The sequence below is a fragment of the Streptomyces sp. NPDC006687 genome, from assembly GCF_040636215.1.
GTDB lineage: Bacteria > Actinomycetota > Actinomycetes > Streptomycetales > Streptomycetaceae > Streptomyces.
Genome location: NZ_JBEYJJ010000001.1, coordinates 138,042 through 366,766, shown reverse-complemented (window position 1 = coordinate 366,766; position 228,725 = coordinate 138,042). Strand labels below are relative to the sequence as shown.

The 228,725-nt window shown below is 72.2% G+C and carries 200 protein-coding genes, 5 tRNA genes, 1 pseudogene and 2 riboswitches (2 of these 208 cut by a window edge); of the genes and pseudogenes, 129 read left to right on the top strand and 77 right to left on the bottom strand.

What is annotated here, in order from left to right:
* The 13 genes from ABZ716_RS01645 to ABZ716_RS01585 all read left to right on the top strand — a co-directional run.
* On the top strand, positions 1-63 hold the end of the coding sequence (locus ABZ716_RS01645) for a protein-tyrosine-phosphatase (RefSeq protein WP_358812496.1). Its footprint begins 579 nt before the window's first position; 63 of the gene's 642 nt are visible here — the last part of the coding sequence; its start codon lies off the left edge, out of view; its stop codon occupies positions 61-63.
* An 85-nt stretch (positions 64-148) separates the two neighbouring features.
* A complete protein-coding gene (gene glyA, locus ABZ716_RS01640; RefSeq protein ID WP_358955651.1) occupies positions 149-1,384 on the top strand; it encodes a serine hydroxymethyltransferase in 1,236 nt (411 codons plus the stop codon).
* Positions 1,385-1,488: 104 nt separating this feature from the next.
* A complete protein-coding gene (locus ABZ716_RS01635) occupies positions 1,489-2,835 on the top strand; it encodes an MraY family glycosyltransferase (RefSeq protein ID WP_351879503.1) in 1,347 nt (448 codons plus the stop codon).
* A gap of 286 nt (positions 2,836-3,121) precedes the next feature.
* Complete coding sequence (locus ABZ716_RS01630) at positions 3,122-3,559, top strand: hypothetical protein (protein WP_358812494.1); 438 nt, start codon at positions 3,122-3,124, stop codon at positions 3,557-3,559.
* Between the two features lie 225 nt (positions 3,560-3,784).
* Entirely contained in the window at positions 3,785-4,609 is an 825-nt protein-coding gene (gene atpB / locus ABZ716_RS01625) for a F0F1 ATP synthase subunit A (protein WP_351879100.1), read from the top strand.
* Between the two features lie 78 nt (positions 4,610-4,687).
* Positions 4,688-4,924: an ATP synthase subunit C gene (locus ABZ716_RS01620; protein ID WP_030295275.1), complete on the top strand. Its 237-nt coding sequence runs from the start codon at positions 4,688-4,690 to the stop codon at positions 4,922-4,924.
* A 41-nt stretch (positions 4,925-4,965) separates the two neighbouring features.
* Positions 4,966-5,505 (top strand): F0F1 ATP synthase subunit B, encoded by a 540-nt coding sequence (locus ABZ716_RS01615; RefSeq protein ID WP_358812493.1) that lies wholly within the window; start codon positions 4,966-4,968, stop codon positions 5,503-5,505.
* Positions 5,502-6,317, top strand: coding sequence for a F0F1 ATP synthase subunit delta (locus ABZ716_RS01610; RefSeq protein WP_351879094.1), 816 nt, complete (start codon positions 5,502-5,504; stop codon positions 6,315-6,317). The genes ABZ716_RS01615 and ABZ716_RS01610 overlap by 4 nt, the downstream gene beginning before the upstream one ends.
* 134 nt (positions 6,318-6,451) lie before the next feature.
* Positions 6,452-8,047, top strand: a complete 1,596-nt coding sequence (atpA, locus tag ABZ716_RS01605) for a F0F1 ATP synthase subunit alpha (protein WP_351879092.1) — start codon at positions 6,452-6,454, stop codon at positions 8,045-8,047.
* Between the two features lie 20 nt (positions 8,048-8,067).
* Positions 8,068-8,985, top strand: a complete 918-nt coding sequence (locus ABZ716_RS01600) for a F0F1 ATP synthase subunit gamma (protein ID WP_358812492.1) — start codon at positions 8,068-8,070, stop codon at positions 8,983-8,985.
* Positions 8,985-10,427, top strand: a complete 1,443-nt coding sequence (gene atpD / locus ABZ716_RS01595; RefSeq protein ID WP_101390156.1) for a F0F1 ATP synthase subunit beta — start codon at positions 8,985-8,987, stop codon at positions 10,425-10,427. Before ABZ716_RS01600 ends, atpD begins: the two co-directional genes overlap by 1 nt.
* A 102-nt stretch (positions 10,428-10,529) precedes the next feature.
* Positions 10,530-10,904 carry a F0F1 ATP synthase subunit epsilon gene (locus ABZ716_RS01590; protein ID WP_351879085.1) on the top strand — a complete coding sequence of 125 codons (375 nt, stop codon included), beginning with the start codon at positions 10,530-10,532 and terminating at the stop codon, positions 10,902-10,904.
* Positions 10,905-11,032: 128 nt separating this feature from the next.
* Complete coding sequence (locus tag ABZ716_RS01585) at positions 11,033-11,479, top strand: DUF2550 domain-containing protein (protein WP_358812491.1); 447 nt, start codon at positions 11,033-11,035, stop codon at positions 11,477-11,479.
* A 134-nt stretch (positions 11,480-11,613) separates the two neighbouring features.
* Here the strand turns inward: ABZ716_RS01585 and ABZ716_RS01580 are convergent, their stop codons facing one another.
* From ABZ716_RS01580 to ABZ716_RS01570, 3 genes are all read right to left on the bottom strand, one after another.
* The gene (locus tag ABZ716_RS01580) at positions 11,614-13,452 is read right to left on the bottom strand and encodes a glycoside hydrolase family 18 chitinase (RefSeq protein ID WP_358955884.1); all 1,839 of its coding nucleotides are present in this window, start codon (positions 13,450-13,452) and stop codon (positions 11,614-11,616) included.
* A 208-nt stretch (positions 13,453-13,660) separates the two neighbouring features.
* Entirely contained in the window at positions 13,661-14,314 is a 654-nt protein-coding gene (locus ABZ716_RS01575) for a response regulator transcription factor (RefSeq protein WP_358955648.1), read from the bottom strand.
* Positions 14,311-15,504: a histidine kinase gene (locus ABZ716_RS01570; RefSeq protein ID WP_358955645.1), complete on the bottom strand. Its 1,194-nt coding sequence runs from the start codon at positions 15,502-15,504 to the stop codon at positions 14,311-14,313. The genes ABZ716_RS01575 and ABZ716_RS01570 overlap by 4 nt, the downstream gene beginning before the upstream one ends.
* 151 nt (positions 15,505-15,655) lie before the next feature.
* Between ABZ716_RS01570 and ABZ716_RS01565 the strand changes: the two genes are divergently transcribed.
* Complete coding sequence (locus tag ABZ716_RS01565) at positions 15,656-16,228, top strand: hypothetical protein (protein ID WP_358955642.1); 573 nt, start codon at positions 15,656-15,658, stop codon at positions 16,226-16,228.
* Here the strand turns inward: ABZ716_RS01565 and ABZ716_RS01560 are convergent.
* On the bottom strand, positions 16,225-16,797 hold the full coding sequence (locus tag ABZ716_RS01560; protein WP_358812487.1) for a cob(I)yrinic acid a,c-diamide adenosyltransferase: 573 nt from the start codon (positions 16,795-16,797) through the stop codon (positions 16,225-16,227). The two genes, ABZ716_RS01565 and ABZ716_RS01560, sit on opposite strands and share 4 nt — an antisense overlap.
* Before the next feature lie 182 nt (positions 16,798-16,979).
* On the opposite strand from ABZ716_RS01560, the gene ABZ716_RS01555 reads away from it, so the two are divergent.
* The 4 genes from ABZ716_RS01555 to ABZ716_RS01540 all read left to right on the top strand — a co-directional run bounded on the left by ABZ716_RS01555 (position 16,980) and on the right by ABZ716_RS01540 (position 22,053).
* The gene (locus ABZ716_RS01555; RefSeq protein ID WP_351879067.1) at positions 16,980-17,828 is read left to right on the top strand and encodes a 3-hydroxyacyl-CoA dehydrogenase family protein; all 849 of its coding nucleotides are present in this window, start codon (positions 16,980-16,982) and stop codon (positions 17,826-17,828) included.
* Positions 17,829-18,025: 197 nt separating this feature from the next.
* Positions 18,026-18,349 (top strand): STAS domain-containing protein, encoded by a 324-nt coding sequence (locus tag ABZ716_RS01550; protein ID WP_344165298.1) that lies wholly within the window; start codon positions 18,026-18,028, stop codon positions 18,347-18,349.
* Between the two features lie 64 nt (positions 18,350-18,413).
* Positions 18,414-19,055, top strand: a complete 642-nt coding sequence (locus tag ABZ716_RS01545; protein WP_355965148.1) for a LysE family translocator — start codon at positions 18,414-18,416, stop codon at positions 19,053-19,055.
* A gap of 217 nt (positions 19,056-19,272) precedes the next feature.
* Entirely contained in the window at positions 19,273-22,053 is a 2,781-nt protein-coding gene (locus ABZ716_RS01540) for an ATP-binding protein (protein ID WP_358955640.1), read from the top strand.
* 68 nt (positions 22,054-22,121) lie between these two features.
* On the opposite strand, the gene nucS is transcribed toward ABZ716_RS01540, so the two are convergent.
* Positions 22,122-22,793, bottom strand: a complete 672-nt coding sequence (nucS, locus tag ABZ716_RS01535) for an endonuclease NucS (protein ID WP_358812485.1) — start codon at positions 22,791-22,793, stop codon at positions 22,122-22,124.
* 219 nt (positions 22,794-23,012) lie between these two features.
* Here nucS and ABZ716_RS01530 point away from each other — a divergent pair, with 219 nt between their 5' ends.
* Positions 23,013-23,405, top strand: coding sequence for an SCO5389 family protein (locus ABZ716_RS01530; RefSeq protein ID WP_351879054.1), 393 nt, complete (start codon positions 23,013-23,015; stop codon positions 23,403-23,405).
* Between the two features lie 96 nt (positions 23,406-23,501).
* On the opposite strand, the gene ABZ716_RS01525 is transcribed toward ABZ716_RS01530, so the two are convergent.
* Complete coding sequence (locus tag ABZ716_RS01525; RefSeq protein WP_358955637.1) at positions 23,502-24,533, bottom strand: LLM class flavin-dependent oxidoreductase; 1,032 nt, start codon at positions 24,531-24,533, stop codon at positions 23,502-23,504.
* Between the two features lie 251 nt (positions 24,534-24,784).
* Here ABZ716_RS01525 and ABZ716_RS01520 point away from each other — a divergent pair, with 251 nt between their 5' ends.
* On the top strand, positions 24,785-25,111 hold the full coding sequence (locus ABZ716_RS01520) for an ATP/GTP-binding protein (protein WP_351879048.1): 327 nt from the start codon (positions 24,785-24,787) through the stop codon (positions 25,109-25,111).
* Between the two features lie 40 nt (positions 25,112-25,151).
* Here ABZ716_RS01520 and ABZ716_RS01515 read toward each other — a convergent pair whose 3' ends face one another.
* The 7 genes from ABZ716_RS01515 to mce form a co-directional block, all read right to left on the bottom strand.
* Positions 25,152-26,024, bottom strand: a complete 873-nt coding sequence (locus ABZ716_RS01515; protein ID WP_358955634.1) for an ABC transporter permease — start codon at positions 26,022-26,024, stop codon at positions 25,152-25,154.
* Positions 26,021-27,145 carry an ABC transporter ATP-binding protein gene (locus tag ABZ716_RS01510; RefSeq protein WP_358955631.1) on the bottom strand — a complete coding sequence of 375 codons (1,125 nt, stop codon included), beginning with the start codon at positions 27,143-27,145 and terminating at the stop codon, positions 26,021-26,023. The genes ABZ716_RS01515 and ABZ716_RS01510 overlap by 4 nt, the downstream gene beginning before the upstream one ends.
* 167 nt (positions 27,146-27,312) lie before the next feature.
* Positions 27,313-28,092 carry an ABC transporter permease subunit gene (locus tag ABZ716_RS01505; RefSeq protein ID WP_358955629.1) on the bottom strand — a complete coding sequence of 260 codons (780 nt, stop codon included), beginning with the start codon at positions 28,090-28,092 and terminating at the stop codon, positions 27,313-27,315.
* Positions 28,093-28,094: 2 nt separating this feature from the next.
* Positions 28,095-29,021, bottom strand: coding sequence for an ABC transporter ATP-binding protein (locus ABZ716_RS01500; protein WP_351879035.1), 927 nt, complete (start codon positions 29,019-29,021; stop codon positions 28,095-28,097).
* Between the two features lie 134 nt (positions 29,022-29,155).
* Positions 29,156-30,094 (bottom strand): cellulose-binding protein, encoded by a 939-nt coding sequence (locus tag ABZ716_RS01495; RefSeq protein ID WP_351879032.1) that lies wholly within the window; start codon positions 30,092-30,094, stop codon positions 29,156-29,158.
* A gap of 194 nt (positions 30,095-30,288) precedes the next feature.
* A complete protein-coding gene (gene scy, locus ABZ716_RS01490) occupies positions 30,289-34,977 on the bottom strand; it encodes a polarized growth protein Scy (RefSeq protein ID WP_358955626.1) in 4,689 nt (1,562 codons plus the stop codon).
* Between the two features lie 180 nt (positions 34,978-35,157).
* Positions 35,158-35,586: a methylmalonyl-CoA epimerase gene (gene mce / locus ABZ716_RS01485; RefSeq protein ID WP_100862853.1), complete on the bottom strand. Its 429-nt coding sequence runs from the start codon at positions 35,584-35,586 to the stop codon at positions 35,158-35,160.
* A 146-nt stretch (positions 35,587-35,732) separates the two neighbouring features.
* On the opposite strand from mce, the gene ABZ716_RS01480 reads away from it, so the two are divergent.
* Positions 35,733-36,935: an acetyl-CoA C-acetyltransferase gene (locus ABZ716_RS01480; RefSeq protein WP_351879025.1), complete on the top strand. Its 1,203-nt coding sequence runs from the start codon at positions 35,733-35,735 to the stop codon at positions 36,933-36,935.
* An 11-nt stretch (positions 36,936-36,946) separates the two neighbouring features.
* Positions 36,947-37,909, top strand: coding sequence for a methylmalonyl Co-A mutase-associated GTPase MeaB (meaB, locus tag ABZ716_RS01475; RefSeq protein WP_358955623.1), 963 nt, complete (start codon positions 36,947-36,949; stop codon positions 37,907-37,909).
* A gap of 55 nt (positions 37,910-37,964) precedes the next feature.
* On the opposite strand, the gene ABZ716_RS01470 is transcribed toward meaB, so the two are convergent.
* The 5 genes from ABZ716_RS01470 to ABZ716_RS01450 form a co-directional block, all read right to left on the bottom strand.
* A complete protein-coding gene (locus ABZ716_RS01470; RefSeq protein WP_358955620.1) occupies positions 37,965-38,540 on the bottom strand; it encodes a PepSY domain-containing protein in 576 nt (191 codons plus the stop codon).
* 112 nt (positions 38,541-38,652) lie between these two features.
* Positions 38,653-39,156 carry a MarR family transcriptional regulator gene (locus tag ABZ716_RS01465; protein WP_358955881.1) on the bottom strand — a complete coding sequence of 168 codons (504 nt, stop codon included), beginning with the start codon at positions 39,154-39,156 and terminating at the stop codon, positions 38,653-38,655.
* Between the two features lie 103 nt (positions 39,157-39,259).
* Positions 39,260-40,057: an AIM24 family protein gene (locus ABZ716_RS01460; protein ID WP_358812551.1), complete on the bottom strand. Its 798-nt coding sequence runs from the start codon at positions 40,055-40,057 to the stop codon at positions 39,260-39,262.
* Positions 40,058-40,068: 11 nt separating this feature from the next.
* Positions 40,069-40,719, bottom strand: a complete 651-nt coding sequence (locus ABZ716_RS01455; protein ID WP_358812477.1) for an AIM24 family protein — start codon at positions 40,717-40,719, stop codon at positions 40,069-40,071.
* Complete coding sequence (locus ABZ716_RS01450; protein ID WP_351879010.1) at positions 40,719-41,357, bottom strand: AIM24 family protein; 639 nt, start codon at positions 41,355-41,357, stop codon at positions 40,719-40,721. The genes ABZ716_RS01455 and ABZ716_RS01450 overlap by 1 nt, the downstream gene beginning before the upstream one ends.
* Before the next feature lie 160 nt (positions 41,358-41,517).
* On the opposite strand from ABZ716_RS01450, the gene ABZ716_RS01445 reads away from it, so the two are divergent.
* Complete coding sequence (locus ABZ716_RS01445) at positions 41,518-41,862, top strand: DUF3817 domain-containing protein (RefSeq protein ID WP_358812476.1); 345 nt, start codon at positions 41,518-41,520, stop codon at positions 41,860-41,862.
* On the top strand, positions 41,859-42,155 hold the full coding sequence (locus tag ABZ716_RS01440) for an MTH1187 family thiamine-binding protein (protein WP_358812475.1): 297 nt from the start codon (positions 41,859-41,861) through the stop codon (positions 42,153-42,155). The genes ABZ716_RS01445 and ABZ716_RS01440 overlap by 4 nt, the downstream gene beginning before the upstream one ends.
* 53 nt (positions 42,156-42,208) lie before the next feature.
* Here the strand turns inward: ABZ716_RS01440 and ABZ716_RS01435 are convergent, their stop codons facing one another.
* Positions 42,209-43,204 carry a DUF5937 family protein gene (locus ABZ716_RS01435; RefSeq protein WP_358955618.1) on the bottom strand — a complete coding sequence of 332 codons (996 nt, stop codon included), beginning with the start codon at positions 43,202-43,204 and terminating at the stop codon, positions 42,209-42,211.
* A gap of 111 nt (positions 43,205-43,315) precedes the next feature.
* On the opposite strand from ABZ716_RS01435, the gene ABZ716_RS01430 reads away from it, so the two are divergent.
* From ABZ716_RS01430 to ABZ716_RS01415, 4 genes are all read left to right on the top strand, one after another.
* Complete coding sequence (locus ABZ716_RS01430) at positions 43,316-44,608, top strand: MFS transporter (protein WP_358955616.1); 1,293 nt, start codon at positions 43,316-43,318, stop codon at positions 44,606-44,608.
* Between the two features lie 44 nt (positions 44,609-44,652).
* Positions 44,653-45,162, top strand: a complete 510-nt coding sequence (locus ABZ716_RS01425) for a MarR family transcriptional regulator (protein WP_358812472.1) — start codon at positions 44,653-44,655, stop codon at positions 45,160-45,162.
* A gap of 50 nt (positions 45,163-45,212) precedes the next feature.
* On the top strand, positions 45,213-45,542 hold the full coding sequence (locus tag ABZ716_RS01420) for a DUF3817 domain-containing protein (protein ID WP_355965124.1): 330 nt from the start codon (positions 45,213-45,215) through the stop codon (positions 45,540-45,542).
* A 127-nt stretch (positions 45,543-45,669) separates the two neighbouring features.
* Positions 45,670-47,370 (top strand): methylmalonyl-CoA mutase family protein, encoded by a 1,701-nt coding sequence (locus ABZ716_RS01415; protein WP_358812471.1) that lies wholly within the window; start codon positions 45,670-45,672, stop codon positions 47,368-47,370.
* 87 nt (positions 47,371-47,457) lie between these two features.
* Here the strand turns inward: ABZ716_RS01415 and ABZ716_RS01410 are convergent, their stop codons facing one another.
* Positions 47,458-48,090: a TetR/AcrR family transcriptional regulator gene (locus ABZ716_RS01410; RefSeq protein WP_358812470.1), complete on the bottom strand. Its 633-nt coding sequence runs from the start codon at positions 48,088-48,090 to the stop codon at positions 47,458-47,460.
* A gap of 260 nt (positions 48,091-48,350) precedes the next feature.
* Here ABZ716_RS01410 and ABZ716_RS01405 point away from each other — a divergent pair, with 260 nt between their 5' ends.
* The 4 genes from ABZ716_RS01405 (at position 48,351) to ABZ716_RS01390 (ending at position 52,521) form a co-directional block, all read left to right on the top strand.
* Positions 48,351-49,337 carry a tetratricopeptide repeat protein gene (locus tag ABZ716_RS01405; RefSeq protein WP_358955613.1) on the top strand — a complete coding sequence of 329 codons (987 nt, stop codon included), beginning with the start codon at positions 48,351-48,353 and terminating at the stop codon, positions 49,335-49,337.
* 583 nt (positions 49,338-49,920) lie between these two features.
* Positions 49,921-50,568, top strand: a complete 648-nt coding sequence (locus ABZ716_RS01400; protein WP_351878981.1) for a DUF6230 family protein — start codon at positions 49,921-49,923, stop codon at positions 50,566-50,568.
* A 113-nt stretch (positions 50,569-50,681) separates the two neighbouring features.
* Positions 50,682-51,236: a DUF6114 domain-containing protein gene (locus ABZ716_RS01395; protein ID WP_358812468.1), complete on the top strand. Its 555-nt coding sequence runs from the start codon at positions 50,682-50,684 to the stop codon at positions 51,234-51,236.
* Positions 51,226-52,521, top strand: coding sequence for a hypothetical protein (locus tag ABZ716_RS01390; protein ID WP_358812467.1), 1,296 nt, complete (start codon positions 51,226-51,228; stop codon positions 52,519-52,521). Before ABZ716_RS01395 ends, ABZ716_RS01390 begins: the two co-directional genes overlap by 11 nt.
* A gap of 104 nt (positions 52,522-52,625) precedes the next feature.
* Here ABZ716_RS01390 and pyk read toward each other — a convergent pair whose 3' ends face one another.
* From pyk to pta, 3 genes are all read right to left on the bottom strand, one after another.
* Positions 52,626-54,056 carry a pyruvate kinase gene (gene pyk / locus ABZ716_RS01385; RefSeq protein WP_351878972.1) on the bottom strand — a complete coding sequence of 477 codons (1,431 nt, stop codon included), beginning with the start codon at positions 54,054-54,056 and terminating at the stop codon, positions 52,626-52,628.
* A 62-nt stretch (positions 54,057-54,118) separates the two neighbouring features.
* Complete coding sequence (locus ABZ716_RS01380; RefSeq protein ID WP_358812466.1) at positions 54,119-55,333, bottom strand: acetate kinase; 1,215 nt, start codon at positions 55,331-55,333, stop codon at positions 54,119-54,121.
* A 57-nt stretch (positions 55,334-55,390) separates the two neighbouring features.
* Positions 55,391-57,481 (bottom strand): phosphate acetyltransferase, encoded by a 2,091-nt coding sequence (gene pta, locus ABZ716_RS01375; RefSeq protein ID WP_358812465.1) that lies wholly within the window; start codon positions 57,479-57,481, stop codon positions 55,391-55,393.
* A gap of 230 nt (positions 57,482-57,711) precedes the next feature.
* Here pta and ABZ716_RS01370 point away from each other — a divergent pair, with 230 nt between their 5' ends.
* Positions 57,712-58,737, top strand: coding sequence for an ATP-dependent 6-phosphofructokinase (locus ABZ716_RS01370; protein ID WP_358955610.1), 1,026 nt, complete (start codon positions 57,712-57,714; stop codon positions 58,735-58,737).
* Positions 58,738-58,750: 13 nt separating this feature from the next.
* Here ABZ716_RS01370 and ABZ716_RS01365 read toward each other — a convergent pair whose 3' ends face one another.
* Positions 58,751-59,374, bottom strand: a complete 624-nt coding sequence (locus tag ABZ716_RS01365; protein WP_358955878.1) for a helix-turn-helix transcriptional regulator — start codon at positions 59,372-59,374, stop codon at positions 58,751-58,753.
* 402 nt (positions 59,375-59,776) lie between these two features.
* Here ABZ716_RS01365 and ABZ716_RS01360 point away from each other — a divergent pair, with 402 nt between their 5' ends.
* Both ABZ716_RS01360 and trxA read left to right on the top strand, forming a co-directional pair.
* Positions 59,777-60,184, top strand: a complete 408-nt coding sequence (locus tag ABZ716_RS01360; RefSeq protein WP_358812463.1) for a MerR family transcriptional regulator — start codon at positions 59,777-59,779, stop codon at positions 60,182-60,184.
* The gene (trxA, locus tag ABZ716_RS01355; RefSeq protein WP_358812462.1) at positions 60,181-60,525 is read left to right on the top strand and encodes a thioredoxin; all 345 of its coding nucleotides are present in this window, start codon (positions 60,181-60,183) and stop codon (positions 60,523-60,525) included. The genes ABZ716_RS01360 and trxA overlap by 4 nt, the downstream gene beginning before the upstream one ends.
* Here the strand turns inward: trxA and glgB are convergent.
* The 4 genes from glgB to ABZ716_RS01335 all read right to left on the bottom strand — a co-directional run bounded on the left by glgB (position 60,515) and on the right by ABZ716_RS01335 (position 68,108).
* Positions 60,515-62,806, bottom strand: a complete 2,292-nt coding sequence (gene glgB, locus ABZ716_RS01350) for a 1,4-alpha-glucan branching enzyme (RefSeq protein ID WP_358955608.1) — start codon at positions 62,804-62,806, stop codon at positions 60,515-60,517. The two genes, trxA and glgB, sit on opposite strands and share 11 nt — an antisense overlap.
* A complete protein-coding gene (locus ABZ716_RS01345; RefSeq protein WP_358812460.1) occupies positions 62,803-64,236 on the bottom strand; it encodes a maltokinase in 1,434 nt (477 codons plus the stop codon). Before ABZ716_RS01345 ends, glgB begins: the two co-directional genes overlap by 4 nt.
* Before the next feature lie 186 nt (positions 64,237-64,422).
* Positions 64,423-66,117, bottom strand: coding sequence for a maltose alpha-D-glucosyltransferase (gene treS / locus ABZ716_RS01340; protein WP_351878944.1), 1,695 nt, complete (start codon positions 66,115-66,117; stop codon positions 64,423-64,425).
* Positions 66,114-68,108 (bottom strand): alpha-1,4-glucan--maltose-1-phosphate maltosyltransferase, encoded by a 1,995-nt coding sequence (locus ABZ716_RS01335; protein ID WP_358812459.1) that lies wholly within the window; start codon positions 68,106-68,108, stop codon positions 66,114-66,116. Before ABZ716_RS01335 ends, treS begins: the two co-directional genes overlap by 4 nt.
* A gap of 482 nt (positions 68,109-68,590) precedes the next feature.
* On the opposite strand from ABZ716_RS01335, the gene ABZ716_RS01330 reads away from it, so the two are divergent.
* Both ABZ716_RS01330 and glgP read left to right on the top strand, forming a co-directional pair.
* Positions 68,591-69,457: a hypothetical protein gene (locus ABZ716_RS01330; protein ID WP_358812458.1), complete on the top strand. Its 867-nt coding sequence runs from the start codon at positions 68,591-68,593 to the stop codon at positions 69,455-69,457.
* A 75-nt stretch (positions 69,458-69,532) separates the two neighbouring features.
* On the top strand, positions 69,533-72,172 hold the full coding sequence (glgP, locus tag ABZ716_RS01325; RefSeq protein ID WP_358812457.1) for an alpha-glucan family phosphorylase: 2,640 nt from the start codon (positions 69,533-69,535) through the stop codon (positions 72,170-72,172).
* Positions 72,173-72,197: 25 nt separating this feature from the next.
* Here glgP and ABZ716_RS01320 read toward each other — a convergent pair whose 3' ends face one another.
* On the bottom strand, positions 72,198-73,229 hold the full coding sequence (locus tag ABZ716_RS01320; protein WP_358955606.1) for an AsnC family transcriptional regulator: 1,032 nt from the start codon (positions 73,227-73,229) through the stop codon (positions 72,198-72,200).
* Positions 73,230-73,388: 159 nt separating this feature from the next.
* Between ABZ716_RS01320 and ABZ716_RS01315 the strand changes: the two genes are divergently transcribed.
* Positions 73,389-74,915 carry an MFS transporter gene (locus ABZ716_RS01315; RefSeq protein WP_358955603.1) on the top strand — a complete coding sequence of 509 codons (1,527 nt, stop codon included), beginning with the start codon at positions 73,389-73,391 and terminating at the stop codon, positions 74,913-74,915.
* A 206-nt stretch (positions 74,916-75,121) separates the two neighbouring features.
* Positions 75,122-75,625, top strand: coding sequence for a hypothetical protein (locus ABZ716_RS01310; RefSeq protein ID WP_358812454.1), 504 nt, complete (start codon positions 75,122-75,124; stop codon positions 75,623-75,625).
* 132 nt (positions 75,626-75,757) lie between these two features.
* On the opposite strand, the gene ABZ716_RS01305 is transcribed toward ABZ716_RS01310, so the two are convergent.
* Positions 75,758-78,031, bottom strand: coding sequence for a M4 family metallopeptidase (locus tag ABZ716_RS01305; protein ID WP_358955601.1), 2,274 nt, complete (start codon positions 78,029-78,031; stop codon positions 75,758-75,760).
* A gap of 379 nt (positions 78,032-78,410) precedes the next feature.
* Here ABZ716_RS01305 and ABZ716_RS01300 point away from each other — a divergent pair, with 379 nt between their 5' ends.
* Positions 78,411-79,898 carry a sugar transferase gene (locus ABZ716_RS01300; RefSeq protein ID WP_358955598.1) on the top strand — a complete coding sequence of 496 codons (1,488 nt, stop codon included), beginning with the start codon at positions 78,411-78,413 and terminating at the stop codon, positions 79,896-79,898.
* 16 nt (positions 79,899-79,914) lie between these two features.
* Here ABZ716_RS01300 and ABZ716_RS01295 read toward each other — a convergent pair whose 3' ends face one another.
* Positions 79,915-80,859: a GDP-L-fucose synthase gene (locus ABZ716_RS01295; RefSeq protein WP_358955596.1), complete on the bottom strand. Its 945-nt coding sequence runs from the start codon at positions 80,857-80,859 to the stop codon at positions 79,915-79,917.
* 170 nt (positions 80,860-81,029) lie between these two features.
* Between ABZ716_RS01295 and gmd the strand changes: the two genes are divergently transcribed.
* The 3 genes from gmd to ABZ716_RS01280 all read left to right on the top strand — a co-directional run bounded on the left by gmd (position 81,030) and on the right by ABZ716_RS01280 (position 85,816).
* Positions 81,030-82,043, top strand: a complete 1,014-nt coding sequence (gmd, locus tag ABZ716_RS01290; protein ID WP_358812450.1) for a GDP-mannose 4,6-dehydratase — start codon at positions 81,030-81,032, stop codon at positions 82,041-82,043.
* Between the two features lie 246 nt (positions 82,044-82,289).
* The gene (locus ABZ716_RS01285) at positions 82,290-85,064 is read left to right on the top strand and encodes a LamG-like jellyroll fold domain-containing protein (protein WP_358955594.1); all 2,775 of its coding nucleotides are present in this window, start codon (positions 82,290-82,292) and stop codon (positions 85,062-85,064) included.
* A 77-nt stretch (positions 85,065-85,141) separates the two neighbouring features.
* Entirely contained in the window at positions 85,142-85,816 is a 675-nt protein-coding gene (locus ABZ716_RS01280) for a hypothetical protein (RefSeq protein ID WP_358955592.1), read from the top strand.
* Here ABZ716_RS01280 and ABZ716_RS01275 read toward each other — a convergent pair.
* Positions 85,795-86,946 (bottom strand): glycosyltransferase, encoded by a 1,152-nt coding sequence (locus ABZ716_RS01275; RefSeq protein ID WP_358813813.1) that lies wholly within the window; start codon positions 86,944-86,946, stop codon positions 85,795-85,797. The genes ABZ716_RS01280 and ABZ716_RS01275 overlap by 22 nt on opposite strands.
* Positions 86,943-87,482, bottom strand: a complete 540-nt coding sequence (locus ABZ716_RS01270) for a WcaF family extracellular polysaccharide biosynthesis acetyltransferase (RefSeq protein WP_358813812.1) — start codon at positions 87,480-87,482, stop codon at positions 86,943-86,945. The genes ABZ716_RS01275 and ABZ716_RS01270 overlap by 4 nt, the downstream gene beginning before the upstream one ends.
* A gap of 136 nt (positions 87,483-87,618) precedes the next feature.
* Here ABZ716_RS01270 and ABZ716_RS01265 point away from each other — a divergent pair, with 136 nt between their 5' ends.
* Positions 87,619-89,085 carry a hypothetical protein gene (locus ABZ716_RS01265; protein WP_358813828.1) on the top strand — a complete coding sequence of 489 codons (1,467 nt, stop codon included), beginning with the start codon at positions 87,619-87,621 and terminating at the stop codon, positions 89,083-89,085.
* A 104-nt stretch (positions 89,086-89,189) separates the two neighbouring features.
* Here ABZ716_RS01265 and ABZ716_RS01260 read toward each other — a convergent pair whose 3' ends face one another.
* The 3 genes from ABZ716_RS01260 to ABZ716_RS01250 are packed head-to-tail and all read right to left on the bottom strand — an operon-like array spanning position 89,190 to position 93,315.
* Positions 89,190-90,404, bottom strand: a complete 1,215-nt coding sequence (locus ABZ716_RS01260) for a hypothetical protein (protein ID WP_358955590.1) — start codon at positions 90,402-90,404, stop codon at positions 89,190-89,192.
* The gene (locus tag ABZ716_RS01255; protein ID WP_358955588.1) at positions 90,401-92,113 is read right to left on the bottom strand and encodes a lipopolysaccharide biosynthesis protein; all 1,713 of its coding nucleotides are present in this window, start codon (positions 92,111-92,113) and stop codon (positions 90,401-90,403) included. Before ABZ716_RS01255 ends, ABZ716_RS01260 begins: the two co-directional genes overlap by 4 nt.
* Positions 92,110-93,315, bottom strand: a complete 1,206-nt coding sequence (locus ABZ716_RS01250) for a glycosyltransferase family 4 protein (protein WP_358955875.1) — start codon at positions 93,313-93,315, stop codon at positions 92,110-92,112. Before ABZ716_RS01250 ends, ABZ716_RS01255 begins: the two co-directional genes overlap by 4 nt.
* 156 nt (positions 93,316-93,471) lie before the next feature.
* Here ABZ716_RS01250 and ABZ716_RS01245 point away from each other — a divergent pair, with 156 nt between their 5' ends.
* Positions 93,472-93,993: an adenylyltransferase/cytidyltransferase family protein gene (locus ABZ716_RS01245; protein WP_358813809.1), complete on the top strand. Its 522-nt coding sequence runs from the start codon at positions 93,472-93,474 to the stop codon at positions 93,991-93,993.
* On the opposite strand, the gene ABZ716_RS01240 is transcribed toward ABZ716_RS01245, so the two are convergent.
* Together ABZ716_RS01240 and glgX are read right to left on the bottom strand one after the other, a co-directional pair.
* On the bottom strand, positions 93,974-94,696 hold the full coding sequence (locus tag ABZ716_RS01240) for a CDP-alcohol phosphatidyltransferase family protein (RefSeq protein ID WP_358955586.1): 723 nt from the start codon (positions 94,694-94,696) through the stop codon (positions 93,974-93,976). The two genes, ABZ716_RS01245 and ABZ716_RS01240, sit on opposite strands and share 20 nt — an antisense overlap.
* 166 nt (positions 94,697-94,862) lie before the next feature.
* Positions 94,863-97,067 (bottom strand): glycogen debranching protein GlgX, encoded by a 2,205-nt coding sequence (gene glgX, locus ABZ716_RS01235; RefSeq protein WP_358955872.1) that lies wholly within the window; start codon positions 97,065-97,067, stop codon positions 94,863-94,865.
* Between the two features lie 286 nt (positions 97,068-97,353).
* On the opposite strand from glgX, the gene ABZ716_RS01230 reads away from it, so the two are divergent.
* From ABZ716_RS01230 to ABZ716_RS01195, 8 genes are all read left to right on the top strand, one after another.
* Positions 97,354-98,556 (top strand): Ig-like domain-containing protein, encoded by a 1,203-nt coding sequence (locus ABZ716_RS01230; protein WP_358813807.1) that lies wholly within the window; start codon positions 97,354-97,356, stop codon positions 98,554-98,556.
* Between the two features lie 183 nt (positions 98,557-98,739).
* The gene (locus ABZ716_RS01225) at positions 98,740-101,058 is read left to right on the top strand and encodes a choice-of-anchor A family protein (protein WP_358955584.1); all 2,319 of its coding nucleotides are present in this window, start codon (positions 98,740-98,742) and stop codon (positions 101,056-101,058) included.
* 169 nt (positions 101,059-101,227) lie between these two features.
* Positions 101,228-102,460 (top strand): Ig-like domain-containing protein, encoded by a 1,233-nt coding sequence (locus ABZ716_RS01220; protein ID WP_358955869.1) that lies wholly within the window; start codon positions 101,228-101,230, stop codon positions 102,458-102,460.
* An 85-nt stretch (positions 102,461-102,545) separates the two neighbouring features.
* Entirely contained in the window at positions 102,546-103,313 is a 768-nt protein-coding gene (locus tag ABZ716_RS01215; protein WP_358955581.1) for an enoyl-CoA hydratase-related protein, read from the top strand.
* 89 nt (positions 103,314-103,402) lie between these two features.
* Entirely contained in the window at positions 103,403-104,074 is a 672-nt protein-coding gene (locus ABZ716_RS01210; RefSeq protein WP_358955866.1) for an ATP-binding protein, read from the top strand.
* Positions 104,075-104,453: 379 nt separating this feature from the next.
* Positions 104,454-105,251 (top strand): polysaccharide deacetylase family protein, encoded by a 798-nt coding sequence (locus ABZ716_RS01205; RefSeq protein ID WP_358813804.1) that lies wholly within the window; start codon positions 104,454-104,456, stop codon positions 105,249-105,251.
* Positions 105,248-106,435, top strand: coding sequence for a hypothetical protein (locus ABZ716_RS01200; RefSeq protein ID WP_358813803.1), 1,188 nt, complete (start codon positions 105,248-105,250; stop codon positions 106,433-106,435). Before ABZ716_RS01205 ends, ABZ716_RS01200 begins: the two co-directional genes overlap by 4 nt.
* 123 nt (positions 106,436-106,558) lie before the next feature.
* Positions 106,559-106,771, top strand: coding sequence for an EF-hand domain-containing protein (locus tag ABZ716_RS01195; protein ID WP_351878878.1), 213 nt, complete (start codon positions 106,559-106,561; stop codon positions 106,769-106,771).
* Positions 106,772-106,829: 58 nt separating this feature from the next.
* Here the strand turns inward: ABZ716_RS01195 and ABZ716_RS01190 are convergent, their stop codons facing one another.
* The 5 genes from ABZ716_RS01190 to ABZ716_RS01170 form a co-directional block, all read right to left on the bottom strand.
* Positions 106,830-107,405, bottom strand: coding sequence for a PadR family transcriptional regulator (locus tag ABZ716_RS01190; protein ID WP_358813802.1), 576 nt, complete (start codon positions 107,403-107,405; stop codon positions 106,830-106,832).
* A 115-nt stretch (positions 107,406-107,520) separates the two neighbouring features.
* On the bottom strand, positions 107,521-108,342 hold the full coding sequence (locus ABZ716_RS01185) for an ATP-binding cassette domain-containing protein (RefSeq protein ID WP_358955579.1): 822 nt from the start codon (positions 108,340-108,342) through the stop codon (positions 107,521-107,523).
* Positions 108,339-109,088, bottom strand: a complete 750-nt coding sequence (gene cbiQ / locus ABZ716_RS01180; protein ID WP_358955577.1) for a cobalt ECF transporter T component CbiQ — start codon at positions 109,086-109,088, stop codon at positions 108,339-108,341. Before cbiQ ends, ABZ716_RS01185 begins: the two co-directional genes overlap by 4 nt.
* Before the next feature lie 3 nt (positions 109,089-109,091).
* Entirely contained in the window at positions 109,092-109,442 is a 351-nt protein-coding gene (locus tag ABZ716_RS01175) for an energy-coupling factor ABC transporter substrate-binding protein (RefSeq protein ID WP_358813799.1), read from the bottom strand.
* The gene (locus ABZ716_RS01170) at positions 109,439-110,137 is read right to left on the bottom strand and encodes an energy-coupling factor ABC transporter permease (RefSeq protein ID WP_358813798.1); all 699 of its coding nucleotides are present in this window, start codon (positions 110,135-110,137) and stop codon (positions 109,439-109,441) included. Before ABZ716_RS01170 ends, ABZ716_RS01175 begins: the two co-directional genes overlap by 4 nt.
* Before the next feature lie 29 nt (positions 110,138-110,166).
* Positions 110,167-110,362, bottom strand: a riboswitch (cobalamin riboswitch).
* A 123-nt stretch (positions 110,363-110,485) separates the two neighbouring features.
* On the opposite strand from ABZ716_RS01170, the gene ABZ716_RS01165 reads away from it, so the two are divergent.
* Positions 110,486-111,196, top strand: a complete 711-nt coding sequence (locus ABZ716_RS01165) for a flavodoxin family protein (protein WP_358955574.1) — start codon at positions 110,486-110,488, stop codon at positions 111,194-111,196.
* Between the two features lie 10 nt (positions 111,197-111,206).
* Here the strand turns inward: ABZ716_RS01165 and ABZ716_RS01160 are convergent, their stop codons facing one another.
* From ABZ716_RS01160 to gcvT, 6 genes are all read right to left on the bottom strand, one after another.
* A complete protein-coding gene (locus ABZ716_RS01160) occupies positions 111,207-111,722 on the bottom strand; it encodes a hypothetical protein (RefSeq protein WP_358955571.1) in 516 nt (171 codons plus the stop codon).
* A 96-nt stretch (positions 111,723-111,818) separates the two neighbouring features.
* A complete protein-coding gene (locus ABZ716_RS01155) occupies positions 111,819-112,226 on the bottom strand; it encodes an SsgA family sporulation/cell division regulator (protein ID WP_351878853.1) in 408 nt (135 codons plus the stop codon).
* Between the two features lie 183 nt (positions 112,227-112,409).
* Complete coding sequence (locus ABZ716_RS01150) at positions 112,410-113,792, bottom strand: L-serine ammonia-lyase (protein ID WP_358813795.1); 1,383 nt, start codon at positions 113,790-113,792, stop codon at positions 112,410-112,412.
* Positions 113,793-114,048: 256 nt separating this feature from the next.
* Positions 114,049-115,305 (bottom strand): serine hydroxymethyltransferase, encoded by a 1,257-nt coding sequence (gene glyA, locus ABZ716_RS01145; RefSeq protein WP_042811644.1) that lies wholly within the window; start codon positions 115,303-115,305, stop codon positions 114,049-114,051.
* A 17-nt stretch (positions 115,306-115,322) separates the two neighbouring features.
* Complete coding sequence (gene gcvH / locus ABZ716_RS01140; RefSeq protein WP_358813794.1) at positions 115,323-115,703, bottom strand: glycine cleavage system protein GcvH; 381 nt, start codon at positions 115,701-115,703, stop codon at positions 115,323-115,325.
* 89 nt (positions 115,704-115,792) lie between these two features.
* Positions 115,793-116,908 carry a glycine cleavage system aminomethyltransferase GcvT gene (gene gcvT, locus ABZ716_RS01135; RefSeq protein ID WP_358813793.1) on the bottom strand — a complete coding sequence of 372 codons (1,116 nt, stop codon included), beginning with the start codon at positions 116,906-116,908 and terminating at the stop codon, positions 115,793-115,795.
* A 151-nt stretch (positions 116,909-117,059) separates the two neighbouring features.
* A riboswitch (glycine riboswitch) is annotated at positions 117,060-117,163 on the bottom strand.
* A 275-nt stretch (positions 117,164-117,438) separates the two neighbouring features.
* Between gcvT and ABZ716_RS01130 the strand changes: the two genes are divergently transcribed.
* From ABZ716_RS01130 to ABZ716_RS01080, 11 genes are all read left to right on the top strand, one after another.
* Positions 117,439-118,050, top strand: coding sequence for an AAA family ATPase (locus ABZ716_RS01130; RefSeq protein WP_358955863.1), 612 nt, complete (start codon positions 117,439-117,441; stop codon positions 118,048-118,050).
* Between the two features lie 100 nt (positions 118,051-118,150).
* The gene (locus ABZ716_RS01125; protein WP_358955569.1) at positions 118,151-118,885 is read left to right on the top strand and encodes an enhanced serine sensitivity protein SseB; all 735 of its coding nucleotides are present in this window, start codon (positions 118,151-118,153) and stop codon (positions 118,883-118,885) included.
* Between the two features lie 62 nt (positions 118,886-118,947).
* Positions 118,948-119,688 (top strand): enhanced serine sensitivity protein SseB C-terminal domain-containing protein, encoded by a 741-nt coding sequence (locus tag ABZ716_RS01120; RefSeq protein WP_358813791.1) that lies wholly within the window; start codon positions 118,948-118,950, stop codon positions 119,686-119,688.
* A 523-nt stretch (positions 119,689-120,211) separates the two neighbouring features.
* A complete protein-coding gene (locus ABZ716_RS01115) occupies positions 120,212-121,204 on the top strand; it encodes an ABC transporter permease (RefSeq protein WP_351878832.1) in 993 nt (330 codons plus the stop codon).
* A gap of 41 nt (positions 121,205-121,245) precedes the next feature.
* Entirely contained in the window at positions 121,246-123,012 is a 1,767-nt protein-coding gene (locus ABZ716_RS01110; RefSeq protein ID WP_351878829.1) for an ABC transporter substrate-binding protein, read from the top strand.
* Between the two features lie 106 nt (positions 123,013-123,118).
* Positions 123,119-124,120: an ABC transporter permease gene (locus ABZ716_RS01105; RefSeq protein WP_358813789.1), complete on the top strand. Its 1,002-nt coding sequence runs from the start codon at positions 123,119-123,121 to the stop codon at positions 124,118-124,120.
* Positions 124,121-124,152: 32 nt separating this feature from the next.
* The gene (locus tag ABZ716_RS01100; protein ID WP_351879473.1) at positions 124,153-125,214 is read left to right on the top strand and encodes an ABC transporter ATP-binding protein; all 1,062 of its coding nucleotides are present in this window, start codon (positions 124,153-124,155) and stop codon (positions 125,212-125,214) included.
* A gap of 5 nt (positions 125,215-125,219) precedes the next feature.
* A complete protein-coding gene (locus ABZ716_RS01095) occupies positions 125,220-126,332 on the top strand; it encodes a dipeptide ABC transporter ATP-binding protein (protein ID WP_358955860.1) in 1,113 nt (370 codons plus the stop codon).
* A gap of 65 nt (positions 126,333-126,397) precedes the next feature.
* Positions 126,398-127,054: a trimeric intracellular cation channel family protein gene (locus ABZ716_RS01090; RefSeq protein ID WP_358813787.1), complete on the top strand. Its 657-nt coding sequence runs from the start codon at positions 126,398-126,400 to the stop codon at positions 127,052-127,054.
* 54 nt (positions 127,055-127,108) lie between these two features.
* Complete coding sequence (locus ABZ716_RS01085; protein WP_358813785.1) at positions 127,109-127,960, top strand: thioesterase family protein; 852 nt, start codon at positions 127,109-127,111, stop codon at positions 127,958-127,960.
* Positions 127,961-128,608: 648 nt separating this feature from the next.
* Complete coding sequence (locus tag ABZ716_RS01080; protein WP_358955565.1) at positions 128,609-129,772, top strand: cysteine desulfurase family protein; 1,164 nt, start codon at positions 128,609-128,611, stop codon at positions 129,770-129,772.
* On the opposite strand, the gene ABZ716_RS01075 is transcribed toward ABZ716_RS01080, so the two are convergent.
* Positions 129,765-130,460: an N-acetylmuramoyl-L-alanine amidase gene (locus ABZ716_RS01075; RefSeq protein WP_358813783.1), complete on the bottom strand. Its 696-nt coding sequence runs from the start codon at positions 130,458-130,460 to the stop codon at positions 129,765-129,767. The two genes, ABZ716_RS01080 and ABZ716_RS01075, sit on opposite strands and share 8 nt — an antisense overlap.
* 68 nt (positions 130,461-130,528) lie before the next feature.
* Here ABZ716_RS01075 and mnmA point away from each other — a divergent pair, with 68 nt between their 5' ends.
* Positions 130,529-131,665 (top strand): tRNA 2-thiouridine(34) synthase MnmA, encoded by a 1,137-nt coding sequence (gene mnmA, locus ABZ716_RS01070; RefSeq protein ID WP_358813782.1) that lies wholly within the window; start codon positions 130,529-130,531, stop codon positions 131,663-131,665.
* A 9-nt stretch (positions 131,666-131,674) separates the two neighbouring features.
* Here mnmA and ABZ716_RS01065 read toward each other — a convergent pair whose 3' ends face one another.
* Positions 131,675-132,604 carry an NADP-dependent oxidoreductase gene (locus ABZ716_RS01065; protein ID WP_358813781.1) on the bottom strand — a complete coding sequence of 310 codons (930 nt, stop codon included), beginning with the start codon at positions 132,602-132,604 and terminating at the stop codon, positions 131,675-131,677.
* Positions 132,605-132,729: 125 nt separating this feature from the next.
* Between ABZ716_RS01065 and ABZ716_RS01060 the strand changes: the two genes are divergently transcribed.
* The 11 genes from ABZ716_RS01060 (at position 132,730) to ABZ716_RS01010 (ending at position 145,058) form a co-directional block, all read left to right on the top strand.
* Positions 132,730-133,812 (top strand): helix-turn-helix domain-containing protein, encoded by a 1,083-nt coding sequence (locus ABZ716_RS01060; RefSeq protein ID WP_358955562.1) that lies wholly within the window; start codon positions 132,730-132,732, stop codon positions 133,810-133,812.
* 39 nt (positions 133,813-133,851) lie between these two features.
* On the top strand, positions 133,852-134,196 hold the full coding sequence (locus ABZ716_RS01055) for a DUF1330 domain-containing protein (protein WP_358813779.1): 345 nt from the start codon (positions 133,852-133,854) through the stop codon (positions 134,194-134,196).
* Positions 134,197-134,265: 69 nt separating this feature from the next.
* A complete protein-coding gene (locus tag ABZ716_RS01050) occupies positions 134,266-134,955 on the top strand; it encodes an SDR family oxidoreductase (protein ID WP_358813778.1) in 690 nt (229 codons plus the stop codon).
* Positions 134,952-135,935, top strand: a complete 984-nt coding sequence (locus ABZ716_RS01045) for a methionine synthase (protein ID WP_358955559.1) — start codon at positions 134,952-134,954, stop codon at positions 135,933-135,935. The genes ABZ716_RS01050 and ABZ716_RS01045 overlap by 4 nt, the downstream gene beginning before the upstream one ends.
* Positions 135,936-135,966: 31 nt before the next feature.
* On the top strand, positions 135,967-138,180 hold the full coding sequence (ligA, locus tag ABZ716_RS01040) for an NAD-dependent DNA ligase LigA (protein WP_358813776.1): 2,214 nt from the start codon (positions 135,967-135,969) through the stop codon (positions 138,178-138,180).
* 356 nt (positions 138,181-138,536) lie between these two features.
* Positions 138,537-140,717: a bifunctional diguanylate cyclase/phosphodiesterase gene (locus ABZ716_RS01035; protein WP_358955556.1), complete on the top strand. Its 2,181-nt coding sequence runs from the start codon at positions 138,537-138,539 to the stop codon at positions 140,715-140,717.
* A 161-nt stretch (positions 140,718-140,878) separates the two neighbouring features.
* Positions 140,879-141,175 (top strand): Asp-tRNA(Asn)/Glu-tRNA(Gln) amidotransferase subunit GatC, encoded by a 297-nt coding sequence (gene gatC, locus ABZ716_RS01030; RefSeq protein WP_127177822.1) that lies wholly within the window; start codon positions 140,879-140,881, stop codon positions 141,173-141,175.
* Positions 141,175-142,680 carry an Asp-tRNA(Asn)/Glu-tRNA(Gln) amidotransferase subunit GatA gene (gene gatA, locus ABZ716_RS01025; protein WP_358813822.1) on the top strand — a complete coding sequence of 502 codons (1,506 nt, stop codon included), beginning with the start codon at positions 141,175-141,177 and terminating at the stop codon, positions 142,678-142,680. The genes gatC and gatA overlap by 1 nt, the downstream gene beginning before the upstream one ends.
* Positions 142,681-142,742: 62 nt before the next feature.
* Positions 142,743-142,922, top strand: a complete 180-nt coding sequence (locus ABZ716_RS01020; protein ID WP_358813821.1) for a hypothetical protein — start codon at positions 142,743-142,745, stop codon at positions 142,920-142,922.
* Between the two features lie 16 nt (positions 142,923-142,938).
* Positions 142,939-144,450 (top strand): Asp-tRNA(Asn)/Glu-tRNA(Gln) amidotransferase subunit GatB, encoded by a 1,512-nt coding sequence (gene gatB, locus ABZ716_RS01015; protein WP_358813774.1) that lies wholly within the window; start codon positions 142,939-142,941, stop codon positions 144,448-144,450.
* Positions 144,451-144,536: 86 nt separating this feature from the next.
* Positions 144,537-145,058 (top strand): hypothetical protein, encoded by a 522-nt coding sequence (locus ABZ716_RS01010; RefSeq protein WP_358813773.1) that lies wholly within the window; start codon positions 144,537-144,539, stop codon positions 145,056-145,058.
* 56 nt (positions 145,059-145,114) lie between these two features.
* Here the strand turns inward: ABZ716_RS01010 and ABZ716_RS01005 are convergent, their stop codons facing one another.
* The 4 genes from ABZ716_RS01005 to ABZ716_RS00990 form a co-directional block, all read right to left on the bottom strand.
* Positions 145,115-145,699 carry a GNAT family N-acetyltransferase gene (locus ABZ716_RS01005; RefSeq protein ID WP_358955554.1) on the bottom strand — a complete coding sequence of 195 codons (585 nt, stop codon included), beginning with the start codon at positions 145,697-145,699 and terminating at the stop codon, positions 145,115-145,117.
* Positions 145,696-147,744 (bottom strand): penicillin acylase family protein, encoded by a 2,049-nt coding sequence (locus ABZ716_RS01000; protein ID WP_358955857.1) that lies wholly within the window; start codon positions 147,742-147,744, stop codon positions 145,696-145,698. The genes ABZ716_RS01005 and ABZ716_RS01000 overlap by 4 nt, the downstream gene beginning before the upstream one ends.
* Positions 147,745-147,829: 85 nt before the next feature.
* Entirely contained in the window at positions 147,830-148,342 is a 513-nt protein-coding gene (locus ABZ716_RS00995; RefSeq protein ID WP_358813771.1) for a DinB family protein, read from the bottom strand.
* A gap of 76 nt (positions 148,343-148,418) precedes the next feature.
* Positions 148,419-149,207: a GNAT family N-acetyltransferase gene (locus ABZ716_RS00990; RefSeq protein ID WP_358955853.1), complete on the bottom strand. Its 789-nt coding sequence runs from the start codon at positions 149,205-149,207 to the stop codon at positions 148,419-148,421.
* Between the two features lie 93 nt (positions 149,208-149,300).
* Between ABZ716_RS00990 and ABZ716_RS00985 the strand changes: the two genes are divergently transcribed.
* The 6 genes from ABZ716_RS00985 (at position 149,301) to ABZ716_RS00960 (ending at position 156,875) form a co-directional block, all read left to right on the top strand.
* On the top strand, positions 149,301-149,735 hold the full coding sequence (locus tag ABZ716_RS00985; RefSeq protein WP_358955850.1) for a signal peptidase I: 435 nt from the start codon (positions 149,301-149,303) through the stop codon (positions 149,733-149,735).
* A gap of 84 nt (positions 149,736-149,819) precedes the next feature.
* Complete coding sequence (locus ABZ716_RS00980; RefSeq protein WP_358955552.1) at positions 149,820-152,051, top strand: MMPL family transporter; 2,232 nt, start codon at positions 149,820-149,822, stop codon at positions 152,049-152,051.
* A 27-nt stretch (positions 152,052-152,078) separates the two neighbouring features.
* Positions 152,079-152,633, top strand: a complete 555-nt coding sequence (locus tag ABZ716_RS00975) for a GNAT family protein (RefSeq protein ID WP_358955549.1) — start codon at positions 152,079-152,081, stop codon at positions 152,631-152,633.
* Positions 152,634-152,805: 172 nt separating this feature from the next.
* A complete protein-coding gene (locus ABZ716_RS00970; RefSeq protein ID WP_351890583.1) occupies positions 152,806-153,399 on the top strand; it encodes a hypothetical protein in 594 nt (197 codons plus the stop codon).
* A gap of 189 nt (positions 153,400-153,588) precedes the next feature.
* Positions 153,589-153,756 (top strand): hypothetical protein, encoded by a 168-nt coding sequence (locus ABZ716_RS00965; protein WP_351890581.1) that lies wholly within the window; start codon positions 153,589-153,591, stop codon positions 153,754-153,756.
* An 80-nt stretch (positions 153,757-153,836) separates the two neighbouring features.
* Positions 153,837-156,875 (top strand): AAA family ATPase, encoded by a 3,039-nt coding sequence (locus tag ABZ716_RS00960; RefSeq protein ID WP_358813768.1) that lies wholly within the window; start codon positions 153,837-153,839, stop codon positions 156,873-156,875.
* Here the strand turns inward: ABZ716_RS00960 and ABZ716_RS00955 are convergent.
* The 3 genes from ABZ716_RS00955 to ABZ716_RS00945 form a co-directional block, all read right to left on the bottom strand.
* Positions 156,872-157,093 (bottom strand): DUF6191 domain-containing protein, encoded by a 222-nt coding sequence (locus tag ABZ716_RS00955; protein ID WP_358955847.1) that lies wholly within the window; start codon positions 157,091-157,093, stop codon positions 156,872-156,874. The two genes, ABZ716_RS00960 and ABZ716_RS00955, sit on opposite strands and share 4 nt — an antisense overlap.
* 42 nt (positions 157,094-157,135) lie before the next feature.
* The gene (locus ABZ716_RS00950) at positions 157,136-158,371 is read right to left on the bottom strand and encodes a PQQ-dependent sugar dehydrogenase (protein ID WP_358955546.1); all 1,236 of its coding nucleotides are present in this window, start codon (positions 158,369-158,371) and stop codon (positions 157,136-157,138) included.
* Between the two features lie 181 nt (positions 158,372-158,552).
* Positions 158,553-159,560, bottom strand: a complete 1,008-nt coding sequence (locus tag ABZ716_RS00945) for an aldo/keto reductase (protein WP_358955544.1) — start codon at positions 159,558-159,560, stop codon at positions 158,553-158,555.
* A gap of 86 nt (positions 159,561-159,646) precedes the next feature.
* On the opposite strand from ABZ716_RS00945, the gene ABZ716_RS00940 reads away from it, so the two are divergent.
* The 7 genes from ABZ716_RS00940 to ABZ716_RS00910 all read left to right on the top strand — a co-directional run bounded on the left by ABZ716_RS00940 (position 159,647) and on the right by ABZ716_RS00910 (position 170,137).
* Positions 159,647-160,594 (top strand): 2-hydroxyacid dehydrogenase, encoded by a 948-nt coding sequence (locus ABZ716_RS00940; protein ID WP_358813765.1) that lies wholly within the window; start codon positions 159,647-159,649, stop codon positions 160,592-160,594.
* 280 nt (positions 160,595-160,874) lie between these two features.
* Positions 160,875-163,754: an EAL domain-containing protein gene (locus ABZ716_RS00935; RefSeq protein ID WP_358955541.1), complete on the top strand. Its 2,880-nt coding sequence runs from the start codon at positions 160,875-160,877 to the stop codon at positions 163,752-163,754.
* Positions 163,755-163,982: 228 nt separating this feature from the next.
* Positions 163,983-165,869: an acetolactate synthase large subunit gene (locus ABZ716_RS00930; RefSeq protein WP_358955539.1), complete on the top strand. Its 1,887-nt coding sequence runs from the start codon at positions 163,983-163,985 to the stop codon at positions 165,867-165,869.
* Positions 165,870-165,899: 30 nt separating this feature from the next.
* Positions 165,900-166,424 (top strand): acetolactate synthase small subunit, encoded by a 525-nt coding sequence (gene ilvN, locus ABZ716_RS00925; RefSeq protein ID WP_351890564.1) that lies wholly within the window; start codon positions 165,900-165,902, stop codon positions 166,422-166,424.
* Positions 166,425-166,550: 126 nt separating this feature from the next.
* Complete coding sequence (gene ilvC, locus ABZ716_RS00920) at positions 166,551-167,552, top strand: ketol-acid reductoisomerase (RefSeq protein ID WP_351890561.1); 1,002 nt, start codon at positions 166,551-166,553, stop codon at positions 167,550-167,552.
* 304 nt (positions 167,553-167,856) lie between these two features.
* A complete protein-coding gene (gene serA / locus ABZ716_RS00915; protein ID WP_351890559.1) occupies positions 167,857-169,446 on the top strand; it encodes a phosphoglycerate dehydrogenase in 1,590 nt (529 codons plus the stop codon).
* A 112-nt stretch (positions 169,447-169,558) separates the two neighbouring features.
* A complete protein-coding gene (locus ABZ716_RS00910) occupies positions 169,559-170,137 on the top strand; it encodes a TetR/AcrR family transcriptional regulator (protein WP_358955536.1) in 579 nt (192 codons plus the stop codon).
* A 22-nt stretch (positions 170,138-170,159) separates the two neighbouring features.
* Here the strand turns inward: ABZ716_RS00910 and ABZ716_RS00905 are convergent, their stop codons facing one another.
* Positions 170,160-171,599 carry a helix-turn-helix domain-containing protein gene (locus ABZ716_RS00905; protein ID WP_358955534.1) on the bottom strand — a complete coding sequence of 480 codons (1,440 nt, stop codon included), beginning with the start codon at positions 171,597-171,599 and terminating at the stop codon, positions 170,160-170,162.
* Between the two features lie 199 nt (positions 171,600-171,798).
* On the opposite strand from ABZ716_RS00905, the gene ABZ716_RS00900 reads away from it, so the two are divergent.
* Together ABZ716_RS00900 and pruA are read left to right on the top strand one after the other, a co-directional pair.
* A complete protein-coding gene (locus ABZ716_RS00900; RefSeq protein WP_351890552.1) occupies positions 171,799-172,725 on the top strand; it encodes a proline dehydrogenase family protein in 927 nt (308 codons plus the stop codon).
* A 30-nt stretch (positions 172,726-172,755) separates the two neighbouring features.
* A complete protein-coding gene (gene pruA / locus ABZ716_RS00895; protein WP_351890549.1) occupies positions 172,756-174,387 on the top strand; it encodes an L-glutamate gamma-semialdehyde dehydrogenase in 1,632 nt (543 codons plus the stop codon).
* An 84-nt stretch (positions 174,388-174,471) separates the two neighbouring features.
* Here the strand turns inward: pruA and ABZ716_RS00890 are convergent, their stop codons facing one another.
* The 3 genes from ABZ716_RS00890 to ABZ716_RS00880 form a co-directional block, all read right to left on the bottom strand.
* The gene (locus ABZ716_RS00890) at positions 174,472-175,173 is read right to left on the bottom strand and encodes a nitroreductase family protein (RefSeq protein WP_358955532.1); all 702 of its coding nucleotides are present in this window, start codon (positions 175,171-175,173) and stop codon (positions 174,472-174,474) included.
* Between the two features lie 203 nt (positions 175,174-175,376).
* Positions 175,377-177,407 carry a phosphocholine-specific phospholipase C gene (locus ABZ716_RS00885; protein ID WP_358955529.1) on the bottom strand — a complete coding sequence of 677 codons (2,031 nt, stop codon included), beginning with the start codon at positions 177,405-177,407 and terminating at the stop codon, positions 175,377-175,379.
* Between the two features lie 119 nt (positions 177,408-177,526).
* Positions 177,527-178,540, bottom strand: a complete 1,014-nt coding sequence (locus ABZ716_RS00880) for an NADP-dependent oxidoreductase (RefSeq protein ID WP_358955527.1) — start codon at positions 178,538-178,540, stop codon at positions 177,527-177,529.
* A gap of 101 nt (positions 178,541-178,641) precedes the next feature.
* On the opposite strand from ABZ716_RS00880, the gene ABZ716_RS00875 reads away from it, so the two are divergent.
* The 5 genes from ABZ716_RS00875 (at position 178,642) to ABZ716_RS00855 (ending at position 183,068) form a co-directional block, all read left to right on the top strand.
* A complete protein-coding gene (locus ABZ716_RS00875; protein ID WP_358955525.1) occupies positions 178,642-179,538 on the top strand; it encodes a LysR family transcriptional regulator in 897 nt (298 codons plus the stop codon).
* Between the two features lie 260 nt (positions 179,539-179,798).
* Positions 179,799-179,930 (top strand): hypothetical protein, encoded by a 132-nt coding sequence (locus ABZ716_RS00870; protein WP_358813755.1) that lies wholly within the window; start codon positions 179,799-179,801, stop codon positions 179,928-179,930.
* 99 nt (positions 179,931-180,029) lie between these two features.
* Positions 180,030-181,070, top strand: a complete 1,041-nt coding sequence (locus ABZ716_RS00865; protein WP_358813754.1) for a 3-isopropylmalate dehydrogenase — start codon at positions 180,030-180,032, stop codon at positions 181,068-181,070.
* Positions 181,071-181,294: 224 nt separating this feature from the next.
* Positions 181,295-182,380 carry a branched-chain amino acid aminotransferase gene (locus ABZ716_RS00860; protein WP_351890532.1) on the top strand — a complete coding sequence of 362 codons (1,086 nt, stop codon included), beginning with the start codon at positions 181,295-181,297 and terminating at the stop codon, positions 182,378-182,380.
* A 256-nt stretch (positions 182,381-182,636) separates the two neighbouring features.
* The gene (locus ABZ716_RS00855) at positions 182,637-183,068 is read left to right on the top strand and encodes a hypothetical protein (protein WP_358813753.1); all 432 of its coding nucleotides are present in this window, start codon (positions 182,637-182,639) and stop codon (positions 183,066-183,068) included.
* A gap of 57 nt (positions 183,069-183,125) precedes the next feature.
* Here the strand turns inward: ABZ716_RS00855 and ABZ716_RS00850 are convergent, their stop codons facing one another.
* The gene (locus ABZ716_RS00850) at positions 183,126-184,568 is read right to left on the bottom strand and encodes a cytosine permease (RefSeq protein ID WP_358955523.1); all 1,443 of its coding nucleotides are present in this window, start codon (positions 184,566-184,568) and stop codon (positions 183,126-183,128) included.
* Positions 184,569-184,722: 154 nt separating this feature from the next.
* Here ABZ716_RS00850 and ureA point away from each other — a divergent pair, with 154 nt between their 5' ends.
* The 6 genes from ureA (at position 184,723) to ABZ716_RS00820 (ending at position 192,280) form a co-directional block, all read left to right on the top strand.
* Positions 184,723-185,442 carry an urease subunit gamma gene (gene ureA / locus ABZ716_RS00845; RefSeq protein WP_358955520.1) on the top strand — a complete coding sequence of 240 codons (720 nt, stop codon included), beginning with the start codon at positions 184,723-184,725 and terminating at the stop codon, positions 185,440-185,442.
* A gap of 56 nt (positions 185,443-185,498) precedes the next feature.
* Positions 185,499-187,181 (top strand): urease subunit alpha, encoded by a 1,683-nt coding sequence (locus tag ABZ716_RS00840; protein WP_358955844.1) that lies wholly within the window; start codon positions 185,499-185,501, stop codon positions 187,179-187,181.
* 20 nt (positions 187,182-187,201) lie between these two features.
* Positions 187,202-188,257: an agmatine deiminase family protein gene (locus tag ABZ716_RS00835; RefSeq protein WP_358955517.1), complete on the top strand. Its 1,056-nt coding sequence runs from the start codon at positions 187,202-187,204 to the stop codon at positions 188,255-188,257.
* A gap of 37 nt (positions 188,258-188,294) precedes the next feature.
* A complete protein-coding gene (locus ABZ716_RS00830; protein WP_351893134.1) occupies positions 188,295-188,909 on the top strand; it encodes a TetR/AcrR family transcriptional regulator in 615 nt (204 codons plus the stop codon).
* A gap of 332 nt (positions 188,910-189,241) precedes the next feature.
* Positions 189,242-190,864 carry a citramalate synthase gene (gene cimA, locus ABZ716_RS00825; protein WP_358955514.1) on the top strand — a complete coding sequence of 541 codons (1,623 nt, stop codon included), beginning with the start codon at positions 189,242-189,244 and terminating at the stop codon, positions 190,862-190,864.
* Between the two features lie 66 nt (positions 190,865-190,930).
* Positions 190,931-192,280: a hypothetical protein gene (locus ABZ716_RS00820; protein ID WP_358955512.1), complete on the top strand. Its 1,350-nt coding sequence runs from the start codon at positions 190,931-190,933 to the stop codon at positions 192,278-192,280.
* 19 nt (positions 192,281-192,299) lie between these two features.
* On the opposite strand, the gene ABZ716_RS00815 is transcribed toward ABZ716_RS00820, so the two are convergent.
* Positions 192,300-192,923: a YceI family protein gene (locus ABZ716_RS00815; RefSeq protein WP_358955509.1), complete on the bottom strand. Its 624-nt coding sequence runs from the start codon at positions 192,921-192,923 to the stop codon at positions 192,300-192,302.
* A 250-nt stretch (positions 192,924-193,173) separates the two neighbouring features.
* On the opposite strand from ABZ716_RS00815, the gene ABZ716_RS00810 reads away from it, so the two are divergent.
* Both ABZ716_RS00810 and ABZ716_RS00805 read left to right on the top strand, forming a co-directional pair.
* Positions 193,174-194,757: an acyl-CoA carboxylase subunit beta gene (locus ABZ716_RS00810; protein ID WP_351884198.1), complete on the top strand. Its 1,584-nt coding sequence runs from the start codon at positions 193,174-193,176 to the stop codon at positions 194,755-194,757.
* Positions 194,758-194,780: 23 nt separating this feature from the next.
* The gene (locus ABZ716_RS00805) at positions 194,781-194,975 is read left to right on the top strand and encodes an acyl-CoA carboxylase subunit epsilon (protein WP_351884196.1); all 195 of its coding nucleotides are present in this window, start codon (positions 194,781-194,783) and stop codon (positions 194,973-194,975) included.
* Positions 194,976-195,130: 155 nt separating this feature from the next.
* Here the strand turns inward: ABZ716_RS00805 and ABZ716_RS00800 are convergent, their stop codons facing one another.
* The 8 genes from ABZ716_RS00800 to ABZ716_RS00765 form a co-directional block, all read right to left on the bottom strand.
* Complete coding sequence (locus tag ABZ716_RS00800) at positions 195,131-195,712, bottom strand: ATP/GTP-binding protein (protein WP_037792108.1); 582 nt, start codon at positions 195,710-195,712, stop codon at positions 195,131-195,133.
* Positions 195,693-196,253 (bottom strand): DUF742 domain-containing protein, encoded by a 561-nt coding sequence (locus ABZ716_RS00795; RefSeq protein WP_358814808.1) that lies wholly within the window; start codon positions 196,251-196,253, stop codon positions 195,693-195,695. The genes ABZ716_RS00800 and ABZ716_RS00795 overlap by 20 nt, the downstream gene beginning before the upstream one ends.
* Positions 196,254-196,346: 93 nt before the next feature.
* Positions 196,347-196,760, bottom strand: coding sequence for a roadblock/LC7 domain-containing protein (locus ABZ716_RS00790; protein WP_079431971.1), 414 nt, complete (start codon positions 196,758-196,760; stop codon positions 196,347-196,349).
* Positions 196,761-196,770: 10 nt separating this feature from the next.
* Positions 196,771-199,980: a nitrate- and nitrite sensing domain-containing protein gene (locus ABZ716_RS00785; RefSeq protein ID WP_358955506.1), complete on the bottom strand. Its 3,210-nt coding sequence runs from the start codon at positions 199,978-199,980 to the stop codon at positions 196,771-196,773.
* A gap of 294 nt (positions 199,981-200,274) precedes the next feature.
* On the bottom strand, positions 200,275-200,856 hold the full coding sequence (locus ABZ716_RS00780; protein WP_079429943.1) for an ATP/GTP-binding protein: 582 nt from the start codon (positions 200,854-200,856) through the stop codon (positions 200,275-200,277).
* Complete coding sequence (locus tag ABZ716_RS00775) at positions 200,837-201,229, bottom strand: DUF742 domain-containing protein (RefSeq protein WP_351884186.1); 393 nt, start codon at positions 201,227-201,229, stop codon at positions 200,837-200,839. Before ABZ716_RS00775 ends, ABZ716_RS00780 begins: the two co-directional genes overlap by 20 nt.
* A 156-nt stretch (positions 201,230-201,385) precedes the next feature.
* Positions 201,386-201,799, bottom strand: a complete 414-nt coding sequence (locus ABZ716_RS00770) for a roadblock/LC7 domain-containing protein (RefSeq protein ID WP_042820501.1) — start codon at positions 201,797-201,799, stop codon at positions 201,386-201,388.
* A gap of 9 nt (positions 201,800-201,808) precedes the next feature.
* Positions 201,809-205,564 (bottom strand): nitrate- and nitrite sensing domain-containing protein, encoded by a 3,756-nt coding sequence (locus ABZ716_RS00765; RefSeq protein ID WP_358812234.1) that lies wholly within the window; start codon positions 205,562-205,564, stop codon positions 201,809-201,811.
* Between the two features lie 579 nt (positions 205,565-206,143).
* Between ABZ716_RS00765 and ABZ716_RS00760 the strand changes: the two genes are divergently transcribed.
* From ABZ716_RS00760 to ABZ716_RS00720, 9 genes are all read left to right on the top strand, one after another.
* Entirely contained in the window at positions 206,144-206,329 is a 186-nt protein-coding gene (locus ABZ716_RS00760; RefSeq protein WP_351884180.1) for a hypothetical protein, read from the top strand.
* A gap of 90 nt (positions 206,330-206,419) precedes the next feature.
* Positions 206,420-207,226: a fumarylacetoacetate hydrolase family protein gene (locus ABZ716_RS00755; RefSeq protein WP_358955503.1), complete on the top strand. Its 807-nt coding sequence runs from the start codon at positions 206,420-206,422 to the stop codon at positions 207,224-207,226.
* The gene (gltX, locus tag ABZ716_RS00750; protein ID WP_358812236.1) at positions 207,219-208,694 is read left to right on the top strand and encodes a glutamate--tRNA ligase; all 1,476 of its coding nucleotides are present in this window, start codon (positions 207,219-207,221) and stop codon (positions 208,692-208,694) included. The genes ABZ716_RS00755 and gltX overlap by 8 nt, the downstream gene beginning before the upstream one ends.
* A gap of 89 nt (positions 208,695-208,783) precedes the next feature.
* On the top strand, positions 208,784-209,512 hold the full coding sequence (locus tag ABZ716_RS00745; protein ID WP_358812237.1) for an HAD family hydrolase: 729 nt from the start codon (positions 208,784-208,786) through the stop codon (positions 209,510-209,512).
* 87 nt (positions 209,513-209,599) lie between these two features.
* Positions 209,600-209,671 (top strand) — tRNA-Gln (locus ABZ716_RS00740).
* Between the two features lie 28 nt (positions 209,672-209,699).
* A tRNA-Glu gene (locus tag ABZ716_RS00735) sits at positions 209,700-209,772 on the top strand.
* Between the two features lie 61 nt (positions 209,773-209,833).
* Positions 209,834-209,909, top strand: a tRNA-Glu gene (locus ABZ716_RS00730).
* A gap of 21 nt (positions 209,910-209,930) precedes the next feature.
* Positions 209,931-210,002, top strand: a tRNA-Gln gene (locus tag ABZ716_RS00725).
* 21 nt (positions 210,003-210,023) lie between these two features.
* Positions 210,024-210,096: transfer RNA gene (locus ABZ716_RS00720), tRNA-Glu, on the top strand.
* 158 nt (positions 210,097-210,254) lie between these two features.
* Here ABZ716_RS00720 and ndgR read toward each other — a convergent pair.
* On the bottom strand, positions 210,255-210,971 hold the full coding sequence (gene ndgR, locus ABZ716_RS00715; RefSeq protein WP_351884172.1) for an IclR family transcriptional regulator NdgR: 717 nt from the start codon (positions 210,969-210,971) through the stop codon (positions 210,255-210,257).
* 120 nt (positions 210,972-211,091) lie between these two features.
* On the opposite strand from ndgR, the gene leuC reads away from it, so the two are divergent.
* The 4 genes from leuC to ABZ716_RS00695 all read left to right on the top strand — a co-directional run bounded on the left by leuC (position 211,092) and on the right by ABZ716_RS00695 (position 214,318).
* Positions 211,092-212,516, top strand: coding sequence for a 3-isopropylmalate dehydratase large subunit (gene leuC / locus ABZ716_RS00710; RefSeq protein WP_358955501.1), 1,425 nt, complete (start codon positions 211,092-211,094; stop codon positions 212,514-212,516).
* Between the two features lie 3 nt (positions 212,517-212,519).
* Positions 212,520-213,113, top strand: coding sequence for a 3-isopropylmalate dehydratase small subunit (leuD, locus tag ABZ716_RS00705; RefSeq protein ID WP_358812239.1), 594 nt, complete (start codon positions 212,520-212,522; stop codon positions 213,111-213,113).
* A gap of 137 nt (positions 213,114-213,250) precedes the next feature.
* The gene (locus tag ABZ716_RS00700; protein WP_358812240.1) at positions 213,251-213,478 is read left to right on the top strand and encodes a hypothetical protein; all 228 of its coding nucleotides are present in this window, start codon (positions 213,251-213,253) and stop codon (positions 213,476-213,478) included.
* 144 nt (positions 213,479-213,622) lie between these two features.
* Positions 213,623-214,318, top strand: coding sequence for an HU family DNA-binding protein (locus ABZ716_RS00695; protein WP_358955499.1), 696 nt, complete (start codon positions 213,623-213,625; stop codon positions 214,316-214,318).
* Between the two features lie 311 nt (positions 214,319-214,629).
* Here ABZ716_RS00695 and cofC read toward each other — a convergent pair.
* Positions 214,630-215,280, bottom strand: a pseudogene (gene cofC, locus ABZ716_RS00690) (2-phospho-L-lactate guanylyltransferase); the annotation flags it as partial.
* 214 nt (positions 215,281-215,494) lie between these two features.
* On the opposite strand from cofC, the gene ABZ716_RS00685 reads away from it, so the two are divergent.
* From ABZ716_RS00685 to ABZ716_RS00675, 3 genes are read left to right on the top strand one after another with little or no spacing between them, the layout of a single operon-like run.
* Entirely contained in the window at positions 215,495-216,247 is a 753-nt protein-coding gene (locus ABZ716_RS00685) for a lysophospholipid acyltransferase family protein (protein ID WP_351884162.1), read from the top strand.
* Positions 216,244-217,254: an NAD(P)H-dependent glycerol-3-phosphate dehydrogenase gene (locus ABZ716_RS00680; protein WP_358812242.1), complete on the top strand. Its 1,011-nt coding sequence runs from the start codon at positions 216,244-216,246 to the stop codon at positions 217,252-217,254. The genes ABZ716_RS00685 and ABZ716_RS00680 overlap by 4 nt, the downstream gene beginning before the upstream one ends.
* A gap of 39 nt (positions 217,255-217,293) precedes the next feature.
* Positions 217,294-218,451: a D-alanine--D-alanine ligase family protein gene (locus ABZ716_RS00675; RefSeq protein ID WP_358812243.1), complete on the top strand. Its 1,158-nt coding sequence runs from the start codon at positions 217,294-217,296 to the stop codon at positions 218,449-218,451.
* A 90-nt stretch (positions 218,452-218,541) separates the two neighbouring features.
* Here the strand turns inward: ABZ716_RS00675 and ABZ716_RS00670 are convergent, their stop codons facing one another.
* Both ABZ716_RS00670 and ABZ716_RS00665 read right to left on the bottom strand, forming a co-directional pair.
* A complete protein-coding gene (locus ABZ716_RS00670; protein WP_358955496.1) occupies positions 218,542-219,033 on the bottom strand; it encodes a DUF3515 domain-containing protein in 492 nt (163 codons plus the stop codon).
* 23 nt (positions 219,034-219,056) lie between these two features.
* A complete protein-coding gene (locus ABZ716_RS00665) occupies positions 219,057-219,290 on the bottom strand; it encodes an Lrp/AsnC ligand binding domain-containing protein (RefSeq protein ID WP_351884154.1) in 234 nt (77 codons plus the stop codon).
* Positions 219,291-219,535: 245 nt separating this feature from the next.
* On the opposite strand from ABZ716_RS00665, the gene ABZ716_RS00660 reads away from it, so the two are divergent.
* The gene (locus tag ABZ716_RS00660) at positions 219,536-220,516 is read left to right on the top strand and encodes a thiamine-phosphate kinase (RefSeq protein WP_121016446.1); all 981 of its coding nucleotides are present in this window, start codon (positions 219,536-219,538) and stop codon (positions 220,514-220,516) included.
* Positions 220,513-221,322 (top strand): bifunctional hydroxymethylpyrimidine kinase/phosphomethylpyrimidine kinase, encoded by an 810-nt coding sequence (gene thiD, locus ABZ716_RS00655; protein WP_358812245.1) that lies wholly within the window; start codon positions 220,513-220,515, stop codon positions 221,320-221,322. The genes ABZ716_RS00660 and thiD overlap by 4 nt, the downstream gene beginning before the upstream one ends.
* Positions 221,323-221,413: 91 nt before the next feature.
* On the opposite strand, the gene rpmB is transcribed toward thiD, so the two are convergent.
* Entirely contained in the window at positions 221,414-221,599 is a 186-nt protein-coding gene (rpmB, locus tag ABZ716_RS00650; RefSeq protein ID WP_007266795.1) for a 50S ribosomal protein L28, read from the bottom strand.
* Between the two features lie 241 nt (positions 221,600-221,840).
* Between rpmB and ABZ716_RS00645 the strand changes: the two genes are divergently transcribed.
* The 6 genes from ABZ716_RS00645 to ABZ716_RS00620 form a co-directional block, all read left to right on the top strand.
* Entirely contained in the window at positions 221,841-223,490 is a 1,650-nt protein-coding gene (locus ABZ716_RS00645; protein ID WP_358955494.1) for a DAK2 domain-containing protein, read from the top strand.
* A 26-nt stretch (positions 223,491-223,516) separates the two neighbouring features.
* Positions 223,517-225,724: an ATP-dependent DNA helicase RecG gene (gene recG / locus ABZ716_RS00640; protein WP_358955492.1), complete on the top strand. Its 2,208-nt coding sequence runs from the start codon at positions 223,517-223,519 to the stop codon at positions 225,722-225,724.
* A gap of 73 nt (positions 225,725-225,797) precedes the next feature.
* On the top strand, positions 225,798-226,376 hold the full coding sequence (gene rsmD / locus ABZ716_RS00635) for a 16S rRNA (guanine(966)-N(2))-methyltransferase RsmD (RefSeq protein WP_358812248.1): 579 nt from the start codon (positions 225,798-225,800) through the stop codon (positions 226,374-226,376).
* 14 nt (positions 226,377-226,390) lie between these two features.
* The gene (gene coaD / locus ABZ716_RS00630) at positions 226,391-226,870 is read left to right on the top strand and encodes a pantetheine-phosphate adenylyltransferase (RefSeq protein WP_358812333.1); all 480 of its coding nucleotides are present in this window, start codon (positions 226,391-226,393) and stop codon (positions 226,868-226,870) included.
* 100 nt (positions 226,871-226,970) lie between these two features.
* A complete protein-coding gene (locus tag ABZ716_RS00625) occupies positions 226,971-228,038 on the top strand; it encodes a cell division initiation protein (RefSeq protein WP_358955490.1) in 1,068 nt (355 codons plus the stop codon).
* 111 nt (positions 228,039-228,149) lie between these two features.
* A protein-coding gene (locus ABZ716_RS00620; RefSeq protein ID WP_358812250.1) for a DUF177 domain-containing protein crosses the window boundary here: on the top strand, positions 228,150-228,725 show its 5' portion. 93 nt of this gene lie beyond the right edge of the window; only the first 576 of its 669 coding nucleotides appear in the window; it begins with the start codon at positions 228,150-228,152; its stop codon lies off the right edge, out of view.

Genomic DNA, 228,725 nt, shown 5'->3' with positions numbered 1-228,725 from the left:
GAGATCAACCAGGCGCTGGACCCCGTCGTGACCGCGCTGACGGGCGTGGCCGGGCAGCGCTGACCCCCGGGCGGGCTCATCGGGCATGACCGCCGTGCCCGCTCTACAGTGGCTGGTACCGGTACCCCCACTGCGCGGGAGTCGTGCCATGAGCGTCACCACCGAGCGCCCCACGGACGTGCTGCGGGCGCAGGATCCGCAGCTGGCCGACATCCTCGACGGGGAACGGCAGCGCCAGGCGAGCACGCTCCAGCTGAGCGCCGCCGAGAACTTCACCTCCCCCGCCGTGCTCGCCGCGCTGGGCTCGTCGCTGGCCAACAAGTACGCAGAGGGCTACCCCGGCGCCCGCCACCACGGCGGCTGCGAGTACGCCGACCTCGCCGAGCGGGCGGCCCAGGAGCGGGCCATGGCGCTGTTCGGGGCCGAGCACGCCAACGTACAGCCGCATTCGGGTTCCTCCGCGGTCCTCGCCGCGTACGCGGCGCTGCTGCGGCCGGGCGACAAGGTGCTGGCCATGGGCCTGCCGTACGGGGGCCACCTCACGCACGGATCCCCCGCCAACATCTCCGGGCGGTGGTTCGAGTTCGTCGGGTACGGGGTGGACGCCCGGACGGGGCTGATCGACTACGAGCAGGTGCAGCGGCTCGCCAGGGCGCACCGCCCCAAGGCCATCGTCTGCGGCTCCATCTCCTACCCCCGGCACCTGGAGTACTCGGCCTTCCGGGAGATCGCCGACGAGACGGGGGCCTACCTGATCGCGGACGCCGCCCACCCCATCGGCCTGGTCGCGGGCGGGGCGGCGCCGAGCCCCGTCCCGTACGCGGACCTGGTCTGCGCGACCACCCACAAGGTGCTGCGCGGCCCGCGCGGCGGGATGGTGCTGTGCGGGGCCGAGTTCGCCGAGCGCGTGGACCGGGCGGTGTTCCCCTTCACCCAGGGCGGCGCCCAGATGCACACCATCGCCGCCAAGGCGGTGGCCTTCGGGGAGGCGGCCGGCCCGGCCTTCACCCGGTACGCCCACAAGGTCGTCGCCAACGCCCGCGCCCTCGCCACCGCTCTGCGGGCGCACGGGCTGGCCGTCATCACGGGCGGCACCGACACCCACCTGATCAGCGCCGACCCCGCCCCCCTGGGCCTCGACGGGCCGGCCGCGCGGGGCCGGCTGGCCGCCGCCGGGATCGTCCTCGACACCTGCGCCCTGCCGTACGGGGACCGGCGCGGGCTGCGCCTGGGCACCGCGGCGGTGACCACGCAGGGGATGGGTGAGGCGGAAATGGCCCTGATCGCGGAGCTGTTCGCGGCCGCACTGCGGGGCGGGGAGGTGGCCGGAACCCGTGCCGAGGTCACCGAGCTGGCCGGACGATTTCCCCCGTACGGGGCGTAACCGGGGCGAGTGTCCCGTAGTGCAACCGGAACGGGGACTCCGCGCGTCCTCGACCCCGTGTACATCGCGGCTAATGTGTGGGGCTGAGATGGCCGGCGATACATCTGGGGCAGCCAGTGCGTGAATATCTGCTGACGCTTTGCGTCACGGTCGCGGTGACCTACCTCCTGACCGGGCCCGTACGGAAGTTCGCCATCGCGGCGGGGGCCATGCCGGAGATCCGCGCCCGCGACGTGCACCGCGAGCCCACCCCCCGCCTCGGCGGCATCGCCATGTTCGGCGGCCTGTGCGCGGGCCTGCTGATCGCCGACCACCTGCAGAACCTCAACGGGGTGTTCGAACGCTCCAACGAGCCCAGAGCACTGCTCTCGGGCGCCGCGCTGATCTGGATCGTCGGCGTCCTGGACGACAAGTTCGAGCTGGACGCGCTCATCAAACTCGGCGCCCAGATGATCGCCGCCGGCGTGATGGTCATCCAGGGCCTGACCATCCTGTGGATTCCGGTTCCGGGTATCGGCACGGTCGCCCTGACCCAGTGGCAGGGCACCCTGCTCACCGTGGCCCTGGTGGTGATCACCATCAACGCGGTGAACTTCGTGGACGGGCTCGACGGCCTGGCCGCCGGCATGGTCTGCATCGCCACCTGCGCGTTCTTCCTCTACGCCTACCGGATCTGGTTCGGCTACGGCATCGAGCCGGCCGCCCCGGCGACGCTCTTCGCGGCCATCCTGATGGGCATGTGCCTGGGCTTCCTGCCGCACAACATGCATCCCGCACGGATCTTCATGGGGGACTCCGGCTCGATGCTGATCGGCCTGGTGCTGGCCGCCTCGGCCATCTCGATCACCGGGCAGGTGGACCCCGACACCATGGCCCTCTTCGTGGGCGGCGAGCGCAACGCCACCCACGCGATGCTGCCGGTCTTCATCCCGCTGCTGCTGCCGCTGACCATCATCGCGATCCCGATGGCGGACCTGATGCTGGCCATCGTGCGGCGCACCTGGAACGGGCAGTCCCCCTTCGCCGCTGACCGCGGCCACCTGCACCACCGGCTCCTGGAACTCGGGCATTCCCACAGCCGCGCCGTACTCATCATGTACTTCTGGTCGGGGCTGATCGCCTTCGGGACGGTGGCCTACTCGGTCAACTCCGCCTCGATGTGGATCGTCCTGGCCATCGCCGCGCTGAGCGCCCTGGGCCTGGTCCTGCTCCTCCTGCCGCGGTTCACCCCGCGCGCCCCGCGCTGGGCCGAGGGCCTGGTCCCGCCGCGCTACCGGCACTCCCGGCGGGTGGCGGAGGCGGCGGCCGAGGCCGCGGTACGGGAGGACACCGGGACGGAGCCGGAGCCGGCCCGGCCGATCGCGGCGGGAGTGGCCGGCGTCAACGGCGCGACAGCGGTAGGCCCCCGTTCGCGCTTCCCCGACCGGCGTAAGGCGGGTTCGTCGCGCTGACGCCGCGGGAGCATGTCCGACATGAACGCCCTTTACCAGACAAGACGCCGTCCTGTCCTGCACACACGGGCGGATTAGCCCTCATGTGTGACAGTCAGCACACCGCACAGGTAAAGCTCTCATCAAATAGTTTGTGATACCGTTCACTAAACCCGGCGACAGAGCCGAAGGACCGTAGTGCGACGGTCCATTGGCCCGAGGCGACCACTCGGACCGGGCTTACGCTCGTCCCCGTACGAGTTCCCGTACGAGTCCGTGCCCCCACCACCACGCGGAGCAAACCGCCATGCGGTCAAACGACGTCCGATCCCTCCTGCAAACCGCCGTACCCACCGCTGTCGCCGGCGCTGTCGCCGCCGTGATCAGCGGTCTGGTCGTCGGTGGCAAGGGTGCGGTCGGGTCGCTCGTCGCGACCGCGGTCGTGATCGTGTTCATGGGGCTCGGATTCCTGGTCCTGCAGCGCACGGCGAAAACTCTGCCGCACCTGTTCCAGGCCATGGGCCTCATGCTCTATGCGGCTCAGATCCTGCTGCTCTTCGTCTTTCTCGCCGTGTTCAAGAACACGACGCTGTTCCACCCCCGGGCGTTCGCGATCACGCTCGTCGCCACCACCCTCGTGTGGATCGGCGCGCAGACGCGTGCTCACATGAAAGCCAAGATCCTTTACGTCGAGCCGGACTCGACCAGCGGTGACAAGCCCGGAAAGCCGGGGTCGAAGCCGTGAGGGGTAGGGCCGGGATAAGTGTGCGTTCGAGATGCTGCTATCGTCCGGTTCCAACTGCGGCACTGCGGGCGCGGGCATCTGAGCTGACGCCTGTTCCATCGCGAGGCTCGATGCCTGACTGCCGCCCCCACACCCGTTACACCAGTCCAGTGCCGAACCGCGGCCGTGCGCCGCGCCGACACGATGAGGTTGCCGTACCTATGCGCCACGCTGAAGGAGCCCGCGGTGAGTGCTGACCCGACGCAGGTCCTCGCCTTCGAGACCGACTGCCACATCTTCTCCGGATGCGGCTTCCCCGGCCCGGGCCTGCACTCGTTCCTCTTCGAGCCGCTGTGGGGCGAAGCTGGTCTGACCAGCGTCTACTTCAACAAGCCGATGCTGCTGGCCCTTCTGGGCTCGATCATCATCGTGGCTTTCTTCTGGGTCGCCTTCGGCAAGGCCAAGGTCGTCCCGGGCAAGCTGCAGATGGTCGGCGAGGCCGGCTACGACTTCGTGCGCCGCGGCATCGTCTACGAGACGCTCGGCAAGAAGGAGGGCGAGAAGTACGTCCCCTTCATGGTCTCGCTGTTCTTCTTCGTCTGGATCCTGAACGTCTGGTCGATCGTCCCGGTGGCCCAGTTCCCGGTGACCTCGATCATCGCGTACCCCGCGGTCCTCGCAGCGATCGTCTACTTCATCTGGATGTCGGTGACGTTCAAGCGTCACGGCTTCGTCGGTGGACTGAAGAACCTGACCGGCTACGACAAGTCGCTCGGCGGCGTCCTGCCCCTGGTCATGGTCATCGAGTTCTTCTCGAACGTCCTGGTGCGCCCGTTCACCCACGCGGTCCGACTGTTCGCGAACATGTTCGCCGGTCACACCCTGCTGCTGCTGTTCACCATCGCCAGCTGGTACCTGCTGAACGGGATCGGCATCGCCTACGCGGGCGTCTCGTTCATCATGGTCATCGTGATGACCGCCTTCGAGCTCTTCATCCAGGCTGTCCAGGCGTACGTCTTCGTCCTCCTGGCCTGCAGCTTCATCCAGGGCGCGCTCGCCGAGCACCACTGAGCCAGACCGCCCACCCCCAACCCCCTGTCGTCCGGTGGCCAACCCCCACCGGTCCGTGAAAGAGAAGGAAGAACTGGCATGTCCCAGATCCTTGCTGCCGCCGAAGGCGTCACCGGTTCCCTCAGCTCCGTCGGTTACGGTCTCGCGGCCATCGGCCCGGGCGTCGGCGTCGGCATCATCTTCGGTAACGGTACGCAGGCCCTCGCCCGCCAGCCCGAGGCTGCCGGTCTGATCCGCGCCAACCAGATCCTCGGCTTCGCCTTCTGTGAGGCGCTCGCCCTCATCGGTCTGGTCATGCCGTTCGTCTACAGCTGACGAACCGCGACCACTAGTCCGATTAGACGAAAGGCACTGATGTGAACCTCCTGGTTCTCGCGGCCGAGACGGAAAACCCGCTCGTCCCGCCGATCCCCGAGCTCGTCATCGGTCTGATCGCCTTCGTCATCGTCTTCGGTTTCCTCGCGAAGAAGCTCCTCCCGAACATCAACAAGGTTCTGGACGAGCGTCGCGATGCCATCGAGGGCGGTATCGAGAAGGCTGAGGCCGCTCAGACCGAGGCTCAGAGCGTGCTGGAGCAGTACAAGGCCCAGCTCGCCGAGGCCCGGCACGAGGCCGCGCGCCTGCGCCAGGAAGCGCTGGAGCAGGGCACTGCGCTCAAGGAAGAACTGCGCGCAGAGGGCCAGCGGCAGCGTGAGGAGATCATCGCTGCCGGTCACGCCCAGATCGCCGCAGACCGCAAGGCGGCCGCTCAGGCGCTGCGCCAGGACGTGGGCAAGCTCGCCACCGACCTGGCCGGCAAGCTCGTCGGCGAGTCCCTCGAGGACGTCGCCCGCCAGAGCCGCACCATCGACCGCTTCCTCAGCGAGCTCGAGGAGAAGGCCGAGGCGGCCCGATGAACGGAGCGAGCCGCGAGGCGCTGGCCTCCGCGCGCGAGCGTCTCGACGCGCTGACGGACAACACGTCCGTCGACGCGGCGAAGCTCGCCGGTGAGCTGGCAGCCGTCACCGCGCTGCTCGACCGTGAGGTCTCGCTGCGTCGGGTCATCACGGACCCGGCGCAGTCCGGCGAGGCCAAGGCCGAGCTGGTCGGCCGACTGCTGTCCGGCCAGGTGGGCGGGGAGACCCTCGACCTGGTGTCCGGCATGGCCCGGTCCCGCTGGTCGCAGTCCCGTGACCTGGTGGACGCGCTGGAGGAGCTGGCGGCCACCGCCGACCTCACCGCGGCCCAGCAGGGCGGCGGCCTGGACGGCGTCGAGGACGAGCTGTTCCGCTTCGGCCGGATCGTCGCCTCGAACACCGGGCTGCGCTCCGCGCTGACCGACCGCGGCGCCACCGTGACCGCCAAGAGCGAGCTGCTGCGCAGCCTGCTCGGCGGCAAGGTGAACGCCGTCACCGAGCGACTGGTCGTCCGTCTCGTCACGCACCCGCGTGGACGTAGCCTTGAGGGGGGCCTCGAGTCCCTCTCGACGCTCGCCGCTGCGCGCCGTGACCGCATGGTCGCCACCGTGACCAGCGCGGTCCCGCTCAGCGACGTGCAGAAGCAGCGTCTCGGCGCGGTGCTGGCGAAGCTGTACGGCCGCCAGATGCACCTGAACCTCGACGTGGACCCCGAGGTCCTCGGCGGGATCTCGGTGCGGGTCGGCGACGAGGTCATCGACGGCACCATCGCGGAGCGTCTCTCCGAGGCGTCCCGCCGCATGGCCGGCTGACCAGCCGCCACCACACAGATACAAAGCATTCCTAGCGGCCCGGTTGGGCCGTGCAGAACTTGCAGAAGATTCCTGGGGGTCGCCCCCAGACCCCTAAGAAGCTTCAGGCCCAACAAGGAGAGCAGGGAACCCAGATGGCGGAGCTCACGATCCGGCCGGAGGAGATCCGGGACGCACTGGAGACCTTTGTCCAGTCGTACCAGCCGGACGCGGCCTCGCGCGAGGAGGTCGGAACGGTCAGCGTTGCCGGCGACGGCATCGCGAAGGTGGAGGGCCTGCCCTCCGCCATGGCGAACGAGCTGCTGAAGTTCGAGGACGGCACCCTCGGTCTCGCCCTCAACCTCGAGGAGCGCGAGATCGGTGCGATCGTCCTCGGCGAGTTCAATGGCATCGAGGAGGGCCAGCCGGTGCAGCGCACCGGTGAGGTTCTCTCCGTAGGCGTCGGCGAGGGCTACCTCGGCCGCGTTGTCGACCCGCTCGGCAACCCGATCGACGGCCTCGGCGAGATCGCGACCGAGGGCCGCCGCGCCCTCGAGCTGCAGGCCCCGGGCGTCATGGTCCGTAAGTCGGTGCACGAGCCCATGCAGACCGGCTACAAGGCCGTCGACGCGATGGTGCCGATCGGCCGTGGCCAGCGTCAGCTGATCATCGGTGACCGTCAGACCGGCAAGACCGCTCTTGCCGTCGACACGATCATCAACCAGCGCGACAACTGGCGCTCCGGCGACGTGAACAAGCAGGTCCGCTGCATCTACGTCGCCATCGGCCAGAAGGGCTCGACCATCGCGTCCGTGCGCGGCGCCCTGGAAGAGGCCGGCGCGCTCGAGTACACGACGATCGTCGCCGCCCCGGCGTCCGACCCGGCCGGCTTCAAGTACCTGGCGCCGTACACCGGTTCCGCCATCGGCCAGCACTGGATGTACGCCGGCAAGCACGTCCTGATCATCTTCGACGACCTGTCGAAGCAGGCCGACGCCTACCGCGCCGTCTCGCTGCTGCTGCGTCGCCCGCCGGGCCGTGAGGCGTACCCGGGTGATGTCTTCTACCTGCACTCCCGTCTGCTGGAGCGTTGCGCCAAGCTCTCCGACGAGATGGGCGCCGGCTCGATGACCGGTCTGCCGATCGTCGAGACCAAGGCCAACGACGTCTCGGCGTTCATCCCGACCAACGTCATCTCCATCACCGACGGCCAGTGCTTCCTGGAGTCCGACCTGTTCAACGCCGGTCAGCGCCCGGCCCTGAACGTCGGTATCTCGGTCTCCCGCGTCGGTGGCTCGGCCCAGCACAAGGCGATGAAGCAGGTCTCCGGCCGTCTTCGCGTCGACCTGGCCCAGTACCGCGAGCTGGAGGCGTTCGCCGCCTTCGGTTCCGACCTGGACGCCGCGTCGAAGGCTTCGCTGGAGCGCGGCAAGCGCATGGTCGAGCTGCTGAAGCAGGGCCAGTACCAGCCGATGCCCGTCGAGGAGCAGGTCGTCTCCGTCTGGGCCGGCACCACCGGCAAGATGGACGACGTCCCGGTGGGCGACATCCGTCGCTTCGAGTCCGAGCTGCTGGAGCACCTGCGCCGCGAGCGCAAGGACCTCCTCACCTCGATCGCCGAGGGCGGCAAGATGTCGGACGACACCCTGACGTCGATCGCGGACGCCATCGCTGCCTTCAAGCAGCAGTTCGAGACGTCTGACGGCAAGCTCCTGGGCGAGGACGCTCCGGCCGTCAACGTCTCCAAGTGACGACGGAAGGGACCTGACTCATGGGAGCGCAGCTCCGGGTCTACAAGCGTCGCATCCGTGCCGTCACGGCGACCAAGAAGATCACCAAGGCGATGGAGATGATCGCCGCCTCGCGCATCGTCAAGGCGCAGCGCAAGGTGGCGGCATCGATGCCGTACGCGACCGAGCTCACCCGTGCGGTGACCGCGGTGGCGACCGGCTCGAACACCAAGCACGCCCTGACCACCGAGGTCGAGGCGCCGACCCGCGCCGCGGTCCTGCTCATCACGAGCGACCGCGGTCTGGCCGGCGGCTACTCCTCGAACGCCATCAAGCAGGCCGACCGGCTCACCGAGCGGCTGCGCGCTGAGGGCAAGGAGGTCGACAGCTACATCGTCGGCCGCAAGGGTGTCGCCTACTACGGTTTCCGCGAGCGCAAGGTCGCGGACTCGTGGACCGGCTTCACCGACAGCCCGGCCTACGCCGACGCCAAGCGCGTCGCGGCGCCGCTGATCGAGGCCATCCAGACGGAGACGGCCGAGGGCGGCGTGGACGAGCTGCACATCGTCTACACGGAATTCGTGTCGATGATGACGCAGAACGCGGTGGACAGCCGGATGCTGCCGCTCAGCCTCGACCAGGCTCAGGAGGAGACCAGCACGAAGGGCGAGGTCCTTCCGCTGTTCGAGTTCGAGCCGTCGGCGGAGGACGTCCTCGACGCCCTTCTGCCGCGCTACGTCGAGAGCCGTATCTACAACGCACTGCTGCAGTCGGCCGCTTCCGAGCACGCCGCCCGCCGCCGCGCGATGAAGTCGGCGACCGACAACGCCGGAGACCTCATCAAGAGCCTCTCCCGGCTTGCCAACGCGGCCCGCCAGGCCGAAATCACCCAGGAAATCAGCGAGATCGTCGGTGGCGCGAGCGCCATGGCTGACGCGACCGCGGGGAGTGACAAGTAATGACGACCACTGTTGAGACGGCCGCCGCCACGGGCCGCGTCGCCCGGGTCATCGGCCCGGTCGTCGACGTGGAGTTCCCCGTCGACGCCATGCCCGAGATCTACAACGCCCTCAAGGTCCAGGTCGCCGACCCGGCCGAGGACGGCAAGCTGAAGACGCTGACCCTGGAAGTCGCCCAGCACCTGGGTGACGGCCTGGTCCGCACCATCTCCATGCAGCCCACCGACGGTCTGGTCCGCCAGGCCCCGGTGACCGACACGGGCGAGGGCATCACCGTCCCCGTCGGTGACTTCACCAAGGGCAAGGTGTTCAACACCCTGGGTGAGGTGCTGAACTACCCGGAGGCCAACGCCGAGGTCACCGAGCGCTGGCCCATCCACCGCAAGGCGCCCTCCTTCGACGAGCTCGAGTCGAAGACCGAGATGTTCGAGACCGGCGTCAAGGTCATCGACCTCCTCACCCCGTACGTCAAGGGTGGAAAGATCGGTCTGTTCGGTGGTGCCGGTGTCGGCAAGACCGTTCTGATCCAGGAAATGATCTACCGCGTCGCCAACAACCACGACGGTGTGTCGGTCTTCGCGGGCGTCGGTGAGCGTACCCGTGAGGGCAACGACCTCATCGAGGAGATGGGCGACTCGGGCGTCATCGACAAGACGGCCCTCGTCTTCGGCCAGATGGACGAGCCCCCGGGCACCCGTCTTCGCGTCGCCCTCGCCGGTCTGACCATGGCGGAGTACTTCCGCGATGTGCAGAAGCAGGACGTGCTCTTCTTCATCGACAACATCTTCCGTTACACCCAGGCCGGTTCGGAGGTGTCGACCCTTCTGGGCCGCATGCCGTCCGCCGTGGGTTACCAGCCGAACCTGGCTGACGAGATGGGTCTGCTGCAGGAGCGCATCACCTCGACCCGCGGTCACTCGATCACCTCGATGCAGGCGATCTACGTCCCCGCGGACGACCTGACCGACCCGGCGCCGGCCACCACCTTCGCCCACCTCGACGCGACGACGGTTCTCTCCCGTCCGATCTCCGAGAAGGGCATCTACCCGGCCGTGGACCCGCTGGACTCGACGTCCCGCATCCTCGACCCGCGGTACATCGCGGCGGACCACTACGCGGCCGCCATGCGTGTCAAGGGGATCCTGCAGAAGTACAAGGACCTCCAGGACATCATCGCGATCCTCGGTATCGACGAGCTGGGCGAGGAGGACAAGCTCGTTGTCCACCGTGCCCGTCGCGTCGAGCGCTTCCTGTCGCAGAACACCCACGTCGCCAAGCAGTTCACCGGCGTGGACGGTTCGGACGTTCCGCTCGACGAGTCGATCACCGCGTTCAACGCGATCTGCGACGGCGAGTACGACCACTTCCCCGAGCAGGCGTTCTTCATGTGCGGTGGCATCGAGGACCTGAAGGCCAACGCCAAGGAGCTGGGCGTCTCCTGATGCCCCCGGGAGGGGCGGGTGTGTCCCGCCCCTCCCTCCACGCCCATTAGAATTTGACCCAACACCCGGCGGACCCGCCGGGTGGTGACCCGAGGAGCCACCTTGGCTGCTGAGCTGCACGTCGAGCTGGTCGCGGCGGACCGCAATGTCTGGTCCGGCGAGGCCACCCTGGTCGTCGCCCGCACCACGTCCGGCGACATCGGCGTCATGCCCGGTCACCAGCCGCTCCTCGGAGTGCTGGAATCGGGCCCGGTGACCATCCGTACCAGCGACGGCGGCACGGTCGTCGCCGCGGTGCACGGCGGTTTCATCTCGTTCGCGGACAACAAGCTGTCCCTGCTGGCCGAGATCGCCGAGCTCGCGGACGAGATCGACGTCCAGCGGGCGGAGCGGGCACTGGAGCGCGCGAAGTCGGAGGCCGACGCGGCCGCCGAACGTCGCGCCGATGTCCGGCTGCGTGCGGTCACGGGGCACTGAGCCCCGTACCGAAGAGTGTGAGACCTCAGCCGCGGTCCGTTCCGGAATTTTCCGGAGCGGGTCGCGGCTGAGGCGATGTACGTACTTTTTGTCTGTGCGGATTTCGATGAGCGAGGAGGTCGGTGAAGATGCTCCTCGCTCTGCTTGTGAGCGGCCTGGTCGTAGCCCTGGTGGTGATCGGGCTGTTCGTGTTCGGGCTGCGCCGCAGACTGATCCAGCGCTCCGGCGGGACCTTCGACTGCAGCCTGCGCTGGGATGTGGCCGAGGAGCCCGATGTCTCCGGCAAGGGGTGGGTCTACGGGGTCGCCCGATACAGCGGTGACCGCATCGAGTGGTTCCGCGTGTTCAGCTACGCGCCGCGGCCGCGCCGGATACTGGAGCGTTCCTCCATCGAGGTGCTCGCCCGGCGTGCCCCGCAGGGCGAGGAGGAGCTGGCCCTGCTGTCCGACTCCGTCGTGCTCGGCTGTTCCCACCAGGGGACGCGCCTGGAGCTGGCGATGAGCGAGGACGCGCTGACCGGGTTCCTGGCCTGGCTGGAGGCGGCGCCTCCAGGCCAGCGGGTGAATGTCGCCTGAAATATATTGCCCGCTGGATGGGGGTCTCCCGGACGAAGTCTGGGGGAGGGTGAACGTCGCCTGAGGCTTTCTCCGCACGTGAAGAAGCCGGGCGGACGGGGGCGGACCCGTCTGCCCGGCTTCGTCGTGTCCGGCTACTGCAGCCCGGTGTGGATGGCGGCGGCGAGCTCGCCGTTCGCGGTGTCGCCGCTGAACTCCCAGAAGAAGGCTCCCTTGAGCCCCTGGTTCTTCAGCCAGGTCATCTTGCCGGCGATGGTGGCGGGGGTGTCGTAGCTCCACCAGTTGCTGCCGCACTTGGCGTAGGCGGTGCCGGCGACGGTTCCGGTGGCCGGGCAGCTGGTCTTGAGGACCTTGTAGTCCTCGATGCCCTGCTCGTAGGTGCCCGGGGCGGGCCCGGTGGCGGCGCCGCCGGGGGCGTCCTGGGTGACTCCCGTCCAGCCGCGGCCGTAGAAGCCGATGCCGAGGTTGAGCTTGGAGCCGGGGATGCCCTTGCCCTTGAGCTTGGTGATGGCGGCCTCGGTGTTGAAGCCGGCGATCGGGATGCCGGCGTAGGAGGTCAGCGGGGAGTGGGGGGCGGTGGGGCCCTTGGCGTCCCACGCGCCGAAGAAGTCGTACGTCATCACGTTGTAGAAGTCGACGTACGGGGCGGCGCCCGCGTAGTCCGCGAGGTCGAGCTTGCCGCCGTTGGAGCCGTCGGCGGAGATGGCGGCGGTGACCAGGTTCGAGGCGCCGAACTTGGCGCGCAGGGCCGACATCAGGTTCTTGAAGGCCGCGGCCCCGCTGGTGTCGCAGGAAAGACCGCAGGCGTTCGGGTACTCCCAGTCGATGTCGATGCCGTCGAAGACGTCCGCCCAGCGGGGGTCCTCGACCAGGTCGTAGCAGGACTGGGCGAAGGCGGCCGGGTTCTGGGCGGCCTGGCCGAAGCCGCCGGACCAGGTCCAGCCGCCGAAGGAGTAGACGACCTTGATGCCCGGGTACTTGGCCTTGAGCTTGCGCAGCTGGTTGAAGTTGCCGCGCAGGGGCTGGTCCCAGGTGTCGGCGACGCCGTCGACGCTCTGGTCGGCGGTGTACGCCTTGTCGTAGTCGGCGTAGGAGTCGCCGATGGTGCACTTGCCGTTCTGGACGTTGCCGAAGGCGTAGTTGATGTGGGTGATCTTCGCCGCGGTGCCGGAGGTGACCAGGTTCTTCACGTGGTAGTTGCGCTGGTAGACGCCCCAGTCGGTGAAGTAGCCGAGCTTGACCTTGGCGCCGGGGTCGGGGCCGGGGCCCGGTCCGGGGTCGGTGCCGCCGCCGGGGGTGGTCACGGACAGGGGGGCGGAGGAGGGGCCGGTCTGGTCGGCGGTGTCGCGGGCGGTGACCGTGTAGGTGTAGGTGGTGCCCTTGGTCAGGCCGGTGTCCGCGTAGGTGGTGCCGGTGACGGTGGCGAGCTTGGCGCCGTTGCGGTGGACGTCGTAGTTCTTGACGCCCTTGTCGTCGGTGGCCGCCGGCCAGGAGAGGGTGAGCGAGGTCTCCGTGAGGCCGCCGGCCGTGGGGGTGCCGGGGGCCGAGGGCGGGTTGTCGGCGGGGGTGGTGGTGCCGTCGCAGGAGCCGCCGTTGACCTTGCAGCCGGCCGGGGCGCCGGGGCCGCTGCCGTTGAAGCCGAAGCTGATGGTGGCGCCGGGGGCGAGGGTGCCGTTCCAGCCGACGTTCTTGGCGGTCCAGTGGGTGCCGGAGCTGGTGACGGTGGCGTCCCAGGCCGAGGTCACCTGGGTGCCGGCCGGGTAGTCCCACTCCACGGTCCAGCTGCTGAGGGTGGTGGTGCCGGTGTTCTTCACCGTCCACTTGCCTTCGAAGCCGGTGCCCCAGTCGGAGACCTTGGTGTAGGTGGCGCTCGCGGACGCGGCGGCCTGGGCGGGCCCGGCGAGGCCGATGAGGCCGGCGACGGGCAGGGCGAGGGCGGCCGCGGTGGCGGCCAGCCTCCTGAAGAGGGGGATGCGTCGTGGGGGTGCTGTGCTCAAGGGTGTTCCTCCGGAGGTCCGTGCCGGTCGGGGGCCGACCGGCACTGGGGATGGGACCTGCGCCGCCCGTGAGCACGCCGGAAAGCGATCTCTTTGTCATGGCACGCTCACCACAGTTCCCGGTGAGCGTAGAAAGGTCTGGACCAAGCGTCAAGAGGTCCAGACCTCATGTGCTGTACAGCCGCTAGAGCCCCAACTCGCGTGCGAGTACCGCCGCTTGGACCCGGCTGCGCAGCTCCAGCTTCCCCAGGATCCGGCTGACGTGCGTCTTCACCGTGGCCTCCGCCATCTCCAGCCGGACGGCGATCTCCGCGTTCGACAGCCCCTCACCCAGAGCCCCCAGCACCTCCCGTTCCCGCCGCGTCAGCGACTCCACCGCCGCGGCCGCCTCCGGGCGCGCGGGACCCGGTACGGGCCGGGGCGCGGCGAACTCGGCGATCAGCCGCCGGGTCACCGCCGGGGCGATCAGCCCCTCGCCGCGGGCGACCGTCCGCACCGCCGCGATCAGCTCCGCCGCGTCGGCGTCCTTCAGCAGGAAGCCCGCCGCCCCCGCCCGCAGCGCCCCGAAGACGTAGGCGTCGAGGTCGAAGGTGGTCAGCACCAGCACGTCGGCCAGGGCCTCCGCGACCACCCGGCGGGTGGCCTCCACCCCGTCGAGCAGCGGCATCTGCACGTCCATGAGGACCAGGTCCGGCCGCAGCTCCCGGGCCAGGCGCACCGCCTCCTCCCCGTCGGCCGCCTCGCCGACCACCTCGACGTCCCCCGCGCTGCGCAGGATCAGCACCAGTCCCGCCCGTACCGCCCGCTGGTCCTCGGCCACCAATACCCTGATGGTCACTCCCGCACCGCCTTCTCCTCGGCGGGCAGCGCCGCCCGCACCTGCCAGAGGGGCCCGGCCGGGCCCGCCGTGAACGTACCGCCGAGCAGCTCCGTCCGTTCCCGCATACCGATCAGCCCCGCCCCGGAGCCGGGGAGGCGCGGGCCGGACCGGTCCCCGTACGGGGAGTCCACGGCCACCGTGAGCAGGCCGTCCTCGCGGGCCAGCCGCACCGCGACGGGGCCGGCGGCGGCGTGCTTGAGGGCGTTGGTCACGGACTCCTGCACGATCCGGTACGCCGCCAGCTCCACCGGCGCGGGCAGCGGCGGCCCGGGCGGACGGGCGTCGTCCAGGACGAAGTCCAGCCCGCTCGCCGCGCCGTTGGCCCGGGCCCGGCCCAGCAGGGCGGCCAGCCCGTCGAGGGAGGGGACGGGCGCCGCGTCCTGCCCGGCTCCCGCCTCGCGCAGCAGTCCGATCAGGCGGCGCATCTCCGCGAGCCCCTGGACGCTGTTCTCGCGGATCACCCCGAGGGCCTCACGGCTGGTGGCGGGGGAGTCGATGGACAGCGCGGCGGTGGAGTGGAGGGCGATGGCGGAGAGGTGGTTGGCGACCATGTCGTGCAGCTCGCGGGCCATCCGGGCCCGCTCGGCGGCGACCGCCTGCGTACGGTCCATCTCGGCCAGCAGCGCCGTCTGCGCGGCGCGCAGCCGGGCGGCCTCGGCGGCCTCGCGGTGGTTGCGCAGGGTGGCGCCGGTCAGGGCGGGGCCGAAGCAGACGATGCCGGTGAGCACGCCGATCATCAGGGACTGCGGGGTGCGCAGCCAGGCCACGGCGACGACGGTGACGACCACCGTGACCAGGCCGGTGGAGACCGGCAGCCGACGGGCCATGGCCGGTCTGCCGTAGACGACGGCCGCGTACATCAGGTCCGTGAAGACGAGGACGGTGCCCAGGTTCCCCACCGTGAACTGGTCGGCGATCACCGCGGCGGTGCCGACGGCCAGCGTGAGACGGGGCGCGGTCCGCCGCAGCAGCTCCATCGGCCCGATGACCAGCAGCGGTACCAGCGCGGCCCACGCGGGGAAGAAGTGCCGGTCGCCCGTGCTGTGGACCCCCAGGGACCACAGCAGCACACCGGCGAGCACGCTGACCACCGCGAGGAGGACGTCGTCGCGGTGCGGGCGGAGGATCTTCGGCGGCACGTCCCCCATCCAACACGCAGAGCTGCCGGGCGGCGTCGGCGCGGGGGAGGAGCCGCGCTACACCGAAGGATGCAGCGGGCTTTCGTCACCGCGGACGAGGCGGCGGGCTCCGGCGGCCGCGAGTCTGGTGGGGGAGAACACGAGGGAAGGGGAACGGGCCATGCTCGTCGCGCTGATCATCGCCTGCGAGGCCGGCTTCTGGGTGCTGCTGGCCGGCGGCCTGGCGCTGCGCTACCTGGCCGGGATGCCGAGGCTCGGAGCCGCGCTTCTGCTGTGCGAGCCGCTGCTGGAACTGGCGCTGCTCGTGGCCAGTGCCGTCGATCTGAGGAACGGCGGCGAGCCGAACTGGCGGCACGGCCTCGCGGCCCTCTACCTCGGCTACACCGTCGGGTACGGGCACTACACCGTCAAGTGGCTCGACGGGCACGCCGCGTACCGCCTCGCCGGGGGGCCGAAGCCGCCCGGGACGAAGTACGGCAAGGAGCGGGCGCGGCACGAGTGGAAGCTGTGGATCCGGACCCTGGTCGCGGTGGCCGTCGCCCTCGGACTGCTCCAGGGCGCGATCTGGTACGCGGGCGGCGCGGCGGACACCTCCGGGCTGCGGGACTGGCAGTTCGGTGCGCTGCGGGCGCTGGTCATCCACGCGGTCGTCGCGGCCACGTACTCGGTGTGGCCCCGCAAGGCGCCGGCGCGCGCGGAAGCGGACCGCGAGCCCGTCGGGAGCGGCCGCTAGCGTTCGCCGCCCGGGACCCACAGGACGTCGCCCACCTCCTTGTTGGCCGTGCGGGCCAGGATGAACAGGAGGTCGGAGAGGCGGTTGAGGTAGGTGGCCGTCAGCGGGTTCATCACCTCGCCGTGCGCCTCCAGCGCCGCCCACGTCGAGCGCTCGGCCCGGCGCACCACCGTGCACGCCTGGTGCAGCAGGGCCGCACCGGGCGTACCGCCGGGGAGGATGAAGCTGCGCAGCTTCTCCAGCCGCTCGTTGAAGAGGTCGCAGTCCGCCTCCAGCCGGTCGATGTAGAACTGCTCCACCCGCAGCGGCGGGTACTGCGGGTTCTCCACCACCGGGGTGCACAGGTCGGCGCCCACGTCGAACAGGTCGTTCTGCACCCTGACCAGGACCTTGACGACCTCCTCCGGCAGCGATCCCAGCGCGATCGCCGTCCCGATCGCGGCGTTGGCCTCGTTGGCGTCGGCGTACGCGGAGATCCGCAGGTCGGTCTTGCGCGTACGGCTCATATCGCCCAGAGCGGTCGTGCCCTGGTCGCCGGTGCGGGTGTAGATGCGCGTGAGGTTCACCATGCCGCAAGGGTAGTGCGGGCCAACTGCGGGCGGCCCGCGCACTGCTGGGCCCTGTGGGTGTGACGTCCGTCATCTGAGACGTGACGCGTGTTACTTCGCGGTCACGGGGCCCCTCACGGACGCTAGTCTCCGCCGGAGAGGCTACGAGGCCGGGTCGTACGAAGAACAACGAGGGGTGTGCAGTGGCTGGGAAGCTCGCCGTCATCGGCGCGGGACTGATGGGTTCCGGGATCGCTCAGGTCTCCGCTCAGGCGGGTTGGGACGTCGTCCTGCGGGACGTCACGGACGCCGCGCTGACCCGGGGCACCGACGGGATCAAAGCCTCGTACGACAAGTTCGTCTCCAAGGGCAAGATGACGGCCGAGGACGCCGAGGCGGCCCTGGCCCGTATCACCACGACCACCGACTTCGACGCGGTCGCCGACGTGGACATCGTCGTCGAGGCCGTCTTCGAGAAGATCGAGGTCAAGCACGAGATCTTCCGCACCCTGGACGAACTGGTCCGCGAGGACACCGTCCTGGCCTCCAACACCTCCGCCATCCCGATCACCAAGATCGCGGCGGTCACCAAGCGCCCGGAGCGGGTCGTCGGCGCGCACTTCTTCTCCCCCGTCCCGATGATGCAGCTCTGCGAGCTGGTCCGCGGCTACAAGACGAGCGACGAAACCCTCGCCACCACGCGGGCGTTCGCCGAGTCGGTCGGCAAGACCTGCATCGTCGTCAACCGCGACGTCGCCGGCTTCGTCACCACCCGCCTGATCTCCGCCCTCGTCGTCGAGGCCGCGAAGCTCTACGAATCGGGCGTGGCCACCGCCGAGGACATCGACATCGCCTGCAAGCTGGGCTTCGGCCACGCGATGGGCCCGCTGGCCACCGCCGACCTCACGGGTGTGGACATCCTGCTGCACGCCACCAGCAACATCTACACCGAGTCCCAGGACGAGAAGTTCGCGCCGCCGGAGCTGATGCGGCGCATGGTCGACGCGGGTGACATCGGCCGCAAGAGCGGCCAGGGCTTCTACAAGCACTGAGCACGTCCGTTCGAATCCCCGCACCCCTACGGGGTGAATTAGGTATCGGTTCGCTCACGGTCGGCAACTTCACCGCCCGCACGGCAGTCACTTGCGGTGAGAGTTGCCGTCCACGAGCCGACAACGACCACGCCCGACCCCACCGACCAACGGAACCGTCGGACCACACACGCACGCAGTACAGCCGGGGAGCACACATGCACATCAGGGGCGACCACGCCGAACTCGCTGTCGGGGGCCGCCTCGACGTGCGCAGCGCGGCGGACGCCCGTACGGCCCTCCACACCGCCCTCGACGACGGCCACGGCGACCTCGTGCTGGACCTGACCGGGCTCGACTCCTGGGACGCGACCGGGCTGGGCGTGATCATGGGAGCCCACCGCCGGGCCGGCCGGACCGGCCGGCGGCTGGTCCTGCGCGGGGTGCCCGACCGGATGCAGCGGCTGCTCGTCGCCACCCGGCTGCACCGCATCCTCGCGATCGAGGGCGGGCTGGAAGCGGAATCGCTTCCGCGGGTCTGATTCCAGGCCCCCGCCCCGGGAAATGGGGGAGCGGGGGCGGGCCGGGCTCGGTTTATATGGACCCATGGTGTCCCCCGACAGACTGATGGCCTTCGCGGCCATGTCGCTCCTGCTGATCGTCATCCCCGGACCGAGTGTGCTCTTCGTGATCGGCCGGGCCCTGGCGCAGGGCCGCCGGGCCGCGCTGACGACGGTGGCCGGGAACACGCTCGGGGCGTACGTGCTCGTCGTGGCCGTGGCCCTCGGGGTCGGGTCGGTCGTCGAGCGCTCGGTGCTCGTCTTCACCGCGCTGAAGCTGGTCGGCGCGGCGTACCTGGTGTACCTGGGCGTCAAGGCCGTACGCCGGCGCGGATCCCTCCACGCGGCCCTCGCCGAGGCGGCCCCCGTGGCGCACGGGGGGCTGCGGACGCTGGGGGAGGGGTTCGTGGTCGGGGTGGCCAACCCCAAGACCATCGTCTTCTTCGCCGCCGTGCTGCCGCAGTTCGTCGACCGCGAGCGGGGCGGGGTCGTGGCGCAGATGCTCGTGCTGGGGCTGGTCTTCAACCTGATCGCGATCGTGTCCGACAGCGTGTGGGGGCTGGTGGCCGCCACCACCCGGGGCTGGCTCGCCCGGTCCCCGCGCCGGCTCTCCCTCGTCGGCGGGGCCGGCGGCCTCACCATGATCGGCCTGGGGGTCGCGGTGGCCGCGACCGGCCGCAAGGACTGAACCCGATACCGCCCGGAGCTGCGGAGTTCCGGCTTCCGCACGAAGGCGCGGGAAACGTAACGGTCCGATGGTGGAGGCACCCCTGCGGTACCGGCACGATCCGGCAGCGTTTAGGGTCGGGCGGAAACCGGACCAGTAGCGACGAGCGGCGCGAGCGAGGCCGGGCGGCAGGAAAGTCGGCGACGGAGCGCGCGACGCGAGGCGGGGGGACGTGGTCATGGACCGTACACAGGCACAGCCGGAGGAGACCCCCCGGCCCGGACCCGCGCCCGCGCCCGGGACTGGCGCCCCGCCGACGGACGGTACGCCGCCGGCGGGAACGGCCGTAGCCCCGGCCGCCGGTGCCGGGGTGGCGGCGGCCGCGGGACCCGTGCGGGTGGTGACGCTGGTCGCCGGGGAGTTCACCGTCACCGTCAACCCCGTCGACGGCAGCGAGATCGAGCCCCACCGCCCCGGGGCCGGACCCGACCCCGGCCGGCGTCCCGCCAAGCGTGACGCCGCGGCCCGCACCGCCCGGGACGCCGCCGCCCGGCCGCCCGGGCTGCCCGTGCCCGCCCGGCCGCTCCTGGAGCGCGCCGAGGAGAAGGAGCGGCTCGTCCGGCTGCTCCAGCGCGGCCGCTCCGTACGGCTGACCGGCCCCGCCGGATCCGGCCGCACCGCCCTGCTCGACGCCGTCGGCCGGGACTGCGCCGGCCTGGCACCCGACGGCGTGATCCGGCTCAGCGGGTACGGCCACCACCAGCCGGCCGAGCTGCTCCACGCCCTCTACTCCGCCGTGTACGACACCGACGGCCGGCGCCCCGACCGTACGGCCCTCCTCGCGCGGGTCCGCGAAATCGGAGCCATCGTGCTCCTGGACGACCTGGAGCTGGGCGGTCCCGCGCTGGACGAGCTGCTGCGCGCCACCCCCGAGTGCGCGTACCTCCTCGCGGCCACCCCCGACGCCAAGGCCCCCTCCGACGACTCCCACCTGGACGAGGTCTTCCTCGGCGGCCTCGGACGCACGGGCTGCACCCAGCTGCTGGAGGAGCTCCTCGGGCGCCCCCTGACCGAGGCGGAGGCCGCCTGGGCCGGGGACCTGCGGTTCGCCTCCGAGGGGCTGCCGCTGCGCTTCGTCCAGGCGGCCGCGCTGCTGCGCCAGCGCGACGAGCTGAACCGGGCCGCCGCCGGGGACGAGGACGAGGAACCCGGCGTCTTCGAGGAACGCCCGCGCGACCCGGTCCCCGTGCCGCTGCCCACCCTGGCCCAGGCCGCGGCCCCCGCCGAGCTGCTGGCCTCCCGGGTGAGCGAGCCGGCCCGCGCCGCCCTGCGCATCGCCTGCGCGCTGGGCGGTGAACTCCCGCACCCCGCGCACCTGCCCGCGCTGGTCGGCGACACCCACGCGGAGGCGGCCGTCGCCGAACTGCTCGGCTGCGGGCTGATCACCCCCGTCGGACCCCGCTACCGGCTCGCCGAGGGGGTCGCACGGCAGCTGGAGGAGGCCGGGTACGGGGGCCCCGGCGCGGAGGAGGCCCGTACGGCGGCCCGGCACTACGCCTGGTGGACCGGGCACGCCTCGGTGACCCCGGAGCGGGTCGCGGCCGAGGCCGACGCGGTGCTCGCCGCGCTGGCCGGGGCCGATGTGGTGGCCGCCGTACTCCTGGCCCGGACGGCGGCCCCGGCCTTCGCGGCCTCGCTGCACTGGGACGCCTGGGAGCGGGTGCTGCGCGCGGGCTCGGAGGCCGCGCGGAAGGCGGGGGAGGTCGCCGAGCAGGCGTACTTCCACCACGAACTCGGGGTGCTCGCCCTGTGCGAGGGGCGCCTGGACCGGGCGCGGGCGGAGCTGGAGGCGTCGATCGGGCTGCGGGGCGCGCTCGCGGACAAGCGCGGGACGGTCGCCGGCCGGCGCGCGCTGGCCCTCGTCACCGACCGCGAGGCCCTGGGCCCCCACCCTTCCCCGCCCCTGCGCCTCCAGGCCCCGCCCCTGACGCCGGGCTCGGGCGGAGCCGTTCCGCCGGCGCCGGGTACGCCGGCCACGGCTGCGGCGCGGCCCTCGGACCCGGACGCGCCCGTTCCGCCGGTCCCGGACGCGTCTGCCGCGCCGTCCTCGGCCTCGGCCTTCCCGCCGGTGCCGGGTGCGACCGTTCGCCCGTCCTCGGGTTCGGCTGTGCCGCCGGGCCCGGGTGGTTCCGCTCCGGCGGAGCCCGGTCCGGCGACGCCCACGGGCCCGGGGGCGTCTGTTTCCCCGCTGCCGCCGAAGGCCGGTGAGGCGGCCGCGGCCCTCCCGTCGGGGGCTGCCACTACCGCACCCCTGCCGGAGGCTTCGGCGCCCACCGCGCCCACGACGAAGCCCGGCAAGCCCGCGCGGCCCGCGCCGGGGTCGGAGGCCGTGACCCAGGTCAACCCGGTGATCCGGCGGGCCCAGCTGCCGCCCCCGGAGACCCCCAAGAACCTCGCGGCGGTGTTCGGCAACGCCTTCCCGCAGCCCGCCCCCGCCCCCGCGAGGCCCGTACCGCCCCGCCCCGCCGGCCCGCACGCCGCGGCGGCCGCACGCGCCCGCAAGCGGCGGACCGCGTTGCTCGGGGCGGCCGGGGTGCTCACGGTGGCGGCGCTCGGCACCGTGATCGGGCTCGCCCTCGCCTCGGGGGGCGCCGCCGAGGACCCCCAGACCCCCTCGGTGACGTCGAGCCCCTCGGCGCCGGTGTCCCCGCACGTCCCGCAGGTGCCCGGCACCGGCGGCGGCGACCCGGCGGCCGATCCGGCGACCCCGCCCGCACCCGGGCAGCTCACCCCCCAGCCCCGCCCCAGCGGCACCCCGTCCCGGGGCACCACCCCGACGGCCACCACCGCCCCGCAGCCCCCGGTGACGCCGACGCCCACCCCGACGCCGACCCCCACGCCGACCCCGACTCCCACGCTCACGCCCACGCCGACCCCCACCCCGACGCCCACGTCCTCGGCGACGGCCTCCGGGGCGGCGACGGACTCCACCGTGAGCCCCCCGACGACCCCGAGCTGACCGACGCGCGACGGCCCCCCGAGCCGGAGCTCGGAGGGCCGTCGGGGGCCTGCGCCGCGTAAGGGGCGTCAGAACAGCCGCAGCTTGTCGTCCTCGATGCCGCGCATGGCGTTGTAGTCCAGGACCACGCAGTCCATGCCCCGGTCGTTGGCCAGAACCCGCGCCTGCGGCTTGATCTCCTGGGCCGCGAAGACACCCCGCACCGGGGCCAGGTGAGGGTCGCGGTTCAGCAGTTCCAGGTACCGGGTCAGCTGCTCGACGCCGTCGATCTCCCCGCGCCGCTTGATCTCCACCGCCACCGTCGCGCCCGACGCGTCCCGGCACAGGATGTCCACCGGGCCGATCGCCGTCATGTACTCGCGCCGGATCAGGGTGTAGCCCTCGCCCAGCGTCTCGATGCGGTCGGCCAGCAGCTCCTGGAGGTGCGCCTCGACGCCGTCCTTGATCAGGCCCGGGTCGGTGCCCAGCTCGTGGGAGGAGTCGTGGAGGACTTCCTCCATGGTGATGATGAGCTTCTCGCCCGCCTTGTTGACGACCGTCCAGACGTTGGCGTCATCCCCGCTCCCCTCCTTGAGGGTGCACGGAGGCGACATCCAGTTGAGCGGTTTGTACGCCCGGTCGTCCGCGTGGATCGAGACACTGCCGTCGGCCTTCACGAGGATCAGACGGGGTGCCGAGGGCAGATGGGCGGTGAGCCGGCCCGCGTAGTCGACGGAGCAGCGGGCAATGACGAGACGCATGGTCGGCAACGCTACTCGACCGACGGGCCTTCACGCGATTCGCCCCTGAAAGCCCCGTTCGCCGATGGCGCGTTGTATGCGCATTCTCCTGGTGCGCCACCCGGCGGGCGCCTACCGTGGTGAGCGGGAGGTTGCCGAGCGTGCACACTGCGTCGCGGCCTCCTTCCCTGCCCGTAAGACTCCGGCAACCCAATCGCCGGGGTCACGAGAGGAGAACCCATGTCGCTCGACGTCTCACCGGCCCTACTCGAACAGGCCGAGCGAGGCGAGGTCGACGAAGCCGCCTTCGTCGACTGCGTCCGGACCTCCCTGCCTTACGCATGGGAGATGATCAGCTCGTTGACGGCCCAGCTGGAGGTTGAGGGCGGAGAGTTCGCCGACAACCAGACGCCGCCGCCGGACGAGCAGGCGCGCGGCCAGCTGCTGCGCGCGCTGGCGAGTGACGCGATACGGGGTGCGCTGCAGCGGCACTTCGGGGTGCGCCTGGCCTTCCAGAACTGCCACCGCGTGGCGGTGTTCCCCATGGACCCCTCGGTGGACGGCCGGCTGGCCAAGTTCACCTCGATCCGAGGCCAGCTGCTCAACCAGTCGCCCGAACTGCGCGACTGCTAGCAGGACCGGTACGCGCTGCCGCTCCGTTTCGCGGGAGGTCCGAAGGCCACCGGAGCGGCAGCCCAGGCCGCGAGGACGGGCCCGAGCCGGGGGCCGTCAGGCCAGCAGGGGCATGACCTCCGCGCCGAGACGCCGGACGTTCTCCTCCGTCGCGGCGAGGTCGCCGGAGCCCTCCGACAGCAGCGCGAAGCGGGTGATGCCCGTACGTTCGGCGGTGGCCGCCAGCCGGGCGGCCGCCAGCTCCGGTGTGCCGACGGGATGCAGATCGCACAGCAGCTCCGTGTAGGCGTGGGGGTCGCGCATGGCGCGGTACCGGCCGTCCACCGTCACATGCGCGTCGAGGCCCTGCCGGAGCCAGCCCGGCATCGCCTTCAGCAGGGTCTCGCGGGCATCGGCCGTACGGTCCGCCAGCTGGCACACCCCGGCCGACACGTGCCCGGCCGCCCGTACGGCGTCCGGCGCGTGCCCGGCCGCCAGCGCGGTCTCCCGCCACAGCGCGACCATGTCCGCCTTGTCCTCGTCCCCGCAGTGCATGCCCAGCAGCATCGGCAGCCCGCGCCGGGCGGCCGTCCGCACCGACTCCGGGGAGGTGCACGCGACGATCACTTCCGGCCCTGTCCCGTCCCCGTCGAGGGACTGGTCCGGGCGCGGGACGACGGCCACCTCGCGGAAGCCGTGCCGCGCGCCGGCCGCCCCCACCCGGGGCTCGGACAGCCAGCGCCGCAGCAGGTCGAGGTCCTCCGGGAACCCGCTCTCGTACGCCTCCAGGCCGCCGCCGAACACCTCCAGGTCCACCCAGGGCCCGCCCCTCCCCACCCCGAGGGTGAACCGGCCGCCGGAGGTGACGTGGAGCAGGGCCGCCTGCTCCCCGAGGGCCACCGGATGGGTGTTCGGCAGCACGCTCACCGCCGTGCCCACCCGCAGCCGCCGCGTCCGCCCCAGCAGCAGCGCGGCCAGCGTCACCGCCGACGGGCAGACCCCGTACGGGACGAAGTGGTGCTCGGCGAGCCAGACCGAGTCCAGTCCGGCCTCCTCGGCCACCACGGCCGTCCGCACCGCCCGGTGCAGTGCCTCCCCCTGCCCCTGGCCCGGGAACTGGGCCGCCAGTACAAAAGCTCCTACGCGCATCGCCCTTGGCCTCCTCGCGGCTGGCGCGGCCTCCCCCAGGTGGACCGGCTCATGACTCGTCGATGGCATCGACGTCTGCTGGCAACAACGTCTGACACGTGCCAAAGGCACGGCCCGACAGGAAAGTTATTGAGATAGTCAGGCCAGTTCCGTTCGCAGGCGGCCCTACACCGAACACCCTGCGGGTACCCCGGCTCGCTGCGCGTAGTCTGGAGGAAAGTCACTGCCCGCAGCCCCTTCGTGAGGTATACGTGTCACCGCGCCACAACCGCCCCAGGGGCGGCGAGACCCCGGACGAACGGCCCGGCTCCGGCTTCGACCGGTACGGACTGGAGCGCACCGAGGAGTACCTGGGCGAGGAGTGGAAGGTCCGGCACGTCGCGGGCGCCAGCGCGGCGGGAAAGCGCTACCGCTGCCCCGGCTGTGACCAGGAAATCCCCTCGGGCACCCCGCATGTGGTGGCCTGGCCCGAGTACGGCGGGGTGGACGACCGGCGGCACTGGCACAAGGCGTGCTGGAACGCGAAGGACCGCCGCACCTCCAAGGTGCAGCGGTCCCGCAACGCGCCGCGGTACTGACCGGCCGGGCCCGCCAGGGCCGCCCGCCCGGCCGCGCCGGTCAGACGTCCCGGCGGCGGACGACGGCGTACGAGCCGGCGACCGCGGCCGCCGTCACCACCACGAGCAGGGTCACCTGCGCGAGGTCGCTGGGCATCGACGCCCCCGCGACCCCGCTGTCCTGCACCCCGAAGAGCTGGAACAGTCCGACGGGCGCGTTGTAGCGGAGCACGAGCCCGCCGATCCCGCTGGTGACCGGCCAGACCAGCAGTATCGACCCGAGCACCGGCGGCATGGTGACCACGCCGAGCATCACCGCGATGGCGCCCGCCGAGTGCCGCACCAGCGCCCCGACCGCCAGGGAGAGCACGCCCAGCAGGGTCACGTAGCAGCAGCCGGCCAGGGCGCCCGCCCACTCGGCGAGGCCGTGCGGCCCGGCGGCGGGCCCGTTGTGCAGGATCGCCGCCCACAGACCGACGAACCCCACCGAGCCGGTGACCGTGGTGAAGGCGACGGCGCCGAACACCAGGTACTTGGCGGTGAGCACCCGCAGCCGGTCGGGGGCGGCGGTGAAGGTGGTACGGATCAGCCCCGTGCCGAACTCCGAGGTGATCGTCAGCACCCCGAGCACGATCACGGCGATCTGCCCGACCATCAGCCCGAAGAGGGCGGGCGAGGTGTAGGGCAGGTTCGCGTAGTCACGGGACGCGGTCTGGATGACGGCCAGCAGGCCGACGCCGACGACCAGGGCCACGAGGGAGCCGAGCGTCCACAGGGTGGAGCGCACGGAGGTCAGCTTGGTCCACTCCGAGGCCAGCGCGTGCCCCAGGTGCGGCCGCGGCGTGGGCAGCGGCGAGCGGTAGGCGGCGGACCCGCCCGGCTCCGCCGCCTCGGTCGCGCTCGCCGTCGGCTTCCCGGCGGGGGTGGTGCTCATCGGGGTTCCTCGGGGGTGGGCTGGGGGGAGGGGGCCAGATCGGCGGCGCTGTCCGGCATCAGGAAGGGCCGCTGCCGCGGTCCCGGGGGCGGGGGAGCGAAGAAGCTCGCCGCCGTCTCGGGTGCGACGGCCGCCGCCGGCGCCTCCTCCTCCCAGGCGGGGACGGACAGCGGCTCGGGCTCCCACAGCTCGGCCCGGGGGTCCTCGCTGGAGGTGTACTCGACGGCGGTTTGGGTCATGCGCATGTACGCCTCCTCCAGCGAGGCCCGGTGCGGGGACAGCTCCCACAGCCGTACGCCGGCCCCGTGCGCGAGGTCGCTGATGCGAGGGAGCTCCAGCCCGGTGACGCGCAGCGCCCCGTCGGGCTCCTGGAGCACCCGGCCGCCCGCCCCGGTGAGGGCGGCCGCCAGGGTGCGGAGGTCTGCGGGGTCCCCGTCGGCGGCGCGGACCCGCGCGAATCCGGCCGAGTTGCGGGTGATGAAGTCCTGGGTGCTCATGTCGGCCAGCAGCCGGCCCCGGCCGATGACGATCAGGTGGTCGGCGGTCAGGGCCATCTCGCTCATCAGGTGCGAGGAGACGAAGACGGTGCGGCCCTCGGCGGCGAGCTGCCGCATGAGGGTGCGGACCCAGAGGATGCCCTCGGGGTCGAGGCCGTTGACCGGCTCGTCGAAGAGGAGCACCTGCGGGTCGCCGAGGAGGGCGGCCGCGATGCCGAGCCGCTGGCCCATGCCGAGCGAGAAGCCCTTCGTCCGCTGGCGGGCCGCCCCCTGGAGGCCGACCACGCCGAGGACCTCGTCCACCCGCTTCTCGGGGATCCCGGAGAGCTGGGCGATGGCCAGCAGGTGGGTGCGGGCCCGGCGGCCGCCGTGGACGGCTTTGGCGTCGAGGAGGGCGCCGACGTGCCGCTGGGCGTTCGGCAGCTCCCGGAAGGGGAGGCCGTTGATCGTGACCTGGCCCGAGGTGGGCCGGTCCAGGCCGAGGATCATGCGCATGGTGGTCGACTTGCCGGAGCCGTTGGGGCCGAGGAAGCCGGTCACATGGCCGGGCCGGACCTGGAAGGACAGCTGGTCGACGGCCGTCTTGCTGCCGAAACGCTTCGTCAGGCCGACTGCCTCGATCATCGTGCTGCCCCTTGCCGGCCCCGGACGGCTCTCGCCCGCCTATGCATAAAGAGGATATCGAGCCCTGGCCGGTTCCCTCCCTGGCCGGATCCCTGAGCTGTCCCTGAGATCCGGCCCGGGGTTCTCCCGTAGTACGTGAGGTGTCCGCCTCGGGGCGGACGGGCCGGTCAGGCGTCCCGCTTGCGCAGGACCAGCCAGCCGCCGAGCACGGCGGCGACCACCCACAAGACCATGATCCCGAGTCCGCCCCAGGGGCCGTAGGGGGCCTGGACCTGGTCCATGGCGTCCGGCACGGTCTGCATGATCTTGGACCCGGCCTGGTCCGGGAAGTACTGGGCCACCGTCCGGGTCGAGGCGAAGGCGTGCAGGATGGTCGAGATCAGGAAGAAGAACGGCATCAGGATGCCCAGCGCCAGGATCGAGCTGCGCAGCGCCGTGGCCACGCCCATCGAGAACAGCGCGATCAGGGCCATGTAGAGGCCGGCCCCGATCACGGCGCGCAGGGCGTGCTCCTCGCCGATGCCCGCGCCGTGCTCGCCCAGCAGCGCCTGGCCGAGGAAGAAGGACAGGAAGCTGGTGGCGAGCCCCACGGCGAGGGCGAGGGCGGTGGCCACCGTGAGCTTGCCGGCCAGCAGGCTCCCGCGGCGCGGTACGGCGGCCAGGGAGGTGCGGATCATTCCCGAGCTGTACTCGGTGCCGACGACCAGCACACCGAAGACGATCATGGCGAGCTGGCCGAGGGACATCCCGGCGAAGCTGATCATGATCGGGTCGAAGGTGAGCTTCTCGGTGTCGCTCATCTCCGCGAAGCGGGAGGCGGTGAAGGAGCACAGCAGGGCGCCGAGCCCGACCGTGACGAGCAGGGCGCAGGCCAGGGTCCAGGTGGTGGAGGCGACCGTGCGGATCTTGGTCCACTCGGAGCGCAGGACGGCGGGGAAGGAGGCCATGGTCACTGGCCCCCCTGCCGGCGGGCCTGGGCGTGGTACTCGACGGAGTCCGCCGTCATGCGCATGAACGCTTCCTCCAGTGAGGCCCGTTGCGGGCTGAGTTCGTGCAGCACGATCTGGTGCTGGGCGGCGAGTTCGCCGAGCCGCTCGCTCGTGACGCCGTCGATTTCCAGGGCGCCGGTGGCGGGGACGCTGATCGCGGCGATACCGGCCTCGTGGAGGACGTCCCGCAGGCGCTCCTGCTGGGGCGAGCGCAGCCGTACGTAACTGCGGGAGTTCTGCTGGATGAAATCCGCCATCGACAAGTCGGCGAGCAGCTTTCCCTGTCCGATGACCACCAAATGGTCCGCCGTCAGCGCCATTTCGCTCATCAGATGGGAGGAGACGAAGATCGTTCTTCCCTCGGAGGCCAGACCCTTCATCAGATTGCGGATCCAGAGAATTCCCTCGGGGTCCAGACCATTGACGGGTTCGTCGAACATGAGGATCTCCGGATCCCCCAGCAGTGCGGCAGCGATTCCCAGCCGCTGGCCCATTCCGAGCGAAAATCCTTTCGACTTCTTCCGTGCCACCGGCGTCAGCCCGACCAGGTCCAGCACCTCGTCGACCCGGCCGGCCGGGATCCGGTTCGACTGGGCCAGGCAGAGCAGGTTGTTGTAGGCGCTGCGGCCGCCGTGCATGGCCTTGGCGTCCAGCAGCGCCCCGATGTGCTTCAGCGGCTCCTTGAGCTCCCGGTAGTGCTTCCCGTCGATCCGGACCGTGCCGCTGGTCGGATGGTCGAGGTCCAGCATCATGCGCATGGTCGTCGACTTCCCGGCGCCGTTCGGGCCGAGGAAGCCGGTCACCGTCCCCGGCCTGACCTGGAAGCTGAGGTGGTCCACGGCGGTCTTCGCGCCGAATCGTTTGGTGAGGCCCTCTAGCTCGATCATGCGGCCACGCTAGAACGGCGAAGGGCCGTACGTCACCTTGGAAGGGTGAGGTACGGCCCTGCGTGTCCGGCTTCGCCACCGGTGAAGGATCCGCGTGCGCACGGGGGTTACCGCACGCGGGGGCGAGACGGCTGCTAGCGGGTCTGCTGCGCCGGGACGCCGCGGGTGACCGGCTCGTCGTCGATCGGGGAGCCGGCGGCGGCCACGGCGGCGCCGGTCAGCGTCGCCAGCATCTCGCGGACGTTGGTCAGCTGGGCGTTGATGGAGTCGCGGCGGTTGGTGAGGGCCGCCAGCTCGCGCTCGGACTCGCTGCGGATGCGGTCGGCCTTGGCGTTGGCGTCGGCGACGATGTCCTCGGCCTGGCGCTGCGCGGTCTCCACCGTCTGGCGGGCCCGGCGCTCGGCGTCCGTGCGGAGCTTCTCGGCCTCCAGGCGCAGCTGCTCGGCGCGGTGCTCGATCTCCGCGAGGCGCTTCTCGGCCTTCTGTTGACGCGAGGCCAGGTCGCGCTCGGACTGCTCGCGCCGCTTGGCCAGGTTGGTCTCGAAGTCCGCGGCGGCCTGAGCGGCCTTGGCGCGGGTCTCCTCGAAGAGGGCGTCGGCCTCCTCGCGCTTGGAGGCGGCGTCCTTCTGGGCCTCGGCGCGCAGGGTGGCGGCGTCGCCCTTGGCCTTCTCGACGATGCGGACGCCCTCGTCCTCCGCCTTCGTCTTGCGGTCCGCGGCGAACGACTCGGCGTCGTTGCGCACCTGCTGCGCGGCGGACTCGGCCAGCTCACGGTGCTGCTCGGCCGCGCGGCGGGCCTCCTCGCGCAGGTCCTTCGCCTCTTCCTCGGCCAGCCGCAGGATCTTCTCGACCCGGGCGCCGAGCCCGGCGTACGACGGCTCGGCGTCGCTCACCTGGGCCTGGGCGTTCTGCGTTTCGAGGTGCAGCTCCTCGATCCGCTTTTCCAGGGCGTTGATACGGCCGAGGGCGCTGTCCCGGTCGGCGACCAGCTTGGTAATGCGGTCGTCCACCTGACCGCGGTCGTAACCACGCCGCACGAGCTCGAAGCCGAAGGGGGAGGAAGTGTCGCTCATGGGGATCCTGTCGAATGAGACCGATGAGGTGCTACGTGAGGTGTTAAGGGGAATCCTAGGCGCCAGGGCGGCGTGTCATCGAGTCAATCCGTGTTTGCCCTGGACAATGACACCCCTTTTGAGTGGCAAGGCGACGGAATGATGGTCACTCCTTCGACTGAACCTCCCTCGGAAGCACACATCCCGCGGAGCGACTACCCCTCTGACGCCTTGCCACCCGAACGAGTGGACCCCGCTGATGCGCCGGCCTTCACGCCCCCCGCACCCTGGCCGCCCGAGGCGGGCTTTCCGCCACCCGACGGTGCCTCGAAAGATTCCAACGCCTCAAGAACGTCCTGGACACGGGAGATCTCCGCCTGAATGTCCTCGCGCCTGCGCACCAGGACCTCCAGCTCACGCCGCCCCTCGTCCACGAGCCGCTCGGCCTCGGCCTGCGCCTCCGCGAGCACCTTCTCGGCCTGCCGCGACAGCTCCGCCTTCTTGGTCTCGGCCTCCTTGAGCAGGGTCTCGGCCTTGCGCACGGCCGCGATACGGACCTTGCTGGCCTCGCTGTTCGCGTCCGCCACCAGCTCCTTGGCCTTCGCCTCCGCCTCGGCGCTCTGCTCGGTCGCCGCGCGCACCAGCTTGTCCACGCGCTCGCCGGCCGACTTCATCTGCTCCGCCGACTCCCGGCGGGCCCGCTCGTGCAGCTCCTCGACCTCGGACTCCACCCGGGCCCGCAGCTCCTCCGCCCGCTCCCTTATGGCGGCGGCGTCGCTGCGCGCCCCGACCAGCAGCTCGTCGGCGTCGGTACGGGCCTTCTCCACCAGGGAGTTGCCCTCGACGGTCGCCTCCGAGGTGATCCGCAGCGCCTCCTTGCGCGCCGCGTCCACCATCGCGTCGGCCTGCTCCTCGGCCGCCGTGGTGGCCGCCAGGGCCTGCCGGGCCGCGTCCGTGGTGAGCTTGTCGGCCTCCGCCGCGGCCTCCGTGATGAGCCGGTCCACCTGCTCCGCGGCCTCGCTGCGGCGCTTGTTGGCCTCCTCGCGCGCCTCGTCCAGCGCCCGCTCGGCCTCCTCGCGGGCCTGCGTGCGGGTACGGTCCGCCTCGGTGGCCGCCTCCGCCTTGACCCGCTCCGCCTCGGCGCGGGTCCGCGTCGCGTGCTCCTGCGCCGAAGCCAGCGCCTCCGCCGCCTCCGCGCGCAGCCGCTCCGCCTCGGTGGCCGCCTCGCCGACCGTGCGCTCGTTGTCCTTGCGGGTCTGCTCGGTGAGCTTCTCCGCCTCCGACACCGCCTCGGTGATGAGCCGGTCCGCCTGCTCGGCGGCGTCGCCGCGCAGCCGGTTGCCCTCCGCGCGGGCCTCGTCGAGGGTCTGCCCGGCCTCGCGCTCGGCGGCCGCCAGGGTCTCGTCGGCCGCGGCCGTGACGCGCTCCGCCTCCGCGGTGGCCTCGCCGATGATCCGGCCGCCCTCCGTGCGGGCCTCGTCCAGGGCCTGCGCCGCCTCGGCGCGCATCCGGTCGGCCTCCGCCGCGGCCTCGCCGACGGTACGTTCGTTGGCCGCGCGGGTCTCCTCGATGAGCCGGTCGCCCTCCGCGCGGGAGTCCACCAGGATCCTGGCCGAATCCCGCTCGGCCGCGGCCAGCGTCGCCGCGGCCTGCGCCGTGAGCTTCTCCGCCTCGGCGGCGGCCTCGGTGATGAGCCGGTCCGCCTGCTCGGCGGCGTCGCTGCGCAGCCGGTTGGCCTCGGCGCGCGCCTCGTCCAGGGCGGCCCGCGCCTGCGCGCGGGCGTCCTCCGCCGCCTCCTGGGCCGTGGTGGTGAGCCGCTCGGCCTCCGCCGCGGCCTCGCCGACCGTCAGCTCGTTGGCCGCGCGGGTCTCCTCCGTCAGCCGCTCCGCCTCGGCGGCGGCCTCGGTGATGAGCCGGTCCGCCTGCTCCGCGGCCTCGCTGCGCAGCCGGTTGGCCTCGGCGCGCGCCTCGTCCAGGACCGCGTCGGCCTCGGCGCGGGTGGCCTCGGCCGCCTCCTGCGCCTGCGCCGTCAGCCGCTCCGCCTCGGCGGTGGCCTGCTCGGCCGTGGCGGCGTTCGCGGCCAGGGTCTCCTCGGTGAGGCGCTCGGCCTCCGCCGTCGCCTCGGCGGTGATCCGGGCACCCTCGGCGCGGGCGGCCTCCAGGGACTCCGCAGCCTCGCCACGGATCCGGTTGGCGTCGTCCCGGGCGTCCGCCCGGGTGCGCGCCGCGTTCTGCTCGGCGGCCGCCAGGGCGTCGGTGGCCTCCGTACGGACCCGCTGCGCGTACTCGGCGGTGTCGGCGCGCAGCTGCTCCGCCTCGGCGATGGCGTCGCCGACGGTCCGCTCGGCCAGGGCCTTCGCCGCGTCCGTCTCGGCCTTGGCCTCGGCACGCACCCGGGCCGCGTCCTCGGCGGCCCGCTCCCGCTCGGCGTGGGCGTCGGCGCGGACCCGGTCCGCCTCCTCCTGCGCCTCGCCGCGGGTGCGCTCCGCCGCGTGCTCGGCGGCGCTGCGCAGCCCGGCGATCTCCTCCTCGGCCTGCTCGTGCAGCCCGGCCACGGAGTCCCGTACCTGCTGGGCGGTGGCCTCGGCCGCCGCGACCAGCTCCGATGCGCGGCGCTCCGCCTCCTCGGTCAGGCGGGCCGCCTCGGCCTGCGCCTCCTCCGAGCGCTTGCGGGCCTGCGCCAGCAGCTCCTCGCTCTCCTCGCGGGCCTGGGCCCGCTCGTTGCCCGCGTCCGTACGGGCCGCCGACAGGGTCTCCTCGGCCTCCCGGCGCCGACGCGCGGCCTCCTCCTGGGCGGCGGCGAGGGCCTCCGCGGCCTCCTCGGCCACCCGCTCGGCCGCGGCCTTCGCCTCCGCGCGCAGCCGGTCCGCGGTCTCCTGCGCCTCCGTGCGCACCCGCTCGGCCTCGGCCTCCGCCTCGGCGCGCAGCCGTACGGAGACCAGCTCGGCCTCCGCGCGGACCCGGCCGGCGTCCTGCGCGGCCTCGGAACGCAGCTGCTCGGCCTCCGCCTCCGCCTGGCCCTGGAGGGTGCGGATCCGCTCCGCCGACTCGGCGCGCAGCCGGTCGCTCTCCTCGGTGGTCTCCTTGCGGATGTTCTCCGCCGCCAGCCGGGACTCGCGCAGCGTCTGCTCGGCCGACACCAGGCGTGCCTCGGCCTCCGACGCCAGCCGCGCCAGCTCCGCGTCGGCCTCGGCCCGCTTGGCCGCCAGGGCCTGCTCGGTCTCCTCGCGCCGCGCCCGGGCCGCCGCGTCCGCCTCGGCGGCGAGCGCCTCCGCCCGCTCCTCGGCCTCGGCGCGCAGCCGCTCCGCCTCGGCGCGGGTGCGCTCCAGGGTCTCCTCGGCCTGCCGGCGCAGGGTGGTGGCCCGCTCCACGGCCTCGGCACGCACCCGCTCGCTGTCGGCGCTCGCGCCCGAACGCAGCTCGTCGGCATCGGCCTTGGCCTTGCCCAGCAGCTCCTCGGCGGTCTTGGCCGCCTCCTCGATCTGCCCGACCGCCTCGCGGCGCGCCTCGCCCCGGATCCGCTCGCCCTCGGCGACGGCCTCGGCACGCAGCTGCTCGGCCTCGCCGCGCAGCCGCCGCGCCTCCTCCTGGAGTTCGACCGTACGGGCCCGGTACTCCTCGGTGTCGTCCTTCGCGGCGCCCTTGAGCTCCGCTGCCGCGTTCGCCGCCTGGGCGCGCAGCCGTTCCGCCTCGGCCTCCGCCTCGCGGCGGATCCGCTCGGCCTCCTCGGAGGCGGCGCGGGTGGTCGCCCGGGCGTCCTCCGACGCCTTGTTCAGCACGTCCTCGGCGGTACGGGCCGCCTTCGCCAGCTTCGCCGACATCTCCTCGGCGGCGGCCGTACGGGCCTGCTCGGCGGCCTCGGTGCGCAGCCGCTCCGCCTCCGCGCGGGCGTCGGCCAGCGCGTGCTCGGCCTCGGCCTTGAGGACCTCGGCCTCCTTGGTGGCCTCGCCGACCAGCCGGGCCACCTGCTCCTTGGCGGTACGGGTGCGCTGCTCGTTGAGGGACTCGGCGGAGGCGAGCTGCCGGGCGGCGCTCTCCTTGGCCTCCGCGAGCAGGGTCTCCGCCTCCGCCCGGGCCGCGCGCAGCGCCCCGTCGGCCTCCTGGACCCGCGCCTCGGCCACCCGGCCGAGGTCCAGGGTCTGCTGCCGGGTCTGCTCGGCCTCGGCGGTGGTGGTCGAGCGCAGCCGCTCGGCGTGCTCGGTGGCCTCCTGGGCCTGCGCGGAGGCGGCGGCCAGCAGCCGCTCGGCCTCCTTGCGGGCGCGCAGCAGCGCGGCCTCTGCCTCGGCGCGGGCCGCCTCGGCGTCGGCGGCGAGCCGGCGGCGGGCCTCCTCGGCGGTACGGGCGGCCTCGGCGCGGGCGGCGTTCAGGGCCTGCTCGGCCTCGGCGCGGGACTCCTCCATGAGCCGGCGGGCCTGGGCCTCGGTACGGGCGCGCAGCTGCTCGGCCCAGGCGACGTTCTCGTTGACGTGCGCCTCGACGGTCTGGCGGCGCTCGTTGAGCTCCTGGTCCAGGCGCTGGCGGCGGTTGACGGCCTCGGCGTGCAGCTCGGCCTGGAGGCGCGCCTGGTGCTCGGCGTGCTCCTGGAGGATGCGCTGGGTCTGGGCCCGGGCGTCGCGCAGTTCGCGCTCGGCGTCGGAGCGCATCTGGTCGGCCTGGATCTGGGCATTGCGCAGCAGCTGCTCCGCCTGGTATCCCATGTCAGCGCCGTCGTAGGCGGGCCGGGAGGCGAGGGCGCGGCGCACCTCGTGGAGCTTGGCCCGCAGCACCTCGACCTGGTAGCCCAGGTCCTCGGCGTGCTGGACGGCCTTCCCGCGCTCCTTCCTCAGCCGCTCCATCTCGGCTTCGAGGCGCGTGAGATGGTCGGCTTCAGCCTGATGGCTCTCCTGGCTTTCGTAGCCGAGCACAGCGCGGTCCCGTCCGTCCCCTGGTCGCAAGCTCACGTTCAATTGAGCATCGCTCGCCCGCTGAACGACGCCCCCGGGGAAATGGTGTCAGAAACCGGGGCAGGGGTATCGGGCCCCGCCCCGTCTCCGACCGCACCCCGGCCGAGCCATGGCCACTCTACCGGCCGGGGAATGGGGACATCAGTGCTCAGGGTTGCTGGTGACCAGTTCGGTGAGGACTCCGTGGCAGTCCTTCGGGTGCAGGAAGGTGATGCGGGAGCCCATCGAGCCGATGCGGGGCTGGTCGTACAGCACGCGGACGCCCTTGCCGCGGATGGCCTCGGCGTCGCCGTCGACGTCGGCGGTGCCGAAGGCGATGTGGTGGACGCCCTCGCCGTTCTTGGCGAGCCACTTGCCCACCGCGGAGTCCTCGCGGGTGGGCTCCAGGAGCTGGAGGTAGGAGGCGCCGCCGTCGGAGGTCTCGTTGATCTTCAGCATGGCCTCTCGCACGCCCTGTTCCTCGTTGACCTCGGTGTGGAACACCTCGAAGCCGTACGTGGCACGGTAGAACTCGACGGTCTTGTCCAGGTCGAAGCAGGCGATCCCGATGTGGTCGATTCTTGTCAGCATGGGTCCAGTGCACCGCCGAGGAGGGTCGTCACGCAACGTGCCAGCGATCACACCGACTGCCCGGTGACGGCGCGGGTACTGCTCAGTACATTCAGGTAAACCCTCGTTCACTCCTCAGCTTCCCCGCTGAAAGGGGATTCGCCCTCATGTCCGAAGCGATCAACACCACCTCAGTGATCGTCGCCGGGGCCCGCACGCCCATGGGGCGGCTGCTCGGCTCGCTGAAGTCCTTCTCGGGCGCCGACCTCGGCGGTTTCGCCATCAAGTCCGCGCTGGAGCGGGCCGGGATCTCCGGCGACCAGGTCCAGTACGTGATCATGGGCCAGGTGCTCCAGGCCGGCGCGGGCCAGATTCCCGCCCGCCAGGCCGCCGTCAAGGCCGGCATCCCGATGAACGTGCCCGCGCTCACCATCAACAAGGTGTGCCTGTCGGGCCTCGACGCCATCGCGCTCGCCGACCAGCTCATCCGCGCGGGCGAGTTCGACATCGTGGTCGCGGGCGGCCAGGAGTCGATGACCAACGCCCCGCACCTGCTGCCGAAGTCCCGCGAGGGCTACAAGTACGGCGCGATCGAGATGCTCGACGCGATGGCCTACGACGGCCTCACCGACGCCTTCGAGAACATCGCGATGGGCGAGTCCACGGAGAAGCACAACACCCGCCTGGGCATCGAGCGCGCCCCGCAGGACGAGTTCGCCGCCGCCTCCCACCAGCGGGCCGCCGCCGCGCAGAAGAACGGCGTCTTCGAGGCCGAGATCACCCCGGTCGAGATCCCGCAGCGCAAGGGCGACCCGGTGATCTTCGCGTCCGACGAGGGCATCCGCCCGGAGACCACGGTGGAGTCCCTGGGCAAGCTGCGCCCGGCCTTCGCCAAGGACGGCACCATCACCGCCGGCACCTCCTCGCAGATCTCCGACGGCGCCGCCGCGGTGGTCGTGATGAGCAAGGCCAAGGCGGAGGAGCTGGGCCTGGAGTGGCTGGCCGAGATCGGCGCCCACGGCAACGTGGCCGGCCCGGACAACTCCCTCCAGTCGCAGCCCTCGAACGCGATCCAGCACGCCCTGAAGAAGGAGGGCCTGGAGGTCTCCGACCTGGACCTGATCGAGATCAACGAGGCGTTCGCCGCGGTCGCCGTGCAGTCAATGAAGGACCTCGGCGTGACCCCGGAAAAGGTGAACGTCAACGGCGGCGCCATTGCCCTGGGCCACCCCATCGGCATGTCCGGTGCCCGTGTGGTGCTCCACCTGGCGCTGGAGCTCAAGCGCCGCGGCGGCGGTGTCGGCGCGGCCGCGCTGTGCGGCGGCGGCGGCCAGGGTGACGCCCTCGTCATCCGCGTCCCGAAGGCGTAGGTGCTGACCGCATGGTGACGGTGGACGTCCCCGCCCTGGTGGCGCAGGCCCGCGAGGGCCGGCCGCGGGCCGTGGCCCGGCTGATCTCACTGGTCGAGGGGGCGTCCCCGCACCTGCGTGAGGTCATGGCCGCCCTGGCCCCGCTCACGGGCGGCGCGTACGTGGTGGGGCTGACGGGCTCCCCGGGGGTCGGCAAGTCGACCTCGACCTCGGCCCTGGTCACGGCCTACCGCAAGGCCGGCAAGCGGGTCGGCGTGCTCGCGGTGGACCCGTCCTCGCCCTTCTCGGGCGGGGCCCTGCTCGGCGACCGGGTCCGTATGTCCGACCACGCCTCCGACCCGGGGGTCTACATCCGCTCCATGGCCACCCGGGGCCACCTGGGCGGCCTCGCGTGGGCGGCGCCGCAGGCGATCCGGGTCCTGGACGCGGCCGGCTGCGACGTGATCCTGGTCGAGACGGTCGGTGTCGGGCAGTCGGAGGTGGAGATCGCCTCGCAGGCCGACACCTCGGTGGTGCTGCTGGCGCCGGGGATGGGCGACGGGATCCAGGCGGCGAAGGCCGGCATCCTGGAGATCGGCGACGTGTACGTGGTGAACAAGGCCGACCGGGACGGCGCGGACGCGACCGCCCGGGAGCTGAACCACATGCTGGGCCTGGGGGAGTCCCGGGGAGCGGGCGACTGGCGGCCGCCGATCGTCAAGACGGTCGCGGCGCGGTCCCAGGGCATCGACGAGCTGGTCGAGGCGCTGGAGAAGCACCGGGCGTGGATGGACGAGCGCGGGGTGCTGGCCGAGCGCCGCGCCGCGCGGGCCGCACGTGAGGTGGAGACCATCGCGATCACCGCCCTGCGCAGCCGGCTGGCCGACCTGCACGGGGACGCGCACCTGGGGGCGCTGGCCGCCCGGGTCGCCGTCGGGGAGCTGGACCCGTACACGGCCGCCGACGCGCTGCTGGAGACGCTGACCGAGGGCTGAACCGGCGGTGGGCGGGGGCGGGGAGGCACTCTCCGCCCCCGCCCGCCGGCGGCGCTCAGGAACCGTCGTCGTCGTTGTCGCTGTCGTGGTCGTTCGAGCTCGCGGGCGCCGTGGTGGCCTTGCCCGAGGTGGGGTCGACGTGCACGCTCCTGGTCTGGCCGTCGCTCCCCTTGATCTGCGCGTTCCAGTACGGGGTGCCGCCGTTGTCGCCGTCGTCCCAGTCGAGGCTCGTGACCTTGCCGGGACTGGCGGCCAGGGCCGCCTTCATCGCCCGCTTGGCGTCGACCTTGGCGGCGATCAGCGACGCGTGCTCGTTGCCGTCGGTGTCGGTGTCGGAGTCGCGGGTGGCCGCCTTGCCGCTGCCGGAGACGTCGATCTCGGCCTCCTTGCCGTTCTTGGCGACCACGTTGACGTGCCACACGGAGCCGTCCTGGTCGAGGGACTCGACGACGCCGGGATAGTGCTTGAGAGCCGCGTCGACGGCGCCGTCGGCGGTCACGTCGGCGCGGGCGGCGGCGGCCGTGGTCACGGCTCGGGCCGCGTCACCCGTCGCCGCGGCGGCCACGGCCACCGGGCCGCCGGCCATCAGGGCGAGGGCGGCGGCTGTGCAGATGATCACGTTGCGCTTCATCGGCGGAACCTCCTCGGGCCGGCCGGGGCGCCCGGGGGGTTGGGCGGCGGGCGGCCGGCGGGCGTCACCGTCCATTGTCCGGGCGCCCGCCGGATCCGGCGCGGGGAGTCCCTCAGACCTTGCCGCGCTGGCCGCGCAGGTGGTCGGCCACCGGGCTCAGGGAGGCGCGCAGCGCCGCCAGGTCCTGCGGGCTGAGCAGGTCGATGAAGTGCTGCCGGACGGACGCCACGTGGTGCGGGGCGACCTTGCGCATGGTCTCCATGCCCTCGTCGGTGAGCACCGCGTACAGGCCGCGGCGGTCGGACTCGCAGTTCACCCGGGTGACGAGGCCGGCGGTCTCCATACGGGTGATCTGGTGGGACAGCCGGCTCTTGGACTGGAGGGTGGCGGTGGCCAGGTCGCTCATGCGCATCCGGTGCCCCTCCGCCTCCGAGAGGTTCACCAGGATCTCGTAGTCGTTGTTGGTGAGTCCGAAGGGCTGGAGATCCTTTTCCAGCTGGTGCATCAGCAGTCTGCTGACGTCCAGGTGGGTGCGCCAGGCGCACTGCTCGGCGTCGGTCAGCCAGGGGGTCCCCCCAGACGGAGTCTGGGGGAGCGTGGCCGTGTCGGTCTCCATGGTCTCCATAAAAGAACTCTACCTAAGAAGTTGAATTACGTACAAAAATCGGAAGATCTGCCCGGCGGGGGAAGGGCGGGCCGTCTCACAGGTCTCACAGGTCTCACAGGCCGAGCCGCCGCTGGAGGTCCCCCAGCTGCCCGGGCATGCGCGGCACCCCCAGCTGCCCCAGCGGACCCTGGCCGGCCCCCGGAACACCCTGCGACTCGACCGCCCCGGCGCCCACCGCGCCGACCGACTGCTCCGCCATCAGCATCTCGCTCGACTGGAGCAGGACCGTCCCCGCGCCGACGAACTCGAACTGGTGCTCCTCGCCCGAGGCGCCGCCGAGGCCCGTCAGTGCGCGCAGCCCGCCGATCACACCGGACATGTAGCCGTGGTCGTAGTGGTGGCAGGGTGAAGGGCAGTCCGCCCAGCCCACCAGCGCCTGCGGGTCCACCCGCAGCGGCGGCTCCATGAAGACCACCGGGCCGTTGGACGCCGCCACGAACTTCCCGGTCCCGATCAGCGTCAGGAAGCCCGGGACGATCGACTGCTTCAGGGCCAGCGAGGGCTGGTACGCCAGCAGGTTCCCCGACCGGATGGTCAGGTTCCCCTCGTCCAGATCGTACGAGTTCACGTCGAAGGCCCGGTCGGCCAGCAGCATCTTGCCCTGCCCCTCGGCCACCACCCAGTCGCTCGCGTGCAGCGGCGAATGGAAGCTGGTCCGCAGCAGCCGGTCGAAGCGGCCGTTGCCGATGCCGTTGAACTCGATGCGCCCGTAGTACGAGATCATCTTGCCCTTCTGCAGGAACCACTGGTTCCCCTTGAGCTCCACGCAGAAGGTGTACTTGTTCACGTTGTCGTCGGAGGGCAGCGTGTAGGGGTCGAAGACCGTCGGACCGCCGGGCCCGCCGCTCACGGGGCCAAAGTTCACAGCTTCTCCTCCGACGCCTGTACGTACACCGCGCCCTGGCCGGACAGCTCCAGCTGGAACGCCTCACCCGAGCCGCGCCCCACCATGTCCCGCCAGCCGAGCGCGGTGGAGAGCTTGTTCCTGACGTCCCCGTGGTGGGCCACGTACGCCTGCGGGTCGACGTGGACCGGCCGGCCCGGGGTGATGGGGAGCTCGATGACCCCGCCGTGGGCCATCACGGCGACCGCGCCGTGGCCCTTGAGGGTGGTGGTGAACAGGCCCTGCCCGGTCACCTGGCCGCGGACCATGCCCATGACACCGCCCTGCGAGCCCATGAACATCGTGCCCTGCTGGAGGGTGCCGTCGAAGGCGAGCAGCCGGTCGGCCTCCACGTAGAGGGTGTCGCCCTGGAGGTTGATCACCTGGATGTGGTGGCCGCCGTGGCCGAACATCACCGTGCCGCTGCCCTCCACCTCCATCAGCGGGGTCTGCTCGTTCGCCACCCGGCGCCCGATCATCCCCATGACGCCGCCCTGGCCGCCGGTGATGCTCGGCGTGAAGGAGACCTCGCCGCGGTAGGCGAGCATCGCCCCGCGCTGGCTGTACAGCCTCTGCCCGGGGACCACCTGGGCCTCGATCATCTTCGCGTTGATCTCGCGGAACGGCATCAGAGGTCACCCCCGATCGTGTTGCGCTCGCTGGGCTGCACGTACACCAGGCCCTCGCCCTCGAAGCGGATCTGGAACGCCTCGCCCGAGCCCTCGCCGATCAGGGTCCGGAAGCCGATCCCCGACTGGAAGGACTGCTGGAGGTTGCCCGTGTGTGCGATGTACGCCCCCGGGTCCACCGACAGCGGGTACTGGGCGCTGACGCGCAGCACCACCGCCGGGCCGTCGGACATGATCGCCGCCTGGCCGGAGCCCTCCACGGTCGTGGTGAAGAGCCCGTTGCCGGTGCTCGCGCCGCGCAGGCCGGTGAAGGTCGTCCCGGTGCGCAGGGAGGCGGCGGTGCACAGCAGGTTGCTGGACTCCACGTAGAGCTTCTCGCCGCGCAGGTCGACGAGGTTGATCTCGCTCGCCCGGTCCGCGAAGTAGCAGGTGCCGTGTCCCTGTACCTCCATCACCGTCATCTGTTCGCCGGTGAGCCGGCGCGTCACCATCCCGCGGAGACCTTCGCCGCCGCCCGTCATCTTCTTGAAGGCCATCTGCCCGTCGTACGCGACCATGGAGCCGTTCTTCGCTTTCACGGCGTCCCCGGTCAGCTCGACGGCCAGCACCTTGCTGCCTTGGAGTCGGAACTGAGCCACGGGGATGAAGGTATCGGCACCGGGCGGCACCCAACAGAGTCCCCGGGCCGATATGCGCCACATTCGCCGGGGTTGGGGGTTCCGCGCCCCCCGCCCGAAGATCCCCGGGAGCGGCTGAGACACTGGATCCGCCCCCGGTCCCCGGCCCCGAAGGTTCCACGTGGACATCAAGACCGCCTCCGCCCTGCACCGGCTGCGCCTCATCTCCGTACCCGAGGCGCTGTCGTTCCCGGCCCTGCTGATCTTCGGCTCCCTGCTGAGCCGGATCTCGGACGTCGACTACCTGATGATGCCGCTGGGCATCCTGCACGGGATCCTGTTCGTCATCTACGCGGTGTTCCTGCTGGACGTGTGGAACAAGGCGAAGTGGCCGCTGAAGAGGGTCGCCCTGTTCTTCCTGTTCGCGGTGCTGCCCTTCGGCGGGCTCTACGGCGACCGGCTGCTCAAGCGGGAAGAGGCCGACAGCGTCATCGCCGCCCGCGCGCGTGAGGAGGCCCGGGCATGATCGTCGCGTTCTCGGTGACCCCGCTGGGGGTGGGCGAGGAGGTCGGTGAGTACGTGGCCGACGCGGTCCGCGTGGTGCGCGAGTCCGGGCTGCCGAACCGCACCGACGCCATGTTCACCACCGTGGAAGGTGAGTGGGACGAGGTGATGGACGTCGTCCGGCGTGCGGTCGCCGCGGTGGAGGAGCGGGCCCCGAGGGTCTCGGTCGTCCTCAAGGCCGACATCCGCCCGGGTGTGAGCGACGGGATCACCTCGAAGGTCGAGACGGTCGAACGCCACCTCGCGCAGGGCTGAGCCCCCCGCTTTTCCGCCGAGCGCCCCCCGCCTTCCGGCGGGGGGCGCTCGCGTCATCGCGCGGCGGCGCCCGAGGCGAGGGCGATGGCCAGGGGAGTGCGTTCGTAGCGGACCTGGTGGCCGTGGCGGGCGGAGAGCAGCAGCCCTGCCTCCTGGAGCACCCGCAGGTGCGCCGAGACGGTGGACGGGGCCAGGCCCAGCCGGTGGGCCAGCGCCGTGGTGGAGGCCGGCTCCTCCAGGGCGCACAGCACATCGGCCCGGCCCCGGCCCAGCAGGCGGGCCAGCGCCGCCGGGGTGTTCTGCCGGACCGGGGTCCACAGGGCGCCGATGCCCCGGGCCGCGTAGACGACGGTCGGCTGCCAGGGCGGGTCGAAGCCGCCGGCGATCTGCGGCCAGATGAAGGCGCTCGGCATCAGCAGCAGCCCCTGGCCGCCCAGGACGCGCTCGTGCTGGGAAGGCCGCTCGATGGTCAGGGTCAGGGAGGCGGAGTCCCAGACGAGGTCCGGGTGCAGCCCGTCGAAGAGGGCCTCCAGGCCCCCGGCGGCGAGGCGGCGCGAGTGGAAGAGGATGTCCGCCTCCAGCAGGGCCCGCAGCCGGGGCCAGTGCGGCGCGACCAGGACGGTCCAGGCCCGCTCCAGCAGATCGGCCAGCTCCCGTACGGACCGGGCGGGGTCCGCGAGCAGGTACCGGCCCAGCTCGCTGTCGAGCGCGCCCGGTGTGCAGGCGAGGGACCTGCGCATGTCCTCCCGCGCCGTGGCCGGGTCGGCCGCGCGGACCAGGGCCAGCTCCTGCGAGAAGGACACGCCGGGCCCGCTGGGCGGGGGGCTGATGAAGTCGGTGCTGTGCCCGCGCCGGGGCATCAGCAGCCACAGCGGCCGCAGGTCCAGCCCCGTGGCGGCGGCGCGGATCCCGCGCAGCCAGGGCAGGTGGTAGCCCTGCCGGTCCGGGCGCGTGAGGGTGCGGACGGCCTCCTGGGTCTCCCACAAGGGTGAGAGCGCGAACCGGCACCGCAGCAGGTCCTCGTGCCCGAAGTGATGCAGCAACCCCATGCCCGCCCCCGCTCCCCTCGTACGCCGGCCCCGCCCCGCGGCACTCTGTCGCAACATTCGCCCCCGGACGAATCCCTACACCCCCCGCCCCGCCGCCGGGACGCTTCCCCCATGCCAGCAGACTCCGCACCACCGGCCCCCGCACGCGGGGCCGCACCGCACACCGCCCCGCACCCGGCCCCTCCGGGCCCCGGCCCCGGTCGGGCGGCCGGCTACCGGGCCGTGTTCCGCGTCGCCGAGTTCCCCGCCGTCTTCGCCGCGCATCTGATGTCCGTGCTCGGGGTGGTCGTCGCCGAGATCTCCCTCACCGTCCTCGTCTACCGCGCCACCGGTTCGTCCCTGATGAGCGCGCTCACCTTCGCCCTGGGGTTCCTGCCCTACGCCCTCGGCGGCACCCTGCTCGCCGGGATCGCCGACCGCCACCCCGCCCGACGGGTCCTCGTCGCCTGCGATCTGGTGTGCGCCGCCTGCGCCGCCGCCATGGTCTGGCCGGGTACGCCCGTTGCCGGGATCCTCGTCCTGCGCTGCGCCATGGCCTTCGTCGCGCCCCTCTTCCAGGGCGCCCGCAGTGCTTCCCTCGCCGACATCCTCGGCTCCGGCGAGCCGTTCGTGCTCGGCCGGTCGCTGCTGAGGATGGTCGCGCAGAGCGCCCTGCTCACCGGCTTCGGGCTCGGCGGGCTCCTGCTGACCGTCCTCGCACCGCGCGAGGCCGTCGCCCTGACCGCCGCCGGGTTCCTGGCCTCCGCCCTGCTGCTGCGCCTGGGCACCCGGTCCCGGCCCGCCCGCGCCGGCGCCGTCCGGCACTCCCCGCTCGGCGGGCTGCGGGCCGTCTTCGGGCACCGCCGGCTGCGCGCCCTGACCCTGCTGTGCTGGGCCCCGTCCGTCTTCGCGGTCGTCCCCGAGGCCCTGCTCACCCCGTACGCCGACGGCATCGGCGCCGGGACCGTCACCCTCGGGGTGCTGATGTGCGCCCTTCCCGCGGGAACCATCGCGGGTGAACTCTGGGCCGGCTCCGCGCTCACCCCCCGGACCCGCGCACGGATCACCGCCCCGCTGGCGGCCGTCTCCCTGCTGCCGTACCTGGCGTACGCGCTGCGCCCCGGCCCCGTCGTCGTCGCGGCGGCGCTCGTCCTCGCCGGGCTGGCCCACGCCCACGCCCTCGGCGTCGACCGGATGTACGTCGACACCGTCCCCGACGAACTGCGTGGCCGCGCGATGACCCTGCTGAGCACCGGGGTGATGACCTTCCAGGGGGTCGGCATGGCCCTGGCCGGAGCCGCCGCCGAGCTCTTCCCCGCGCACGCCGTCGTCGCCGGATCGGCCCTGATCGGGACCCTCGTCGTCCTCCTGCTGCTCGCCGAACTGCGCGCCACCGCACCCACCGTCGCGCGGGCCGAGGAGTGAGACGGGGGGCCACCGGAAAAGGACCGACCGGTAGGGTCTGGTGGATGCCGAAGCCGCTCAGCCTCCCCTTCGACCCCATCGCCCGCGCCGACGAGCTCTGGCGGCAGCGCTGGGGTCCCGTGCCGTCCATGGCCGCCATCACCTCGATCATGCGCGCGCACCAGATCCTGCTCGGCGAGGTCGACGCGGTGGTGAAGCCGTACGGCCTGACCTTCGCCCGCTACGAGGCGCTGGTGCTGCTCACCTTCTCCCAGGCGGGGGAGCTGCCCATGTCGAAGATCGGCGAGCGGCTGATGGTCCACCCGACCTCGGTGACGAACACCGTGGACCGCCTGGTGCGCTCCGGTCTGGTGGCCAAGCGGCCCAACCCGCAGGACGGGCGCGGCACGCTCGCCTCCATCACGGAGAAGGGCCGCGAGGTGGTCGAGGCGGCGACCAAGGACCTGATGGCGATCGAGTTCGGCCTCGGCGCCTACGACGCGGAGGAGTGCGCGGAGGTCTTCGCGCTGCTCAGGCCGCTGCGGGTGGCCGCCGGGGACTTCGACGAGGGCTGACGGCCGGGGTGCGTCAAGATCGCACAAAGCGGACGGTTACGCTCGACGGCATGAAACGAAGCGTGCTCACCCGCTACCGCGTCATGGCCTACGTGACCGCGGTCATGCTCCTGATCCTGTGTGCCTGCATGGTGGCGAAGTACGGCTTCGACACCGGCGCCGACCTGACCCTCGCGGTCTCGCAGGTCCACGGCGTGCTCTTCATGATCTACCTGGTCTTCGCCTTCGACCTCGGCTCCAAGGCCAAGTGGCCCTTCGGCAAGCTGCTGTGGGTCCTGGCGTCGGGCACCATCCCGCTGGCGGCCTTCTTCGTCGAGCGCGGGGTCCGCGCCGAGATCGAGCCGCTGGTCGCCGACGCCCCGGCCACCGTCTCGGCCTAGCCTGGCCCAGCCGGCGTCCGGCTTCGCTCGCGCGGGCCTGTAGGAACGCTCGAACCTCACCCCCGGGGACGACTCTCCGGGGGTTTGCCATCGACATTTACTAGGACGTCCTAGTAAATTCGAAGGTATGGACGCTGACGCCATCGAGGAGGGCCGCCGCCGCTGGCAGGCCCGATATGACAAGGCCCGCAAGCGGGACGCGGATTTCACCACGCTCTCCGGCGATGAGGTCGAGCCCGTCTACGGGCCCCGGCCCGGCGACGCGTACGAGGGATTCGAACGCATCGGCTGGCCGGGGGAGTACCCCTACACCCGCGGCCTGCACCCCACGGGGTACCGCGGCCGGACCTGGACCATCCGCCAGTTCGCCGGCTTCGGCAACGCCGAGCAGACCAACGAGCGCTACAAGATGATCCTCGCCGCCGGCGGCGGCGGGCTCTCGGTGGCCTTCGACATGCCCACCCTGATGGGCCGCGACTCCGACGACCCGCGCGCGCTCGGCGAGGTCGGGCACTGCGGCGTCGCCATCGACTCCGCCGCCGACATGGAGGTCCTCTTCAAGGACATCCCGCTCGGCGACGTGACCACCTCGATGACCATCTCCGGCCCGGCCGTCCCCGCCTTCTGCATGTACCTCGTCGCCGCCGAGCGGCAGGGCGTGGACCCGTCCGTGCTCAACGGCACCCTCCAGACGGACATCTTCAAGGAGTACATCGCCCAGAAGGAGTGGCTCTTCGAACCCGAGCCGCACCTGCGCCTCATCGGCGACCTCATCGAGTACTGCGCCCAGGGCATCCCGGCGTACAAGCCGCTGTCCGTCTCCGGCTACCACATCCGCGAGGCCGGGGCCACGGCCGCGCAGGAGCTCGCGTACACCCTCGCCGACGGCTTCGGGTACGTGGAGCTCGGCCTCTCCCGCGGCCTGGACGTGGACCACTTCGCGCCCGGCCTGTCCTTCTTCTTCGACGCCCACCTCGACTTCTTCGAGGAGATCGCCAAGTTCCGCGCCGCCCGCCGGATCTGGGCGCGCTGGATGAAGGAGGTGTACGGCGCGCGGAACGAGAAGTCGATGTGGCTGCGCTTCCACACGCAGACCGCCGGCGTCTCCCTGACGGCCCAGCAGCCGTACAACAACGTCGTGCGCACCGCCGTGGAGGCCCTCGCCGCCGTCCTCGGCGGCACCAACTCCCTGCACACCAACGCCCTCGACGAGACCCTCGCCCTCCCCAGCGAGCAGGCCGCCGAGATCGCGCTGCGCACGCAGCAGGTGCTGATGGAGGAGACCGGCGTCGCCAACGTCGCCGACCCGCTGGGCGGTTCCTGGTACGTCGAGCAGCTCACCGACCGGATCGAGGCCGACGCCGAGAAGATCTTCGAGCAGATCAAGGAGCGCGGCCTGCGCGCCCACCCGGACGGCAAGCACCCCATCGGCCCCATCACCTCCGGCATCCTGCGCGGTATCGAGGACGGCTGGTTCACCGGCGAGATCGCCGAGTCGGCCTTCCAGTACCAGCGCGCCCTGGAGAAGGGCGACAAGCGCGTGGTCGGCGTCAACGTCCACCACGGGTCGGTCACCGGCGACCTGGAGATCCTGCGCGTCAGCCACGAGGTGGAGCGCGAGCAGGTACGGGCGCTCGCCGCCCGCAAGGAGCGCCGCGACGACGCCCGGGTCAAGGCCGCACTGGAGGCGATGCTGGGCGCCGCCCGCGACGGCTCGAACATGATCCCGGCCATGCTGGAGGCCGTACGGGCCGAGGCCACGATGGGCGAGATCTGCAACGTCCTGCGCGAGGAGTGGGGCACCTACACCGAGCCCCCCGGCTTCTAGCCCCCGCCGCCGCACCGGGCCGGCCGCACCGTTCCCCCCCCCCGGGAACACCGCGGCCGGCCCCGTGGGTCGTGCGGGGCCGCCGTCTCAGGCGCGGGCCGTCAGGCCGTGCATCAGCAGGGCGGTGAAGGACGCCACCCAGCCCTCGTCCACCGGCTCGGAGCTCACCAGCGCCCGGTGCACCACCGTGCCCGCGATCACGTCGAAGATCAGGTCCGTGGTGTGGGCGGCCAGCACCTGGTCCTCCTCGTACGGGAGTTCGCCGCGGGCCTGCGCCCGTTCGCGGCCCAGTACGACGAGACGTTTCTGCCGGTCCACGATCGCCGACCGGATCCGGTCCCGCAGCGCCTCGTCCCGGGTGGACTCGGCGACCACCGCCATCAGGGCCGTCCGGGCCTCCGGGCGCCGCAGCAGCTCCGCGAACTGGAGCACCACGTACTCGATGTCCGCTTCCAGCGAGCCCCGGTCGGGCAGTTCGAGGGCGTCGAAGAGCTCCGCGACCGCGTCCACGACCAGCTCGTTCTTCCCCGCCCAGCGCCGGTAGAGGGTGGTCTTCGCGACGCCGGCCCGGGCCGAGACGTCCCCCATCGTCAGTTTCGACCAGCCCAGCTCCACCAGCGCGTCCCGCGTCGCCGCGAGGATCGCCGCGTCCGCAGCCGCGCTGCGGGGGCGGCCCGTACGGCCGGGCTGGGGGATGCTGCGGGAGCAGGGCTTGCGCATGGCCGAGACCATACCCGCCAGTAGCGGAACCGTCGGGGGCCTCCGCGCTGTGGTTCAGATCACGAGGCGCCCGGCGTCCGGGGGAGTTACGCTACGGCTCGTAGCGAAAGAGCGGCAACCACGCGAAGAGCTACCGGCGCCAGGTGGGGACCCGGCGTCACGCAGCACCAGCAGGACGCGGAACCGTCGGGAACGAGGTTTCGCGCGGGATCTTCCGGGATCCTTTTCGTCGGCGCGCGCACTCGGGGGAGGATGTACGCATGCAGCCCAGAAACATGTCCATGAGCGGCGTCGTCGACCTCGCCGCGGTGAAGGCGGCCGGCGAAGCCAAGGCGAAGGCCGAGCAGGCGCGTGCCGAGGCGGCCCGCCACGGCGGCGGCGCCCCCGGCGGCTCCGTACCGCCGTCCGCGCTCGTCACCGACGTAGACGAGGCCGCGTTCGAAACCGCCGTCCTCCAGCTCTCCAACGAGGTCCCGGTCGTCCTCGACTTCTGGGCCGAGTGGTGCGAGCCGTGCAAGCAGTTCGGCCCGCTCCTGGAGCGGCTGACCGTCGAGGCGAACGGCCGCCTCGTCCTGGCGAAGATCGACGTCGACGCCAACCAGATGCTGATGCAGCAGTTCGGCATCCAGGGCATCCCGGCCGTGTTCGCCGTCGTCGCAGGCCAGGTGCTCCCGCTCTTCCAGGGCGCCGTGCCCGAGCAGCAGATCCGCGAGACCCTGGCCCAGCTGGTCCAGGTCGCCGAGGAGCGCTTCGGCATCCTCGGCCTCCAGATCGACCCCGACGCCGCGGGCGCCCCCGCCGCCGCGGCGGCCGCGCCCGTTCCGGCCGGTCCGTACGACGCGCTGCTGGAGGCGGCGGTCGTCGCGCTGGACGCGGGCGACCTCGCCGGGGCCGTGCAGGCGTACAAGAACGTGCTCGTCGACGACCCGGCCAACACCGAGGCCAAGCTGGGCCTGGCCCAGGCCGAGCTGCTCTCCCGGGTGCAGCACATGAACCCGCAGACCGTCCGCGTCGAGGCCGCCGAGAACCCCCGCGACCCGGCCGCCCAGATGGCCGCGGCCGACCTGGAGCTGGCCGGCGGGCACGTGGCGGACGCCTTCTCCCGCCTGGTGGACACCGTACGGGTGACCACCGGTGACGAGCGAAACTCTGTACGGGTGCGCCTGCTGGAGCTCTTCGAGGTGATCGGCTCCGACGACCCGCGGGTGAGCGCGGCCCGTACGGCGCTGGCGCGGGTGCTCTTCTAGGCGCTGCCCCGTCCGGGCCGTCCCCGGCTCGATTTGTTGACACAGAGATAAACAGCGGCCGCACTTTGCCAAAACTTGGTCATCGCGGCCGCTGTTACTCGCAGTAAGCCGAACCCCGTGAACTGTCCGGTTGGTTCCTTCTTCGCCCCTTCTGTCGTGGCCCAGGGTGACACCCTGTGTGGCCGCTGTGCGACCGAGGGACGCACTGCGGTTACCCAGCCGTTACCCGCGAGTAACGACCCCCCTTGTGCCCCGGCCTGGAATGGACCAGCATCGGCGACGCTCGGTCCTTCCCGCAGCCCCGCTCATCAGGCGGCAGCGGTGGAGGGTCCCCACCGAGTGGGCCGGTGGCACGCACACCGGCCGTGGACAGGGGGGTCTCTGCCACACCGGCAGGGCCTGTCCTCCAGGTTGCGCGAACGCGTGGCCCAGTGGTTGTCGCTCGGGGGTGATCGCCGGTGTATCGGACGCGGCTGCGCCGCGCCTCGGCCGCCTGCGCTTCTTCCCGAGGACGTAGCACTTCTCCCATCCCAGGCCGGGCTCTGTCCGGACCGGAGATGTACGTCCGAGAAGGAGGAACGAAATGAGTTCTCAGGTTCGCGGCGGGACCAGATGGAAGCGCTTCGCGCTCGTCATGGTCCCGTCCATCGCGGCCACGGCCGCGGTCGGTGTGGGTCTCGCGCAGGGTGCCCTCGCGGCCTCGTTCAGCGTGTCGGGCCAGGACTTCAAGGTGTCGGCCGACGAGCTCGTCGGCCAGGACCTGATCCAGTACGGCAGTGTCGCCGAGGGCGCCACGCTGGGATCCGACGCGAAGAGCAAGCACCCGGTCACGATCTCGGGCTTCAGCTCCGCCAAGATCACCAACATGTGCCAGTCGCTGGTCACCCCGGTGCCGCTCCTCGGCACCTCGATCACGCTCCAGCTGCGCACGGGCAACAAGGGCCGCTCGGCCGAGGCCACCAACCTCTACCTCGATGTCGCCGAGCTGGACGCGGACGCCAAGTTCGACCAGCTCGACATCGGTGTCGCGGTGGGCGACAAGAGCAACACCACCAAGCCGGTCCCCGGCACGGTGATGGACAACGGTCTCTTCGCACAGCGCGCCAAGACGGCCACGCTGACGAAGGTGCGCCAGAAGGCGTGGGCGACGACGGCGGGCACCTTCACGCTGCCCGACCTCAAGCTGCGCCTGCTCAGCGGCGACAAGCCGTGCTACGAGGACGAGAAGTAGGCCGGTCCCGTCCTGTGAGGTGACCGGGCGGGCGGGCGGCGGCAGCCGCCGTCGTGCGCCCGCCCGGGCTCCACAGAGTTCTCCGTACCACCGTTTCCAGGGAGCTGTTGTCCATGAACCCCGAGGCCCCGGTTCGCGCCGCAGACGACCACTGGCTCACCGTCACGTTCCGCCGCTTCCGCGTCTGGCGGGGGCAGCGTCCCTTCTGGGCCGGTCTGTTCACCCTGCTCGGCGGAGTGCCGATCGCCTACTTCCCCTACGCGGACCTGCGGCTGGGCAACATCACCCTCGCCATGGCGACGACGGCCGGATCCGGCTCGCTGATCATCGGCGTCCTGCTGATCACGATCGGCCTGGCCCTCTGGTTCCAGCAGGGCATCCGCGTCTTCGCCGGTGTCGCCGCGATCCTGCTGGCGCTGGTGTCGATCCCGGTGTCCAACCTCGGCGGCTTCTTCATCGGCTTCCTCGCCTCCATGGTCGGCGGAGCCCTCGCGCTGGCCTGGGCCCCGGGTGTCCCGGCGGAGGAGGAGCCCGAGGCGGCGGCCGCCGACGAGGCGCAGGAGATGCAGGACCCCTTCCACGGCATCCCGGCCCCCCGCGAGACGCACACGCCCTACCTGACCGAGACGACTGCCCACGCCGATGGCGGGAGGAACAGTGCGGGGTGACGAGACGCAGCCGGGCGTGGCCCCCGGCGCGGAGTCCCGTGAGAGAAGGGGCCGCCACGCGGCGCCCCGGAAGTCGCTGCTGAACAAGCTCCAGATACCCGTCGGCAAGACGATGGCGCTCGCGGCGATGCCGACGGCCGTCCTCGTCGGGATGGGCATGGCGCCCAAGCTGGCCCTGGCCGACGACAAGGACATCCCCTTCGCGCCCGGCCCGTGCGTGACGCGCTCCGACGAGCCCTCTGCGTCGGCCTCGCCGTCGCCGTCCGGCTCCCCGTCCGCTTCCCCGTCCGCCACGCCCTCCCCGGGTGCGTCGCCGAACGCGAGCCAGGCCCCGAAGCCGGGGACGAGCCCCGCGGCGACCCCGCCGGCGAAGCAGCCCGAGGCCCCCAAGGCGCCGCAGCAGCAGACCCCGCCGGCCAAGCCGTCCGCGAGCGCCTCCCCGTCCCCCTCGGCGGCGAAGACGACGAACCCGCTCGACCCGCTGGGCGTCGGCGACGCCCTCAAGGGCCTCGTCGACGGACTCGGCAAGCCCCTCCAGGGCGCGCAGAAGCCGGCCACCCCGGCGCCCGCGCCCACCCCGACCACCGCGAAGACCGCCGACCCGACGGCCGACGCGATCCGCGACGCCGCGAAGAAGGCCGGCGTCACGGTCGAGGAGCTGCCGCAGGACGTCAAGGACACCGTCAAGACCCCGAAGGACGAGACGGCCAAGCCGCTGCCCGGCGTCGGCACGACGGACGGCGCCTCGCCGTCCCCCTCCGCCTCCACCACGGCGGACCCGGACGGCAAGCAGCCGTTCCCCTGCCCCACCTTCGACGCCAAGGCCCTGGCCGACGCGAAGCTGGAGCCCGGCATCCCGCTCCTGCCCGACGAGCCCTGGTACCTGGACAGCTCCCTGCTGACCCTCTACGGCCTGGACTACGCGGGCATCGTCGAGGTGAAGACGGCGAACGGGCACACCAAGAAGGTCCTGAAGTTCACGGCGGACTCCCTGGACATCAAGGACCTCTACCAGACGGTCGGCAAGAGCGGGAACGTCGCCCACCTGAAGTCGCGCCCGGGCTCCACGTCCAAGATCCGCGACGGCAAGGTGACGATGTACACCGAGAGCCTCAAGGGCAACCTCTTCGGGCTCATCCCGATCGAGTTCACCCCGAACAGTCCGCCGCCGCTGAACGTCCCCTTCGCGTTCTTCACGAACGTCAAGGTGGTCCAGGCCGGCCAGTTCGGCGGCAACCTCACCGTCCCGGGCCTGCACAACTACGTCGGCCCGCCGGAGGGCTGATCCCGGCGCGCGGAACGCACCGAGGGCGGCGCCCCCGGCCCCTTGCGGGGCCGGGGGCGCCGCCCTCGGTCTCTGTGCGGCAGAGGCGGGCGGGCCCGGGGGGCTCAGTCGCGGGTGGTGCCGCCCAGGTGGTGGACGCGGACCATGTTGGTCGTGCCCGGGACGCCGGGGGGCGAGCCGGCCGTGATGATCATGGTGTCGCCCTCGTTGAAGCGCTGGAGCTTCAGCACCTCGCCGTCGACCAGGTCGACCATCGCGTCCGTGCTGTCGGCGTGCGGGACGACGGCCGACTCCACGCCCCAGCTCAGGGTGAGCTGGTTGCGGGTGTTCACATCGGTGGTGAAGGCCAGGATCGGCTGCTGGGCGCGGTAGCGCGACAGGCGCCGGGCGGTGTCGCCGGACTGGGTGAAGGCGACCAGGGCCTTCCCGTCGAGGAAGTCCGCGATCTCGCAGGCCGCACGGGCGACGGAGCCGCCCTGGGTGCGCGGCTTCTTGCCCGGGACCAGGGGCTGGAGGCCCTTGGACAGGAGCTCCTCCTCGGCCGCCGTGACGATCTTCGACATGGTCTTGACGGTCTCGATGGGGTAGGCGCCCACCGAGGACTCGGCCGACAGCATGACCGCGTCGGCGCCGTCGAGGATGGCGTTGGCGACGTCGGACGCCTCCGCGCGGGTCGGGCGGGAGTTCGTGATCATCGACTCCATCATCTGGGTGGCGACGATCACCGGCTTGGCGTTGCGGCGGCACATCTCGATGAGCCGCTTCTGGACCATCGGGACCTTTTCGAGCGGGTACTCGACGGCCAGGTCACCGCGGGCCACCATGACCGCGTCGAAGGCCGCGACCACGGCCTCCATGTTCTCGACGGCCTGCGGCTTCTCCACCTTGGCGATGACGGGGACCCGGCGGCCCTCCTCGTCCATGACCCGGTGGACGTCCTTGACGTCGTTGGCGTCGCGGACGAAGGACAGGGCGACCATGTCGCAGCCCATCCGCAGGGCGAAGCGCAGGTCGTCGACGTCCTTCTCCGACAGGGCGGGGACGTTCACGGCGGCACCCGGCAGGTTGATGCCCTTGTGGTCCGAGATGACACCGCCCTCGATGACGATGGTCCGCACCCGCTGGCCGTCGACCTCGGTCACCCGCAGCTCGACGTTGCCGTCGTTGATCAGGATCTGGTCACCCTTGGCGACATCGCCCGGGAGGCCCTTGTAGGTGGTGCCGCAGATGGACTTGTCGCCCGGGACGTCCTCGGTGGTGATGGTGAACTCGTCACCGCGCACCAGCTCGACGGGGCCCTCGGCGAAGGTCTCCAGACGGATCTTCGGGCCCTGGAGGTCGGCGAGGACGCCGACCGCCCGGCCGGTCTCCTCGGAAGCCCTCCGGACGCGGTCGTACCGCTCCTGGTGTTCTGCCTGGGTACCGTGGCTGAAGTTGAATCGGGCCACGTTCATACCTGCCTCGATGAGCGCTTTCAGCTGCTCAAGCGAGTCGACGGCGGGGCCCAGCGTGCAGACGATTTTGGAACGGCGCATGAAGCGGATCCTATCCGTTTGTTTCGTAGCGGAATATTCCGTCTGGTGGAAAGTCCAAGTGACTAACGGGTAACCAGCGCGTACGCCTGGGTGGCGATCTCCAGCTCCTCATCGGTCGGGACCACGGCCACCGCCACACGCGCGTCGTCAGCGGAGATCAGCCGGGGCCCGGAGGAGCGGGCCGCGTTCGCCTCCGGGTCCAGTACGAGCCCGAGCCCCTCCAGTCCGGACACGGCCGCCTCCCGCACCACCGAGGCGTTCTCGCCGACACCCGCAGTGAACACCACCGCGTCCACCCGGCCCAGCACCGCCGTGTAGGCGCCGATGTACTTCTTCAGCCGGTGCACGTACGCGGCCAGTGCCAGGCGCGCCGGCTCGTCGCCCGCCTCCGCCCGGCGGGTCACCTCGCGCATGTCGTTGTCGCCGCACAGACCCAGCAGACCGCTCTTCTTGTTCAGCAGCGAGTCGATCTCGTCGACCGACATCCCTCCTACCCGCGCCAGGTGGAAGATCACCGCCGGGTCCAGATCCCCCGACCGGGTTCCCATGACCAGCCCCTCCAGCGGGGTCAGGCCCATCGAGGTCTCCACGCACACCCCGCCGCGCACCGCCGAGGCGGAAGCCCCGTTCCCCAGGTGCAGCACGATCACGTTCACGTCCTCCACCGCCCGGCCGAGCAGCGCGGCCGTGGCCCGCGAGACGTAGGCGTGGGAGGTGCCGTGGAAGCCGTACCGCCGGATGGAGTACTTCTCGGCGGTCGCCGCGTCGATCGCGTACCGGGCCGCGTGCTCGGGGATCGTCGCGTGGAAGGCGGTGTCGAAGACGGCCACCTGCGGGAGGTCCGCGCGCAGTTCGCGCGCCACCTCGATCCCCGTCACGTTGGCCGGGTTGTGCAGCGGGGCCAGCGGGATCAGGGAGCGGATCTCCGCCAGCACCTCGTCGTCGATCACCGTCGGGGCGGTGAACCGGGTCCCGCCGTGCACCACCCGGTGGCCCACGGCGGCCAGTTCGGGCGAGTCCAGGCCCATGCCGTCGGCGGCCAGCTCCTCGGCCACCGCCCGCAGGGCCGCCCCGTGGTCCGCGATGGCCTCCGTCCGCTCGCGCCTGCCGCCCGCGGCGCCGGGCCCGGCGAGCGGCTCGTGCACCAGCCGCGAGCCCTGCTCGCCGATCCGTTCCACCAGGCCGGCGGCGAGGCGGGAGGAGTCCGCCATGTCGAGGAGCTGGTACTTGACCGACGAGGAGCCGGAGTTGAGGACGAGTACGCGCGATGCGGTCACGGTGCGGGTCTTTCCTTCGGAACGGAGGAGGCGAGGAGGAGCGGAGGCGAGGGGTGGTCAGGCGGTGGGGGCCGGCGCGCCCTGGGTCTGCGCCTGGATCGCGGTGATGGCCACCGTGGTCACGATGTCCTGGACCAGCGCCCCGCGCGAGAGGTCGTTGACGGGCTTGCGCAGACCCTGGAGCACCGGGCCGACCGCGACGGCGCCCGCCGAACGCTGCACGGCCTTGTACGTGTTGTTGCCCGTGTTCAGGTCCGGGAAGATCAGCACGCTCGCCCGGCCGGCCACCTCGGAGCCGGGCAGCTTGGTCGCCGCCACCGAGGGCTCCACGGCCGCGTCGTACTGGATCGGGCCCTCGATCAGCAGGTCCGGGCGGCGCTCGCGGACGATCTCGGTGGCCTTGCGGACCTTGTCCACGTCCGCCCCGGAGCCGGAGGTGCCGGTGGAGTACGAGAGCATCGCGATCCGCGGCTCGACCCCGAAGGCCGCCGCGGTGGCGGCCGACTGCACGGCGATGTCGGCCAGCTGCTCGGCGTCCGGGTCCGGGTTGACCGCGCAGTCCCCGTACACGAGGACCTGCTCGGCCAGGCACATGAAGAAGACGGAGGAGACGATCGAGGCTTCCGGCTTGGTCTTGATGATCTCGAACGCCGGGCGGATGGTCGCGGCGGTGGAGTGTACGGAGCCGGAGACCATGCCGTCGGCCAGTCCCTCCTGGACCATCAGCGTGCCGAAGTAGTTGGCGTCCGCGACCACGTCGTGGGCCAGTTCGACGGTCATGCCCTTGTGGGCGCGGGCCTGCGCGTAATACTGGGCGAACCGTTCCCGCAGCGGGGAGACCGCCGGGTCGATGAGCTGCGCCCCGGAGATGTCGACGCCCAGGTCGGCGGCCTTCTTCAGGATCGCCTGCTCCTCGCCCAGCAGGGTCAGGTCGCAGACCCCCCGCCGCAGCACCACGTCCGCGGCGCGCAGCACCCGTTCCTCGGTGCCCTCCGGCAGGACCACGCGACGGCGCTCGGAGCGGGCCCGCTCCAGCAGCTCGTGCTCGAACATCATCGGGGTGACGCGCTCCGAGCGGGCCACCGACAGCAGTCCGCGCAGCTCGGCGGTGTCCACGTGCCGCTCGAAGAGGCCGAGTGCCGTTTCCAGCTTGCGCGGGGTCGCGGAGTTCAGCCGGCTCTGCAGCGAGAACAGCTCGGCGGCCGTCGGGAAGCTGTTGCCGGCCACCGAGACCACCGGGGTGCCGGGCGCCAGCTTCGAGGCGAGGGTGAGGACGTCCCGCCCCGGGTGTTCGCCCAGGGTCAGCAGCACCCCGGCGATCGGCGGGGTGCCGGAGGCGTGCGCGGCCAGGGCGCCGACGACCAGGTCGGAGCGGTCCCCGGGGGTGACCACCAGGCAGCCGGGGGTCAGGGCGGCCAGGAAGTTCGGCAGCATCGCGCCGCCGAAGACGAAGTCCACGGCGTCGCGCGCCAGCCCGGCCTCGTCGCCGAGCAGCACCTCGCCGCCGAGCGCCCGGGTGATCTGGGCGACGGTCGGCGCCGAGAGGGACTTGTCCTCCGGCAGGACGTAGCAGGGCACCGGCAGGCGGGCGGCGAGCCGCTCGGCTATGGAGTCCCGGTCCGCGGGGGCGACCCGGTTGACCACCATCGCCACCACGTGGCAGCCCAGGCCCTCGTAGGCCCGGTAGGCGTTGCGGGCCTCGGCGCGCACGGCGTCGGCGGGCTGCTTCGTGCCGCCCACGACGGGCACGACGACCGCGCCCAGCTCGTTGGCGAGGCGGGCGTTGAGCGCCAGCTCGTCGGCGAGGCCGGCCCCGGCGTAGTCCGTGCCGAGGACCAGCATGACCTCGTAGTCCCGGGCCACCTGGTGGTAGCGGTCCACGAGCCGGGAGACCAGTTCGTCGGTGCCCTTCTCGGCCAGGACCGCGGACGCCTCCCCGTACTCCATCCCGTACGCGGCCGAGGCGTCCTGGTCGAGCCGGTAGCGGGCCTTGAGGAGGTCGAAGAGGCGGTCCGGGGCGTCACGCAGCAGCGGGCGGTAGACGCCGACCCGGCCCGTCCGGCGGGTCAGCAGCTCCATGATCCCCAGTTCGACGACCTGGCGGCCGTCCCCCCGCGCGATCCCGGTCACGTACACGCTGCGCGTCACGCGTGGTCTCCGTCCATGCTGTGGATATCCGTTCGGTCTGGCTCGACCTCTTGACAATACCTCGATCAGTGGATAATGCGCCCGGTGGATCAGAGGCCCGGGCGGCCGGGGCGAAGGGCCTGGTGGGGCGGAGCGGCGCGGAGCGCGGGGCACCCCGGCGGCGTGGAACAATCGGACACCTGGGATCAATACGACCATCACGTGCGACCAGGAGCAGGAGACACAAGGCGATGCGTATCGGAGTTCTCACCGCAGGCGGCGACTGCCCCGGCCTGAACGCCGTCATCCGGTCGGTCGTACACCGCGCGCTGGTCGGCCACGGCGACGAGGTCATCGGCTTCGAGGACGGTTTCAAGGGCCTCCTCGACGGCCACTACCGCCCCCTGGACATCAACGCCGTCAGCGGCATCCTGGCCCGCGGCGGCACCATCCTGGGCTCGGCGCGCATGGAGCGCGCCCGGCTCCACGAGGCGGCGGAGAACGCGGACGAGCTGGCGCGCCGCTACCAGCTCGACGCCCTGATTCCGATCGGCGGCGAGGGTACCCTGACGGCCTCCCGGATGCTCTCCGACGCCGGGATGCCGGTGGTCGGCGTGCCGAAGACCATCGACAACGACATCTCCGCCACCGACCGCACCTTCGGCTTCGACACCGCCGTCATGGTCGCGACCGAAGCCATCGACCGCCTCAAGACCACCGCCGAATCGCATCAGCGCGTGATGGTCGTCGAGGTCATGGGCCGCCACGCCGGCTGGATCGCCCTGGAGTCGGGCATGGCCGGCGGTGCCCACGGCATCTGCCTGCCCGAACGGCCCTTCGAGGTGGACGCCCTGGTGAAGATGGTGGAGGAACGCTTCGCCCGGGGGAAGAAGTTCGCCGTCATCTGCGTCGCCGAGGGCGCGCACCCGGCCGAGGGCTCCATGCCCTACGAGAAGGGCGCCATCGACGCGTACGGGCACGAGCGCTTCGCCGGCATCGGCAACCGGCTGGCCGTCGAACTGGAGCGCCGCCTGGGCAAGGAGGCCCGCCCGGTCATCCTCGGCCACGTCCAGCGCGGCGGCGTCCCCACCGCCTACGACCGCGTCCTGGCCACCCGCTTCGGCTGGCACGCCGTCGAGGCCGTGCACCGCGGGCAGTTCGGGAAGATGACCGCCCTGCGCGGCACCGACGTGGTGATGGCCCCGCTGGCCGAGGCCGTCACCGAGCTCAAGAGGGTCCCGGAGAGCCGTATGTACGAGGCCGAGTTCGTCTTCTGACCCGGCCGCGCTCCTATCCCGCACCGCCGGCCAGCGACCAGAACCGCTCCGAGATCGCGTCCAGGTACTCCCGTCCGGCGTCCCCGCTCCACATCGCGCTGTCGCCGCCGCCCCAGCTGACCGTGGCCGCCATCCGCTGCTGGTACTCGGTGTGGAGCAGTGCCAGGATCCGCTCCAGGTGCGCCTTGGGCACCGGCAGCAGCTTGGCCAGCGGCTTGACGTACCCCTGCCAGCGGGTGGTGGCCGCGCTGCGCAGCAGCCCGTCGAGCTCCTCCTGCCGGCCGCTGACCGCCACGAACTGGGGCAGGGTCAGCTTCAGGGCCGAGGCGAGGGCGGCGGACTGGCGCTCGTTGCCCTTCCAGCGCCCGCTCTCCTCCATCTTCAGGTACGCGCTCGGCTCCAGCCCCACCCTGCGGGCCAGGTCCTCGGGGTCCAGGCCCCGGGCGAGCCGGTGCTCCCGCAGGGTGACGGGCTCGGCGAGCAGTTCCCCGGGGGAGCACCAGAGCACCCCGGCGAGGGCGGTGAGCTCGGCGGAGCTGGGCGACTGCTCGCCCTGCTCCCAGGCCGTCACGGTCTCGGGTGCGACGAGCAGGCCGTACTGGGCCCGCAGGCCGTAGGCGACATGACCGGGAGCCATGCCCAGGGCCGCGCGCAGGCGACGCGCGGCGGGGGCATTGAAAGGTGGACTGGAGTGCACACGGCACACGGTAGGAGTGGCCGGGGCGTGACGACTACGGGTCGTTCGAACAAGCCCATAACTCGTAGGAAAGTCCTACGGAGTTCATGACTTTGTGCGGTTTTCCCGGCGACCGTCCGGTAATCGGATGGGCGGAAGATCCACTCACAGCGTACGGATCCGGCCACCGCGGCGCAGGCGGCTTCCCGGGCCCGCGACGTGATCCCCGCCACACACCGTGAACCACACCCCCACGCCGTACGTGATCCATAGCGGGGCCCTCGCGCACGGGGGTAGCGAGGGCCCCCGAAGCCTCCCCGCGGCCCTTTCCTTGACGTCGGCGTCAAGCCGTACGGTCGGGCCATGCGCATCGGCGAACTGGCGAAACGCGCCGGGACCAGCACCCGGACGCTGCGGTACTACGAGTCACGCGGTCTGCTGACCGCCCGGCGGACCGGCAACGGCTACCGCGACTACGACGAGGAGGACCTGCGCCTCCTCCTCCAGATCCGCACCCTCCAGGACTTCGGCTTCGACCTGGAGGACACCCGCCCGTTCGTCGACTGCCTGCGCGACGGCCACCCGGCCGGCGACGCCTGCCCGGCCTCGCTCGCCGTCTACCGGCGCAAGCTCGCCGAGCTCGACGCGCTGATCGGCCGGCTGGCCGACGTGCGCGAGCAGGTCGCGCACCAGTTGGCGGCGGCCGAAGAGGCCGCCGGACAGACGCAGCCGCGCTGCGAGATGAGCGGCTGGGAGAGGGGAACACGATGATCCACGCCAAGGGTGTCGCCGAGGTGACCGACGCCGACTTCGCGGCGGAGGTACTGGCGGAGCGGGACCTCCCGGTCCTGGTGGAGTTCACCGCGGACTGGTGCGGCCCCTGCCGCCAGCTCGCCCCCGTCCTGTCCGCCGTCGCGGCGCAGGAGGAGGGGCGGCTGAAGGTCGTACAGATCGACGCCGACACCAACCCGGACGCCGTCACCCGCTACGGGGTGCTGTCCATGCCGACCCTGCTGCTCTTCCGCGACGGCGAGCCCGTCAAGCAGATCGTCGGCGCCCGCCCCAAGCGGCGCCTCCTCCAGGAGCTGGAGGAGGCACTCGTCACGGCCTGAACCAGACCGTGGCCATCGGCGGCAGCGTCATCCGCAGGCTCTTCCCGCGGCCCTGGGCCGGCACCGGCTCGGGGCGCAGCGGGCGGTCCTGGCGGACGCCGCTGCCGCCGTACACCTCCAGGTCCGTGTTGAGGACCTCCCGCCACTGCGGGACCTCGTCCGGCACACCGAGCCGGTACCCGTGCCGGACCACCGGCGAGAAGTTGGAGACGCACAGCAGCGGCGAGCCGTCGCCCGCGAACCGCAGGAAGGCGAACACGTTGTCGTCGGCGGCGTCCGCCTCCACCCACGCGAAGCCCTCCGGCACGGAATCCCGCTCCCACAGCGCCGGCGCCGCCGTGTACTGCCGGTTCAGGTCGCGCACCAGGTCCCGCACCCCCGTGTGGTCCCCGGCCGCCGAGTACCCGGGGTCCACTACCCACCAGTCCGGGCCCTGGCTCTCCGACCACTCCGAACCCTGGGCGAACTCCTGCCCCATGAACAGCAGCTGCTTGCCCGGATGGGCCCACATGAACCCGAGGTACGCCCGGTGCGTGGCTCGCTGCTGCCACCAGTCGCCCGGCATCTTCGACACCAGCGCGCGCTTGCCGTGCACCACCTCGTCGTGCGAGATCGGCAGCACGTAGTTCTCACTGAACGCGTACACCATCCCGAAGGTCATGTCGTGGTGGTGGTACTTGCGGTGCACCGGCTCCTTCGAGACGTACCGCAGGGTGTCGTGCATCCAGCCCATGTTCCACTTCAGCCCGAAGCCCAGGCCCCCCGCGTCCGTCGGCCGGGTCACCCCGTTCCAGGCGGTGGACTCCTCCGCGACCGTCACCACGCCCGGGCAGCGCCGGTAGACCGTCGCGTTCATCTCCTGGAGCATCGCCACCGCGTCCAGGTTCTCCCGGCCGCCGTGCTCGTTCGGCGACCAGTCGCCCTCCTCGCGCGAGTAGTCCAGGTACAGCATCGAGGCCACCGCGTCCACGCGCAGGCCGTCCACGTGGAACTCCTGGCACCAGTACACGGCGTTGGCCACCAGGAAGTTGCGGACCTCCGTGCGCCCGTAGTCGAACTCCAGCGTCCCCCAGTCCGGGTGCGCGGCCCGCCGCGGGTCCTGGTGCTCGTACAGCGGCCGCCCGTCGAACTCGGCCAGCGCCCAGTCGTCGCGCGGGAAGTGCGCCGGCACCCAGTCGACGATCACCCCGATCCCGGCCCGGTGCAGCGAGTCCACCAGGAAGCGGAAGTCGTCCGGGGTGCCCAGCCGTGAGGTCGGCGCGTAGAAACCGGTCACCTGGTAGCCCCACGAGCCGCCGAAGGGGTGCTCGGCGACCGGCATGAACTCCACGTGGGTGAAGCCCAGTTCGCTGACGTACGCGGGCAGCTGCTCGGCCAGCTCGCGGTAGCTCAGCCCCGGCCGCCAGGAGGCCAGGTGCAGCTCGTACACCGACATCGGCGACAGGTGCGCCGGGCGCAGCCCCCGCGCGGCCATCCACTGCTCGTCGCCCCACTCGTACCGCGAGTCCGTCACCACGGAGGCGGTCGCCGGCGGGACCTCCGCGTACCGGGCCATCGGGTCGGCGCGCAGGGTGTGGCCGCCGTCCGGGCGGGTGATGTCGTACTTGTACAGGGCTCCCTCGCCGATCCCCGGCAGGAACAGCTCCCACACCCCGGTCGAGCCCAGCGAGCGCATCGGGTACGCCCCGCCGTCCCAGCAGCAGAAGTCCCCGGTGACCCGTACGCCCTGCGCGTTCGGCGCCCACACGGTGAACCGGGTGCCGGTGACCCCCTGGTGCTCCATGACCCGCGAGCCGAGCGCCGTCCACAGTTCCTCGTGGCGGCCCTCGCCGATCAGGTGCAGGTCCAGCTCGCCGAGGGCGGGCAGGAACCGGTAGGGGTCGTGGACCTCGCGCTCCTCGCCGTCGTAGGTCACCAGCAGCCGGTAGTCCGGCACCTCGGTCAGCGGCAGCAGGCCGGAGAACAGCCCGTCGCCCTCGTCGGCGAGCTCGGCGCGCAGCCCCTTCGCCACGACGGTGACGGCCTTGGCGTAGGGGCGCAGCACGCGGAAGACCACCCCGCCCTGCTGGACGCGGGCGCCGAGCAGGCCGTGCGGGTCGTGGTGGCGTCCCTCCAGCAGCCGGGCGCGTTCCCCGGCGTCCAGGGCGGGGGCCGGCCGGACCCCCTGGGAGGGGGCGGTGCGGCGGGCGCGCGGGGCGCGGCTGCGCTTCGTGGGTTCCGGGACCGCGGCCGCGGCGGCTTCCTCGCGGACGGTCGGTGACGGCTGTCGTGCGGCGCTCACGCGAGCGGCCTCCTCGGGGGCTTCGGATGCGGGGTGGTGCCGGGTACGGGCGGGGGCATGCGGTGGGCGGGGCGCTCGGGAGCCGAGAGCCGGCGGATCGCCGCCATGGGCACGTGCAGCCAGTCGGGGCGGTGCCGGAACTCGTAGCGCGCCTCGTACACCGCCTTGTCGGTCTCGTACGCGCGCAGCAGGACCGGGTCCTCGCGCGGGTCGCGGCCGGTGGTACGGGCGTAGCCCTCGCAGAACGCGGCCCGGCAGGCGTCCGCCCAGGCGGGTGCGAAGGGCCGGTGCGAGCGGGCGGCGTAGTCGAAGGAGCGCAGTATCCCGGCGATGTCGCGGACGGCCGGTTCGGGGCGGCGGCGGTCGGCCAGGGGGCGGGCGGGCTCCCCCTCGAAGTCGATCAGCGCCCAGCTGCCGTCGGCGGTGCGCAGGGTCTGGCCCAGGTGCAGGTCCCCGTGGATGCGCTGGGCGGAGACCCCTGTACCCCGGGAGGCGGCCAGGGCGTCGAAGGCGCCGCGCAGCCCGGTCTCGTAGGGGCGCAGCGCGGGCACCTCGCGGGCGGTGGCGGCGAGCCGGGCCGTCATCCCGGCGGCGAGCCGGGCGGTCTGCTCGGGGCCCAGGGCCACGGTGGGCAGGGCGTCGGCGAGGGCGCTGTGCACCTCGGCGGTGGCCCGGCCCAGGGCGTGCGCCTCGGCGGTGAAGTCCGCTCCGGCGGCGAGCCGGCGCAGGGCCAGCTGCCAGCCGTCGTCTGAGCCGCGCAGATAGGGCTGGAGCACGCCCAGGGTCAACGGTTCTCCGCCGTCCGGCGCGGCCTCGTACCAGGCGACCGGGGCGGGGACCCGGGCGCAGCCGACGGCGGCGAGCGCTCTGGGCAGCTCCAGGTCCGGGTTGGTCCCGGGGCCGACCCGGCGGAACACCTTGAGGATGTAGGTGTCCCCGTAGATCAGGGAGGAGTTGGTCTGTTCCCCGGACAGCGGCCGGGGGGTGAGCCCGGCTTCGATCGGGGTGTCCGGGACCCGGTCGAAGCGGAGCGGGCCCAGGGCGCCGGGGGAGCGCAGCCGCTCCAGCAGCAGGGTGGCGAGCCGGGGGTCGCGCAGGGCCTCGTACACGGCCATCCCGGCGTACGGGCCCGAGCGCGGGTGGCCGATCAGGGCGGGCGCGAGGGCGGGCGGCAGCGGCGACGGGCGCAGGCCCAGCAGCAGTTGGTAGCAGTCCCCGTCCACGTCGAGCAGCAGGTGCAGCAGTCCCGGGACGGAGCCCGGTGGCAGCAGCTCGGACGCGGAGACGGGCCTGAGCCGGCCGATCCCGCGTCCCTTCCCCGCGAACCAGCGCTGTGCGGGCAGCCATTCCCTCAGCATCGGTTCGAACGGGCCGATCCCGGCGGCCCGGTCGGCCGTGAGCCGGCTCCGGGCGGATGCAGCCTCCGACATGGCGTCGCGTCCTTTCCCCGGGCCGTCACAGAATGCGCAGAGTGTCCCGGATGTGCGGCAGTTGCTTCTCCGGTAAGTGCGAGTGTCGGGTCAGGATGCTCCGTATTGGGGCGGGCGTTGACCCGTTGGAGTGCCCGCCCCTGTGCGGTACCGCGCAGGTTCGCGCGGCTGGGCTAACGCCGGCGCCTACTCCCGGCGCAGGCGGAACCAGTAGAAGCCGTGGCCCGCCAGGGTCAGCAGGTACGGCCACTCGCCGATCGGCGGGAAGCGCACGTCACCCGTGAGCTCCACGGGGACCCGTCCGTTGAACGAGCGCAGGTCCAGCTCGGTGGGCTGCGCGAAGCGCGAGAAGTTGTGCACGCACAGCACCAGGTCGTCCCCGTACTCGCGCAGGAACGCGAGAACGGCCGGGTTGGACGAGGCCAGTTCGGTGTACGAACCGAGTCCGAAGGCGGGGTTCACCTTGCGGATCTCGATCAGCCTGCGGGTCCAGTGCAGCAGCGAGGAGGGCGACGCCATGGACGCCTCGACGTTGGTGACCTGGTACCCGTAGACCGGGTCCATGATGACCGGCAGGTTCAGCCTGCCCGGATCGCAGGAGGAGAAACCGGCGTTGCGGTCGGGGGTCCACTGCATGGGCGTGCGCACGCCGTCGCGGTCGCCGAGCCAGATGTTGTCGCCCATGCCGATCTCGTCGCCGTAGTAGAGGATCGGCGAACCGGGCAGGGACAGCAGCAGGGCGGTGAACAGCTCGATCTGGTTGCGGTCGTTGTCCAGGAGCGGGGCGAGCCGGCGCCGGATGCCGATGTTGGCGCGCATCCGGGGGTCCTTGGCGTACTCGGAGTACATGTAGTCGCGCTCTTCGTCCGTGACCATTTCGAGGGTGAGCTCGTCGTGGTTGCGCAGGAAGATGCCCCACTGGCAGCGGTCCGGGATCGCCGGGGTCTTGGCCAGGATCTCCGAGACGGGGTAGCGCGATTCGCGGCGCACGGCCATGAAGATGCGCGGCATGACGGGGAAGTGGAAGGCCATGTGGCACTCGTCCCCGCCGGTGGCGTAGTCCCCGAAGTAGTCGACGACGTCCTCGGGCCACTGGTTGGCCTCGGCGAGCAGGACGGTGTCCGGGTAGTGCGCGTCGATCTCCGCTCTGACCCGCTTGAGCAGCGCGTGGGTGCGCGGCAGGTTCTCGCAGTTGGTGCCCTCCTCGGCGTACAGGTAGGGCACGGCGTCGAGGCGGAAGCCGTCGATGCCGAGGTCGAGCCAGAACCGCAGGGCGGAGATGATCTCCTCCTGCACGGCCGGGTTCTCGAAGTTGAGGTCCGGCTGGTGCGAGAAGAAGCGGTGCCAGTAGTACTGCTTGCGGACCGGGTCGTACGTCCAGTTCGAGGTCTCGGTGTCGACGAAGATGATGCGGGCGTCCTGGTACTGCTTGTCGTTGTCCGCCCACATGTAGTAGTCGCCGTAGGGGCCGTCCGGGTCCGTGCGGGACTGCTGGAACCACTCGTGCTGGTCGCTGGTGTGGTTCATGACGAAGTCGATGATCACCCGCATGCCGCGGCTGTGCGCGGCGTCCACGAACTCCACGAAGTCGGCGAGGTCCCCGAACTCGGGGAGCACCGCCGTGTAGTCGGAGACGTCGTAGCCCCCGTCGCGCAGCGGTGAGGCGAAGAACGGCGGCAGCCAGAGGCAGTCGATGCCGAGCCACTGGAGGTAGTCCAGTTTCTGGGTGAGCCCCTTGAGGTCCCCGACACCGTCGCCGTTGCTGTCGTGGAAGGAGCGGACGAGGACCTCGTAGAAGACGGCCCGCTTGAACCAGTCGGGGTCGCGGTCCTTGGCGGGGGTGTCCTCGAAGGTGTCGGGGACGGGGTCGTTGATCATCATGTGGTGGGTGACCCTCCGGTGGGCGGGGACGGTCGCAGGGCGACGAGGACGTGCGCGGGCGTACGGCCCGGTTCCAGGCGCACGTAGTTCGCCCTGCCCCAGTGGTAGGTCTCGCCGGTGAGCTCGTCGCGCACTGCGAGGGACCCGTGCCAGTCGAGGCCGAGTACCGGCATGTCCAACGAGACCGTCGCCTCCTGGGTGTGGTGCGGGTCGAGGTTGACGACCACCAGTACGGAATTGCCACCCGCGTGCTTCGAGTAGGCGATCACCTGTTCGTTGTCGGTGGTGTGGAAGTGCAGGTCCCGTAGCTGCTGGAGCGCCGGGTTGCGCCGGCGGGTCCGGTTCAGGGTGGTGATCAGCGGGGCGATGGTGCGGCCCTCGCGGTCGGCCGCCTCCCAGTCGCGGGGGCGCAGCTCGTACTTCTCGGAGTTCAGGTACTCCTCGCTGCCCTCGTGCACCGCCTCGTTCTCGCAGAGCTCGTAGCCGGCGTAGATCCCCCAGGTGGGGGAGAGGGTGGCGGCGAGCACCGCGCGGATCTCGAAGGCGGGCCGGCCGCCCTTCTGGAGGTAGGCGTGGAGGATGTCGGGGGTGTTGACGAAGAAGTTCGGCCGCATCACCGAGGCCGAACGGGTCCCCGTCAGCTCGGTCAGGTACTCCGTCAGCTCGGCCTTGGTGTTGCGCCAGGTGAAGTACGTGTACGACTGCTGGAAGCCGATCGAGGCGAGGGCGCGCATCATGGCGGGCCGGGTGAACGCCTCCGCCAGGAAGATCACGTCGGGGTCGGTCTTGTTGATCTCCGCGATGACCTTCTGCCAGAAGAGGACCGGCTTGGTGTGCGGGTTGTCCACCCGGAAGATCCGGACGCCGTGGTCCATCCAGTGCCGCAGGATCCGGCAGGTCTCCTCGACGATCCCGGCCATGTCGGCGTCGAAGTGGACCGGGTAGATGTCCTGGTACTTCTTCGGCGGGTTCTCGGCGTAGGCGATGGTCCCGTCGGCGCGGTGGCGGAACCACTCCGGGTGCTTGTCCACCCAGGGGTGGTCCGGGGAGCACTGGAGCGCGAAGTCCAGGGCGATCTCCAGGCGCAGCTCACGGGCGCGCGCCACGAAGGCGTCGAAGTCCTCCAGGGTCCCCAGCTCCGGGTGGACGGCGTCGTGGCCGCCCTCCGGAGAGCCGATGGCCCACGGCACACCGGGGTCCCAATCGCCCGCCGAGAGCGTGTTGTTGGGGCCCTTGCGGTAGGTGCTCCCGATGGGGTGGATGGGCGGCAGGTACACCACGTCGAAGCCCATCGCGGCGATGGCCGGAAGCCGGTCGGCGGCGGTCCGGAAGGTGCCGCTGACGGGAGCCGAGCCGGGCTCCACCACCGCTCCCTCGGAGCGGGGGAACATCTCGTACCAGGAACCGAAGAGGGCCCGCTTGCGTTCCACCAGCAGCGGCAGCGCCTTCGCGGAGGTCACCAGCTCCCGGTACGGGCGCCGCGCGAGCGCCGCGTCGACGGCCGGGTCCAGCGCGGCCGCGTAGCGCACCTCCACGGGCCGGTCCTCGTCGCGCATCACCTCGGCCGCGGCCAGCACGGCCTCGCGGCCGTCGCGCTTGGGCACCTTGGCGGCGGCCCGCTCGTAGAGCTCGGCGCCCTCGACGAGCGTCAGGTCGGTGTCCATGCCCGCCGGGATCTTGATCGCGGCATGGGCGCGCCAGGTGGCGACCGGATCGCTCCACGCCTCGACGGTGTACGTCCACCTCCCCTCGGTCTCGGCGGAGACGCGGGCCCCCCACCGGTCGGTACCGGGGGCCAGCTCGCGCATCGGCACCGGCGGCCGCAGCCGCCCGCTCGGATCACGCAGGACCACATGGGCCGAAACGGCGTCGTGGCCCTCGCGGAAGATGGTGGCGGAAATCTCGAAGACCTCGTCCACCACCGCCTTGGCGGGTCTGGCCCCGCAGTCGACGGCGGGCAGGACGTCCAGCACGGGAATGCGACCGATCATGATGGGATCACCTGGGGGCAGTTCGCAGGGCTCGGTGACGGGCCAGCCGGAATCACGGCTGGTAGTGCACGCTCTGTTCGCTCTGTTTCTAGCCGCTCGGAAGACGGCTGGGCTGCGGGCATGGCCGCTCCTGTCCGCGTTCACTCGGGTGGCGGGAGAAGGTCGGGGGAGGTGCGCCGTGCGTGTCGCGTATACCCGCTCAGCCCTTCCCACTCTCGCAGCGCCCAATCCGTGCTGTCGGATAACTACTCGTACGTAAGGAGCGGGCCATTCCCCAAGGGCCCCCTCGACATCCGCCGAGGCTCCGTCAAGTCGGTGCGCACCAGGTGACGTCCAACGAGTCACCCCCGCACCGGGCGCCCCGCTGACCCCGCGTGCCCCAGGGGAGCGTTCAGCTCCTGGGCGCGAACCCCCGGACTGACGGGGTTTCAGCACTTCGGAAGGGGTCACCCGGGCGGGCGATCCGCGCGAGAATGCGCGGCATGGGTCTGACCGAGCAGCTCCTGCATCCCGACCCCCGGCAGCGGGAACAGGCAGCGCGGTGGGTGAGCGGCGCCGTGTGGGATCCCGGGGCGGAGGGCGAGCTGGCCGGGGTGCTGGTCGAGGCCGCCTGCGCCGAGGAGGACCCCGGGGCGCTGGAGGCGCAGCTCGGCGCGCTCGTCACCGTCGAGGCGGGGATCAGCGACCTCGGGCTCCAGCGGCTCGGGGTGCTCTGGCCGGCGCCGCCCGTGCTGGAGCGGCTCCTCGCGCGGGCCGGGCGGCTCCAGGTCTGCGCCCCCGTCACCCCCGGCGGGGCCGCCACCCTCGCCGTGGTGCGCTGCCTGCGCGGGGTCCCTCGTACGGGGGCACGGCTGCGGACCCCGGGCGGGGCGTGGGTGGTGCTGGAGCGGATCGAGCTCTACGGGCGGGCCGTCGACCGGCTGGACGCCGGCAGCACCGCCCGGGTGCTGCTGTCCGGGGCGGGGGCGCGCGGGCTGGAGGAGTGGGACCGGCTGGAGGCCGACCCCCGCGCCCGGGAGTGCGTACGGCGGATGCTGGACCCCGATCCCCGGGTGCGGGCCCTGGCCGCCGACGAAGCCGCCGGCGAGGCCGCGGGCCGGCCCGGCGCCTGGGACGCGGACGCCGGCCGCCGGCTGTGCGCCGCCCTGGCCCGCGCCGCCGTCCGGGAGAGCGACCCGCGGGCCCTGGAGCGCGAGCTGCACGCCCTCCTGCGGCTCGGCCACTTCCTCACCCCGCCCGTCCTCGCCCTGCTGCGGGGCATGGAAGGCGCCACCCTGCCGCCCTCCCTGCGCGCCTGCCTGGACGACCTGTTGGGCGAACGGCCACCGGGGGAGCCGATCCGGGGCTAGCCTTCCTGGGGCGTTGCGTGCCTGCACAGCGTGGTGCGGCCGCTCCGATCCGTCACCCCTGCGAAGGTGGAACACGTGAAGGCTATCCGTCGATTCACCGTGCGCCCCGTCCTCCCCGAACCCCTCGTGCCACTCGCCCAGCTCGCGCGCAACCTGCGCTGGTCGTGGCATACGGAAACCCGCGAACTCTTCCAATCCGTCGACCCCGAGGGCTGGCAGGCCGCCGGCGGCGACCCCGTCCGGCTGCTCGGCACCGTCTCCGCCGCCCGTCTCGCCGAACTCGCCGCCGACCGGCGCTTCCTGCGCCGCCTCGCCGTCGCCGTCGCCGACCTCGACGACTACCTGCACGGCGGCAGGTGGTACCAGACCCACGAGAACAGCGGCGGCCTGCCCGCCGCCATCGCCTACTTCTCCCCCGAATTCGGCATCACCGCCGCCCTGCCCCAGTACTCCGGGGGCCTGGGGATCCTCGCCGGCGACCACCTCAAGGCCGCCAGCGACCTCGGCGTCCCCCTCATCGGCGTCGGCCTGCTCTACCGGCACGGCTACTTCCGCCAGTCGCTCTCCCGCGAGGGCTGGCAGCAGGAGCACTACCCCGTCCTCGACCCCCACGAGCTGCCCCTGTGCCTGCTCCGCCAGGAGGACGGCACCCCCGCCCGCGTGACCCTCTCCCTCCCCGGCGGACGGTCGTTGCACGCGCACATCTGGCAGGCTCGCGTCGGCCGGGTCCCGCTGCTGCTGCTCGACTCCGACGTCGAGGACAACGACGCCGCCGCCCGCGACGTGACCGACCGGCTCTACGGCGGCGGCAGCGACCACCGCCTCCTCCAGGAGATGCTGCTCGGCATCGGCGGCGTCCGGGCCGTGCGCACCTACTGCCGCATCACCGGCCACCCCGGCCCCGAGGTCTTCCACACCAACGAGGGCCACGCCGGCTTCCTCGGCCTCGAACGCATGAGGGAGCTGGAAGGAGATCCCGGCCTCGGCTTCGACGCCGCCCTGGAAGCCGTCCGCGCCGGGACCGTCTTCACCACCCACACCCCCGTCCCCGCCGGCATCGACCGCTTCGAGCGCTCCCTGGTGGCCCGCCACTTCGGCGAGGGCGGCGAACTCCCCGGCGTACCCGTCGAGCGGATCCTGGAGCTCGGTGCCGAGTCCTACCCCGGCGGCGACCCCGGCGTGTTCAACATGGCCGTCATGGGCCTGCGCCTGGCCCAGCGCGCCAACGGGGTGTCCACCCTCCACGGGGCGGTCAGCCGGGGCATGTTCGCCGGGCTCTGGCCGGGCTTCGACCCCGCCGACGTCCCCATCGCCTCCGTGACCAACGGGGTGCACGCCCCGACCTGGGTCGCCCCCGAGGTCATGCGGCTCGGCGCCCGCCAGATCGGCGCGGGGCGCACCGAGGACGCCCTCGCCGTCGGCGACTCCACCCGCTGGGACGCCGTCGCGCAGATCGCCGACCAGGACGTGTGGGAGGTCCGGCGCTCGCTGCGCGAACAGCTGGTGCAGGAGGTACGGGACCGGCTGCGCGCCTCCTGGAAGCAGCGCGGCGCCGCCGACGCCGAGCTCGGCTGGGTGGACTCCGTCCTCGACCCGGACGTGCTGACCATCGGCTTCGCCCGGCGCGTCCCCTCCTACAAGCGGCTCACCCTGATGCTGCGCGACCCCGAGCGGCTGCGCCGTCTGCTGCTGCACCCCGACCGCCCGGTGCAGATCGTCGTGGCGGGCAAGGCGCACCCGGCGGACGACGGCGGCAAGCGGCTCGTCCAGGAGCTGGTGCGCTTCTCGGACGACCCGCGCGTGCGGCACCGGATCGTGTTCCTGCCCGACTACGGCATGGCCATGGCACAGAAGCTCTACCCGGGCTGCGACGTCTGGCTCAACAACCCGCTGCGGCCGCTGGAGGCGTGCGGGACCAGCGGGATGAAGGCCGCGCTCAACGGCTGCCTCAACCTGTCGGTGCTGGACGGCTGGTGGGACGAGTGGTTCGAGCCCGACTTCGGCTGGGCCATCCCCACCGCCGACGGACTCGGCACGGACGAGGACCGCCGCGACGACCTGGAGGCGGGCGCCCTCTACGAGCTGATCGAGAACCGGGTCGCGCCCCGCTTCTACGACCGGGCCGGCCGCACCGGACTGCCCGACCGGTGGATCGAGATGGTCCGGCGCACCCTGGTCTCCCTGGGCCCGAAGGTGCTCGCGGGGCGGATGGTACGGGAGTACGTGGAGCGGCTCTACGCCCCCGCCGCGCTCTCCCACCGCGCCCTGACCGCCGACGCGGCGCGGGACCTGGCCTGGTGGAAGGGCCGGGTCCGGGCCGCCTGGCCGAGCGTGGCCGTCGAGCACGTGGAGGCCGTCGCCGCCACACCCGTGGGCGGCACCGCCGAGCTGGGGGCCACCCTCACGCTGCGGGTGCGGGTGGCGCTCGACGCGCTCGCGCCGGAGGACGTGGAGGTGCAGGCCGTCGCGGGCCGGGTGGACGCCCAGGACGTGATCAAGGACGCGCGGGCCTTCCCCCTCAAGCCCGCCACCGGTCCCGACCTGGAGGGGCGCTGGGTGTACGAGGGCCCGCTCGCCCTCGACCGGACGGGTCCCTTCGGCTACACGGTACGGGTCCTGCCCGCGCACCCGCTGCTGGCGACCCCGGCCGAGATGGGGCTGGTCGCGGGCCCGGTGGTGGACCCAGATCCGGCGGGCGGGGTCGTGCTGCGCTGACCCGGCCCGGCGACGCCGGGGACGGTCAGGGGGCGGGCGGCGGGTCCACCAGCCGCCCGTCCTCGACCAGCATCCCGGCCCGCTTGAGGGTCCGCAGGTTCGGGATCACCTCCACCTGCCCGACGCCGGGCACCGCGCCGATCCGCTCGGTCAGGTACGTGTACAGCGCGTCGGTGTCCCGGCACAGCACCACGGCCAGCAGGTTCGCCGCCCCGGTGATGGCCGCCGCGAACGGCACCTCCGGATGGCTCTCCAGGGCGGCCCCCACCTCCGCCAGCCGGGCCGGCGGCACGGTCAGCAGCAGGGAGGCGTCCGCCTCGAAGCCCAGGTGCTCCGGGATGACCTCCACGTCGAAGTAGACGGCCCTGCCCTCCCGCAGCCGCTCCAGCCTGCGCCGGGCGGTGGACTCCGACAGGCCCGAGGCGCGGGCCAGCTCCGGGTAGCCGGCGCGGCCGTCCTGCCGCAGGACCGCCAGCATCGCCAGCTCGGCGTCGTCCAGGGTGTAGCGGGCGTCCTTGTACCCCGGCGCGGGCGGCGGCGGCTCCAGGGCCGCGACCTGGTCCGGGCGCAGCACCGCCATCCCCGCCCAGGCCCCGGGGCCGCCGACGTACTTGCGCAGGACGGTGTGCGCGCTGATCGCGGTGACCCGGCGGGTGCGCGGCAGCTTCTCCAGCAGCAGGGCGTCCCGGTCCTCCCGGGTCCGGGCCCGGGTCATGCAGTGGATCTCCGTACCGCCCGAGTTCAGGGTGACCCAGGCGATGTCCGGCCGCCGGGCCAGCGCCTCGGCCACCGCCACCGCCGCGTCGGGTGCGCACTGCACGCGCACCCAGGACTCGAACAGCCCGACCCGGCTGCCGACGGGCAGTCCGACCACCCGCAGCAGCCCGTTGCCGCGCAGCCGGTGGTAGCGGCGCACCACCGTCTGGTCGGAGACCTCCAGTACCTCGGCGAGCCGGCTGAAGGGGGCCCGGCCGTCGATGGCCAGGGCCTGAGCGAGGGCCCGGTCAAAGGGGTCCAGTGCGATGGGGCCGTTTCCGGACCGTTGCGAGGGCTGCATGGTTTCCATCATCGCAGGACCGGCGAAGACAGGAATCCTGCGCGGATGGGCTTGTGGGTGGGTGATTCGGTGCTCCGCTGCGACGGTGGGGGTGACCGCAGCGAAGCCCCCGCCGGGCACCGACGACCCCGGCACCGAAGCACCAGAGGAGAAAACCCCATGCGCAAATGGCTGCCCTTGACGGCGGTGTGCATCGGGGCGTTCATGCTCCTGGTCGACGTCACCATCGTGACCGTCGCCCTCCCGGACATGGCCGCCGACATGCACACCGGTTTCGCGGGGCTCCAGTGGGTGATGGACATCTACGCCCTCGCCCTCGCCGCCCTCCTGCTCGGTTCGGGCTCGCTCGCCGACCGGATCGGCCGGCGCCGGGTCTACCTCGGCGGGCTCGTCGTCTTCGCCGCCGCCTCCCTGGTCTGCGGCCTGGCCGGCGGACCGGGCGCGCTGATCGCCTTCCGCGCCGTCCAGGGCATCGGCGGAGCGGCCATGGCCGCCACCTCCATGGCCCTGCTCAGCGCCTCCTACCAGGGCCGCGACCGAGGGGTGGCCTTCGGCGTCTGGGGCGCGGTCAACGGCGCCGCCGCGGCGGCCGGGCCGATCGTCGGCGGGCTGCTGACCGAGCACTTCGGCTGGCGCTGGATCTTCTTCATCAACCTGCCCCTGTGCGCCCTGGCCGTGTTCGTGACGCTCAAAGCGGTGGCCGAATCCCGCGATCCGCGGGCCCAGGGGCTCGACCTGCCCGGCATGGCCACCTTCACCGTGGGAGCCGGGGCCCTGACGTACGCGCTGATCCGGGCCGGTGAGGACGGCTGGGGCTCCGCCTCCACCCTGGCTCTGTTCGCCCTGGCGGTGGCCGCCTTCGCCGCCTTCGTCCTGGTCGAGCTGCGCGGCTCCCGCCCGATGCTGGACCTCTCGCTCTTCCGCAGCCCGGCCTTCGTGGCGGTGATGATCGCCGGACTGCTGACCTCCGGGGCGGCGTTCTCGTACCTGATGTACGTCTCCCTGTGGCTGCAGTCCGCCGAGGGGATGAGCCCGGTGGGCGCCGGTCTGGCGCTGGTGCCGATGAGCCTGGCCGCGTTCGCCGTCGCGGCGGGGGCCGGGCGGCTGCTGCACGGGCTCCCCGCCCGGCTGACCATCGGCGGCGGGCTGCTGCTGATCGGCGCGGGCGCGCTGCTCCAGGCCGGGATGCTCGACGCCGGGGACAGCTGGCCGGCGCTGGTGCCGGGGCTGGTGCTGACCGGGGTCGGGGTCGGCGTGTCGATCCCGTCGCTGGCGGCCTCCGCCATGGGGGCGGTGCCGCCGGCGCGGGCGGGGATGGCCGGCGGGGTGCTGAACACCGCGCGGCAGCTGGGTACCGCCCTGGGTATCGCGGTGCTGGGCGCGGTGTTCCACGCGGGGCTGGTGGACGGGCTCGGCGGGCAGCCCGCCGCTACCGCCGACGCCCTGGCCGCCGGCGGGGCGGGCCGGCTGCTGGCCGTGCCCGGGGCGCGGGCGTGGGTGGACGCCGCCTTCGCGAGCGGGCTGCGGGAGACCTTCGTGGTCTCCGGCGCGCTGGGCCTCGTCGGCGGGCTGGCGGTGGTGCTGCTGATGCGGCGTCCGGCGGCGGGCGGTGCGGGCGGCGCGGGCGGTGCGGCCCGGGTTCCGGCCCCGGCCGGCGAACCGGCCCGGCCGCAGCAGCCGGCCTAGGCGGCGGCACCGGGCGGGGTCAGCCCCCGGGCCGGCGGCCGGAACGCGGGGCGGGCTCCGGACGGTCCGCGGCGGGCGCGCCAGGAGGGTGAACCTCCGAACGCCTGCGCACGGCGGCCGCTCCGGCGGCCCCGGGGGCTCCTAGGCTGCCCTGCGGACGTCCTTCCGGCCCCGGCCCCCACGCAACCCGAGAAACGGACACTCCCATGCGCCTCCGCTCCACAGCCGCCGCCGCACTCCTCGCCTCCGTCGCCCTGGCCCTCCCCGCCGCCGGCCAGGCCCTGGCCAACGACCGTGACCACGACCACGGCGGCCTCGGCGAGATCCACTACCGCTTCACGGACGACGACGGGGACGTGCGGCACGGGACGATCGAGCCCGGCGACAACGACACCTGCTACCGGCTGACGGGGACCAGCCGGAACCGGCCGGCCTTCGCGGTGCAGAACGACACGGACTCGCTCGTCCTCGTCTTCCGGGACGGCAGCTGTGACGGCGAGGCCCAGGAGGTGCTGCGCCCCGGTGAGCACGCGCGCGACCTGAACGCCCGCTCGGTCTACCTCAAGCCGTCCGACGAGCACCACGGCCGCCACGACTGGGACGACGACCGGGGCGACGAGGACCGCAGCGGGCGCCGCCAGAACCGCGGCAGCGACCGGGTCGTCTTCGACCGGGCCTTCCTCGACGCCGCCTTCCGGTCCGTCAGCTGACCGTCCGCGCCGCCCACGGCGCACATGGGACAGGGCCGCCCGGGGAGTTCTCCTCCCGGGCGGCCCCGTGGTGTGTGCGGTTCAGCGGTTCAGCGGTGACTTCGGCTGTGACTCACTCCGCGCCCCGAAGGGTCAGAAGGTGAGCTTCCAGCTGTCGATCTTGCCGGTGTCCAGGCTGGCGTTGTCGTTGACCCGCAGCTTCCAGACGCCGTTGGCGACCTCGGAGGAGGCGTCGACGGTGTAGCTCTTGATGATGTTGTCGGCGCTGCCGCCCGAGTGGTTGTGCAGGTTGTAGACGCTGCCGTCAGGCGCCACCAGGTCGACCTTCAGGTCGCCGATGTAGGTGTGCAGGATGTTGACGTCCACCTTGAGGGTGGACGGCGCGTTCCCGGTGCGGGTGACGGTGATCGGGGACTCGACCGTGGCGTTGTCGTTGATCGCGTAGTCCGTCGTGTTCTCGAACACGTTCTGCTGCGCGGTCCCGACGCTCCAGGTGAAGGACGCGGTGCCGGTCTTGCCCGCCGAGTCGGTGACGGTGACGGTCACGTTGGACGTGCCCGCGGTGGTCGCCGTACCGGAGATCAGGCCGGTGGAGGAGTTGATCGACAGGCCGGCCGGCAGGCCGGTCGCCGCGTAGCTCAGGGCGCCCGCGTTGGTGCTGGTCGCCTGGACCTGGAGGTTCACCGCGGTGTTGATCTGGGTGGTCTGGTTCGGGATCGCGGTGACGGTCACGCCGTCGTTGATGCGCGCGCCGACGGCGATGCCGGCCCACGCGTTGGCGACGTTGTTGTACGTGGCCGAGCCCTGGCCGTACAGGTCGGCCGCGGCCTTCAGGGTCTGGACGCGGGCGTCCGCGTAGTTGGTGGTCGACTTGAAGTAGCCCACCGTCAGCGCGCGGAACCAGATCTTCGCGGCGGCGTCACGGCCGATCCCGGTGACCGGGAGGCCGTCGGCGGTCGGCGAGTTGTAGCTCACGCCGTTGATCACCTTGGCGCCGGAGCCCTCGGAGGCCAGGTAGAACCAGTGGTTGGCCGGACCCGAGGAGTAGTGGACGTCGACCGAGCCGATACCGGAGTACCAGGAGTCCTTGGACGAGCCGTCCTTGCTCGGCTTGTCCATGTAGCGCAGCGGGCTGCCGTCGCCGTTGATGTCGATCTTCTCGCCGACGAGGTAGTCGCCGACGTCCTTGGAGTTGTTCGCCCAGAACTCGACGGCCGCGGCCATGATGTCGGAGGTGGCCTCGTTCAGACCGCCGGGCTCACCGCTGTAGGTCATGTTGCCGGTGACCGAGGTCAGACCGTGGGTCATCTCGTGCGCGGCCACGTCGATGGAGGTCAGCGGCTTGCTGTTGCCCGAGCCGTCGCCGTAGGTCATGCAGAAGCAGGAGTCGTCCCAGAAGGCGTTGACGTACGCGTTGCCGTAGTGGACCCGGCTGTAGGGGGCCACGCCGTCGTTGCGCAGGCCGTTGCGGCCGTGGACGGTCTTGTAGTAGTCCCAGGTCAGCTGGGCGCCGTAGGCGGCGTCCGCGCCGGCCGTCTCCTTGTTGGAGGACAGGCCGTTGCCCCAGACGTCGGTGGAGTTGCTGAAGAGGGTGCCCGTGCCGGAGGACCCGCCGTTGAGGTTGTACGTCTTGTGGCCGCCGCGGCCGGCGTCGGTCAGCGTGTAGCTGCTGCCGGACTGCGTGGTGCCGAGGGTGACCTGGCCGCTGTACTGCGTGTTGCCCGTGCCGGTCTCGATGGACTGCCACTGGCCGATCTTCGCGCCCGTCTTGGCGTTGGTGATCACATGCAGCCGGCTGGGGGTGCCGTCGTCCTGGAGGCCGCCGACGACGGTCTCGTAGGCGAGGACCGGGATCCCGTCCGCGGCCCAGATCACCTTGCGGGCGCCCTTGTCGGCCTTGGACTGCTTGGAGCCCTCGGAGTTGGCGGCGGCGACCGCCTGTCCCTCCGCGTCGGCCGCCGAGACCGTGGCGTTGGTGTCCGAGACCTTGATCTCGTGCTGGGTCGCCTTGGTGACGCTCTTGGTGACCCCGCCCTTCGCGTGGACGGTCAGGTCGCCGCCGAGCACGGGCAGACCGTCGTAGGTCCGCTCGTAGGTGGTGTGCGTGGTGCCGTCGGCGTCCTTGACCACGTCACGGACGACCAGCTTCTCGCTGCTGCCGAGGCCGAGCGCCTTGGCGGCCTGGGCGGAGGTGGAGTTGGCCTCGCTGATGAGCGTCGCACGCTCAGAAGCGCTGAGTACGACATTGGCCGCGCCCGGGTTGGGCTGGGCGGCCGTGCGGGCCTGCGACGCGGTGACGTCGGCGGAGGCGGTGGCGATACCGGTCTGCATACCTACGGCGACCATGGCCGCCGCGGCTACGAGTGCGCCGGCCGCGGTGGCACGCCGCTGGGGGGTGGGACTCAACGCAGACTCCTTCTGCAAAGGGGATCCGGAGGCTGGGTGGGCCACCGGGCAGATCAGGGCTGTGCGATGAACGGATCGAAGCGTGCCACCTGGCGTGTCCGATGTCAGGGCCACATCAAAAGGTTGGCTGGAAACGGTTCGTTGTCCGAAGAGACGTATCCGGTATCCGAACCCTTCACCTTGGTGTGCGAAGCAACTCCGCGCGCGGTGGAACGGTTGGTACCGGTTGCTAACCCTTGGGTAACAAGAGACCTCGTTCACCCAAACGGCATTTACCGTACGGGTGTTTGTCGTACTGTTTCCCGGTGCGACAGATGGCCCGCCGTTTGGGGAAGCGGCGGACGTGCGCACCGACACAGACCACGTGCCAGGGGGGCCCATGAGGCATGTCCATTTTCCTGCGCAAACAGTGGCCGCGGCGGCCGGTGCGGCGGACGGGCCTCCGGACGCCCCCGCGCGCCGTCTGGGGGACAAGGCCCGCTGGTACCTGCCCGCCGCCGTGGGGGCCGACCTCGCCGGCGCGGCCCTGCCCGTGGGGCTGGTCTTCGACGCGGCGCAGCAGGCCAGGCCCCTGTACTGCGCCCTGGGCGCGGCCCTGGCGTGGGCCGGCGTACAGGCCCTGCGGCGACGATACGCCGCCCGCGCGCTCGGAGAGTCCCGCGGGGTCCTGCCCGTGCTGCACGACTGGCTGATTCTGATCGGCGTCCTGGCCGTCGCCCGTGTCGTCACCGGGGAGAGCACCCCGCGGCTGGCCGCCCTGGGGGCGCTGCTGCCGGCCCTTCTGGTCACCGTCGCCCACCACAAACTGACCTACCATCACCTCCATGCGGCCCGCCGCGCCGCCCAGGCCGTCAGCCGGGTGCTGGTGCTGGGCGAGCCCGCCGCCGCCGACCACGTCATCGCGCACCTCGCGGCGCGCACCGACCACCCGTACGTGGTCGTCGGCGTGCTCCCGGTCGGCGAGGGCGCCCTGGAGGGCGGCGTGCCCGTCGCGGCGCGGCTCGCCGCGCGGATGCCCGAGTCCCTGGGCGAGGACGCGGCCGCGGTGCGGGACGCCGTCCGCGGCCACCACGCCGACCTGGTGCTGGTGGTCCCCGGCGCGCGGATCGCGGGGGAGCGGCTGCGCCGGGTGGCGTGGGCGCTGCACGACGAGGGGCTGGAGCTGGCGGTGTTCCCCGGGCTGGTGGAGGTCTCCGTCAAGCGGCTGGAGACCCTGTCCGCCGGCGGGCTCGCCGTGCTGCGCGTCGCCCCGCCCGTGCGGGGAGGGGCGCAGACCCTGCTGAAGTCCGCGTTCGACCGGGCCGCCGCCGCCGCGGGGCTGCTCGTGCTGTCACCCCTGTTCCTCGTGCTGGTGCTGGCCATCCGCCTGGGCTCGCGCGGCCCCGCCTTCTACAGCCAGCGCCGGATCGGGCGCGACGGGGTCCCGTTCGTCATGTGGAAGTTCCGCACCATGGTGGTGGACGCCGACCGGCTCAAGCCCGGGCTGTCGGGGGCCAACGAGAACGACGGGCTGATGTTCAAGATGCGCCGCGACCCCCGGGTGACCCGGGTGGGCCGGCTGCTGCGCCGCACCTCGCTGGACGAGCTGCCCCAGCTGGTCAACGTGCTGACCGGCAGCATGTCCCTGGTCGGCCCGCGCCCGCCGCTGCCGGAGGAGGTGGCGGAGTACGACGAGGTCGAGCTGCGCCGCCTCACCGTCCGGCCCGGGATGACGGGGCTGTGGCAGATCAGCGGACGCTCCGACCTCTCCTGGGACGAAACGATTCAGCTTGATCTCCAGTACGTGGACAACTGGTCCTTCACCAGCGACGTCGACGTCATGGGCCGTACCCTCCGCGCCGTCGTCGACGGCCGCGGAGCGTACTGAGGGGCCCGCGTTGACGTCAGCTCTGCTCCCGCCACCACCGGTACGTGGCGGCGATGCCCTCGCGCAGCCCGATGGCGGGCTTCCAGCCCAGCGCGCTCAGGCGGGACACGTCGAGCAGCTTGCGCGGGGTCCCGTCCGGCTTGGAGGTGTCCCAGGCGAGCCGTCCCCGGAAGCCGGTCACCTCGGCGACCGTCTCGGCCAGCGCCTTGATGGTCAGGTCCTCGCCGCAGCCGATGTTGACGGGCTCGTCCCCGTCGTAGCGCTCCAGCAGCACCGCGCAGGCGGCCGCCAGGTCGTCGACGTGGAGGAACTCGCGGCGCGGGGTGCCGCTGCCCCACAGGGTCACCTCGTCGCGGCCCTCGGCGGCGGCCTCGTGGAAGCGCCGGATGAGCGCGGGCAGGACGTGCGAGGACTCCAGGTCGAAGTTGTCCCCGGGCCCGTAGAGGTTGGTGGGCATCGCGGAGACGTACGAGGCCCCGTACTGCTTGCGGTACGACTGGACCTGCACGATCCCCGCGATCTTCGCCAGGGCGTACGCCTCGTTGGTGGGCTCCAGCGGCCCCGTCAGGAGGGCGTCCTCGGTGATGGGCTGCGGGGCGAGCTTGGGGTAGATGCACGAGGAGCCGAGGAACAGCAGGCGGCCCACCCCGGCGGCGTGCGCCCCGCCGATGACGCTGAGCTGGATCCGGAGGTTGTCCTCCAGGAACTGCACCGGGTAGGTGCTGTTGGCCATGATCCCGCCGACCTTGGCGGCGGCCAGCACCACGGCGTCGGGGCGCGCGTCCCTCAGGTACGCCTCCGTCGCGGCGGCGTCGCGCAGGTCGAGGTCGGCGCGGCCGCGGGTGAGCACCTCGTACCCGTCGGCGGTGAGTCGGCGGACGACCGCGGAGCCCACCAGGCCGCGGTGACCGGCGACGAAGACGCGGGCGTGCGGGGGCAGAAGCGGCTGCGGATTTGTCATACCGCCGATGATGCCAGTCCGCCGGCGCGGGGCGGGCCGGTCTTAGGCCCACCCGCCCGCCACACCGACCACACGGGCCACACCGGCCACACAGGCCATACGGGCCACACCGGCCACACACCGAGGCGCAGCCTCACACGCAACGGCAACAACGGACCCCAGGGGGACCCATGGGCAAGACCGCACTGATCACCGGCGTCACCGGACAGGACGGCTCGTACCTCGCCGAGCTCCTGCTCTCGAAGGGCTACACGGTGCACGGGCTCGTGCGGCGGTCCTCCAGCTTCAACACGGAGCGGATCGACCACGTCTACCAGGACCCGCAGACGGCGAATCGTTCCTTCGTCCTGCACCACGCCGACCTCTCCGACGGCGTGGCCCTGGTGAACCTGCTGCGCGACATCCAGCCCGACGAGGTCTACAACCTCGGCGCCCAGTCCCACGTCCGGGTCTCCTTCGACGCGCCCCTCTACACCGGCGACGTCACCGGGCTCGGCGCGCTGCGGCTGCTGGAGGCCATCCGGGCCAGCGGCGTGGACACCCGTATCTACCAGGCGTCGTCCTCGGAGATGTACGGCTCCACCCCGCCCCCGCAGAACGAGGACACCCCCTTCCACCCGCGCAGCCCGTACGGCGCGGCGAAGGTCTTCGCGTACTGGACCACGGTCAACTACCGCGAGGCGTACGGGATGTTCGCCGTCAACGGGATCCTGTTCAACCACGAGTCCCCGCGCCGCGGCGAGACCTTCGTGACCCGCAAGATCACCCGCGCGGTCGCCCGGATCAAGGCCGGCCTTCAGGACCACCTCTACCTGGGCAACCTCGACGCCGTCCGCGACTGGGGCTACGCCCCCGAGTACGTGGACGCGATGTGGCGGATGCTCCAGCAGGACGAGCCGACCGACTACGTGGTCGCCACCGGAGTGGCCGCCACCGTGCGGGAGTTCGTCGAGTCCTCCTTCACCCACGCCGGCCTCGACTGGAACGAGCACGTCCGCTACGACCCCAAGTACGAGCGCCCCAGCGAGGTGGACGCCCTCATCGGCGACGCCTCCAAGGCGCGGGAGATCCTCGGCTGGAAGCCGTCGGTCCTCGTGCCCGAACTGGCCCGGATCATGGTCGACGCCGACGTGCGGCAGGTCGAGGACCAACTGGCGGGAGCCACCGTCCGCATCGACCGCTGAGGCCCGTATCCTTCGCCTACGATGTGCCGTGTCCCGGTCATGTTCGTGGTACTCCGTGGTCCTGGCCGGGACCGACCCGCCGTATGTCCTCGTGCGCCCTCCGTACCGAACCCGCTGACCCCGTGTTGGTATGCAATGGGTCAAGTGAGGTGACCGGGCCCTCGCCCGAGTCCTAGTCTGCGCCGGGTACACACGGCTGTTCGTACAGTTCCAGCCATCAGACCGGGCGATTGCCCTGGGGGGCTCATGCGTAGATCCAGAGGGCTGACCGCTGCCCTCGTCCTGTCACTGGCCGGTGCCGGCGCCGGCATAGGCGTGGTGCTGATGCCCTCGGCATCGGCCCTCACCGCGCCAGTGGCGTTCACCGCCGACGAGCTGCCCACCTGGCAGCCGAACGGCGTCGTCTTCGCCATGGCCGAGGCGAACGGCACCGTCTTCGCCGGCGGCACCTTCTCGGCCGTCCGCCCGCCCGACGCCGTCGGCGGCGCCGAGCAGGAGGCCGTGAACTTCGTGGCGCTCGACGCCGCCACGGGCAACCCCACCTCCTGCAAGCTCGCCTTCACCGTCGGCGACGGCACCGCGACCGTCCGCGCGCTGGCCGTCTCCAAGGACGGCAAGACCCTGTACGCGGGCGGCTACTTCGGCGCCGTCAACGGCACCCCGGTGTCCAGCCTCGCGGCCGTCGACATCGAGACCTGCACGCCCAGGGCGTCCTTCCACCCCGGCGTGCCCGCCACCGTGCGCGCGCTCGACGTCACCGACGACACCCTGTACGTCGGCGGCGACTTCTCCACCGTCGAGGGCCAGACCCGCGAGCGGTTCGCCGCCGTCGACGCCTCCTCCGGCGCCCTGAAGCCCTTCACCGCCAACGCGGACGAGCCCGGCCGCGCCGTCAAGGTCAGCAACGACGGCAAGAAGGTCCTGCTCGGCGGCGACTTCTTCACGGTCAACGGCTCCAACACGCACGCGCTGGCCGTCGTCGACGCCGCGACGGGCGCGGTGGCCAAGACCTACAGCACCATCCCGTCGAACTCGGTCGTCAAGGACATCGCCGCCGACGCCACGGGCTACTACACCGCCAACGAGGGCTCCGGCGGCGGCGTCTTCGACGGCCGCATCGCCCTGAACCCCGACTTCAACGAGAAGTGGCGCGACCGCTGCCTCGGCGCGACCCAGTTCGTGCTCCCGTACGACGGCGTCCTCTACAGCGCCTCGCACGGACACGACTGCTCGCTGGAGAACGAGTTCCCCGACGGCAAGCGCAACTTCCTGATGGCCCAGCCGACCGACCACACCGGGGCCGCTCCCGCGCCCGTCGACGGCTTCGTGCACAGCCCGCGCAAGCTCGGCTGGCACCCCAACGCCAACGACGGCATCGGCGAGGGCATCGGCCCGCGCGTGATGGCCGTGGCGCAGAAGGCCGACGTCAAGTACCTGTGGGTGGGCGGCGAGTTCACCCAGATCAACGGCAAGCCGCAGGCGGGCCTGACCCGTTTCGCCGACACCGGTGACATCGGCGCGCCCACCACCCCGGTCGCCAGCGCCGCCAGCTTCAAGCCCGGCGAGGTCCAGGTCCGCTGGCGCACCAGCTACGACCAGGACGACAGCAAGCTGACGTACCGGATCTACCGCAACGGCTCGGCCACCCCGATCCAGACCATGACCGCCGACTCCCTGGAGTTCGAGCGGCCCCAGGCGTCCTGGACCGACACCACCGTCAAGGCCGGCCAGTCCTACACCTACCGGGTGACCGCCACCGACGGCGCCGGCAACACCAGCGCCCTCTCGGCCACCGCCTCCGTGACGGTCCCGGCCTCCGTCCAGTCCTACCCGGACAAGGTCCGCGCGGACGGCGCCACCCTCTACTGGCGCTACGACGACACCGTCAGCCCGTACGTGGCCGACGCGTCGGGCGGCGGCAACACCAGCGGCATCCAGGTGGCCGCCCCGGCCCTGAACCAGAGCCCCGGCGCCGTCAGCGGCACCAGCACGGCCATGGGCTTCAACGGCACCAGCCAGCAGGTGTACAGCGACCACCGCCAGTCCGTGGGCAGCAGCTTCACCGTGGAGACCTGGTTCAAGACGAACACCACCCGCGGCGGCAAGCTGATCGGCTTCGGCAACAACACGGTCAGCAACAGCGGCTCCTACGACAAGCAGCTGTACATGACCAACACCGGCCGCCTGGTCTTCGGCGTCTACAACGGCTCGACCCGCACCATCAGCACGGGCCTGTTCGAGACGTACAACGACAACAAGTGGCACCACGTGGTCGGCACCCAGGGCCCCGGCGGCATGACGCTCTACGTCGACGGCCAGAACAAGGGCACCAACAGCGCCACCGGCTCCACCGCGTACACCGGCTACTGGCACGTCGGCGGCGACTCCCTGGCCAACTGGCCGAACCGCCCGACGAGCAACTTCTTCGCCGGCCAGATCGACGAGACCGCCGTCTACCCGACGGCCCTCACCCAGGCCCAGGTCAAGAACCACTACGACCTGGCCAAGGCGCCCACCGACACGGTCTCCAAGGTCCCCGCGAGCGAGGACACCTACGTCAACCAGGGCGCTCCCGCCACCGCCTACGGCACCTCCACGCAGCTCGCCGTGCGCGGCACCTCCGCGTACGAGTCGTACCTGCGCTTCACCCTCCCGGCCGCCCCGGCCGGGCAGGTCCTGAAGGCCGCCTCGCTCCAGTTCAAGACCTCCACGCAGACCGGCGCCGGCACCGCCGACACCGTCTCGGTGGTCCCCGTCACCGGCACCTGGAGCGGCGACGGCACGACGTTCACCACCAAGCCCGCCCTCGGCACCACCCCGCTCGGCAGCATCACGGGCGTGCCGGACGGCTCGGCGGTCCAGAACGTCGAGCTCGACACCGCCGCGGTCTCCGCGGTGCTGGGCAGCGGCTACAGCCTCGGCCTGACCAGCACGGGCACCGACGCGCTGTGGCTCTGGTCCTCGGAGTCGACCGCCGCGGACGCCGCTCCGCAGCTGATTCTCACCTTCGGCCAGAAGTAACCACCACCTGAGGACGTACGGGGTCCGGCGCTCCTGTGCCGGGCCCCGTACGCCGTCCCACCCACCGGGAGCCCCCGATGCACCTGCGCTCGGCGACAGCCTCCGCAGCCCTCCTCCTCACCACGGCCCTGGCGCTGACCGGATGCAGCTCCTCCGGCGACACCAAGGCCGACGCCGCCCCGGCCAAGCCGAAGCCCCCGGCCGCCTCCCCGGCCCCCGACCCGGCGGACGCCACCGCCTCCCCGGCCGCCAAGCCGACGGGCCCGGTCCTGCCGGACGCGAAGCTCACCCCGAAGACGGGCAGCTTCAAGGAGAACGAGAAGCAGTACCTCAGCGGCCGCGTCCCGGAGAAGACCGACCCGGCGGCCGTCCTCCAGACGGGCCAGGAAACCTGCCAGCGGATCGAACGCACCGCCAAGCACGACAAGGAGGCGGCGGCCGCGTCGATCGTCTCGGGCGAGGTCACGGGCGCCAAGGACGCCATCACCTACCTCTGCCCCGACCAGAAGCCCCTCCTGGCCACAGCGGAGAAGGGCTACGCCGACGGCCCCCACCAGAACCCGGCCCCCGGCACCTACCGCGCCGTCACCCAGACGACCACGTGCACCTGGGAGGCGAAGTCCAAGGACGGCACGGTCCTCGCCTCGGGCCCGCAAGCCCCGCCCAAGCCGGGCGACAGGCCCACCGCCACCATCCCCGCGGGCACGACGGACTTCACCTCGACGAACTGCTACGCCTGGCTCCCGGCGTAACCGGCCCCCGCGCCCTGGCGGCGGATGTCCTCGTACACGCCGAGGAGGGTGTCCAGGACGGTGTCCATCGAGAAGGACGTCGCCGCCAGTTCGCGGGCGGCCAGGGACGCCCGGGTGTTCTCGGCCGGGTCCAGGAGGTCCAGGACCGCCCGCGCGACGCCCTGCGGACCCGGGTCCACCGCCCGGCCCGCGCCCGCCGAAGCAATGTCGCGGGCCAGGCCGTTGGAGTGGGTGACCACCGGGGGGACGCCCACCGCCAGGGCCTCCAGGACCGACATGGGGAAGGGCTCGTCCACCGACGGCAGGACGTAGACGTGGGCGCGGCGCAGTTCCGTGAGGACCTCCGGGCTGGAGAGCGGGCCGGGAACCGTGAAGCGGTCGCCGAGGCCCAGGGCGGTGATACGGGCGCGGACGGCGGGCAGTTCGCCCTCGTCGGGGCCCGCCACCACGAATTCCGCGTCCGGGTGGACGGCCAGCACGGCGGCAGCCGCGTCCACGAAGTCCACCGGCCGCTTACGGGCCTGGAGGCGGGCCGAGTACAGGATCCGCGGCGGCCCGCTCAGCGCCGGGCGCGGCTCCTGGGACGGGGTGCCGTTCACCAGGCGGACCGCCTGGGCGAGCGGCGGGGCGCCGGCCACCGCGTCCAGGCCGCCGCGCTCGTGCGGGGTCAGGTGGAGGACCGCGTCCGCGCCGCGCAGCAGACGGCGTACGGCCACCGCGTCCAGGACCTTGGCGAGGAGCCGTTCGCTGGGGTCCACCATGCCGTGGGTCTGGAGCACCAGCGGCGTGCCGGCGCGCAGGGCCGCCAGGGCCAGCGGCAGGGTCACCAGGTCACGGGCCAGGTGCACGTGGACCACGTCCGCCTCCCGCACCAGCCGGGACGCCGACGCCAGCAGTGCCGGCGAGGTCATCCCGCTGAACCCCAGGGGCAGCAGCCGGCGCGCCGGGAACAGCTTCGCCGGGACCCCCTCCACCGACGCCGGCCAGGGGTCGAAACCCTCCCCGAGGGCCACCAGCCGTGCCTCGTGGCCCCGCTCCCGCAGCCCCTTGGCCAGGTTCAGCGCCACCCGCACCGGGCCGCCGAAGGCGTGCGAGGGGGAGTGCAGCGTGACGGCGTGCAGGATCTTCACTTCGGCTCCTCCACCGGGCGGCGAGTGCCGTCCTGGGTCTGCAGGGTCAGGGCGGGCAGGTCCTTGTGGACCACCGAGCCGGCTCCGGCCACCGCGCAGCGGCCCACCGTCACCCCCGCCAGCACCGTCGCCCGTACGGCCACCCACGCGCCGTCCTCGACGGTGATCGGGGCGTTGCGGTAGCGGAAGTCGGCGGCCCGGTGGTCGTGCGAGCCGGTGCACAGCATCGACTCCTGCGACAGGCACACGTGCGAACCGATCGTCACGGGCTCCAGGTTGAGCAGCCAGACGCCCTCACCGATCCAGGTGTGGTCCCCGACCCTCAGCTTCCACGGCCACAGCACCCGCACCCGGTGCCGGATCAGCACCCCCTCGCCGATCTGCGCCCCGAAGGCCCGCAGCAGCGCCACCCGCAGCCGGGCGGGACACAGCCACGACATGAACAGGGTGTTCATCACCGCGAACCACAGGGCCTGCGCCAGCAGCCCCCGCCCCTTGTCGTATCCGGCCAGCGTGAAGGCAGGAAGATCGCGCACCGGTCGCCCCCGTCATCCCAACGCGCCTCCCCTGGCGCGGAACGCTCAGACTAGACTGCGCGCGGACCAGGCACATGGGGTGGGGGCAATGGTGGCTACTGACATACGCACACCCAGCGTGAAAGCGCCCCCGCCGATGCCCGGCGACGAGGCGCAGTGGGGACGGGTCACCACCCCGCGCACCCTGCTCTCGCGCGCGCTGTCCGTCCCGCTCGCGCTCGGCTTCACCGTCTTCCTGCCGGTGTTCGTCGCCGCCCAGTCCGGCGACGGCCAGCACGACGCCGCGTTCTGGCTCCAGCTGCTGCTCACCATGTACGCGGGCGCCCGCCTCTCGGCCATGGTGCTGACCAGCCGCCGCAAGCTGCTCCAGGGCTCGTTCTGGCTCTTCGTCTACATGGCGATGGGTGTCGCCCCGCTCGCCCAGGCGGTCCTGGGCCGGGTCCCGACCCCCGTGGTCGGACCGCGCTCCGACCTCACCCTCGCCATCGGCCTGGTCCTCCTCGGCTGCACCGCCTTCGACGTCGGCGTGCTCCTCGCCCGCCACCGCCCGGCGGGCCGCGCGGGCGGCTCCCCCAAGGAAGCCCGGCCGGTCATGGCGCACCGCGGGCGGCTCCAGCTCCTCACCGTCCTCGCCTTCGCGGGCAGCGCGGCGTTCATCCTCAAGCTGGGCGGTCCGGCCGTCTTCTTCTCCAGCCGCCAGGAGATCATCGCCGGCATCCAGGACGCGGGCGTCTCCAACGGCGACGGCCAGGCCGGCCAGGCCCTGCTGCGCGGCTTCGGCACCGTGCCCGCGCTGCTGGCGATGCTGCTGTACACGCGGTGGCTGATCACCTCGACGTACGCCCGCCGCAAGGTGTCGGTCATCGTCACCTGGGCGGCGCTGATCGCCCTGAACCTCGTCGTCAACAACCCGATCTCGAACCCGCGCTACTGGTTCCTGACCGTCATGTTCGCGATGCTGTTCACCCTCTTCCCGGTCAGCGCGGCCATGTACCGGGTCGCACTGTCCATGGCCGTGGTCGTCGCCCTCCTCGTCTTCCCCTTCGCGGACCGATTCCGCTACGACGAGAAGAACTACAAGCCCGTCGAGACGACCTCGTTCCTGGAGCCGATGGCACTCAAGGACTACGACCAGATCGGCATGTTCGCGAACACCATCACCTTCTCGAACTCCGGCCCCGGCCACTTCTACGGCCGCCAGCTGGCCGGTTCCGTCTTCTTCGCGGTGCCCCGCTCGGTGTGGCCGGGCAAGCCGCGCGACACGGGCGTGATGGTCGGCCAGTGGATGGGAACGGTCAACACCAACCTCTCGTCACCGGTCTGGGCCGAACTGTGGCTGGACTTCGGCCCCCTGGGCATGGGCGCCGGCCTGCTGGCCCTCGGCTACGCCGCCGCCCGCGTCGACCGCCGCTACGCCAAGCGCGCCACCCGCCGCTCCCCGCCGGGCAGCCTGATCTCGGTGGTGGTCCCGCTGGTGGCGGGCTACTCCTTCATCCTGCTGCGCGGCCCCCTCCTCCAGGCGTCGGGCCGCGTCGCGATAGCGGCGCTGTGCCTGGCGCTGGTGGCGACGTACCGCACGGACGCGAACACCACCCTCAGGTAGGGGAGGGGCCGGGCCGCTCCTCAGAAGTCGCCGGGCGGCAGGGGAAGGGGCAGCCCGGGCAGCCCGTCCATGCGACGTGCTGTCTCACGACCGGGCGGGGCTCGTCATGTCGCCGGGTGCGCCGGGGGGTTCGGCGGGTTCTGCCGTCCCACCCGTAGCCACCCCGCCGCCGCCTTCGCCGCCGAGCCCAGGGCCAGGCCCCAGGCGGCGCCCGCCACGCCCCACGCGGCGTAGCCGGCCAGCAGCAGGGCCACCGACAGGAGGGAGAAGACCACCTGGAGGGAGAGGGTGGCCTTCGGGTTGAGGACCCTCAGGGTCAGAAGGGCGCAGGTGCCCAGGCCCATCACCGCGTACTGGGCGCCCGTCGCCGGGAGGAGGGCCGAGGCCGCCGCCCAGGTGTCGCCGAGCAGGCGCCGGCCCAGCCCGTCCGGCAGGGCGTACAGGACGGCCGCCCAGCCGGCGCCGACGACCGCGAGGGCGGCGCCCATCAGGACGGTCAGCCGGACCACGCCCCGCTTGCCGGACGCCCGGCCGACGATCGGCGGCCCGAAGGCGTTGGCAGAGTTGAACAGCACGTTCAGCGGCCCGAACAGGGTCGTCGCCCCCCGCAGCGCGCCCACCGCCAGCGGGGTCGCGAAGGCGCCCAGCCCGAGCACCGCGAGCTGGCTGGAGCCGTTGCCGACGGCGAACTCGACCACGAACCGCTGCCCGAGGTGTCCGCGCCGCAGGTACGGCCGGACATCGGCGCGGGCCCCGCGGACGTACGGGCGCAGCAGCCACAGGCCCAGCCCCAGCGCGGGCAGCGCGGACAGCCCCCACACCAGCACCAGCCGCCCCGCCGCGGCCCCGCGCGGCTGTACGGCCAGCGCCGCGACCACGCACACCAGCCGCAGCGCGTCCGCGGCCAGCGCCCGCTCGGGCACCCGCAGGGCGGAGAAGCAGTACCGCAGCCCGTCCTGGACGAGGACCAGCGGCAGGACGGCGCCCAGCGCGAGGAAGGCCCACCCGGCGTCCCCGGGGACGGCCGCCCCCGCCACGGCCAGCCCCAGCCCGGCCACGGCGGCGGCCCCGGCGGTGAACAGCACCGACGAGCGGCACACCGCCCCCAGCCGCTCGCCCTTCTCCAGCACGACGGTCTGCCCGACGTAGGCCATGTTCAGCCCGAGGAGCACGCTGAAGGCCACGTACACCATCGAGAAGTCGGCGAAGCCCGACGCCGACGACAGCCGGGCGGCCAGCACCAGCACCAGGATGTTGGTGGCGCTGGAGGCGGCCTGGTCCAGGACCGAGGAGACCGCGGCGAGGCCCCTCCGGCTCACCGCCGGCCCGTGCGGACGGTGCGCAGGGCCACGGTGTCCCCGCCCTCACCCGGCTCAGGAAGGACCGGCGGATGCGCGGAACCCGGCACGGGGTGCGGCGCGGGGGCCGCGGACGCCCGCTTGCCCCGGCCGCGCTTCTCGCCCGGCGGCGGGGAGTGGAGCACCGCGCCCAGCACGGTCCCGCCGGCCCCGCTGATCAGTTCGCGGATCCGGGCCAGGTCGCTGCGGTGCACCGCACGCGGGTCGCAGACCACCAGCACCCCGTCGACCCGGTCGACCAGCGCGAGCGCGTCGGCGTACGAGAGCACCGGGGGCGCCAGCACGATGACCGTGGAGTTGGGGGAGTCGGCCTCGGAGATCAGCCGGGTCGCGCGCGGGGAGGTCAGGGCGCGCGGCACGTTGCGGACCCGGTCGCCCGGGATCAGGTCGAAGGTGCCCGACTCCCCGGCGTCCACCACCAGCTGGCGCCCCTCCGGCCACTCGGACTCCCCGAGCCCGCCGCCCAGCCCGTCCAGGCCGCCCGTCAGGCGGCTCCAGCGCGGCCGTTCGTCCGCGTCGGTCGGCAGCTGGCTGGCCAGGACCGGGGTGCGCAGGTCGGCCTCGATGAGCAGGACGTCCTTGCCGGTCTCGGCGAAGGAGGCGGCCAGGTTCACGGCCACCGCGGCGGCCGTCTCGCTGCTGCCGCGCGGGGCGACGACCAGCAGCCGGCGCCGGTCGGCGAAGCGGGCGTCGTAGGCCAGCCGGAAGGCCACCGACCGGTACTCCTCCGCCAGGCGAGGGTCGGCCTCCCCGGCCGCGAGCAGCGGACCGCCGCCCGTCTTGTCCCGGGGCAGGTAGCCCAGTACGGGGGCGCGCAGGGCCCGGGCCACGTCGCCCTCGGAGCGCGGCGCCGGGTCGAAGACCAGCCGCACCCAGGCGGCGAGCAGGCCGAGGGCCAGGCCCGTGGCCGCGCCGAGCGCGAGCGACATCGGGATGCCCGGCCCGTCGGGGGCGCCGGGCGGGGCCGCCGGGCTGGTGACCCGGCCCGGGGTCATGTCGAGGGCCTGGAGCTTGCTGATGTTGTTGTTGAGGGTGTTGACCTTGCTCTGGAGATCGGTCTTGGAACCCAGCGCCGCGTCACGGGCGGCGCCCGCCGGCATGCTGTTGATCTGCTTGGCCAGGTCGTCGAGCTGCTTGGCGACGGGGTCGCGCTGGTCCTCGTACCCCTTGACCATCCTGTCGCGGGTGACGGCGAGGGCGTCCTGCCGCTTGAGCAGGTACGCCTGGGCCATCCCGTTCGCCCGCTTGGCGGCCTCCTTGGGGGAGGAGGCGGTGTAGGTGAAGCGGAGCACCATCGTCTGCGGCGGGTTGGTCACCTGCAGGCCGGCGCGCAGCCCGGCGAAGTCCTTGGACGGGACCCCGAGCGCCTTCGCGGCCTGCTCGGCTATGGAGCTGGAGAGGGCGACCTGCCGCTCCGAGCCGATGTTGATGGCCTTGTCGGGCGCCAGGCTCGGGTTGAACGGGTCGTCGGTGGGGGCGCGCAGCACCACGTCCGCGACGGACACGTAGGTGTCGGCCGTGGAGATGCCGAGGTAGACGCCGCCCAGCAGGCCGATGCCCACCCCGGCGCCGAGCAGCCGGCGGTAGCGCAGCAGCTGCTTGAACTGGTCCCTGAGGAGGTCCGGTTCGTCCTCGGGCGGGGCCGCCGCCGGGCGGTTCGTCTCGGTCACGACTGGGGACCCCCAAGTGCTTCGTCGATCAGTGCGTCGATGCGGGCCAGGCCCGCTTCGCGGCTCAGATGGGCCGCCACGTGGACGGGCCCGGCCGCACCCAGCGCGTCCGCGCCCTCGGGGTCCTCCGCCAGGGCCCGGACGGCCCCCAGCAGGGCCTCGGGATCCTCCGGCGGTACGAGCACCCCGGCGCCCGAACGTTCCACCTCCTGGGCGGTGCCGCCCTGCGCCGCGACGGAGGCGACGACGGGCCGGCCGGCCTGGAAGTAGGAGGTGAGCTTGGACGGAACGCTCATGTCCAGCACGGCCGCGTGCTGCGTGACCGCGAGCACGTCCGCCGCGGCGAGGATATCGGGGAACTCCCCGTCGGCGGCAGGGGGGATGATGTCGAGGTTGGGCACGTCGGCGGCCTGCGCGGCGAGCGCCGCGCGCTGGCTTCCGTCGCCCATCAGGACGAAGCGGACGCGGGGGTCCAGCCGGGCGGCGCCGACGAGGACGTCGAGGCCCTGCTTGAGCCCCATGTTCCCGGAGTGCAGGACCACGGTCTGGTCCGGCGCCCAGCCCAGGTGGCGGCGGGTCTCCCCGCGGGGCCTGGTCGGCTTGGGGACGTGCGACCAGTTGGGCACCAGGCGGATCCGCTTCGGGTCCACGCCCATGCCGGTGACCCGGTCGACGAAGGTCTCGTGGATGACGCCGACCAGCGCGGCCCGCTTCAGGGCGTACGCCTCGGCGCGTCCGGCCAGCGCGGCCGCCTTGTCCCCGCCGCTGATCCCGCTCTGCGCGGCGGCGGCCCCCATCAGGTCCTGGACCACCGGGACGAACGGCACCTTCCAGCGGGCGGCGAGCCGCGCGGCCAGCACCCCGCCGGCCAGGCTGGGCATCTGGGCCATCACCGCGTGCGGCCTCGGCATCCGGGGCGGGGCCACGGCGCCGTGCAGCAGAATCGATCCTTCGAACAGGGCCCGCGTCACGGCGGTCTGCTGCGCCGGAACGGTGTGCGCGCGCCGGTGCACGGTGACCCCCGCGCGCCGTTCCGTGCGCCGTAGCGCCCCCTTGTACTCCGGCTCCAGGGACCACGCCGGGTAGTGCGGCATGCCCGCGAGGACGTGGGTGTCATGGCCGGAAGCAGCCCAGTGCTCCGCGATCTGGGTGGCGTACGGGCCGATGCCCGCGTGTTCGGGGGCGTAGTTGGTGGAAACCAGCAGCAGCCGCCGGTGGCCGGATGTGGACACTGAACGTCCCCTTCTCCCCTGGATGATGCGCACGTCACCCTATGCGTTCACCGACAGCGTGTGGAACGTGCGCGCTATTGTCTGCTAATCGTCCGCACCGGGGGGTGCGGCCTGTGGGGGGTACCTATGACCGATCACCAGATGTCCCATGCCGCGACGGCGACGCGCCGGCCGTACCGGGTCGGCTACGCGCCCGGCGCCTACGACCTGTTCCACATAGGCCACCTCAACATCCTCCGGCACGCCCGCAGCCAGTGCGACTACCTGGTGGCGGGCGTGGTCTCCGACGAGATGGCCGAACTGGCCAAGGGGCGCCGCCCGATGATCCCGCTGGTCGAGCGGCTGGAGATCGTCCGCAGCGTCAAGTACGTGGACGCCGCCTTCGTCGAGACGGTCCCGGACAAGGTCGAGACGTGGAAGCAGGTCCGCTTCGACGTCATCTTCAAGGGCGACGACTGGCGCGGCACCCCCAAGGGCCACAAGCTGGAACGGGACTTCGCCGCCCACGGGGTCGACGTCGTGTACTTCCCCTACACCGTGCACACCTCCAGCACCCAGCTGCGCCGCGCCCTGGACGCGCTCGCCCAGCCGCAGCCGGTGCCGCTGCACCAGCCGCTGGCCGAGCCCCTCACCGCCGAACGGCGCTGAGCTCCCGGAACCACTTCGCCAGGAACGCCAGCAGGAACAGCGCGGCGACCGCGCCCAGCCCCGCGTACGCCCAGCGGAACAGCGCCCCGCCGCCCAGCAGCAGGAACACCAGGCAGAACACCCCGTAGTCCACGGGGAGCAGCGCCACCGCGCGCAGGGCCGACGGCGCGGCGGCGGGGCTCCCCGGGGCCGCCTTCGGCTTGAGCTTCTCGGTGAGCAGCCCCCCGAAGAAGGTCACCACCGAGGCGAACTGGAAGCCCAGCGGCACCAGCAGCCAGCCGTCCGCGCCCGTGCCGTACGCGTCGGGGAAGCGGTAGAAGGCGATGAGCACACACGAGTGCAGCGTGGTCAGCTTGGCGGCGTCCACGACGTGGTCCAGCCATTCGCCCGCCGCGCTGCCGCCCCCGCGCAGCCGCGCCAGCTGTCCGTCGGCGGAGTCGAAGGCGAAGCCGGCCGCCAGCGCGGCCCATACGGCGATCCCCAGCCCCCAGGAGGGCGCGGCCAGCGCCACCGCCGCGACGGCGGCGAAGCTGAAGGCGGCGCTGACCAGCGTCACCTGGTTCGGGGTCAGCCCCAGGGCGTAGGAGCCGGCGGCCAGGTACCGCCCGGCGGGCCGGTTGACGTACCGGGAGTAGAGGGACACGCCCTTCGCCGACTTCTGCGCCCCGCGCAGCTCGCGCAGCGCCGTCCCCACCCTCGCCATGTGTACTCCTGTTCGCGTGTCCGTGTGTTCGTATCTTCACGGAAAGCGCACATCATCGCAGGGTGAACGAAAGCATCCGCTCCGGATGCGTGGGTATGTCCGCCCGTCCCCTTTCAGGCCGCTCCTCACCCAACCCCCGTCACCCAGCCCCCTCACCCAGCCCCCGTCACCCCGCCACCCGCAGCAGCAGCACCGAGCGCGCCGGCACCGTCAGCGGGTCCCCGCCCCGGTACCGCGTCCCCGGCGCGGCCTCCTGCTCCTCCCGCGAGGTGTCCAGCACCAGCTCGTACTCCCCGGCCCACGGCGGACCCGGCAGCACCCACTCCAGCGGCAGCTCCCCCGAGTGCAGCAGCGCCAGGAAGCTGTCGTCCGTCACCGGCCGGCCCCGCTCGTCCCGACCGGGGATGTCCCGCCCCGAGAGGTACAGCCCCACCGCGGACGCCGGCGCGTACCAGTCCCGCTCCGTCATCTCCGTCCCCGACGGGGTGAGCCAGGCCAGGTCCCGCAGCCCGTCCGCTCCCTGCGCCCGCCCCGAGAAGAAGGCCCGCCGGCGCAGCACCGGATGCGCCCGGCGCAGCGCCACCAGCCGCCTCACCAGCGCGAACAGCCCGCTCCACGCCGGATCCTCCAGCAGGGACCAGTCCACCCAGCCGGTCTCGTTGTCCTGGCAGTACGCGTTGTTGTTGCCGCCCTGGGTCCGCCCGAACTCGTCCCCCGCCACCAGCATCGGCACGCCCGTCGACAGCAGCAGCGTGGTCAGCAGGTTGCGCAGCTGCCGCCGGCGCAGCGCCGTGATCCGCGGGTCGTCGCTCTCGCCCTCGGCCCCGCAGTTCCAGGACCGGTTGTCGTTGGTCCCGTCCCGGTTGGCCTCGCCGTTCGCCTCGTTGTGCTTGCGCTCGTACGAGACCAGGTCGCGCAGGGTGAATCCGTCGTGCGCCGTCACGAAGTTCACCGAGGCGTAGGGGCGCCGCCCGCCCCACGCGTACAGGTCGCTCGACCCCGACAGCCGGTACCCCAGGTCCCGTACGTCGGGCAGCGCGCCCCGCCAGAAGTCGCGCACGGCGTCCCGGTAGCGGTCGTTCCACTCCGTCCACAGCGGCGGGAACGCCCCCACCTGGTAGCCGCCCGATCCCACGTCCCACGGCTCGGCGATCAGCTTGACCCGCCGCAGCACCGGGTCCTGCGCGATCACCGCGAGGAACGGGGACAGCATGTCCACGTCGTGCATCGACCGGGCCAGGGCCGCCGCCAGGTCGAAGCGGAAGCCGTCCACCCCCATCTCCGTCACCCAGTAGCGCAGCGAGTCGGTGATCAGCCGCAGCACGTGCGGCCGCCCGGCGTGCAGGGTGTTGCCGCAGCCGGTGTAGTCGGCGTAGCGGCGCTGGTCGGGCTGGAGCCGGTAGTACGCCCGGTTGTCGATCCCGCGCAGCGACAGGGTCGGGCCCAGCTCCCCGGCCTCCGCCGTGTGGTTGTAGACCACGTCGAGGATGACCTCGATCCCGGCCGCGTGCAGGGCCTTCACCATCCGCTTGAACTCGCCCACCTGCTGCCCCGTCGTCCCGCTGGCGCTGTAGCCGGCGTGCGGGGCGAAGTAGCCGACCGAGTTGTAGCCCCAGTAGTTGCGCAGCCCGCGCCGCAGCAGGTGGTCCTCGTGCGCGAACTGGTGCACCGGCAGCAGCTCCACCGCCGTCACCCCCAGCCCCACCAGGTGCTCCACCGCCGCCGGGTGCGCCAGCCCCGCGTAGGTGCCGCGCAGCTCCTCGGGAACACCCGGATGGCGCATCGTGAACCCGCGCACATGCAGCTCGTAGATCACCGAATCGGCCCAGGGGGTCTTCGGCCGGACGTCGTCCGCCCAGTCGTCGTCATCGTGGACGACGACCCCCTTCGGGACGAACGGCGCCGAGTCCCGGTCGTCGCGCACGGTGTCCGCGATGTACTGCTGCGGCCAGTCCCGGACGTGCCCGTACACCTCCGGAGGCAGCGAGAAGTCCCCGTCCACCGCCCGCGCGTACGGGTCCAGCAGCAGCTTCGCCGGGTTGTACCGGGCCCCCGTCCAGGGGTCCCAGCGCCCGTGCACCCGGAACCCGTACCGCTGCCCGGGACGCACGCCCGGCACGAACCCGTGCCAGATCTCGTGCGTCAGCTCGGTCAGGGTGCAGCGGGTCTCGGTGCCGAGGGCGTCGAACAGGCACAGCTCCACCGCCTCCGCGCCCTGCGCCCACAGTGCGAAATTGGTGCCCGGGACCCCGCCGGGGCCGGCGTGGAACCGGGCTCCCAGCGGGTGCGAGGACCCCGGCCACACCGGTGGCCCCGGGTGGGCGGCCGCCCGTAGCACCCGGGCCTGGACCCGCTCCCGTACGGCGTCCATGTCCGGTCCGCCGCGGGGGGCGGCCTCGGTGGTCCCGCCGGCGGCGTTGTCCACCGCCTCTTGCTCGGCTGCGCTCGACACTGCCCGCCTCCACGGCTCCTCGGTACCGGCGGGGGAGCGCGGCCCGGCGTCCCGGCCGGGACCGCCCCCGTCTGGCCCTTCACACTGTTCTGCCCCCACTGCCGTACCCGGAACGTGTCCGGCCCTCACGTTTCCCCCGGAGGGGCCGCGTCGTTGGACGGGCGTGACACTTCTGACGAGGCGGGCAGGGGCGGGATGGGCGGCCGTGGCGGTGTGCGCGGCACTGCTGGGCGGGCTCACCGGCTGCACCGGGGACGGACGCTCCCCGGTCGAGGTGCAGCTGCCCGGAAAACCCCGCTCGCCCGACGAGGCCATCCGCATCACCCCCGACGACAACGCCAAGGGGGTCCCGGCCGACGGCCCGCTGCGCATCACCGTCCCCGAGGGGCGGCTGGAGCGGGTCACAGTCACCAAGGTGGAGGACGCGCAGCAGGAGCAGGTCCCCGGGTCCATCGCCGACGACGGGCTCAGCTGGAGCCCCGACCCGGAGGCCGGGAGGCTCGCGCTCGCCGCGAAGTACACCGTGGACGCCGTCGCCCTCGACGGGCACAACCGGCGCCAGGCCCGCCACACCACCTTCACCACCTACGTCCCCGAGGAGCGGTTCATCGGCTACTTCAAGCCGGAGAACCGCTCCACCGTCGGCACCGGCATGATCGTCTCCTTCAACTTCAGCCGGGCCGTGAAGAACCGCGCCGACGTCCAGAAGGCCATCACCGTCACCGCCGAACCGGCCGTGCCCGTCGTCGGCCACTGGTTCGGCTCCGAGCGCCTGGACTTCCGGCCCAGGGAGTACTGGAAACCCGGCACGCAGGTCACGGTGCGGATGAAGCTCCGCGACGTCGAGGGCGCACCGGGGGCGTACGGCATCCAGGACAAGACCATCCGGTTCACCATCGGCCGCTCCCAGGTCTCCACCGTCGACGCGGCCGCGCACACCATGGAGGTACGGCGCGGCGGCGAGCTGCTGTCCACCATCCCGGTCAGCGCCGGGGCCCCGAAGAACACCACCTACAACGGCAAGATGGTGGTGATGGAGATGTTCGACGTCACCCGGATGAACGGGGCCACCGTCGGCTTCACCAGCGAGGACGGCAAGGGCGAGTACGACATCCCCGACGTCCCGCACGCCATCCGGCTCACCGCCTCCGGCACCTTCCTCCACGGCAACTACTGGGCCCCTCCCGAGACCTTCGGCACCACCAACACCAGCCACGGCTGCGTGGGCCTGCGCGACGACAAGGGCGGCGGGTCGGACACGCCGGCGGGCTGGTTCTTCGACCGGACCCTGATCGGGGACGTGGTGGAGGTGGTGAACTCCCAGGACAAGACCGTGGCCCCGAACAACGGACTGGGCGGCTGGAACATGTCCTGGGCCGACTGGGTCGCCGGATCCGCCGTCGGCTGACCGGGGCCGCCGTCAGCCCTCCGGGACCGCCGGTGCTGAGCGGCGCCGGAGCCAGCAATCGAGTGATCGGCAGACCGGAATGCCGTAGCCGGGGAGTGTCTTCCGTCCGCCACGCCGGGTCCCGCCCGCAGCCTGGCAGGGCCATCAGCGCAGGCGATGGCCGGATTTCGTGGACGGAGCGTCATGTCAGCAAGGAACTGGACCCTCGGGCTGGCCGTGGGAGCCGTACTCGCGGCCACCGCCGGAGCCCCCGCGGCCCTCGCGGCGGGCACCGGCACCGCCCCGCCGGCGGCCCGCGCGCTGCGGGCCCCGCTGCCCGGCGGCCTCGGTCCGTGCATCCCCGGCGGCACCGGGCCGGGCCAGGGCTGCCCGCCGGTGTGGCCCGACCCCAACAACCTGCCCTTCACCGGCCGGGACAACGGCATCAACCTCTTCGTGGGCGGCGACATGCGGGTCCGCCGGGGAGCCGCCGAGGCCGAGGGCAAGGTCGTGGTCCTCGGGGACTTCGACATGAACAAGTCCGCCGGGAACGTCTACAACGTGGGCATCGCCGGCGTCGGCTCCCGGGTCCCCCCGGCCGACGGCTCGGACTTCCTGACCACCGGCGACGACATCACCGTGGCCCCCGGCCAGCGGCTCCTCGCCGACGGCGGCGTCGTCCGCTACGCGGGCACCCTCACCGGCACCGTGACCGGCACCCCCGTCCACGACGCGAACGCCGCCGCCCCCTACGCCGCGCTGCGCGGCGAACTGGGCGCCGCGAGCACCTGCTACGCCTACCCCCAGGGCGCCCCGCGCACGGCCACCGGCCGCGCGGTGTGGAGCGCTCAGGAGACCGTCTTCACCGGGGACGGCACCTCGATGCTCCAGGTCTTCAACGTGGACTTCGACCTCGCCGGCCCCGGCGGCGCCCAGCAGAGCCTCCGCTTCGCGGGCATCCCGGCCGGCGCCACCGTCCTGGTCAACGTCACCGGCGAGGCCCGTACCCTCCGCGTCAACAACGCCCTGCTGCCCGCCGGACTGCGCGAGCGGCTGCTGTGGAACTTCCCCGACGCCCGGGACGTCGGCCTCGCCGGCTCCGCCCAGCTCGGCGGGAGCGTGCTGATCGGCCAGGACGCCTCGGTCGCGACCGTCTCCGTCATCGGCGTGAACGGTCGCTTCTTCACCGCCGGCGACATCACCCACACCAGCCCCACCGAGACCACCGGACTCGGCGCCGAGTTCCACGCCTACCCCTTCAACGGCGACCTCCCCGACTGCGCGCCCGACCCGGCCGTCACGGGCCGGCTGTCCGTGCTGAAGACCGACGAGGAGGGACGGCCGCTGCCGGGCGCCCGCTTCGAGCTGTGGCGCGAGACCAACGGGCAGGCGGGCCTGCAGACCGAGGGCGCGAACGCCGACACCCGCGTGACCGACTGCACCACCCCGGCCGACGGCACCTGCACCCGCGAGGAGGAGACCGGCACCTACTACTGGCGGGAGACGGCCGCGCCCTCCGGGTACGAGCTGCCGGCCGACCCCGTCCTGCGGGTGGTCCTGACGCGGGAGAACGCCGAGCAGGGCGTACGGGTCACCGCCCGCAACCGCCGGACGACGCCGCCCGAGCCCCGCGCCCGGGTGGTGCTGCGCAAGGTCGACCTGGACAGCGGCGAGCCGGTGGCGGGCGCCCGCTTCGAGCTGTGGCGCGAGAGCAACGGCGTCCCCGACCTCCAGACGGGCGGCCAGGACCCGGACACCCGGGTCGGCGGCGTGTGCGTGACGGACACCCAGGGCAGCTGCACGGTGGAACTGCCCGTCGGCGAGCGCTACTACTGGCGCGAGGTCAGCGTGCCCGACGGCTACGAGCGGCCCGCCGACCCGGTCACCGCCTTCGACCTGGACGAGGACGACGTGGCCCGGGGAGCCGTCGTCACCGTCCGCAACGCGCGCAGGGACGTGGAGCACCCCGGCTCCGTCAAGGTGGTCAAGAAGGACGCCAAGACCCGTAAGCCCCTGGCCGGCGGGGTCTTCCAGCTGTGGCGGGAGACCAACAACACCGAGGGCCTCCAGACGGAGGGCCCGTACCCCGACGAGCGCGTCGGCGCCTGCACCACCGCGGGCAACGGGGCCTGTGAGTTCGACGGCCTCACGCCCGGCATGTACTACCTGCTGGAGACCTCGGCCCCCGAGGGCTACCTCCTCCCCGCCGACCGGGTCACCGGCCCGCTGCTGCTGACGAACGACACCGACGGGCGGGACATCGTCGTCCCGGTCCTCAACAAGCGCGACCACCACGGCAAGCCGGACCACCACGGCAAGCCCGACCACCACGGCAAGCCCGACGACCACGGGAAGCCGGAGCATGACGGTTCCGGGCACGAGGAGCACGGCGACCACGACGGCCCCCGCCCGGGCCACGACGAGCCCGGCCACGACCAGCCCGGCGACAACGGCCACGACGGCCACGACCGCCCCGACCTGCCGGGCCTCGGCAACTGGCCGGTCACCCGCGGCCGGAACTGACGCCCCGGCCGGACGGGCGGCACACCGCCCGTCCGGCCGTCCGTCCGTGCGGTGAGTTGGGACGGAACGGTGACATGACCGTTTCTCTTCGTCGTCATCCCGTGTGATTTCCTGTCGGCAAGCGCGCGACTGTCCGTGCGCGGGGGACATGGGGAGAACACGAGTGAACGTGCAGCCGATACGCGGCCGCGTCCGCACCGGCCTGCCGGCCCTGCTGCTGGGCGCGGCCCTTCTGCTCACCACGGCGTGCAGCAACGGCGGCGCAGCCGGCGGCAGCGGCGGCGGCGGGGACAACGGCAAGTCCGGTGGGGGCAACGCCGCCAAGGCCAACACCGAGGCGTCGAAGGCCGTGGTCAGCGTCAAGCCGGACGACGGGGCCAAGGAGGTCGCCACCAACGGCGTCCTGAAGGTCTCCAGCACCGGCGGCAAACTGACCACGGTCACGGTCGCCGACACCAAGGGCAACGCGGTCGAGGGCAAGCTGACCCCCGACGGCTCCGGCTGGGAGCCCGCCCGCAACCTGGCCTCCGCCACCGAGTACAAGGTGCACGCGGTCGCCAAGGACGAGGCGGGCCGCGAGTCCGCCAAGGACACCACCTTCACCACGCTCACCCCGCAGAACACCTTCGTCGGCCACTACACCCCCGAGGACGGTTCGACCGTCGGCGTGGGCATGCCGGTGTCGATCAACTTCACCCGCGGCATCACCAACACCGAGGCCGTGGAGAAGGCCATCACGGTCACCGCCGAGCCCTCCGTGCCGATCGAGGGCCACTGGTTCGGCAACGACCGCCTCGACTTCCGCCCGGAGAAGTACTGGGCCGCCGGTACGAAGGTCACCGTCAAGCTCGCCCTCGACGGCGTCGAGGGCCGCCCCGGGGTCTACGGCAAGCAGACCCGTACGGTCACCTTCACCATCGGCCGCTCCCAGGTCTCCACGGTGGACGCGACGGCGAAGACGATGGAGGTCGTCCGCGACAACCAGGTCATCAAGAACCTGCCCATCACCGCCGGCGCCCCCGCGACCACCACCTACAACGGGCAGATGGTCATCAGCGAGAAGTACACGGTGACCCGGATGAACGGCGCCACCGTCGGCTTCGGCGGCGAGTACGACATCTCGGACGTCCCGCACGCCATGCGCCTGTCGAACTCCGGCACCTTCGTGCACGGCAACTACTGGGCCTCCTCCAGCACCTTCGGCAAGGAGAACGTCAGCCACGGCTGCGTCGGCCTGGAGGACGAGCGCGGCGCCGGGGACCCCAACACCCCCGCCGCCTGGTTCTTCAACGAGTCCCTGATCGGCGACGTGGTGATCGTGAAGAACTCCAAGGACAAGCAGATCGCCCCGGACAACGGCCTCAACGGCTGGAACATGGACTGGGCGGAGTGGAAGAAGTGACAGGGACGGCTCCCTGATCCGTGGCCCGGTGCTGTGACCCACAGCACCGGGCCACATCGCGTTAACCGCCGCTAACCTTCCCCGTATGACCCTCTCTCTCGAAGTCTCCGAAGGCGTCGGCACCCTCCGCCTGGACCGGCCGCCCATGAACGCCCTGGACATCGCCACCCAGGACCGGCTGCGCGAGCTCGCCGTGGAGGCGGCCGACCGCGCCGACGTGCGCGCCGTCATCCTCTACGGCGGCGAGAAGGTGTTCGCGGCCGGTGCGGACATCAAGGAGATGCAGACCATGGACCACGCGGCGATGGTCGCCCGGTCCCGGGCCTTGCAGGACGCGTTCACGGCCGTCGCCCGCATCCCCAAGCCCGTCGTCGCAGCCGTCACCGGCTACGCGCTCGGCGGCGGCTGCGAGCTCGCGCTCTGCGCCGACTACCGCATCGCCGCCGACAACGCCAAGCTCGGCCAGCCCGAGATCCTGCTCGGCCTGATCCCGGGCGCGGGCGGCACCCAGCGGCTCTCCCGGCTGATCGGCCCCTCCAAGGCCAAGGACCTCATCTTCACGGGCCGGATGGTCAAGGCCGACGAGGCCCTCTCCCTCGGCCTGGTGGACCGGGTCGTGCCCGCGGCCGAGGTCTACGAGCAGGCGCACACCTGGGCCGCGAAGCTCGCCCAGGGGCCGGCGATCGCCCTGCGGGCGGCGAAGGAGTGCGTGGACGCGGGTCTGGAGGCCGACATCGACACCGGCCTGACCATCGAACGCAACTGGTTCGCGGGCCTTTTCGCCACCGAGGACCGCGAGCGCGGGATGCGCAGCTTCGTCGAAGAGGGCCCGGGCAAGGCCAAGTTCGTCTGAGCGCGGCCGTCCGGGCACGGCGGCCGGTATACCCCTGCGGGTGGTTCGGGAAGGGCTTAAGACAGCCTTAAGGCGAAAGGGTGGGACGGATTCCGCTCGCCCCTCCCGGACGGGCCGTCAGTGCAGGTCAACGCGGACCGGAGGCGTCCCGGACGCCCGTCGCACCGGCGCGTGCGCCCCCTCGGAATCCTCGATTCCGGGGGGCGTATTCCGGCGGAACGGCCCGGGCGGGCGGAGCGGCCGTCCATGATGGGGGCATGGCGGGCCTGGAGGGTGTGGATCAGCCGCGGCAGCGCGGCAGCGCTGTGACCGTACGGCTCACGGCGGCGGTCGAGGACGAGCAGGGACTCAGGGCGCTGGAGGCGTACGGGAACCCGGCGGACGCGGAGGTGACCCTGCCGTCCATGCCGGAGTCCGCGAGTACGGCCCGCCGGCTCGCCCAGAGCGTGGTCATCCGCTACTGGGGGCTGTCCCCGCAGATCGCCGAGCACGCCGTCCTGCTGGTCTCGGAGCTCGTCGGCAACGCCGTGCGCCACACCGGAGCCCGCACGTTCGGTTTAAAGATGGTGCGCCGCCGCGGCTGGATCCGGGTGGAGGTGCGCGACCCCTCGCGCGGGCTGCCCTGTCTGATGCCGGTCCACGAACTGGACACCACCGGCCGGGGGCTGTTCCTCGTCGACAAGCTGTCCGACCGCTGGGGGGCCGATCTGCTGCCGCGCGGCAAGATCACCTGGTTCGAGATGCGGGTCGCGGACCGCTGACCCGCCCCGGAACGCCAGAAACCCCCTGTCGCCGGGGTGGGCGCTGCGGGGGTTTCTTGGGCGCCGAGGACCGGTGGGGTGTGTGGCCCTCGGCGGGTGACTTCGCTCGGGTCAAAGGGAAGCCGTGGTTCCGACTATGGCAGACGGGGGCCTGAACGCCAAAAGTGCCTACTCGGACATAAGTGTGCAAATCCTTATAGTTTTCATCTAAATCTTAGGTGAGGTGGGCCACTCGCCTCGCAATCCATGAATGACTATCCACCGCTCCGCGTAATTCGTTGATCGCATAGCGGACGAGGGCCTCAGTGGCCGCCACCACCGATCACCCCAAAATGGGTCAATCATTACCTTCAGGGGCGTTCACCACTTAAATGGGCGGGTGCTCTGTTACCCAGACCGCCGTACCGCCCTGCGCGCCACGGCGGCTGCCGCCGCCGGTGCCCTCACCGCGGCCTGTGGCACGGGCGGCGACGGCGCGCCGGCCTCCCGCACCGCCCAGGCCGCTCCCGCCCGGCCGCCGCAGGCCGCCAAGCCCGCCCCGGCAGCCGCCCCCGCCCCCCGCCGCTTCCGCGGGCAGCCCGTCGAGATCGCCCACGGGCCCCGGGACCGACCGAAGGTCGCGCTCACCTTCCACGGCAACGGGGACCCCGCCACCGCCCGCGCCGTACTCGCCGAGGCCGAGAAGGCGGGCGCTCGGGTCACCGTGCTGGCCATCGGCACCTGGCTCGACGAACACCCCGACATGGCCCGCCGGATCCTCGACGGCGGCCACGAGCTCGGCAACCACACCCACCACCACCTTGCCGTCAACTCCCTGCCCGAGGCGCAGGCGTACGCCGAGATCACCGGCTGCGCCGAACGCCTGAGGCGTCTCACCGGTTCCATCGGCACCTGGTTCCGCCCCTCGCAGACCCAGAACGCGAGCCCCCTCGTCCAGAAGCTGGCCCAGCGGGCCGGCTACCCGCACGTCCTCTCCTACGACGTGGACTCCCTCGACTTCACCTCGCCCGGCGCCGCGGCCGTCATCCGCAACGTCACCGGGACGATCCACGGCGGATCGGTGGTGAGCCTGCACTTCGGCTACGCGGACACGGTCGACGCGATGCCGCCCCTCCTCGAAGAACTCGCGCGCCGCTCGCTGCGCGCGGTGACCACCACGGAGCTGCTGACGCCATGACGACCACCCGTCTTCCCCGGAAGGCCACCGTGCTGCTGGCCGGCCTGGCCCTCGCCGCCCTGGCCGGCTGCGGATCGGCCGACAAGGCGCCCGCCGAGGCGCTCGGCTCCAAGGGGCCGGCCGACCCCGTCAAGGCCGTGCCCGCCGCGCCGCCGGGGCTGGCCGGGATGCCCCCGGTGCTCGATCCGACCGACGTGTACGCGGCGGACCGGCCGAACAAGCTCTCCCCGGTGGTCAAGAACTTCCCCTCGCGCGTCTACGTGCCGAACACCAACTCCAACACGGTGTCCGTCATCGACCCGGCCACCTACAAGGTCATCGACACCATCCCGGTCGGCGTCCAGCCCCAGCACGTGGTGCCCTCCTGGGACATGAAGACCCTGTGGGTCAACAACAACCGCGGCCACACCCTCACCCCCATCGACCCGGCCACCGGCGAGGCGGGGGAGCCCGTCGAGGTGCACGACCCGTACAACCTCTACTTCACGCCCAACGGCAAGTACGCCGTCGTGATGGCCTCGATGGACCGCGAGCTGGTCTTCCGTGACCCGCACACCATGGACCGGGTCAAGAGCGTCCCGGTGACCTGCTTCGGCGTCAACCACGCCGACTTCTCCCTCGACGGCCGCTACTTCATCGTCAGCTGCGAGTTCTCCGGGGAACTGCTCAAGGTCGACACCGAGAAGATGGAGGTCATCGGCCAGCAGAAGCTCCCCTTCGAGGGCGCGATGCCCCAGGACGTGAAGGTCTCGCCGGACGGGAAGACCTTCTACGTCGCCGACATGATGGCCCACGGCATGTGGGTGCTCAGCGGGGACAAGTTCGACACCCCCAAGCTGCTGCCCACGGGCAAGGGCTGCCACGGCCTCTACGTCAGCCGCGACTCCCGCGAGATGTACGTCTCCAACCGCGGCGAGGGCAGCGTCTCGGTCTTCGACTTCAAGAAGAACAAGCTCACCAAGAAGTGGGAGCTGCCCGAGGGCGGCAGCCCCGACATGGGCGGGGTCTCGGCCGACGGCAAGGTGCTGTGGCTGTCCGGCCGCTACAACTCCGAGGTCTACGCCATCGACACCACCACCGGCAAGGAACTGGCGAAGATCCCGGTCGGCAGCGGCCCCCACGGCCTGGCCGTGTACCCGCAGCCCGGCCGCTACTCCCTCGGCCACACCGGCATCTTCCGGTAGGCACGGCCGGGCGCGGCGGCGTCCCCGGGAGCCCGCCCACGGCTCCCGGGACCCGTGGGCGGCGTCCGGCCCCGGTGCGGCTACCCTGAGCCGGTCAACAAGCACCAGGAAGGGGTGGCCCCAGTGGCGGACATCGAGAAGGCACGCGAGACGTTCGACCGGTTCGACGCGAACGGCGACGGCGTCATCACGGCCGACGAGTACAGCGCGGCCATGCGGGCGATGGGGGACGCGTTCGTCACCCCGGCGGTCGCCGACGCCATCATCGCGGCCAAGGACCTCAACGGCGACAAGCTGCTGAGCTTCGACGAGTTCTGGGCCGACCTGAACAAGTAGGGCCCCGCCGAACGGGCGCCGCGCCCGCCTCCGCCCCGGCCGCCGGGGCGGGGGCGCGTCAGGCCCCGGGCGGCGCCCCGGCCCCTCCCGCGCCGGGGCGCGTCATCTCCTCGACCTCGGCCAGGGCCTCCTCCAGCCAGCCGAGCCAGAACCCCTCCAGGGCGATCCCCCCGTGCAGCACCAGCCGGCGCAGCCGGTCCGGGTCCGCCCGGCGCTCCGGCGGGAAGTCCCTCGCCTCGATGGCCTCGTACTCCGCCAGCTGCGCCCGGTGCAGCTCCAGGTGCCGCCGCAGCTCCGCCCCGAGCCCCTGCGGCCCCACCACGGCCGCCGCCCGGATCCGCAGCAGCAGCGCGTCCCGCATCGGCTTGGGGTCCTGCCGCTCGTCCACCCAGCGGGCCAGCTCCGCGCTGCCGGCGGGCAGCACCTCGTACTGCTTCTTCTGCCCCCGTACGGGCACCTCGCTGGGCAGCGCCCGGATCAGCCCGGCCTCCTCCAGCCGCCCCAGCTCCCGGTAGATCTGCTGGTGCGTCGCGGACCAGAAGTAGCCGATCGACTTGTCGAACCGCCGCGTCAGCTCCAGCCCGGACGAGGGCTTCTCCAGCAGGGCGGTCAGGATGGCGTGCGGCAGCGACATGCGGCCATCCTAGGTGTGGGCGATCGTCCCGCAGGGCGGGACGGGTGGGCACCCCGGGACACCCCGCCCACCCCCGGCCCCGACCACCCCCGGCCCCGACCACCCCCGGCCCCGCTCAGCCCAGCGCGGCCAGCTCCCCGGGCGTGCGCGGTCCCGCCGCACCGTCCGCCAGCATCCCCCTGGCCCGCAGGAACGCCCCCACCACCGGTGCCCAGGCAGCCCGCAGCCCGGCGGACGCCAGCAGCTCCGGATCCGACAGCAGATCCCCCGCGGGCCCCACCCGGATCCCCGACGGCGTGAGCACGGCCGCGTCGTCGGCCCAGCGGACCGCCAGGTCCACGTCATGGGTGGCCATCACGACCGTGGTCCCCGCCGCCCGCAGCCCCGCCAGGACCTCCAGCAGCCGCTCCTGCCCGTCCGGGTCGAGGCCGGCCGTCGGCTCGTCCAGGATCAGCACCCGCGGGGCCATCGCCACCGCGCCCGCGATCGCCGCCCGCTTGCGCTGCCCGTACGACAGCAGGTGCGTCGGGCGCTCGCGCAGCGCGGTGATGTCCAGCGCGGCCAGCGCGGAGTCCACCCGCTCGCGGACCTGCTCCAGCGGCAGGCCCAGGTTCATCGGGCCGAAGGAGACGTCCTGCTCCACGGAGGCCGCGAAGAGCTGGTCGTCGGGGTCCTGCACCACCAGCTGGACGGTGGTGCGCAGCCGGGTCAGCCCCCGCCGGTCGTAGGACACCTCGGCGCCCTCCAGCCGCAGCACGCCCGGGGCGGGCCGCAGGCCACCGCTCAGCAGCCGCATCAGCGTGGTCTTGCCGCTGCCGTTGCGGCCGAGCAGCACCAGCGCCCGCCCCTCGGCGATCGTGAAGTCCACGCCCAACAGCACCGCCGGGCCGTCCTCGTACGCGTACCCCGCGCCGGCCAGTTCCACCAACGGGGTCACAGCCCCAGCTCCTTCAGTACGAGGGTCCCCGCGACCAGGACGGCCAGCAGGGCGGCGGCGGCCGCCAGGAACCGCCGGGACAGCCGCGCCGGAGGCACCAGCACTCGCAGCGCGCCGTCGTAACCGCGCCCCGCCAGCCCCTCCTGGAGCCGGGCGGCGCGGTCGAAGGCCCGGACGAACGAGGTCGCCGCGAGCCCGGCCACCGACCGCCACGCGGCCGCCCGCCCGGCCTGCCCCAGCCGGGCCGCCTGGGCCCGTCGCACCTGGGACAGGGAGTCCAGCAGCAGGAAGCCGATCCGGTACATGACCAGGGCCACGTCCACCACCGGCGCCGGCACCCCGGCCCGTACCAGCCGGGGCAGCACGTCCGAGACGGGCGTGGTGAAGGCGAACAGCAGCACCCCGAGGGAGGCGGCCGAGGTGCGCAGCAGCAGGTCCATCGCGTGCCGGGGCCCGTCCGGGGCCGGGGCGAGGAGCCCGTCGGGGCCGCCCACCGACACCAGCAGCGGCAGCGCCCCGGTGACGCAGAACCCCAGCGGCACCCGGAAGGCCCGCCACAGCTGCCGCCCGGACACCCCGGCGGGCCCCAGCAGCACGGCCAGGGTCGCCGCGGCCACCAGCGGACCGCCCGGCCACGGCGGCAGGGAGACCGCGGTGACGGTCAGTCCGAACCCCAGCAGGGCCTTCTCCAGCGGATGGCGGCCCCGCCAGCGGCTGGAGTGCGCCGCCACGTCGATGGGCAGCACCGGCTACGGCTCCCGCGTGGGCTCGACGGTGGCGGCCTCCGCCTCGGCGCGGGCCTGCGCGGCGCCTTGGCGGCGGCCCTTGCGGACCCCGAAGTAGTACGCGAGCACGCCCGCGCCCAGGGCCGCCTGGAGGGCGAACAGCGCGGACTCGATCTCGCCCGACGGGGGCTCGTACAGGGGGGAGAACCAGGGCTCGTAGTCCGGCTTCAGTTCGGTGATGGCCGACTCGGCCTGGGCGTCGGCGCCCGCGAAGGGCTCCTTCTTGCCCTCGCCGAGCCCGAGCGCGAGCGGAAGCACCGCGAGGGCCGCCACCAGGAGCAGCAGCAGGGTGTTGATCTTGGCGTTCCTGGTCATCGCGCGGCCGCCTCCTGCCCGGCGGGCTTCCCGGTCAGCTTCGCGACGCCGAGCCGCACCAGGTCGGAGGTGCTCGACTGCATCAGCAGCCGCATCACGAGCACCGTCAGCAGCCCCTCGCTGACGGCGAGGGGGATCTGGGTGAGGGCGAAGATCCCCGCGAACTTCTCCAGGGAGCCCAGGAACCCGCTCGCCGGGTCCGGGAAGGCCAGCGCCAGCTGGACGGAGGTGACGCAGTAGGTGACCAGGTCGGCGAAGAAGGCCCCGAAGAAGACGGTGACCATCAGGGGGGCGCCGGAGCTGCGCAGCAGCCTGTAGACCGCGTACCCGGCCCAGGGCCCGGCGATGGCCATGGAGAAGACGTTGGCGCCCAGGGTGGTGAGCCCGCCGTGCGCCAGCAGCAGGGCCTGGAACAGCAGGGTGATCGTGCCGAGCACCGCCATGATGGGCGGCCGGAAGAGGATGGCGCCGAGCCCGGTCCCGGTGGGGTGCGAGCAACTGCCCGTCACCGAGGGGATCTTCAGGGCGGACAGGACGAACGTGAAGGCTCCGGACGCCCCGAGGAGCAGCGTGCTCTCCGGGTGGGACTTCACCTCGCGGGTCAGGGCGCGTACCCCGTGGACGACGAACGGGGCGGACGCGGCGCCCCAGGCGGCCGCGTGCAGCGGGGGCAGGAACCCCTCGGCTATGTGCATGAGTTGGGAGACCTCTCCAGCACCTCGTGGATGGACGTACGCGCCCCGGCCGGTCTCCTGGCTGACGGGTACTGCCGCCCCGGCTCCGCCTTCCCGGGGCCGTCCGGTCTCCCGTACGGTCCCAGTGGCTCCCGCGAGGGGTGGAGCTGGACTTCCCGATCACAGTGGCGAGGGCCGCACCGGTTTCCCACCGGTTTCCCGAACACCAAGGCCAGCTGACCCTAGTCGCCCGCACGGACCGGTATCAACCCGGACCGATCCGGCCCCTCGGACGAATGGATTCCGCTTCGCCCGCCCGGACGGGTGCCAGCGCTGGCGGGGCGCGGACCCGGCCCGCAGAGTGGGGGCGTGGCCGACTACGACTACTCCGACCTGTCCGCCGTCTACGTCAACTGCACCCTGAAGCGCTCGCCCGAGACCAGCAACACCGAGGGCCTGATCTCCCGGAGCCGCGCCGTCATGGAGTCGGCCGGCGTCCGGACCTCGCTCATCCGTGCCGTCGACCACGACATCGCCACCGGGGTCTGGCCCGACATGACCGACCACGGCTGGGACACCGACCAGTGGCCGGTCCTCTACAGCCAGATCATGGACGCCGACATCCTCGTCCTGTGCGGACCGATCTGGCTCGGCGACAACAGCTCGGTCATGAAGCGGGTCATCGAGCGGCTCTACGCCTGCTCGTCACTGCTGAACGACAAGGGCCAGTACGCCTACTACGGCCGGGTCGGCGGGGCGCTGATCACCGGCAACGAGGACGGCGTCAAGCACTGCGCCATGAACATCCTCTACAGCCTCCAGCACCTGGGCTACGCCGTACCGCCGCAGGCCGACGCCGGCTGGATCGGCGAGGCCGGGCCGGGCCCCTCGTACCTGGACCCGGGCTCCGGCGGCCCCGAGAACGACTTCACCAACCGCAACACCACGTTCATGTCCTGGAACCTGATGCACCTCGCGGCGCTCCTCAAGCGCGCCGGGGGCTTCCCCGCCCACGGCAACCAGCGCTCGGCGTGGGACGCCGGCTGCCGTTTCGACTTCCCGAACCCCGAACACCGCTGACCGGGACGCGTCAGCAGGTGGCCGGATGCGGGAAGTCCACCACGAGCCGCTCGGGCGCGTGCAGGACGGAGGCGGTCCAGGTGGGCGGGGTGTCGAAGGAGGCCCCGAAGGTCACGTACCCCTCGAAGTCACCGGTCAGTGCGATGCCCTTGAGCTTGCTGAGACCGGTCTGCTGGAGCTTGGGGCCCTGGTAGACGTTGGTGCCCGTGTCGTCGTGACCGGCGGCGGGGTGCAGGCGGATCTCCAGGAAGTACCGGCCGGGCAGCGGGACCGGCTTGCCGGACCCGTCGTAGACCAGCTCGGAGACGGGAGTGACGGTGTAGGGGGGCACGGAGCCCTGGAGGTCGACGACGAACCGGTCGTACGCGCAGTGACCGCCGTAGCGGGCGTTGACGACGAGCGGGGTGGTGGAGCGGACGGCGGCCGGCGCGGCGGCCGAGGCCGGGGCGGCGAGCGCGAGGGCGGCGGTCAGCACGGCTCCTGTGGCCAGGGCCGTGATCCGGCGGCGGTGCGGCTGGTGACGCATGAGGGCGTCCCCCCGATCCTGTGAGACGGGGACTGGCTGTCATCCGGTAGGACACGCCAGGGGCCCCTGCGGTTGCACGCCCCGGCCCGGCGGGTCTCAGAAGGTCAGCAGCGCGCTCAGCTCGGCGTCCAGGTCGTAGTGGCGCTGCTCCTGCCCGCGCGGGACCAGCTCCGTCATCCTCCGGCACAGTTCGCGCAGGTCCTTGGACCGCAGCGAGACCACGCAGCCGTGGGCGCCGTTGCTGAGGGCCAGCAGGACGCGCGGCTCGGTGCCCGTCCAGCGCGGCCACACCTGTATGTCCCCCTCACCGGTGACGCAGGTCTGCCCGTCGATCAGGAGCTCCCGCGAGAACACCCAGCGGGCGATCCGCACCCCGGCGCCCCGGAACTCCACGGCGACCTCGTAGGGCCGGTCGGTGCGGTAGACGAAGACGCCCTCCAGGGGGACGGGCAGCGGTGCGGCCTCCAGCCGCAGCGGCAGGACTCGGTGTTCGGTGATGGCCATGCGGCTGCCTCTCCTCGCGGGGTGAAAGCGCCCCCCGCAGCACGCTAGTGCACCCGCCGCCCGCCCCCGGGGGCCGAAGGTCCCGACCCCCGGGGGCCGGGAGACCCCTCTTGGCCGGCAGCGCGCGAGGGGCCCGGCGCACCCGCGCCGGGCCCCTCGTCGGCTCACCTCACCCCGTGCGGGTCAGCACTCGATGACGTTGACCGCGAGACCGCCGCGGGCGGTCTCCTTGTACTTGACCTTCATGTCCGCCCCGGTCTCCTTCATGGTCTTGATGACCTTGTCGAGGGAGACCTTGTGGCTGCCGTCGCCGCGCATCGCCATGCGCGCCGCCGTGACCGCCTTGACCGCCGCCATGCCGTTGCGCTCGATGCACGGGATCTGCACCAGGCCGCCGACCGGGTCGCAGGTCAGGCCCAGGTTGTGCTCCATACCGATCTCGGCCGCGTTCTCCACCTGCTCCGGGGAGCCGCCCAGCACCTCGGCCAGCGCGCCCGCCGCCATGGAGCAGGCGGAGCCGACCTCGCCCTGGCAGCCGACCTCGGCGCCCGAGATGGAGGCGTTCTCCTTGAAGAGCATGCCGATCGCGCCCGCGGCCAGCAGGAAGCGGACCACACCGTCCTCGTCCGCGCCCGGCACGAAGTTCATGTAGTAGTGCAGGACGGCCGGCAGGACGCCCGCGGCGCCGTTGGTCGGCGCGGTCACCACGCGGCCGCCCGCCGCGTTCTCCTCGTTGACCGCCATCGCGTAGATCGTCGTCCACTCGCTGCGGTGCATCATCGGATCGCCCTCGGTGCGCAGCTGGCGCGCCGTGGAGGCGGCCCGGCGCTTGACGCGCAGCCCGCCCGGGAGGATGCCCTCGCGGGACATGCCGCGCGAGACGCAGGACTGCATGACCCGCCAGATCTCCAGCAGGCCCTCGCGGATCTCGTCCTCGGTGCGCCACGCCTTCTCGTTCTCCATCATCAGGGAGGAGATCGACAGGCCGGTCTCGTTCGCGAGGCGGAGCATCTCGTCACCCGAGCGGAAGGGGTACTTCAGCACGGTGTCGTCGAGCTTGATCCGGTCCTCGCCGACCGCGTCCTCGTCCACGACGAAGCCGCCGCCGACCGAGTAGTAGGTCTTCTCCAGCAGCGGGGTGCCGGAGGCGTCGTAGGCGAAGAGGGTCATCCCGTTCGCGTGGTAGGGCAGCGAGCGGCGGCGGTGCAGGATCAGCTGGTTCGGCTCGTCGAAGTCGATCTCGTGGCCGTTCCCTATCTCCGTGCCGAGCAGCCGGAGCTTGCCGGTCCTGCGGATGCGCTCGACCTCGTCGTCGGCGCTCTCCACGTCGACCGTGCGCGGGGAGTGACCCTCCAGGCCGAGCAGGACCGCCTTGGGGGTGCCGTGGCCGTGGCCGGTGGCGCCGAGGGAGCCGAAGAGCTCCGCCCGCACGGACGCGGTCTGGGCGAGGACGCCGTCCTTCTTCAGCCGCGACACGAACATGCGCGCCGCGCGCATCGGGCCGACCGTGTGGGAGGAGGAGGGGCCGATACCGATGGAGAAGAGATCGAAGACGGAGATGGCCACTGGCGGACTCCCTTGTCGGCTCGTGGGGTGGAGAGGGGCAGGGGTGTGGTGGAGCGGGGTGGTGCGGGGGTGATCTGCGGATTTTGTCCGGCAGTCGAGCGTAACGCGTGGAGATGAACGTTTCGGCTCGGGAAGGGGTCCGCCGGACGTGAGTCAGCTCGCGTTCCGGTGGCCCCGGCGGGGGAGGGGGCCGGGGAAGAAGACAGGAAGGGGCCCGGCCCTGTGCGGAACAAGGCCGGACCCCTCCTGGCCGTGACTAGAGCGACGGGTACAGCGGGAACTTCGCGGCGAGCGCGGAGACGCGCGCCTTGAGGTCGTCCGCGTCGAACGCCGGCTTCAGGGCCTGCGCGATGATCTCGGCGACCTCGCGGAAGTCCTCGGCACCGAAGCCACGGGTGGCCAGGGCCGGCGTACCGATGCGCAGACCCGAGGTGACCATCGGCGGGCGCGGGTCGTTCGGGATGGCGTTCCGGTTGACCGTGATGCCGATCTCGTGGAGCCGGTCCTCGGCCTGCTGGCCGTCCAGCTCGGAGTTGCGCAGGTCGACCAGGACCAGGTGCACGTCGGTGCCGCCGGAGAGGACGGAGACGCCCACCTCGGTGACGTCCGGCTGGACCAGGCGCTCGGCGATGATCTTCGCGCCCTCCAGGGTGCGCTCCTGGCGCTCCTTGAACTCGGGCGAGGCCGCGACCTTGAAGGAGACGGCCTTGGCCGCGATCACGTGCTCCAGCGGACCGCCCTGCTGGCCCGGGAAGACCGCGGAGTTGATCTTCTTGGCCAGCTCCTGCGTCGACAGGATGACACCGCCGCGCGGACCGCCGAGGGTCTTGTGCGTGGTGGTGGTGACGACGTGGGCGTGCGGCACCGGGTTGGGGTGCAGGCCCGCGGCGACCAGGCCCGCGAAGTGGGCCATGTCGACCATCAGGTACGCGCCGACCTCGTCCGCGATCCGGCGGAAGGCGGCGAAGTCCAGCTGGCGCGGGTAGGCGGACCAGCCGGCGACGATCAGCTGCGGCTTGGACTCCTTGGCGAGGCGCTCGACCTCGGCCATGTCCACCTGGCCGGACTCGTCGACGTGGTACGGGACCACGTTGTAGAGCTTGCCGGAGAAGTTGATCTTCATGCCGTGGGTCAGGTGACCGCCGTGGGCCAGGTTCAGGCCCATGATCGTGTCGCCCGGCTTCAGCAGCGCGAACATCGCGGCGGCGTTGGCCTGCGCACCGGAGTGCGGCTGGACGTTCGCGGCCTCGGCGCCGAACAGCGCCTTGATGCGGTCGATGGCGATCTGCTCGACCACGTCGACGTGCTCGCAGCCGCCGTAGTAGCGGCGGCCCGGGTAGCCCTCGGCGTACTTGTTGGTCAGGACCGAGCCCTGGGCCTCCATGACGGCGACCGGAGCGAAGTTCTCCGACGCGATCATTTCCAGGGTGGACTGCTGGCGCACCAGCTCGGCGTCGACGGCGGCGGCGACGTCGGGGTCGAGCTCGTGGAGCGGGGTGTTCAGAACGGACATCAGGATCCCCTGGGGTGTCAGTTACCGGCGGTGAGGGCGGTGTACTCGTCGTAGGAGAGCGCGTCCTTGGGCTCCTCCGAGAGCTTCACCTTGAACAGCCAGCCGCCCTCGAAGGGGGCGGAGTTCACCAGCGCCGGGTCGTCGACGACGTCCTGGTTGAACTCGACGATCTCACCGGAGACCGGGGAGTACAGGTCGCTGACCGACTTGGTCGACTCCAGCTCGCCACAGGTCTCGCCCTCGGTGACGGTGTCGCCGACCGCGGGGAGCTGGGCGTAGACGACGTCACCGAGCGCGGTGGCCGCGAACTCCGTGATGCCAACCGTCGCGACGCCGTCGACGACGTCCGACAGCCACTCGTGTTCCTTGGTGTAGCGCAGCTGCTGGGGGTTGCTCATGACCTGATTCTCCTGGATGCGGGGAGGTGGATACGAACGGTGGTCTTGCGTGCCGGCGGCGGGCCGGCGGGGTCCTGGGGACCCGGGGGTCACTTCTGCCGCTTGTAGAACGGCAGGGCCACGACCTCGTACGGCTCATGCGTACCGCGAATGTCCACGCCGACGCCGGAGGTCCCGGGCGCGGCGTACTCCGCGTCGACGTACGCCATCGCGATCGGCTTGCCCAGCGTCGGCGACGGGGCGCCGGAGGTGACCTCGCCGACGACCTGGCCGCCGGCGACCACGGGGAAGCCGGCGCGCGGGACCCGGCGGCCCTCGGCGACCAGGCCGACCAGCTTGCGCGGGGCCTGCGAGGCGGCGCGCTCGGCGGCGGCCTCCAGGGCGGCGCGGCCCACGAAGTCGCCCTCCTTCTCGAACTTCACGACCCGGCCCAGCCCGGCGTCGAAGGGCGTGAGGGAGGTGGTCAGCTCGTGCCCGTACAGCGGCATGCCCGCTTCCAGGCGCAGGGTGTCGCGGCAGGACAGGCCGGCCGGGACCAGGCCGACGCCCTCGCCCGCCTTCGTCAGCGCCTGCCACAGCTCCACGGCGTGCTCGGGGGCGATGAACAGCTCGAAGCCGTCCTCGCCGGTGTAGCCGGTCCGGGCGATCAGCGCGGGCACGCCCGCGACGGTGCCCGGCAGGCCGGCGTAGTACTTCAGGCCGTCCAGGTCGGCGTCGGTCAGCGAGGCGAGGATGCCGGGGGACTCGGGGCCCTGCACGGCGATCAGCGCGTACGCGTCGCGGTCGTCGCGGACCTCGGCGTCGAAGCCGGCGGCGCGCTCGGTGAGCGCGTCGAGCACCACCTGGGCGTTGGAGGCGTTGGCGACGACCATGTACTCGGTCTCGCCGAGGCGGTAGACGATCAGGTCGTCCAGGATGCCGCCGTCCTCCTGGCAGATGTGCGTGTAGCGGGCGCGGCCGACGCCGACGGTGGAGATGTTGCCGACGAGGGCGTAGTCGAGGGCCTTGACGGCCTCGGGGCCGTGGACGGTGATCTCGCCCATGTGGGAGAGGTCGAACAGGCCGGCCTTGGTCCGGACGGCGTTGTGCTCGTCGCGCTCACTGGCGTAGCGCAGCGGCATGTCCCAGCCCGCGAAGTCGGTCATGGTCGCACCGAGCGAACGGTGCAGCGCGTCGAGCGCGGTCAGGCGGGGGGCAGTGCTCATGGGTGTGGCTCCCGGGTCCCAGGGCATGACATGACGAGGACGATCCTCCCCATCTGTCATCGGAACCTGAGAGGTTCGCCAGGAGTTCCCCAGGGGAACGCCGGCTTGCACCTTGGGTGGAGCTGTCGGACAGCCCGCTTTTCAGATCTGCCTCATCCACGCGGTACGGGGCCTGAGAGATTCAAGGGAGGAACTTGCTCCTTCGGCGCCCGGGCACGGCCTCACGGCCTGCCGGGACTCTCCCGCGCGGATTCAAGCGGCCGGTATGCAGTTGGTGTCCAGTTGGCGCACATCATTGCACGGGACGGGCGGAAGCGGGCAGGGGGGCCCGGAAGAACGCGTGCGGCCCCCGGCGGTCCCGCACGGCCCCGCGCGGCCCGGCAGGGTCCCAGGGGCCGGACGGCCCGCCCGGAACCGCCACGCCCGGATTACCGTCTCTTTACATTCAGCGGGCAGGGGGCCCTCGCGGCCCGACTCGGGGGGAGACGATCACGGTGCGGAGATCCGGAGTGGTGACCAGTGCCGGAGCGGTGGAGGCTGCGAGGGCCCGGCCCTTCGCCGCCCGGGCCGCCGGGACCGTCCGCGACCTGCGCGGATGCCCCGCCCGGGGCCCGCGGCGGCTGAGCTTCCCGGCCGGGGACATCGTGGTGGTGTCCGGGCTGCCGGGCGGCGGCAAGAGCACCCTGATCAAGCGGGCGGCGCCGGGCGGCGGCATCGATTCCCAGGACGTCCGCGAGCGCTGGGAGCGCCGGATGCCGAAGGCGCTGCCGTACGGGGCGTACCGGCCGCTGGTCCGCGCCGCCCACTACTGGACGCTCTGGCGCGAGCTGCGCTCCGGAGCCTCTCTGGTCGTCCACGACTGCGGCACCCAGCGGTGGGTCCGGGCCCTCCTGGCGGCCACCGCCCGACGCCGGGGCCGGCGCCTGCACCTGCTCCTGCTGGACGCCTCCCCGGAGGAGGCCCTCGCGGGCCAGGCCGCCCGCGGCCGCGGCGTCTCCTCGTACGCCTTCGCCCGCCACCGCGCGGCGGTGGGCCGCCTCCTGGCCGCCGCCGCCTCGGGCCGCTCCCCCCGGGGCTGCGCCACCACCACCCTCCTGGACCGCCCCACGGCGGCGGCCCTGACGGACATCACCTTCACCTGAACCGGCCCCGCCGGCGAGGGAGGCGCGGGGTCCGGGCGCAGCCCCGGGAGAGATAGCCTCGGGGCGACATCGGCGGGACCCACACGGAGGGCAGGGGTACATGCAGGGCAACGGCTGGCCGGCGAACGAGTTGGAGCAGGTGCTCGGGGCGGCCCTGGGGCAGCCGGACGCCGGCCCCCGCATCCTGGAGGTCCTCGGCCGCAGCCACGTCTGGGTCCCGCTCCCGCAGGGCGGCGGCCCCGACAGTGCCTCCCTCGACCTGCCCACGATGCTGATCGGCGGCGAGGCGTACGTCCCCGTCTACAGCTCGGAGGCCCAGTTCCGCTTCGCCGCCGGCCCCGCCATGGACTTCGCGGTAGCCCCCGCCGTCGAGTTCGCCCGCGGCCTGCCCCCGCAGCTCGGCATCGCCGTGAACCCCGAGGGCGCCGTCGGCGTCCCGCTGCCCCCCGCCGCCGTCGCCCAGCTCTGCCGCGCCGGGCGCAGCGAGCTCGACGGCCCCGCCACCGGCGCCCGGGTCCGGCTGTTCGAGCCCGACTGGCAGGACGACCCCGTCGACCTCCTCGCCGCCGCCGCCGAGGAGTTCCGTGCCACCGGGGTGGTCCGCGCCGCCCACCGCTGCCTGGCCAGCGTCGAGGGCAAGGCCCCCGAGCTCTACATCGGTGTCCAGCTGGCGGGATGGGACCCCGTCTCCCGGGCCGCCCCGCTGGAGGCGCTCGGCCGCGCGCTGGCCCGCGTACCGGCGCCCTGGCCGGTGCAGTTGATCCTGCTGGAGGCCGCGGAGGACCCGGTCACGGACTGGATTCGAGAGCGCGTGCGCCCCTTCTACCTGCCGTAGCGCCGCTTAAGCTGTTCCGGACGTGGAGACGACGGGCGGACGAAGACGAAGAGGGGTACCGGGTGAGTGCGTCAGGCACGGCCGCGGCCGGGCAGGTCGAGCACATGCTGCGCCAGGTGACTCCCGGGCGCTATGAGAGCTACGAGTCATTCCTGCACGCCCTCACCGAGGGCCGGCTGTGGATGCTGCTCTGGCAGGGGCAGCCGGGCTCTGCCGACGCCCAGTACGGCGGCATGGAGGTCGAGGGCCTCGGCTACGCCCCCTGCGTGACCTCCCCGCAGGAGCTGGCCGCCAGCGGCTGGAACCGCGGGTACGAGGTGGTCACCGGTCGGGACATCGCCCGCGCCCTCTACCCCGACCGCTGGGGCCTGTGGATCAACCCGCACGCCCAGGGCGGCGGCCTCGGCATCCCCTGGGCGGACCTGCGCCGGGTCGCGACCGGCCTGGAGCGGATGCCGGCCGGCCCGCTGCGGCTGTCCGAGCCCGCGCTGGAGCTCCCGCAGTTCTACGGGCTGCTGACCCAGCACGCCCACCGCACCCCCGCCGTCCGCTCGCTGCGCCGCGCCTGGGTGCAGCCCGCGCTGGGGTCGGCGTACCTCGCCGTCGGGCTCGACCTGTACGACGCCTCGGCGCCCGCCCTGGAATCCGTACGGGAGATGATGCGCCAGTCGGTCGGCGCGGTGCCCGAGGGCGTTCCGGTGTGCACGGTGGCGCTGGCGGACGAGCACGACCCCGTGGCCATGTGGCTGCGCGCGCAGACCCGGCCCTTCTACGACCGTGAGGGGCAGGCGGCCGCCTACTGAGGCCGCCGCCGGGCCCCGTACCCGTCTGTTACAGGGACATTTCAGGTACGTCCGCACCGTGAGACGGGCCGTCCGCGGTGACCTCGGGCCGTCGGGAGCACCTGCTCCCGGCGGCCTTCGTCTTGCCCGGATTTCACCCCCCATGGGCGTCCAATCTGCGGGAAACTCCGCAGAGTTGGGCCCCATGTCCGTTTGCGTACCGAACGGGCGGTGTTGCTCCGCTGAGCCGCGAGCACAGTCCGGATAACGGGAACCCACGCCTCAGATCACGGTTGCGCATCCTTTCATCTGCGGGTCTGGCGGCTGGTCGAGCGCCCGATGAAGACTCCCCACCCAAGAGCCGGTCAGTCCTCCAGGACCCGGTTCGGAAGTCTTCGCAATTCCCCCGCTCCACCCTGCACTTCCGGCACCTCACCCGGCGTTCCGCCGGGGTCCGAGCACACCGAGCGCCACTCCGCACCAACGCCGCCACAGCGGCGGGCATGGGCCGACCACCCGTCGGCCGAGAGGGGTCCCCACCACGATGACGGCACCACTGCACGACATGAGCGCGGAGACTCCCGCACCCGTGTCCGTAGCCGACGTCCCTGCCAAGGCCATCGAAGGCCGCTCTCCCGGACGCATCGCCTGGATGCGGCTGAAGCGCGACAAGGTCGCGCTGACCGGCGGTGTGGTCGTGATCTTCCTGATCCTGGTGGCGATCTTCGCGCCGCTGATCGTGAACCTGCTGGGCCATGACCCCAACGAGTTCCACGAGGACCTGATCGACCCCGATCTGGGCACACCGCTCGGCTCCTTCGGCGGCGTGAGCTCCGACTTCCTGCTGGGCGTCGAGCCGACCAACGGCCGCGACGTCTTCAGCCGGATCGTCTACGGCGCCCGCATCTCCCTGATCGTCGCCTTCCTGGCCGCCTTCGTCTCGGTGGTCCTCGGCAGCTTCCTCGGGGCCCTCGCCGGATTCATCGGCGGCTGGGTCGACGGCCTCATCAGCCGCGTCATGGACCTGCTGCTGGCCTTCCCGCAGCTGCTGTTCACCATCGCCCTGGTCTCCGTCGTCCCCAACTCCGTCTGGGGGTTCGAGGGTTCGGGCGTACGGATGGGCGTGCTCATCCTGGTCATCGGCTTCTTCGGCTGGCCGTACATCGGACGCATCGTCCGCGGCCAGACCATCTCCCTGCGGGAACGCGAGTACGTCGAGGCGGCGCGCAGCCTCGGGGCCGGCCGCGGCTACATCCTCGTCAAGGAACTGATGCCCAACCTGGTGGCGCCGATCCTCGTCTACACCACGCTGATCATCCCGACCAACATTCTGACGGAAGCGGCCCTCAGCTTCCTGGGCGCCGGCGTCAAGCCCCCCACCTCGTCCTGGGGAAAGATGCTCTCCGACGCCGTCCCCATCTACCAGGACGACCCCATGTACATGGTGGTCCCCGGTATGACGATCTTCATCACCGTCCTGGCGTTCAACCTCTTCGGGGACGGGCTGCGTGACGCACTCGACCCCAAGGGCAGCTGAACCGCTTCTTCGATTCATCCACCTATGGAGGTTGGACAACCGTGATCCGCAGAAAGCAGGCTCTCGCGATCACCGCCGTGATCGCCGCCCTGTCGCTGACCGCCGCGTGTGGGGGCGGCAGCGACACGTCGAACGACGGCAAGAGCGGTGACGCCGAGAGCGCCAAGGGCTACAGCGGCGCCGCCGAAGGCGTGATCAACGCCTCCGACGCCAAGGGCGGCGAGCTCAAGCTCTGGTCCCCCCAGGACGTCGACTACCTCGACCCGCAGCGCGCCTACTACGGCTTCGTCTGGGACCTCCAGCGCCTGTACGTCCGCAGCCTGCTCGCCTACGACGCGAAGCCCGGCAAGGACGGCACCAAGGCGGTCCCCGACCTCGCCGAGGCCCTGCCGGTCGTGACCAACGACGGCAAGACCTACACCCTGAAGCTCAAGGACGGGGTGAAGTTCGAGGACGGCACGCCGATCACCTCGAAGGACGTCAAGTACGGCATCGAGCGCGTCTTCGCGCAGGACGTGCTGTCGGGCGGCCCGACCTACCTGATCGACCTCCTCGACCAGGGTCAGAAGTACCCCGGCCCGTACAAGGACACCGACCCGGACAAGATGGGTCTGAAGTCCGTCCAGACGCCGGACGACAAGACGATCGTCTTCAACCTGGCGAGCGCCAACGCCGACTTCAGCTACCTGCTGGCCATGCCGACCTCCTCGCCCGTCCCGGCGGCCAAGGACACGGGCGCCACCTACACCAACAAGCCGCTCTCGACCGGCCCGTACAAGGTGGAGAGCTTCACCGCCGGCAAGGGCGCGACCTTCGTCCGCAACGAGAACTGGGACCCGAAGACGGACCCGATCCGCAAGGGCCTGCCGGACAAGGTCTCCTTCACGGTGACCACCAACCCGGACGACATGGACCAGCGCCTGCTCTCCGGTGACATCGACCTCGCGATCGACGGCACCGGTGTGCAGCAGGCCGCGAAGAACAAGATCCTCAAGGACGCGAACCTCAAGAAGAACGCGGACAACCCGTTCACGGGCTACATCCGCTACTTCGTCTTCCCGACCACGGTCGCGCCGTTCGACAACATCGAGTGCCGCAAGGCCGTCATCTACGCGGCCGACCCGAAGTCCCTGCAGACCGCCCGCGGCGGCCCGACCAGCGGTGACCTCGGCGCGAACATGCTGCCGCCCGGTGTCCCCGGCTCGGACAAGAACTACGACCCCTTCAACCTGACGAAGGGCAAGCCGCAGGAGGCCAAGGCCAAGGAGGCCCTCAAGGCGTGCGGTAAGCCGGACGGGTTCGAGACCACCATCGCGGTGCGCAACAACAAGGCGCCCGAGGTGAAGACCGCCGAGTCCCTCCAGGCGTCCCTCGCCAAGGTCGGCATCAAGGCGACGATCGACCAGTACGACGGCAAGCTCAACTCCTCCGTGATCGGTTCGCCCGAGAACGTGAAGAAGAAGAACTACGGCATCATCGTGATGGGCTGGGGCGCCGACTACAACTCCGGCTCGGGCTTCCTCCAGCCGCTGGTCGACGGCTCGTTCATCCTGCCGAACGGCAACAACAACTACTCGATGATCAACGACCCGGAGATCAACGGCCTCTTCAAGACGGCCGCCACCAAGACTCCGGAAGAGGCCGCGCCCTTCTACACCCAGATCAACCAGAAGGTCATGGAGAAGGCGCTCTACCTGCCGATCAACTTCGACAAGGCGCTCGTCTACCACAACCCGCGCCTGACGAACGTCTACTTCAACGAGTCCTTCGGCAAGATCGACCTCGCCACCGTGGGCATCAAGCAGTAACCCTTTCACCGCACATGCGCTAGTCCGAAGGGCAGGTGAAGGCCGCAGGCGGTGGCCGCCGTCCCCACGAGGGGCGGCGGCCACCCGCGCCGGGCGGCCGACTGCAGTGCTCGTCTACCTCATACGGCGGCTGTTCAACGTCGCCGCCACGCTGCTGGTGGTCTCCGTGGTCACCTTCGGCATCTTCTTCGCGGTCCCGAAGCTGACCGGCAGCGATCCCGCGCTCATGTACGCCGGACGCGAGACCAACGAGACCGCCCTGGCGGGCATCCGCGTGAAGATGGGCTTCGACAAGCCGATCTCCGAGCAGTACCTGCTCTTCGTCAAGGGAATCTTCGCCGGCCGCGACTACGACGGCGGCACGGGCGTCACGCACTGCGCGGCCCCGTGCTTCGGCTACTCCTTCAAGACCGAGGCGCCCGTCTGGGACACGATGATGGACCGCATCCCGGTCACCCTCTCGCTCGCCCTCGGCGCGGCGGTCATCTGGGTGATCGCGGGCGTGGCCACCGGCGTCATCTCGGCACTCAAACGCAGGACCGCCATCGACCGCACGGTGATGGTCGGCGCGCTGGCCGGCGTCTCCCTGCCGATCTTCTTCACCGGCATGGTCGCCCCCGCGATCTTCGTCTACAGCCTCGGCTGGCTGAAGGTCTCCAACTACCGCCCCCTGACCGAGGATCCGCTGGCCTGGCTTAACAGCCTGATCCTGCCCTGGGTCACCCTCGCCTTCCTCTTCGCCGCGACCTACGCCCGTATCACCCGGGCCACCATGCTCGAAGTCCTCGGCGAGGACTACATCCGCACCGCCCGCGCCAAGGGCCTCAAGGAGGGCGTGGTCATCCGCAAGCACGCCCTGCGCTCCACGCTCACCCCGGTCGTCACCATGTTCGGCCTGGACCTCGGCGGCCTCCTCGGCGGCGCGGTGCTCACCGAGACCACGTTCAACTTCCAGGGCCTGGGGACGGCGGCCGTGGCCGCCATCAGCCAGGGCGACCTGCCCGTGATCATGGGCGTCACCCTGCTGGCCGCGCTCTTCGTGGTACTGGCCAACCTGATCGTGGACCTGCTGTACGCCGTCATCGACCCGCGCGTGAGGCTGACGTGACCGAGAACCAGAACAACGGCGCGCCCGCCTTCGTGCCCGAGCAGGCGGGCCCGCGCGACGGGGCCCCCTTCCTGTCCGTGCGCGACCTGAAGGTGCACTTCCCCACCGACGACGGGCTCGTGAAGTCCGTCGACGGCCTCTCCTTCGACCTCGAACGCGGCAAGACCCTCGGCATCGTGGGCGAGTCCGGCTCCGGCAAGTCCGTTACCTCGCTGGCCATCATGGGCCTGCACCGCACGGGCAACGCCCGCAGCCGCCCGCACATCTCGGGCGAGGTCGTCCTGGACGGCGAGGAGCTCGTCAGCGCCGACGCCGACCACGTCCGGCGGCTGCGCGGCCGCAAGATGGCGATGGTCTTCCAGGACCCGCTGTCCGCGATGCACCCGTACTACTCGGTGGGCAAGCAGATCATCGAGGCGTACCGGACCCACCACGACGTCGACAAGAAGACGGCCCGCACCCGGGCCGTGGAGATGCTCGACCGGGTCGGCATCCCCGAGCCCCACCAGCGCGTGGACGCCTACCCCCACGAGTTCTCCGGCGGTATGCGCCAGCGCGCGATGATCGCGATGGCCCTGGTCAACAACCCCGAACTGCTCATCGCTGACGAGCCGACCACCGCCCTGGACGTCACCGTCCAGGCGCAGATCCTCGACCTGATCCGCGACCTGCAGAAGGAGTTCGGCTCCGCGGTCATCATGATCACGCACGATCTCGGTGTGGTCGCCGAGATGGCCGACGACCTCCTCGTGATGTACGGCGGCCGCTGCGTGGAGCGGGGCTCCGCCGAGAAGGTCTTCTACGAGCCCCGGCACCCCTACACCTGGGGCCTGCTCGGCTCCATGCCGCGCATCGACCGCGACCAGACCGACCGGCTCATCCCGGTCAAGGGCTCGCCGCCCAGCCTCATCAACATCCCGAGCGGCTGCGCCTTCAACCCCCGGTGCCCCTACGCCGACGTGCCCAAGGGCGGCATCACCCGCACCCAGCGGCCCGAGCTGACCGAGGACGGCGGCGGGCACTGGTCCGCCTGCCACATGTCGCAGGAGGAGCGGACCCGGATCTGGACCGAAGAGATTGCGCCGAAGCTGTGACCGACATGAACAAGGACGCCGCCACGGGCTCCGCGAAGGAATCCGCGAGCGCGAAGGACTCCGTGAACGCGAAGGACTCCGCGAGCGCGCAGGACGGGGCGCAGACGCTCCTGAAGGTGACCGGGCTGGTCAAGCACTTCCCCATCAACAAGGGGCTGCTGCGCCGGCAGACCGGGGCCGTCAAGGCCGTCGACGGCATCGACTTCGAGGTCCGGCGCGGTGAGACCCTCGGCGTCGTCGGCGAGTCCGGCTGCGGCAAGTCGACGATGGGCCGCCTCATCACCCGCCTGCTGGAGCCGTCCGGCGGCCGCATCGAGTTCGAGGGCCAGGACATCACGCACCTGGGCGTCCAGCAGATGCGCCCGCTCCGCCGCGACATCCAGATGATCTTCCAAGACCCGTACGGCTCCCTGAACCCGCGCCACACGGTCGGCGGGATCGTCTCGGCCCCCTTCCGGCTCCAGGGCGTCACCCCGGAGGGCGGGGTCAAGGCGGAGGTCCAGCGCCTGCTGTCCGTGGTCGGGCTCAACCCGGAGCACTACAACCGCTACCCGCACGAGTTCTCGGGCGGCCAGCGCCAGCGCATCGGCATCGCCCGCGCCCTGGCCCTCAACCCCAAGCTCGTCGTCGCGGACGAGCCGGTCTCGGCCCTGGACGTGTCGATCCAGGCCCAGGTGGTCAACCTGCTGGACGACCTCCAGCAGGAGCTCGGCCTCACGTACGTGATCATCGCGCACGACCTGTCGGTCATCCGTCACGTCTCGGACCGCATCGCGGTGATGTACCTGGGCAAGATCGTGGAGCTGGCCGACCGCAAGTCCCTGTACGAGTCCCCGATGCACCCGTACACCACCGCCCTGCTGTCCGCCGTCCCCGTCCCGGACCCCAGGCGGCGCGGGGTCAAGAGCGGGCGCATCCTGCTCAAGGGCGACGTCCCCTCGCCGATCTCCCCGCCGTCCGGCTGCCGTTTCCACACCCGCTGCTGGAAGGCCACGGAGGTCTGCAAGACGCAGGACCCGCCGCTGGTCGCCCTCAAGACGGGCCACCAGGTCGCCTGCCACCACCCGGAGAACGCCCCGGACCAGGCCCCGGCCGAGTCCAGCCCCGCCGGCGTGTGAGCCCGGGGCCCCGCCGACCGCCCGCGGGCGGTCGGCGGGGCCTGCCGCCCGGGCGACAATGAGACGTGCTCCACGATCTCTTCCCGCCCGGCATCCAGCACGCCCTGGACCTCGCGGGCATCTTCGTCTTCGCCCTGGCCGGCGCCCTCCTCGCCGTCCGCAAGAACTTCGACGTCTTCGGCATCGCCGTGCTCGCCCTCGTCACCGCCCTCGGCGGCGGCCTCTTCCGCGACCTGTGCATCGGCGCCGTCCCGCCCGCGGCCTTCAGCGAGCTCAGCTTCTTCGTGACGCCCCTGCTGGCCGCCGCGCTGGTCTTCTTCCTGCACCCCGAGGTCCAGCGCATCAACCGGGCCATCAACGTCTGCGACGCCGCCGGACTCGGCCTGTTCTGCGTGTCGGGCACCACCAAGGCGTACGAGTACGGCCTCGGCCTGACCTCCTCCGCCGCCCTGGGCGTGGCGACGGCCGTCGGCGGCGGCGTCCTGCGCGACGTCATCGCCAACGAGGTCCCCTCGCTCCTGCGCGACCGCGAGATGTACGCCGTCCCCGCCGTGGTCGGCGCCTCGATGGTGGCCCTGTTCATCAGCTTCGACCTGCTGAACCCGCTGACCAGCGCCCTGGCGACGGTCACCACCTTCGTCCTGCGCATCCTGGCGATGCAGTTTCACTGGCGGGCTCCGCTGGCCTGGAACCGCCGCTCCTCGGTGGCCGAAGAACCCTAGTTCTCGCCCCGGAAAAGCTACCGCTTAGTAGCTTCCGCGTGTACCGTCGATGCCATGTCACACGCAGCGGCCAAGGCATCCATCGGCGACAGCGAGTTCGACCGCGACACCACCATCACGCCCCGCGCGGGCGAGCCCGGGGTGTACGACGCGGAGCTCTCCGCCGGCTGGACGATCATCACCGCCGTCAACGGCGGCTATCTGCTGGCCCTGGTCGGCCGGGCCCTGTCGGCGGCCCTGCCGCACCCGGACCCCTTCTCCGTCTCGGCCCACTACCTCACCTCCTCCGTGCCCGGCCCCGCCGTGATCCGCACCCAGGTGGTCAGGAGCGGGCGCACCCTCTCCACCGGCCAGGCGTCGCTGTTCCAGTTCGACGAGAACGGCGCCGAGGTCGAGCGCATCCGCGTCCTGGCCTCGTACGGGGACCTCTCCGCGCTCCCCGACAGCGTGCACACGGTGGCCCGGCCGCCGGTCATGCCGCCCTACGAGGAGTGCCTCGGCCCCGAGGCCGGGCCGGCCCCGATCCCGGGCAGCAGCGCCATCGTGGACCGGCTCCGGCTGCGGCTGGACCCGGCGACGGCGGGCTGGGCCGTCGGGGCGCCCTCGGGCAAGGGTGAGATGCGGGCCTGGTTCGAGCTGGCCGACGGCCGCGACGCGGACCCGCTGTCCCTGCTGCTCGCGGTGGACGCCCTTCCCCCGACCTCCTTCGACCTCGGGCTGCTGGGCTGGACCCCGACGGTGGAGCTCACCACCCATGTCCGCCACCGCCCGGCCCCGGGCCCCCTCCGCGTCGGCATCGTCACCCGCAACCTCGCGGGCGGCTTCCTGGAGGAGGACGCGGAGGTCTGGGACTCGACGGACCGCCTGGTAGCCCAGTCCCGCCAACTGGCCCGCGCCCCCCGCTGACCCACCGGCCGGGCCCGGCCCGCCCGCGCCTCCCCGGGCCGCGCCCGCCGAGCCGGGCCGGAACCGTGCCTGCCAGAGCTGCGCCCGCCGCGCCGGGACCGCGCCCGCCCGGTCTGGTCCGCTGGGCCGGGACCGTGCCCGCTTGGTCCGGCCCGCCGGGTTGGGGCTGTGCCCGCCCGGTCTGGTCCGCCGGGTTGGGACCGTGCCCGCCTGGTCTGGTCCGCCGGGTTGGGACCGTGCCCGCCTGGTCTGGTCCGCCGGGTTGGGACCGTGCCCGCCTGGTCCGGCCCGCCGGGTTGGGACCGTGCCCGCCCGGTCTGGTCCGCCGGGTCGGGACAGCGCCCGCCCGGTCCGGCCCGTTTCCCCGGGCCCGCGCCTGCACGGTCCGGCCCGCCGGGTCGGGACCGCGCCCGCCCGGTCCGGTCCGCCGCGTCGGGACCGCGCCTGCACGGTCCGCACCCGCCGGGTCGCGGCCGCGCCCGCCAGGTCCGGCCCGCGCCCGCCCGGTCTGGCCGGCGGTGGTCCCAGACCCAACCCGCCGGGCCCCGTCCGGGGGCCGTCCGCCCGGTCGCCGTGCGGCCCGGGGGGCCGGGTGAGCCTACCCGGGCGGGGCCCGGTGGGGTGGGGGGCTCGTAGAATCGCAACATCATGGCCTACCTCGACCACGCCTCGACCACGCCGATGCTGCCGGAAGCCGTCGCGGCGATGACCGCGCAGTTCGCCGCCACCGGTAACGCCTCCTCCCTGCACGCCGCCGGCCGCCGCGCCCGCCGTACCGTCGAGGAGGCCCGCGAGGCCCTCGCCGAAGCGCTCGGCGCCCGCCCCAGCGAGGTGGTCTTCACCGCGGGCGGCACCGAGGCCGACAACCTCGCCGTCAAGGGCCTCTACTGGGCCCGGCGCGACGCCGACCCGGCCCGTACCCGCATCCTCGCCAGCCCCGTCGAGCACCACGCCGTCCTCGACGCCGTGCACTGGCTCGCCGAGCACGAAGGCGCCGACGTCGAGTACCTCCCCGTCGACCCCCACGGCCGCGTCCGCCCCGAGGTGTTCCGGGAGGCCGTAGAGCGCAACCCCGACGACATCGCCCTGGCCACCGTCATGTGGGCCAACAACGAGATCGGCACCGTCATGCCGGTCCGCGAGCTGGCCGCCGTCGCCCGCGAGCACGGCGTCCCGCTGCACTCGGACGCCGTCCAGGCCGTCGGACAGCTCGACGTCCGCTTCGGCGACAGCGGCCTCGCCGCGATGACCGTCAGCGGCCACAAGATCGGCGGCCCCTACGGCATCGGCGCTCTCCTCCTCGGCCGCGACCAGACCCCCGTCCCCGTCCTGCACGGCGGCGGCCAGGAGCGGCACGTCCGCTCCGGGACCCTCGACGTCCCGGCCGTGGCCGCCTTCGCGGTGGCGGCCGTCCTCGCCGCCGAGCGGCGCGAGCGGTTCGCCGCCGAGGTCGGCGCGCTGCGCGACGAGCTGATCGGCGCCGTCCTGGCGGCCGTCCCCGACGCCGTCCTCGGCGGCGACCCCGAGGACCGGCTCCCGGCCAACGCCCACTTCAGCTTCCCCGGCTGCGAGGGGGACTCCCTGCTGCTGCTCCTGGACGCGCAGGGCATCGAATGCTCGACCGGCTCCGCCTGCACCGCCGGCGTCGCCCAGCCCAGCCACGTCCTCCTCGCGACCGGCACCGACCCCCAGCTGGCCCGCGGCACCCTGCGCTTCTCCCTCGGGCACACCTCGACCCGTCAGGACGTCGCGGCGGTGGCGGCGGCCATCGGCCCGGCCGTGGCCCGCGCCCGCACGGCCGGCCTCAGCTAGGGGCCGTCCTGGCGAGCTCCTCGCGGACCTGGCGCAGGTAGCGGTCCCAGTCCCAGTGCGGTCCCGGGTCGGTGTGGTCGGCGCCCGGGACCTCCGAGTGCCCCAGCAGGTGCTTGCGGTCCACCGGTATGCCGTACCTCCGGCAGACATCCGCCGCGAGCCGCGCCGACGCCGCGTACAGGGCGTCGGTGAAGTCCTGCGGACGGTCGACGAAGCCCTCGTGCTCGATGCCGACGCTGCGCTCGTTCATCGACCGGTTCCCGGCGTGGAAGGCGACGTCCAGCTCGCGCACCATCTGCTCCACATGTCCGTCCTGGCGGACTATGTAGTGCGCCGACGCCTTGTGGAACGGGTTCTTGAACGCGTCCACCGACGAGGCGAAGTCCCCTTGCGTGACATGCACGACGATCCGGTCCACCCGGTAGTCGTCCGGCCGGTCCGCCATCCGCCAGTTCGCCGGCGAGGCCGCCGTCCAGCTCACCCCCGCGTGGTCCACCGCCCCCTCCTGGCGCGGCTTGCTCACACCCGGCAGCAGCCACCAGGCCCGCCGGATCTCCTCCCGCCCCGCCAGCGCCCCCACCGCGAGCACCCCGAGCCCGCCGAACAGCACCGCCCGCCGGGTCCGCCCCCCGCCCCTGCCCTTCGCGCCCTTCGTGGCCTTCTCGGCTTTCCCGGCCCTCTCGGTCATGTGATCCACCCCCCACCGCTCACAACGCGCCGTGACCGCGCGCGGTTCCCCGTACCCTGGAAGACGCTATGACTGAGAACCTGCCGCGCACCGCCCGCCCCCTCCGCGTCCTCGCCGCCATGTCCGGCGGTGTGGACTCCGCCGTCGCCGCCGCGCGCGCGGTCGAGGCCGGGCACGACGTCACGGGCGTCCACCTGGCGCTCTCCGCGAACCCGCAGTCCTTCCGGACCGGCGCCCGCGGCTGCTGCACCATCGAGGACTCCCGCGACGCCCGCCGCGCCGCGGACGTCATCGGCATCCCCTTCTACTGCTGGGACCTCGCCGAACGCTTCCGAGAGGACGTCGTCGAGGACTTCGTCGCCGAGTACGAGGCCGGGCGCACCCCGAACCCCTGCCTGCGCTGCAACGAGAAGATCAAGTTCGCGGCGCTCCTCGACAAGGCCCTCGCCCTCGGCTTCGACGCCGTCTGCACGGGCCACTACGCGACGATCGTGGAGAAGGAGGACGGCACGCGCGAGATGCACCGCGCCTCCGACATGGCCAAGGACCAGTCCTACGTCCTCGGCGTCCTCGACGAGAAGCAGCTGGCCCACGCCCTCTTCCCGCTGGGCGACACGGTCACCACCAAGGACGAGATCCGCGCCGAGGCCGAGCGCCGCGGCCTGGCCGTGGCCAAGAAGCCCGACAGCCACGACATCTGCTTCATCGCCGACGGCGACACCCAGGGCTTCCTCGCCCAGCGCCTGGGCAAGGCCGAGGGCGACATCGTCGACGAGGCGACCGGCGAGAAGGTCGGCACCCACGACGGGGCCTACGGCTTCACCATCGGCCAGCGCAAGGGCCTGCGCATCGGCCACCCCGCCCCCGACGGCAAGCCCCGCTACGTCCTCGACATCTCGCCGGTGAACAACACCGTCACCGTCGGCCCCGCCGAGGCCCTCGACGTCACCGCCCTCACCGCGATCCGCCCCCGCTGGTGCGGCTCCACCCCCGCCCCCGCGGGCACCTACACCGCCCAGCTGCGCGCGCACGGCGGCGAGACCGAGGTGTTCGCCGAGGTCGTCGACGGGGAGCTGCGCGTCCGCTTCACCGAGCCGGTCCGCGGCGTGGCCCCCGGCCAGGCGATCGTGCTCTACGACGGCACCCGCGTGGTCGGCTCCGCCACCATCGCCACGACCACCCGGGCCACCGCCGCCGTCCGCTAGGAAGCCGGCTCAGGCCACCGTCAGGACGATCTTGCCGGTGGTCCGGCCCCGCTCGCCGGTCTCGTGGGCCTTCGCGGCCTGCTCCAGCGGCAGCACCGTCTCGACCAGCGGCCTGAGCAGACCCCGGTCCGCCAGGGCGGCGATCTCCTCCAGCCCCTTGCGGTCCGGCTCCACCAGGGTCCAGGCCGCGTACACCCCGCGCTCGGCCGCCCCCGCCGGGACGTCGTCCGGGCCGGGCAGCGTCACCAGGCGCCCGCCCGGCTTCAGCAGCTCCAGCGACCGCCGCGCGACCTCCCCGCCCAGGGCGTCGAGCACCACGTCCACCTCGGCGACGGCCTCCGTGAAGTCCTGCGCCCGGTAGTCGATCACCTCGTCGGCGCCCAGTTCGCGCAGCAGCCCGTGCTTGGCCGCGCTGGCGGTGCCGATCACGTACGCCCCGCGCGCCTTGGCGATCTGGACGGCCAGGTGGCCGACGCCGCCGGCCGCCGCGTGGACCAGCACCCGCTCGCCCGGCCGCACGTCCGCGGCGTCGACCAGTGCCTGCCAGGCCGTCAGCGCCGCCAGCGGCAGGGCGGCCGCCTGGACGTGGTCCAGCGAGGCCGGCTTGCGGGCGAAGTGCCGGGCCGGCGCGGCCACGTACTCGGCGTACCCGCCCGCCTGGCGGGGGAAGTGCGGCATGCCGTACACCTCGTCGCCCGGCCGGTACAGCGTCACGCCGGGGCCCACGGCCTCGACGGTGCCGGACACGTCCCAGCCGACGGCCGGCACCTCGCCCCAGGTGATCAGGGCCCCGCCGGCCCGGGTCTTCCAGTCGACCGGGTTGACGCCGGCCGCGTGGACCCGCACCAGGATCTCGCCCAGCCCGGGCTCCGGGCGGTCGATCTCCCGCTCCACCAGGGTCTCGGGGCCGCCCCATCCGTTCACGACGATCGCGCGCATGTTCCTCTTCCTCATCCATCTGACCGGGTCGCCGGCCGGGCACTCCCCGGCGGCAGGTCCCACACTCGGCCCTCCCCGGACCGCATGGTGTTGGCCGGATGGCCATGGTGTGACAGGATCTGGCCATGGGCAGTGAACGGACGACAGCGGCCGCCGCAGACGACGAGGGCCGGGTCCGCCACCGGGTGGCGGTGCTCGCCCTGCCGGGCGTGCCCCCCTTCGAGCTGGGCATCCCCTCCCGGGTCTTCGGCAGCGCCGTGGACGCGTCGGGGCGGCCCCTGTACGAGGTCACCGTCTGTACCGCCGACGGCGGCCCCGTCCTCAGCGACGCCGGGTTCACCGTCCAGCCCGCCGCCGGGCCCGAGGCGCTCGCCACCGCCGACACCGTGATCATCCCGCCCACCCACGCCATGCCCGAGCTGGGCCAGGGCGGCCCCCTGCCCCCCGAGGTCGGCGCGGCCATCGCCGGGATCCGCCCCGGCACCCGCCTGGTGTCCATCTGCTCCGGCTCCTACGTGCTCGCCGCCGCCGGGCTCCTCGACGGCCGGCCCGCCACCACGCACTGGAACCTGGCCCCCGAGTTCCGCCGGGCCTACCCGCGCGTCCAGGTCGACGAGGAGGTCCTCTTCGTGGACGACGGCGACGTCCTGACCTCCGCCGGCGTCGCCGCCGGGGTCGACCTGTGCCTGCACCTGATCCGCCGCGACCACGGGGCGGCCGTCGCCAACCGGGCCGCCCGCATCTGCGTCGTCCCGCCCTGGCGCGACGGCGGGCAGGCCCAGTACATCGACCGCCCCGTCCCCGCCCCGACCGTCGCCACCACCACCGCCACCCGCGCCTGGGCCCTGGAGCGGCTCGCCGAGCCGATCACCCTCGGCGAACTCGCCGCCCACGCGCGGATGAGCCTGCGCACCTTCACCCGCCGCTTCCGCGACGAGGTCGGCATGACCCCCGTCCAGTGGCTCACCGCGCAGCGGCTTGAACTGGCCCGGGACCTGCTGGAGTCCAGCGACCTGCCCGTCGACCTGGTCGCGCACCGCGCGGGCTTCGGCTCGGCCAACTCGCTGCGCCAGCACATGCGCGCGTCCCTCGGCGTCTCCCCGATCGCCTACCGCCGCACCTTCGGCTCCGCCGCCCCGGCCCCGCAGCCGACCACTGCCATGACCTCCGGGGTAATCGCGCCCGCCCCGCCCGCCCTGCGAGGCTGAGCCCGTCAAGCCGTCAGGAAAAGGAACGGGGAGCCAGACATGACCGCGTACGCCATCGGCCACATACGTCCCGGGACGATGAACGAGGAGATCCTCCACTACATCGAGACGATCCAGTCCACGATGGACCCCTTTGGCGGCCGCTTCCTCGTCCACGGCAACCCCGTCGAGGTACTGGAGGGATCCTTCCCCGGCGACCTGGTGATCATCGCCTTCCCGGACCTCGACCGCGCCCGCGCCTGGTACGCGTCCCCCGCCTACCAGGAGCTCATCCCCCTGCGCACCCGCCACATCCCCGGCGACATCCTCCTCGTGGACGGAGTCCCGATGGACTACGACGCCACGAGGACCGCCGCCGCGCTCCGCGCGTCCGCCGGGCTCTGAGGGTCCCGGGGCCGGCCCCTCCCGAGGTGGCGGGGCCGGTCCCGGCCGGCGGATGCGAGCATGGGCCGTATGCCTACTCACCTGATCACCGGCGCCGGCTCCGGCATCGGCGCCGCCGTCGCCGCCCGCCTGCACGCCCGCGGCGACGACCTGGTCCTGCTCGCCCGCGACGCCGGCCGCGCCCGGCAGCTCGTCGAGCGCTACCCCGGCGCGCGGACCCTGGTCGGCGACCTCGCGGACCCCGACCGGCTCTCGTGGGCCTTCTCCAAGCAGCCGGTGCCCGAACGGATCGACTCCCTGCTGCACATCGCCGGAATCGTCGACCTCGGCCCCGTCGGCGAGCTGCGCCCCAAGACCTGGCACCAGCAGCTCAACGTCAACCTGATCGCCCCCGCCGAGGTCACCCGCCTCCTGCTGCCCACCCTGCGGGCCTCCAAGGCGACCGTCGTCTTCGTGAACTCCGGCGCCGGCCTGACCGCCCACGCCGAGTGGAGCGCCTACGCCGCCTCCAAGCACGGTCTCAAGGCGCTCGCCGACTCCCTGCGCGCGGAGGAGAAGGCCAACGGCATCCGCGTCACCTCCGTCTACCCCGGCCGCACCGCCAGCCCCATGCAGGCCAAGGTCCACTCCCAGGAGGGCAGGGAGTACGACCCCGCCGACTGGATCGACCCCGAGTCCGTGGCCACCACGATCGTGATGGCGGTCGACCTGCCGCGCGACGCAGAGGTCAACGACCTGAGCGTCAGGCCGGGCCGATGACGGCGGGCGCCACCGGCGTCGGATCCCTCCCGGGCGGCGACGCCCGGGAGGCCGCCAAGACCGCCACGGGCTCCTTCGAGGACTTCCCCTACCTCCCCGAACTGCCTGCCCGCGGACCCGGCGCCGACATGATCGGCCGCTCCCTCGGCCTGCTCGTCGATCTCTACGCCCACGTCGAGCCCAGCGGCTGGCGGATCAGCGACCGCCCCGGCCGCGACACCCGCCGGGCGCGCTCCTGGCTCGGCGAGGACCTCGACGCCCTGGAGGAGTTCACCCAGGGCTACACCGGCAGGCTCAAGATCCAGGCCGTCGGCCCGTGGACGCTGGCCTCCGCCCTGGAACTGCACGGCGGCGAAGCCGTCCTCCAGGACGCCGGGGCCTGCCGCGACCTGGCCGCCTCCCTCGCCGAGGGGATGCGGGACCACCTGGCCGACGTCCGCAAGCGCGTCCCCGGCGCCGAGATCGTCCTCCAGTACGACGAGCCCTCGCTCACCGCCGTCCTGCTCGGCCGGGTCCGCTCGGCCAGCGGCTACCGCACCTACCGGGCCGTCGACCGGCAGGTCGTCGAGAGCGCCCTGCGCGAGCTGTTCGCCGTCCACGACGGGGAGGTCGTCGTGCACTCCTGCGCCCCCGACGTCCCCTTCGCCCTGCTGCGCCGGGCCGGTGCGGCAGCCGTGTCGTTCGATTTCTCCCTGCTCACCGAGCGCGAGGACGACGCCATCGGCGAAGCCGTCGAGGACGGGATGAAACTCTTCGCCGGAGTGGTGCCGGGCACCGACAGCCCGTTGTCGGACCCGGGCGGTAGCGTCATGGGTGTCAGGAAGCTCTGGCGCAGGCTGGGGCTGGCCCCGGGGACTCTCGCCGAGTCCGTCGTGGTCACCCCGTCGTGCGGTCTGGCGGGCGCCTCGCCCGCGTACGCCCGCGCGGTGCAGGCCCACTGCGCCAGGGCGGCGAGGTCACTCGCCGACAACCCTGAGTGACGGTCGAGCACGGGCCACGGGAGGACACGGCATGGCAGCCGAACAGCAGGACACGGCAGTACCGACGGAGGCGCGCGAGCGGCACCAGCTGCTCGCCGAGCAGGTCGAGGAGCACCGCTTCCGGTACTACGTGAACGACCAGCCGGTCGTCAGCGACGCCGAGTTCGACCAGCTGCTGCGCTCACTGGAGGCCCTGGAGGAGCAGTACCCCGAGCTGCGCACCCCCGACTCGCCCACCCAGAAGGTGGCGGGGGCGTACGCGACGGACTTCGCCGCGGTGCAGCACCGGGAGCGGATGCTCTCCCTCGACAACGCCTTCGACGACGAGGAACTGGCCGCCTGGGCCGAGCGGGTCGCCCGGGACGTCAACACCCCGGACTACCACTACCTGTGCGAGCTCAAGGTGGACGGCCTCGCCGTCAACCTCACCTACGAGAACGGCCGTCTCACCCGCGCCGCCACCCGCGGGGACGGCCGCACGGGCGAGGACATCACGCCCAACGTCCGCACCATCGCCGAGATCCCGGACCGCCTGGCCGGCGACCGGGTCCCGGCCCTGGTCGAGATCCGCGGCGAGGTGTACTTCCCGATGGAGCGGTTCGAGGAGCTCAACGCCCGCCTCGTGGAGGCCGGCGCCAAGCCCTTCGCCAACCCGCGCAACGCGGCGGCCGGCTCGCTGCGCCAGAAGGACCCCAAGGTCACCGCGACCCGCCCGCTGCACATGGTGGTGCACGGCATCGGCGCCCGCGAGGGCTTCGAGATCGAGCGCCAGTCCCAGGCGTACGAGCTGCTGCGCGAGTGGGGCCTGCCCACCGCCCAGCACAACAAGGTCGTCTCCACCCTCGCCGAGGTGCGCGAGTTCATCGCCTACTTCGGCGAGAACCGGCACTCGGTGGAGCACGAGATCGACGGCGTCGTCGTCAAGCTGGACGAGATCGCCCTTCAGGGCCGCCTCGGCTCCACCGCCCGCGCCCCGCGCTGGGCGATCGCCTGGAAGTACGCCCCCGAGGAGGTCAACTCCAAGCTGATCGACATCAAGGTCGGCGTCGGGCGTACCGGGCGCGTCACCCCGTACGCGCAGGTCGAACCGGTGACGGTGGCCGGCTCCGAGGTGGAGTTCGCGACCCTGCACAACCAGGAGGTCGTCAAGGCCAAGGGCGTCCTCATCGGGGACACCGTCGTCCTGCGCAAGGCGGGCGACGTCATCCCCGAGATCCTCGGCCCGGTGGCGGACCTGCGCGACGGCACCGAGCGGGAGTTCGTCATGCCGGCGGAGTGCCCCGAGTGCGGGACGCCGCTGCGGCCGATGAAGGAGGGCGACATCGACGTCCGCTGCCCCAACGGGCAGACCTGCCCCGCCCAGTTGCGCGAACGCCTCTTCTACCTGGCCGGCCGGCAGTCCCTGGACATCGAGAACTTCGGCATGGTGGCCGCCGCCGCCCTCACCGGACCGCTGGAGCCGGCGCGGCCGCCGCTGCTGGACGAGGGCGACCTCTTCGACCTGACCATCGAGGACATCCTCCCCATCAAGGCGTACGTGCGCGACCCCGACAGCGGCCTGCCCAAGCGGGACCCGAAGACGGGGGAGGAGAAGATCGTCACGGTCTTCGCCAACCAGAAGGGCGAGCCGAAGAAGAACGCCCTGGCCATGCTGGAGAACATCGCCGCCGCCAAGCAGCGCCCGCTCGCCCGCGTCATCAACGGCCTGTCCATCCGGCACGTCGGCCCCGTCGCCGCGGAGGCCCTGGCCCGCGAGTTCCGGTCGATCGACCGCATCGAACAGGCCACCGAGGAGGAGCTGACGGCGACCGAGGGAGTCGGCGCGATCATCGCCGCCTCCCTCAAGGAGTGGTTCGCCGTCGACTGGCACCAGGAGATCCTGCGCAAGTGGCGGGCGGCCGGGGTGCGCATGGAGGAGGAAGGTTCCGGCGAGGAGGAGGGGCCGCGCCCGCTGGAGGGTCTGACCGTCGTGGTCACCGGCACCCTCCAGAGTCACACCCGTGACGGCGCCAAGGAGGCCCTGCAGAGCCGGGGCGCCAAGGTGACCGGCTCGGTGTCCAAGAAGACCTCCTTCGTCGTGGTCGGCGACAACCCCGGCTCGAAGTACGACAAGGCCGTCCAGCTGAAGCTGCCGGTCCTCGACGACGCCGGGTTCGCCGTCCTGCTCGAACAGGGGCCCGACGCGGCCCGGGAGGCGGCGCTCCCCCTCGACGGCGGAGCGGCCGGAGCGGCCGGAGCGGAGTAACACCGCGAACGGATGCGCGGGGCGCGGGCGTCCGGGCGGGCGCGCGCCCCGCGCGGCGCCCGGTGGCAAACGGCCGGTACCTGCCTGGCCGAGGGCCGGTGAGCTGTCGGATCATCGGAAGGGTGACGGGGGGGTCCTGGTCCAAACTCACCCGTTCGGCGGATACCGTACTGATGAGGATGGCTGGGTCGCATTCGGGCAACCACCGCCGACTGCTGCCCCTGGGAGCCTCTCCCGTCCTACTGTTGTGGGGTGCGCCTGTCGTGCGCGGCTGCCTGAACTGCCTTCCGGCCGTGGTGGCATGACATCGGGGCCATCGCGCGACATCGGCATCGCCGGCTGTGAGAGGGACGGGCATGAAACCCACCGAAAGCGCCGACCCGTCACCTGAATTCGGCGGGGAACCCCCGTCCTCGCGGACGGGCCGGCCAGGTGTCCTGCGTACCAGGACACCGCATACCCGCGCCCCGGACACCGGAGCGGGCGGGCAGCGGCGCACCGTGCTGCCCGCGGCCGTCGTCGGCTCCGCCGCCGTGGTGCTCGCGGGCGCGGTCCTCTCGGTGCTGACCGCCCGTCAGGGGCTGTTCCCCGGCGGGTCCGTGGGCTGGGCGCTGGCCCTGCTCACCGGCATCATCGTCGGCCACCTCGTCGCCCTCGGCCGGGACCGCTGGTGGGGCGGTACGGGCTCGGGCGCCGCCCTCACCCTCGGCGTGCTCATCCTCTACGGCTGGGTCCCCGCAGGACTCGTCTCGCTGGCGGTGGTCACCCTCGTCGGGGCCGCGCGCCGGCACCGCTGGCGGCAGGGGCTGCTGCACGGCTGCGCCGACATCCTCGGGATCGGCGCGGGCGCCCTCGTCCTCGCCGCCTTCGGTGACGCGCCGAGCGTGGAGTCGCCGTGGCGGCCCACCACCTGGGACCTGGCGGCCGCGCCCGAGGTGGCCCTGGTGGCCGTCTCCTACCTGCTCGTCACCCGGGTCGTGCTGTGGTTCGCGCTCACCCCGGCCGGCTGCGGGCTGCCCACGGTGGCCCGTACCGCCCTCCTGCGCCAGGCCCTGGTGGCGGCGGCCCTGCTCGGCATCGCCCCCCTGATCTGCGTGGTCGCCAGCACCCAGCCGGTGCTGCTGCCGCTGTTCGCCGTCCCGCTCATCGCCCTCGACTCCACCCTGTGGATCGCCCGGGCCCGCGCCGAGGAGCAGCTGCGCGACCCGCTGACCGGGCTGCCCAACCGGCAGTGGCTGCTGGAGCGCACCTGGTCCGCCCTCGACGAGGCTGAACGTTTGGGCACCCGGTCAGCTCTTGTGCTGATCGACCTGGACCGTTTCCGCGCCGTCAACGACACCCTCGGCCACCTCGCGGGGGACCGGCTGCTGCTCCAGATCGCCGCCCGGCTGCGCCAGGCCCTCCCCGAGCACGCGGAGGCGGCCCGGCTGGGCGGCGACGAGTTCGCGGTGCTGCTGCCCACCACCGACTCCACCACCAGCGCCCAGCGCGTCGCCCGCCACCTGGTCGCCGAGCTCAGCTCCCCGCTGGACCTGGACGGGCTCACCCTCGTCCTGGAGGCCAGCGCCGGCCTCGCGGTCTTCCCCGAGCACGCCCTGGACGCGGAGGGCCTCCTGCGCCGGGCCGACGTCGCCATGTACCAGGCCAAGCGGGACCGCACGGGCGTCGAGGTCTACGAGTCCAAGCGCGACAGCAACACCCCCGACCGCCTCGGCCTCCTCGGCGACCTCCGCCGCGCCCTCGACGCGGGCGAAGTGGAACTCCACTACCAGCCCAAGGTCCGCTTCGACGGCCAGGTGGCCGGTCTGGAGGCCCTGGTCCGCTGGGTCCACCCGGAACGCGGCCGGGTGCCTCCCGACGAGTTCATCGCCATCGCCGAGACCTCGGGCCTGATGCCGCACCTGACCGAGTACGTCCTGGAGACCGCCCTGGCCCAGGTCGCCCGGTGGCGCGCCCAGGGCCTGAAGGTCCCCGTCGCCGTCAACGTCTCCCCGCGCGACGTCCACACCCCCGGCTTCGCCGGCGCCGTGGCGGCCCGCCTGGCCCGCCACGGGGTCCCGGCGTGCGGCCTCCAGCTGGAGATAACGGAACACGTCCTGCTGGAGGACCCCCAGCGCGCGGCCGACACCATGGCGGGGCTCACGGGCCACGGCGTGAAGATGTCCCTGGACGACTTCGGCACGGGCTACTCCTCCCTGGTCCACCTGCGGCGGCTCCCGGTCAGCGAACTGAAGATCGACCGCTCGTTCGTGGCCCGGCTGGCGGTCGACGCTCAGGACGCTGAGATCGTCCGCTGCACCGTCGACCTGGCCCACTCCCTGGGCCTGCTGGTCGTCGCGGAAGGCGTGGAGGACGACGAGACCTGGGAGCGGCTGCGTGACCTGGGCTGCGACGCGGTCCAGGGCTGGCTGGTGGCGGCCGCCATGCCCCCGCCGGAGGCCACGGCCTGGCTCCTGGCCCGGGGCGAACGCGGCTGGCGCCGCCCGGCGGACATCACCGCCGAACTGGCCGCCACGGCCGACACCCCGGCGCCGTAGCGCGGGGGTCCGGGGGCGGAGCCCCGCCAAACGGAGGCTCCGCTCAGCGGCACACCCGTGCCGCGCCGCAGGCCGGCGGCGAACCGTTTACCGGCTGGGGGGCCGGGCCCCATAGGATTGGGCCCGAAACCACACACTCACCACCCCCAGAGGATCGCCGCATGCCTGGCATCACGCGCGAGGAGGTCGCCCACCTCGCTCGGCTGGCACGTCTGGAGCTGCAGAGCGAAGAGCTCGACCACTTCGCCGGACAGCTCGACGACATCATCGGCGCGGTCGCCCGCGTTTCCGAGGTCGCCGACCAAGACGTCCCGCCGACCTCCCACCCGCTCCCGCTGACGAACGTCATGCGCGCGGACGAGGTCCGTCCCTCGCTCACCCCCGAGCAGGCGCTTTCCGGCGCTCCCGCCCAGGAGCAGCAGCGTTTCAAGGTGCCGCAGATCCTGGGGGAGGACTAATCACCATGGCTGACACCCACATCATCAAGCTGACGGCCGCCGAGACCGCCGAGAAGATCGCCTCCGGCGAGCTCACGGCCGTCGAGGTCACCGAGGCCCACCTCGCCCGGATCGACGCGACCGACGAGAAGGTCCACGCCTTCCTCCACGTCGACCGCGAGGGCGCCCTCGCGCAGGCCCGCGCCGTCGACGCCAAGCGCGAGCGCGGCGAGAAGCTCGGCCCGCTGGCGGGCGTCCCGCTCGCCCTCAAGGACATCTTCACCACCGTCGGGGTCCCGACCACCGTCGGTTCGAAGATCCTCGAAGGCTGGATCCCGCCGTACGACGCCACCCTGACGCGCAAGCTCAAGGAAGCCGACGTCGTCATCCTCGGCAAGACCAACATGGACGAGTTCGCCATGGGCTCCTCCACCGAGAACAGCGCCTACGGCCCCACCGGCAACCCCTGGGACCTCACCAAGATCCCCGGCGGCTCCGGCGGCGGCTCGGCGGCCGCCCTCGCCGCCTTCCAGGCCCCGCTCGCCATCGGCACGGACACCGGCGGTTCCATCCGCCAGCCCGCCGCCGTCACCGGCACCGTCGGCGTGAAGCCCACCTACGGCGGCGTCTCCCGCTACGGCATGGTGGCCTTCTCCTCCAGCCTCGACCAGGGCGGCCCGTGCGCCCGTACGGTCCTGGACGCGGCCCTCCTCCACGAGGTCATCGCCGGCCACGACCCGCTGGACTCCACCTCCATCGACGCCCCGGTCCCGCCGGTCGTCGAGGCCGCCCGCAACGGCTCCGTCGCCGGCATGCGCGTCGGTGTGGTCAAGCAGTTCCGCGGCGAGGGCTTCCAGGCCGGCGTCACCCAGCGCTTCGACGAGTCGGTGGAGCTCCTCAAGGAGCTCGGCGCCGAGATCGTCGAGGTGGACTGCCCGTCCTTCGACCTCGCCATGGCCGCGTACTACCTGATCGCGCCGTCCGAGGCGTCCTCCAACCTGGCCCGCTTCGACGCCATGCGCTACGGCCTGCGCGTCGGCGACGACGGCACGCGGTCCGCCGAGGACGTCACCGCCCTGACCCGCGAAGCCGGCTTCGGCGACGAGGTCAAGCGCCGCATCATCCTCGGCACCTACGCGCTCAGCTCCGGCTACTACGACGCGTACTACGGCTCCGCCCAGAAGGTCCGCACGCTCATCACCCAGGACTTCGAGCGGGCCTTCGAGCAGGTGGACGTGATCGTCTCCCCGACGACCCCGACCACCGCCTTCGCCATCGGTGAGCGCACCGACGACCCGCTGGCGATGTACCTCGCGGACATTTGCACCATCCCGACCAACCTGGCAGGCAACTCCGCCATGTCGCTGCCCTGCGGCCTGGCCCCGGAGGACGGTCTCCCGGTCGGTCTGCAGATCATCGCCCCCGCCCTGAAGGACGACCGTCTGTACAAGGTCGGTGCCGCCGTCGAGGCGGCCTTCGTCGAGCGCTGGGGGCACCCGCTGCTTGAGGAGGCTCCGTCGCTGTGAGTTCGAGTGCGCTGTCCAAGGCCAAGGGCTTCAAGAAGTCCAGGACCGGGACCTACCTGTCGATGGGCACCACCGCCTTCGGTGCCATCAGCGTGATCAAGCAGGCCCGCAAGGCCCGCACCGAGCACGACACGCTGCAGCTCGTCGACGCCGTCGTGTCCGCCGCCGCCATCGTCACCGGCCTCGCGATCCTGTACCGCGAGCTGAAGCGTCTGGGCGACGACGACGTCCTGCTGGGCTGAGAGGGAAAGTTTCACCGTGACCACCTTCACCGAACTGCTGTCGTACGAAGACGCCCTCGCGTCGTACGACCCCGTCATGGGCCTTGAGGTCCATGTCGAGCTCGGCACCAAGACCAAGATGTTCTGCGGCTGTTCCACCGAGCTGGGCGCCGAGCCCAACTCGCAGACCTGCCCCACCTGCCTCGGTCTCCCCGGCTCCCTCCCCGTCGTCAACGCGATCGGCGTCGAGTCCGCCATCAAGATCGGCCTCGCGCTGAACTGCGAGATCGCCGAGTGGTGCCGCTTCGCCCGGAAGAACTACTTCTATCCGGACATGCCGAAGAACTTCCAGACCTCCCAGTACGACGAGCCCATCGCCTTCAACGGCTACCTGGACGTCCAGCTGGAGGACGGCGAGGTCTTCCGCGTGGAGATCGAGCGCGCCCACATGGAGGAGGACACCGGCAAGTCGCTGCACGTCGGCGGCGCCACCGGCCGTATCCACGGCGCGTCCCACTCCCTGCTGGACTACAACCGCGCCGGCATCCCCCTCATCGAGATCGTCACCAAGCCGATCGAGGGCGCCGGAGAGCGGGCCCCCGAGGTCGCCAAGGCGTACGTGGCCGAGCTCCGCGAGGTCATCAAGGCGCTCGGCGTCTCCGAGGCCCGGATGGACAAGGGCCAGATGCGCTGCGACGTGAACCTGTCGCTGCGCCCGAGCCCCGAGGCGCCCTTCGGCACCCGCAGCGAGACGAAGAACGTCAACTCGCTGCGTTCCGTCGAGCGCGCGGCCCGCTTCGAGATCCAGCGCCACGCGGCGGTGCTCTCGTCGGGCGGCTCGATCGTGCAGGAGACCCGGCACTTCCACGAGGAGGACGGCTCCACCACGGCCGGCCGCATCAAGGACAACGCCGAGGACTACCGCTACTTCCCGGAGCCGGACCTGGTGCCCGTCGCCCCGGCCCGCGCCTGGGTCGAGGAACTGCGCGCCGCCCTCCCGGAGATGCCGCGCGTGCGCCGCAACCGGCTCCGTGAGGAGTGGGGCGTCAGCGAGCACGACATGCAGTCCATCCTCAACGCGGGCGCGGTGGACTCCATCGTCGCCACGATCGAGGAGGGCGCCGACGCGGCGGCCGCCCGCAAGTGGTGGATGGGCGAGCTGGCCCGCAACGCCAACGAGCAGGGCGTCTCGGTCGACGAGCTGCCGATCACCCCGGCCCAGGTGGCCCGGGTCGCGGCGCTGGTCGCCGAGGGCTCGCTCAACGACAAGCTGGCCCGCCAGGTCATCGAGGGCGTCCTCGCCGGCGAGGGCACCCCGGACGAGGTCGTGGACAAGCGCGGCCTGAAGGTCGTCTCGGACGAGGGCGCGCTGGGCGCGGCCGTGGACGAGGCCATCGCGGGCAACGCCGCCATCGCCGACAAGATCCGCGGCGGCAAGATCGCCGCCGTCGGCGCCCTGGTCGGCGCGGTCATGAAGACCACCCGAGGCCAGGCCGACGCGGCCCGCGTCAAGGAGCTCATCCTGGAGAAGCTCGGCGTCTCCGAGTAGGTTCCAGGCGGCTGTGAAGGGGCGGCCCGTACCGGTCAGGTCTGACGGTACGGGCCGCCCCCGTGTATCCGGTGGGGGGAGTGCGGGTGGAGATCGGGGCGATGCTCGTCGCCGTCGTCGGCGTGGCGGGGACCCTGGGCGGGGCGCTGCTCACGCAGCGGGGTGCGGCGCGGACGAAGCAGCGGGAGATAGAACTCGTGCGCGCGCACGAGGAGGTACGGGAGAACCTGGCCCTCCGCCGCGGCTGCTACACCGCCCTCAACCGGGACTCCCGCCAGTTCACCACCGCCCTCAACCGGCACCTGCACGTGCTGCGGGAGCGCGGTGTCGAGGACGCGGACCTGGAGGCGCTCGAAGCGGCGAAGTCCGCGCACCGCGACACCTACGCGGAGGCGCAGATGATCGCCCCCGATGCCGTGCTCGACCCGGCGACCGCCGTCAACCATGCCCTGACCCAGGTCTACGGGCAGGTCAAACGGCTGGAGCGGGGCAGCCCCGAGGAGGGCGAGACGATGGCCTCGGTCTCCGCGGCGCAGCAGGACCTCTGGGGCCTGCTCCGGGTGATGCGCGCGGCCATGCGGCGCGACCTCGGGGTCTCGTCCGGCTGAAGGCCCGGCTCAGCGGGCGGTCGGGCCGGCGGACGCGGCCCGGCCGGCCGGGGGCCTCAGCGGGTGGCGGGGCGGGGGAGGAAGGCCAGGCGGGCGGGCTTGGCCGGGAGGTATACCTCGGGGAGGTCGATCTCCGGGAGTTCCACTTCCGGGCCCAGCTCGAAGCCGGAGCGTTCCAGCAGGGCGATGGCCTTGGTGTTGCGGGCGTCCGGTTCGCCGACCACCCGCAGGGTGTTCTCGTCGGTGAACAGGTAGGCGAGGAACGCCTCTATGAGGGCGCCCGTGAACCCGTGCCGGGCGGCGCCGTCGGCGGGGCCGATCAGCAGGTGCACACCGACGTCCCCGGGACGGACCTCGTAGCACTCGCTCACCCGGTCCTCGGCGCAGTCGTACCTCTGGAACAGCGCGACCGGCTTCCCGTCGAGGCGGACCAGGTACGCGTGGTGGGTGGTGCGGCGGTCCACGTCCTCGTAGATCTCCCGCACCAGTTCCAGGCCGGCCCCGCCCATGCCCCAGAAGCGGGCCCGTTCCTCGGTGACCCAGCTGTGGATCAGCGCGGCGTCGGCGGCGGGGTCGACGGGGGTGAGGGAGACCGTGCCGAAGCCCTCGACGGGGTGGGTGTAGAGGGGGGTGCGGGTCATGAGGGTTCCTTGGTGAGGCGGGCCCAGTCGGTGACGACGGGGACGAGTTCGCAGCGCGCCCAGAGCGGGAGCTGGTCACGGTGGTGGGGGGAGCCGGTGACGCCGTCGGCGCCGAGCGGGACCGCCCAGAGGCTGTTGCGCCGGTCGGCGAGGTCCCAGACGTAGCGGGCCGCGGAGGCGCGGGCGACGGTGTCGGTGACCCCGGGGACGGAGGAGGTGGCGTTGACGCAGTCGTGGTCGCCGCCCAGGCCGGGCCAGTCGGCGTCGGGGGCGGGGACGGCCTGCCAGGGGGTCAGGCGGTGCGTCCGGGACCAGGGGGCATCGGGGGCGCCGGCCGCCGCCGTCTCCTCCAGGGCGGCGCGGACGTGCCCGGCGCGGTCCAGGCCGGGCAGGAGGGAAGTGGTCAGCAGGCCCTCCAGGGCGTAGCCGACCCGGGGGACGAGGTACAGCCAGGGGTGGAACACCTCCGGCCCGCCGGGGGCTGCGGCCAGGTCCGCGAAGACGGGGTCGGCCGCGAGACGGCGTACGACGGCCGTGCGGAAGGCCGCGAAGACGGCGGCGTCGGTGCTGTCGGCCTCCATGTGCCGGTCCCAGGCCAGCAGCCGCTCGCGCAGCCGGGCGGCGGCGGGGGAGAGGGCGCCGAGGCCGGGCAGCAGCCCGAGCAGCGGTCCCGCGGAGCCCAGGCGGGTGTCGCGGTGGACCCCGGCCATGGCCTGCGGGGACCAGTCGGCGGAGCCGCTGAGCAGGGCCCGGATGCGCTCCGCGCGGTGCGGGGGCGCGAACTCCACGCCGAGCGGGGACGCGATCCCGCGCGCGTTCGCCATCACGGCGAAGCCCCGCACCGGCTCGGCGGGAGTCTCGGCCCAGCCGCGCCAGGCGTGGCGGGCGTCCCAGGCGGGCACCGGCCGCAGCCGGCCTGCGGCCTCGCGCAGCGGGACGGCTCCCGCGACGCGGTGCAGCAGCCCGCCCTGGGTGTCGGCGGCGTGCACGACGTTGACCGGCTCGGCCCAGCCGTCGAGGGCGCGGTCCACGTCGGCGACGGTGCGGGCGCGCAGCAGCGCGGGGAGGGCGGCGAAGCCGAGGTCGGCGCGGACGCGGGGCGGGTAGCGCAGGGAGAGGACGGCGGAGTCCTCGTTGACGATCACCGGGCCGCGAGCGGTCTCCAGCACCTCGACCTCGACGTCCTGGCCGCCGGCCACCGTGACGGTCTCGGTGTGGCGGGCGACCGGCTCCCACACGCCGCCGGGGCCCAGCGCCTCGACCCCGTAGGCCGCGGGGCGCAGCCGCTCGGTGTAGAGGTCCTGGTAGTCGGCCATGGCGTTGGTGATGGCCCAGGCGACGGAGCCGGCGTGGCCGAAGTGGGCGAGGCCGGGGACGCCGGGGACGGCCAGGCCGAGGACGTCGTACTCCGGGCAGGCCAGGCGGATCTGCTGGTAGACGCCCGGGTCCTCGATGAACCGGTGCGGGTCGCCCGCGATGATCGCGGCGCCGGTGGCGGTGCGCTCGCCGGGGACCAGCCAGCCGTTGCTCCCGGCGGTGCCGGGGCCGTCGGTGGCGAAGAGGGTCGCGGCCTCGTCGCCGAGGGCGCGGGCGACGCGCTCGCGCCAGAGCTTGGTGGGGAAGCCCGCGAAGAGGATGTGCGTGGCGACCCAGACGGAGAGCGGGACCCACGGCTCCCAGGGGGCGGGGGTGTGCCCGGCGGCGGCGAAGCGGCCGTCGCGGGCCGCGCCCTCGGCCAGGCCCGCGTTGACCCCGTCGACGTAGGCCGTGACCCAGGCCGCCGTGTCCGGGTCCAGGGCCTCGAAGCACCGGCGGCCGGTGTCGTCGAGGCGGGCCTGGCGGGCGAAGCGGTCCCAGGGGACGCAGTCGGCCCCGAGGAAGGAGGCGCTGGAGCCCTGGGCGCGGTGCCGCTCCACCTCCAGCTGCCAGGCCCGGTCCCGGGCGGTGGTCCGGCCCTGGGCGTAGGAGAGGCGGAGCGGGTCGGAGGCGCGCAGGTGCGGGATGCCCCAGCTGTCGCGGTAGACCTCGTAGGTCTCGGTGGTCACAGCGCTCACGCTCTTCCCCCAGTGTCTTAGGTTAGGCTGGCCTAACTATAAGGGGGTGGGGGTGGGCGCCTGACGGCAGGTCCGGCTACGCGCCGACGGTGCCGTCGATGGCCTCCCGGAGGAAGTCCGCGTGACCGTTGTGGCGGGCGTACTCGTGGATCATGTGCAGCATCACCAGGCGCAGCGAGGCGTCCTCCCCCCACTTCGGCACGTGCGCCGTCACCTCCAGGGACTCGGCCGCCGCCTCCACCGCACGGGAGTGCGCCACCTCCGCCTCCCAGGCGGCGAAGGCGTCGGCGCGGGTCGCGCCGGTGGTGTCGTAGGCGGCCTGGAAGTCGCGGCTGTCGGACCACACGTGCGGGACGTCCGTGTCCCCGCCGATCGTGCGGCGGAACCACTGCCGCTCCACCTCGGCCATGTGCCGGACCAGACCCAGCAGGGAGAGGGTGGAGGGCGGCGAGGCCGGGCGGCGCAGCTCCTCGTCGGTGAGCCCGTCGCACTTCCAGGCGAGGGTGGCCCGGTGGAAGTCGAGGAAGGCGCGCAGGGTCTCGCGTTCGTCCCCGGTCAGGGGCGGGCCGATGCGTTCGGTGAGGTCCATGGGGGTGATCCTGCCGCCTCGGTGGCCGGCCGGGAAACGATTTCCCCGGGGGCGCCGTCCGCCGCCCTGCCCGGCGTCAGCCCTGCCAGATGTAGGGGACGGTGACGCCCAGCACCCCGAAGCCCAGGCGCTCCAGGATCGGCCGGCTGTCCTCGGACGCGTCGACCTGGAGGTACGGGATCCCCCGCTCGGCCGCGATACGGGCGCGGTACGCCACCAGCAGGCGGTAGATGCCCCGGCCCCGCCAGGCGGGGTCCGTGCCGCCGCCCCACAGGCCGGCGAAGGAGCTGCCCGCCCGGATGTCCATCCGGGCCGAGCTGACCGGTACGTTCCCGGCCATCGCCACCACGGCCTCGATCGACCCGGGGTCCTCGCGCAGCTGGGTGAGCACGGCCTCCTTGATCCGGGGCCGCTCGACACCGAAGGCCCGCGTGTGCGCCTCCATCATCAGGTCCACGCCCGCCTCGTCGCTCACCCGCAGCAGGGTGATCCCCTCCGGCGGATCCACCGGCAGCCCGGCGAGGTCGGCCGTCCGGGCCGCGAGCAGCGTCTCGGCCGGCTCGGGGACGAAGCCCGCCGCCGCCAGCCGGTCCGCGAGGTCGGCCGGGCGGTCGTGGGTGTACAGCTTCCACTCGAACGAGGCCGCGCCCCCGGCCTGCCCGCGGCCGCCGAAGTGCGCCACCTGCGCCGCGATCTCCGCGTCCGCCGTCTCCTCGTCGAGCTCCGACCACAGCACGCCGTTCCAGCCGTCGGGCCCGCTCTGCCGCACCACCCGGCCCACCCGCTCCACCCGCGGCCCCGCCGCCCCGCGCCGCACCTCGGCGTCGTACCGGTCGCGCACCTTCAGGAGTTCATCCAGATCCATCGTCATGGCCGCAGCTGATCATTTCCTCTTCCGCCCCCACAACTGCATTAGCCTCACCCCGTGAACGAGGACGCCGCGAACCACGACCGCGCCATCTACACCGGCAAGGCCACCCCCGACGCCGCCGCCGACCGGGGCTGGCTGCTCGGCCATTTCAAGGCCCCCGGCGACCCCCGCCACAGCGAGGACGTCGAGATCAAGTGGGGGGTCCACCCCAAGGGCGAGGCGCGCGAGCGCTGGGTCACCGGCGAACGGCGCACCGCACTCCAGGTCCTGATCAGCGGCCGCTTCCGGCTGGAGTTCCCGGGCCGGACCGTGGTCCTCGCCGAGCAGGGCGACTACGTGGTCTGGGGCCGGGGCGTCGACCACTCCTGGTACGCGGAGGAGGACACCGTCGTCCTCACCGTCCGCTGGCCCTCCGTCCCGGGCTACCGGGCCGACGCGCCGGCCCAGGACCGGTCCTGTGACGATGCGCACGAAAGCGGCCAACGATCACCAAACGCTGCGATCGTGTCGAACAAGGTGTAAACCCGTTCACCTTTCATGAGTTCACGCGTTCTTTGCGCCGGGCCCACTCCCGCAGAAGATCCGAACCACCAGGGAGCACGTCCGTTGGCAGCAATCGCACGGTGGTGCATGCGGCACCGGCTGGTCACCGTCCTGATCTGGCTGCTCGCCCTCGCCGGGACCGCCGCCGCGGCCGCGGCCTCCGGGACGGCGTTCTCCAACGACTACGAGATCCCCGGCACCGAGACCCAGCGGGCCGACGCCCTCCTGCGCCAGGGCTTCCACGGCCAGGGCGGCGACACCGACACCATCGTGTGGCGGACCCCGGACCACCGGACGGCCCGGACCCCCGACATCGAACGGCGGATGACCCGGGCCCTGGACGCCGTCGCCGCCCTCCCCGGCGTCGGCTCCGTCGCCGGACCCTACGGGCCGGGCCCGGACGCAGCGGCCCGGATCAGCGCCGACGGCCGCACCGCCTACGCCGTGGTCACCTTCGACCAGCAGGCCGACTCCGTCCCCAAGGCACAGGCCAGGGCCGTCGTCGAGGCGGCGAAGAACCCCGCCACCGAGGCCGGCGGCCTCCAGGTCGAACTCGGCGGCCCTGCCATCGGCCTGACCGAGGCTCCCAGCCCCCACCTCGCCGAGGTCATCGGCGTGGCCATCGCCGCCGTCGTCCTCTTCCTCGCCTTCGGCTCCCTCGCCGCCAGCCTGCTGCCCATCGCCACCGCCCTCGTCAGCGTCGGCAGCGCCTACTTCGGCATCACCCTCCTCGGGCACGTCATGGCCGTCGCCGACTTCGCCCCCATGCTGGGCACCCTCGTCGGCCTGGGCGTCGGCATCGACTACGCCCTCTTCATCGTCACCCGGCACCGCAAGGGCCTCGCCCGCGGACTCGGCGTCGAGGACGCCGCCGAGAACGCCGTCGCCACCACCGGCCGGGCCGTCGTCTTCGCCGGGGGCACCGTCTGCATCGCCCTGCTCGGCATGCTGGTGCTGCGGCTCAGCTTCCTCAACGGGGTGGCGATCGCCGCTTCCCTCACCGTGGTCCTCACCGTGGCGGCCTCCGTCACCCTGCTGCCGGCCCTCCTCTCCGCCATCGGCACCCGGGCCCTGTCCCGCGGGGAACGCCGCAGGCTCGCCGCCGAAGGCCCCCGGGCCCAGGCGCCCACCGGCTTCGCCGCCCGCTGGTCGGCCTTGGTCGAACGCCACCCCAAGCTCCTCGGACTGATCGCGGCCCTCGTCATGGCGGTCCTCGCCCTGCCCACCCTCTCGCTCCACCTCGGCACCTCCGACCAGGGCAACAACCCGGCCACCGCCACCACTCGCAGGGCCTACGACCTGCTCGCCGACGGCTTCGGCCCCGGCGTCAACGGCCCGCTCACGGTCGTCGCCCGGCTGGACGGCGCCGGCGACCGCGTCGCCGTCCAGCGGCTGGCCGACGCCCTGCGCACCACCGACGGCGTCGCCTCCGCGGGCCCGGCCGTCTTCAACCGCAGCGGGGACACCGCCGTCCTGACGGTCGTACCCGACTCCGCCCCGCAGTCCCGGGCCACGAGCGAGCTCGTCGACCGCCTCCGCGAGGAGGTTGTCCCGCGCGCCGCACACGGCAGTTCGATCGAGGCCCACGTCGGCGGGGTCACCGCCGGCTACGACGACTTCGCCGAGGTGATCGTCGGCAAGCTGCCGCTCTTCGTCGGCGTGGTCATCGCCCTGGGCTGCCTGCTCCTGCTGCTGGCCTTCCGCTCCCTCGGGATCCCGGTCAAGGCGGCCGTCATGAACGTCGCCGCCGTGGCCTCCTCCTTCGGGGTCGTCGTCACGATCTTCCAGTGGGGCTGGGGGAGCGAGCTGCTGGGCCTCGGCAGCGCCGGCCCCATCGAGCCCTTCCTTCCGGTGATCATGGTGTCCGTGCTTTTCGGGCTCTCCATGGACTACCAGGTCTTCCTCGTCAGCCGGATGTACGAGGAGTGGCGGGAGACCGGCGACAACAGGCGGGCCGTGCGCGTGGGCCTCGCCGAGACCAGTCGCGTGATCAACTCGGCCGCAGTCATCATGATCTCGGTCTTCCTGGCCTTCGTGCTCAGCGGAGACCGGATCATCGCCATGTTCGGCATCGCGCTCGCCGTCGCGGTGGCCCTCGACGCCTTCGTCCTGCGCACCCTGCTCGTCCCCGCGCTCATGCACCTGCTCGGCGCGGCGAACTGGTGGCTCCCCGACTGGCTGGAGCGGCGGCTGCCCAGGATCAGCATCGAACCCCCGGACTCCGGCCCCTGTGCGACACTTCCGCCACAGCGGCCGCACGCGAACCACAGCGAACCGGCCGAAGCCACTCCCTGACCGGTCACGAGCCACAAGGAAGCACGCATGTTCGCCATAGACCTGGCCGAGGACGCCCAGCTCTTCCCGCTGGAGGTCTGGCACGCGGAGGAGTTCCTCGCGCACATGGACCGCGGCCGCGAGTCCATCGGCGAGTTCATCGGCTTCCCCGACCGCGCCACCGACCTGGAGTCGGCCCGGGAGCTCCTGCGGTCCAACGCCGAGAAGTCCGCCGCCGACGGCGCCCGCCTCTACGGCATCCGGCTCGGCGGCACCCTCGTCGGCGGAGTCCTCTTTCGCACCTTCGACGCCGCGCAGGGCACCTGCGAGATCGGCTGCTGGATGGAACCCGCGGGCACCGGCCGGGGCCTGGTCACCACCGCCTGCCGGGTGCTGATCGACTGGGCGTTCGACGTGCGCGGAATGCACCGCGTCGAGTGGCACGTCTCCAGCGGCAACACCAAGAGCATCGCCGTCGCGGCACGCCTCGGCCTCACCCGCGAGGGCGTCCTGCGCCAGCGCCACCTCCACCGCGGCGTCCGCCACGACACCGAGATCTGGTCGCTCCTCGCCCCCGAGCGAACCGCCGCCCGCACCGCGTAGCCGACCCGGCCCCGCCCGCGCCGCGCGACCCGGCCCGGGCCGTGGTTCCGGCCGCGCGGCCCGTGGCCGCGGCCCATCCGCAGGTCCGCGCGGCCGGCTCGCGGCCCGCCCGGCCGGCCACGCCGCGGCCGCTCTCAGGAGGCTCTCAGAAAGGCCGCCTACGGTGCGCGCCATGGACACCACCAAGACCGCCGCCCCGACCGCTCCCCAGGCGGACGCCGCCGAGGACCAGCCGGTCACCGGCACCCCGGCCGAGGACACCCCCGCGCCCGAGACCGAGCCCGAGGCCGCAGCCGCCGAACCCCTCGCCGGAGAAGAGACCGCCGAGGCCCTGGAGGACGAGGAGACGGACCTCTTCCCCGAGCGGCCCACCGGCGTCGGCTCCGCGGCCGCCGCCGTCACCGCCGCGGGCCTCGGGCTCGTCGCCCTCAGCGGCAGCTGGGTCGCCCGCGTGATCGGCGAGCGCCAGACCCTCATCGGCCAGATCGAGTCGGCCAACGCCACCACCGCCAAGGAGAAGATCGCCGCCCTGTACGGCGACGCCTGGCACATGACGGCCCTCGTCAACGGCCTCCTCTCCGCCCTCGCCCTGCTCCTCGCCGCCGTCGTCCTCGCGGCCCCCGCCTTCGGCGCCCCCGGCCGGGTCCACCCCGCCTGGGTCCGCTCCGTCTCCTGGGCCGCCGTCGCCCTCGGCGTCCTCGGCGTCCTGCTCTTCGGACTCATGTACTTCGACCTCCTCGTAGCCCTCCCGACGGCCGCCGAGTAGGCACCGCCTTACGCATGTCTTAGGCCGCTGACCGGCGGCTCCAGCCCCTCTCATGACCCCGGGGCCCCGGCCTAAGGACCCCGGGGCCGCACAGATGCGGCATGAGCCCCATGTGCCGCACCCCCCTGGGACGCGAACCTTGGATCACACCGGACGAGGTGCCCGAGAACAGCAGCCAGGGAGAACGAGATGTTCGAGTACGAGATCGCCACCGCCCGCCGCGCCGACCTCATGAGCCAGGCCGACCGGTACCGGATGGTCCGGGAGGCCCGGAAGGCCGCCCGCACCTCCTCTCGCGGCGAGGAATCCGAGAGGACGGTGAACAGCCACCGCCGCCTCTTCACCCGCGCCGCGTAACCCGCGCCACGTACCCCGTGGACTGACGCGAGATGACGAGCGCCCCGATAACGACTGCCGCCCGGCCGGACCCGTGTGCGATGCTCGGCGACGTGGAAACCAGATCTGTCAGCCCGGTGTTCGTCGGCCGCGCCGACGAACTGGCCGTACTCGTCGACTCCCTGGCCCGCGCGGCGGACCAGGAGCCGCAGGCCCTCCTCATCGGAGGGGAGGCCGGAGTCGGCAAGACCCGGCTGACCGAGGAGTTCCTCGCCGAGGCCGCCCGCCGCGGAGCCGTGGTGGCCGTCGGAGGATGTGTGGAGATCGGGGCGGAGGGCCTTCCCTTCGCCCCTTTCTCGACTGCCCTGCGCACCCTGCTCCGCCTGCTCCCCGGCGAACTCGCCGCCGCGGCCGCCGGACAGGAGGACGAACTCGCCCGCATCCTCCCCGAACTCGGCGAGACCCCCCGCGGCCCCCACGACGAGGAGAGCACCGCCCGCCTCTTCGAACTGACCGCCCGGATGCTGGAGCGCCTCGCCGCCGACCGCACCGTCGTCCTCGTCCTGGAGGACCTGCACTGGGCGGACACCTCCACCCGCCACCTGCTCGCCTACCTCTTCCGCACCCTGGGCCGGGGCCGGCTCGTCCTCGTCGCCACCTACCGGGCCGACGACATCCACCGCCGCCACCCGCTGCGCCCCCTGCTCGCCGAACTCGACCGGCTCCGCACCGTCCAGCGCATCGAGCTGTCCCGCTTCAACCGCGCCGAAGTACGCCGGCAGCTCGCCGGGATCCTCGCCTCCCGGCCCGACGAGGCGTTCGTCGACTCCGTCTTCGAACGCTCCGACGGCAACGCCTTCTTCGTCGAGGAACTCGTCGCCTCCCATGAGAGCGGCTGCCGCACCGGGCTCACCGAATCCCTGCGCGACCTGCTCCTCGTCCGCGTCGAGGTGCTGCCCGACGCCGCCCAGCGCGTGGTCCGCATCGTCGCCGAGGGCGGCTCCACCGTCGAATACCCGCTGCTGCTCGCCGTCTCCCGGCTCGGCGAGGACGAGCTGATCGAGGCCCTGCGCGCCGCCGTCGGCGCCAACATCCTCCTCGCCACCGCCGACGGCGACGGATACCGCTTCCGCCACTCCCTGGTCCGCGAGGCCGTCAGCGACGACCTGCTGCCCGGCGAACGCGCCCGCGTCAACCGGCGCTACGCCGAGGCCGTGGAGGCCGACGAGACGCTGATCCGCGCCGAGGAGCGGACCATCCGGCTGGCCAACTACTGGTACGCGGCCAACGACCCGGCCAAGGCCCTGCCCGCCGTCCTCGCCGCCTCCGTCACCGCACGCCGCCGGCATGCCTACTCCGAACAGCTCAGCCTGCTCGAACGGGCCATGGACCTGTGGGAGAGCGCACCCGACCAGGTCCGGGAAGAACTGCGCCCCGCCGACTACACCGAGGCGTACCCGCCCTGCGGCTGCGACCCGGACACCACACCGCTCCAGCGCGTGGACCTGCTGGCCGAGGCCACCGTCGCCGCCCGCTACGGCGGAGAACGCGAACGCGCCCTGAAGCTCACCAAACTGGCCCTGCGCATCCTCGACGAGGACGGCGGCGACCCGCTGCGCGCCGCCTGGTTCTGGACCGAGCGCTCCCGCCTCATCGCCAACATCGGCCGGGGCGACGGCTGGCACGAGATCGCCACCGCCCAGGAACTGGTCAAGGGGCTGCCCCCGTCCCAGGTGCACGCCGACGTCCTCGTCCGGGTCGCGGGCTGGGGCATGCTCCACAACCCGGGCCCCGGCAACCTCGCCGCCGCCGAACGGGCCGTGGAGTACGCCCGGATGATCGGCGCCGAGGAGACCGAGCTCAACGCCCGGATCACCTACGGCTGTCTGCTCATGGACTCCGGCGACGGCCCCACCGGCCTCGCCGAACTCCATGCGGTCAAGGACCGGGCCATCGCGCTCGGATTCACCGTCGTGGCGGGTCGCGCCCATATCAACATCACCTCCCAACTCGAATCGATGGGCCGTTCCCGCGAAGCGGTGGAATTGGCCGCACAAGGGGTCGAACTCGTCGGCAGGGCCCGGCTCCTGGACACCGAAGCCTGGGTCCGCGGGAACATGGCCGAAAGCCTGTACAGCCTGGGCCGCTGGGACGAGGCCGCCGAAGCGGCCCGGCGCACCCTGCACGTCGGCCACGGCGCCGCCCCCCGCGGCTCCGCCTCCGCACGCCTGGCCTACCTGGCCCTGGCCCGCGGCGAACTCACCGAGGCCGCCGCCCAGCTCGCCGCCGCCCACGCCCACTTCGGCACCCACGACAGCCAGCCCCAGCACCGGATCCCGCTCTTCCGCCTGGCCATCGGCCTGGCCGCCGGCGAGGGCCGCATCGCCGATGTCCGGACCGAGACGGCGCAGGCCATCGCCTACGGCTTCCCGCTCGGCCAGCACCGCTACGCCTGGCCCCTCCTCCTCGCCTCCGCCACCGCCGAAGCCGACGCCAGGGGCCTGCCCGGCACCGAGGAAGGCCGCGCCGCAGCCCTGGAAGCCCTGCGCACCGCCGCCCGCCCCCTGGCCACCCCCACACCCCTGTGGCACGCCCACGCGGAGTACCTCAGGGCCGAGCTGCTGCGCGCCGAGGGCCGCGACACCGTCGCCGACTGGACGGCGGTCGAGGCGGCCGTCAGCCCCCTGGAACGCCCCTACCTGCTGGCCCGCGCCCGCCACCGGCTCGCCGAGGCACTGCTGGGCTCGGGCGGGGACCGAGAGACGGCCGCCGGCCTGCTCCGCGACGCCCACGCCACCGCCGACCGCCTGGGCGCCCGACGCCTCCGCGAGGACCTGGCCCTCCTCGCCCAGCGCGCCAGGCTCCCGCTGACCCCCGACGAGGCCCGCCCGGCGGCGCCGGCACCGGACACCGACCCGGCCGAGGCACTCGGACTCACCAGCCGTGAACGGGACGTCCTGCGCCTGGTCGCGACCGGCAGCACCAACCGTCAGATCGCGGAGGAACTGTTCATCTCCCCGAAGACGGCCAGCGTGCACGTCTCGAACATCCTGGCCAAGCTGGGCGTCGCCGGCCGGGGAGAGGCCGCGGCGCTCGCCCACCGGCTGCGCCTGTTCACCCCCCTGACGCCGCAGCCCTAGGGACGGCCGCCCTCACCCGCGTCCCCCTCCGGGCCGTCCTCCGCGTCCGGCTGCGGGCTCGCGGCCGGGCGTATGAGCACCGTGCCGGAGTCGAGGTCTATCGGACCCCGCCCCGGATCGCCGTCACCGACGTCGGTCCGGGACAGCTCCAGCCGCTTCTTCTCCTCCTCCGTGTGCCGCCGTCCCGGGCTGAACAACTCCTCGATCATGTTGAACACCGTGCTCACCGCGCCTTCCGCCCCCCACCGGGGCATCGTCGGTCACCGCACCGTCAGCTTCAGGATCCTGTCGTCGCCCGCCTCCGGCGACCCGCGCCCGTCCGTCTCGCTCGTGACCAGCAGCAGTCTGTCCCCGCCGAGCGCCGTCACCGTCCGCAGCCGCCCGTACGTCCCGGTCAGGAACGCCTCCGGCTGCGCCGCCGGCACCGCGCCCTTCAGCGGGATCCGCCACAGCCGCTCACCCTTCAGCGACGCCATCCACACGGACCCCTCCGCCCAGGCGATCCCGCTCGGTGAAGCCTCCTCCGTCTTCCAGACGGCCACCGGGTCACGGAACCCGGCCTTGCCGCCTTTCCCCTCCACCTCCGGCCAGCCGTAGTTGCCGCCCGGCTCGATGAGGTTCAGCTCGTCCCAGGTGTGCTGACCGAACTCCGACGCCCACAGCCTCTTGTCCTTGTCCCAGGCGAGGCCCTGCACGTTGCGGTGCCCCCAGGAGTAGACGACCGAGTCCGGCTCGGGATTTCCGTGCACCGGTTTCCCGTCGGGGGTCATCCGCAGGATCTTCCCGCCCAGCGACTTCCGGTCCTGCGCCAGCGCTGTGTTTCCCGTCTCGCCCGTCCCGGCGTAGAGCATCCCGTCCGGGCCGAAGGCGATCCGGCCGCCGTTGTGCAGGACCCCCTTGGGGATGCCCCGCAGCACGGTGTCGGGCGCGCCCAGCTGCTGCCCTGGTGGTCGCTGCTCGTCGTAGCGCATCCGTGCGATGCGGTTGTCGGACTCCGTCGTGAAGTACGCGTACACCAGCCGGTCCGAGGCGAAGTGCGGGGACAGCGCCAGACCCAGCAGCCCGCCCTCCCCGCCGGGCGCCACCCCCGGCACCACGCCGATCCGCGTCACCTCACCCGTGTCCGCCCGGACCCTGCTGATCGTGCCCTTGTCCCGGGACCCGACCAGCAGGTCCCCTCCCGGCAGCACGGCCACACCCCAGGGGGAGTCCAGCCCCTTCGCCATCTCCCCCGTGACCGTCACGGAACCCTTGGCGGGCGGCGCCGGCGCCTGCGCCCCCGGCGAGACCGCCGCCGAAGCCGCCCCCGGCGATCCCGGCGGGGAGCCCCCCGCCCCGGGCGGAGCCCCGCCCGAAGCGGAGCACCCGGCCAGTAGTGCCCCGCACCCCGCCACCGCGATCCCGGCGAGCACCCCCCGGCGCCGCGCGCTCCCGCCTCCGTAGAACCCCGTACCGCGAACCGCGCCCCGCACTCCGCTCCGCGCTTCGTACCGCATCGTCCCGCTCCCCTCCGGTCGGCCCAGTCCTGCCCTTCACCAGACTCAACAGATCCGGCAGGTGCCCAAGTTCCACCGCTCGTACACCCGATCGAGTGGTTGTGAGGGCCGCCCCGCAAGGTGCCGCCCCGGAAACGCCGTCCCGGAAACGCCAGTCCCGCAAACGCCCGTCCCGGGAACGTCAGTCCCAGGCCCCCACCGCCGTCGGCAGCGCCGCGAACCCGGCCAGCTCCCCGGCCGTCAGCCGCACCTCCGCCGCCCGCGCGTTCTCCGCCGCCCACCGCGCCCGGTCCGCCCCCGGCACCGGCACCACGTGCGGCCCCTGCGCCAGCACCCACGCCAGCGCCACCTGCGCCGCGGTGACCTCCGGCCCGTGCCGCCGCGCCACCCGCCGCAGCTCCGCCACCAGCACCTGGTTCGACGCCATCGCGTGCGCCGTGAACCGGGGATGCCTGGCCCGCACGTCCGCCTCCTCGAACCCCTGCCCCGGCGTCAGCGTCCCGGTCAGGAACCCGCTGCCCAGCGGCATCGCCGCCAGCACCCCCACCCCCCGCGCCGCACACCACGGCAGCAACTGCCACGCCGCCTCCGGCGACCACACCGACAGCTCCGCCTGCACCGCCGTCACCGGGAACACCTGCTGCGCCCGCTCCAGATGCCGCAACGTCGAGCGGTATCCCCGGTCCCCGCGCCGCCCCGCCCCGGGTCCGGCCCCCGCACCCAGCGCACAGAACCCCAGCGCCCGCACCTTTCCGGCCTGCACCAGCTCCGCCATGGCCCCCCAGGTCTCCTCCACCGGGACCTCCGGGTCCACCCGGTGCAGCTGGTACAGGTCTATGACGTCGGTCCGCAGCCGCCGCAGCGAGGCGTCGCACGCCCGCCGCACGTAATCCGGGCGCCCGTCGGCCACCACGTGCCCCTCGGCCGCCCGCAGCCCCACCTTGGACGACACGAACGCCTCGGCCCGCCGTTCCCGCAGGACCCGTCCCACCGCCAGCTCGTTGGTGAACGGCCCGTACAGATCCGCCGTGTCCAACAGGTTCGCCCCCAGGTCCAGCGCCGTGTGCAGGGTGCGCAAGGACTCCTCGCCCCGGCGGCGTGACGGCGTGTAAGCCCAGCTCATCGGCATGCAGCCGAGCCCGATGGCCCCCACCGTCAGCGGTCCCGACCCGATCGACCTGCGCTCCACCCCTGCGTCCCCCTCCCGGCCCGCTCTCCCGGTCCGGCCCTCAAACTAACGGCTTGATCACGTTCCCTTCGCATAGCCTCGGGATCATGACTGCAACGACGGCCGAGGTCTGGCTCCCGTTCCCGCCCGGGGAGATCGACGGCCTCCCCGGCTCCTTCCGCTACCGCCAGTGGGACGGTGAGGACGAGTTCCCGGCCGACCCGGCCGCCTGCGTCTTCTACGTCACCCCGTACATGAAGTCCCAGGCCGTGACCCTGCGCCCGCTCCCGGCCATGCCGGGCCTGCGCGTCGTGCAGACCCTCACCGCCGGCATCGACCACGTCCTGCCTGGCCTCGGCCAGCTGCCCCCGGGTGTCCGCCTCTGCAACGCCCGCGGGGTCCACGAAGCCAGCACCGCCGAGCTCGCCCTGACCCTCACCCTCGCCTCCCTGCGCGGCATCCCCGGCATGGTGCGCGGCCAGGACCGCGAGGAATGGCGCGGCGGCTTCTACGAGGCCCTCGCGGACAAGTCCGTCCTGATCGTCGGCTACGGGGCGATCGGCGCGGCCATCGAGGACCGGCTCGCGCCCTTCGAGTGCGGGCGCGTCACCCGCGTCGCCCGTTCGGCCCGCACCGCCCCGCACGGGCCGGTCCACGCTCTCGGCGACCTCCCGGCCCTCCTGCCCGAGGCGGACGTGGTCATCCTCTCCACCCCGCTGACGCAGGACACCCGGGGTCTGGCGGGCGCCGCCTTCCTCGGCCGGATGAAGGACGGCGCCCTCCTGGTGAACGTCTCGCGCGGCCCCGTCGCCGACACCAAGGCCCTGCTGGCCGAGCTGGAGTCGGGCCGGCTGCGCGCCGCCCTCGACGTCACCGACCCCGAGCCGCTGCCCCCGGGCCACCCGCTCTGGCACGCCCCGAACGTCCTGATCACGCCTCACGTCGGCGGCAGCAGCTCGGCGTTCCAGCCGCGGGCGAAGCGGCTCATCGCCCGTCAGCTCGCCCGGTTCGCCGCCGGGAAGCCCGTAGAGAACACCGTTCTGATCACGGACTGAACCACGACGCGCACTCTCCGCGTCCATACATGTGCGAGCAGTTGTCGCACGCCTCCCGATGGTGACGGAGAGTAGAGAAGCTATGTCGCTGAGTGACGAAAGTGGTGTATCGTCCGGAACAAGGGGCTGCGCCACGTACGTCTGGCGCTGGGGTGAACGGACACTTTGGGGGGCGACGGGCGATGCACGGCCAATGGACGAAGGATCCGATGCGGCAGAGCCGCCGCAAGCGACGCGGCCGAGACTGGGCTGCGCCGGAACCAGCAGGCGAGGGGGACCGGTGAGCGCCCCGGGGGCGGTGCTCCTGACCCGGCCGCCGGCCAGCGGGGGCGGGGGCAAGGGCGTGGGAGGGCAGCTCCTCCTCGCGGTGGTCAGCGGCGGCTACGCCGTCGGGGCCGCCCTCGGCTGGGGCTCGGACGAACTCGCCAAGGTCATGGGCGACTTCGGCCTCAGCACCGCCGGGTTACTGGCCGCCGTCTCCTGCTACCACTACGCCCGCGCGATCGGCCGCCGTGAGCGCCCCGCCTGGCTGATGTTCGCGTTCTCCTCGCTCATGGGAGCCCTGGGGAACGGCATCTGGGGCTGGTACGAGGTCGTCCTCCACCGGAAGGTGCCCGAGCCCTCGCTCGCGGACTTCGCCTTCCTCTGCTTCGCCCCGCCCGCCATCGTGGGCCTGCTCGTCCTCGCCAAACGCCCGGTCACCCGCGCCGGATGGGTCTGCCTCTCGCTCGACTCCTGGCTCATCGGCGGCTCCCTGCTGACCCTCTCCTGGAGCCTGGCCCTCGCCAACGCCGCCCGCACCGCCCAGTCGGGGGCGCCCGGCAGCGTTCCGCGCGCCGCGCTCTCCCTCGCCTACCCGCTCCTCGACATCGCGCTGGTCTCGATGGTCCTGGTGCTGCACTTCCGGCGCTCGGCCAACAACCGCTCCGCGGTCAACACGGCCATCGCGGCCCTCGCCCTGACCGTCCTGAGCGACGCGTTGTTCACCTCGCCGCTCCTGAACACCACCTACCGCTCGGGGGAGATCCTCGACGCCGGCTGGTTCGCGGGCTCCCTGCTCCTCGCCTACGCCCCCTGGGCCGCGGGCGGCCGCCCGGAACCGGCCCCGCGCCCGGCGCTCCCGCGCGCCGAGAGGCCGCACAGCCGCCCCATCACCGGCTCCCTCCCCGCCCTCACCCCGTACCTGGCCGCCGCGGTGTGCACCCTCGGCATCCTCTACAACGTGGTGGACGGCAGGAAGGTCGACCGGATGGTGGTCTTCACCGGCTGCACCGTCGTGCTCGCCCTCGTCGTCCGCCAGGGCATCATGCTCCTCGACAACATCGCGCTCACCCAGGAACTGGCCCAGAAGGAGAACCACTTCCGCTCCCTGGTCCAGGGCTCCAGCGACGTCATCATGATCGCCGCCCCCACCGGGACCCTGCGCTACGTCAGCCCCGCCGCCGCCGGCGTCTACGGCCGCGAGGCGGAGGAGCTGGTCGGCACCGAGCTCGCCGCCCTCATCCACCCCGAGGACCTCGGCCGCGTCGTCCACGAAGTACGCCGCTTCCTGGCCGCCCCGCCCGCCGAAGAACCCACCACCCGCATCGAATGCCGGTTCAAATCGGGCGGCGGGGAATGGCTCAACGTGGAGTCCACCGTCAACCGGCATCAGGGCGGACTCATCCTCAACAGCCGGGACGTCACCGAGCGGGTCCGTCTCCAGGCCCAGCTCCAGCACAGCGCCGAGCACGACCCGCTCACCGACCTGCCCAACCGGGCCCTGTTCACCCGCCGCGTCCGCCAGGCCCTCACCGGCCGCCGCGCGGGCGACCACAGCACCGCCGTGCTCTTCATCGACCTCGACGGATTCAAGGCGGTCAACGACACCATCGGCCACCAGGCGGGCGACGAACTGCTCGTCGAGGCCGCCCGCCGCCTCCAGGAAGCCGTCCGTGCCGGGGACACCGCCGCCCGCCTCGGCGGCGACGAGTTCGCCGCCCTCATCCTGGGCGACGGCAGCCGCGACCGCGGCGCCCGCGCCTACCAGGTCCACGAGATCGCCGACCGGCTGCGCGCCACCCTCTCGCAGCCCTACCGCATCGCCGGCAGCGAGGTCCGGGTGGCCGCCAGCATCGGCGTGGCCTTCGCCGACCCCGGCATCACCCCCTCGGACCTGATGCGCAACGCCGACCTCGCGATGTACCGGGCCAAGGCGGGCGGCAAGGACCGCGTCGAGCTGTACGCCCCGCAGATGCAGGCCGAGGTCGTCCGCAAGGCCGAGCTGGCCGGGAAGCTGCGCAGCGCGCTGCACGAGGGCGAGTTCGCCCTGCTGCACCAGCCCGTGGTCTCCCTGGCCGGCGGCGAGGTCACCGCGGTCGCCGCGCAGGCCCGCTGGCGCTCCGCCCAGGGGATCCTCTTCACCCCGTCCGAGTTCCTCCGCGTGGCCGAACGCGGCGAGGGCGGCCCGGGGGGCGGGCTGGACGCCTCGCGGGCCGCGGAACTGAGCCGGTGGCTCCTCGAAGAGGCGGTGGCCGAGGCCGCCGAGCGTCATCTCGCGGGCCATGACGTACCAGTGGTCGTACGGATGACCGCCCAGCGGCTGCTCGACCGCTCGCTGCCCGGGGGCTCCGTGGAGGCCCTGCTCGCCCGGCACGGGCTGCCCTCGGGGGCCCTCGTCCTCGAACTGGCCGCCTCCGACCCCAGAGTCCCCTTCGACGAGCTGGAGCGCCGCCTGACGGTCCTGCACCGGCTCGGCGTCCGGATCGCCCTCGACGGCTTCGGCAGCGGCTACGCGGCCATCAGCGCCCTGCGCCGCCTCCCGGTGGACCTGCTCAAGCTGGACCGGGGCCTGGTCGAAGGCGTGGTCGAATCCGCCCGCCTGCACAAGATCACCGCGGGATTGTTGCGCATCGCAAACGATCTGGGGATGCAGTCCGTGGCCGACGGGGTCGACCTGCCCGAGCAGGTGGAGGCCCTGCGCGCCATGGGGTGCACCCATGGACAGGGAATGGCGTTTTCCGGACCGCTCGACGAATACAGGCTGCGGCGCGCGCTCGCGAGAGGTACGTTCCCAGTACCGGGCGGTGCGGCCCAGCCCGCCTTGGCCGGCGGCTCGTCCGGTGGCTCGATGGCTCTCCATAGAGGCTCACATAATGAGACGCCCGTCCCACCCGCTTGACATCGACCTCCCGCCGGAGGGAGGGTCAATGCCATGCGCACCCGAATTCTCGTACTTGGAAAGCGCGTCGGCTGAAGCCGGGACCTGCATGTCCCCGCTCCACACCGCCGACGCGCTCCCCTCGCTTGCCACCTGGCACGAGGGGTTTTTTGTTGCACTGGCACACGCACCCGGACGAGAACCGGGGCATCCCCCGCTCCTCGTAAAACCCTCAGCTTCGAGAAGAGAATGCCGATGACCGAGCAGGCCACCGGGGCCCACCATCCGCAGCCGCGGCCCCGTACGGGTGGACACCAGCCCACCGCAGTTGAGCACGTCACGGGCGCGCAGTCCCTCATCCGCTCTCTCGAAGAGGTGGGGTGCGACACCGTCTTCGGCATCCCGGGCGGCTGCATCCTCCCGGCGTACGACCCGATGATGGACAGCAAGAAGGTCCGTCACATCCTCGTCCGGCACGAGCAGGGCGCTGGCCACGCCGCCACCGGATACGCCCAGGCCACCGGCAAGGTCGGCGTCTGTATGGCCACCTCCGGCCCGGGCGCCACCAACCTGGTCACCCCGATCGCCGACGCCCACATGGACTCCGTCCCGCTCGTCGCGATCACCGGCCAGGTCTCCTCCAAGGCGATCGGCACCGACGCCTTCCAGGAGGCGGACATCGTCGGCATCACGATGCCGATCACCAAGCACAACTTCCTGGTCACCAAGGCCGAGGACATCGCCAAGACCATCGCCGAGGCGTTCCACATCGCCTCCACCGGCCGCCCCGGACCGGTCCTGGTGGACATCGCCAAGGACGCCCTCCAGGCGAAGACCTCCTTCTCCTGGCCGCCGGCCCTGGACCTGCCCGGCTACCGCCCGGTCACCAAGCCGCACGCCAAGCAGATCCGCGAGGCCGCCAAGCTCATCGTCCAGGCCAAGCGCCCGGTCCTGTACGTCGGCGGCGGCGTCATGAAGTCCGGCGCCACCGCCGAGCTGAAGGTCCTCGCCGAGCTGACCGGCGTCCCGGTCTGCACCACGCTGATGGCCCTCGGCTCCTTCCCCGACAGCCACCCGCTCCACGTCGGCATGCCCGGTATGCACGGCTCCGTCACCGGTGTCACCGCGCTCCAGAAGTCGGACCTGCTGATCGCGCTCGGCACCCGCTTCGACGACCGCGTCACCGGCAAGCTCGACAGCTTCGCCCCCTTCGCCAAGGTCATCCACGCGGACATCGACCCGGCCGAGATCGGCAAGAACCGCGAGGTCGACGTCCCGATCGTGGGCGACGCCCGCGAGGTCATCGCCGACCTCGTCCAGGCGATCCAGGCCGAGCACAACGAGGGCCACACCGGCGACTACAGCGCCTGGTGGAAGGACCTCAACCGCTGGCGCGAGACCTACCCCCTGGGCTACGACCTCCCCGAGGACGGCTCGCTCTCCCCGCAGCAGGTCATCGAGCGGATCGGCGCCCTCGCGCCGAAGGGCACGATCTTCACGGCCGGCGTCGGCCAGCACCAGATGTGGGCCTCCCACTTCGTCAAGTACGAGGAGCCCCGCACCTGGCTGAACTCCGGCGGCGCCGGAACCATGGGCTACGCGGTCCCCGCCGCGATGGGCGCCAAGGTCGGCATGCCGGACCGCGCGGTCTGGGCGATCGACGGCGACGGCTGCTTCCAGATGACCAATCAGGAACTGGCCACCTGCGCGCTGAACAACATCCCGATCAAGGTCGCCATCATCAACAACGGCGCCCTCGGCATGGTCCGCCAGTGGCAGACGCTCTTCTACAACCAGCGCTACTCCAACACCGTCCTGCACGCCGACGAGACCGGCCACGACACGGTCGGCTCCCAGCTCGGCGAGTCCTCCGCGCCCCGCCAGGGCACCCGCGTCCCGGACTTCGTCAAGCTGTCCGAGGCCATGGGCTGTGTCGCGCTGCGCTGCGAGGACCCGGCGGACCTGGACAAGGTCATCGCCGAGGCCAACGCGATCAACGACCGCCCGGTCGTGATCGACTTCATCGTCCACGAGGACGCCATGGTGTGGCCGATGGTCGCCGCCGGCACCTCCAACGACGAGGTCATGGCAGCCCGGGGCGTCCGCCCCGACTTCGGCGACAACGAAGACGACTGAGCCGAGAGCCTGAGAGAGAGAACGACTCACATGTCCAAGCACACGCTCTCGGTCCTGGTCGAGAACACCCCCGGCATCCTCGCCCGGATCGCCGCGCTGTTCTCCCGCCGCGGGTTCAACATCGACTCCCTCGCCGTCGGTGTCACCGAGCACCCCGACATCTCCCGCATCACCATCGTCGTGAACGTGGAGGACCTCCCGCTGGAGCAGGTGACCAAGCAGCTCAACAAGCTGGTCAACGTGCTCAAGATCGTCGAGCTGGAGCCGTCGAACGCCATCGAACGCGAACTCGTTCTGGTGAAGGTCCGCGCCGACAACGAGACGCGCTCGACGATCGTCGAGATCGTCCAGCTGTTCCGCGCCAAGACCGTCGACGTCTCCCCGGACGCCGTCACCATCGAGGCCACCGGCGGCAGCGACAAGCTCAGCGCCATGCTCAAGATGCTGGAGCCCTTCGGCATCAAGGAGCTGGTGCAGTCCGGCACCATCGCCATAGGGCGCGGCGGCCGGTCCATCACGGACCGCAGCCTGCGCTCCCTCGAGCGCAGCGCCTGACCCACGCCTGACGCCACGCCTGGACCGGGCGGGACACGCCCGGTTCGCATGGCGAGACCGACAAACTCTTCATCCGTTCCCCGCCGTACGGTGGGTGCAACATCAGCGCACCAAGGAGATACCCCAGTGGCCGAGCTGTTCTACGAGAACGACGCCGACCTGTCCATCATCCAGGGCCGCAAGGTCGCGGTCATCGGTTACGGCAGCCAGGGCCACGCCCACGCGCTGTCGCTCCGTGACTCCGGCGTCGACGTCGTCGTCGGCCTCAAGGAGGGCTCCAGCTCCAAGGCCAAGGCCGAGGAGCAGGGCCTGAAGGTCCTCTCCGTGGCGGAGGCGGCCGAGTGGGCGAACGTCATCATGATCCTGACCCCGGACCCGCTCCAGGCCGAGATCTACGAGGCGTCCATCAAGGACCACCTGCAGGAGGGCGACGCGCTCTTCTTCGGGCACGGCTTCAACGTCCGCTACGGCTTCATCAAGCCCCCGGCCAACGTGGACGTCGCCCTGGTCGCCCCGAAGGGCCCGGGCCACCTGGTCCGCCGCCAGTACGAGGAGGGCCGCGGCGTTCCGTGCATCGCCGCCGTCGAGCAGGACTTCTCGGGCAACGCCTTCGCCCTGGCCCTGTCGTACGCGGCCGGTATCGGCGGCACCCGTGCCGGCGTCATCAAGACCACCTTCACCGAGGAGACCGAGACCGACCTGTTCGGTGAGCAGGCCGTTCTCTGCGGTGGTGCTTCCGCCCTGGTGAAGGCCGGTTTCGAGACCCTGACCGAGGCCGGTTACCAGCCGGAGATCGCGTACTTCGAGTGCCTGCACGAGCTGAAGCTCATCGTGGACCTCATGTACGAGGGCGGCCTGGAGAAGATGCGCTGGTCGGTCTCCGAGACCGCCGAGTGGGGCGACTACATCACCGGCCCGCGCGTCATCACCGACGCCACCAAGGCCGAGATGAAGAAGGTCCTCGCCGAGATCCAGAGCGGCAAGTTCGCCGAGGAGTGGATGGCCGAGTACAAGGCCGGTCTGCCGAAGTACAACGAGTACAAGAAGGCCGACTCCGAGCACCTGCTGGAGACCACCGGCAAGAAGCTGCGCAAGCTGATGAGCTGGGTCGACAGCGACGAGAGCTGATCTCGCGCACGGCGGGGCCGGGACACACCGTCCCGGCCCCGCCGCGCATCCCCCGGCTGGACGCCGCGTCGCGGACCGGTCGAAAATCGACGGAGTGGAGAGCTCGCATCATGCGGATTGTCCACCCCGGCCAATCACGGACGGGTGATCCTTCCGTACAGGCGGAGTTCGGCGCCGCAACCGCCACTACACTGCTCAACACAACGCGTCAGGCCCACAGTGTCGTGCGTCTTCCACGCGGCTACCCCCTCCACCGCCTGCGGCCGTCGGGACGGCCGTCCGCACTGGACTTGTGAGGACCCACGTGAGCTCGAAACCTGTCGTACTCATCGCCGAAGAGCTGTCGCCCGCCACGGTGGACGCGCTCGGCCCGGACTTCGAGATCCGGCACGTCAACGGCGCCGACCGGGCGGAGCTGCTGCCCGCGATCGCCGATGTCGACGCCATCCTCGTCCGCTCCGCCACCAAGGTGGACGCCGAGGCCATCGCCGCGGCCAAGAAGCTGAAGGTCGTCGCCCGCGCCGGTGTGGGCCTGGACAACGTCGACGTCTCCGCCGCCACCAAGGCCGGCGTGATGGTCGTCAACGCCCCGACCTCCAACATCGTCACCGCCGCCGAGCTCGCCTGCGGCCTGCTCGTCGCCACCGCCCGCAACATCGCGCAGGCCAACACCGCGCTGAAGAACGGCGAGTGGAAGCGCAACAAGTACACCGGTGTCGAACTCAGCGAGAAGACCCTCGGCGTCGTCGGTCTCGGCCGCATCGGCGTCCTGGTCGCCCAGCGCATGTCCGCCTTCGGGATGAAGGTCGTCGCGTACGACCCCTACGTGCAGCCCGCGCGTGCCGCGCAGATGGGCGTCAAGATGCTGACGCTCGACGAGCTGCTGGAAGCCGCCGACTTCATCACCGTGCACCTGCCCAAGACCCCCGAGACCGTCGGTCTCATCGGGGACGAGGCCCTGCACAAGGTCAAGCCGTCCGTCCGCATCGTCAACGCCGCCCGCGGCGGGATCGTGGACGAGGCCGCGCTGTACTCGGCCATCAAGGAGGGCCGCGTCGCCGGCGCCGGCCTCGACGTGTACGCCAAGGAGCCCTGCACGGACTCCCCGCTGTTCGAGCTCGACCAGGTCGTCTGCACCCCGCACCTCGGCGCGTCCACGGACGAGGCCCAGGAGAAGGCCGGTATCTCGGTGGCCACGTCGGTGCGCCTCGCGCTGGCCGGCGAGCTCGTACCGGACGCGGTCAACGTCCAGGGCGGCGTCATCGCCGAGGACGTGCGCCCCGGTCTGCCGCTCGCCGAGAAGCTCGGCCGGATCTTCACCGCCCTCGCGGGCGAGGTCGCGGTCCGCCTCGACGTGGAGGTCTACGGCGAGATCACCCAGCACGACGTCAAGGTGCTGGAACTCTCCGCCCTCAAGGGTGTCTTCGAGGACGTCGTCGACGAGACGGTCTCCTACGTCAACGCCCCGCTGTTCGCGCAGGAGCGCGGTGTCGAGGTGCGCCTGACGACCAGTTCGGAGTCCCCGGACCACCGCAACGTGGTGACCGTCCGCGGCACGCTGGCCGACGGCCAGGAGGTGTCGGTCTCCGGCACCCTCGCGGGTCCGAAGCACCTGCAGAAGATCGTGGGCGTCGGCGAGTACGACGTGGACCTGGCCCTGGCCGACCACATGATCGTGCTCCGCTACACCGACCGTCCGGGCGTGGTCGGCAAGGTCGGCCAGCTGCTCGGCGAGGCCGGGCTGAACATCGCGGGCATGCAGGTCGCCCGCGCCGAGGAGGGCGGCGAGGCGCTCGTCGTCCTCACGGTGGACGCGAAGGTCCCGGCGGACGTCCTCGCGGCCATCTCGGCGGAGATCGGCGCCGCGTCGGCCCGTACGGTCAACCTGGGCTGACCGCCTCACGCGGACGAGGGAAGGGCCCCGGGGTGCGTACCCCGGGGCCCTGTTGTTTTATACGGTCGTATAGTACGTACGTGTGGGACGTTTGTCTTGATACCGTTGCGGCATGGGACACCGTGAAGATCTGCTCGAAGGCGCCAAGAAGTGCCTGGCCGAGAAGGGGTTCGTGCGGACGACCGCGCGCGACATCGTCAGCGCCTCCGGCACCAACCTGGCGTCCATCGGCTACCACTACGGCTCGAAGGACGCCCTGCTCACCCAGGCGTTCATCGCGCTGATCGAGGAATGGGGCGCGGGCTGGGGGGCGGAGTCCGCCGGGGCGGACGGCTCCCTGGAGCGGCTGCGCGCGCTGTGGGACGGCGTGGTCGCCCAGCAGGGTGCGGCCGCTCCTGTGTGGGCGGCCAGCCTGGAGGTGGCGCTGAGCCGGGACGAGAAGCCGGAGCTGAAGGCGATGATGGCCGCCTCGCAGGTGCAGGGGCGCCGGGGGCTGGTCTCGCTGCTGACCGGAGCCCCCGAGGACCAGCTGACCGAACGGGACGAGCGCACGCTCGGAGCCGTCTACCAGGCGCTGCTCAACGGCCTGATGGTCCAGTGGCTGTTCGATCCCGCGACCGCTCCCGACGGGGAGGAGTTCGCGGAGGGGCTGCGCCGGCTCGCGGAGGGCATTACGAAGGCCGGCGGGTAGCCCCGGGCGGGGGGGCCTCGGGTCAGTCGTTCAGGCGGGACGCCTTGAGGGCCATGTGGAGCAGCAGCCGGTCCTCGCCCGCGTCCAGGTCGAGCCCGGTCAGCTGCTCCACCCGGCCCAGCCGGTAGTAGAGGGTCTGGCGGTGTACGCCCAGCGCCGCCGCCGCGCGGCCGGCCTGTCCGGCGCAGTCGAGGAACACCTCCGCGGTGCGGGCCAGTTCCCGGTGGGCCGGGCTCAGCAGCGCCCGTGTCGCGGGGTCGTCCACGGGCCCTGGGGTCAGCGCGCCCAGCATCCGGTACGGCCCGATCTCCGCCCAGCGGGCCACGGGGCCCAGCTGCGGCTCGGCGGCGGCCGCCCGCGCGGCGGCGACGGCCTGCCCCCAGGCCCCGGGCACCTCAGCGAGCCCCTGCACGGGCTCGGACACCCCGGCGGTCACGGCCTGCACGCCGCCGACCCCTGGCGCGCTGCCGGCCCCTGGTGCTCCTCCGGCCCCTCGTGCCCCGCCCGCCCCTCCGGCCGCGCTGGTCCGCCCGGCACCTCCGGCTCCTCCGGTCCGCCCGGCCCCTCCGGCCCCCGCCCGTCCGGCACCTCCGGCCGCGCTGGTCCGTCCGGCCCCACCCGTCCCGGCTGCCTCACCGGCCGGGGCCGCCGCGCCGGCTCCCGGCCGGCCGGCGGGGCGGGCGGCTCCCGGGCCCCCCGCCGGGGTCGCCGCACGGGGCAGGAGGCGGCCCAGGGCCGTCAGGGAGGGGGTCAGGGCGTCGGGGGAGCGCAGGCGCAGCAGGACGGCCAGACGGGCCCGGCCCGCCGGGGCCGGCGCGCCCGGCAGGACGCCGTGGACGGCCGCGTCGGCCGGTACGACGCACACCGCCGCCGCCCCCGGCACCGACGCGGGCGCCTCCCCGGCCCACGGCGTCACGCACACCGCCGCGTGGAGCCCCTCGGCCCCTCCCCCCAGGGCCAGACGCAGCGCGGCCACCGCCATGTCCTGCTGCCAGCCCCGCCCGGCGGTGAGCACCGCGAGGAACTCCCGGGACAGGTCGGCGCCCGCCTTGGCCTCCTCGGCCAGCAGCACCCCGATCCGCTGCGCCACGTCCATCGCCGCCTCCAGGGCCTCCGGCCCCGGCCCCGGATCCCGGTCGAGGAGCCACACGTAGCCCTGGACGATGCCCCGGTACCGCACCGGCAGGCAGATCCGCCCCCGGAACACCCCCGCGTCCGGGGCGGCCGGGATCCGGACGGGGCCGGTGGCGCGGGCGATGCCGAACGCCTCGAACCAGGCGCGCACGGCCGCCGTGGACTGACGGGTCAGGATCGAGCGGGTGCGCACCGGGTCCATCGCGAGGTCGTCCTCGCTGTCGTGCGCGCCGAAGGCGATCAGGCGGAAGTCCCGGTTCTCCAGCGTCGCCGGGGCGCCGAGCAGCGCCGAGATCTCGTCCACCAGGTCCTGGTAATCGCCCTTCACGGGCACATTCTCCCACCCCCGCCCGCTCTCTTCAGACACATGTATGAGATCGCGGACACGGATGCGTGACAGCTGTCGATGGCAGAGGATCGTGGGGATCCATAGGTTTCACGGTGGTTCTCCTTGCGTTTTCCCTACGGCCGCAGCACACCCCCGCGGCGCCCGTACATCCGCTTCTGCCACCCGTTGGAGGTGCCCCGTGCTGGGTCCCGCGATCCTCGCCGCTTCGCGCAGCGACAAGATGCGCCGAATCGTCTCTGCCGCCCCGGTGACCAAGCCGGTGGTCAACCGCTTCATCCCCGGTGAGACGGTCGGCCAGGTCATCCCCATCGTCGAGGAGCTCACCCGCAAGGGCCTGGAGGTCACCCTCGACGTGGTGGGCGAGGACATCACCGCCGTGGAGCAGTCGTACGCCGCCCGGGACGCCTACCTGGAGCTCATCGAGCGCCTCAAGGAGCTGGGGCTGGGCGAGGCGGTCGAGATGTCCGTCAAGCTGTCGATGTTCGGCCAGGCGCTGGAGGGCGGCCACGAGCTCGCCCTCGCCAACGTGCGCCCCGTCGTCGAGGCCGCCGCCGCCATCGGCACCACCGTGACCCTCGACGCCGAGGACCACACCACCCTCGACTCCATGTTCGCCATCCACGAGGAGCTGCGCCGGGACTTCCCGCAGACCGGCTGCGTGATCCAGGCGTACCTCTTCCGCACCGAGGCCGACGCCCGCCGCCTGGCCGCCGCCGGCAGCCGCGTCCGGATCGTGAAGGGCGCCTACAAGGAGCCCGCCGAGGTCGCGTACCAGGACAAGGCCGAGATCGACAAGGCGTACGTCCGGATCATGCGGATCCTCATGGAGGGCGAGGGCTACCCGATGATCGGGTCGCACGACCCGCGTCTGATCTCCATCGCGCAGGAGCTCGCGCGGCAGGCCGGGCGCAAGCTGGACGAGTACGAGTTCCAGATGCTCTACGGCATCCGCAGCGAGGAGCACCTCCGGCTCGCCTCCGAGGGTCATCGAATGCGGGTCTACACGGCCTATGGCACGGACTGGTACGGCTACTTCATGCGCCGCCTCGCGGAGAAGCCGGCCAACCTGCTGTTCTTCCTCCGCTCGATGATCACCAAGAACTAGCCAAGAACCAGGTCAAGGAGTTATCGCCCCATGGATGCTGTGACCCAGGTCCCCGCGCCGGTCAACGAGCCGGTCCACTCGTACGCCCCGGGCAGCCCGGAGCGCGCGCGCCTCGAATTCCAGCTCAAGCAGCTGTCCGAGAACCCGATCGACCTCCCGATGACGATCAACGGCGTCAAGCGGATGGGTGGCGGCGAGCGTTTCGACGTCGTCCAGCCGCACGACCACAAGTCGGTCATCGGTACGTACGCCAACGCCACCGAGGCCGACGCCCAGGAGGCCGTCGACGCCGCCCTGGCCGCCGCCCCGGCCTGGCGCGCCATGTCCTTCGACGACCGCGCCGCGATCATCCTGCGCGCCGCCGAGCTGCTGGCCGGCCCCTGGCGCGAGAAGCTGGCCGCCTCCACCATGCTGGGCCAGTCGAAGACCGCGCAGCAGGCCGAGATCGACACCCCGTGTGAGCTCGTCGACTTCTGGCGCTTCAACGTCCACTTCGCCCGCCAGATCCTGGCCGAGCAGCCGTCCGCGAACTCCGCCGGCGTGTGGAACCGCAGCGACCACCGTCCGCTCGAGGGCTTCGTCTACGCGATCACCCCGTTCAACTTCACGGCCATCGCCGGCAACCTGCCGACCGCCCCGGCCCTGATGGGCAACGTGGTCGTGTGGAAGCCGTCCCCCACGCAGACCCACTCCGCGGTCCTCCTGATGGAGCTCCTGGAGGCGGCCGGCCTGCCCAAGGGCGTCATCAACCTCGTCACCGGTGACGGCATCGCCGTCTCCGAGGTGGCCCTGAACCACCCCGAGCTGGCCGGTATCCACTTCACCGGCTCGACCAAGACCTTCCAGTACCTGTGGAAGACGGTCGGCAACAACATCGAGAAGTACCGCTCCTACCCGCGCCTGGTCGGCGAGACGGGCGGCAAGGACTTCGTCGTCGCGCACCCGTCCGCGGACCGCGCGATCCTCAAGACCGCCCTGACCCGCGGCTCCTTCGAGTTCCAGGGCCAGAAGTGCTCCGCCTCCTCGCGCGCCTACGTTCCGGCCTCCATCTGGAACGACGGCTTCAAGGAGCAGTTCGCGGCCGAGGTCGACGGCATCACCATGGGTGACGTCCGCGACCTGACGAACTTCATCGGCGCGGTCATCGACGAGCGCTCCTTCGCGAAGAACAAGGCGGCCATCGACCGCGCGAAGGCCGACCCGACCTGCACGATCGTCGCGGGCGGCACGTACGACGACTCCGAGGGCTACTTCGTCCGCCCGACCGTCATCGAGTGCACCGACCCGGAGAACGAGGTCTTCACGACCGAGTACTTCGGCCCGATCCTCGCCGTCTACGTGTACGACGACGCCGACTACGACGCGATGCTGGCCCAGATGGAGAACGTCTCGGCGTACGCCCTGACCGGCTCCGTCATCGCCCAGGACCGCTACGCGGCGGCCGAGACGATGGAGAAGCTCCGCTTCGCGGCGGGCAACTTCTACATCAACGACAAGTCGACCGGCGCCGTCGTCGGCCAGCAGCCCTTCGGCGGCGGCCGCGCCTCGGGCACCAACGACAAGGCGGGCGCGGCGTCCAACCTGCTCCGCTGGACCTCGACCCGCTCCATCAAGGAGACCCTGGTCCCGCCGACCGAGTACGGCTACCCCCACATGGGCTGATCCCCGCCCACCCCTGAATCCCGCCCCCGCTCCGGTACCCCCAAGTCCGGAGCGGGGGCGGTCCCAGTTGCGGGGGCGGCCGGGTCAGACCTCCACCAGGACCTGGTCCAGGGACTTGCGGACCAGGTCCGGGACCTCGCAGTCGTCCGACGGGTAGCCGACCGGGATGACCGCGAAGGCTTTCTCGTTCGCCGGGCGGTGCAGTACGTGGCTCAGGAAGCGCATGGGGCTGGGGGTGTGGATGAGGGCGGACAGGCCCGAGAGGTGGAGGGCCGAGAGGAGCATGCCGACGGCGATGCCGACCGACTCGTCCACGTAGTAGTGCTTGCGCTTCTCGCCGTCCGGGCCGAGCCAGTAGCGCTGCTGGAAGACCACGATCAGGGCCGGGGCGTCCGTGAGGTGGGTCTTCACCGCGTCCGTGCCGATGGGGCGGAGGGCCGCCAGCCATTCGTCGCCGAGGCGGCCCTCGTAGGAGATCTGCTCCTCCTGTTCGGCGGCGGCGCGGATCTGCCGGCGGATCGCCGGGTCCTTGACCAGGACGAAGGTCCACGGCTGCTGGTGCGCCCCCGAGGGGGCGGTGGCGGCGCAGGCGATGGCGTCGCGGACGGCCTGCTCGGGCACGGGGTCGGGGGAGAAGTGGCGCACGGTGCGCCGCTCGTCCATCCGGGCCCGCAGCTCCGCCGCGCGGGCGAGGGTCTCGGGGGCGGGCATGCGCGCCGGACGGTAGGCGACGGGCCGGTAGGGCAGGCCATGGGTGGGGGTCCACTGCTGGGTCTCTGGCGACATGCGCAGATCTTCACGCGGGGGAGTGCGACAGGCCAGGGCCGGGGGCGGGAGGTGTGTCCGGTGTGTGGGGAGAAGGGGGGTTACGGCCCTGGCGGGCGTCGGTCGATTCGGGGGGCCGGCGGGCTGCCGCGGTGGTCGCCGGAAGGGGCGTGGCCTGGTGCCCCGGGCCACGGCCCCGTGCGTTTCCGGCCTTTCCGGCGGGGTCAGCTGCCCGTCACGCTCGCGGTGCCCGTTTCGATGTGGCCCGTGTAGCGGCGGGACCAGGTGCCGTCGGAGTCCGCCAGGACGGTGAAGTCGTACCAGCCCTTGTTGTACGCCACCGCGTTGAAGAAGTCCTCGCGCGAGGAGTTCGCCGGGACCGTGTACGTCCAGGGGCCGTCGGAGCGGTAGGCGTTCGAGCGGATCGTGAAGGTGACGGCGGAGGCGGAGGCGTTGGTCATCTTGAACCAGATCGCCATCTTCCCGGTGCCGGGCTCCACCGCGTACCGCGCCGCGACCTCCAGGGACCTGCCCGGCTTGGTCGCGTCGCCGATGAAACGGCGCAGGAAGCGGTTGGGGCCGTACATCGAGATGTCGTACTTGCCCGAGCCGGCGCCCAGGCCGATGGAGAACCAGTCGGTGGAGGTGGCTCCGGGGTCCACCGTGTACTGCCAGGCGGCCGTGTCCCGGTACTGGTGCGGGTGGATCGAGAAGTGCGCCGCCTGCCTGGCCTGCGGCCCCTGGTTGGACATCGAGAACCAGGCCAGGATCTTGCCGGCCGCCCCGAACTCGAAGCGGTCCAGGTTCCCGTTCACCTGGTAGGGCAGGGCGCGGGCCGGGCGGGTTCCGGGCTCCTGCGCCGGCAGGGCGTTGTCCTGCGGCGCCGGGTTGGGCAGGGGGCCGCAGGTGGACTGGCCGATGACCTTCGCCGTGGAGGGCAGCCCGGACGGGACCCCGTACACGGGGTGCGCGAAGTCGAAGACGCCCGTCAGATCGCCGGTCACCTTCCGCCGCCAGGCGCTGATGTTCGGGCACAGGGCCGGGGTGCCCAGGGCCGTCGTCCACGTCTCCATGAAGCGCAGGACGGAGGTGTGGTCGAAGACCTCCGAGCTGACCCAGCCGCCGCGCGTCCACGGGGACATCACCAGCATCGGGACCCGGAAGCCCAGGCCGACGGGGACGCCGTCGATGTACTCGTCCGGGGTGCCGGGCGGGGCGACCGGCGGGGCGACGTGGTCGAAGAAGCCGTCGTTCTCGTCGTAGTTGAGGAAGAGGACCGTGGAGTCGAAGACCTCCGGGTTCGCGGCCAGCGCCCGGTAGACCAGGTCCACGAAGTGCGCGCCGTCACCGGGCGGGGCGTACGGGTGCTCCGAGAACGCCTCGCTCGCCACCACCCAGGACACCTGCGGCAGGGTCCCGGCGACCACGTCGGCGCGGATCGCGGCGGCGATGTCATCGGGGGTCGAGCCGGTGACCCGGGGGACGGAGGCCATGCCCCGGTCCCACAGCGGGTCGCCGGGCCGTGCGTCGGTGAACTTCCTGAAGTAGGCCAGGCCGTTGTCCCCGTAGTTGTCCTGGGCGTTCTGGTAGACCTTCCAGGTCATCCCGGCCCGCTGGAGGCCCTCCGCGTACGTCTCCCAGGTCAGCCCCGACTCCTCGCCGCCGTCCTTGCTGGCCGCGTCCACCTTGCCGCTCCACAGGAAGGTGCGGTTGGGGCCGGTGGCGCTGAGGGTGGAGCAGAAGTAGGCGTCGCAGAGGGTGTAGTGGTCGGCGAGCCCGTAGTGGAACGGGATGTCGGCCCGTCCCAGGTGGCCGAGGGTGTGGGTCTTGCCGACGCCGGCGACCCAGTTGTCCATCCGGCCGTTGTTCCAGGCGGCGTGCTGGGAGGTCCAGCTGTGCGGGAGGTCACCGGTGCACTGGGCCAGGGTCTCGCTGTCGGCCCCGCCCGCCGCCGGGGTGGCGGACAGCTTCCACGGGTACTGGCGGCCGCCCCAGTTCGGCTGGTTGAACGTGCCCCAGCCGCCCGGGATGTTGCCGCAGGCGCGGTCGCCGAAGCCGCGGACGCCCTTCAGCGTGCCGAAGTAGTGGTCGAAACTGCGGTTCTCCTGCATCAGGATCACCACGTGCTTCACATCGGTGATCGTGCCCGTCGCGGCGGCCGCGGCCGCCGTCGTGGGCAGGGCGGCCGGCAGGGCCGCGCCCGCCACGAGTCCCGCGCCGATCCCCACGAAACCCCTGCGGCTGATGGGTGTCACTGGCTGCTCGCCTCCCGCTCCGGTGCCCCGCTGGCACGTTGCGCGCAAGCGTGGCGGCGGGGGCCGTAAAGGTCTACATCCGTGCGGTAAGAACTCGGTGAACTTCGGGGTAGCGGTGCTCAACCGGCCGTGCGGACCAGCATCTTGCCCAGGTTCTCCCCGCGCAGCATGCCTAGGAACGCCTCTACCGTGCGGTCGAATCCCTGCACCACAGTGGTGTCCGTGCCTATCCGGCCGCTGCGCAGGTGCGGGACGAGGAAATCCTCCAGCTCGTCCTGGAGATTGGTGTGGTGCGAGACCAATACCCCCTCCAGGCGAAGCGACTTGTGCACCACCTCGAAGAGGTTGCGGGGCGCGGCCGGGGAGCGGTCGCCGTTGTACATCGAGATCGCCCCGACCCAGGCGATCCGCCCGAACTCGCGCAGGGAGTCGATCGCGCCCTCCAGGTGGTCCCCGCCCACGTTGTCCACGTAGACGTCGATCCCCTCCGGGGCGGCCTGCGCCAGCTGCTCGCCGACCGGCCCGTCGTGGTAGTCGAAGGCGGCGTCGAAGCCGAGGGTCCCGGTGAGGTGGGCCACCTTCGCCGCCGAGCCCGCGCTCCCGATGATCCGGCGGGCGCCGAGCAGCCGGGCGATGTGCCCGGTGGCGGTGCCGACACCGCCGGCGGCGGCGGAGACGAACAGGTCCTCGCCCTCGCGCAGGGCCGCCGTCCGGGTGAGGGCGGCGTACGCGGTGAGGCCCGTTCCGCCCAGGATCGACAGGTACGCCTCCAGCGGGACCCCCTCATGGCCGCGGAGCCTGCGCGTGCCGTCCACGCCCCGGGTGACCAGGGCGTGGGTGCGCCAGCCCGCCCGGTGGAAGACCAGGTCCCCCTCCGCCAGGCCCGGGTCGCGGGAGGCGAGCACCCGGCCCACCGCCCGGCCCTCCAGCGGGGCGTTCAGCTCGAAGCCGCCCTCGCCCCCGTCCATCCGCCCCCGGTGGTAGGGGTCCACCGACAGCAGCAGGTTCTCCACCAGCGCGGTGCCGGGGGCGGGTTCGGGGACGGGCGAGGAGACGTAGGCGAAGTCGGAGGCGACGGGGAAACCGGTCGGGCGGGCGATCTGGTGCACGGCGTCAGCGGTGTGGGCGTTCATGGCCACGACCGTAGGAAGGAATCCCCGGGCCGGGCAGGGGGTTGCCCTCATGGAAGCCGCGCGCCCATGAACGCGGCTCATACACCGAGGTGGGAGCCCCCGTGACCGAACTCGCCCCGCAGGAACTCCGGGTGCTGGTCGCCGTCGCCGAGACGGGCGGCTTCTCCGCCGCGGCGGGCGTCCTCGGCGTCAGCCAGTCGGCCGTCTCCCACTCGGTGCGCGGCAGCGAGGGCAAGGTCGGCGCGGTGCTCTTCGAGCGCGGCCGCTCCGGCGCCCGCCCCACCCCGGCGGGGGAGCGGGCCGTGGCCCTGGGCCGGCGCATCCTGCGGCTGTACGAGGTCCTCGGCGCGGAGGCCCGCGCCGCAGGCCGGGCCGCCTCCGGCGCGGGCCCGGCGGACGGCGCCCTGGAAGGCACCCTGCGCATCGCGGCCTTCCGCAGCGCGGCCCTGCACCTGCTGCCGCCCGCCCTGGAGCGCCTCGCCGCCCTGCACCCCGGGATCCGGCCCGAGGTGCGGGTGGTGCGCGAGCTCGGGGCCGGGACGGCCGGGGAGGTGGCCGCCGGGCGGGCGGACCTGGGCATCGCCACACTGGGCGCGCCCGGCGACGTACCGCCCGGGCTGCTGACCGGGGTGCTCGCCCGGGAGGCGTACGCCCTGGTGCACCCGGCGGGGCACCCGGACCCGAAGGCGCTTCCCCTGCTGGACTGGGACGAGAACTGCGGCTCCTACACCCGCCGCTGGTGGGCCGCCCAGGACTGGATCCCGGCGGCCACGGTCAAGGCGGAGGACGACGCGATGGTGCTGACGATGGTCGGCCGGGGCCTGGGGATGGCGATCATGCCCGAGCTGTCCCTGCGCGAGGCCACGGATGCCGTCGAGATCGCCGCCCTGGGGCCCGAGGGGCCGGTGAGGCGCGTGGGGTACGTCACCACAGCGGAAGCGGCGTCCACCCTGGCGGTCAGGGCTCTGATCAGGGAACTCAGGGCGGAATCGGCCTGAAAGCGGAAGCCCTTGAAGGGCCTTTCGAGGGGTGTCCCGTCTCAGATACTAGGAAGTCCGAGTAATTGCGGAGACAGACAGCCGCGCCTGCCCTAGCTTTGTAGGAGCCGAACGTCTCGCACATCCAGCGAATGGCGGTCGTGAGCGCGCGCCCCTGGCAGGTAACCCCTGCGGCGCACGGCTCCCCGCCTCTTCCGGCGCCTTGAAGGAACCCCTCATCCGTGGCCCCGCCACGCCGTGATCTCAAGGAGTCGATCACCATGACCCCCACCACCGCCGCCTCCCGCCGCGTCCGCCACACCTCCCCCGCCGACGACGAGCGCAAGAACGCCGCCGCCGCCCTGCAGCGCGCCCTGGACCGCCGTGACAACGGCGGCTCGACCGGCCACTGACAAGCTGACAAGCCCTGTCCCCTCGGCTCCGCAGGCATGGCGCGTCCATATGGTGGACTCCATATGTCTGCGGGCTGGGACACGGAGTACGGTTCCGACATGTCGACCAGCATCAATCTCGCAGTGATCCCCGGTGATGGCATCGGCCAGGAAGTCGTGGCTCAGGGCCTGAAGGTCCTTACCGCGGTCCTGCCGCAGGATGTGAAGCTGGAGACCAAGGAATACGACCTCGGCGCCCAGCGCTGGCACCGCACCGGCGAGACCCTCCCGGACGCCGAGCTCGAAGCGCTGCGCCACCACGACGCGATCCTCCTCGGCGCCATCGGCGACCCGTCGGTCCCCTCGGGGGTCCTGGAGCGCGGTCTGCTGCTGAAGCTCCGCTTCGCCTTCGACCACTTCATCAACCTGCGTCCCTCGAAGCTCTTCCCGAACACGGCCACCCCGCTGGCGGGCCGTCCGGACATCGACTTCGTCGTCGTCCGCGAGGGCACCGAGGGCCCGTACACCGGAAACGGCGGCAGCCTGCGCACCGGTACCCCGGCCGAGGTCGCCACCGAGGTCAGCGTCAACACCGCGTACGGTGTCGAGCGCGTGGTGCGGGACGCGTACGAGCGGGCCAACTCCCGCCCGCGCAAGAAGCTGACGCTCGTCCACAAGAACAACGTCCTCGTGTACGCGGGCCACCTGTGGAAGAACATCTTCGACAAGGTCGGCCGGGAGTACCCCGAGGTCACCACCGACTACCTGCACGTCGACGCCGCGACGATCTTCTTCGTCACCCAGCCCGAGCGCTTCGACGTCATCGTCACGGACAACCTCTTCGGTGACATCCTCACCGACCTGGCCGCCGCCGTCACCGGCGGGATCGGCCTGGCCGCCTCCGGGAACATCAACCCGACCGGCGCCTTCCCGTCGATGTTCGAGCCCGTCCACGGCTCGGCCCCGGACATCGCCGGCACCGGCAAGGCCGACCCGACCGCGACGATCCTCTCCGTCGCCCTCCTGCTGCGCCACCTCGGCTACGAGGCCCAGGCCGCGCGCATCGAGGACGCCGTCTCGGCCGACCTCGCCGAGCGTGACGGAACTTTCCGCTCCACCGACGCGATCGGCGACGCCCTCGCCGCGCGAGTAGCCGGCTGACCCGGCAGCTCCACCGAGGAAGCCGCCGGGTACGCACCATCACCCGGCGGCTTCTCCTGCACGGCCCCGGGTGCCACCATCTCCCGTGGGCCGCATCACCCCGTTTCACCGAAGACCCCGCGCGCGCGATAATCGAACGCGAGGCCGCGGTATACGGGGAAGCTCGGACGTCCTAGTACGCATGAGCGCGGTCCGCCATACACAACGGTGAAGGACAAGCACTCATGACGACGCCCACGATCGAGCTCAAGCCCTCCTCGAACCCGCTGTCCGACGCGGAGCGAGAGGCGATCCTGGCCAGCCCCGGCTTCGGCCGCCACTTCACCGATCACATGGTGACGATCAAGTGGACCGAGGGCCGCGGCTGGCACGACGCCGAGCTGGTCCCGTACGCGCCGCTGTCGATCGACCCGGCCAACATGACGCTGCACTACGCGCAGACGATCTTCGAGGGGCTCAAGGCGTACCGCCAGCCCGACGGCACCGTCGCCACCTTCCGCCCCGAGGCCAACGCCGAGCGCTTCCAGGCGTCCGCCCGCCGGATGGCCATGCCGGAGCTGCCGAGCGAGCTGTTCATCGAGGCGTGCGACGCCCTGATCAAGCAGGACAGCGCCTGGGTGCCGAACTCCGGCGAGGCGTCCCTGTACCTGCGGCCGTTCATGTTCGCCTCCGAGGTCGGCCTGGGTGTCCGCCCGGCCAACGAGTTCCTGTTCATGGTCATCGCCTCGCCCGCCGGCGCCTACTTCCCCGGTGGCGTCAAGCCCGTCTCCGTCTGGCTGTCGGAGGAGTACGTCCGCGCCGTCAAGGGCGGCACCGGCGCCGCCAAGACCGGCGGCAACTACGCCGCCTCCCTCGTCGCCCAGGCCCAGGCGGCCTCGCACGGCTGCGACCAGGTCGTCTGGCTGGACGCCGTCGAGCACCGCTGGATCGAGGAGATGGGCGGCATGAACCTGTACTTCGTGTACGGCGACCGCATCGTCACCCCGGAGCTGACCGGCTCGCTCCTTCCCGGCATCACCCGCGACTCCCTCCTCACCATCGCCCGCGACCTCGGCTACACCGCCGAGGAGGGGCGCATCTCCACCGAGGACTGGAAGCGCGACAACGAGAACGGCACCCTGACGGAGGTCTTCGCCTGCGGTACGGCCGCCGTCATCACCCCCGTCGGCTCCGTCAAGTCCGAGCGCGCGAGCTGGACCCAGGGCGACGGCGAGCCCGGCGAGGTCACCATGAAGCTGCGCAAGGCGCTGCTGGACCTCCAGACCGGCCACCGCGCCGACACCCACGGCTGGATGCACCCGCTCGGCTAGCCGACAGCGGATCGGCCCGCGAAACGGGGTCCCGGCCTTCCGGCCGGGACCCCGTTTCGCATGTCCGGCCCCGGCGGGGAGGCGGAGACGGTCCTACCCGTACGGGCGCCGCGGACGTGCGGGAGGTCCACCGGCGTGGGACGTTGACGGTGCCCACCGATCCGGCGCCGGCACCGGCCCGGGTGGTGCGGCGCACCCCTCCGGGGGTGGTTCTCTCGTGCGCCGGCCGCTGTGGCCGGCGGAAAGGCGGATCCCCATGAAGCGGTTCGTTGCCTCCGGCCTGCTCTGCGCGGCCGTCGTGCTCGGGGCCTCGGCGTGCTCCAGTAACGACACGACTCCCCAGGAGGAGGCCTCGACGGCCGCCGCCGAGCTGTGCACCAACCTGGTCCAGCTGAAGTCGGACAACGCCGCGCTCAAGGCGCTGAACCCGGCGACGGCCACGAAGGACCAGATCCACAACGCGGTCGAGGCCGTCCGGACCGACTGGAAGAACGTCAAGGAGAGCAAGCAGACGATGAAGTCGGCCGAGCGGGAAGCCGTCCAGGAGGCCACGGACAACCTCAAGAAGGGGTACGACGACCTGCCCGGCGACACCACGGGCAAGGACGCGCTGACCCAGCTCCAGCCGCAGATCCAGGCGGTCGACACGGCGGTCCAGCAGTCGGCGGCCTCGCTGAAGTGCCGCTGACGCGACGGCCCCTGGAAACCGCCGTGGCGCCCCGGGGGCCGTGGTCGTGCGCCGCCGTCAGTCGGCGGCCACCATGAGCGCGTCGGCCGTCGGCGCGGCCGTCTGCGCGGTCCCGGTCGCGGTCGTGGTCCGGAACGTCAGCGCCCCGTAGACCAGGCCGCCGACCAGCCCCGACAGGATGAAACTACAGTCCACCCCGCCGGTGAGGGCCAGCAGCGGGCCCTCGTAGACCGGGGTCGACACGGCGGTCAGTCCCACGACCGCGCCGGCCGCCCAGGCGGCGGTGGCGCGCAGGTTCCAGCCGCCCCTGTACCAGTAGACGCCGCCGCGGGCCCGGCGGTTGAACACCTGGAGCGCATCGGCGTCGTACTGCCCGCGGCAGCGCACGTAACCGATCAGCGTGATGACGGCCCACGGGGTGCCGATCGCGGTCAGCAGCAGGACGAACGAGGTCATCGCCGACTGGACGTTCCACTCGAAGGAGCCGAAGAAGACGAAGGTGGTGGCGACGGCCGCGGCGATCACGGTGGCCTTGGTACGGGTGGCCTTGGGCACGATGGCGTCCAGGTCGAGGCCCATGGAGTAGAGCATCAGCCCGGCGTTGCCCACCGAGCCCGCGGCGGCCGCGAAGAGCAGCGGCACCAGATACCAGAAGGGCGCGGCGGCCACGAGCGGGCCGGCGTAGTCGGCCCCGGCGCGGGCGGCCAGCGCGGTGTAGGTACCGAAGAGCTGGGGCACCAGCAGGCCGAGCAGCAGGCCCAGACAGGTGGCCCAGTAGACCTTGCGGGAGCTGTGCCGGCTGGGGGAGATGTAACGGGTGTAGTCGCCGAGCAGGGTGATGAAGGCGACGGGACCGCTCAGCCCGGCGGCGACGGCGGCCAGGATCCAGGTCGGCCAGAAGGAGCCGAGCAGGTACGCGGTGTCCGCCGGGGCGGCGGTGGTGAAGCCGGGGGCGTAGGCGTACACGCCGACGGCCAGCAGGATCACCATGGCGATCGAGAGCGCCTTGCTCATGCGCAGCAGCAGCCGGTACCCGAACACGGCCCCGACCACGGTGAAGGCGGCCAGCACCCCGTACATCACCGAGTGGGTGAGGCCGGTGTCCGGCAGGCCGGTGAGGCGGGCGAGGGTGCCGACCATCACGTCGCCCCCGATCCAGAGGGTCAGCGCGGTGTACCCGAGCGCGAGCAGCAGTCCGACCACCGAGCCCACGAGCCGGCCCCGTACGCCGAACTGTGCCCCGCTGGAGGTGGACAGGTTCGTCGCGGTGCGCAGGGAGACCAGCGCGAGCGGCGCGGTGAAGGCGATACCGGCCAGGGTGCCGGTCACGATGGCGGTGAGCGAGGGGACCAGACCCAGTCCGAAGGACGGGGGCAGCCAGCCGAAGACGATCACGCCGAGGCAGAGGTTGGAGCCGAGCAGGATCGACATCAGGTCACGGGGACCGCTCGTCCGCTCCTCTTCGGGGATGGTGTCGACTCCGCGCTGTTCGATGGGCATGGGGGGACTCCCTTGGCACGGGGGGTGGGGAAGTATTCGTTTGAGCGACACTCAATGTGACCCCAGCCCTGCTGTGAGGTCAATGATTCCCAGCGAGGAAATGAAGAGTTAGAGTGATGCTCTAACCCATTGACTCAAAAGGTGGTGGATCGGCGTGCGGCTGACCCCTACGGAGCGTGACCGGCTGCTGCTGCGCAGCGCCGCGGAACTGGCCAGGGCCCGGCGGGCCCGGGGCCTGCGGCTCAACGTCCCCGAGGCCACGGCCCTGATCGCCGACACCGTCTGCGAGGCCGCGCGGGACGGCAAGCGCCTGGCGGAGGCCATCGAGGAGGCCCGCGGCGTCCTCGGCCCCGGGGACGTACTGCCCGGCGTGGCCGATGTCGTCACCGAGGTGCATGTGGAGGCCGTCTTCGACGACGGCTCCCGCCTCGCGGTGGTCTCGTCCCCGATCCGGGGCGCGGCCCCGCTCGGCGACGAGGCCCCGGGTGCGGTCGTACCGGGTCCGGGAGCCCCCCAGCCCGAGCCGGTGGTCCACCTGCGGGTGCGCAACACCGCCTCGGTGCCGGTGAGCGTCACCTCGCACTTCCACTTCTTCGAGGCCAACCCGCGCCTGGACTTCGACCGCGCCGCGGCCTACGGCATGAGGCTGTGCGTCCCGGCCGGCTCCTCGGTGCGCTTCGACCCGCACGGCGAGGGCGAGGTCGGTCTGGTCCCGATCGGCGGCGACCGGATCGCCATCGGCTTCGCGGGGCTGGTCGACGGTCCGCTCGACGCCCCCGGCGCCAAGGCCGAGGCCCTGGCCCGCGCCGCCGCCTGCGGCTACCTGGGCGCGGCCGAGCCCGCCACGGACGCCCCGGAAGGAGGCCCGGCGTGAGCCGTCAGACCCCCCACACCGACCACAGCGCGCACTGCGCCCCCGGCAGCCGGCACATCGACCCGCACGAGTACGCCTCCGTCTTCGGCCCCCGCGCCGGCGACCGGGTCCGGCTCGGCGACTCCGGGCTGACCGTCCGCGTCGAGCACGACGCCCAGAAGCCGGGCGACGAGTTCCTCGCCGGCTTCGGCAAGACCGCCCGCGACGGCCTCCACCTCAAGGGCGCCGCCGTCCGCGACACCTGTGACGTGGTCATCAGCAACGTCCTGGTCATCGATGCCGTCCTCGGCATCAAGAAGGTCTCCATCGGCATCCGCGAGGGCCGCATCCACGCCATCGGCCGGGCCGGCAACCCCGACACCCTCGACGGGGTGGACGTGGTCGTCGGCACCGGCACCAGCATCGTCTCCGGCGAGGGCCTGATCGCCACCGCCGGGGCCGTGGACACCCACGTCCACCTGCTCTCCCCCCGGATCATGGAGGCTTCGCTCGCCGCGGGCGTCACCACGGTCATCGGCCAGGAGTTCGGCCCCGTCTGGGGCGTCGGCGTCAACTCCCCGTGGGCCCTGAAGCACGCCTTCAACGCCTTCGACGCCTGGCCCGTCAACATCGGCTTCCTCGCCCGCGGCTCCTCCTCGGACCCCGCGCCCCTGGTCGAGGCCCTGGCCGAGGGCGGCGCCTCGGGCTTCAAGGTCCACGAGGACATGGGCGCCCACACCCGTGCCCTGGACACCGCACTGCGCGTGGCCGAGGAACACGACGTCCAGGTGGCCCTGCACAGCGACGGCCTCAACGAATGCCTCTCCGTCGAGGACACCCTGCGGGTGCTGGAGGGCCGGACCATCCACGCCTTCCACATCGAGGGCTGCGGCGGCGGGCACGTCCCCAACGTCCTGAAGATGGCGGGAGTGCCGAACGTCATCGGCTCGTCCACCAACCCCACCCTGCCCTTCGGCCGGGACGCGGTCGCCGAGCACTACGGCATGATCGTCTCCGTCCACGACCTCAAGCCGGACCTCCCCGGCGACGCGGCCATGGCCCGCGACCGGATCCGCGCGGGCACCATGGGCGCGGAGGACGTCCTGCACGACCTCGGCGCCATCGGCATCACCTCCTCCGACGCCCAGGGCATGGGCCGGGCCGGCGAGACGATCCGCCGCACCTTCGCCATGGCCGCCAAGATGAAGGGCGAGCTCGGACCCCTGGAGGGCGACGGCGAGGGCGACGACAACGCCCGCGTCCTGCGCTACATGGCCAAGCTCACCATCAACCCGGCCATCGCCCACGGCCTGGCCCACGAGATCGGCTCCATCGAGGTGGGCAAGCTCGCCGACATCGTGCTGTGGCGCCCGGCCTTCTTCGGCGCCAAGCCGCAGCTCGTCCTCAAGTCCGGCTTCCCCGCCTACGGCGTCACCGGCGACCCCAACGCCGCCACCGACACCTGCGAACCGCTGGTCCTCGGACCGCAGTTCGGCTCCTACGGGGCCACCGCCGCCGACATCTCCGTCGCCTTCGTCTCGGCGGCCGCCGCGGCCCTCGGCTCCGACGCCATGCCGACCCGCCGCCGCCGCGTCGCCGTACGCGGCACCCGCGGCATCGGCCCCGCGGACATGCTCCTCAACTCCCGGGTGGGCGAGGTCGATGTGGACCCGCGCAGCGGACTGGTCTCCCTCGACGGGGAACCGCTGCGCTCCGAAGCGGCCGAATCGGTCTCCCTCAACCGCCTGTACTTCCTGTAGAGCTCGTTAGGACCTCCGCCATGACTGCACAGCCCGCGCACCCCGCCACGCCCGTGGACCACGGTTTCCGGATGCCCGCCGAGTGGACCCCCCACGAGCGCACCTGGATGGCCTGGCCCAGCCCCAACCCGACCTTCACCAACGAGGAGGAGCTCGCCGAGGCCCGCCGGGCGTGGGGCGCCGTCGCCCGCGCGGTGCGCGCGTACGAGCCCGTGACCCTCGTCGTCTCCCCGGGCGACGCCGAGAGCGCCCGCGCCGTCGTCGGCGAGGACGTCGAGCTGGTCGAGCGCGACCTCGACGACGCCTGGATGCGTGACATCGGCCCGACCTTCGTCACCAACGACGCCGGTGAGCTGGCCGCCGTCGACTGGACCTTCAACGGCTGGGGCGCCCAGGAATGGGCCCGCTGGGAGCACGACTCCAAGATCGCCCGGCACGTCTCCGACCTCGTCGGCACCCGCACCTTCAGCACCCCGCTGGTCAACGAGGGCGGCGCCATCCACGTGGACGGCGAGGGCACCGTGCTCCTCACCGACACCGTGCAGCTGGGCAAGGGCCGCAACCCCGACTGGACCCGCGAGCAGGTCGAGCGCGAGATCCACGCCCACCTCGGCACCACCAAGGCCATCTGGCTGCCCTACGGCTTGGCCGGCGACTACGGCACCTACGGCACCCAGGGCCACGTGGACATCGTCGCCGCCTTCGCCCGCCCCGGCGTGGTCATGGTCCACACCCAGCCCGACCCGGCCCACCCGGACCACGAGCGCTGCAAGACCATCGCCGCCATCCTGCGCGCCTCCACCGACGCCCAGGGCCGCCGGCTGGAGGTCGTGGAGATCCCGGCGCCGACCGTGCTGGAGGAGGACGGCGAATGGGTGGACTACTCGTACATCAACCACTACCTCTGCAACGGGGGCGTGGTGCTGTGCGCCTTCGACGACCCGCGCGACGAGGAGGCGGCAGAGATCTTCCGCGGACTGTTCCCCGAGCGGACCGTGACCCTCGTTGACGCACGTACGATTTTCGCCGGGGGTGGCGGTATCCACTGCATCACCCAGCAGCAGCCGAAGGTCTGACCCGAGGCGGCCTCGTGACCTGACGAAGGAGTGACCCATGGCGGCGGGCGGAGTACCGGTACGGGCGGCGCGCAAGAACGCGCCCCCGCGCGAGGCCGTACTCGCCGCCGCCATGGCCACGATCGCCGAGCGCGGACTCGACGGCCTCACGATGGCCGGCCTCGGCCGGCAGGTCGGCATGAGCAGCGGCCACCTCCTCTACTACTTCCGCAGCAAGGACGAGCTCCTGCTGCAGACCCTGGAGTGGAGCGAGGCGGCCCTGGGCGCCGAGCGCCGCTCCCTGCTCTCGCGGCGCGGACCGGCGGGCGAGCGGCTGCGCGCGTACGTGGACCTCTACGTGCCCGACGGTCCGCGCGACCCGCACTGGACCCTGTGGCTGGAGGTGTGGAACCGCTCCCAGAACGCGGGCCCCGGCGAACGCGACCGACAGGCCGCGATCGAGGGCGCCTGGCACCGCGACCTGGTCGCCCTGCTCGCCGAGGGCATCTCGCGCGGGGAGTTCCGCGCGGTGGATCCCGACCGCTTCGCGGCCCGGCTGCGGGCGCTGCTCGACGGGTTCAGCATCCAGGTGGCCGTCGGCCTGCCCGGCATAGGGCGCGAGGACATCCTGGAACACGTACGGGAGTTCCTGGCCCAGTCCCTGGCCGCCTAGGGATCCGGTGCCCGGTGCCGCCTGCCGGACGGAGGGTGCCCGCATGGTGAGACCGGCGTCCAGGAACGGTGGAGCGTGTGACACACTGCGAGCGTGTCTGCTCGGCTCATGATTATGGACAGCAGCGCGCCGGTCCTCTGTGACCGCTGAACCGTGGACGACCTCCGCGGCAGCGGCCACCGTGCCCCAGACCCGCGCGCAGACCTCTCGCACCCGCGAGAGGTTTTTTCGTTTCCCGGCCCGAAATCATGCCGGAAACGGGCAGCGCGCGATGATGGGGGCAGTGGAGCCCGGGCTTCCGGAACCACTCATCCGACAGGAGTCAGATCAGCATGACGACGACAGAGGCGACTGCGCCGGCAGAGGCACTCGACGACAGCTTCCACGTCTTCGACACCACCCTGCGCGACGGTGCCCAGCGTGAGGGCATCAACCTCACGGTCGCGGACAAGCTGACCATCGCCCGGCACCTGGACGCGTTCGGAGTCGGCTTCATCGAGGGCGGCTGGCCCGGCGCCAACCCCCGGGACACCGAGTTCTTCGCCCGCGCCCGCGCCGAGATCGACTTCCGCCACGCCCAGCTGGTCGCCTTCGGCGCCACCCGACGCGCCGGGGGCTCCGCCGCCGCCGACCCGCAGGTGCGCGCCCTCCTGGAATCCGGCGCCCCGGTGATCACCCTCGTCGCCAAGTCCCACGACCGGCACGTCGAGCTCGCCCTGCGCACCACCCTGGACGAGAACCTGGAGATGGTCCGCGACACCGTCTCCCACCTGGTCGCCCAGGGCCGCCGCGTCTTCGTCGACTGCGAGCACTTCTTCGACGGCTACCGCGCCAACCCCGAGTACGCCAAGTCCGTCGTGCGCACCGCCCACGAGGCCGGCGCCGACGTGGTCGTCCTGTGCGACACCAACGGCGGCATGCTCCCCGCGCAGATCACCGCGGTCGTCTCCACCGTCCTCGCCGACACCGGCGCCCGCCTCGGCATCCACGCCCAGGACGACACCGGCTGCGCGGTCGCCAACACCCTCGCCGCCGTGGACGCGGGCGCCACGCACGTGCAGTGCACCGCGAACGGCTACGGCGAGCGCGTCGGCAACGCCAACCTCTTCCCCGTCGTCGCCGCACTGGAGATCAAGTACGGCCGCACGGTCCTCCCCGAGGGCGCGCTCGCCGAGATGACGCGGATCTCGCACGCCATCGCCGAGGTCGTCAACCTCACCCCCTCCACCCACCAGCCGTACGTCGGCGTCTCCGCCTTCGCGCACAAGGCGGGCCTGCACGCCTCGGCCATCAAGGTGGACCCGGACCTGTACCAGCACATCGACCCCGAGCGGGTCGGCAACACCATGCGGATGCTGGTCTCCGACATGGCCGGCCGCGCCTCCATCGAGCTCAAGGGCAGGGAGCTCGGCGTCGACCTCGGCGGGGACCGCGCGCTGATCTCCCGCGTGGTCGAGCGCGTCAAGGAGCGGGAGCTCGCGGGCTACACGTACGAGGCCGCCGACGCCTCCTTCGAGCTGCTGCTGCGCGCCGAGGCCGAGGGCCGGGCCCGCAAGTACTTCCGCGTGGAGTCCTGGCGCGCGATCGTCGAGGACCGCCCGGACGGCACCCACGCCAACGAGGCCACGGTCAAGCTGTGGGCCAAGGGCGAGCGCATCGTCGCCACGGCCGAGGGCAACGGCCCGGTCAACGCCCTGGACCGGGCGCTGCGCGTGGCCCTGGAGCGCTTCTACCCCCAGCTGGCCAAGTTCGAGCTGGTCGACTACAAGGTCCGCATCCTGGAGGGCAAGCACGGCACGGAGTCCACGACCCGCGTCCTGATCGCCACGACCGACGGCACCCGCGACTGGAACACGGTGGGCGTCGCCCCGAACGTCATCGCCGCCTCCTGGCAGGCCCTGGAGGACGCCTACACCTACGGCCTCCTCCACGCGGGCGTGGAACCGGCGGAGTAGCCCCGCGGCCGGACCGCTTATGTCCGGCTCACCCGGGGAAGTCCGGGTTCGGGTAGCGTCGTCATCATGAGGACGTGGCTCACATCCCGACGCGTGGGACCGGCGCTGGCCGGTCTGCTGCTGGCCCTGTCCCTGGGGGCGCTCGCCGGCGCCCCGCAGGCGGGCGCGGCCGGGGGCGGCCCCGCCGCCGTGGCCGAGGGGCTCAAGAAGGGCCCCGTCTACGTGGACCCCGGGGCCGCCGCCCAGCTGTCGCAGGGCCAGGCGGACGCCCTGGCCGCCAAGATCAAGGCGGCCGGCAAACCGCTCTTCGTCGCCGTGCTGCCCGCGACCCCCGCCTTCCCCGCCGACAGCGTGCTGCGCACGGTCCGCACCGAGACGGGCATCACCGGGCTCTACGCCATCCGGCTCGGCGACGGCTTCAACGCCGGGGCCGACCGGACCGTCATGCCCGGCAACGCCGTCCGCAACCTCACCGACGCGGTGAAGGCGGGCGGCCCGGTGGACGCGGCGACCCAGCTGAACAACTTCGTCGACCAGGCCCTCCCGCAGATGAAGGGACACGCCCCGGCCTCCTGGAGCGGCGGCGCCTCAGGCGGCGGCTCCTCCGCCGGAACCCTGATCACCCTCGGGGCGCTGGCCCTGGTGGGCGGCGGGGGCGGGTACCTGCTGGTCAAGCGGAACCGCAAGAGGCGGGAAGAGGCCCGGCGAGAGGCCATCGCCCGGCTGAGCGTGGTCGTCGACGAGGACATCACCGCCTTCGGCGAGGAACTCGACCGGCTGGACTTCCACCCCGGCGAGCCCGGCGCCGACGACGCCATGCGCCAGGACTACGCACGCGGGCTCGACTCCTACGAGCGGGCCAAACAGATCATGGCCTCGGTGCAGCGCCCCGAGGAGGTCCAGGGCGTGACCCAGGCGCTGGAGGACGGCCGGTACGCCCTGGCGTGCCTGGACGCGCGGCGGCGGGGCGAGCCCCTGCCCGAGCGGCGCGCGCCCTGCTTCTTCGACCCGCGCCACGGGCCGAGCACCGAGGACGCGCAGTGGGCCCCGCCCGGCGGGGCGCCGCGTACGGTGCCGGTCTGCGCGGCGGACGCGGTCCGGCTGCGGGACGGCCTGGACCCGGCGGTGCGCACCGTGGACACCCGGGAGGGTCCGCGCCCCTACTACGACGCCGGTCCGGCGTACGGTCCCTGGGCGGGCGGCTACTTCGGCGGCGGGATGCTGCCCGGGCTGCTGGTGGGGACCATGCTCGGGTCGATGATGTCCGGCCCTGCGTACGCCTCGGACTTCGGGGGTGGGATGGACGGGGGAGGGTTCGAGGGCGGAGACGTCTCGGGGGCCGATTTCAACCCGTCCGACTTCGGCGGCGGGGACTTCGGCGGCGGTGGCGGCTTCGACGGCGGGGGCGGCTTCTAGCCGCCCCCGGGGGCGCCGGTCAGCCCTGCTTGATCGCCGAGATGTCGAAGGTCAGCTTCACCTTGTCGCTGACCATCACGCCGCCGGCCTCCAGCGCGGCGTTCCAGGTCAGGCCCCAGTCGGAGCGCAGGATGTCCGCCGAGCCCTCGAAGCCGACGCGCTCGTTGCCGTACACGTCGGTGGCCGAGCCGGCGAACTCCAGGTCGATGGAGAGCGGGCGCGTGACGTCCTTGATGGTCAGGTCACCGGTGATGCGGTACGTGTCACCGCCCAGCGCGGCCGCCGAGGTAGAGCGGAAGGTCATCTTCGGGAAGGCGTCGGCGTCGAAGAAGTCGGAGCCGCGCAGGTGTGCGTCGCGGTCGGCGATGCCGGTGTCGACCGAGGCGATCTCCGCGTCGATGGCGGCCGTGGAGCGCGAGGGGTCGCTGCCGTCCAGGTGGAGGGTGCCCTCGTGACGGGTGAAGGAGCCGCGGACGTTGGTCACCATCGCGTGGCGCACGGTGAAGCCGATGCTGCTGTGGGCCGGGTCGATGACGTAGTCACCGGTGAGCGCGGCGAGCGCCGGGTCCACGGTGAGCGTGCCGGCCGTGCCCTCGACGGGGGCGGCGGCGGTGCGGGTGCGGCGGGAAGAGAAGAGAGCCATGACGTCCTCCTGGGAAGTCCCAAAGTGGTTCAACGTTCAACAAGAGATACGCTAGAGCCATTCCGTTCAAATTTCAACTACATCACCCGTTCGGACGTGGTTTTGTAGGACCCGCACAAAGGCTGGGTGTCCCCGCTGGGGGAGTCCCTGCATGGTCCGGCGGTTCTGTCCGGCCCGCACAGCCGAATGGGTCCGAGACTGTGCGGAACCAACGGAGGGTTTTCGCGGTCCGGCTTCGTAAGGTCAGTACATGACCGTTGTGGACCAGACTCCGAGCGAGCCGACGGACGCCCGCGGGCGCGTGGCCGAGCTGCACTCCCTCCGCGAGGAAGCCCGGCGCGGCCCGAGCGACCGCGCGACCGAGGCGCAGCACGCCAAGGGCAAGCTGACCGCCCGCGAGCGCATCGCGCTCCTGCTCGACGAAGGGTCCTTCCGGGAGGTCGAGCAGCTGCGCCGGCACCGGGCGACCGGCTTCGGCCTGGAGGCCAAGAAGCCCTACACCGACGGTGTCATCACCGGCTGGGGCACCGTCGAGGGCCGTACGGTCTTCGTCTACGCGCACGACTTCCGGATCTTCGGCGGCGCCCTGGGCGAGGCCCACGCCACCAAGATCCACAAGATCATGGACATGGCCATCGCGGCCGGTGCCCCGCTGGTCTCCCTCAACGACGGCGCCGGCGCCCGTATCCAGGAGGGCGTCTCCGCCCTCGCCGGCTACGGCGGCATCTTCCAGCGCAACACCAAGGCGTCGGGTGTCATCCCGCAGATCTCGGTCATGCTGGGCCCCTGCGCGGGCGGCGCCGCCTACTCCCCGGCGCTGACGGACTTCGTGTTCATGGTCCGCGACACCTCGCAGATGTTCATCACCGGCCCCGACGTCGTCCGCGCCGTCACCGGTGAGGAGATCACCCAGAACGGCCTCGGCGGCGCCGACGTGCACGCCGAGACCTCCGGCGTCGCGCACTTCGCGTACGACGACGAGGAGACCTGCATCGCCGAGGTCCGCTACCTCATCACGATGCTCCCCTCCAACAACCGCGAGAACCCCCCGGTCCACGAGAACACCGACCCGGTCGACCGGCGCTCGGACGTGCTGCTGGACCTGGTCCCCGCCGACGGCAACCGCCCGTACGACATGCTCAAGGTCATCGAGGAGCTCGTCGACGACGGCGACGTCCTGGAGGTCCACGAGCGCTGGGCCCGCAACATCATCTGCGCCCTGGCCCGCCTCGACGGCCAGGTCGTCGGCATCATCGCCAACCAGCCCGGCCACCTCGCCGGTGTCCTGGACATCCACGCCTCCGAGAAGGCCGCGCGCTTCGTCCAGATGTGCGACGCCTTCAACATCCCGATCGTCACCCTCCTGGACGTCCCCGGCTTCCTGCCCGGCGTCGACCAGGAGCACGGTGGCATCATCCGCCACGGCGCCAAGCTGCTGTACGCGTACTGCAACGCCACCGTCCCGCGGATCTCCCTGATCCTGCGCAAGGCGTACGGCGGCGCGTACATCGTCATGGACTCCCAGTCCATCGGCGCCGACCTCACCTACGCCTGGCCCACCAACGAGATCGCCGTCATGGGCGCGGAGGGCGCGGCCAACGTGATCTTCCGCAAGCAGATCGCCGACGCCGAGGACCCCGAGGCCATGCGCGCCCGGATGGTCAAGGAGTACAAGGCCGAGCTGATGCACCCCTACTACGCGGCCGAGCGCGGCCTCGTGGACGACGTCATCGACCCCGCCGAGACCCGCGGGGTGCTCGTCAGCGCCCTGGCGATGCTCCGCACCAAGCACGCCGACCTGCCGTCCCGCAAGCACGGCAACCCGCCGCAGTAACAAGCTGAGGAGACCTGCCGACGATGACCACCGACACCCTGCTGAAGGTCGAGAAGGGCAACGCCGCGCCCGAGGAGCTGGCCGCGATCACCGCGATCCTGCTCGCCCGCGCTGCGGCCACGCCCGCGGAGGCCGCCCCCACCCGCCGCTCCACCGCCGGCTGGCGCCGGCTGGAGCGCAGCCGGGGCTTCCAGGCCCCGCACAGCTGGCAGGGCTGAGCAGCAGCGCACGTCCGAAGGCCCCGCACCGTCCCCGACGGTGCGGGGCCTTCGCCGTGCCGCGCGCCACCGCGCCCGGCGGGTGAGCCGGCCGTCCGGGGTACGGCGAAGGCCCCCGTGCCAGGGCACGGGGGCCTTTCGGGGTTCCGCTGCGCTTACCGGAGCCGTGCCATGAGGGCGTGTTCGACGAGGGTGATGAGTGCGCTCTTGGCGTCCGCGCGGTGGCGGGCGTCGGTGGTGATGATGGGGGCGTCGGGGCCGATCTGGAGGGCCTCGCGGACTTCTTCGGGGGTGTAGGGCTGGTGTCCGTCGAAGCCGTTGAGGGCGATGACGAAGGGCAGGCCGCTGTTCTCGAAGTAGTCGACGGCGGGGAAGCAGTCGGCGAGGCGGCGGGTGTCGACGAGGACGACGGCGCCGATGGCGCCGCGGACGAGGTCGTCCCACATGAACCAGAAGCGGTCCTGTCCGGGGGTGCCGAACAGGTACAGGATGAGGTCCTGGTCCAGGGTGATGCGGCCGAAGTCCATGGCGACCGTGGTGGTCGTCTTGTCACCGGTGTGGGTGAGGTCGTCGATGCCGGCCGAGGCGCTGGTCATGACGGCTTCGGTGCGCAGGGGGTTGATCTCGGAGACCGCGCCGACGAACGTGGTCTTGCCCACGCCGAAGCCGCCCGCCACCACGATCTTCGCGGAGGTGGTGGAGCGAGCCGCTCCGCCGTTAGAGCTTGCGAAGTCCACTGAGCACCCTTTCGAGCAGTGTCACATCTGGCTGGCCGCCGGCAGACTCGTCGCCGCCGGGCTGGTGAATGGCGACAAGGCCCGCCTCCGCCAGGTCGGCGACGAGGATGCGGGCGACACCAAGAGGAATGGAGAGAAGTGCCGAGATCTCCGCTACGGATTTGATCTCCTGGCACAGGCGGCAGATGCGCTGGTGCTCGGGCAACTGCCCTTGCAGCCGCGCGGGATCCGCCGTGGTACTGACCAGCGCCTCGATGGCGAGCTGGTAGCGCGGCCGGGTCCGGCCGCCGGTCATCGCGTACGGGCGCACCAGCGGGTTGTGCGCCTTCGGAGCCTGCGGCTGCGAAGCCCCGGGGGGCTGCTGCGGAAGCCGGTGGGGCGCCTGGGGCTGGGGCTGCTGGGGCTGGCCGTACGGCTGTTGCGCGTAGGGGTTGTGCTCCGGCATGGGCCGGCTGGGAGCGGAGGGGAAGTTGAATCGGTTCTGGTCGTGCCCACCCTGCGGCTGCTGGCCGCCATAAGGATGTCCTCCGGGTGTTGTCACGTTTCCTCCTCCGACTCCGAGAACGCAGTACTCCCTGTGGAACCGCGCCACCGCACCCTACGGTGCGATGACGCGAAACGCACTGCTTGTTTGCTAGTTGAGAAGGCTGCCTTGCAGCTCCGCGCGCAGGTCCGGGGTGAGGACGTTGCCGGCGCGGTCCACCAGGAGAGCCATCTCGTAACCGACGAGACCGATGTCGCACTCGGGGTGCGCGAGCACCGCGAGCGAGGATCCGTCGGACACCGACATGAGGAAGAGGAAACCACGGTCCATCTCCACCACGGTCTGGTTGACGGCGCCGCCCTCGAAGATGCGGGAGGCTCCGGCGGTCAGCGAGGTCAGACCGGAGGCCACGGCCGCCAGCTGATCGGCGCGGTCGCGCGGGAATCCGTCGGACATCGCCAGCAGAAGGCCGTCGGCGGAGACCACCACCGTGTGGGACACCCCAGGGGTGTTGTCCACGAAGTTGGTGATCAACCAGTTCAGGTTCTGCGCCGCCTGGCTCATCGCGCTCACACTAACGCTCCTGGTCATAGCTGTTACTTGACTGCTCGGAACCCGCGCTGCGTCCCTGCTGGACACCGCGGCGCAGGTTGCTCAACCTGCCGCGTACGTCCTCCGGGGCGCGGGAGACCTGGGGGCCGCCCTGCGGGGTCGTCTCCGCAGCACCCTCGACCAGGTTGGCCTTGGGCACCCGCCGAGGGAGACCGGACGAGGTGACCCCGCCCGCCTTCGGCTCACGGAGCTTGCCGGCCTGCTGCCAGCGCTCGTCGTTCGTCGAACGCCAGCCCGAGCCGGCCGGCTCGTCCGCCGGGGCCCCCTCCGGCTCGGCGGGCTGCTGCTGTCGCTGCGGCCGCTCGTCGAAGAGGGAACCGGTGGGCTCCGTTTCCTTCCGGTCCGAACCCCACTGCTGCTGGCTGCCACGTCGCGGCAGGCCCGCTCCGGTCAACGCGTGACCGTTGTCGGCAGCGGCGCCCGGACGGTCGAAGCCTACGCGGTCCAGGGCCGGTTCGGGAGCGGCCGGGGGTTCCGATTCGGTCCCGTAGCCCTCCTGGTAGGACTCCGCATAGGTGTTCTGCTCGGGCCACCCGGCCTGCGGGGACTGCTCAGCGTAACCGCCGTCGTACGCCTGTGCGGCCTGCTGCTGGTCCTGATACCCGGCTTCCGGATAGGCGTAACCCTGCTCCGGGTACGCCTCGTAGGACTGCTGCTGGGCCTGCTCCTCGTAGGGAGCCTCGTAACCCTGTACGGACTGCGTGGACGGCTGTTCGTACTCCTGGTACGGCTGGTACGCGTGCTCCGGCTGGGGCTCCGGATAGCCGTCGGGGGAGTACTGCTGCTCGGGCTGCTGCCCCTGGTCCTGCCCGAAGTTGAGCTGCGCCTCCAGGGCGGCCCGGCGCTCCTCGCGGCCCAGGGACCGCACGACCGGGTCCAGCGGCTTCTCCTCGCCGCCCTGGGCCTCGTAGCGGGAGTCGTCGAAGCCGAGCTCGGCCGCGGTGCGCAGCGGGGCGGCCTGCTGGGCCTGCTGCTCGGGGATGATCGAGGAGACGGTGAAGTCGTCGTCCGGGATGCCCTCGCCGCCACCACCATGGGTGATCGCGTCCGGGAGCATGACCAGCGAGGTCGTGCCCGCCTGCTCGCCCGAGGGGCGCAGCTGCACACGGATGCTGTGGCGGTCCGCCAGCCGGCCGACCACGAACAGGCCCATGCGCTGGGAGATCGCGGCGTCCACGGTCGGCGGGTTGGCCAGCTTGTGGTTGATGTCCGCGAAGTCCTCGGCGGTGAGACCGATGCCCTTGTCGTGGATCTCGATCATCACGCGGCCGTCGGGCAGACGCGTGGCGTTGACCCGGACCTTGGTCTGGGGGGAGGAGAACGTGGTGGCGTTCTCCAGCAGCTCGGCGAGCAGGTGCACGAGGTCGGTCACGGCCTGGCCGTGGATCTCGGCCTCGGAGACGCCCGAGAGCTCGATGCGTTCGTACTGCTCCACCTCGGAGGAGGCGGCGCGCAGCACGTCGACGAGGGGCACCGGCTGGTCCCAGCGGCGGCCCGGGTTCTCACCCGCGAGGATGAGGAGGTTCTCACCGTTGCGACGCATACGGGTGGCCAGGTGGTCCAGGCGGAAGAGGTTCTCCAGCTGGTCCGGGTCGGCCTCGTTGTTCTCCAGGTCGGTGATGAGGGTCAGCTGGCCCTCGATCAGCGACTGGTTGCGCATGGAGAGGTTGGTGAAGATCGCGTTGACGTTGCCCCGCAGGAGCGCCTGCTCGGCGGCGAGCCGGACCGCTTCCCGGTGGACCTGGTCGAAGGCGCGGGCGACCTCGCCGATCTCGTCCTGGGAGTTGATCGGGATCGGCTCGACGCGGGTGTCGACCTTGCCCGGGTCGGTGCGCGAGAGCTGGTCGACGAGCATCGGCAGGCGCTGCTCGGCGACCTCGAAGGCGGAGGTGCGCAGGCGCAGCATCGCGCGGCTCATCTGGCGGGCCATCAGCGCGGCCAGGATGAAGGCGGCGAGGAGGGCCACGACCACGATGGCGCCGGTCAGGATGGCGTCGCGCTGGGCCTCGTCGGAGACCGTGACGGTGTCCTGGACGGCCTTCTCCAGGAGCTCCTTCTCGACCTCGGCGTAGCCGTCGAACTTGGCGGTGGCGGCCTGCTGCCACGCCTGGGGGGTGACACCGTTGAGCGCGAGCTTGGCGGGCTTGTCGCCGCCGGCTATCTGCTCGGTCATGGCGGTCAGGATGGAGCCGTTGACCGGGGCCGGGACCTTGAAGGGCGTTCCGGCCTGCTCTGCGGCCTGCTTGGCCTGCGCGAGCTTGGCGGCGCCCTCCTGGGACTTCTTGGCCATGACCTCCTGGAGGCGCTTGGTGTCCTCCTCGGTACCGGCGGCGACGTACTCGCCGGCCGCGATCTCCTCCAGGTAGGCGTAGGAGGAGAAGGCGACGAGCTGGCCCTTGCGGACGCTCTCGTCCTCGTTCGGACGGACCAGCAGGTGCGTGCCGATGGAGCGCTGGAGGGAGTTGGCCGCCTTGGCCAGCTCGATCGCGTAGACCATGCGGCCGTAGCTGGTGACGTTTCCGGTGCCCAGGCCCAGTTCGTTGGAGAACTGCATCAGGTAGTGCTGGACCAGTACGTAGCCCTCCTCCGTCGGCACGGGGCCGCCCGAGGGGGGGTTCTGGCTCTTCTTCGCGGTCTCCGGGACGGCGTAGGCCGTCTTGCGGACCTGCTCCAGCTTGGGCTCCTCCTGGCGGAAGAGCTCCAGACGCCGCTCCAGGCCCTGCTTCTTGGGCATGTCCTTCACGGCCGCGGCGAACTTGTTCTTAGCCGCGTCGGTGGCCGCGTACGCCTTGGTGACGGCCTCGTTGGAGCGGTCGCCCTTCAGGAGGGGCTCGGCGCTGAGGTCACGCTCGTTGAGGAGGGCCTGGCCGTATTCGGCCGCCGCCTGGACGATACGGACGGTCTTCTCGGCGTCCTTCGCCTCGTTCCAGGTGTCGATCGAGCCCTTCACCTGGAACCCGCCCATGACCAGTCCGACGAGGACGGGCACGAGCAGGATGGCGTTCAGACGCGTCGGCACACGCCAGTTGCGGGGGGACAGCTTGCTGGTGCTGCCGCCGCCCGCCGGTGGTTCCAGGGGCACGTCGACGGGCGACGCCGCCGCGCGCGGCGGCGGGGTGAAGTTGCCGCGCGCGGGTTCATCCGCGGTACTCGACGAGTTGCTTCGCCTCACTCGACCAACAACCTCTCGGCGGTGCTACTAGCTAGTTCGTTGAATTCCAGCACGATGAAGCGTCGTGTTCCAAACAGTTGAAATTGGCCATTCCAAGAGACTTACGTCCCACATAAACCGGACATAAAGAGCGAGCTGCGGCAAAAACGGAGCCAATTGTTCGCACAGCGGCACCGGGTGACCGCGCGCCGTGTCCAGCCGGGGGTCAATTCTCTGTCGAAACGTTATGAACGCCGGAGGCGGGCCGTGTTCTACGACACAGCCCGCCTCCGCCCGTCACCCGGGGAACAGCTGTTACTTCAGCCGTGCCATGAGGGCGTGTTCGACGAGGGTGATGAGTGCGCTCTTGGCGTCCCCGCGATGACGGGCATCGGTGGTGATGATGGGGGCGTCGGGGCCGATCTGGAGGGCCTCGCGGACTTCTTCGGGGGTGTAGGGCTGGTGTCCGTCGAAGCCGTTGAGGGCGATGACGAAGGGCAGGCCGCTGTTCTCGAAGTAGTCGACGGCGGGGAAGCAGTCGGCGAGGCGGCGGGTGTCGACGAGGACGACGGCGCCGATGGCGCCGCGGACGAGGTCGTCCCACATGAACCAGAAGCGGTCCTGTCCGGGGGTGCCGAACAGGTACAGGATGAGGTCCTGGTCCAGGGTGATGCGGCCGAAGTCCATGGCGACCGTGGTGGTCGTCTTGTCACCGGTGTGGGTGAGGTCGTCGATGCCGGCCGAGGCGCTGGTCATGACGGCTTCGGTGCGCAGGGGGTTGATCTCGGAGACCGCGCCGACGAACGTGGTCTTGCCCACGCCGAAGCCGCCCGCCACCACGATCTTCGCGGAGGTGGTGGAGCGAGCGGCACCGCCGTTAGAGCTTGCGAAGTCCACTGAGCACCCTTTCGAGCAGCGTTACGTCCGGCGTTCCGCCGGCCTCTCCATTGCCCGGCTGGTGGATCGCCACCATGCCGGCCTCCGCCAGGTCGGCGACGAGGATGCGGGCCACACCGAGCGGCATGGACAGCAGGGCGGAGACCTCCGCGACCGACTTCACCTCGCGGCACAGGGTGCAGATGCGCTGGTGCTCCGGCAGCAGGCCGGACAGGTGCATCGGATCGGCCGTGGTGCTGACCAGCGCCTCGATGGCGAGCTGGTAGCGCGGCCGGGTCCGGCCGCCGGTCATCGCGTACGGACGTACCAGCGGCTGGTCGCCTTCCGAGTACGGGTCTCCGTACGCATCGGGGTAGGCGGGGGGCGGGGTCATTGATCCTCCGGGCTGGACAGCAGTGGTCAGCGTGCCGTCTGACGGGGCGGCCGGTGGGGGGGGACATGATGACGGCCTTCGGGGGTACTGGGGTTCCGGGACGGCGGTCCCGGTCCTCCCGGCCGGAAGTACCGTCCGGCTGGGAGGAGGGGGTTGTCAGGTGAGCAGGCTTCCCTGGAGTTCCGCGCGCAGGTCCGGGGTGAGGACGTTGCCGGCGCGGTCCACCAGGAGGGCCATCTCGTAGCCGACGAGGCCGATGTCGCACTCGGGGTGCGCCAGGACGGCCAGCGAGGACCCGTCGGAGACGGACATGAGGAAGAGGAACCCCCGGTCCATCTCCACCACGGTCTGGTTGACGGCGCCGCCCTCGAAGATCCGGGAGGCCCCGGCGGTCAGCGAGGTCAGACCGGAGGCCACGGCCGCCAGCTGATCGGCGCGGTCACGGGGGAACCCTTCGGACATGGCCAGAAGGAGTCCGTCGGCGGAGACCACCACGGTGTGGGACACCCCAGGGGTGTTGTCCACGAAGTTGGTGATCAACCAGTTCAGGTTCTGTGCCGCCTGGCTCATCGAGCTCAACTATCGCTCCTGCTGGTAAGTGGGGTCGATGGGGTAGCTGCCGGTCGCCGGGCCGGAACCGCCGGCCTGCCGTCCCTGCTGGATACCGCGTCGGAGGTTGGTGAGACGGCCGCGCACGTCGTCCGGGGCGCGCGAGACCTGCGGCCCGGCCGGGGCCTCGGCCTGCTGCTGGGCGGCGGTACCGGCGACGAGGTTGGCCTTCGGTACCCGCCGGGGGAGCCCCGAGGTGGTGATCCCGCCGGCGGCGGGCTGGCGCACGCGCTCGGCCTGGCGCATCAGCTCGTCGTTGGGGGAGGGCCGCCAGCTGACCGTCGGCGTGCTGCCGGTGACCGCGGTGGCGGGCTCGGCGGCGAACTCCTGTCCCCGCTGCTGCTGGGGGGCCGGCGTCTGCTGGGGCTGCTGCGGAACGCCCGGCGCCTGCCCGGCGGACCGGCCGCCGTGCTGGCCGGACCAGTTCGACTCCAGCGTATCGAAGATCGGACTGCGCGCCTCACCACCGGACTGCGCCGGGGCCGGCGGCAGCGCCTCCGGCTGGTACGCCTGCGGCAGCTGCGGGGCTTCCGGACGCGCCGCCGGCACGGGTGCGGGGGCGTAGCCGCCGGACTGCCGGTCGGTGTAGCCGCCGGCGCCCGGGCCGCCCGGGCGGGCGAACTGGCCCGTCGAGGACGGGTCGAGGGGGCCGCCCAGCTGCGGGCGCTCGAACTGCCCGGTGGCGGACGGGTCCTGGGGACCGCGCAGGTCGGGGCGCTCGAACTGGCCGGTCGTGGAGTGCGCCGGGTGGCCGCCCTGCGGCGGCGGCGCGTTGAAGTCCGGGCGGGCGAACTCCGCCGTCGAACCGGGGCCCGACAGCTCGTCGTGGCCGCGCGGGGCCTCCTGCCCGGCCTGCCCGGCGCCCCAGCTGGTGCCCTGCGGCATCGCGGCCGGACCGCCCGCGCCCGGAAGCTCCGGACGGCCGGTGGCGCCGCCCTGCGGCGGAAGCTGCGGACGCCGCCGCTTGACCGGGGTTCCGGGAGCCGCCTGCTGCTGCGGACCGGATCCCTGCCCGGGCTGCTGCGGGACGGAGCCGGGCCCACCCTGGGGCTGCGGACGCTCGAAGCCGCTGCCCTGGGGCGGGAACACACCCGGGCCGGTGGCCTGGGGCACGCCCGCGGGACGGGCGTGCGGGCCGCTGAAGAGGTTGTTGTCCTGGCGGCCCGGAACACCGGCGGGGCCGCCCTGGCCGCGGCCGGACTGCGGAGCACCGCCGCCGAAGCCGCCCTGGCCCTGCGCCTGGCCCGTCGCACCGGCGGGACCGCCCTGCGGACGGGGACCCTGGCCCTGCGGACGCTGCTGCGGAGCCCCGGCGGGGCCGCCGCCCTGGCCCGGGAGGGCGGGACGCTGGGCGCCGCCGCCGACCTGGCCGCGCTGCTGGCCCGCGCCCACGGGGGGACGCGCGCCGGCGCCGGGCACCGCGCCCTGGCCGCCGGGAGCACCCTGGCCGCCCGGGGCACCGGCCTGGCCGCCCTGGCCCGCCGCCGGACCCGGCTTCTTGCCGCCCTGGGCGACATCCACCGGAAGCATGACGAGCGCGGTCGTACCGCCCGAGTCGGACGGGCGCAGCTGGATGCGGATGCCGTGTCGCAGGGACAGGCGGCCGACCACGAACAGACCCATGCGGCGGGAGACGGAGACGTCCACGGTGGGCGGCGACGCGAGCCGCTCGTTGATCGCGGCGAGGTCCTCGGGGGACAGGCCGATACCGGTGTCGTGGATCTCGACCAGCACCCGGCCGTCGGGCAGCGCGTGGCCGGTGACCTTGACCTTCGTCTGCGGGGAGGAGAACGAGGTGGCGTTCTCCAGCAGCTCGGCGAGCAGGTGCACGAGGTCGTTGACGACGCGGCCGGCGACATCGGTGCCGGGCACCGCCGCCAGCTCGATGCGCTCGTACTGCTCCACCTCGGACGCGGCGGCGCGGAGCACGTCGACGAGCGGGACGGGGCGGGTCCACCGGCGGCCCGGCTCCTCACCCGCGAGGACGAGGAGGTTCTCACCGTTACGCCGCATGCGGGTGGCGAGGTGGTCGAGCTTGAAGAGCGAGGAGAGCTGGTCCGGGTCGGCCTCGCGCGACTCCAGTTCGGAGATGAGCGAGAGCTGACGCTGGATGAGGCCCTGGGAGCGGCGCGAGAGGTTGGTGAACATCGCGTTGACGTTGCCTCGCAGGAGGGCCTGCTCGGCGGCGAGGCGGACGGCCTCGCGGTGCACGTCGTCGAAGGCCGCGGCCACCTGGCCGATCTCGTCGCGGGTGTGCAGGCCGACGGACTCCACGGAGGTGTCCACGTCGTGCGGGTCCGACTCCGAGAGCTGCTTGACGATCTCGGGCAGGCGGTCCTGGGCGACGCGCGTCGCGGTGTCCTGGAGGCGGCGCAGCGAGCGGATCATGGACCGGGCCATGACGAAGGCGCCGACGAGGGAGACGCCGAGGACGAGGAGGATCAGGGCACCGTTGATGATGGCGTCCTGCTGCGACTCGTTCTTGAGCTCGCGGGCCTTCTGCTCCATGTCCTCGAGCAGGGTCAGCTCGATGACCTTCATGGCCTGGAGCTTGGTGTCGTCGGCGTCGTACCAGTCCATCCAGGACCGGTTCTTCTCCTTGAGGAACTGTCCCTGGGTGCTCAGGACGCGGCGGGCGTAGTGGTCGGCGGCGCCGATCTCGGTGTTGCCGTCGCCGAGCGCCGCGAGGAGCTCCTCGGGCTTGCCCTGGTAGACGAGTTCGAAGGTCTTCTTCGCCTGGCTCTCACCGCGGAGCGCGGAGAGGCCGTAGAGGCGGTCGTTCTCGTCCAGCTTGCCCGGCTTGTCGTTGCTCTCCAGGAGCGAGGCGGCGATGACGGCGCGCTGGATGGAGGCGTACTCCTTGGCGGAGGAGAACGCGGCCAGGGCGCGGGTGCGCTTGATCATCTCCGGGTTGGAGGTGGCCTGGGCCATGTCCTGCGACAGCGAGAGCAGCGAGACGATCAGCGCGTTGTACTCGGTGACCGTCTGCTGGGCGCCGTTCATGTACGCCTTTTTGCGGATGTCGTCGATGCCCGTGAGCTGGCGGCCGATCTGCAGGATGTTGTTGCGGATCGACTTGAGCGTCTCGTCCTTGTCCTCCGCGCTGTCGACCTTGTCGGTCGCGGCGTTGAAGGCCTTGGCGGCGGCGTCGGTCTGGTCGCGGACACCCTGGACGAGGCTGTTGGCCTTGCCGTCCTTGGTGATCGACATCGGACCGGCCGACTTGTCCCGCTCCTCCTGGAGCATGGCGGCCAGGTTGGTGGCCTGCCGGGTCATCGTCGTCAGCAGCTGCATGTGCTCCAGCTGGGCGATGTCGTTGAGCGAGTCGTTGATGCGGAAGCCACCGAGGGTGGTGGCCGCGACGACGGGAAGGGTCAGCAGCGACACCAGTCGCGTGCTGATGCGCCAGTTCTGCATCGCGAGACGCGAACCCGCGCTGGGGGCCTTGGGTATCGCCTCGTCCTGCTCGACGGTCTCGGCCGGAGCCTTGCCCTTGGAGCGGCCGCCGCCCTTGGGCGCCTTGCCGGACTTCCCGCGGCCCTTGGCCTTGCCCGCGGGGGCCGGGCCGGAGCCCGCCCCTTCGGGTGCCGGGCCGCGGCCCGGGGCGTGCTGGGGCGGGGCGCCACGGTCGGTCCCGCCGAGCGGCTCCTGCTCCGCCGCAGCGTCCCCTCGGCCCTGAAGGGCCTGGGGAGACCCCTTGCCATCCCTCTTGAATCGTCCCTGCACTAGCGTCGCAACCTCTGGACCAGGCGCTCCGCCGGATGAGCGGCGGAACGGTGTCGAGTCGTGGGGCACTGACGGCCCCATGGTGGTCGTCGGTGACCGGCGCGTCTCCCTGTCGATGCCACCGCGCTCGGCGCTCTCTTGCGCCACCTGCGCGCCGGCTGATACCCGCGGCGGTCCCGCGAATTCCAGCACAGTGGGGGATCTCCAACAAGGTGCGCGTGCCGCCCCGGCGAGCCGGTCACTTCCGGTGACAGTCGGGCTACGCGACGTGGAAGTCCAATGCGGAGGAATCGGACTTACGCCAATCAAAGCTCGCGCCTGGCAAGGTGTCCCAGTCGAGATGATCAGGAGCGGAATGGCGCATTCAGTGGCGCAATGTCCGTTTCTGGGGCCTCAATTGACTGCCAGTTATGTCCGTATTGCCTGCTCGCTCGTGAGCAAACTCACATGCTCGGGGCGATAGTCGGGCGGTTCAGCCGGGGATTCGGATGTTTAGCCTTGCCTGTTCAAGGGTTGGCGCCACACCCGGCGCAGCAGACGACCCCCACCCCACCAGCGAGCCGAGGGCCCGAAACTCCGATGAAGACGACGTCGATGATCCGCAACATAGCCAACCCCCGCCGCACCACCCTCGCGCACCTCAAGGACGCCGAGGAGCTGCAGGCGGCGCCGGCCACCCCGGAGCACCGCGTCGAGCTGCCCACCCAGACCGCGAACCCGCGCCGCACCGTCCTCATGGACGCCCCGGTCGCCGCCGCGCAGTAATAAGGAGCGCGAAGCGTCCGCCCCCGTCGCGTTAGCCTGGAGTCCGCAGACTCCAGCCAGCGGAAACACAAAGAGGGGCAGACGCAGCAGGTGCGCATCGCCAGGTTCTCGATCGACGGCAACGTCGCGTTCGGCGCGGTCGAGGGCAACAGTGCCCCCGGCGCCGAAGGCGAGCTCGTCCTCGACATCATCAAGGGCATCCCGTTCGCGGACTTCGAGCTCTCCGGCACGAAGGTCCCGCTGAGCAAGGTCCGGCTGCTGCCGCCCGTGCTCCCGAACAAGGTCGTGGCCGTCGGCCGCAACTACGCGGAGCACGCGGCGGAGCTCGGCAACGCCATCGTCGACGATCAGGGCCGCCCCGCGGCCCCCCTCACCTTCTTCAAGCCCTCCACCTCGGTGGTCGGCTCCGGCGACCCGATCGTCTACCCCTCCTTCTCCCAGGACCTCCACCACGAGGCGGAGCTCGCCGTGGTCATCGGCCGCATGTGCCGCGAGGTCCCCAAGGAGCGCGTCAAGGACGTCATCCTCGGCTACACCTGCGCCAACGACGTCACCGCCCGCGACGTCCAGCAGCGCGAGAAGCAGTGGGCCCGCGCCAAGGGCTTCGACAGCGCCTGCCCCCTCGGCCCCTGGATCGAGACCGACCTCGACCCGTCCGACCTGGCGATCCAGTGCACCGTCAACGGCGAACAGCGCCAGCTCGGCCGCACCAGCGACATGGTCCGCTCCATCGAGGACCTGGTCGTGCACATCAGCGAGGCCATGACGCTGCTCCCGGGCGACGTCATCCTCACGGGGACCCCGGCCGGAGTCGGCCCCCTCAACGTCGGCGACGAGGTCGCCGTCACCATCGAAGGCATCGGCACTCTCACCAACAGGGTGATCAAGCGTGGCTAACGCGAACGTCCGCGTACGTTTCTGTCCCTCCCCGACCGGCAACCCCCACGTGGGCCTGGTCCGCACCGCCCTCTTCAACTGGGCGTTCGCCCGCCACCACGGCGGTACGTTCGTCTTCCGCATCGAGGACACGGACGCGGCCCGCGACTCCGAGGAGTCCTACCTCCAGCTCCTCGACTCGCTGCGCTGGCTCGGCTTCACCTGGGACGAGGGCCCCGAGGTCGGCGGCCCGCACGCCCCCTACCGGCAGTCCGAGCGCATGGACATCTACAAGGACGTCGCGCGGAAGCTCCAGGACGGCGGCTACGCCTACCCGTGCTACTGCACCACCGAGGAGCTCGACACCCGCCGCGACGCCGCCCGCGCCGCCGGCCGGCCCTCCGGCTACGACGGCCACTGCCGCGAGCTGACCGCCGAGCAGGTCGCCGCGTACGAGGCCGAGGGCCGGACCTCCATCGTCCGCTTCCGGATGCCCGACGAGACCATCACCTTCACGGACCTGGTCCGCGGCGAGCTCTCCTTCACCCCGGAGAACGTGCCGGACTTCGGCATCGTCCGCGCGAACGGCGCCCCGCTGTACACGCTGGTCAACCCGGTCGACGACGCGCTGATGGAGATCACCCACGTCCTGCGCGGCGAGGACCTGCTCTCCTCCACCCCCCGCCAGATCGCGCTCTACAAGGCGCTGATCGAGCTGGGCGTCGCCAAGGGCACCCCCCAGTTCGGCCACCTGCCGTACGTGATGGGCGAGGGCAACAAGAAGCTCTCCAAGCGCGACCCCGAGTCCTCGCTCAACCTCTACCGCGAGCGCGGCTTCCTCCCCGAGGGCCTGCTGAACTACCTCTCGCTCCTCGGCTGGTCCTTCTCCAAGGACCAGGACATCTTCTCGATCGAGGAGATGGTGGCGAAGTTCGACATCGACGGCGTCAACGCCAACCCGGCCCGCTTCGACCTCAAGAAGGCCGAGGCGATCAACGCCGACCACATCCGCCGGCTGACCCCGAAGGCGTTCGCGGACGCCTGCGCCCCCTGGCTGGAGGCCCCGCACGCCAACTGGGCGCCCGAGGACTTCGACGCCGACGCCTGGGAGCGGATCGCCCCGTACGCCCAGACCCGGGTGACCGTCCTCTCGGACATCACCGCGAACGTGGACTTCCTCTTCCGGAAGGAGCCCGTCGAGGACCAGGCGTCCTGGGACAAGGCCATGAAGGGCGAGCCCGCGGCCCTGCTGACCACCGCCCGCGAGAACCTCCTCACCGCCGACTGGTCGGACCCGGAGTCCCTCAAGCAGGCCGTCCTGACCGCCGGCGAGGCTCACGGCCTCAAGCTCGGCAAGGCCCAGGCGCCGGTCCGCGTGGCCGTCACCGGGCGCACCGTCGGCCTGCCGCTCTTCGAGTCCCTGGAGATCCTGGGCAAGGAGCGCTCGATCGCACGCATCGACGCGGCCCTGGCGAAGCTCGCCGCCTGACCCGCGCCCTCGCCGGAGGGGCGGCAGCCGATCCGGCTGCCGCCCCTCCGGCGTTCCCGGCGCGGCCGCCGGCACGTAGGCTCGCCGGTATGCCGATCCGCGCCGTGCTGTGGGACATCGACGACACCCTCTTCGACTACACGGGGGCCGACACCGCCGGACTGGCGCGCCACCTGTGCGAGGAGGGGCTCGGCGAGCGCTACGGGAGCCCGGCCGAGGCCCTGGCCCTGTGGCGGCGGTACACGCAGCGGCACTGGGACCGCTTCTCCGCCGGCGAGGTCACCTTCCAGGGGCAGCGCCAGGACCGGGTGCGCGACTTCCTCGGGCGGCCCGCCCTGAGCGCCGACGAGGCCGACGCCTGGTTCGAGCGGTACGTCGCCCACTACCGGGCCGCCTGGGCCCTCTTCCCGGACGTCCTGCCCGTCCTCGACGCCCTGGCCGGCCGCTACCGCCACGGCGTGCTGTCCAACTCCTCCGTCGCCAGCCAGGACCCCAAGCTGCGCCACCTCGGCCTGCGCGACCGCTTCGAGGTACTGGTGTGCGCCGCCGAGCTGGGGGTCAGCAAGCCCGAGACCGCCGCCTTCCTCGCCGCGTGCGCGCAGCTCGGGCTGCCTCCGCGCGAGGTGGCGTACGTAGGTGACCAGCCGGAGATCGACGCGCGGGGCGCGCGCGACGCGGGGCTGACCGCCGTCTGGCTCGACCGGGACGGGGGCCGGGGGCCGGGCCCCGGGGGCGTACACCGGATCGAGGGACTCGAACACCTCCCGGCGCTGCTGGCCGGTGATACCCGTTTTGGAGCACGGTCAGGCATCCGGTAATGTTCTTTCTGCGCCGCCGGGGCGGGCCGAGAGGCCGGAAACCGAGGCGCAGACCAAACGGAAGGGCCCCAGGGTCTTGAAGTTCGGTGGGCTATAGTGTAATTGGCAACACGAGGGTTTCTGGTTCCCTTATTCTAGGTTCGAGTCCTGGTAGCCCAGCGCAGTGCAGCAGTAACGCAGTGCTAATGCCCCCGTTGTGTAGCGGCCTAGCACGCCGCCCTCTCAAGGCGGTAGCGCCGGTTCGAATCCGGTCGGGGGTACAGATCCTTCCCGCGGGATCTCCAGGGTCGCTCCCGGAGGTCTTGATGCAGGATCGCTAGGGCCCCCGTTGTGTAGCGGCCTAGCACGCCGCCCTCTCAAGGCGGTAGCGCCGGTTCGAATCCGGTCGGGGGTACCAGGTCTGGCTGGTCTAGACCATTGGGCTATAGTGTAATTGGCAACACGAGGGTTTCTGGTTCCCTTATTCTAGGTTCGAGTCCTGGTAGCCCAGCGCAGTACCGCAGTAAAGCTAGCCCCCGTTGTGTAGCGGCCTAGCACGCCGCCCTCTCAAGGCGGTAGCGCCGGTTCGAATCCGGTCGGGGGTACATCAGGAGAGGCCCTCCGCGATCATCGCGGAGGGCCTCTTCGCCGTTCCCGGCCCGTTGCCTCCCGGGCACAAATACGGGCCCGGGGGCGCGAGTTCGGACGTGTGCGGCGTCGTACGCGCCCCCGGGCCCGGGGGAGTGGGTGGAGCGGGGCGGGGTCAGCCGGAGCGGCGCAGGGCCTCCGAGAGGCGGGCGGCCGCGTCGATCACCGCCTGGGCGTGCATCCGCCCCGGGTGCCGGGTCAGGCGCTCGATCGGGCCGGAGACCGACACGGCGGCCACCACGCGGTTCGAGGGGCCGCGCACGGGCGCCGAGACCGACGCCACGCCGGGCTCCCGCTCGCCGATCGACTGCGACCAGCCGCGGCGCCGTACGCCGGACAGGGCCGTCGCCGTGAAGCGCGCCCCCTGCAGACCCCGGTGGAGCCGCTCGGGCTCCTCCCAGGCCATCAGGATCTGCGCCGCCGACCCGGCCTTCATCGGGAGCGTGGAGCCCACCGGGACGGTGTCCCGCAGGCCCGACAGCCGCTCGGCGGCCGCCACGCAGATACGCATGTCGCCCTGACGCCGGTAGAGCTGCGCGCTCTCGCCCGTCACGTCACGGAGGTGGGTGAGCACCGGTCCGGCCGTGGCCAGCAGGCGGTCCTCGCCGGCCGCGGCGGCGAGCTCCGCCAGCCGCGGGCCGAGGATGAACCGGCCCTGCATGTCCCTCGCCACCATCCGGTGGTGTTCCAGTGCCACGGCGAGGCGATGTGCCGTGGGTCGTGCGAGCCCTGTCGCCGCGACCAGCCCGGCGAGGGTGGCCGGACCGGACTCCAGTGCGCTCAGTACCAGAGCTGCCTTGTCGAGAACGCCGACGCCGCTAGAGTTGTCCATGAAACGATATTCACGTCTCACACTGTGAAACGCAAGTTCAATTTTTCCAAGAACCAGCGAGTCTGTATGTACGGGTCCACGAACCACTGGGTCCGGAACGGTGAGCCGGAGGGAAGAGCGATGGGTAGGACACTCGCGGAGAAGGTCTGGGACGACCATGTCGTCCGGCGCGCCGAGGGCGAGCCCGATCTCCTCTTCATTGATCTCCACCTGCTGCACGAGGTGACCAGCCCGCAGGCGTTCGAGGGGCTGCGCCAGGCCGGCCGCAAGGTCCGCCGCCTGGACCTCACCATCGCCACCGAGGACCACAACACCCCCACGCTCGACATCGACAAGCCGATCGCCGACCCGGTCTCCCGGGCCCAGCTGGAGACGCTGCGCAAGAACTGCGCCGAGTTCGGTGTCCGCCTGCACTCGCTGGGCGACGTCGAGCAGGGCGTCGTGCACGTCGTGGGTCCGCAGCTGGGCCTGACCCAGCCGGGCACCACCGTGGTCTGCGGTGACTCCCACACCTCCACGCACGGCGCCTTCGGCGCGCTGGCCTTCGGCATCGGCACCAGCCAGGTCGAGCACGTGCTGGCCACCCAGACGCTGCCGCTGGCCCGCCCGAAGACGATGGCGATCACCGTCACCGGCGAGCTGCCCGAGGGCGTCACCGCCAAGGACCTGATCCTGGCGATCATCGCCCGGATCGGCACCGGCGGCGGCCAGGGCTACATCCTGGAATACCGCGGCGAGGCCATCGAGAAGCTGTCGATGGAAGCCCGGATGACCATCTGCAACATGTCGATCGAGGCCGGCGCCCGCGCGGGCATGATCGCCCCCGACCAGACCACCTTCGACTACCTCCAGGGCCGTGACCACGCCCCGACGGGCGAGGACTGGGACGCCGCGGTCGCCTACTGGAAGACCCTGCGCACCGACGACGACGCCGTCTTCGACGCCGAGGTGGTCATCGACGGCGCCGCGCTCTCCCCGTTCGTCACCTGGGGCACCAACCCCGGCCAGGGCGCCCCGCTGTCCGCCAGCGTCCCCGACCCGGCTTCGTACGAGGACGCTTCGGAGCGCCTGGCCGCGGAAAAGGCCCTGGAGTACATGGGGTTGACCGCGGGACAGCCGCTGCGCGAGGTCAAGGTCGATACCGTCTTCGTAGGTTCCTGCACCAACGGCCGCATCGAGGACCTGCGCGCCGTCGCCGGCATCATCGGCGGCCGCAAAGTCGCCGACGGCGTACGGATGCTGGTCGTGCCGGGTTCCGTCCGGGTCGCGCTCCAGGCCGTCGAGGAGGGGCTGGACAAGGTCTTCAAGGACGCCGGCGCCGAATGGCGGCACGCGGGCTGCTCCATGTGCCTGGGCATGAACCCCGACCAACTGGCCCCCGGTGAGCGTTCCGCGTCCACCTCCAACCGCAACTTCGAGGGCCGTCAGGGCAAGGGCGGCCGGACCCACCTGGTCTCCCCGCAGGTGGCCGCCGCCACCGCGGTGCTGGGCCATCTGGCCTCTCCCGCCGACCTGTCCGACGTCAACGCCACCGCCGGAGTCTGAACCATGGAAGCCTTCACCACCCACACCGGCCGCGCCGTCCCGCTGCGCCGCAGCAACGTCGACACGGACCAGATCATCCCCGCCCACTGGCTGAAGAAGATCACCCGCGACGGGTTCGAGGACGGGCTCTTCGAGGCGTGGCGCAAGGACCCGGAGTTCGTCACCAACCGCCCCGAGCGCGCCGGTGCGACCGTGCTGGTGGCCGGCCCCGACTTCGGTACCGGCTCCTCGCGCGAGCACGCCGTCTGGGCCCTGCAGAACTTCGGGTTCAAGACCGTCATCTCCTCGCGCTTCGCCGACATCTTCCGCGGCAACTCGCTGAAGAACGGTCTGCTGACCGTCGTCCTGCCGCAGGAGACCGTCGACCGCCTGTGGGAACTCACCGAGGCCGACCCGGCCGCCGAGATCACCGTCGACCTGGTCGACCGCAAGGTCCGAGCCGAAGGAATCGAGGCCGAGTTCGAACTCGACGACAACGCGCGCTGGCGTCTGCTGGAAGGACTGGACGACATCTCGCTCACCCTTCAGAACGAAGCCGACATCGACGCGTACGAAAGCACCCGCCCGGCCTTCAAGCCGCGGACGATTCGCCTCTGATTCCTACCTGATCAGCGCTTATTCGCCTTCGGGTGATCAGATGGGCAACACTGTGCCCCCCGCCTTCCGGCGGGGGGCACAGCCGTATGTTGAGGCCCCGTGAGGCGACAACTCGCCCCAGATGGCACAATCTGTGCATGGACCGCGACAGTCAACTCAAGCTCTACGAACTCGTCGCGGACCGGTTGAAAGAAGCACACGCAAGGGTGCGCGCACTGCAAGTCCCGGAGGGCGTAAGGATGGCGCTGTCCCGGAAGCTGTTGGTCGTCACTGCCGCGTCGAAGCACGATCTCGCCGACGCGGCAAGGCGCCTGGACAGGTTGATGAAGGACCTCGACGAGGGTCGATTCCCTGAAGGCGACTGATGCGAAGGAACTCCGTAACGGCTCACATCGTTGCGGCACTAGGGTGATTAGCCCGTTTCGTGTTTGATTTGCGGTATATATCCGCCTAACGTGCGAAATAAGCTTGAACACATTCGTTCTGGCGAGGTCTCCGAAGGGGAAGACGTGAACAAGGCGCAGCTCGTAGAAGCGATTGCCGACAAGCTCGGCGGCCGTCAGCAGGCCGCCGACGCGGTCGACGCGGTACTGGACGCGATGGTCCGCGCGGTCGTCGCGGGAGACCGGGTCTCGGTCACGGGCTTCGGCTCGTTCGAGAAGGTCGACCGTCCGGCCCGCTACGCCCGCAACCCGCAGACGGGTGAGCGCGTCCGGGTCAAGAAGACCTCCGTCCCCCGCTTCCGCGCGGGTCAGGGCTTCAAGGACCTGGTCAGCGGCACCAAGAAGCTCCCCAAGGGTGGAGAGGTCGCCGTCAAGAAGGCGCCGAAGGGCAGCCTTTCGGGCGCCCCGGCCACCATCGCCAAGGCCACCACAGCCAAGAAGACCACCGCCAAGAAGACCACCGGCGCCGCGAAGAAGACGGCGGCGAAGTCGGCCTCCGCGCGCAAGACGACCACCGCGGCCACCACCAAGAAGGCCGTCAGCAAGTCGACGGCCGCCGCCAAGAAGACCACCGCCGCGAAGAAGACGGCGTCCGGCTCCTCCGCCGCCCCCGCCGCGAAGAAGACCACCGCCAAGAAGACCACGACGGCCAAGAACACGGCTCCCGCGGCCAAGAAGACCACCGCGAAGACCACCGCGCCCGCCAAGAAGACCACGGCGCGCAAGACCACCGCGAAGAAGACCACCGCCCGCAAGAAGTAAGGGCACGAGTCACACACGCCGGGCCGGCTTCCCCGAGGGGAAGCCGGCCCGCGGTGCGTTCTTCGCAGGTGGGAGGGGGTGGGGTAGGGCCGGGGGCCCAGGGCCTAGAAGGTCTGAAGGGTGACCAGGGTGATCCGCAGGCCGGCGCCCTCGCCCTCGGTCTCCACGCGCACCCGCTGCCCGGGCCGCAGCATCAGCAGGCCCCCCGCGTCGAAGGCGTCGGCCCCGAAGGGCACCGGGGTGCCGTCGTCCAGCAGCACGCTGCCGCTGCGGGTCTGGGAGTCGTACGTGTACGCGGTCGCCTGCATACGCGCACTGTATCGGGCCGTGTGCCGGCCCACGCCGAGGGCAAGGGCCCTGCGCAGGTCCGGCCCCGTGTCCACGTCCCGCCGTACGCTCTCCACGTCCGCGAGGGATATTTCCACCGCCCCCGACGCGGAATGCCGGGCCCGGGACGGGCCGCCGAACGCGGGTGCCAATTCCGCGTCCGGGCCGGCGGAAAGAAGAGTCGTCCCGATTCCCGCCGCATCGGCCAGAAATGCCCGGGGAAATGCGGACGCGATATCGAGCACACGTAGCAATTCGGGCGGGCGCAGTGCCGGAAGATCCGCGTTCATCGCCGCCAGCGGCGCCCGCGGCCGCCGGGCGCGCACGGCCCGCGCCCCGTGATCCAGCGCGGCGTTGAGCCCCGCCCCCGGGGCGTCGGGCAGGATCCGCGCGCCCAGCCGGGCCAGCTCCGCCCCGGCCACGGCGTCGTCCGTGACGACCACCACATCCGCCACCGAAGCGCAGGCCAGGGCCCCTGCCACCGTGTCCTGCGCGAAGGCCAGCGCCAGCCCCGGACGGGCCGCGCCGACGGCGGCCGCCAGCCGGCTCTTCGCCAACGCCAGGGGCTTGAGCGGGACCACCAGGCTCCAGACGGCGTTCGTGGCGGACTCCTTCGCTCCGGGCAGCGGCCGCACCCGCCCCGGCCACGGGCGGGCGAGGCCCGGTCATCAGTCGGCCCATTGTCGCCTCAGACCGGCCGCAGGGGGTCCGCCGGTCCGGGCGGGGCGTACGGTGTTCTCGACAGAGACCGGACCCGGGGCGAGACTTGTCCGGCCCACGAGGTGCCGAGCCCACCCCAGCCACCGCTGGAGGCCCCGCACGCCCCGGTCCTAGAGGAAGGTGCTTCGAGTGTCCCGCCGCAGAATCGGCTTCTGGTACCGCCTGGCGGCGGTCATCGCAAAACCGCCGCTGGTAGTGCTCTTCAAGCGGGACTGGCGGGGAATGGAGCACATTCCGGCCGACGGCGGGTTTATCACCGCCGTCAATCACAACTCGTATCTGGACCCGCTGTCCTACGCGCACTTCCAGTACAACACCGGCCGGGTGCCCCGCCTACTCGCCAAGGCCGGGCTGTTCAAGGTGCCTTTCGTCGGCGCGATCCTGCGCGGCTCGGGGCAGATCCCCGTCTACCGCGAGACCACCAACGCCCTGGACGCGTTCCGGGCCGCCGTGGCCGCCGTCGAGCGCGGTGAATGCGTCGCCTTCTACCCCGAGGGCACCCTCACCCGGGACCCGCAGATGTGGCCGATGGCGGGCAAGACGGGCGTCGCGCGGGTGGCGCTGATCACCCGGGCCCCCGTCATTCCGGTGGCCCAGTGGGGCGCCAACCTCGTGATGCCGCCGTACGCCAAGGAGAAGAAGGTCCGCCTGTTCCCGCGCAAGACCCTCCAGGTGCTCGCCGGGCCGCCCGTGGACCTCTCCGCCTTCTACGGCAAGGAGCCCACGCCGGAGGTCCTCAAGGGGGCCACCGAGGCGATCATGGCCGACATCACCCGGCTCCTGGAGGAGCTGCGGGGCGAGAAGGCCCCGGAGGAGCCCTACGACCACCGCAGGGCCAGGGCACAGCAGCGGCGCAAGGCCGCGGGGGAGGGTTCCAAGTGACGCGTCCCGTCAAGGCGGCCGTGTTCTCGGCGGGCTCCTGGGGCACCGCCTTCGGCATGGTGCTCGCCGACGCAGGCTGCGAGGTCACCCTGTGGGCCCGCCGCCCCGAGGTGGCCGAGGCCATCAACACCTCCCGCACCAACCCGGACTACTTCCCCGGCGCCGAGCTCCCGGCGAACCTGCGCGCCACCACCGACCCGGCCGAGGCCGCCCGCGGGGCCGACTTCACGGTCCTGTCCATCCCCTCCCAGACCCTGCGCGGCAACCTCGCCGAGTGGGCCCCGCTGCTGGCCCCCGACACCGTCCTCGTCTCCCTGATGAAGGGCATCGAACTGGGCACCGCCAAGCGGATGAGCGAGGTCATCGAGGAGGTGGCCAAGGTCCCCGCCGAGCGCGTCGCCGTCGTCACCGGCCCCAACCTGGCCCGCGAGATCGTCGCCCGCCAGCCCGCCGCCTCCGTCGTCGCCTGTGCGGACGAGGCCGTGGCCCGGCGCCTCCAGGCCGCCTGCCACACCCCGTACTTCCGCCCGTACACCAGCACCGACGTCATCGGCTGCGAGCTCGGCGGCGCCGTGAAGAACGTCATCGGGCTCGCCGTCGGCATCGCCGACGGCATGGGGCTGGGCGACAACACCAAGGGCTCCCTCATCACGCGGGGCCTGGCCGAAGCCACCCGCCTGGGGCTGGCGATGGGCGCCGACCCGCTCACCTTCTCCGGCCTCGCGGGCCTCGGCGACCTCGTCGCCACCTGCTCCTCACCGCTCTCCCGCAACCACACCTTCGGCACCAACCTGGGCCGCGGGATGACCCTGGAGGAGACCATCGCGGTCACCCGGCAGACCGCCGAGGGGGTCAAGTCCTGCCAGTCCGTGGCCGATCTGGCCCGCCGGTACGGGGTGGACATGCCGATCACCGAGACGGTCGTGGACATCGTCCACCACGGCAAGCCCACCCTGGTCGCGCTGAAGGAACTCATGAGCCGCAGCGCCAAACCGGAACGCCACTGACACCTTTCCGGACGTCCGAGCGGGTACCCTCGTGGCGATATGAGCAGCGAGAACCTCCCCCAGACCCCTGAGCAGCAGGGCCGCAAGCCCCGCGTGGCCGTCGTGTTCGGCGGCCGCAGCTCGGAACACGCCATCTCGGTCGTCACCGCGGGCGCCGTGCTGCGCTCCATCGACCGTTCCAAGTACGAGGTGCTGCCCATCGGCATCACCACGGACGGCCGGTGGGCGCTGACCGCCGACGCACCCGAGCGCATGGCCATCGCCGACCGCCGGCTCCCCGACGTGGAGTCGCTCGCTGAGTCCCCGGACGGCACCGTCGTGCTGCCCGTCGACCCCGCCAGCCGCGAGGTCGTCTACACCGAGCCGGGTTCCGTCCCCAAGGCGCTGGGCGAGGTCGACGTCGTCTTCCCCGTGCTGCACGGCCCCTACGGCGAGGACGGCACCCTCCAGGGCCTCCTGGAGCTCTCCGGGATCCCCTACGTCGGCTGCGGCGTCCTCGCCTCGGCCGTCGGCCAGGACAAGGACTACATGAAGCGGGTGTTCACCTCCTACGGGCTGCAGGTCGGCCCGTACGTGACCATCCGCCCCCGCGAGTGGGACGCCGACCAGGACGCCGCCCGCGCCAAGGTGCTGGACTTCGCCGCCGAACACGGCTGGCCGCTGTTCGTCAAGCCCGCCCGCGCCGGCTCCTCCATCGGCATCACCAAGGTCGATGACGCCTCCGGGCTGGACGAGGCCCTGCGCGAGGCCCGCCGGCACGACCCGAAGGTCATCGTGGAGGCGCTGCTGCGCGGCCGCGAGATCGAGTGCGGCGTCCTGGAGTTCGAGGACGGGCCGCGCGCCAGCGTGCCCGCGGAGATCCCGCCGGTCTCCAGCCACGACTTCTACGACTTCGAGGCGAAGTACATCGACTCCGCCGCCGGGCTGGTGCCCGCCCCGCTCACCCCGGAGCAGACCGCCGAGGTGCAGCGGCTCGCGATCGAGGCGTTCGAGGCCGCGTCCTGCGAGGGCCTGGTCCGCGCCGACTTCTTCCTCACCGAGGACGGCACCTTCGTCATCAACGAGATCAACACCCTGCCCGGGTTCACCCCGATCTCGATGTACCCGCGCATGTGGCAGGAGTCGGGCATCTCCTACCCGGAGCTGGTGGACCGCCTGATCCAGGCCGCCCTGCGCCGCTCCACCGGCCTGCGCTAGCCCCTCCGGGGGCGCTCGGGGCCCCGTACAGCCGACCGCCCGCCGGGACGATTCCTGGCGGGCGGCGGTGTGCGCGGGGGCGGGGGCGGATCAGTAGGAGGAGATCCCGACCGGCACGGTCTTGGCCACGGCGGCGGACAGGCCCACGAGCATGCCCGCGTCCGTGGCATGCTCCTTGTCGATCCAGACCTCCGTGTAGGCGAGCCGCGAACCGGTGGTGAACCGCAGACCGCCGTCGGCCGGCCGTTCCACCAGCCAGCCGACGCCGTTCACCTCCACTCCGTCCGTCTTCGGATCGGCCATCTTCGCGGGCCTGGGGATGCCGCACCGCAGTACGATCGCCGAGCCGCCCCACGCGGCGGTCAGGTCCGTCTCCGGTTCGGTGGCGGTCCGGTGCAGCCCGGACACCGTCTCCGGGAGCTCCTTGTGCAGCGCGGCACAGAGCCCGGCGACGTCGGCGGGCGGCGGGGGCGGCGGGGTCACCCGGGCCGAGGAGGGCCCGGTGGCGCAACCCGCCAGGGCCAGGCCCGCCACCAGGGCGGGCAGGGCCAGGACACGCAGGGGCCGACGGTGCGAAGACATCACCGGCCAAGAGTAGACGGGGGCTACAGATGGACCACGGGGCAGGTCAGGGTGCGGGTGATCCCCTCCACCTGCTGCACCTTGGCGACCACCATGCGGCCGAGATCGTCGACGGTGTCGGCCTGGGCGCGCACGATGACGTCGTACGGCCCCGTCACGTCCTCGGCCTGGATCACCCCCGCGATGTTCGCGATGGACTCGGCGACGACCGACGCCTTGCCCACCTCGGTCTGGATGAGGATGTACGCCTGTACCACGGAACCTCCAGGGCGGCCACGAGGATCATTTCCCCTAACCTTCGGGTGGGCCCGACGAAATCGGAAGGGCCGGGGGAAGAAGGGACGCCACGGTACCGCGTCGCCGGGGGCCACGGGGAGACCCGCAGACCAGGCGCCACGTACAGCGGGGCGTACGCAGACCAGAAGTTGACGTATCTGTTGACGGTACCCAGAGCTGTGACGGCTCGCGACCGCAAGCGGACTGGCCAAGAAGGGGCACAGCGATGAAGGGCACTGTGGGCGAGCTGGGGGAATTCGGGCTCATCAGGGAGCTCACCTCACGGCTCACCACCACCCCGGCGGTCCGGCTCGGACCGGGCGACGACGCCGCGGTCGTGTCGGCCCCCGACCGGCGGGTCGTGGCGAGCACGGACATCCTGCTGGAGGGCCGGCACTTCCGGCGCGACTGGTCCACCGCCTACGACGTCGGCCGCAAGGCCGCCGCGCAGAACCTGGCCGACATCGCCGCCATGGGCGCGGTGCCGACCGCCCTGCTCCTGGGCCTGGTGGTGCCGGCGGAACTGCCGGTCACCTGGCCCACCGAGCTGATGGACGGCATCCGCGACGAGTGCCAGGTCGCGGGCGCGGCCGTCGTCGGCGGGGACGTGGTCCGCGGCGACACCATCACCGTCTCCATCACCGCCCTGGGCGACCTGCGCAACCACGAGCCCGTCCTGCGCTCCGGAGCCCAGCCCGGCGACGTCGTGGCCGTCACCGGCTGGCTCGGCTGGTCCGCGGCCGGCTACGCGGTCCTCTCGCGCGGCTTCCGCTCCCCGAGGGCCTTCGTCGAGGCCCACCGGCGCCCCGAGCCGCCCTACCACGCGGGCCCGGCGGCCGCCGGGCTCGGCGCCACCGCCATGACCGACGTCAGCGACGGACTGATCGCCGACCTCGGGCACATCGCCGAGGCCAGCCACGTACGGATCGACCTGCGCTCGGGGGCCGTGGACATCCCGACCCAGATGCACGACATCGGCCAGGCCGTCGGCGTGGACCCGCTCCAGTGGGTGCTCACCGGGGGAGAGGACCACGCCATCGTGGCCACCTTCCCGCCCGACGTGAAGCTCCCGGCCCGCTGGAAGGTCATCGGGGAGGTGCAGCACCGCTCCGCCCTGCCCCAGGTGACCGTGGACGGCGCCCCCTGGACCAGCACCGGCGGCTGGGACCACTTCGGGGCCGACCCCGCCGAGGGCGAGACCCCGTGAGCCGGGCCGGCGGACCCCCGCCGCTGTGCCTGACCGTCGCCGGATCCGACTCCGGCGGCGGCGCGGGCGTCCAGGCCGACCTCAAGACCATGCTGGCCCTCGGGGTGCACGGGATGAGCGTGGTCACCGCCGTGACCGCGCAGAACTCCCTGGGGGTGAAGGGGGCCTGGGAACTGCCGCCCGAGGCCGTCACCGCCCAGTACCGGGCCGTCGTGGACGACATCGGGGTGCAGGCCGTCAAGACGGGGATGCTCTCCTCCGCCGTCCTCGTGGAGACCGTCGCGGACCTGCTGGCCTCCACCGGCGCCCCGGTGGTGGTGGACCCCGTAGGAGTCTCCAAGCACGGGGACGCGCTCCTCGCCGCCTCCGCGCTGGACGCCGTCCGTACGCGGTTGCTGCCCCGGGCCACGGTGGCGACACCGAACCTGGACGAGGTGGCACAGCTGACCGGGGTGGCCGTCGAGGACGAGGACGGTATGCGACGGGCCGCCGACGCGGTCCTGGGCTACGGACCGCGCTGGGCGCTGATCAAGGGCGGCCACCTCGCCGCCCACGGGGGCGAGGCGGTGGACCTGCTGTCCGACGGCTCCCAGGAGCTGTGGCTTCGGGCGCCCCGCCACGACAACCGGCACACCCACGGCACCGGCTGCACCCTGGCCAGCGCGGTCGCGGCGGGCCTGGCCAAGGGCCTGCCCGTCCCGGAGGCCGTCACGGCGGCCAAGGAGTACGTCACCGGGGCCATCGCCGCCGGCTACGCGCTGGGCGGCGGCATCGGACCGGTGGACCACGCCTGGCAGTGGCGCTGAACCCGTCCGGACAAGGCAAAAGGCCGGCCCACCAGAGGTGGACCGGCCTTCTTGGCAACCGGAAGGGGCTGCGCTACGACGACGGGAGGCGTCAGCGCGAGACCTTGCCGGCCTTGATGCACGAGGTGCAGGCGTTGAGGCGCTTCGGCGTCCCATTGACCACGGCACGGACGCGCTGGATGTTCGGGTTCCAGCGACGCGAGGTGCGGCGGTGCGAGTGGGAGATGTTGTTGCCGAAGCTCGGCCCCTTGGCGCAAACGTCGCAGTTGGCAGCCACAGGTCACTCCAAGACTTCAGATGCAATTACGGTGGAATCCGGCGCACCGGAATCAGAGATCTGAAGTGGCTTGCCGGACGAATGACCCGACTCTCGACGGGCAACCTGAGCAGCATACAACGACTGCTTGGGTCCGAGAAAACTACCATGGCGGGGCCGGGCTCCGCCCCGGCGTCCCGGACCGCCGGCCGTCCTTGGTTACCCTGCGGTGAACCCTGGCCCGCACAAGGAGGAACGCCCGGTGGCGCACGAGCCCGAGCCGCACGCCCTCGACGCCGAAGCGGTGCGCACCTGGAGCTCCCTGGCCGTGGCAGCCCTGGGCCGGGCCCGCACGGACATCGACGCCATCAACGTCTACCCCGTCGCCGACGCCGACACCGGCACCAACCTCTACCTCACGGCCGAATCCGCCGACCGCGCCCTCACCGAGGCGCTCGCCGCGGCCGCCCCCGGCGTGACCGACGGCACAGCCCCCGCGGCCTCCCTGCCCGAAGCCGTACGGGCCTACGCGCACGGCGCGCTCATAGGCGCCCGGGGCAACTCCGGGACGATCCTCGCCCAGCTGCTGCGCGGAGTGGCCGACGTCCTCGGCGCCGACCCGGCCGGCCGGGCCCCCGGGCCGCTGCTGGCGCAGGCCCTGGCCCGGGCCGCCGAGGAGGCGTACCAGGCCGTGGCCCACCCCGTCGAAGGGACGATGCTCACCGTCGCCGGAGCCGCCGCCCGCGCCGCGCAGTCCGCCGCAGGCACCGCTGCCGAGGTGGCCCGCGCCGCCTACGACGGGGCCCGCGCCGCCCTGGCCGAGACCCCGCAGCAGCTGGCCGCCCTCGGCCGGGCCGGGGTCGTGGACGCGGGGGGCTGCGGGCTGGTCGCCGTCCTCGGCGCGCTCTGGCAGGCCCTGTCCGGCGAGGAGCCCCGGCCGGACCCGGTACGGGGGCCGGCCGTGCCCCTGGAGCGGGAGCCGGAACCCTGCGCCCAGCAGGAGGGCGGGCCCGGCTACGAGGTGATCTACCTGCTGGAGGCGTCCGAGGAGGCCGTGGCCCAGCTGCGCGCCACCCTCGACGGGCTCGGCGACTCCCTGGTGGTGGTCGGCGGCGAGGGGCTGTGGAACGTCCACGTGCACGTGGACGACCCCGGCGCGGCCGTCGAGGCAGGAGTGGAGGCCGGCCGGCCGTACCGCATCCGCATCACCCATTTCGGTGACGAACGCCGCCGCGCGAGCGCCCCGCGCGTCCAGCGGGCCGTGGTGGCCGTGATCCAGGGGGAGGGGCTGGCGGCCCTGTGCGGGGAGGCGGGCGCCACCACCGTGCCGGCCCGCCCCGGCGAGCCGCCCGCCGTCGCCGAGCTGGTCGACGCCGTCCGCCGGGCCCACGCCCGCGAGGTGATCCTGCTGGCGGGCGGCGCCGAACTGCGCGCGGCCGCCGTCGCCGCCGCCGAGCAGGCCCGCGCCGACGGCGTACGGGTGGCGGTCATCCCGACCCGGTCCGGCGTCCAGGGCCTGGCCGCGCTCGCCGTCCACGACCCGCAGGCCGGCTTCGACGAGGACGTCGTCACCATGACCGCCGCCGCCGGAGCCACCCGCTACGGGGAACTCGCCGTCGCCGAACGGCAGTCGTTCACCTCCGCCGGCATCTGCCAGGCCGGCGACGTCCTCGGGCTCATCGACGGCGACGTCGCCGTCATCGGCGCGGGCCTGCCCGAGACGGCCGAGGCGGTGCTGAAGCGGATGCTCGGCTCCGGCGGCGAACTGGTCACCCTCGTCCTGGGCCCCGAGGTCCCCGAGGCCCTCGCCGCGCGCCTGGAGGCGTACGTCCAGCAGTCCCACCTGGCCGTGGACACCGTCACGTACCACGGCGGACGCCACTCGGCGCCGCTGCTCATCGGAGTCGAATAGCGGCCCTGTCAGCGCCATGGTGTGCAATGGAACACGTGCCCGCGCTCGACGAAGACCTCAAGAAGACCCTCGGCCCCGCCACCGCGAAGGTGCTCGCCGAGCAGCTCGGCCTGCACACGGCCCTGGACCTGCTCCACCACTATCCGCGCCGCTACGCCGAGCGCGGCGAGCTGACCTCGCTCGCCGACCTCGCCGACCAGATCGACGAGCACGTCACCGTCGTCGCCCAGGTCGCCGACGCCCGCGTCCTGGCCTTCAACGGGGGCCGCGGCAAACGGCTGGAGGTCACCATCACCGACGGCAGCGGCCGCCTCCAGCTGGTCTTCTTCGGCGCGGGCGTCCACAAGCCGCACAAGGAACTCCTGCCGGGCAGCCGCGCGATGTTCGCCGGCAAGGTCTCCCGCTTCAACCACAAGCTCCAGCTCGCCCACCCCGCGTACGAGCCCCTCGGCGCCGACGCCTCCGACCGGGACGCCGCCACCGCCTTCGCCAATCAGCTCATCCCGATCTACCCGGCCTGCGCCAAGCTGGAGTCCTGGAAGATCGCCAAATGCGTGGACGCCGTCCTGCCCCGGGCCCAGGAGGTCCTCGACCCCCTCCCGCCCGCCCTGCGCGACGGCCGCGGACTGGTCCCGCTCACCGAGGCCCTCCTCAAGATCCACCGCCCGGCCACCAAGGCCGACATCGAGGACGCCCGGCGACGCCTGAAGTGGGACGAGGCATTCGTCCTCCAGGTCGCCCTCGCCCGCCGCCGGCACGCCGACTCCCAGCTCCCGGCCGTCCCCCGCCGCGCCACCCCCGGCGGTCTCCTCGACGCCTTCGACGCCAAGCTGCCCTTCACCCTCACCGAAGGCCAGGACAAGGTCTCCCAGGAGATCTTCGACGACCTGGCCACCAGCCACCCCATGCACCGACTCCTCCAGGGCGAGGTCGGCTCCGGCAAGACCATGGTCGCCCTGCGGGCCATGCTCGCCGTCGTCGACTCCGGCGGCCAGGCCGCGATGCTCGCCCCCACCGAGGTCCTCGCCCAGCAGCACCACCGCTCCATCACCGAGATGATGGGCGAGCTCGCCGAAGGCGGCATGCTCGGCGGCTCCGACCAGGGCACCAAGGTGGTCCTGCTCACCGGCTCCATGGGCACCGCCGCCCGCCGCCAGGCCCTGCTCGACCTGGTCACCGGCGAGGCCGGGATCGTCATCGGCACCCACGCCCTGATCGAGGACAAGGTCCAGTTCCACGACCTCGGCCTGGTCGTCGTCGACGAACAGCACCGCTTCGGCGTCGAACAGCGCGACGCCCTGCGCTCCAAGGGAAAGCAGCCGCCGCACCTGCTGGTCATGACCGCCACCCCCATCCCGCGCACCGTCGCCATGACCGTCTTCGGCGACCTGGAGACCTCCGTCCTCGACCAGCTGCCCGCCGGCCGTTCCCCGATCGCCACCCACGTGGTGCCCGCCAAGGACAAACCGCACTTCCTCGCGCGCGCCTGGGAGCGGGTCCGCGAAGAGGTCGAGGGCGGCCACCAGGCGTACGTGGTCTGCCCCCGGATCGGAGACGGCGAGGACGACCCGAAGAAGGACGCGAAGAAGAAGGGCTCCCCGGAGGACGAGGCCGAGAAGCGGCCGCCCCTGGCCGTCCTGGACATCGCCGAGCAGCTGCGCCGCGGACCCCTCGCCGGACTCTCCGTCGAGGTCCTGCACGGCCGGATGGACCCCGCCGACAAGGACGACGTCATGCGCCGGTTCGCCGCCGGCGAGGTCAAGGTGCTGGTCGCCACCACCGTCATCGAGGTCGGGGTGAACGTCCCCAACTCCACCGTCATGGTGATCATGGACGCCGACCGCTTCGGCGTCTCCCAGCTCCACCAGCTGCGCGGCCGCGTCGGCCGCGGCTCCGCCCCCGGACTGTGCCTGCTGGTCAGCGAGATGCACGAGGCCAGCCCCGCCCGCGCCCGCCTCGCCGCCGTCGCCGCCACCCTCGACGGCTTCGAACTCTCCCGGATCGACCTCGAACAGCGCCGCGAGGGCGACGTCCTGGGCCAGGCCCAGTCCGGCGTCCGCTCCTCGCTGCGGATGCTCGCCGTCATCGAGGACGAGGAGGTCATCGCCGAGGCCCGCGAGGAGGCCGCCCGGGTCGTCGCCGCCGACCCCGCACTGGAGCAGCTGCCCGGGCTGCGCACCGCCCTCGACGCCCTGCTGGACACCGAGCGCGAGCAGTACCTGGAGAAGGGCTGAGCGCCACGACCTATGGTGGGAGGCCAGAACGGAAGGCCCGGCCTTCCCCCACCGCCGCAGAGAAGGACCCCAGATGACCCGCGTGATCGCCGGCACCGCCGGCGGCCGGCGGCTGACCGTGCCGCCCGGCACCGGCACCCGCCCGACCTCCGACCGGATGCGCGAAGGGCTCTTCTCCACCTGGGAGTCCCTCCACGGCGTGCCGGACTCCCGGGTCCTCGACCTCTACGGCGGCTCCGGCGCCGTCGGCCTGGAGGCCCTCTCCCGGGGCGCCGCCCACACCCTGCTGGTCGAGGCCGACACCAAGGCCGCCCAGGCCATCCGGGAGAACATCAAGACCCTGGGCCTGCCCGGCGCCGAGTTCCGGGCTGGCAAGGCCGAGCAGATCGTGGCGTCCCCCGCGCCCGGGGACCCGTACGACATCGTCTTCCTGGACCCCCCGTACGCCGTCGGACACGAGGAGCTCGGCGAGATCCTCCTCACACTCCGCGCCAATGGCTGGCTCACCGACGACGCCCTCGTCACCGTGGAGCGCAGCACCAGGAGCGGACCGTTCCCGTGGCCCGAGGGGTTCGAGCCGCTGCGCTCGCGCAAGTACGGCGAGGGCACCCTTTGGTACGGTCGCGCCGCTTCCACCAGCGAAGACTCATGAACGAGGGAGTTCAGTTGCGCCGCGCGGTCTGTCCGGGGTCCTTCGATCCCATCCACAACGGACACCTGGACGTCATCGGACGCGCCTCCAGGCTGTACGACGTCGTGCACGTCGCCGTGATGATCAACCGGTCGAAGCAGGGCCTGTTCACCGTCGAGGAACGGATCGAGATGATCCGCGAGGCGACCGCCGGCTACGGCAACGTCGAGGTCGAGTCCTTCCACGGCCTGCTCGTCGACTTCTGCAAGGAGCGGGACATCCCGGCCATCGTCAAGGGCCTGCGCGCGGTCAGCGACTTCGACTACGAGCTCCAGATGGCCCAGATGAACATGGGCCTGTCCGGCGTCGAGACCCTGTTCGTCCCCACCATCCCGACGTACAGCTTCCTGTCCTCCTCGCTGGTCAAGGAGGTCGCCGCCTGGGGCGGCGACGTCGCCCACCTCCTGCCCGAGCACGTCCACGCGGCGCTGATCGAACGGCTGCGCGCCAAGTGAGCCGGCGCCGGGGCTGAGGTTGCCCCGACCCGTCCCGCGCGTCCCCCCGGTGGCTCTACAGTCGTCCCGTCAGTCCGAGGCGAAGAGAGCGCGAGCCCCCATGGACGTACAGAAGAAGCTGGACGAGATCGTCGCGGCCGTCAGCGGCGCCCGGTCGATGCCCATGTCGGCCTCCTGCGTGGTCAACCGCGCGGAGCTCCTCGCCCGGCTCGAAGAGGTACGCCAGGCCCTCCCGGGCTCGCTCGCGCAGGCCCGGGACCTGATCGGCGGCCGCGACCAGATGGTCGAGGAGGCCCGCCGGGAGGCGGACCGCATCATCGAGTCCGCGCACGCCCAGCGCGGCTCCCTGATCTCCGACACCGAGATCGCGCGCCGCTCCCAGGAGGAGGCGGACCGGATCCTGGCCGACGCCCGCCGGGAGGCCGCCGAGATCCGGGCCGAGGCCGACGACTACGTGGACAGCAAGCTCGCCAACTTCGAGGTGGTCCTCAGCAAGACCATCGGCGCCGTGGACCGCGGCCGCGAGAAGCTGCTGGGCCGCGGCCCGGGCCTGGACGACCGGGGCTTCGACGACAGCGGCGCCCCGGAGCCCAGCCCCGACCCGCAGGCCCGGCGCGAGCAGGCGGACGCCTACGTGGACACCAAGCTGGCCACCGTCGAGGCGGTGCTCGCCAAGACCCTGGAGGCCGTCGGCCGGGGCCGCCAGAAGCTCTTGGGCCGGGTGCCCACCGATGACCTCGGGGCGCACATGGCCGCCCAGGACGCCGCCGGCGACCGCTCCACCCGGCCGTCGAGCGACGCGGAGTTCCTGGCCGGACTGGCCGAGCCGGAGCCGCCGTCGATCCCCGCCCAGGCCGCCCCGGTCTACGACGGCTACGCCGCCGCGGCCTACGCCGCCCCCTACCCGCAGCAGCAGGACGGCTACGCCTACCAGGACCCCTACGCGGGCTACCCGCAGCAGCAGCTGGACCCCTACGGCGGCGGCTACGCCCAGCAGACCGACCCGTACGCGGCCTACCAGCAGCCGGGGCAGTCCCAGCAGTCCCAGCACACGCAGCAGCCCCAGCCCGCCCAGCACCCGCAGCAGCCCGCACTCGACGAGACCAGCTTCTTCGACACGAGCATGATCAACCTGGAGCAGCTGCGCCAGTACGAGCAGGGGCGCTAGCCCGGATTGGGCTCTGAGCGAAGCGGCGGGTATCCTGGCTCTTCGGTCGCGCGTATGCACCGCGATCCATGCTGCCCGTGAGCAGCGGAATGTGTTGATCTTCAGCGATCTGTGAAAGCAGGAACGGCCCTGAACACCCGCCTCGACCACCGCAACCCCCTCGTGTTCGACACGCACGAGCTGGGTCGGCGTCCTGGTGCCATGCAGCGGCTGTCCCGTGAGATCGAGGCGCCGGCGGACTTCGGTCTCGTCGACGTCATCGGGGTACCGGAAGGCGCCCCGGTGAAGATCCAGCTCCGCCTGGAGTCGGTCATGGAAGGGGTGCTTGTCACAGGCACCGTCCGTGCGCAGGCCGTGGGGGAGTGCGTAAGGTGTCTGGAGACCGTCGAGCGCGAGCTCAAGACGGACTTCCAGGAGATGTTCTCGTACCCTGACGCCGACGACCGGGGCCGCAGCAAGGCGGAGCCGGCCGACGACGCCGAGGACGACGAGGACATGCTCTTTCTCGAGGACGGCTTGTTCGACCTCGAACCCGTGCTGCGTGACGCGGTGGTGCTCGCACTGCCGATGCAGCCGGTGTGCCGGGAGGACTGTCTCGGACTGTGCCCCGAATGCGGGGTCAGCCTGAACGACGACCCGGACCACCACCACGACGCCGTCGACATCCGTTGGGCGGCATTGCAGGAA

Bases quoted from the DNA above. Each gene is read 5' to 3' on its own strand.
- ABZ716_RS01410 (WP_358812470.1), bottom strand. From the start codon at position 48,090: ATGCGCAAGCCCTGCTCCCGCAGCATCCCCCAGCCCGGCCGTACGGGC.
- meaB (WP_358955623.1), top strand. From the start codon at position 36,947: ATGGTGACGGTGGACGTCCCCGCCCTGGTGGCGCAGGCCCGCGAGGGC.
- ABZ716_RS01515 (WP_358955634.1), bottom strand. From the start codon at position 26,024: ATGAGCACCACCCCCGCCGGGAAGCCGACGGCGAGCGCGACCGAGGCG.
- ABZ716_RS01505 (WP_358955629.1), bottom strand. From the start codon at position 28,092: ATGGCCTCCTTCCCCGCCGTCCTGCGCTCCGAGTGGACCAAGATCCGC.
- ilvN (WP_351890564.1), top strand. From the start codon at position 165,900: ATGTCCAAGCACACGCTCTCGGTCCTGGTCGAGAACACCCCCGGCATC.
- ABZ716_RS01085 (WP_358813785.1), top strand. From the start codon at position 127,109: ATGTCACACGCAGCGGCCAAGGCATCCATCGGCGACAGCGAGTTCGAC.
- ABZ716_RS00760 (WP_351884180.1), top strand. From the start codon at position 206,144: ATGAAGACGACGTCGATGATCCGCAACATAGCCAACCCCCGCCGCACC.
- ABZ716_RS01005 (WP_358955554.1), bottom strand. From the start codon at position 145,699: ATGACCCGCACCCCCCTCTACACCCACCCCGTCGAGGGCTTCGGCACG.
- ABZ716_RS01265 (WP_358813828.1), top strand. From the start codon at position 87,619: ATGCCCGGCGACGAGGCGCAGTGGGGACGGGTCACCACCCCGCGCACC.
- ABZ716_RS01125 (WP_358955569.1), top strand. From the start codon at position 118,151: ATGCAGGGCAACGGCTGGCCGGCGAACGAGTTGGAGCAGGTGCTCGGG.
- gcvT (WP_358813793.1), bottom strand. From the start codon at position 116,908: ATGAGCACTGCCCCCCGCCTGACCGCGCTCGACGCGCTGCACCGTTCG.
- ABZ716_RS01600 (WP_358812492.1), top strand. From the start codon at position 8,068: ATGGGAGCGCAGCTCCGGGTCTACAAGCGTCGCATCCGTGCCGTCACG.
- leuD (WP_358812239.1), top strand. From the start codon at position 212,520: ATGGAAGCCTTCACCACCCACACCGGCCGCGCCGTCCCGCTGCGCCGC.
- ABZ716_RS00950 (WP_358955546.1), bottom strand. From the start codon at position 158,371: ATGCGGTACGAAGCGCGGAGCGGAGTGCGGGGCGCGGTTCGCGGTACG.
- rsmD (WP_358812248.1), top strand. From the start codon at position 225,798: ATGACCCGCGTGATCGCCGGCACCGCCGGCGGCCGGCGGCTGACCGTG.
- ABZ716_RS01320 (WP_358955606.1), bottom strand. From the start codon at position 73,229: ATGCAGCCCTCGCAACGGTCCGGAAACGGCCCCATCGCACTGGACCCC.
- ABZ716_RS01215 (WP_358955581.1), top strand. From the start codon at position 102,546: ATGACCCTCTCTCTCGAAGTCTCCGAAGGCGTCGGCACCCTCCGCCTG.
- ABZ716_RS01365 (WP_358955878.1), bottom strand. From the start codon at position 59,374: ATGGCTCCCGGTCATGTCGCCTACGGCCTGCGGGCCCAGTACGGCCTG.
- ABZ716_RS00770 (WP_042820501.1), bottom strand. From the start codon at position 201,799: ATGAGCCAGGCGGCACAGAACCTGAACTGGTTGATCACCAACTTCGTG.
- ABZ716_RS01095 (WP_358955860.1), top strand. From the start codon at position 125,220: ATGAACAAGGACGCCGCCACGGGCTCCGCGAAGGAATCCGCGAGCGCG.
- ABZ716_RS01400 (WP_351878981.1), top strand. From the start codon at position 49,921: ATGAGTTCTCAGGTTCGCGGCGGGACCAGATGGAAGCGCTTCGCGCTC.
- ABZ716_RS01035 (WP_358955556.1), top strand. From the start codon at position 138,537: ATGAAACCCACCGAAAGCGCCGACCCGTCACCTGAATTCGGCGGGGAA.
- ABZ716_RS01285 (WP_358955594.1), top strand. From the start codon at position 82,290: ATGCGTAGATCCAGAGGGCTGACCGCTGCCCTCGTCCTGTCACTGGCC.
- ABZ716_RS00865 (WP_358813754.1), top strand. From the start codon at position 180,030: ATGTCGACCAGCATCAATCTCGCAGTGATCCCCGGTGATGGCATCGGC.
- ABZ716_RS00835 (WP_358955517.1), top strand. From the start codon at position 187,202: ATGACTGCACAGCCCGCGCACCCCGCCACGCCCGTGGACCACGGTTTC.
- treS (WP_351878944.1), bottom strand. From the start codon at position 66,117: ATGATGATCAACGACCCCGTCCCCGACACCTTCGAGGACACCCCCGCC.
- ABZ716_RS00775 (WP_351884186.1), bottom strand. From the start codon at position 201,229: ATGACCCCGCCCCCCGCCTACCCCGATGCGTACGGAGACCCGTACTCG.
- ABZ716_RS01020 (WP_358813821.1), top strand. From the start codon at position 142,743: ATGGGCACCACCGCCTTCGGTGCCATCAGCGTGATCAAGCAGGCCCGC.
- ABZ716_RS01620 (WP_030295275.1), top strand. From the start codon at position 4,688: ATGTCCCAGATCCTTGCTGCCGCCGAAGGCGTCACCGGTTCCCTCAGC.
- ABZ716_RS00995 (WP_358813771.1), bottom strand. From the start codon at position 148,342: ATGGACCTCACCGAACGCATCGGCCCGCCCCTGACCGGGGACGAACGC.
- ABZ716_RS00670 (WP_358955496.1), bottom strand. From the start codon at position 219,033: ATGTCTTCGCACCGTCGGCCCCTGCGTGTCCTGGCCCTGCCCGCCCTG.
- ABZ716_RS01510 (WP_358955631.1), bottom strand. From the start codon at position 27,145: ATGATCGAGGCAGTCGGCCTGACGAAGCGTTTCGGCAGCAAGACGGCC.
- ABZ716_RS01160 (WP_358955571.1), bottom strand. From the start codon at position 111,722: ATGCGTCACCAGCCGCACCGCCGCCGGATCACGGCCCTGGCCACAGGA.
- ABZ716_RS00970 (WP_351890583.1), top strand. From the start codon at position 152,806: ATGGACACCACCAAGACCGCCGCCCCGACCGCTCCCCAGGCGGACGCC.
- ABZ716_RS00790 (WP_079431971.1), bottom strand. From the start codon at position 196,760: ATGAGCCAGGCGGCGCAGAACCTGAACTGGTTGATCACCAACTTCGTG.
- ABZ716_RS00960 (WP_358813768.1), top strand. From the start codon at position 153,837: ATGCTCGGCGACGTGGAAACCAGATCTGTCAGCCCGGTGTTCGTCGGC.
- ABZ716_RS01630 (WP_358812494.1), top strand. From the start codon at position 3,122: ATGCGGTCAAACGACGTCCGATCCCTCCTGCAAACCGCCGTACCCACC.
- ABZ716_RS00975 (WP_358955549.1), top strand. From the start codon at position 152,079: ATGTTCGCCATAGACCTGGCCGAGGACGCCCAGCTCTTCCCGCTGGAG.
- ABZ716_RS01075 (WP_358813783.1), bottom strand. From the start codon at position 130,460: ATGACCGAGAGGGCCGGGAAAGCCGAGAAGGCCACGAAGGGCGCGAAG.
- gcvH (WP_358813794.1), bottom strand. From the start codon at position 115,703: ATGAGCAACCCCCAGCAGCTGCGCTACACCAAGGAACACGAGTGGCTG.
- ABZ716_RS01370 (WP_358955610.1), top strand. From the start codon at position 57,712: ATGCGTATCGGAGTTCTCACCGCAGGCGGCGACTGCCCCGGCCTGAAC.
- recG (WP_358955492.1), top strand. From the start codon at position 223,517: ATGGAACACGTGCCCGCGCTCGACGAAGACCTCAAGAAGACCCTCGGC.
- glgX (WP_358955872.1), bottom strand. From the start codon at position 97,067: ATGGACGCCGTACGGGAGCGGGTCCAGGCCCGGGTGCTACGGGCGGCC.
- pyk (WP_351878972.1), bottom strand. From the start codon at position 54,056: ATGCGCCGTTCCAAAATCGTCTGCACGCTGGGCCCCGCCGTCGACTCG.
- ABZ716_RS01295 (WP_358955596.1), bottom strand. From the start codon at position 80,859: ATGACAAATCCGCAGCCGCTTCTGCCCCCGCACGCCCGCGTCTTCGTC.
- ABZ716_RS00930 (WP_358955539.1), top strand. From the start codon at position 163,983: ATGCCGATGACCGAGCAGGCCACCGGGGCCCACCATCCGCAGCCGCGG.
- ABZ716_RS01565 (WP_358955642.1), top strand. From the start codon at position 15,656: ATGCTCGTCGCGCTGATCATCGCCTGCGAGGCCGGCTTCTGGGTGCTG.
- atpD (WP_101390156.1), top strand. From the start codon at position 8,985: ATGACGACCACTGTTGAGACGGCCGCCGCCACGGGCCGCGTCGCCCGG.
- ABZ716_RS01585 (WP_358812491.1), top strand. From the start codon at position 11,033: ATGCTCCTCGCTCTGCTTGTGAGCGGCCTGGTCGTAGCCCTGGTGGTG.
- mnmA (WP_358813782.1), top strand. From the start codon at position 130,529: ATGACTGAGAACCTGCCGCGCACCGCCCGCCCCCTCCGCGTCCTCGCC.
- ABZ716_RS01545 (WP_355965148.1), top strand. From the start codon at position 18,414: ATGGTGTCCCCCGACAGACTGATGGCCTTCGCGGCCATGTCGCTCCTG.
- ABZ716_RS01525 (WP_358955637.1), bottom strand. From the start codon at position 24,533: ATGCGCGTAGGAGCTTTTGTACTGGCGGCCCAGTTCCCGGGCCAGGGG.
- ABZ716_RS01610 (WP_351879094.1), top strand. From the start codon at position 5,502: ATGAACGGAGCGAGCCGCGAGGCGCTGGCCTCCGCGCGCGAGCGTCTC.
- ABZ716_RS00810 (WP_351884198.1), top strand. From the start codon at position 193,174: ATGACCGTTGTGGACCAGACTCCGAGCGAGCCGACGGACGCCCGCGGG.
- ABZ716_RS01225 (WP_358955584.1), top strand. From the start codon at position 98,740: ATGTCAGCAAGGAACTGGACCCTCGGGCTGGCCGTGGGAGCCGTACTC.
- ndgR (WP_351884172.1), bottom strand. From the start codon at position 210,971: ATGGACAACTCTAGCGGCGTCGGCGTTCTCGACAAGGCAGCTCTGGTA.
- ABZ716_RS00805 (WP_351884196.1), top strand. From the start codon at position 194,781: ATGACCACCGACACCCTGCTGAAGGTCGAGAAGGGCAACGCCGCGCCC.
- ABZ716_RS00890 (WP_358955532.1), bottom strand. From the start codon at position 175,173: ATGTCGCCAGAGACCCAGCAGTGGACCCCCACCCATGGCCTGCCCTAC.
- ABZ716_RS00815 (WP_358955509.1), bottom strand. From the start codon at position 192,923: ATGGCTCTCTTCTCTTCCCGCCGCACCCGCACCGCCGCCGCCCCCGTC.
- ABZ716_RS00855 (WP_358813753.1), top strand. From the start codon at position 182,637: ATGAAGCGGTTCGTTGCCTCCGGCCTGCTCTGCGCGGCCGTCGTGCTC.
- ABZ716_RS01080 (WP_358955565.1), top strand. From the start codon at position 128,609: ATGGCCTACCTCGACCACGCCTCGACCACGCCGATGCTGCCGGAAGCC.
- ABZ716_RS01470 (WP_358955620.1), bottom strand. From the start codon at position 38,540: ATGAAGCGCAACGTGATCATCTGCACAGCCGCCGCCCTCGCCCTGATG.
- gatC (WP_127177822.1), top strand. From the start codon at position 140,879: ATGCCTGGCATCACGCGCGAGGAGGTCGCCCACCTCGCTCGGCTGGCA.
- ABZ716_RS01425 (WP_358812472.1), top strand. From the start codon at position 44,653: ATGCCGAAGCCGCTCAGCCTCCCCTTCGACCCCATCGCCCGCGCCGAC.
- ABZ716_RS00880 (WP_358955527.1), bottom strand. From the start codon at position 178,540: ATGAACGCCCACACCGCTGACGCCGTGCACCAGATCGCCCGCCCGACC.
- glyA (WP_358955651.1), top strand. From the start codon at position 149: ATGAGCGTCACCACCGAGCGCCCCACGGACGTGCTGCGGGCGCAGGAT.
- ABZ716_RS01435 (WP_358955618.1), bottom strand. From the start codon at position 43,204: ATGGGGTTGCTGCATCACTTCGGGCACGAGGACCTGCTGCGGTGCCGG.
- ABZ716_RS00660 (WP_121016446.1), top strand. From the start codon at position 219,536: ATGAAGGGCACTGTGGGCGAGCTGGGGGAATTCGGGCTCATCAGGGAG.
- ABZ716_RS01530 (WP_351879054.1), top strand. From the start codon at position 23,013: ATGTCGCTCGACGTCTCACCGGCCCTACTCGAACAGGCCGAGCGAGGC.
- ABZ716_RS01345 (WP_358812460.1), bottom strand. From the start codon at position 64,236: ATGTCGGAGGCTGCATCCGCCCGGAGCCGGCTCACGGCCGACCGGGCC.
- ABZ716_RS01045 (WP_358955559.1), top strand. From the start codon at position 134,952: ATGACGGCGGGCGCCACCGGCGTCGGATCCCTCCCGGGCGGCGACGCC.
- pruA (WP_351890549.1), top strand. From the start codon at position 172,756: ATGGATGCTGTGACCCAGGTCCCCGCGCCGGTCAACGAGCCGGTCCAC.
- ABZ716_RS01540 (WP_358955640.1), top strand. From the start codon at position 19,273: ATGGACCGTACACAGGCACAGCCGGAGGAGACCCCCCGGCCCGGACCC.
- cimA (WP_358955514.1), top strand. From the start codon at position 189,242: ATGACGACGACAGAGGCGACTGCGCCGGCAGAGGCACTCGACGACAGC.
- nucS (WP_358812485.1), bottom strand. From the start codon at position 22,793: ATGCGTCTCGTCATTGCCCGCTGCTCCGTCGACTACGCGGGCCGGCTC.
- mce (WP_100862853.1), bottom strand. From the start codon at position 35,586: ATGCTGACAAGAATCGACCACATCGGGATCGCCTGCTTCGACCTGGAC.
- ABZ716_RS01360 (WP_358812463.1), top strand. From the start codon at position 59,777: ATGCGCATCGGCGAACTGGCGAAACGCGCCGGGACCAGCACCCGGACG.
- ABZ716_RS01115 (WP_351878832.1), top strand. From the start codon at position 120,212: ATGACGGCACCACTGCACGACATGAGCGCGGAGACTCCCGCACCCGTG.
- ABZ716_RS01430 (WP_358955616.1), top strand. From the start codon at position 43,316: ATGCCAGCAGACTCCGCACCACCGGCCCCCGCACGCGGGGCCGCACCG.
- ABZ716_RS00910 (WP_358955536.1), top strand. From the start codon at position 169,559: ATGGGACACCGTGAAGATCTGCTCGAAGGCGCCAAGAAGTGCCTGGCC.
- ABZ716_RS00700 (WP_358812240.1), top strand. From the start codon at position 213,251: ATGGACCGCGACAGTCAACTCAAGCTCTACGAACTCGTCGCGGACCGG.
- ABZ716_RS01280 (WP_358955592.1), top strand. From the start codon at position 85,142: ATGCACCTGCGCTCGGCGACAGCCTCCGCAGCCCTCCTCCTCACCACG.
- ABZ716_RS00870 (WP_358813755.1), top strand. From the start codon at position 179,799: ATGACCCCCACCACCGCCGCCTCCCGCCGCGTCCGCCACACCTCCCCC.
- atpA (WP_351879092.1), top strand. From the start codon at position 6,452: ATGGCGGAGCTCACGATCCGGCCGGAGGAGATCCGGGACGCACTGGAG.
- ABZ716_RS00850 (WP_358955523.1), bottom strand. From the start codon at position 184,568: ATGCCCATCGAACAGCGCGGAGTCGACACCATCCCCGAAGAGGAGCGG.
- ABZ716_RS01480 (WP_351879025.1), top strand. From the start codon at position 35,733: ATGTCCGAAGCGATCAACACCACCTCAGTGATCGTCGCCGGGGCCCGC.
- ABZ716_RS00625 (WP_358955490.1), top strand. From the start codon at position 226,971: ATGGACGTACAGAAGAAGCTGGACGAGATCGTCGCGGCCGTCAGCGGC.
- ABZ716_RS01495 (WP_351879032.1), bottom strand. From the start codon at position 30,094: ATGAGCGACACTTCCTCCCCCTTCGGCTTCGAGCTCGTGCGGCGTGGT.
- ABZ716_RS01170 (WP_358813798.1), bottom strand. From the start codon at position 110,137: ATGCACATAGCCGAGGGGTTCCTGCCCCCGCTGCACGCGGCCGCCTGG.
- ABZ716_RS01245 (WP_358813809.1), top strand. From the start codon at position 93,472: ATGACCGATCACCAGATGTCCCATGCCGCGACGGCGACGCGCCGGCCG.
- ABZ716_RS01050 (WP_358813778.1), top strand. From the start codon at position 134,266: ATGCCTACTCACCTGATCACCGGCGCCGGCTCCGGCATCGGCGCCGCC.
- gmd (WP_358812450.1), top strand. From the start codon at position 81,030: ATGGGCAAGACCGCACTGATCACCGGCGTCACCGGACAGGACGGCTCG.
- ABZ716_RS01330 (WP_358812458.1), top strand. From the start codon at position 68,591: ATGGGTCTGACCGAGCAGCTCCTGCATCCCGACCCCCGGCAGCGGGAA.
- ABZ716_RS00820 (WP_358955512.1), top strand. From the start codon at position 190,931: ATGAGGACGTGGCTCACATCCCGACGCGTGGGACCGGCGCTGGCCGGT.
- ABZ716_RS00745 (WP_358812237.1), top strand. From the start codon at position 208,784: ATGCCGATCCGCGCCGTGCTGTGGGACATCGACGACACCCTCTTCGAC.
- ABZ716_RS01310 (WP_358812454.1), top strand. From the start codon at position 75,122: ATGCGCCTCCGCTCCACAGCCGCCGCCGCACTCCTCGCCTCCGTCGCC.
- ABZ716_RS01550 (WP_344165298.1), top strand. From the start codon at position 18,026: ATGCACATCAGGGGCGACCACGCCGAACTCGCTGTCGGGGGCCGCCTC.
- ABZ716_RS01440 (WP_358812475.1), top strand. From the start codon at position 41,859: ATGATCGTCGCGTTCTCGGTGACCCCGCTGGGGGTGGGCGAGGAGGTC.
- leuC (WP_358955501.1), top strand. From the start codon at position 211,092: ATGGGTAGGACACTCGCGGAGAAGGTCTGGGACGACCATGTCGTCCGG.
- ABZ716_RS01300 (WP_358955598.1), top strand. From the start codon at position 78,411: ATGAGGCATGTCCATTTTCCTGCGCAAACAGTGGCCGCGGCGGCCGGT.
- ABZ716_RS01395 (WP_358812468.1), top strand. From the start codon at position 50,682: ATGAACCCCGAGGCCCCGGTTCGCGCCGCAGACGACCACTGGCTCACC.
- ABZ716_RS01065 (WP_358813781.1), bottom strand. From the start codon at position 132,604: ATGCGCGCGATCGTCGTGAACGGATGGGGCGGCCCCGAGACCCTGGTG.
- ABZ716_RS01405 (WP_358955613.1), top strand. From the start codon at position 48,351: ATGCAGCCCAGAAACATGTCCATGAGCGGCGTCGTCGACCTCGCCGCG.
- ABZ716_RS00675 (WP_358812243.1), top strand. From the start codon at position 217,294: ATGAGCAGCGAGAACCTCCCCCAGACCCCTGAGCAGCAGGGCCGCAAG.
- ABZ716_RS01415 (WP_358812471.1), top strand. From the start codon at position 45,670: ATGGACGCTGACGCCATCGAGGAGGGCCGCCGCCGCTGGCAGGCCCGA.
- ABZ716_RS01190 (WP_358813802.1), bottom strand. From the start codon at position 107,405: ATGTCGCTGCCGCACGCCATCCTGACCGCCCTGCTGGAGAAGCCCTCG.
- glyA (WP_042811644.1), bottom strand. From the start codon at position 115,305: ATGTCCGTTCTGAACACCCCGCTCCACGAGCTCGACCCCGACGTCGCC.
- ABZ716_RS00860 (WP_351890532.1), top strand. From the start codon at position 181,295: ATGACGACGCCCACGATCGAGCTCAAGCCCTCCTCGAACCCGCTGTCC.
- ABZ716_RS01060 (WP_358955562.1), top strand. From the start codon at position 132,730: ATGGGCAGTGAACGGACGACAGCGGCCGCCGCAGACGACGAGGGCCGG.
- ABZ716_RS01055 (WP_358813779.1), top strand. From the start codon at position 133,852: ATGACCGCGTACGCCATCGGCCACATACGTCCCGGGACGATGAACGAG.
- ABZ716_RS01200 (WP_358813803.1), top strand. From the start codon at position 105,248: ATGACGACCACCCGTCTTCCCCGGAAGGCCACCGTGCTGCTGGCCGGC.
- ABZ716_RS01175 (WP_358813799.1), bottom strand. From the start codon at position 109,442: ATGACCAGGAACGCCAAGATCAACACCCTGCTGCTGCTCCTGGTGGCG.
- ABZ716_RS01560 (WP_358812487.1), bottom strand. From the start codon at position 16,797: ATGGTGAACCTCACGCGCATCTACACCCGCACCGGCGACCAGGGCACG.
- ABZ716_RS01465 (WP_358955881.1), bottom strand. From the start codon at position 39,156: ATGGAGACCGACACGGCCACGCTCCCCCAGACTCCGTCTGGGGGGACC.
- ABZ716_RS01420 (WP_355965124.1), top strand. From the start codon at position 45,213: ATGAAACGAAGCGTGCTCACCCGCTACCGCGTCATGGCCTACGTGACC.
- ABZ716_RS01500 (WP_351879035.1), bottom strand. From the start codon at position 29,021: ATGATCGAGCTAGAGGGCCTCACCAAACGATTCGGCGCGAAGACCGCC.
- ABZ716_RS00965 (WP_351890581.1), top strand. From the start codon at position 153,589: ATGTTCGAGTACGAGATCGCCACCGCCCGCCGCGCCGACCTCATGAGC.
- ABZ716_RS01315 (WP_358955603.1), top strand. From the start codon at position 73,389: ATGCGCAAATGGCTGCCCTTGACGGCGGTGTGCATCGGGGCGTTCATG.
- ABZ716_RS00830 (WP_351893134.1), top strand. From the start codon at position 188,295: ATGGCGGCGGGCGGAGTACCGGTACGGGCGGCGCGCAAGAACGCGCCC.
- ABZ716_RS01455 (WP_358812477.1), bottom strand. From the start codon at position 40,719: ATGCCGTTCCGCGAGATCAACGCGAAGATGATCGAGGCCCAGGTGGTC.
- ABZ716_RS01155 (WP_351878853.1), bottom strand. From the start codon at position 112,226: ATGGCCATCACCGAACACCGAGTCCTGCCGCTGCGGCTGGAGGCCGCA.
- ABZ716_RS01570 (WP_358955645.1), bottom strand. From the start codon at position 15,504: ATGGGGGACGTGCCGCCGAAGATCCTCCGCCCGCACCGCGACGACGTC.
- ABZ716_RS00940 (WP_358813765.1), top strand. From the start codon at position 159,647: ATGACTGCAACGACGGCCGAGGTCTGGCTCCCGTTCCCGCCCGGGGAG.
- ABZ716_RS00990 (WP_358955853.1), bottom strand. From the start codon at position 149,207: ATGGATCTGGATGAACTCCTGAAGGTGCGCGACCGGTACGACGCCGAG.
- ABZ716_RS01240 (WP_358955586.1), bottom strand. From the start codon at position 94,696: ATGGCGAGGGTGGGGACGGCGCTGCGCGAGCTGCGCGGGGCGCAGAAG.
- ligA (WP_358813776.1), top strand. From the start codon at position 135,967: ATGGCAGCCGAACAGCAGGACACGGCAGTACCGACGGAGGCGCGCGAG.
- trxA (WP_358812462.1), top strand. From the start codon at position 60,181: ATGATCCACGCCAAGGGTGTCGCCGAGGTGACCGACGCCGACTTCGCG.
- ABZ716_RS01335 (WP_358812459.1), bottom strand. From the start codon at position 68,108: ATGATCGGTCGCATTCCCGTGCTGGACGTCCTGCCCGCCGTCGACTGC.